This is a genomic window from Paenibacillus albicereus (assembly GCF_012676905.1).
Classification (GTDB): Bacteria; Bacillota; Bacilli; order Paenibacillales; family Paenibacillaceae; genus Paenibacillus_O; species Paenibacillus_O albicereus.
Map to the genome: position 1 here is coordinate 3,606,139 of NZ_CP051428.1, position 227,644 is coordinate 3,833,782.

Consider the following 227,644-nt stretch of genomic DNA (forward strand, 5'->3'; position numbering starts at 1 on the left):
CTTCTGCACCAGCTTCTGCACCGCCAAGTACTCGAGCACGCGCTCCTTGGGCTTGTCGAGGCCGTAGTGATCCTCGTCGAGGACGGCCTCGGCCTTGGCCAGATCGAGATCATCCTCCGTCCGCTTGCTCCATGGAAGCGATAACAGCCAATCGATATAATTGCGGATGACGCCGCCCTCAGCCGAGGACGACGGCATTTTTTCCAGACGGTCGATTTCCTTGACGACCTTTTCCTTGATCTTCTCGGGCAGCTCCGCCGCATCCATCTGGGAGCGCAGCTCCTCGACCTCTCCGGCACGGCCTTCGCGGTCGCCGAGCTCCTTCTGGATCGCCTTCATCTGCTCGCGCAGGTAGTATTCCTTCTGCGTCTTTTCCATCTGCTTCTTGACGCGCTGGCTGATCTTGCGCTCAAGCTCCAGCACCTCGCGCTCGTTGCCGAGCAGGTCGAGCAGCTTCTCCAGCCGCGCCTTCACGTCGACCGTCTCGAGAATGTCCTGTTTGTCCTTGATCTTGAGCGACAGATGGCTGGTGATGACATCGGCGAGCCGGCCCGGCTCGTCGATGTCGGACACGGCGGCATGCGTCTCCGGCGTCACTTTTTTGGACAGGGTGATGTAATGCTCGAACTGGCTCAGCACCGAGCGCATGAGCGCGTCGATCTCCGGATCGGACGATTCCTCCTCCGGCAGCTCCCGAGCCGTCACCTCATAAAACTCCTCCTGAGGCAGGTACTCCTGAATCTCGGCGCGCACGACTCCTTCCACGAGCACCCGAATCGTGCCGTTGGGCAGCTTGAGCATCTGGCGCACCTTGGCGATCGTGCCGATCCGGTAGATATCCTCCTCCGTCGGCTCCTCGATGTTCACTTCAGACTGGGAGCTCAGCAGGATCATATGATCCCCGAGCATCGCCCGGTCCAGCGCCTTGACGGATTTTTCCCTTCCGACGTCGAGATGAAGCACCATGCTGGGATAAACCAGAAGTCCCCGCAGAGGGAGCAGCGGCAGCCTGCGGCCTTTTCCTTTGGCAGGTCCCATGCCAACACCTCCCACCTTAAGATAGTCTTCCTATTGTATCATTCCCGTGAATCCGCCTGCAAATAAGGAACTTGAGGGGTCAGGAACAAATCCGCGATCGGAGAGAGCTCTTCCTGGCTCTCGCGGATGTCGTCCGGGAACAGGTCGCGGAAGACCTCCTCGACCCGGTCGACGGGAATGACCTTGAGGCCGTTAAGATCGGCGAAAATCGCCTGCCAGTTGTCCTTCGGAATATAGACCGTGAGGGCACCGGCTTGGAACGCCGCCTCCACCTTGGCCAGCACGCCTCCGACCGGCTTGACGTTTCCGTGGATGCCGACCTCGCCGGTCATCGCGACCGTATGGTCGACCGGCACGCCGCGGATCGCAGAAGCGATCGCCGTGGCCATCGCCACGCCGGCGGAAGGGCCGTCGATCGGCGTGCCGCCCGGGAAATTGATATGCAGGTCGAAGTCCTGCGGGCGCAGGCCGATTCGGCGCAGCATCGTCAGCACGTTCTCGACCGAGCCTTTGGCCATGCTCTTGCGGCGCAGCGTCCGCTGTCCCCCGCCGAGCTCCTCCTCGTCGACGACGCCGGTGATGGTGAAGCTGCCCTTGCCGGCGGCGGTCGGGATGGCGCTCACCTCGATCTCCAGCAGCGTGCCCATGTTCGGGCCATAGACGGCGAGGCCGTTGACGAAGCCGATCTGCGGAGCGGCCGGCACCTTGCGGTCCGGGCGCGGCGGAATCTGGCTGCTGTTGACGACCCACTCGATGTCGGCCGCCGAGATCGTCTCGCGCTTCTCCGACAGCGCCAGACCCGCTGCCAGTTGGATGATGTTGACCGCCTCGCGGCCATTGGTGGCGTAGCGCTTGACGACGCCTACCGCCTCCGGACAAGGAGCGAAGCCGATCTTTTTGACCGCGTTGTCGGCGATTTCCGAGATCTCGTCCGGCAGCAGCGGCCGGAAGTAGATTTCCATGCAGCGCGAGCGGAGCGCCGGAGGCAGCTCCTGCGGCGAGCGCGTCGTCGCTCCGACGAGACGGAAGTCCGCCGGCAAGCCGTTCTGGAAGATGTCATGGATGTACATCGGGATGTTCGGATCCTCGGAATGATAGTAGGCGCTCTCCAGAAAGACCTTGCGGTCCTCGAGCACTTTTAACAATTTATTCATCTGGATCGGGTGTAATTCCCCGATCTCGTCAATGAACAGCATGCCGCCGTGCGCCTTTGTCACCGCCCCGGGCTTCGGCTGCGGAATGCCCGCCACGCCCATCGCGCCGGCTCCTTGATAGATCGGATCGTGAACGGAGCCGATCAGCGGATCGGCGATGCCGCGTTCGTCGAAGCGGGCCGTCGTCGCGTCGATTTCCGTGAACTTCGCCTCGGCGAGGAACGGCGAAGACGGATTTTTCTTCGCTTCCTCCAGCACGACGCGGGCCGCCGCGGTCTTGCCCACGCCCGGAGGGCCGTAGACGATGACATGCTGCGGATTGGCGCTGCAGAGAGCAGCCTTCATCGCCCGCAGTCCGTCCCGCTGGCCGACGATGTCGTTCATCGTCTGCGGCCTGGTCTTCTCCGCGAGCGGCTTGGTCAGCGAGATGGAGCGAAGCTTGCGCAGCTTATCCATCTCCTTGCGGGATTCCTTGTCGACGGCCGACCTGTTCGTACGCTGGCTGCGCAGCATATTCCAAAAATACACCCCGATCACGACGGCGAAAAACACCTGCACCAGCATCAAAAATAGACTTAACGTCATGCTATCCGCTCCTCTCATGCTTGCCGGAATAAAAGACCCATACCGGATAGTATTGCCTGCCCCGACAGGAGTTAGTCCCCGAAATTGGAGGAGCGTGCAGCACGGCTCGAGACGATCGACAACGGGCCGGCTCAGTCGGTTCGGTAAAGCGCCTTGCCAAGCTCGGCGCCGAGCAGGTCGGCGCTCATCGGCCTGAGCCCGATGAGCGGAGCAAGCTGGCTTGCCGCCGAGGCGCCGCGGTTGGAAAGGACGGCGACGGCTGCCCTATGCTCCGGATTGAACGAGAGGAAGCTGCTGGAGCCGTAGGTGCCGCCGTTGTGCCAGAACGTATGGGTGCCGTCCGGCTCCGGACGTATGACCCATGCGTATCCGATGCCGACGCCGCTGGCCGGGCCCGACAGCCGGGTCTGGGCAAGGCGCATGGCGTCGCGGACCGGATCGCCCTCCCCGCGGCCTGCCGCCGCGTCTAGCTGCGCTTCCGCATAACGCAGCAGATCCGGCGCCGTCGAGCGCACTGCTCCCGCTCCCGCCATCGCGCCCGTGAAGGTCCACGGCTTGGCGGGCGCTCCTGTGCTGCGGTGCACCGGCCGCAGGCCGTCGTCCTTCTCCCCGCCTGGACCGAGCGTCGTGCGCTCCAGGCCGAGCGGATCGAACAGCTGGACGCGAAGGAGCTCGTCAAGCGATCGGCCGGAGCTCCGCGCGAGCAGCCAGCCGAGCAGGCCGAAGCCGTAGTTCGAGTACGAGGAGGGCTTGGAGCCCTCCCGATAAGGCTCCTTCCGCACCGCCTCCACGAGCGCTTCCGTCCCGTAAGCGGCGTACGGATCTTCCTTGTCCCGCACATGCGCGCGCAAATTGGCCGGCAGCCGGGGGAGTCCAGACGTATGGGAGACCAGCTCGCCCAGCGTCGTCTTTGCGGCGAACGGGGATGGCTCCAGCTCCGGCGCCCATGCGGCCGGCGCGTCCTCGCGGCGAAGCCGGCCGGCCGTCTCGGATGCGGCGAGCAGGAAGCCGGTCATCGTCTTCGTAATGGAGCCGATTTCGTATCGGCGTCGCTCCAGCTCCTCCTCGTCCGCGTCATCGGCGCTCCAATAGCCTTTTCGGCCGTCCTTCACCCAAGCGACGACCGGATCATGGCGCGTCCTTTCGAGCCAAGCATTCGTCTTCTTGCGCCGCAGCACTTCCTGAATGGTTTCCATGGCAAGGTCCCTCCGTTCAATGGTTGCCGATGCTATACGTCCGCTCGCGGCGCATCGTTGCGCGAAAAGAAGCGCCGGGCGAAAAAAAGAGCCTTCCCAGTCCAAGGGGACTGGAAAAGCTCTTGGGCTCGCTGCCGCCTGAATCAGGCAGGCAGATGCTCCTTGCGTCCGGGAATCTCGCCCGTCTCCTCGAAGACGCGCACGATCTCGTCGATCTCTTTCTTGAGCTCGGACAGCAGCTCCGCCTCCGGCACCTTGCGGATCATCTCGCCGTAGCGGAATAGCATGCCTTCTCCGCGCGCGCCGGCAATGCCGATGTCCGCCTCGCGGGCTTCGCCGGGACCGTTGACCGCGCATCCGAGCACGGACACCTTGATCGGCACCTTGATCTTGGAGATGTACTCCTCCACCTCGTTGGCGATGGAGAACAGATCGATGTCGAGCCGTCCGCAAGTCGGACAGCTGATGAGCGTGGCCGCGTTCGTAATCAGGCCGAACGTCTTGAGCAGCTCGCGCGCGACCTTGACCTCCTCGACCGGATCGGCGCTGAGGGAGATGCGCACCGTGTTGCCGATGCCCATCGCCAGCAGGGCGCCGATGCCCGCGGAGCTCTTGATCGTGCCGGAGTGCAGCGTGCCGGCCTCGGTGATGCCTAGATGCAGGGGATACTTGATCTTCTCCGCCGCCATGCTGTAGGCCGCGATCGCCATCGGCACGTCGGATGCCTTCAGCGAGACGATGATGTCGTGGAAGTCAAGCTCCTCCAGGATGCCGATATGGAACAGGGCGCTCTCCACCATCGCCTCCGGCGTCGGGTAGCCGTACTTCTCCAGGAGATGGTTCTCCAGCGAGCCGGCGTTCACGCCGATGCGGATCGGGATGCCTTTGGCCTTGCAGGCGGCGACGACCGCCTCCACCTTCTCGCGGCGGCCGATATTGCCCGGATTGATCCGGACCTTGTCCACCCCGTTCTCGATGGCAAGCAGCGCGAGGCGGTAGTCGAAGTGGATATCCGCCACGAGAGGGATATGGATGCGACGCTTGATTTCCTTGATGGCCTCGGCCGCTTCCTTGTTGTTGACCGTGACGCGCACGACTTGGCAGCCCGCTTCCTCAAGCCGAAGAATCTCGGCGACGGTCGCTTCCACATCGGCCGTCTTGGTCGTGCACATGCTCTGGATGATGACCTCATTGCTGCCGCCGATCGTCAAGCCGCCGACGCGGACCGGCACGGTGTCCTTGCGAGAATACATACGTAGCATCTCTCCCTATGAAAGGCCAAAGTCCACCGGACCCCGCAGGATAAGCCGGGATCGGGTGGAACGATGGCGGGTTGAAAACAGCAGCCGCCATCCGCGCGGTCAAGCCGCGTCCAGGTCAGGCGCTTTCTTCTTTTTTCTTGCCCTTCTTGGCCGTCAGCTCCGGAATGACCCGGTCCTGGACGACCTTCTCCGTGATGACGCAGGTGCTGAGCTCCTCGCGGGACGGCGCTTCGTACATGATCTCCAGCATGATGCCTTCGATGATGGCGCGCAGGCCGCGGGCTCCCGTATTGCGCTTGATCGCTTCTTTGGCGATGGCGTCCAGGGCACCGGCTTCAAACTCCAGCTTGACGTTGTCCATCTCCAGCATCTTCTGGTACTGCTTGACGAGAGCGTTTTTCGGCTCCGACAGGATGCGCACCAGCGCCGGCTCATCGAGCGGCTCCAGCGTCGAGATGACCGGCAGGCGGCCGACGAACTCGGGGATCAGGCCGAACTTGAGCAGGTCTTCCGGCAGGACGAGCGACAGGTACTCGCCCGCCTTCATGTCCTTCGTGCCGTCGCCCGTGTTGAAGCCGATGACTTTTTTGCCGATGCGGCGCTTGATGATCTGCTCCAGGCCGTCGAAGGCGCCGCCGCAGATGAACAGGATGTTCGTCGTGTCGATCTGGATGAACTCCTGATGCGGATGCTTGCGGCCACCTTGCGGAGGAACGGAAGCGACCGTGCCCTCGAGAATTTTAAGCAGCGCCTGCTGCACGCCTTCGCCCGAAACGTCGCGGGTGATGGACGGATTCTCGGACTTGCGCGCCACCTTGTCGATCTCGTCGATATAGATGATGCCGCGCTCGGCCTTCTCGACGTCATAGTCGGCAGCCTGGATCAGCTTGAGCAGGATGTTCTCGACGTCCTCGCCGACGTAGCCGGCCTCCGTAAGGGAGGTCGCGTCCGCGATCGCGAACGGAACGTTGAGGATCTTGGCCATCGTCTGCGCGAGCAGCGTCTTGCCGGAGCCCGTCGGGCCGAGCAGCATGATGTTGCTCTTCTGCAGCTCGACATCCTCGATCTTGCTCTGCGAGTTGACGCGCTTATAGTGGTTGTATACGGCCACAGACAGCGACTTCTTGGCGGCTTCCTGGCCGATGACGTACGAGTCGAGAATCGCGCGGATGTCCTTCGGCTTCGGAATGTCCTTCAGATCCAGCTCTTCTTCGTGCCCGAGCTCCTCCTCCACGATTTCCGTGCAGAGCTCGATGCATTCATCGCATATATAGACGCCGGGTCCGGCTACGAGCTTGCGGACCTGGTCCTGGGACTTGCCGCAAAAAGAGCACTTCAGCTGGCCCTTCTCTTCGTTGAATTTAAACACTCGATCACCCCTTCATGGAAGATGTTACAGAATGCCCGCTTCCGGGACGGTAATGACCTTGTCGATGAGCCCATAGGCAAGCGCATCGTCCGCGCTGAGGAAGTTGTCGCGGTCGGTGTCGCGCTCGATCTTCTCGTACGGCTGGCCGGTGCGGTCGACATAGATCTGGTTGAGCTTCTGCTTGGTCTTGATGATCCAGTCCGCATGGATCTTGATGTCGGACGCCTGGCCGCGCACGCCGCCGAGCGGCTGATGGATCATGACCTCGCTGTTCGGGAGCGAGAACCGCTTGCCCTTGGCGCCTGCCGTCAGCAGCAGGGAGCCCATGCTCGCCGCCATGCCCACGCAGATCGTCGACACGTCCGGCTTGATGAATTGCATCGTATCATAAATACCCATGCCCGCGGTCACCGAACCGCCGGGAGAGTTGATATACAGGTGGATATCCTTCTCCGGGTCGTCAGCCGCAAGGAAGAGCAGCTGGGCAATGATGGAATTGGCAACGTCATCGTCGATTGCGCTTCCGAGGAAGATGATGCGATCCTTGAGAAGACGCGAATAAATATCGTAAGAACGCTCTCCGCGATTCGTCTGCTCTACTACAATCGGTACCAAATTCATGCGACCAACCTACTTTCCGCTTTGGAGTTCAGACACACTTTCATTCTAGCATGTTGGAGCGCCCGTGTCATATTTGCCGAACGACGGGTCCAGCCTGCCGTGTTCCATTCTTATGTAGGGGACGGAGTCCCCATTCCTGCGTGCGCAGGAGACGAAGCTTTAGCTTATGTGGGTTCTGCGGGTAAAAAGAAGGCACGTGCGAACGACGTGCCTTGCGGATTGGAGGCAGAAGCCGCCTTAGGCGACTTCGCTCGCGACTTTGCTGTTGTCGAGAAGGAACTTGATCGTCTTGCGGAGCTTCAGATCTTCCTTCATGTTGCCGAGGTTGCCGTTGCGCTCGAAGATGTCGCGCAGCTCGGCAGCAGGGCGGTTGTACGCCTTGGAGAGGTTCTCGAGCTCCTCGTCCACTTCGCCCTCGGAAATCTCGATCGATTCCTGCTTGGCGATGGCATCAAGCACGAGATTGTTCAGCACGCGCTTCTCGGCGTCGGAACGCATTTGTCCGCGCAGAGCGGCTTCGTCCTGGCCGGAGAATTGGTAGTACAGCTCCATGTTCAGGCCTTGCTGCTTGATGCGGTTCTCGAAGTCGCGCAGCAGGTAGTCCACTTCCGTGCTGATCATCGCTTCCGGAATCTCCACTTCGGCCGCTGCCGCGACCTTGTCGACGAGAGCCGTCTCGCGGGCTTGCTCGCTTTCCTTCTCCTTGCGCTCTTGGAGCTTCTTGGAGAGGTCCTGCTTGAACTCGTCCAGCGTATCGAACTCGCTCACGTCCTTGGCGAACTCGTCGTCCAGCGCCGGCAGGTTCTTGCGCTTGATCTCATGCAGCTTCACCTTGAACACGGCAGCCTTGCCGGCCAGGTTCTCGGCGTGGTACTCCTCCGGGAACGTCACTTCCACGTCCTTGAAGTCGCCTGTCGCCAGGCCGACGACTTGCTCCTCGAAGCCCGGGATGAAGGAATTGGAGCCCAGCTCCAGGGAATAGCGCTCGGCTTGGCCGCCCTCGAACGCCTCGCCGTCGACGAAGCCTTCGAAGTCGATGACGACGGTGTCGCCGTTCTCGGCCGAACCCTCGTCCACGACGACCAGCTCCGCATGACGCTGCTGCAGGCGCTCCAGCTCGGCGCTGAGCTCCTCGTCCGTCACATCGCTGCTCGCGGCCGGCACTTCGATGCCTTTGTACTCGCCGAGCTTGACTTCCGGCTTGACGGTGACTTTCGCCTTGAACTTGAACGACTGGCCCTTGCCGAACTGCTCGACGTCGATCTCCGGACGGTCGACCGGCTCGATGCCGGATTCCTTCAGCGCTTCGGAATAAGCGGTCGGCAGCAGGATGTCGATCGCGTCCTGGTAGAGGCTCTCCACGCCGAAGCGGGATTCAAAGATGGAGCGAGGCACTTTGCCTTTGCGGAAGCCCGGTACGTTGACGCGTCCGACGACTTTCTTGAACGCTTGATCCAGCGCTTCCTTCACTTGCTCCGCGCCTACTTCCACGTCGATCGCGACGACGTTCGTTTCTATTTTCTCCCAAGTTGCTGTCATTTATGCTGTCCCCTCCAAAAAATAGGCGCTAGCCCCAATTATCTGCGTTGTAATAAACCATTCCATTATAATCAACTGGCCGTCCGATTACAAGACAAGCTACTCGTCCCCAGAACCTTCCTGAAGGTCGGTGATCTGCCGCATCGAGCGGCAGGCCTGCTCGTAGCGGAATCGAAGCTCGTCGGTGATGCCGTATGTATGGCGGATCTCTTCTTCTTCGGCCGTGCCGTACACGGCCAGGAGCAGCGTCAGATGAAGGGCGGCGGCGTAGCTGTCGACGACCGCTTCCTCCTCGCTCAGCATGCGGGCATAGGCGGAGCTGCCGTATAGGTATTGAAGGCACTCCTTCCACAGCTCGCGGGCGAAATGCGGCAGCGTCGGGTCCATCGTCTCCGTCACGCCCTCGACCCGTTCGAGAATGAGCCTCACCGGCTCGGGATAGTCGTCCAGCTCAAGCGGAGTGCGCTCGATCTCGAGCTCCACCGTCTCGCCGAGCCGCTCCATCCGGACGGCTCCGGAGTCCCCTCTGCGACGAAGGCATTGGAGCGCCTTGAACTGCACCATCGGATGCAGCGGCTCCTGCTCCAGCCACGAGCGGATCGTCTCGTCGACCTCGGGGCTGCGGAGATGCGCCGCCCTCTCCAGCGCGAGCAGCTGCTGGTCGAGCATCGGGTGGTTCTTCATGATATACAGCACCTGCTGCACGTAAGACTCGTCCTGCTCGGCCGGGCTGAGCGCCGTGCGCCGCAGGTCCTCCTCGCTCGGCTCGCCCTCCTGCTCCTCGACTCCGCCCGGGAACGCCATCTCCAGCCAAGCCAGCAGGTTGCCCCATTCCTCGTAATGGCGCGGCTCCTCTCCCCGGCACTGGAGCAGGAACTGCAGCAGCCGCTTCGCCTCCGCATAGTGCTCCGACTCCAGCAGGCGGGTCAGCTGCTCCTGATAGTGGTCGAGCGAGCGGGGGAACAGATAGAGGTTGTCTTTCTCGCCGCGCGTTGAATCGTCTATCGTCGTAATGGGATCACCGCCTCATCTTCTGTGACGACCTTTATTCACCAAAGTTCGGCTACATTATAACATGAGGCGGCAAAGAAGGAAAAATACCGCAATCCTTGCAATATGCATGATCTTCCTGTATGATCAGCAAGTATCGCTTTTTTTGGCCTCTCTTTTTGAGGCGGGAAGCGACCGTCTGTCCCGGTAGCTCAGTCGGATAGAGCATGCGCCTTCTAAGCGCACGGTCGGGGGTTCGAATCCCTTCCGGGACGCCATCATCCCGCATGCACGCCCCTCTTCCGGAGGGGCTTTTTTTGCTGCATCCCGCCGCATGCCTTCCCGGTCCGCGCGGCATTCTATAGCTGGCTGACGCTTGCCGCCGGTCCCGGTTGGAAACGGAGCTGTCCGGGCAAGCCTATCTACGGCCGTCCACGGCCGCCTATCAGGAGGAATCGCCATGCTTTGGCTTCCGTACGCTCTGCTGTCCGCCGTGTTCGCGGCGCTCGTCTCCATTTTCGGCAAGATCGGCCTCAAGGACCTCGACGCCAATTCCGCGACCGCCTTGCGCGCGGTCATCATGGCCTTGTTCCTGCTCGGAGTCGTCGCCGTCCAGGGCAAGTTCGGCCAGGTGGGCGAAATCTTCGCCCAACGCAAGGCGCTCGCGTTCATCGCCATGAGCGGAGCCGCCGGCGCGCTGTCGTGGCTGTTCTACTTTTTGGCGCTCAAGGCCGGCACCGTCTCCCAGGTCGGTCCGGTGGACAAGCTCAGCGTCGTCTTCGCGATCGTGCTCGCGCTGCTGTTCCTCGGAGAGAAGATCACCGTCTGGAACGGCCTCGGCGTCGTGCTGATTACGGCTGGCGTCATCCTGACTTCGCTCAAGTAAAAAAGAACAGCCTCGGCTCCGCTCAACGGCGGCGGGAGAGGCTGTTCTTTTTTTGCGTCTGCTGCCGGCTGGAGGCTCAGGCCGTGACCCGCGCCTGGTCCCGCTCCAGCAGATGGCGGGCGGTGAACGCGTCCGTCACGACCGTAGACGGATACCCGCCCTTGAGGGCGGCATAGACCGCATCGGCCTTGGCGATGCCGCCGGCGACGAGCACGGCATGCTGCTTGCTCCGAAGCTCCTCGAGCCGGATGCCGATCGTCCGGTCGTCCAGCTCGGCCAGGCAGATGTTGCCGTCGATGTCGATGAAGCGCGAGCAGATGTCGCCCTTGCCCGCCTGATGCACGATGTCCAGCTCCGCGGCGCTGAGATAGTTCGCCCGGACGAGCAGGGAGTCGGCCGTCGGCACGCCGACGGTGAAGACGGCGATGTTCGCCTGGCGTCCCATCTCGAGAATCTTGGCGATGTGCCGGTCCGCCTCGATCGCCCGCTTGACGAGCGGCTGGTCGACGATCGCCGGCAGCGGCAGCAGATGCGGAGACGTATTGAACGCTCCCGCGAACAGATGCACGATCTCCGAGGCGAACGTGTTCGTCTCGGAGTAGCTGAGGCCGCCGTTCAGCTGCACGACCTTGACGTCGCGCACGCTTTTGAGCGGCAGCCGCTGGGCCACCTCGAACAGCGTCGAGCCCCAGGTCACCGCGATCGTATCGCCCTCGGCGACCGTCTCGTACAGATGCGAGGCGGCCGCCTCGGCAATGTACTTCTTGACGACGGCATCCTCGTGGGAGGGCGTGCTTACGACGATCGCCCGGTCCAGCCCGAAGCGCTTCTCCAGCTGTCGGCAGACGAGGTCGTTGTTCTCCTGCGGATCGTGGATCGTAATCTGCACGATCCCTTCCGCCTTGGCCTGCTGCAGGAAGCGGGACACCGTCGGCCTCGACACGCCGAGCTTTTTGGCGATGTCCTGCTGGCTGAAGTCCATTTGATAGTAGAGCCTGGCCGCCTCTACGATTTTTTCCAGCTTGTCTGACATGTCTTCCCACCCCGAATCCTTCGCCGACCCATAATTTATCTCTCGATTATAGAATCCTTTAGCGGATAAAAGCAATAGAATAAACCAAGCCCTCTTCCCCGCCTCGTTTTCGGGCCCGCGAGCAGGGGTAATGGAGGAACAAAGATAGCGAATGGAAACGGAGGAAACGCCATGGCTTCCAAAGCCCCTTTCACGACCCGAGCCGTCGAGCTCGGCAAAAACCTGTACGCCCGCTTCCAGGACGACGAGGTGCCGGCGCTGGGCGCCCAGCTGACCTATTACTTGCTGCTCTCCTTCTTTCCTTTCCTGATCTTCCTCGTCAGCCTGCTCGGGTTCCTCAATCTGAACGGCGACGAGCTGATCGCCGACATGATCGCCATCATGCCCGCCGAAGGCGGCGACACGGTGCGCACGATTCTCGGAGAGGTGTCCACCGGCGGCAGCGGCGCGCTCCTGTCGGTCGGTATGATCGGTACGATCTGGGCCGCCTCGAACGGGGTCAACGCCATCATCAAAGGGCTCAACAAGGCATACGACGAAGAGGAGGACCGCCCGTTCTGGAAAGTGCGCGGCCTCTCGCTGCTGGCCACGGTCGTGCTCGCCGTCGTCGTCATCCTGGTCGTCGTCCTGCTCGTCTTCGGGCGCGGGATCGGCGAGTTCCTGTTCGAGTGGCTGAGCTATCCGGCCGGCTTCGAGGCCACATGGGCCATCATCCGCTACGTGCTGCCGCTGGCGGCGATGGTGCTCGTGTTCACGCTGCTGTACTGGATCACGCCGAACCGACGGCTGACGTTCCGGCAGGCGCTTCCGGGAGCCTGCTTCGCCTCGCTCGGCTGGGTCGTCACCTCGGTCGCCTTTTCCTTTTATGTCAGCCAGTTCGGCAACTACACCAAGACGTACGGCAGCCTCGGCGGCGTCATCGTCCTGCTCGTGTGGCTGTACTTGAGCTCGATCATCATCGTGCTCGGCGGAGAGATCAACGCGGCGCTGCACTTCGGCAGCGAGGGCGTCGAAAAGAAGCGGCCCGCCAAATCGTTCGGCCTGCGGCTGTTCCGCAAGAAGGGAAGCTATTCCGGAAGAGCCCCGGGTCCGGACAAGCGGATTCCGTTGTAGACGCATGCTCCTCAGCATAAAAAGCCCGCCGTCATGATGGCATGACCGGCGGGCTTTTTTTCGCGCATATCCAGGCCGGGAGACTCAGCCGATCAGCCGCTTCAAGTCCTCCCGCACTTGCCCGCTCGACAGCACCTGCTGCTTGAACGTCTCGCGCCGTCCCCAATCCGTCTTGAGCGACTCGTTCTCGAACCACTGCATCGTGATGTCCTCGTAGGCCGTGTGCATGCTGTTGTCGAACCAGTCGGTCAGCAGGTCCGCGTCGTCGCGGACGATCGAGACGAGATCGTAGTCCTGGTCCGCCGACAGGCTGAAATAGGCGAGCACCTGCTCGCACTGTGGATCGTCGGTGCGCACCTGCACCTCCGCGCAAGGCGCCCCGTCCTTCTCGAGCGATCGCGCGACATGCGCCTCCAGCACGTTCATCGCTCCAGCCCTCCGATGTCCAGATTCAGCGAGGCGACATGCTGGCGCGTCTCCTCCGTGCCGAGTCGGTAGACGAGCGTGTAGATCTGCTTGAGGATGCCTTCATAGCCCTGGTTCATCTCTTCGAGGCTCGCCGAGCCGAACGGGCTGCTGTGGAAATGCGCCATCGTCGCCTCGTCCATGCTGGACAGCTCGGCGAACAGCGCCTTCAGGCCGTCCTTCTCCTCCTCGGTCGCGACGATCTCCAGCTCGTAGGCCGCCGCCTCCTTGTCCTCCAGCACCTGGCCCGCTCCGACCGCCACGTAGTAGTGCTTGCGCTGCCCTTCCATGCCGTTGTCCGCCATGTCGTCCGACCTCTCCTTTCGGGTTCGAGGATCCGCCCGGATCCGTCATTTCCCCCGTAGTTTCTCCCGGCGGACAGACATGTTATGCCCCGATTCCGCATATTCATGGTCGTATGTCGCTTTGCGCCGCAAGCTTACGAACAAGAGAGGAATGAACCCCATGTGCGGATTCACCGGATGGATCGATTGGACACGCGACCTGACCTTGCATAGCGAGGATTTGGAACGGATGACCGCTACCCTTGCGCTGCGGGGACCCGACGCTTCCGGCACCTGGATCTCGGGCTCCTGCGCCCTCGGACACCGCAGGCTGTCGGTCATGGACCCGGAAAACGGCGCCCAGCCGATGATCCGCAGCCAGGACGGCCAGAAATTCGTCATCGTCTACAACGGCGAGCTGTACAACGCGCCGGAGCTGAAGCGCGAGCTGGAAAGCCGCGGCCGCAGCTTCACGACGACCTGCGATACGGAAGTGCTGCTGACCTCCTATATGGAGTGGGGCCCGGCTGCCGTCGAGAAATTCAACGGCATCTTTGCCTTCGCCATCTGGGACGATCAGGAGCAGAAGCTGTTCCTCGCGCGCGACCGCGTCGGCGTCAAGCCGCTGTTCGTCAGCCATGCGGGCGGACAGTTCGTCTTCGGCTCGGAGCCGAAGGCGCTGCTCGCCCATCCCGCCGTCTCGTCCGACGTGGGCGCCCAAGGCATCGCCGAGCTGTTCATCGTCGGCCCCGCGCGCACGCCGGGCGTCGGCGTGTACAAGGACTTGACCGAGCTGCTGCCCGGCAAGTGCATGACCGTCGATCGCGGCGGCGCGCGCGTGCACACGTACTGGGAGCTGCAAAGCCGGGAGCATGAGCATGGCGTCGAGGAGACAGCCGCCCATGTCCGCGAGCTGCTGCGCGACACCGTCGAGCGCCAGCTCGCCTCCGACGTGCCGATCGGCACGCTGCTCTCGGGCGGCCTCGACTCCAGCGCGCTGACGGCGCTGGCCGTCGACTTCTACCGTCGCGGCGGCGCCGGGGCGTTCGATACGTTCTCCGTCGATTACGTCGACAACGACAAGCACTTCAAGTCGCATGCGTTCCAGCCGAACGCGGACGCGCCGTGGATCGAGAAGATGGTGAGCCATCTGGGCACGACGCACCACGACATCAAATTCGATACGCCCGAGCTTGTCGACGCGCTCGACGACGCGCTGACGGCGCGCGACCTGCCCGGCATGGCCGATGTCGACGCTTCGCTGCTGCTGTTCTGCCGGGAGATCAAGAAAGGCGTCACCGTCGCGATCTCGGGCGAGGCGGCCGACGAGGTGTTCGGCGGCTATCCGTGGTTCCACCGCGAGGAGTCGCTGAACGCGGGCACGTTCCCGTGGGCGCTCGCCTCCCCTATGCGGGCGGAGCTGCTGTCGCCGGAGATGCAGGAGTGGACGCGGCCGCTCGAGTACATCGGCGACCGCTACAGCGAGGCCGTCGCCGCCGTGCCTCATCTGAGCGGGGAGAACGAGCTGCAGCGCAAGATGCGGACGATGAGCTACCTCAACATCACCCGCTTCATGCCGACGCTGCTCGACCGCAAGGACCGGATGAGCATGGCGGCCGGGCTCGAGGTGCGCGTGCCTTTTTGCGACCATCGGCTGATCGAGTACGTGTTCAACATCCCGTGGGCGGTCAAGACCGCGGGCGACCGCGAGAAGGGCATCCTGCGCCAGTCGCTGCGCGGCGCGCTGCCGGACGACGTGCTGTTCCGCAAGAAGAGCCCGTACCCGAAGACGCATAATCCGAACTACCTGAACGCCGTCCGCTCCAAGCTGCTGGAGGTGCTGGACGATCCGTCCTCGCCGATCCTGCCGCTCATCAACGCCGCCAAGGTGCGGGAGATCGCCGAGTCCGACGCCGCCAGCTCCAACATCCCGTGGTTCGGCCAGCTGATGAGCGGCCCGCAGCTGTTCGCCTATCTGTACCAGGTCAACCGCTGGCTGAAGCAATACGGCGTGCGCGTCAACTGACGCCCGTCCGCCCTCATCCCTCCGGGAAGGCGAACGAAGAAGGGGGCTTCGCCCAAGGCCGTCTCGACCTTGGGCGAAGCCCCCTGTGCCTGTTCCGCCAGCGGACGGGCCGGCTGACGCTAGAAGCGCTGGCCGGAGCTTGCCAGCTCGGCAAGCAGGCGCCGCAGCGCCTCTCCGCGATGGCTGACGCGCTGCTTCTCCTCGATGCTCAGCTCGGCGGCGGAGCGGCCAAGCTCCGGCAGCCAGAGCAGCGGATCGTAGCCGAAGCCGCCGCTGCCGCGCGGACCGTCCAGCACGAAGCCCTCCATCGTCCCTTCGCTCTCGATGAAGCTGTCCTGCTCGGGCACGTAGAGCGCCAGCGCGCAGACGAAGCGGCCCGCGCTGAGCAGCCGGCCGCCGTCCGGCGGCGCGGCGGCCCGGCCGGAAGCGTCCGCCCCGGCCGCATCCAGCTCGCGCAGCAGCTTGGCGTTGTTGAGCGCGTCCGTCGCCCCCGGCCCGGAATAGCGGGCGGAATAGACGCCCGGAGCGCCGCCGAGCGCGTCGACGCATAGGCCGGAATCGTCGGCAAGCACCGGAGCGCCGAGCAGGCGGCCGATCGTGCCGGCCTTGATGCGGGCGTTGGCGGCGAACGTGTCGCCGTCCTCGACCGGCTCGGGCAGCTCCGGGTAATCCTTCAGGCTGCGCACCTCGAGGCCGAGCCCGGCGAAGGCATGCGCGAATTCCTTGACCTTGCCGGCGTTGCCCGTCGCGACGACGATATAGCCCCCGCTCATGCCCGCGCCGTCCCGATGCGCGCGCCTGCGGCTCCGAGCGCCATCTGCTGGATGTCGATCAGCTCCAGGATTCCCTGCTCGCCGAGCGACAGCAGGCGGTTCAGCTCCTCGCGCGAGAACGGCTCCTCCTCGCCCGTGCCTTGCAGCTCGACGAACGCGCCGCCCCCCGTCATGACGAGGTTCATGTCCACCTTGGCACGGGAATCCTCTTCATAGTGCAGGTCGAGGCGAGGCTCGCCGTCGATGATGCCGACGCTCGTCGAGGCGAGGAAGTCCGTGATGGGGTACACGGCGAAAGGCGACCGGGCATCGATCTTGGCGACGGCCAGCGCCAGCGCCACGAAGCTGCCGGTAATCGACGTCGTGCGCGTCCCCCCGTCCGCCTGCAGCACGTCGCAGTCGAGCGTAATCGTGCGCTCGCCCAGCGCCTGCAGGTTGACGACCGAGCGCAGCGCGCGCCCGATCAGCCGCTGGATCTCCATCGTGCGGCCGTTCACCTTGCCCCGCTGCGATTCGCGCTGGCTGCGCGTATGGGTCGCGCGCGGCAGCATCGAATATTCCGCCGTCACCCAGCCTTTGCCCTGTCCTTTCATGAAAGGCGGAACCCGCTCCTCCACCGAGGCGGTGCACAGCACCTTCGTGTCTCCGGCCTCGATCAGCACCGAGCCCTCCGCATATTTGTTCACGCCGACCGCTATCGCTACCGGCCGCAGCCGGCCCGGCTCCCGTCCATCCGATCTCATCCTGACTGAACTCCTCCTTCGTTTCCATCCGTGCAATAGCCCCCATTGTAGCAGACGTGCAAGCGAAAATCATCCTGCCCGTCCGCCGCGTCCGCCGCGCCTCGGCTCGAGCCGGACGCGAAAAAGCCCGTTCCGCGCCGGCCTGAGCCGGACGGGAACGAGCTCTGGAAAACCTAGGACTTGAAGGCGTTCAGCTGCTCCGGCCGGCTGACCGGCTCCGTGTACGACGTGTTGAGCTCATCCTTGAAGTCGGAGGCGCCGTTCAGCTTGATCTGGACCTGGTCGATGCCGGCGTTGTCGGTCAGCGACAGCACGACCGCGCGCATCATCTCGGCCGGGGCGACGTCGCCTTTCTTGTACGCCTCGTCCTTCAGGTCGAGCGTGATCGTCTCCTTGTTCTGCGTGATCTTGTCGACGCTCACGTCCTGCAGCCACACCGGCAGCAGTCCGCTCTCCTCCAGCGGGCCTTCGGCGAGCTGATCGAGCGCTGCCGTCAGCTTGTCGGCCGTGCGCGGAACGAGGCGCGTGACCGGCACGAAGTAGGGATCGCCGAGCTCGGTCTTGCTGGAGAAATAAAGCGTCACCGGCGTGGACAAGCTGTAGTCGACGCTGCTGTCGGCCTCCAGGTTGATGCCGATGGCGCGGGTGAGCGCCCGGTCGAGCGGATACTGGCCGATCGGCATTTCCTGCAGGCGCTCGCCCTCTTCCCACAGCTCCACGCCCTGAATGCCGTCCAGCCCCGTCAGCGTATAGGTAATCGCCTCGAGCATCCGGCGCTCGTCCTGCTCGTTGTAGTCGCTGAACTGCTTGGAGAACTCCACCGAGGCAAGCTTCGTCTTCTCGTTGACCTGAACGTTCAGCACTTGGGTCCCTTGAGGGAGCACGCCGCTGAAGCCTTGCGGCAGCAGCTTCGCGTATGCGCCTCCGTCCACGAGCAGCTCGAGCGCCTGCGCCTCGGCCGTCAGCTTGCTGTCGAGCTTGGCCTGGATCGTGACCGGGGCGAGGTAGCCCTCCTCGTCCTTGAGATAGACCGTCAGGCCGGAGGCCTCGCCCTGCGCCGACACCTCGGCCGAACCCGTCGCCGCCGCGGACGTCTGGCCGTCCGCTCCGGTGATGGCCGAGCCGGTCTCGCCTTGCGGCGGATCGACCGCCTTGCTTTCCGACGGCGTGAACCAGCCGCAGCCGGCCGCCATGACCGGCAGCGTCAGGACTCCCGCCAACGCCGCCTTGCGAATCCATCTGTAGCGCTGCTGTTCCATGTTCCTGTATCCTCCCTTGGTTACCGGCCGCGTTTGCGCCGCCTGGTGGTACTAGCCCGTTTGTAGTACTATTTGTATGGGTTGTACCATCTTTTTAGACCAAGCTTGTTCCCAAAACCGTCCAAGGGGGATTCCATCATGTCCAATCCCGGCACTTATGCCCTCAACAGCAAGGCGGTCGCCGAGGCCACCGCCGACTGGCTCGCCAAGCGAGGCGTGACGAAAGCCGAAATCGCCGAGCTGACCTTCTTCCTGCAGAAGGATTATTATCCGGACCTGTCTCTGGCGGAATGCGAGGAGAATATCGAGGCGGTCCTCTCCAAAAGGGAAGTCCAGAACGCGATCCTGACCGGCATCCAGCTCGACCTGCTCGCCGAGGAGGGACGGCTGCTGCCGCCGCTTCAGGACATGATCCGCAACGACGAGGGGCTCTACGGCTGCGACGAAATTCTGGCGCTGTCCATCGTGAACGTGTACGGCAGCATCGGACTGACGAACTTCGGCTATATCGACAAGCTCAAGCCGGGCATCCTCGTCCGCCTCAACGATAAGCACGACGGGCAGATCCACACATTCCTCGACGACATCGTCGGCGCGATCGCCGCCGCCGCCGCAAGCCGCATCGCCCACCGCAAGCAAGCCGAGCGCGAGGAAGCGCGCGGCGAGCGCCAGGAGGACGTGCCGCTGCCTTAGCGCAGGGACGCAGCCTCTGCGGCAAGCCTTTCGACGCGAAAAACAAAACGGGACGAATCGGAGCCGGCCTCCGTTTCGTCCCGTTCGCTTCTTCCGCCAAATCCGCTTCTGATGCCTCTTTAGGCTATCCTTTAGAAAGAGGCGAGCTCCTCCATCTCCACGACAAGCTGCTCGCCCTCGGCGACGATGACGGTCATGCCCGTCCGAGTGCCGGACTCATGCGCCTCGCCGGCCTCCCAATAGGCGGCCTGGCCGGCTTTGACCGCGATGCGCTGCCCGTCCCCGCCGCTTACCCAGCCTTCCCCGTCGATCAATAGGAACAGCTGGCTCGTCCGAGCCTCATGGCGGCCGACGGTGCCGCCCGCCTCGATCCGCATGCTGCTGAGCTGAATCCGGCCCTCATGGCGGGTGATGCCGGAAAACATGACGCCTTCGCTTGAGAACGCGTCGATAGGAACCTCTCGTCCCGGCAGCTGGTATATTTTCATCCGCTCGCCACCTCCCCTTTCCGCCCTATGCCCTGCCTGGAATGAACCTTCGATCGCCGCTTCAATGTCCGCCGCCCGCCCCGATGCTGCCGCGATAGCGGATGGATCCGTCCGCTCCGCAGCGCGCCACGGCGCGGCCATCCCGCTCCAGATAGGCCAGATGAGCCAGCGTCTCGCTGAGCGCGAAGCGCATGTTGTGGATGTTGCGGCGCAAGTGGGCGCCGAACTCCAGCTCGCACAGCTCGAAGGCGCTCGCTTCTCCGAGGCTCTCCAGCAGCCCGAGCAGATGCCCGAGCCGGCGCGCATGATGGTCCGCGATCTCGCGCGCCCTCGCTCCGGCATCCGCGAAAATCTCGCGATGGCCCGGGTATACCCGCTCGGTCGGAAGCTTCTCCAGCTCGGCGAGGCTCCGCAAGTAGGAGCGCAGCGGATCGGCATCGACGCCGTCGCCCGGCAGCAGGCTGATGTTGGGCGTGATGCGCGGCAGCACCTGATCGCCCGCGATCAGCTCGCGCCGGGCGGGCTCGTACAGGCAGACCGCGCCGGGTGCGTGGCCGGGCGCGTCGATCAGCGTCCAGCTGCGTCCCCCGAGCCGGATGCTCTCGCCCGTCCGCAGGTAAGACGGCTCCGGCTGCGGCTCGACCCGGTCCCGGAACGAATCCAGATGCGGACCGATGAGCGCGAGCAGCTCCTCCGGCATGCCGTGGCTGCGGAACCAAGCCTCCAGCTCGCGCGGGAAGACGCTGTCCCGCCCCCACATGCGGACCGCATACCGATGCGCCTCCTCGGTCATCCAGACAGGACAGCCCTGCTCCCGCTGCATCCATCCCGACAGCCCGTAGTGGTCCGGATGCTGATGGGTAAGCAGCACGCGCCGCACGTCGCCCCGTCCGATTCCTTGCTCCTCCAGCAGATCCAGCCATAGGTCCCGCGCTTCCTCCGTGTTGAGGCCGGGGTCGATGACCGTCCAGCCGCCGTCCGGCTCCGGAATCAGGTAGCTGTTGACGAAGCGCAGCGAGTAGGGCAGCGGCACGGGCACCCGCAGCCAGCCGCCTGCGAGGGACTCCGCCTGCAGCGGATTGCGCCCGTCCATCAAGGCCTCCGGCCGAACAGGACGAGGCGCCTGGACCGCTCCGGCTCGTACGGCTCGCCTTCGTAGCCCCCGTTGACCGTCTCCAGCGCGAGGCCCGCTTCCGCCAGCGCCGAACGGAACCACGGCTCGCCGAGCAGGCGCACGCTTTCCGTATAGCGGCGCGCCTCTCCGCCGTCGGCATCCGTCAGCTCGATCTTTTTGACGACGCGCCCGTGCTCGATGAACCGGTTCTCGACGATGACGGTCCCGGTCTCCTCGTCCACCCGGCTCGACTCCGGCAAGAGCGAGCGCCGCACCTGCTCCGCATTGAGGAAGTCGATCACGAAGCGGCCGCCGGGCTTGAGAATCCGCCGAAGCTCCCGCAGCACCTGCAGATGCTCGCGATCCTCCTCGAAATAGCCGAACGAGGTGAACAGATTGACCGCCGCGTCGAACGCCGCGTCCGCGAACGGCATGCGGCGCATGTCCCCCTCGTACCAGCGCACGGCCTCGCTGCCGGGCTGCGAACGGGCTTCCTGCAGCAGCGCCGACGACAGGTCAAGGCCGCTCACCTCGTAGCCGAGCCGGCTGAGCGCCAGCGAATGGCGGCCCATGCCGCAGCCGATGTCGGCGATCCGCGCTCCCGCCGCCAGCCCCAGCCGCGCCGCCAGCCGTCCGACCTCATGCTCCGCCTGCTCCCAGTCGCGATGCCGGTAGACGATCTTGTAATCCTCGCCAAAACTGCGAACGAACCATTCGGACAAGCCAGTCCACTCCTTCTCCAAGGGCTTGCTTTCCGCCCCTTCTCTCTCATCCTGTTATTGTACTCCAACGACGGCCGTCCCGGCAAAGCAGGCATAGACTTCCCCTTCGAGCGGCATACTACGCCTGATCTGGAAAGGAGAGGAAAGAGATGCTGCAGGCGATTCGCGAGCGGTTCGCGAGCGCGACGGACATCAAGACCCATCGGGTTACGAACAGCCGCTTCATCGTCGAGGTCGCCTATATCGCCACGCTCGTCGATGAAAGCAAGGTAAGCGAGATGGTTCTCGTGCCTTTCGCCAAGGAAGAGGTTCCCTTCGACGATCTGCTGCGCCGCAATCCCAATTTCCAGCTGCTCGACGATCCGGCCCGCTGGACCGATTCGCTGCTGCGCGGCTTCGTGCTCGTCAAGCTGAACTCCGTCATCTATAAAATGGACGCGGCACGCATCATCCGCAACTCCACCCCGGAGACGACGGTCGAGAGCACGATCGAAGGGCCGCAGATCGCGCTCAGCGAGGACCTGATGGATTCGATCAACATGATCCGCGGCCGCTATGCCAGTCCCGACCTGCTGGAGGAAGAGTTCACGGTCGGCGCGCTGTCCAAGACGCGAGTCGTCATGATCTACGACCAGATCCGCGTCGATCCCGCCGTGCTGGAGATCGCGCGGCTGAAGCTGCGCAGCATCCAGACCGACGTGCTCAGCGCGTCCGGCCAGTTGGCCAAGTTCATGAACGACAACCGGAAGCGGCTGTTCCCGGTCGAGATGATTACCGAGCGCATCGACCGGCTGTCCGTCGGGCTCAGCAAGGGCAAGATCGTCGTCCTGATGCAGGGAAGCATGTTCGCCCTGCTGCTGCCGATCGTCTTTACCGACCTGATGAGCGCCACCGAGGATCACTACGAATCGTTCTGGACGTCCCTCCTGCTGCTGTCGCTGCGCTTCATCGCGCTGCTCATGACAACGACGCTTCCGGCTCTCTACATCGCGGTCATCTCCTACAATCCGGAGCTGTTCCGGGTGCAGCTGGCCTTCTCGATCGCCGGCAGCCGCGCTTCCGTGCCTTATCCGTCCTTCATCGAGGTGTTCATCATGCTGTTCATGATCGAGATGCTCGTCGAAGCGAGCGTGCGGCTGCCCAAGTACATCGGCTCCACGGCGACGACCGTCGGCGGCCTCATCCTCGGCCAAGCCGCCCAGCAAGCCGGGCTGGTCAGCAGCATCATGATTATCGTCACCTCCGTGATGGCGATCTCGAACTTCGTCATACCGATCTATTCGCTGTCGCTGTCGGTGCGCTTCATCAAGTACCCGCTCATCGCCCTCGCCATCTTCTTCGGCCTTCCGGGCGTGGCGGGCGGCGTCTTTGCCGGACTGATCTACCTGTGCAGCCAGCGCAGCTTCGGCAAGCCCTATTTCCGTCTGCGGCTTCCGGTCGACTGGAGGCATGCGGACATCGGAGAGGTGAAAGCGAAGTGAACCGCTATTTCTACTACAGCTTCATCATGGTGGCGATGCTCAATTTGATGCTGTTCGTCCCGTCGGTGCTGCTTCAAGAGCGCATGACGGGAGCCGTATCCTCGCTGCTCGTCGCGATCCTCCTCGGCACGCTGACCGCCTATGCGGCCACGAGCGCGCTCGCCCGCTTTCCCGGACTCGGCGTGCCGGAGATCCTGCGCCTCTACCTGCCGGAGTGGATCGTGAAGCCGCTGCTCGCGCTGTTCGCCTGCGGCTTCTTCTTCGCGTCCAGCCTCGCTCTCGTCGGCTATACGCTGCTGCTGAACCGCGTGCTGACGCCTGATCTGCCCGCCTGGAACCTGCTGCTCGTGCTCGGCGTCATCTGCATCTACGGCTCGACCCGCTCCTCCATGACGCTGCTGTTCCTGATGGAGATGACGATGGTGCTGGCGCTCCCGGTCATCCTGTTCATCCTGTTCAAAGGCATCCGCAGCCCCGACGTCGCCTGGAACGCCATCTACACGGTCGCGCAGTACGTCACGGTCCGTCCGACGCTGACGAGCGTCGCCGCAGGCACGTTCATCTTCACCGGCTACATCAACCTGGCGATCTTCAACCGCCTCCATCCGCCGAACTTCCGGCTGAAGGGACGCTGGCTCATTCCGATTCTCGGCAGCGGCATCCTGCTGACGACGTTTTTCCTTCCGATCGGCTACCACGGCACGATGGCCGTCGACCGCTACATGTACGTCTGGACGCAGACCGCCGATTCGATGACGATGAGCTTCGGCTTTATCGAGCGCGTGCTGTTCCTGTTCCTGCTCGTCTATCTGGCGCTGACGCTGCTCTATACGAGCATCGGCTGGCATCAGTCGATCGAGCTTCTGAGGAGCATGCGCAAAGACATCAAGATTGAGGTCGACCACACGAAGACGCCGAAGTCATCGTGGTGGATCAGCATCGCTTTTTTCGGCCTCAGCGTCGTCAGCATGTTCTATACGGACGAAAAGCTGACGATCGAAGTGGCCGAACTATGGCTCACGATACGCATGTTCGTCGAGCAGGGGACTGCGCTGCTGCTGCTCGCGCTGAGCTTCAAGCGGCCGCGCGACGCCGTCCGGGAGGCCGCCCATGAATCGGCCTGACGCCAGGCGCCGTGCGCCGCTCGCCGCCTGGCGCCGGCTGGCCGCGCTGCTGCTCGCCTCCGCCCTGCTGCTGCAGGCGGGCGGCTGCGGCTTCATCGACATCGACAAGCGATTCTTCGTCGTCGCGCTCGCCGTCGACAAGTCCGGCAACGACAAAAAGCCGTACCGCATCACGATCCGGCTGTCGATCCCGAACTCCAAGACCGAGCCCGGCATGGAAAAGTCCCAGATCGAGACGATCGACGCCAAGGAAATATCCGAAGGGCTGCGCATCCTCAAATCCCGCGTCGACAAGGAGATCGACCTCGGACACTGCAAAGTGCTGCTCCTCGGCAAGTCGGTGGCGCGAGAGGACATCACCGACGCGGTCGAATGGATGATGCGGCGGCGCGACATCCAGTCCTCGGCGTTCGTCGCCGTCGGCCAGCCGGACGGCCGCAGCATCCTGGAGAAGATGCCGCTTTCCGAGCGTTATTCCGGCAATACGCTGTTCCTCACGTTCGGAGGGGACGCGACCAAGTCCTCGTTCATCCGGCCGATCAAGCTGTTCGATCTGTTCCGCCGCATCAACGAGCGTGGCATGGACCCGTACCTGCCGGTCGTCCAGCTGACCGAAAACGGCTACGAGGTCGACCGGCTCGCCCTGCTGGACAAGTCCCGCATCCGGACCGTGCTCAATTCCGAAGAGACGCAGCTGTTCAACCAGCTCGACCAGCAGTTCATCAATTCCACGATCGAGACGACCTACGAAGGACGCACCGTCATGCTGGCCGTCATGGATCTGACCGTGCGCGAGAAGATCGTGCGGACCGGAGCCGGCCAAGGCCGGCTCGATATGAGCATCCATGCCGGCGGAACGCTCGAGGAAGGGCCGAACGACATCCTGCATCGCCATTCCGCCGTCGTGGAAACGGGCTTCGAGCGGGACCTGGCGAAAAGGACGGAAGCCCTGCTCCGAAAAATCCAGCGCAGCGGCGTCGATCCGCTGCAGTTCGGCCTTCGCTTCCGGGCGACCCACATGAGCAAGAAGGCGTTCGAGGAATGGCAGGAGATGTACCCGACGCTGAGCTTCCGCATCCGGACGGACGTGAACATCCAGGGAGCCGGACGGATTAAATAATACAAGCCTGTCCGCCTACAGGCGGACAGGCTTCAGCTTGTCTCCGTGCGCCAGCTCGCGCAGCGTGCCCGAGCCGGAGGCGAACATCGCCGTCCGCAGCTCGAACTCGACCCGCTCCATGCGGGCGGCGATATTCCGCGCGGCATCGCTCCCGGACGCCGCGTCCGGGAGCAGCAGGCGGCCGAAGCCGGCCAGATCGGCGCCCAGCGCGATCGCCTTGGCCGCATCGACGCCGCTGCGCAGCCCGCCGGAGGCGATCAGCGTCGCCTGCGGCAGCCGCAGGCGGATCGCCGGCACGCATTCGGCCGTCGGGAAGCCCCAGTCGGCGAAGGCATCCGCGGCATCCGCATGCAGGCGGCTCCGGGCGCGATGCTTCTCGACCTGGCTCCACGACGTTCCGCCGGCCCCGGCGCAATCGATGAACGCCGCGCCGGCATCGGCCAGCCTTTCGGCCGTCGCGGCCGAGAGGCCCCAGCCGACTTCCTTGATGCCGACCGGAACGCCGCTCCTCCGGCATACTTGCTCGATCAGCCGGAGCAGCCCCCGGAAGTTCGTGTCCCCCTCCGGCTGGAACACCTCCTGCAGCGCGTTGAGATGCAGCACGAGCGCATCCGCCTCGGCCATCTCCACCAGCCGCCGGCACGCATCGGCGTCAAGCCCGTAGTTGAACTGGACCGCGCCGACGTTGGCGATGATCGGCACGTCCGGAGCCTCGCGGCGGATCTGGAACGAGGCGGCAAGCTCCGGCTTCTCCCACGCCGCCCTCATCGACCCGAGGCCGATCGCCCAGCCCCGCGCCTGGGCCGCTTCCGCCAAGCCGCGGTTGATGCGGCCCGCTTCGTCCGTTCCTCCCGTCATCGAGCTGACGAGCAAGGGCGCTTTGAGCTTCCGGCCGAACCAGCTGGCGGACAGGTCCACCTCCTTCCAGTCCAGCTCCGGCAGCGCCTCGTGCTCGAAGCGGTAGCGGTCGAAGCCCGCCCCGCCGGAAGCCCGGCTCTCTACCTGCTCCTCCAGGCAGATCCGGATATGCTCGGCCTTGCGCGATTCCGTCTCTTCCGCGCCGGGCCGGCGGGACTGTTCCGTCATGGCATTTCCCCATCCTTCCTTCTGCAGCCCGCGGCTTCGTGCCGGACCGGGCTTTCGTGTCCCCATCATACCTGTTCGGGCGGGGCAGGGGCAAATGCCGCAGCGTCCGGCAACAGGATGATTGCATCTATCATATTTATGTACATTTCGATCATTTTCATTGTCATGGAGCTAGAAAGCGCGTAAACTAAAGGTAACGAAAAAGGAAGCCAATCGAGGAGGAAGCGGATATGGACATTCGAATCTTTGAGGACAATCAGGAGCTCGACCAAGCGGCCGCCCGACTGATCGCCGACCTGGCGAAAGCCAAGCCGGATGCCGTGCTGGGGCTCGCTACCGGCTCGACTCCGGTCGGAATCTACCGCAGCCTGATCGAGACGGCCGCGGCGGAGCGCGTCAGCTTCAAGCGGATCACGACGTACAATCTGGATGAATACGTGGGCTTGACGCCCGACAACGAGCAAAGCTACGCTTACTACATGAACCAGCATCTGTTCTCCAAAATCGACATTCCGCTGAACCAGACGTTCCTGCCGGACGGCATGGCGGACGATCTGGACGCGTTCTGCGCGAAGTACGACCGCATGCTCGAAAGCGCGCGCGTCGACCTGCAGCTGCTCGGCCTCGGCCATAACGGCCACATCGGCTTCAACGAGCCGGACCGCGAGCTCACCGCGGGCACCCATGTCGTCACGCTCGACGAAGCGACCCGCGAAGCGAATGCCCGCTTCTTCGCCTCGCTCGACGAGGTGCCGAAGCAAGCGGTCACGATGGGCGTCGGCTCCATCCTCAAGGCGGCGCGCATTCTGCTCGTCGTCCGCGGCGCCGACAAGGCGGAGGTCGTGAAGCGCGCGCTGTCCGGTCCGGTCACGACGGACTGCCCGGCCTCGCTGCTGCAGCTTCACGCTGACGTCACGGTACTGCTCGACAAGGAGGCAGCAAGCCTGCTGGCACCAGGAGGGAACCAAGGATGCAGCCCTTTCGCATCAGCAATGTAACGATCGCCGTCGACGGAGCCGCCGTACATGGCTCCGTCACGGTCCGGGACGGCCGGATCGTCTCGGTCGAGCCCGGCGCGGGCACTGCAGCCGCTTCCGGCGAGGCCGTGATCGACGGCCGCGGCGGCTGGCTGCTGCCCGGCTTCATCGATCTTCACGTGCATGGAGGCTACGGCGCCGATTTCATGGACGCCGGCCACGAGGCCTATGACACGATCACCCGATTCCATTCCCGGCACGGCACGACGACGATGCTGGCGACGACGATGACCGAATCGCGCGAGCGCATCCGCGCGGCGCTGGATGCCGCCGACGAATACGTCAGCGCGCCGATGCCGTACGCCCGTCTGGCCGGCGTGCATCTCGAAGGGCCGTTCGTCAGCCCGGACTGGATGGGCGCGCAGAATCCCGCCTATCGCGTCGATCCGAAGCTGGACTGGCTGCAGGAGTGGCATGACGCCTACCCGTCGCTCATCAAGCAGATGACGCTTGCGCCGGAGCGCGAGGGCGCGCTCGAGATGATCGCCTGGCTGGCCGAGCGCGGCATCGTCGCCTCCGCCGGACATACGGACGCACGCTTCGCCGACATGCAGGCGGCGGCGGACGCCGGGCTGCGCGGCATGACGCATACGTTCAATGCCTGCCGCGGCCTGCATCACCGCGAGCCCGGAGCGGTCGGCGCGGCGCTGACCGACGACCGCATCCATGCCGAGCTCATCGCCGACGGCCATCACGTGCATGACGCGGCGATGCGGCTGCTCGCCCGCGCCAAGCCGCCGGGCAAGCTTACCCTCATCACCGACGCGATGTCGGCGGCCGGCCTCGAGGACGGAACGTATGAGCTCGGCGGCCTGCCCGTCACGATGAAGGACGGCGTCTGCCGGCTCGTCGAAGGCGGCAACCTGGCCGGCAGCACGCTGACGATGGAGGCCGCGCTGAAGCGCTTCGTCGAGGCGACCGGCTGGACCGTGCCGCAGGCCAGCGTGCTCGCGAGCGCCAACCCGGCCTACCTGCTCGGACTTTCCGAGCAGACCGGCAGCATCGCCGCCGGCAAGTGGGCCGATCTCGTGCTGCTGACCGAGCAGCTCGAGGTCGTCGGCACCTGGGTGAGCGGACGGCGCGTCTATGAGGCGCAGCAGGTCTGAACCTCGGGTTCCGCGCAAGACGCGCCAAGCGCCGTTTCCCGAGCTTGCTCGCCGCCGCGCCCGACTAATTCAAAAAAGCGTCCCGCCCGTTGAACAACGGGCGGGACGCTTTTTTTGGGGGCATCGATGCGGAAGCATCGCTCCGATGCGGCGGCTGATGCCATCGGCTTGAACGAGGAGAAGCGGCGGAATCCGCCTAACGGGAGCCGGATTCCATTTACGAGGTTCGCGGTCCGGATATTCGGCTCGAAAGCGGTTTCCGTCGAGCGGCCCTCAGGCCTCCGCCTCCTCCTCTTCCTCGTCGCCGGCCAGATAGACCGTCACGCCGCAGCGGCGGGCATAGTCGGAGAGCGCCCCTTCGAGCGGCCGGTCGGTGATGACCGCGTCCAGATCCTTGAGCTGGGCGATCGAGAACAGCGACGTCCGACCGACCTTGCTCTGGTCGAACACCGCATACGTGATCTGCGAGCGGCTGATGAGCGCCTTGGCGATCTGCGCCTCCTGCTCGGAATAGGTCGTGATGCCGCCGTTCTCGGAGATGCCGTCGACGCCGATGAACATCTTGCCGATGTTCAGATGGGACACCATGCCCTCGCCGAGCGGCCCGCACAGCTCGAAGCTGTTGTGCCGCATCATGCCGCCGGTGACGACGACCTGGATGTCGCTGCCCGCCAGCTCCATGGCGATGTTGACCGCATTGGTCACGACCGTGATGCCTCGGCGCATCTTGATGAGCTTGGCGATCAGATAGTTCGTCGTGCCGCCGGACAGGCCGACGACGTCGCCCTCCACGATATGGCGGGCCGCCTCCGCGGCGATATGCTCCTTCTCCAGCAGCGAGATGCCCTGGCGCTCGGCGAACGAGCTGTCGCGCACGGGATTCATCCCGTCGTACATCGCTCCGCCGATCGTCCGCACGAGCGGACCGGTCCGCTCCAGCAGCTCCAGGTCGCGCCGCGCCGTCGCCTCCGAGCAGCCGAACCGCTCGACGATGTCGGAGATCGTAATCCTTCCCTGCTGCTTGAGCACGGTCAGGATGCCTTCGCGCCTTCGTTCACCTTTGTTCATCTCCGTCATCGCTTCAACGCTCCACCCATACGGTATTGTTCAGCCGCTGCTCGGCAGAGGCCCAGTCCGGCAGCGCTTCCCAGTCGCCGCGCCCCTGCACGGCCAGCGAGCCGCAGATGCTGCCCAGGCGCACCGCTTCCGCCGGCGCCATGCCTTTGAGGACTCCTGCGAGGAAGCCGGCGCAGAAGCCGTCCCCCGCGCCGACGGTGTCGACGACCTTTTCGGCCGGGTAGAACGGTATGAACGCGCTCCGTCCGCCCTCCAGCAGCAAGGTGCCGTCGCCCTTGCTCTTGATGACCGCGACCGAGCCGAGCGCATAGACGCGCTTCAGGATGGCCGCCTCGTCGTCCGTGTCGTACAGCAGCCTCAGCTCGTCCCAGCCCGGCAGGAAATAGTCCGCCAGCTCGGCCGCCGGCAGCAGCGCCCGCCGCGCCTCCTCGATGCTCCACAGCTTGAGGCGCAGATTCGGATCGAAGCTGACCTTGACTCCGGCCTCGCGGGCGATCCGCATCGCCTCCAGCACCGTCTCGCGGGCGCTGTCCGACAGCGCCATCGTGATGCCGGTCACATGCAGCAGCTTGGCACCGCGGATGTAGTCCGCATCCAGCCGCTCCGGCGTCATCCGGCTCGCCGCCGAGCCCCGGCGGTGATAGTGGACCGCCAGACGCCCCGCCACTTCCTCGCGGAACATGAGCCCCGTCGGCGCCTCCGCGCTCAGCTGCGCGCGCGACACGTCGACGCCTTCTCCTCGCAGCGCTTTCAAGATGCGGCGCCCGAGCGGATCGGCTCCGAGCGCTCCGCACCAGCCGGCCGAGCCGCCGAGACGGGCGATGCCGATGGCCAGATTGCTCTCCGCTCCGCCGAAGGCGGATTGCAGCGAGTCCGCATGCTCCAGGGCGCGGTTCTCCTGCGGCATGAACAGAGCCATGCTTTCGCCGAAGGTGATGAGATCCGGTGAAACCGTCATGTGCTGCTTCCCCTCTCCTGATGGATCGCATTAACGTAATAAAGCCCTTGCTTCGTCCTCCAGGCCGGAGGAAGCGTCCGCCGCGAAGCGGCTTGCGGCATCCTCGCGGCCTGGCGGCGAAGAAAGGCGTTGAATCGGCTGCTCCTATTCGTACATCCGATTGACCATGAAGTACATGATCACGACGTAGAGGATGAGCAGGATGAAGCTGAACGTGCGGACCTTGGCGATGCTCGCGGTCGCGCTTTGGCCCGCCTGGATCTGGCTGACGATGCCTTTGAGCGGCTTGGTCTGGATGCCGCCCAGCGCCGCGATGGCGAGGAACAGCACGATCGAGAGGACCATCCAGGCGACGGTATAGTCCGCCTTGGAGATCAGGTAGCCTCCCGTCAGGAACTGCAGGATCAGGAAGTACTGCGCGATCTTGTTGCCCGTCACGAGTCCTTCGGCGAGTCCCTGCTGTCCGGCACCGGCCAGACGGGAAGCGCGGCCGACGAGGAACGGCAGGATCAGGTAGAAGCCGAGTCCGCCCGCGCCGAGCACGTGCAGGAATACCATAACTTGAGTCATCATTCATCCTCCTAGGCTTGTCTACGACCAGTATACTAGATGCAATCGGCTCTGACAAAAGGAAACGCTCGATTTGCTCCCGTTTCCCGCCGCTGCCGTCCCATTTTCGCCTTATATGGGTTTTTTGCTTATCCGCTCGCATGCGTCCGCGTCCGCTTGAGCGTGAGCGGCGTCGCCGTCCCCGGCTTCAGCCGTTCTTCAGGCCGTGCTTGCGCAGCACGCCGTGGATGGCGAAATAATCGACCTCGGGCGGCAGGGCGTCCTTGAGCGGACGCAGCTTGTCCGCGCCGAGGCGGCCGGCCGCCTCCAGGATGAGCGGCTCCTGATCGGCGGGAATGATGCGGCTCCAGTCCAGCTCCAAGCCCTCGTCCGCGCAGCGCATGAGATGGCTTTCGGCCGTGACGCGGCTGATGCCGCGCTCCTGCGCGATCTCCTCGATCGTGCCGCCCGCCTCGAACATCTCGTACGTCGCCAGATGGCTGCCGCTCTCCCCCCGTCCGGAGACGGACGCCTCCGCCCGCGCCGGCGGGCGGTCGCCGCCAGCCGCCTCGAACAAATCCGGCTGGCGCCCCGCCTGCGCCTCCTCGCCCGCCGTGATCGCGAGCAGCGCGTCGCCGTACTTGTCGGCCTTGGCCGCGCCGATGCCCTTGACCCGCAGCAGCTCGTCGCGGCTCGCCGGAGCGGCTGCCGCCAGCTCGCGCAGCGTCGCGTCGAAGAACAGCATGAACGGCGGCACGCCCTCGCGCGCGGCCGTTTCCTTACGCCACTGGCGCAGCGCCTCGAACAGCGGCGAAGCCTCCCCGGCCGCGGCGGCCGAAGCCGCGCGGCGGACCGACGTCGACTTGCGGCGCACGACCGTCTTGCTGCCCTCGAGCACCGGCAGCGCCTCCGCCGTCAGCGAGACGGTCGGATACTGGCCTTCGCTCAGGCGCAGATAGCCCTCCGCGACGAGCCAGTACAGCCAGTCGGAAATTTCCCGTTCCGGCCACTCCCGCAGCAGCCCATAGGTGGACAGGCGGTCGAGGCCGAACTGGATGATCTTCTTGTCGCGCGAGCCCTTCAGCACCTTGGCGGCCATCGCGACGCCGAAGCGCCCCTTCATCCGGCCGACACAGCTGAGCGCCTTCTGCGCCTCGCTCGTCATGTCCAGCCGCTCGCTCTTGTCGAGGCAGTTGCCGCATTTGCCGCAGGGCTCGACGCCCTTCTCGCCGAAGTAATCGACGATGAACTGCTGCAGGCAGCGCTCCGTGCGGCCGAAGTTCATCATCGCGTACAGCTTGGACAGCTGCACCGACTTGCGTCCGTCGTCGCCCTGGCCCTGCTCGATCAGGAAGCGCTGGATCTGCACGTCCTGCGGCTCGAACAGCAGCACGCACTCCGACTCCTCGCCGTCGCGGCCCGCGCGCCCGGCTTCCTGATAGTACGACTCGACGTCGCCCGGCATCTGCCAGTGCAGCACGAAGCGCACGTTCGGCTTGTCGATGCCCATGCCGAACGCATTGGTCGCGACCATGACGCGCGTCTCGTCGAAGCGGAACTTCTCCTGCGCCTCCGCGCGCTCCGCGTCGCCCAGGCCGCCGTGGTACTTGCCCGCCGGGATGCCCTGGCGCAGCAGCTCCTCGTGCACCGCTTCGGTCTCCTTGCGTGTCGCCGCGTAGATGATGCCCGACTGGTCCGGACGCTCCTGCAGGAAGCGCGTCAGGAAGCGCTTCTTGTCCGCGCCGGTGACGACGGAGAGCGACAGGTTCTCCCGCGCGAAGCCGCTGACGAACACGCTCGGCTCGCGCAGGCCGAGCATCGCCGTAATGTCATCGGCCACCTCCGGCGTCGCCGTCGCGGTGAACGCCGAGACGAGCGGCCGGTCCTCCATGCGTCCGATCCAGCCGGCCAGCTGCCGGTAGCTCGGGCGGAAGTCATGGCCCCACTGCGAGACGCAGTGCGCCTCGTCGATCGCGATCATCGGGATGCGCATGCGCTCGGAGAGCTCGCCGAACATCGAGCCGTCGAGCCGCTCGGGCGCGATGTAGAGCAGCTTGTACTCCCCGTTCAGCGCCGCGCGCAGCACGTCCCGGTATTCGCCCGCGCCGAGCGAGCTGTTGAGGTAGGCCGCCGGCACGCCGACCCGCCGCAGCGCGTCGACCTGGTCCTTCATGAGCGAGATGAGCGGCGAGACGACGATCGTCGTTCCCGTCATCAGCATCGCCGGAATCTGATAACAGACGGACTTGCCCCCGCCTGTCGGCAGGATCGCCAGCGTGTCCCTTCCTCCCGTGATCGCTTCGATGATTCCTTCCTGCCCCTGGCGGAACGAATCGTATCCGTAGACGCGCTTCAACAGCTCGCGCGCTTCCTGCAGCATAGGCCTTCGACTCCTTTTCCTGTTTCCGTGGACGGCCGGGCTCCCCGCTCGGGCAGGGACCGATCCGGCGCTCATCCCTCTATTGTGACAGGTCGGGGAAAGGGTGTCTACCCGCTCGCCGCAGGCGCTTGCCTGCCGTACGAGGCCGGTTTGCCCTGCGGCTTTTTTTGACTGCCTGCGGCTTGTCCGCTGCCGCCGCTTGCCTGCCTAAGGCTTGCTCCCGGCGGCCGCCAGCTCGCCGTCGTCCTCACCGCGACCCCGGAGACCGTCCGGCGGCTGCGTCCCGCTCGCCTCCGCCTTGAGCCGGGTCAGCTCGCGGTACAGCTCCAGCAGCTCGGCCTCGCGTCCCCGAATCTCCTCCTCCACTGCGGCGAGCCGCGCCAGCAGACCGGGATCGGCCTGCTCCTGCCGGCCGCCGGAGGCGAGCAGCAGCCCGGCTCCGAACGTCGCCTCCACCCAGCGGTCGGCCGCCTCGCGGCCCTCGCCGCGGTACAGCTCGACGTAGACGTCGAAGATCGCCAGCACGGTGCGGCGGCTGTTCCACCCGAGAATCTCCACGCTGTCGGCGGCCATCGTCACGGCACGGCTCAGCTGGAACTCGTTGAGCTTGCCGCGCATCGCCTCGACGCGCGCCACCTCGGCGGCGAACGCCGGGAACGCCGAGCGGAACAGCTCCGCCGATGCCAGGTATTCTTCATGCGTAATCCAGGATTCCTCTTCCATGTCCGCGTTCCCCCTTGCCTTCTCGATCATCGTGATTGAACCGTCCATCGAGTATACTGGGTGGAGGAAGCTCTTTCAAGGAAGGGGAGATTAGAATGAGCCGAGGACCGGGGTATCTCAAAAGCGTCGAGCTGCTGCGCTCCGGCATCGCCGATCCGCAAGAATATCCATTCAGCCTGCCGGCGGTTCGCTCGTTGGAGCGGCTGCCGCTGCATCCCAAGGTGACCTATCTGATCGGCGAGAACGGCACCGGCAAGTCGACGCTGCTGGAGGCGATCGCCGTCGCCTGGGGCTTCAATCCCGAGGGCGGCACGATCAATTTCAACTTTTCCACCGCCGAGACCCATTCCGAGCTGCATCGCCACCTGCGGCTGGCGCGCGGCGTGCACAAGCCGCGGGACGGCTTTTTCTTCCGGGCGGAAAGCTATTACAATCTCGCCAGCGAGATCGAGCGGCTCGACCGCCCCGGCGGCGAGCGAGCTTCAGGCCCGCCGATCATCGACTCCTATGGCGGCAAGCCGCTGCACGAGCAGTCGCATGGCGAGTCGTTCTTCGCCACGTTCCTGCACCGCTTCGGCGGGCGCGGCCTGTACATCCTCGACGAGCCGGAGGCAGCGCTGTCGCCGCTGCGCCAGCTGTCGGTGCTCTCGCGCATCCACCAGCTCGTGCAGAAGCACTCGCAGTTCATCATCGCCACCCATTCGCCGATCCTGATGGCCTACCCGGATGCGGACATCTACCTGCTCGGTCCGGACGGCGCCGAGCGGGTCGAGCTGGAGGAGACGCCCCATTGGTCGACCATGAAGCAGTTCGTCAATCACAAGCAAACGATGCTGGACGAGCTGCTCGCGGACGATTGATTGAGGAGACGAAATCGCGCTGGGCGGCTCGCTTCCTCTCTCCCCTGAAGACTATTTCCGGCGAGCCGGCCGCCTGTTCGCAGCGCTCGGCGATGATGAGGGGAAGCTTGCCGAAGCGGCAGCCCGGCTGCAGGAGCACATCGAGGAGACGGATGCGCTGACGCGGGGCTGAGCTTGGCCATGCCGGGAAGGTAGCCTTTAAGCACCTGATGAGTGTCCTGCTCAAAATGAATCTGAATGCCGTCTTAATCTAAGGCGCGAGCGGTGCTCCAAGCGGCCCGGCTGCGACCCGGTTGGCCAACGCCAGCGCCTCCTCCCGATTGCTCGCCGGAGCCGCGACCGTCACGACGCCATCGCGGTTTAATTCTGTTGAAGAAACAGTGCGGATAACGACGAGCTCCTTCACATTCCCGGATGCATACACCATGCCTTCCACATGGAGGCCTGGAACGCTCTCGCCGATCGACTCCTGCTTCAACCATGAAAATGCCATGCCGCCGACTCCGTTGCTCAGATAGAAAAAGGGTGTCGCATCCTCCGGCACTTCGGGATAGGACTCGCCCACGATGACGAGCTTGCCGTTCATCGTGCCCGCTCCGTTCCAGAAACCGGCGAGCGTACGCCGGAACGTTCCCTCCAGCCGCAGAGTCAAGGCCCGGCCGGGACGGTCCGGCTGTCCGGACGTGAATTCATAGCCTTGGAACGTACGGTCGATGCGATGCGGAGCGAACCACCAGATCAGGCTGCCGACAAGCAGCAGGACAACGGCCGCGATGCCGCCCCGCACCCAGCGGCTCAAGCTTGAAGCTTCCATAAGCGCGCCCCCTTTTATTTCCATTATACCCGAACAGCCCCGAATCCGTCTTTGGATTCGGGGCTGTTCGCATATCTGAGCAGCTGAGCCTAGCTGCTTGCAAAAGGCGGCGGCCTAGTCCTACGCGAGTCGGTCCGCTGTGCTGCCCGCTTGAGATGCTGCTCCCAAGCTTGCGGCTTTGCCGCGATCCGTCTCCCTCAGCCTTGCGGCGCCGCGACCAGCTTGACGACCGCGCGCACCGACTCGGCCGAGCGGTCCAGCGCCGCCTGCTCCTGCGGCGTCAGCTCCAGCTCGAACACCTTCTCGATGCCGTCGCCGCCGAGAATCGCGGGCACGCCGAGGAACAGATCGTCGTAGCCGTATTCGCCTTGCAGCAGCGCGATGACCGGCAGGACGCGCTTCTTGTCCTTCAGGATCGCCTCGGCCATCTGCACGAGCGACGCCGCCGGCGCGTAGTAGGCGCTGCCGTTGCCGAGCAGGCCGACGATCTCGCCGCCGCCGACGCGCGTACGCTGCACGATCGCCTCGATGCGGTCCGCCGGGATGAGGGTCTCGATCGGGATGCCGCCGACGTTGGAATACCGCACGAGCGGCACCATGTCGTCGCCGTGGCCGCCGAGCACGAAGCCGCGCACGTCCTCGACCGACACGTTCAGCTCCTGCGCGATGAACGTGCAGTAGCGGGCCGTGTCGAGCACGCCGGACTGGCCGATGACGCGGTTCTTCGGGAAGCCGAGCGTCTGGTAGGCGACATAGGTCATGGCGTCGACCGGGTTGGACAGCAGGATGACATAGGCGTCCGGGCTTGTCGTCTTGACGCTCTCGCAGACGGAGCGGACGATGCCGGCATTGACGGCGACGAGATCGTCGCGGCTCATGCCTGGCTTGCGCGCGATGCCCGCCGTGATGATGACGATGTCCGAGCCTTGCGTATCCGCATAATCCGACGTGCCCGTGATGCGGGCGTCGAAGCCCTGCACCGGCGAAGCCTCCAGCATGTCGAGCGCCTTGCCCTTCGTCGGGTTCTCCAACTGCGGGATGTCGACCAGCACGACGTCTCCGAGTTCCTTTTGGGCGAGCATGAGCGCCGTCGTCGCTCCCGTGAAGCCTGCTCCTACGACCGTAATCTTCTTGCGTGCGATTGCCATATGGATTCCTCCCGGTTGATGGAAATGTGCAGCATCGGATTCGAACATCTGGATCAGCAACGGCCCCAAGCTGTCCGGCATCGCGTTGGGCCGGCTCCGCTGCGGAAGACGCGGATGAAGAACAGAAGAGCCCGCCGGAGCGGACTCTTAGGATTTACATGTTGGCGATGACTTGATCCGCGAACTCGGAGCACTTCACTTCTTTGGCGCCTTCCATCAGGCGGGCAAAGTCGTAGGTGACCGTCTTGTTGTTGATCGACGTCTCCATGCCTTTGTAGATCAGGTCGGCCGCTTCCTGCCAGCCCAGATGCTCGAGCATCATGACGCCGGAGAGGATGACGGAGCCCGGGTTCACCACGTCTTTGTCGGCATATTTCGGAGCCGTGCCGTGGGTCGCCTCGAAGATCGCGTGGCCGGTGAGGTAGTTGATGTTGGCGCCCGGCGCGATGCCGATTCCGCCGACTTGAGCCGCCAGGGCGTCGGACAGGTAGTCGCCGTTCAGGTTCAGCGTCGCGATGACGTCGAAGTCCGTCGGACGGGTCAGCACCTGCTGCAGCGCGATGTCGGCGATGGCGTCCTTCACGAGGATCTTGCCAGCCGCCAGCGCTTCGTCTTGAGCCTTGTTGGCCGCATCCGTGCCTTGCTCGTCCTTGATGCGGTCATATTGGCCCCACGTGAACACCTTGTCGCCGAATTCGGCTTCCGCCACTTCGTAGCCCCAGTTCTTGAAGGCGCCCTCGGTGAACTTCATGATGTTGCCTTTGTGGACCAGCGTGACCGACTTGCGGCCGTGCTCGATCGCGTACTCGATCGCGGCGCGCACGAGGCGCTTGGAGCCCTCGGCCGATACCGGCTTGATGCCGATGCCGGACGTTTCCGGGAAGCGGATCTTGTTGACGCCCATCTCGTTCTGCAGGAAGGAGAGGACCTTCTTGACCGCCTCCGAGCCTTCTTGGTACTCGATGCCGGCGTAGATGTCCTCGGTGTTCTCGCGGAAGATGACCATGTTGACCAGCTCCGGACGCTTCACCGGGGAAGGCACGCCGTCGAAGTAGCGCACAGGGCGCAGGCAGACGTACAGGTCGAGCTCTTGGCGAAGCGCTACGTTCAGGGAACGGATGCCGCCGCCGATCGGGGTCGTCAGCGGGCCTTTGATCGCGACGATGTACTCGCGGATCGCCGTCAGCGTGTCGGCCGGCAGCCACTCGCCGTATTGGTTGAACGCTTTTTCGCCGGCGAATACTTCGTACCAGGCGATCTTCTTCTCGCCGCTGTAGGCTTTCTCTACGGCAGCGTCAAGGACGCGCTTGGAGGCGCGCCAGATGTCGCGGCCCGTGCCGTCGCCTTCGATGAAGGGAACGATCGGGTTGTTCGGAACGTTCAGCTTGCCGTTTTCAATCGTGATCTGCTCGCCTTCGGTCGGAAGGGCGAATTTTTCGAGTTGTGCCATTGGGGATGATTCCTCCTCTTGGTATGAAGATGATGCGGGTCCCTGCGCCGCCGAGCGGCTGGGACGGGACAGGCTGCGCGCGCAGCCGAATCCCCCCGGACGGATGCCGGGGGGAGGAGATCGGCGCTTAGCGCTGCTCGATCGGAATGAACTTGGCGCTCGTAGGACCCGTATACTCCGCGCGCGGGCGGATCAGACGGTTATTATCGTACTGCTCCAGGATATGCGCTGTCCAGCCCGACAGGCGGCTGATGGCGAAGATCGGGGTGAACAGGTCGCGCTTGATGCCGAGCGTCGTGTAGACGGAAGCGGAGTAGAAGTCGACGTTCGGCTTCAGTCCTTTTTGTCCCGTCACGATCTCTTCGATCTGCACGCTCATGCGGTACAGGTCGAGGTTGCCCTTCAGCTTGCCGAGCTCCTCGGACATCTTCTGCAGATGCTTGGCGCGCGGATCGCCGTTTTTGTAGACGCGGTGGCCGAAGCCCATGATCTTTTCTTTATTGGCGAGCTTCTCGTTGATGACGGATTCGACACGGTCGGGCGATCCGATCTCTTCGAGCATGACCATGACGGCCTCGTTGGCGCCGCCGTGCAGCGGGCCCTTGAGCGCGCCGATCGCGGAGACGACGCCGGAGTAGATGTCCGACAGCGTCGCGACGGTGACGCGGCCGGCGAACGTGGAGGCGTTGAGCTCATGGTCGGCATGCAGCACGAGCGCCTGGTCGAGGGCTTTGACCGCTACATCGTCCGGAGTCTCGCCGGTAAGCATGTAGAGGAAGTTCGCCGCGACGGACAGGCCGGCCTTGGGAGCGATCGGCTCCTGGCCGCTGCGGATGCGGTCGAAAGCGGCGATGACCGTCGGCAGCTGCGCCTGCAGGCGGATCGCCTTGTCCACGTTGGCTTCGCGGCTCATGTCCTGCGCCGCCGGATCGTACAGCGCCAGGGCGGAGACGGCGGTGCGGAGCGCCGCCATCGAGTTGGCGTCCTGCGGGTACAGGCGGATCGCGTCGATCACCTCGGCCGGGATCGCAGCGGAAGCGCTCAGCTTGGCCTTCAGCTCCTCGAGCTCGGATGCCGTAGGGAGCTTGCCGTACCAGAGCAGGTAGGCGACTTCTTCGAACGTAGCGCCTTCGGCCAGCTCGTCGATGTTGATGCCGCGATAGGTCAGCACTCCGTCGATGATGGAGCTGATGGACGAGGTCGTGGCGACGATGCCTTCGAGACCTTTGGTAGCTGTCATTGAACTCTCTCCTTTGTCTTCGGCGCGCGATAGGAAGCGGCCGGTAATGGACTGTCAACATCAGGCCGCGGAAAAAGGCTTGCACCGCCTTTGACAGCGCATTCACGCCTGCGGGTCCCGCAGGCAGGAACAGCGGATGTCAAGGATGGGCAAATCGGCGACCGCAGCAATCCTTTTTATCATAAAGTATTTTCATAATGAATCCAACCGATTGAAGATAAAAATGCTTTATCGCCTTCATAGATTTTAGTTGTCGGCCGTTTGAAGGTTCGCGGTCCGGGATGGTAAACTGGTGAAATCACGTTTTCGCCAAGCCCTACTCCGAGGAAAGGGGAACGCCCTCCATGAACGATCAACGCATCGGCATCATCGACATCGGCTCCAACTCCATCCGCCTCGTCGTCTACGAGGCGACGGCTGGCGGCGCTCAGCGCGTCATCGACGGCAGCAAGCGGCCGGCGAGGCTCAGCCAGAGGATCACCGCCGACGGCCGCATCGACGAGGAGACGATCGTCGAGCTCGCCGAGACGCTGAGCCACTTCCGCATGCTCTGCGCGCATCACCGCACGAGCGCCGTGCGGGCGGTCGCGACGGCCGCGCTGCGCAATGCCGTCAACGGCGCCGAGGTGCTGGCCCGGCTGAGCGCCGAGTCCGGTCTCGACATCGAGCTGCTGCCCGGCGAGGAGGAGGCCGGCTACGGCTTCCTCGGCATGGTCAATACGATGGACGTGCGCGACGGCTTCCTCATCGACATCGGCGGAGGCAGCACGGAGATTTCCTTGTTCAAGGAGCGCACGCTCGTGCAGAGCGTCAGCTTCCCGTTCGGCTGCGTCAGCCTCGCCCGCAGCTATGCCGACCGCGGCATGCTCGGCGACGACGGCCTGCGCCGGCTGGAGGAGATGGCGCTGCGGGCGGCCGAGGAGCAGCCATGGCTGCGCTGGTCGCCGGGCCTGCCGCTCGTCGGCGTCGGCGGCACGATCCGCGCGCTCGCCAAGGTCCATCAGGCGGTCCGCCATTATCCTTTCCCGCAGACCCACAACTATGCCATTCCGGCCGAGGACGCCGACCGCCTGTTCGACACGCTGCGGGCGATGCCCCTGGACAAGCGACGCAAGGTTCCGGGCCTCTCCAAGGACCGCGTCGACCTGATCGTGCCCGGCCTCGCCGTGCTATGCCTGTTCCAGCGGCTGACCGGCGCATCGGAATACCGCGTCTGCGCCGCCGGGCTGCGCGATGGCCTGTTCTTCTCCGTGCAGTCGCCGGAGCGGCCGCGGCTCGACGACGTGCTGGACTACAGCGTGCGCAACACGTATGCCCTCTATCCCGAGGCGCCGCTTCCGCACGTCAACCAGGTGAACCGGCTCTCGCTGCAGCTGCTCGGGACGCTCCGCGGCTCCGCCTCCGGCCGTCCGCTGGAGCGTCTGGGCGATCGGGCGGACAAGCTGCTCGACGCCGCCTCCCTGCTGTACCGGATCGGAGCGTCGATCGATCACGCCGCCTACCCGAAGCATACGTTCTACCTGCTGACCAACTGCAGCCTGAACGGCATGTCGCATCGCGAGAACGTGCTGACCGCCGCGATCGCGGCGTTCCGCAGCCGCAGCCGCTGCAAGTCGCAGCTCGAGCCGTATGCCGCGCTGCTGGAACCCGGAGACGTCGAGGCGGCCGCGCTGCTGGGCAGCCTGCTGCAGCTCGCCGCCGCGCTCGACCGCAGCGAGACGCAGCCGATCAGCCGGCTCGAGGCGGAAGCGGCGCCAGCGTTTGAGGAAGGCCGCCTGCTGCTGATCGCCGTGCGGCCTTCCGGCTCGCTCGGACTGGAGCGGCAGGAGGTCGAGGAAGCCGGGCGCGAGTTCGCCAAGCTCTGGGGACTCCGCCCCGAGCTGTCCGTGCGCTGATCCGCTGATCCGCTGCCTTTGCCAATACAGCGCCCAAAGGGGCTGTCCTCCGTATCAAGGTCCGATTCGTCGGCCCATACGGGGACAGCCCCTTTTCCGCTACGCTTGCTCGAGGTGCGGCAGCGCTTTTTTCCAGCTGGAGATCCGCTCCGCCTGGAACTGGCTGCGCAGCGGGTCCTCGCCTTCGGCGGGCCGCATGCGCTCGTAGCCGCCGCTCGCCTGCAGCTCCCGCGCCTTGACGTTGTCCGCCAGCTGCAGGCGCAGCAGCGCGATCAGGCTGTCGCGCAGGCTGGGATCGAACACCGGGCACATCAGCTCGATGCGCCGCGTCAGGTTGCGCGTCATCCAGTCCGCGCTCGACAGGTACACTTCCTCCTCGCCGGCGTTGCGCAGGTACAGCAGGCGCGAATGCTCCAGGAAGCGGTCGACGATGCTGACGACGCGGATGTTCTCGCTGAGGCCCGGCACGCCGGGACGCAGGCAGCAGACGCCGCGCACGATGAGCTCGATGCGCACGCCGGAGCGCGACGCCTCGTACAGCTTGTCGATCATCTCCTGGTTGGAGAGCGAGTTCATCTTGGCGGCGATGTAGCCGCCCCGTCCCTCCTCGGCATGCCGCCGCTCGCGGTCGATCAGCCGGAACAGCTGCTCCGTCAGCCCGCTCGGCGCGACGCTGAACGCCTGCCATTCGTACGGCGACGAGTAGCCGGTCACCTCGTTGAACAGCGCGGACGCGTCCGCGCCGATGATCGGATGCGACGTGAACAGGCCGATGTCGGTATACGCCTTGGCCGTGCTGTCGTTGTAGTTGCCGGTGCCGACATGGACGTAGCGCCGCAGCTGGTCGGCCTCCCGCCGCACGACGAGCAGGATCTTGGCATGCGTCTTGAGGCCGACCAGGCCGTAGACGACGTGGCAGCCCGCCTTCTCCAGCTGGCGCGCCCAGGCGATGTTGCGCTCTTCGTCGAAGCGCGCCTTGAGCTCGACGACGACCGTCACCTGCTTGCCCGCCTCCGCCGCCGCGGCGAGCGCCTGCACGAGCTCGCTCTGGCCGCTGACGCGGTAGAGCGTCATCTTTATCGCCAGCACCTGCGGATCGTCCGCCGCCTGCTGGACGAACTCGGCCAGCGGCTCGAACGACTCGTACGGATGATGCAGCAGCACGTCGCGCTCGCGGATCGTATCGAAGATGAGCTCATGCTCCTCGAGCTCCCTCGGGTAGACCGGCTCGAGCTTCGGGTAGCGGAGGCTTTCCTTGCCTCCGATCGAGCCGGCGAAGCGCATCAGGAAGCTGAGGTCGAGCGGTCCGCCGATGCGCACGACATGATCGCCGATCTCCAGCTCCTCCTGCAGCAGGTCGAGGGCGTGCGGATGGAAGCCATCCGCGATCTCGAGCCGCACCGGCATGCCCCACCGCCTGCGCCGAAGCTCCTTCTCGATCTCCTCCAGCAGATCCTCGGCGCCCTCCTCGTTGAGCGTCAGGTCGGCGTTGCGGGTGAGGCGGAACGGGTGCACGGCTTCCAAGATGTAGCCGCTGAACAGCGTATGGATGAACGTACGGATGAGGTCCTCGAGCAGCACGAACTCGAGCTTCTTGCTGTTGCCGCGCACCGGCAGCGCCACGCAGCGCGGCAGGATCGACGGCACCTGCACGATCGCGAAGTACGGCTCGGCCTCCAGCTCCTCGTCCGGATCGCGCAGCAGCACGGCCAGATACAGTTCCTTCGTATGCAGGAGCGGAAAAGGACGGCTCTGGTCGACTGCCATCGGCGTCAGGACAGGAAAGACGATCGTCCGGAAATACTGCTCGACCGCCGCGGCCTGCGAGGCGTTCAAGTCGTCCATTTCGCGGATATGTATGCCTTCTCGGGCCAGCCCTCTCATGACTTCCCGATAGGTCCGGTACTGCTCGGAGACCATCTGTCCGGTCCGCTTGATGAGCCTCTTCCACAGCCCTTGCGGCGTATAGCCGGTAAAATCGATCTTCGTGTAGCCCGCCTTGAGCTGGTCCTGGATGCCCGCCATGCGGACGCTCATGAATTCATCCATGTTGCTGGACACGATGGACAGGAATTTCGCGCGCTCGAGCAGCGGCGTCGTCGGATCCTGCGCCTCTTCCAGCACCCTGCGGTTGAACTCGATCCAGCTCAGGTCGCGGTTCACATAGGGGGACATTGCTTTACTCATCGATGAAGGGCCTCCTTGTCGTTGTCCCTATTATGCAGCGCAACTGTTACTCCTATATTAAGATGCGGTAAAGGCCAGGTAAATGCCGACTCGGGCGAGAGAAGCCGCCCGCTCTCGGCCGGGGCCTCTATCAGCGGCGGCCGATGAAGATGAATCGGCCGCCGCCCGGGCCGCCGAAGCCGCCTCCGCCTCCGCGCCGCAGCAGCTTCTCCAGGAGCCGGTACAGCCGCATGCGGTAAAAGCTGCGGGTGACGGGCAGGACGAGCGTCAGGCCGACCAGGTCGCCGATCGCGCCGGGAAAGATCAGCAGCAGGCTGCCCGCCATCAGGCAAAGGCCGTTCAGCAGCGCATGCCCCGGCGGCTCGCCGAGCTCCATCTTGCGCCGCATCTCCGCCCAGGCCTTGCGTCCGTGCGTGCGCATCAGCACGGCGCCGAGCACCGCCGTTCCGGCCAGCAGCAGGAACACGCCGCCGACGCCGATCCGGCTGCCGAGCCAGGCCATCGCGACGACCTCCAGCAGCACGTAGGCCGCTCCTCCGAGCAGCATCTTCTGCACCGTTCCGAAGCCTCGGTTCATGCGCGCTCCTCCTTTCCGCCCGGCGCCATGCGCCGGATCAGCTCGTACAGCTCCGGCAGCCGCCGGTCGAGGCGCGCCGGACGGAAGCCGCGGTCCACCCACACATGGCGGGTGCCGCCCCCGGCAAGCAGCTCTCCCGGCAGCCCTTCGCCGTCCTCCCGGGCCGCGCGGACCGTCCCCTCGCCGAGCGCGGGCAGCGCCGCTTCCGCCGAGGCCGACGCCAGGCGGCGGATCTGATAGCGGAATCCGACGCGCATCGGCGTGAAGCTCTCGACCCGCGTGCAGACGACGATCGCGTCGTCATAGCGGGCCGGCTGGCGGAACTGGCTGTCCAGATCCGTCAGCGGGAGCATGAGCCCTTCCTGCTCGATCCGGCCATAAGCATATCCCTTGGAGCGGATCAGCTCCGTGCGCCCGATCTCGAACCAAGTCAAATAATTCGCATGATACACGACGCCCATCGCGTCCGTCTCCTGATATCTCACCCGCAGCGGGTAAAGCATCCATTCCGCCTGCTCCATAAGCCTTGATTGCCCCTTCCTGCCTCTATCCTTGTCCCTTTATTATCGGCTCAAATCAGGCAACTTGCAAAAAAGCGCGCCGCTCCCCCTATTGTTCCTCCTTCCGCCCTTTGTTAGCATGAAGCTATATCTCAGCGAAGCGCAGGTGAATGTGCATGGAGGCGCAAGAGCCCAAAGTATTCCGGACAGCCGTGGAGGCTGCTCTCGAAGCGATCGGCGGAAAATGGAAGCCCGTCATCCTGTTCCACCTGACGTTCGGCACGAAGAGAAACGGCCAGCTGCTCCGGCTCATCCCCGACATCACCCAGAAGGTGCTGACGCAGCAGCTGCGGGAGCTGCAGCAATCCGGCATCATCGTCCGGATCGCGTACGACGAGATTCCGCCAAGGGTGGAATACGAGCTGACTCCGTTCGGCCTGACGCTGAAGCCGCTGCTTCACTCGATGTGCCGGTGGGGCGAGTCCTACATCCGGGAAGCCTATGGAGCGAACGCGGTCGTCGTGCATGGCCCGGACAGCGGCGGCCTGGCGGAAGGATGATTCGACGCGAAAAGCCCGTGCCTTGAAGGCGCGGGCTTCGTCCGCTTGCCGGTTACGCGGACTTCGTTCAGGGGATGATGCGGCGGAGCCGGAGCTGCTCGAAAATCTGCTCGAACATCGATTCCGTATCGACGAAGTCATGGAAGCCGAGCCGTCTCGCCTTGGACCCGTCCGACAGGAAGTCATAGTCCCAGGAGAAGACGAAGTCGCCGAACGGCCAGGAAGAGACTTCGCGATAGGCATGGGGCTCCAAGCCATGCTTCTCGACGATCCGGTTCCAGACCGGCTCCTTGTCCGCCATCTCGGCTTCCAGCGACATCGGCTGCGAGGAGGGCGGCGCGGCTTCCATCCCGAAGAAGGAAGCGATGCGCGGCCACATCTCGTTCCAGCGGAACAGATCGCCGTTCGTGATGTTGAACGCCTGATTGGCGGCCCGCTCCTCGGTCGCCGCCCAGACGGTCGCCCGGGCGAGCAGTCCCGCATCGGTCATCTCCAGCAGCGTGCCGTAGGCGCCCGGCTTGCCCGGGAAGCGCAGCGGCAGGCCGAGCTCCTTGCTGATCGAGGCATACACCGCGATGACCATCGCCAGATTCATCGGATTGCCCAGAGCGAAGCCCGTCACGACGGACGGCCGCAGCGCCGACCACGTCCAGGTCTTGCCCCGCTGCTTCTCTTCCAGAAGCTGCTGCTGCGCCATGTTGAACTCATCCGCCAAAGGCCGGGCATCGCTTTCCTTCGCTGGCGTCTTGAACGGTCCCAGGTGGGCTCCATACACCTTGTAGCCCTGCATGAGGCTGACATGCCGCAGTCCCGGAGAGCCGGCCTCCACGGCCTCGACAACATGGCGGAGCATCGCGACGTTGGGCTCCACCAGCTCCGCCCACGTCGGCCGGTCCTGGTAGGCGGCATAGAACACATGCGTCACTTGGGACAGCGAGCCCAGCTTGGCCCGCGTATCGGCGGCATCGAGCAGGTCCGCAGAGACGTAGCGGATCCGCTTCGACGGCGCCATCGCGCGCCGCGCCACCCCGATCACGTCCCATTCCGGCATGGCGGCGAGATGCTCCGCCAGATTCCTTCCGATAACCCCTGCCGCTCCTACGACCAGCGCGACTTTGCGCGTATTCTCCATCTTTCCTCAGCTCCTTTGTTTCGCCTACGTTCATTATGGAGCGCGAGGAGAATCGGCGTAAGTCCGCACTTCCAGGTCACCGAGGCACCTGCAGGTGCCTGCCCTCTTTTTTTCGCGCGCGAAAAAGGCCGATCCTCTCCGGCGGGAGAGGATCGGCCTTGAAGGCTGGCTTGGCGGACCGAGCCGAAGGACCGGCTCAACTTCTTACAGGACTTTGCTTTGACCGGTATAGATGACGCCCATCTCGCCGTAGACGGTCACTTCCATGTCGTCATGCAGCAGCTCGAACGCGTTGTCGATGCCGATGACCGCCGGGATGCCCAGGTTCAGGCCGACGACGGCCGCATGGCTCGTGATGCCGCCCGATACGGTGATGATCGCCGATGCTTTCTGAATGGCCGGCATGTAGTCCTTGTCGGTCGATACCGTGACGAGGATAGAGCCTTCCTTGGTCTTGGCGATCGCTTCCTCCGGCGTGCGGGCGACGACGATCTTGCCCGTAGCGGTCTGGCTGCCGATGCCTTGGCCCTTGGCGACGAGTTCGCCGATGTGATGCACCTTGATGAGGTTCGTCGTGCCCGCGCGGCCTACCGGCACGCCGGCCGTAATGACGATCGTGTCGCCGAGCGCGACGAGGCCCGTGCCGAGCGCGCCTTCGACGGCGAAGTTGAACATCTCATCGGTCGTATCGGCGGCGATGCCCTTCGTTGGGATGACGCCCCACGTCAGGTTCAGACGGCGCATGATGCGATCGTCGGTCGTCACGGCGATGATCGGAGCCTTCGGACGGTACTTGGACACCATGCGGGCGGTATAGCCGCTCTCCGTCGACGTCACGATCGCCTTGGCCTGCAGGTCGAGGGCGGAGTTCGCCACCGCCTGGCTGATCGCCTCGGTGACGGTCGTCTGCTGCGCGATCGCCGTCTTGGTCAGGATCTCGCGATAGTCCAGCGCGGACTCGGCGCGTTCGGCGATGCGGGACATCGTCAGCACGGACTCCGTCGGGTATTTGCCTGCGGCCGTCTCGCCGGACAGCATGATCGCGTCCGTGCCGTCGAGGATGGCGTTGGCCACGTCGCTCGCTTCGGCGCGGGTCGGACGCGGATTGCGCTGCATGGAGTCGAGCATCTGCGTCGCCGTGATGACCGGCTTGCCGGCGAGGTTCGCTTTTTGGATCATCGATTTTTGCACGAGCGGCACTTCCTCGGCCGGAATCTCGACGCCGAGGTCGCCCCGCGCGACCATCAGGCCATCGGACACCTCAAGGATCTCGTCGAGGTTGTCGACGCCCTGCTGGTTCTCGATCTTGGAGATGATCTGGATGTGGCCGGCATTGTGGCGCTCCAGCAGCTCGCGGATTTCCAGCACGTCGGACGCCTTGCGCACGAAGGAGGCGGCGATGAAGTCGACGCCCTGCTCGACGCCGAACACGATGTCGCCGGCGTCTTTTTCCGTGATGCCCGGCAGGGAGATGTGCACGCCCGGAACGTTGACGCCCTTCTTGCTCTTGATCGGGCCGCTGTTGACGATCTTGCAGTTGATCTCCGTGCCCTGGATGTCCACGACGGTCAGGCCGATCAGGCCGTCGTCGATGAGGACGGTCGAGCCGATCTTCAGGTCGGCCGGCAGGTTCTTGTACGTCACCGGAATGCGGTGGCGGTCGCCGAGGATCTCTTCGGTCGTCAGCGTGATGTAGTCGTCCTGCTGCAGCTCGATCGGCTCTTCCTTCAGCTTGCCGAGACGAATCTCAGGCCCTTTGGTGTCGAGCAGGATCGCGACGGTCTTGCCGAGCTCCGCGCATGCCTGGCGGATGTTCTTGATGCGGTTGCCGTGCTCTTCGAAGTCGCCGTGCGAGAAGTTCAGGCGGGCGACGTTCATGCCGGCCAGAATCAATTTCTTTGTATTTTCCAGCGATTCGCTGGACGGTCCGATCGTACATACAATTTTCGTTTTGCGCATGGGTCATGATTCCTCCATCAGTTAGCTTGCTTGAACACTATCATTCATTCTATCACAATTGGCTCCGGCATAGACATGACTTTCCTCTCTTTACAAGACTTTCGCCCGGTAAAAAGCATGACTTTCGATTCAGAACGCATCCTGTTATACCATGAAGCTCACGTGGGAAGCAAGGCAACTTGCTTCGGAACGCGAAAAAGCGGCCGCTTGCGGCCGCTTCTTGCGAACCTGACTTTGGGTTAGTGCACTCGGGCCGACTCCGCCGCGGCAGAGGCTTCCCCAGGAGCAGCCGTCTCCGCCGCGCCGCCGGCTTCGTCCGGCTGCCCGGAGGCCTCCGGCGCTTCCAGCGGACCGTCCGGCTGCTCCGCGCCGGCCTCCGCCGCAAAAGCGAAGCGGCCGACCTTGCGGAACTTCATGTAGCGGTCCTCGATGAGCTCCTCCGGAGACATCGCGAGCAGCTCCTGCAGATGGCGCCACACCGCTTCCCGGATCGACTCCGCCTGCTGCGCGTAATCGCGATGGGCTCCGCCCTGCGGCTCCGGCACGACCTCTTCGACGATGCCGAACGACAGCAGGTCCTTGGCGGTGATCTTCATCGCCTCGGCCGCCTGGTCCGCCTTGGAGGCGTCCTTCCAGAGAATGGACGCCGCGCCGTTCGGCGAGATGACGGAGTAGATGGCGTTCTCCAGCATGAGCACGCGGTTGCCGACGCCGAGCGCCAGGGCGCCGCCGCTGCCGCCTTCGCCGATGACGACGCAGACGACCGGCACGCCGAGCAGCGCCATCTCGCGCAGGTTGCGGGCGATCGCCTCGGACTGCCCGCGCTCCTCGGCGGTATTGCCGGGATAGGCGCCCTTGGTGTCGATGAAGGTGATGATCGGACGGCGGAACTTGTCCGCCTGCTGCATGAGCCTCAGCGCCTTGCGGAAGCCCTCCGGATGGGGGCTGCCGAAGAAGCGGGCGATGTTGTCCTTGGTATCCTTGCCGCGCTGGTGGCCGATGACAGTGACCGGCATGCCGTTCAGCTTGGCGAGGCCGCCGACGATCGCCAGATCGTCCGCGAACAGCCGGTCGCCGTGCAGCTCCAGGAAGTCGGTGAAGATCGCCTGGATGAAGTCGAGCGACGTCGGCCGCTGGTGATGGCGGGCCAGATGCATCTTCTCGGCTGCGCCGAGCTCATTGTAGAGCTCCTCCTCCAGCTGGCGGCAGCGCGCCTCCAGCCGGGCGATCTCGTCGCTGAAGTCGATGCCCTTGCCTTGGCTCAGCCCCTTCAGCTCCTCGATCTTGCGCCTCAGGTCGCCAAGCGGCTTTTCGAAAGGCAGTTCACCCGCCATAACCCGTCTCCTCCTTCACGGCATGCATGTCGAGCAGACGCGTCAGCGTGGACTTCATGTCCTTGCGGTGCACGACGCGGTCGAGCTGGCCATGCTGCAGGTTGAATTCCGCGGTCTGGAAGTTGTCCGGCAGCTTCTGGCGGATCGTCTGCTCGATGACGATGCGGCCGGCGAAGCCGATGAGCGCTCCCGGCTCGGCCAGGTTGTAGTCGCCGAGCGAGGCGAAGCTCGCCGTCACGCCGCCCGTCGTCGGATCGGTCATGACGGAGATGTACAGGCCGCCCTCGCTCTGGAACTTGGCGAGCGCGGCGCTCGTCTTGGCCATCTGCATGAGGCTCAGGATGCTCTCCTGCATGCGCGCGCCGCCCGAGGTCGAGAAGATGAGCAGCGGCAGCTTGCGCAGCCGCGCCTGCTCGATCGCCCTCGTAATCTTTTCGCCGACGACGGAGCCCATGCTGCCGCTGAAGAAGTCGAAGCTCATGACGGCGACGACGACCGGGAATCCGCCGATCGCGCCCTCGCCCGTGACGACGGCGTCGTTCAGGCCCGAGTTCTTCTTCTGGGCTTCGAGCTTCGAGGCGTAGCCGGGGAATTCCAGCGGATCTTCGGAAATCATGCCGTGGTCGAATTCAGACAAACGTCCGTCATCGAGCGTCATTCCGATGCGCTCCCAGGCGCTCAGGCGGAAATGATGCCCGCAGGACGGACATACTTTGTGGTTCTTGTCCAACTCCTTGGAGAATTGGATCGCCGCGCATTTGGGACATTTGTTCATCAAGCCTTCGGGAATGTCCCGCTTCGGCCTCTCCTGCTTGTCCCCGCGTTCCCTTTCGGAAGGCACGGTGGCGTATTTTCGTTTATGGAACAGGTCCTTGAACACAAGTGACACCTCTCAAGACGCTAAGTATAGTCGGGCCGGCGATCAGGAATGGAGAATGGACGTCAGCACTTCCTGGACTTCATCCAGTTCTCCGGACGGCACGAGGATCTCGTACTGCTGCTTGGACATGTTGATGGGTCTTGTCTGGACGAGGAACCCCTCTTCGGTAAGCCTTCGTTTGATGCTCTCCGCGATCTTCGCCGTCGGCGCGATGTAGATGACCGTCCACATGAAAGGTACCTCCTGATATCCCGGAAACAGGTCACATGATCTCACAATCATAGCATAGGAGAACTTTTGCTAGCAAGAAAGGCCTAGGCCATTCCGGGTCGAAAGCCCGCCCGGGAGCGCCGCCCGGCTGACGGCCTCGCGGAGGGAAGCGGAAGCGGCCGGCCTGTCCGCCGACGTGCCGGAAAGCTCGCTGCAGGAACGATTCGCTCCCGCAGCCGCCGAATCCTGCACGCCTCTCAGGCTTTCGTGCCGTCCTCGCTATAGTCTGTCGCCCTCGGGTCCTGATGCGCGATCCGGGCCGATGCCGCCGCAGCCAGTCCGGCTACGAGATCGTCGAGAAACACGTGGATCTCGCCCGTGGACTTGTCGTTGAGCCGGCTGATGATGCCGGGCTTCACCTTGTCCAGGTAGCCGAAGCTGGTCAAGCCGATCATGCCGTACACGTGCGTGATGCCCATCGCCAGCGTCTCGTCGACGCCGTACAGCGATTCGTCCTTCTCCATGATGCGCTGCAGCGGAGCCGGCAGCAGCCGCTTCTCCGCCAGCTCGTCGAGCGCGATGCCCGTGCAGAGCACATATTGGACTTCGCGCTTGCCGAGCACCGTGCGCACGCTGTCCACACATTCTTCTATCGTGAGGTCAGGGTTATAGGGAAGCTGCAAGGAATGGACGATTTCCGCGACATCCGCTACCGTGACTCCGCGCCTCTCCAGCCAGCGCTCCAATTCAACGTTCATCCGCATTCCTCCCGCTTGGCCAAGGTGCCGGAGCTGTCCCTCCGGGGAACGGGACAGGCCCCGGCGCTTGCGCCGCAGCGCCGTCGCGCGGCGCAGGCAGCCTTAGAGGGACGCGGCCGATCCGCCCCCCTCGCGCCTGCCGACTCCGCCGCCCGAGGCGTTCCGGCTCGCAGCCTAGGGCTGCTGTGCTTCCTACTCTATGCTCCTGTCCCGCGAAATGTTCCGGAAAAATAGAGCCTGAAAGAGGCCGAGGCTGACCGGAAGCCGATCCGGACATGCTAAGGTCAAGGAGGATGATTGCCATGCCGCAACTGCCGGAAGATTTGACTTTGAAACGAACGCTGATCGCCAATATCGCGATGATCGGCAAGCCGGGAAGCGGGGAATGGACGCTGGTCGACGCCGGCATCGCCGGCTTCGCGCGGGCGATCGCCGACGCCGCAGAGGAGCGCTTCGGCGCCGCCGCGCCGAAAGCAATCGTGCTTACGCATGCCCATTTCGACCATGTCGGCTCGCTGGAGAAGCTGCTTGAGCTATGGGACGTGCCCGTATACGCTCACGAGCAGGAGCTGCCTTATCTGCAGGGCGAGCGGAACTACCCTCCGCCCGACGCCGATGCGGGCGGAGGCTTGATGACGCTGCTCTCGCCGCTGTACCCGCGGGAAGCGCTGCAGCTCGGCGGCAAGGTGAAGCCGCTGCCGGAAGACGGGAGCGTCCCCGGCCTCCCTGAATGGAAATGGATCGGCACGCCTGGCCATACGCCGGGACATGTCTCGCTGTTCCGCGAGCGTGACCGCGCGCTGATCGCGGGCGACGCCTTCATCACCGTCAAGCAGGAATCCGCCTGGGCCGTGCTCGTGCAGGAGCAGGAAATTCACGGCCCGCCGATGTACTTTACGCCGGACTGGGCGACGGCCAAAGCATCCGTTCGACGCCTGGAGGCGCTTCGTCCCGAATTCGCGCTCGCCGGCCACGGCGCTCCGATGGACGGCGAGAGGCTGCGCGCCGGACTGGCCGAGCTGGCGGAGCGCTTCGACGAGATGGCCGTTCCGCCGGACCGGAGGCCGGCGCAGCGATAGAGGGAGCCGGAGCGAAGCGTAGGCTGCGCAAGGTTTTTCCGCGTGTAGCCCTCTGCTCCCATGGAAGCGCAGGACGCGCACGGAAACAATGAAAAAAACCGTCTTGGCCACGGCCAGGACGGTTGAAAAGGAAGAGGAGCTGGGCCGATGCGCGTCGACGACGGGCGCCAGGCTCCGGCTACTTCACGACGGCGCAGCCTTGGCCGAGCAGCTGCTCGATGCGCTCGATCAGCTCCGGCGATGGCTTGACGCGGTAGCGCTCGCTCAGCGCCATCGTGCGGGACTCCCGCTCATAAAAGAGCACGGTGCCGAGCGGTCCCGCATGCTCCCCGATGAGCGCCTTGAGCCGCTCCAGGACGGCGGGAGTCTCCCGATCCGCCGTGATCTTGAGATACAGCCGCTGCGCGGCGGCGGCAGAGCGCTCCGGCGCGGAAGCAGCCGGACGTCCCGAAGGAGCGCCTGCCGCCTGCGCTCCGACGGAGCGCCTCGCGGGCGGCGAAGCTCCGCCTGCAGCTGGCGGCGGCGTCCCGACGGGGCCGCCGGCTCGCGGGGCGGCCTCGCCGGCGCCTGCCGCCTGCGCTCCGACGGAGCGCCTCGGCGGCGGCGAAGCTCCGCCTGCGGCTGGCGGCGGAGCCGCGCCCGGGGCTCTGCTCCCGGGCCCCGGCGCGCCGCTGCCGCCGCCGGAGCGCGAGCGGCGCCCGCGCGCCTGGCGGCGGAGCCGCTCGACCCCGGAGTGCAGCTCGGGGTCGGCCAGGGGGACGAGGTCATCGACGATCAGCTTGATGTCCTCGTCTCCCCGCTGCACGGAGGCCTGCAGCACGGCGAGGCCTCCGGCGGACACCTTGTCCGCGAGCTTTTCCCACGCGGACGGGAAGAACACCGCTTCGACGCGCGCGATGCGGTCCTCCACCTCGGCGAACGCCATCGGCTGGCCTTTGCGGGTCCGCAGCGTCTTCAGCGACACGATGCGGACGGCAAGCACGCCGGACGCGCCCTCCGCCGCTTCCTCCAGCTCGACAAGCCGGTCGAGGCCGAGCTCGGCCAGCTGCTCCTCCGCCGCATCCAGCGGATGGCCGGACAGATAAAGCCCGAGCAGCTCGCGCTCGAGCTCGAGCAGCTGGGTCTGCGAGTAAGGCTCGACCTGAGGCAGCTCGATGTCCCAGTTCTGCACCTCTTCAAAGCCGAACAGCTCGATCTGCAGCTCCTCGCGCTCCTTGCGCCATTTTTGCGCCGCTTCGACGGATTCGTCCAGCGCGGCCAGCTGCTGCGCCCGATGGCCCGGCAGCGACTCCAGCGCCCCGGCGCCGATCAGGCTCTCCAGCACGCGCTTGTTGACGACGCGCAGGTCGACGCGCCGGCACAGATCGATGAGGCTGGCGAACGGCCGAACCGCCGCCTCGCGCCGGATCGACTCGATCGCCTGCGTGCCGACGTTCTTGATGCTGGCGAGGCCGAAGCGCACCGCCTGTCCCTCGGGGCTGAACGTGACCGAGCTGCGGTTCACGTCCGGCGGCAGCACCTCGATGCCCATCCGGCGGCACTCGTCGATGTACTCGCCGGTCTTGCGCTGGTTGCCGGTGACCGAGGCGAGCATCGACGCCATGAAGGCGACCGGATGATGCCGCTTGAGCCAAGCCGTCTGGAACGCGAGCACGCCGTAGGCGGCCGCGTGGGCCCTCGGGAAGCCGTAGTCGGCGAAGCGCAGGATCATGTCGTAGACCCGGTCCGCCTCTTCCTCCGCGTAGCCTTGGCCGAGCGAGCCCCGCACGAAGGCGGCGCGCTGCTCGTCGAGAATCTCCCGCTTCTTCTTGGACACGGCGCGCCGCAAGAGGTCCGCCTCGCCCAAGGTGAAGCCGGCCATCGAGGAGGCGATCTGCATGATCTGCTCCTGATAGACGATGATGCCGTACGTATCCTTGAGGATCGGCTCCAGCGACGGATGCGGGTATTCGACGCGCTCCGTGCCGTGCTTGCCCGCGATGAAGCGGGGGATGAACTCCATCGGACCCGGCCGGTAGAGCGCGAGCACGGACACGATGTCCTCGAAGCCGCTCGGCCGCAGCTCCCGCAGCACGCGCCTCATGCCCGCGGACTCCAGCTGGAAGATGCCGGTCGTGTCCCCTCGTCCGAGCATCTCGTACGTCGCCGAATCATCGTCCGGCACCTCGCGGAAGTCGACCGTGCCGCCGTCCGGACGGCGGATCCAATCGAGCGTCCGCTCCAGGATCGAGAGCGTGCGCAGGCCGAGGAAGTCCATCTTGAGCAGGCCGACGGCCTCGACGTTCTCCATCGAGTACTGCGTCAGCGCGGCCGCCTCCGAGCCGCCCTGCAGCGGCACGTAGTCCGTGAGCGGACGGCCCGAGATGACGACGCCGGCCGCATGGGTGGAAGCATGCCGGGGCATGCCCTCGACCTTGAGCGCGGTCGCGATCAGCTCGCGCGTCCCCTCCCGCTCGCTGTATTCCCGCAGCTGCGGCACCGAGGCGATCGCCGACTCCAGCGTCGTGCCCGGATGGCCGGGGATGAGCTTGGCGACGCGGTCGATGTCGCCCGGCGGCACGTCGAGCGCGCGCCCGACGTCGCGCACGGCGGCCTTGGCCGCCAGCGTGCCGAACGTGATGATCTGCGCGACATGGTCGGAGCCGTACTTGCGGCTCACATAGGCGATCACCTCGTCGCGGCGCTCGTCGTTGAAGTCGATGTCGATATCCGGCATGCTGATGCGCTCCGGATTGAGGAAGCGCTCGAACAGCAGCCGGTGCTTGAGCGGATCGACGTCGGTGATGCGAAGGCAGTAGGCGACGAGGCTGCCTGCCGACGAGCCGCGGCCCGGTCCCGTGCGGATGCCCTGCTCATGCGCGTAGCGGATGAAGTCCCAGACGATGAGGAAGTAGTCGCTGAAGCCCATCCGCTCGATGACGCCGAGCTCGTAGCGCAGCCGCTCCTCCGCCTCTCGCAGCGTCGCTCCCGCGTCTCGCCAGGCAGCGCCATGCCCGCCATGCCCGCCATGCCCGTCCGCCGCTGCCGGCCGTCCGCTCTCCTCCAGGCTGCCGTACCGCTCCCTCATGCCGGCCTGGCAGAGCCGCTCCAGGTATTGAGCGGCGCTCAGCCCGTCCGGCAGCGGACGGTACTCCGGCAGCGCGTGCACGCCGAGCTCCAGCTCCAGCCGGCAGCTGTCGGCGATGCGGACCGTATTGAGCAGCGCCTCGGGCAGATGCGGGAACAGCCGCTCCATCTCCTCGGCGCTCTTCAAGTACATCCCGTCCCCGTGCATGTGCAGGCGGTCGGGATCGTTCACGCTCTTGCCGGTGCCGATGCAGATGAGCACGTCCTGCACGGCCGCGTCCTCCTGCCGCAGGTAGTGCACGTCGTTCGTCGCCGCCAGCGGGATGCCGGTCTCCTCGGAGAGGGCGATCATGCCCGCGATGACTTTTTTCTGCTCGGCCATGCCGTGGTCCTGGATCTCCAGATAGAAGCGGTCGCCGAACGACTCCCGGTACCGCAGCGCGGCTCGCCTCGCCTCCTCCGGACGGTCGTGCAGCAGATGCTGCGACACTTCGCCGGCCAGACAGGCGCTCAGGCAGACGAGTCCCTCCGCGTGCTCCCGCAAGACGTCGTGGTCGATGCGCGGCTTGTAGTGGAAGCCCTCGAGATGGGCGATGCTGCTCAGCTTCATCAAGTTGCGGTAGCCGGCCATGTTCTGCGCGAGCAGGATCAGATGGTAGATCGGGTTGTCCTTGCGGGTCCCCTTGTCCGTCCGCGAGCCGCCCGCCAGATACATCTCGCAGCCGATGATCGGCTTGATGCCCTGCTTGACGCACTCCTTGTAAAAGGGCACCGCCCCGTACATGACGCCGTGGTCGGTCAGCGCCAGCGAGCCCATCCCGAGCTCCGCGGCCCTAGCCGTCAGATCGCGGATTCGCGCCGCTCCGTCCAGCAAGCTGTATTCGCTGTGCACATGCAAGTGCACGAATCGTCCGCCCGCGCTCATCGCGCCCCCTCCTTCCGACGCCGCCCCGGCGCGCTTCGCCGGCTGGCGCCCATGGCTCCAGCTCCGACGCCGCCCTGGGGCACATCTGTTCGCTCTTTCGTTCTATCTTATCATAAAAGAGCGCCGCAGTCCCATACAATGGGACAAGGGAAGCGATTCCCATCACTCCCCAGCGGAAAGGTGAGGCGAATGCGTCGCATGAACCTGATCCTGAGCAAGGCCCTGATCGACTGCTTCATCGCCTTCGGCGTCGTCGTCGGAGGCGCGTTGCTTGCCGGCATCGGCTCGGTGCTGGCGTTCTCCCCTCCCAGCGCGATGATGCTCGATACGGCGGACCGGCTGAAAATATGGGCGCTCGTCGCGGCCGTCGGTGGCACGATCGACCCGCTTCGTGTCATTGAAAGCAACATGATGGACGGCCAGCTGTCGCCTGTCGCCCAGCAGCTGCTGTTCATCCTGTGTGCCTTCATCGGCGCCCATGCCGGCACGGAGCTCATCCGCCTCATCTGCCGGGGATCGGGGTGAGCCCGGGCGATGCGGATCCCTCCCTTCGAGCGCTTCATGCGCTTCACGCAAGGCGTCGGCCTCGTGCTCGCCGGCATGGTCATCGGAGCGGCCGTCTACCATTCGCTGTTCCAAGCCCAGTTCGACCGGGCGGCCAACCAGATCGGCCGGCTGGAGGATCAGCTCAACGAGCGCGACAGCGACCTGAGCAAGCTGAACCAGTTCAAGGAGCTGCATTCCGTCATCAAGACGGTGCAGATCCGCTTCGAGGACGGAGGCGACGCGGACAGTCTCGACGAGCCGACGAAATCGCGGCTCAAGGCGCTGCTTCACAAGGACCTGCTCGTCCTCGAAGGACGCAGCGTCTATGAGATCGACCGCGAGTCGCGGCTCGCGCGCGAGCTGCTGGCGGGCAAGGTGTACCGGGACAAGGACAAGAGCTTCACGCTGGAGATCAAGACGGCGCTCGTCGTCGACAACAAGCTCCAGGTATGGGCCAGCATCCGCCGCCGCGGGCCGGAGCTCAGCAGCAGCGGCCAGCCGCAGGGCTGACGCCTGGACGGGCCGCCTCGCCGCCGCCTTCCGCCAGCGCTCTTGACCCGCCGCGCCGGCTCCCGCAGCCCCCTCGGCCGACAGGCATGGCGCTAGGCGCGAGACTGCGTTTCGGTTTCGCCGCGCGGAAGCTTTTGTGATACAATGGCGCAAGGCGAAATGGCTATGGCCGTCCTCTGGCGGCGATGCAAGTTTCGTTCCAAACCCCGGGCTGCCGCCCGTCCAAAGGAGAAATCTCGGCTCTATGAACGACTCCGTCGCCTGGCTGCAATGGGTGCTCATTGCAGGCATCGTCCTCAGCTGCACGCTGTCGGTGCTGAACAGCTTCCGCTCGCGCCGCTCCAAGGACGCGAACCTCAAGATCCTGTACGCCGCGCAGATGAACATCAGCATGGGCTGCATGCTCATCCTGATCGCCCTCATCCAGATGTTCCTGTACGAGGGGTCCACGATCCGCGTCATCGTCGGCGCCGTGTTCATGCTGCTCGGCCTGTTCAACATCTTCGCCGGGCTGCGCAACCGCAGCATCATCCGCGGCGTCATCGCCCGCGCCGCTCAAGGCAAGTCCCGCTGACCTTCCAAGCGCCCCCGCTTCCGGCCTTCCCGGCCGAGCGGGGGCGCTTTTTCCAATCGCTTTTCAAGCGCTTTTTCCCCCTCCCGATTTTTGATATTCGCCCTCCAATCGTCCTCCGGATAGCCTGAAAGAGTCATGTCTCTTTTGCTGCTTGGCTCTATACTGATCCAGTCAACGCGGAATTCATGACATTGAGCCAGGGGGAATCGCCACAAATGAGCACGAAGCTTGAAAACGCAGCGCCGGAGACGAAGGCTCGGCAAAGAGGCCTGCTGCCGGCGCTCTATCAAAGCGTATGGAGGTGGCACTTTTACGCAGGTGTTATTTTCGCGCCGTTCCTGATCCTCCTCGCCGTCAGCGGAGGAGCCTATCTGTTCAAGCCGCAGATCGAAGGCCAGCTGTACAAGGACCTGCTGACGGTCCGGGAAGTGGGCCAGGCCTGGATGTCTCCGGAAGCCTTGACGGCGGCCGTCCGCAAGGAGAACCCGAATCTCGCCATCCAGTCGCTGACGCTCCCGGACGACGCCCGGTCGACGGTCAAGATGAGCGTCGTCCAGGACGGGGTGCCGACTACGCTCTACGCGGACCCGTATACCGGCAAGATCGCCGGGACGATGGATTCGGACAAAACCGTTTCGGCCGTCTTCAAAAAGCTTCACAGCCAGCTGCTGCTGCCCGGAACGCTGCCCAACCGCATCGTCGAGCTGGCCGCCTGCTGGGGACTCGTGCTGACCGTCACCGGCCTGTACTTGTGGTGGCCGCGCGGACGCTTCAGCGTCTGGGGCACGCTGCTGCCTCGTCTCGGCAAGCCCGGCAACCGGCTGTTCTGGCGGGACCTTCATGCCGTGCCGGCGTTCTGGCTGTCGCTGCTCATTCTCGCCCTGATCCTGACGGGCCTGCCTTGGTCCGGCGTGCTCGGCGGCCAGATCGACAAGATCGCCAACGCTACGAACACGAACAACCCGCCCTACGCTTATTCGTTCATGGGAGCGCCGGAGCCGGTCACGCGCGCCAAGGACATCGCCGAGGACATCCCGTGGGCGGCGGAAAGCCTGCCCGTGCCGGCCTCCGCGCCCGGCGGCTACGTGCCGATCACGATCGATGAAGCGGCCGGCATCGCCGAGCGCCAGCAGGTGACGAGGCCGTATACGATTACGATGCCCCAAGGAGAAACGGGCGTCTACACGATCTCTACGGCAGACGCCAAGCCGTGGAACTCGGCGACGCTGCACGTCGATCCCTACAGCGGCGCCGTCCTGACCGACGTCCGCTACGAGCAGTACGGCGCCATGGCCAAGCTCATTTCGATCGGCATCGCTTTCCACGAGGGCAAGCTGTTCGGACTGGCCAACCAGCTGCTCGGCCTGCTCGCCTGCCTCGGGCTGGTCCTGATCTCCGCCGGCTCGTACGTCATGTGGCGCAAGCGCGCTCCGGCCGGCAAGCTGGGGGCTCCGAACAAGCCCAAGGAGAAAAAAGCCGCCATCGGCGTCCTCCTCATCATGGCCGTGCTTGGCGTGCTCATGCCGCTTGTCGGATTGTCGCTGCTGGTCGTGCTGGCGCTGGACGGCCTCGTTATCCGCCGCGTGCCGGCGCTGCGCCGCTGGTTCGCGGCCTGAAGGGAGGAACTCGCAGATGAAACGCAATCGGATCGCTCTTGCCGCCGGCACGCTGCTGGCCGGCGCATCGCTGCTGCTCGCCGGCTGTCAGGCGGACACCTCCGGCCTGGACGACAAGGGCTTCAAGCCTCACCTGACCGTCGACCTCCAGCTGCCGAAGCAGCTGGAGCCGGGCCAGGAAGGCCGCTTTTCCATCGTTGTGAAAAAAGGCGGAGAGCCTTACGACGGCTTCTACCAGGCGCGCTTCCAGCTGTGGCCTGAGGACGGCTCGTCGCCTCCGGTAACCGTCCAGGCGGAGAAAGCCGCGCCCGGAACGTACGCCGTGACCCGGCCGCTCGGCGCGGAAGGCGTGTACCGAATCAAGTTCAACGGCATCTCGGCTGAGTACGAGATCATGCCGTCCAAGCGCTTCGCCATCGGCGCCCATGCCGTCGAGACGCTGGCCGAGATGGAAAAGGCCGGGGCCGCTCCGGCCCTGCCTTCCCCGGGGCCCCATCACTGAGCGGCAGATGGGCCGTCCAACGCCTGCCTGATTGCCCTCGGCAGCCGGGCAGGCTTTTTTTATCCGCCTGCATCATCCCTCCGAGCCTACAGAGAGATCAACAAAAAAACGTCCTGTTCCATTGTCCCTGTCCCGCATGTACGGGAAGGGCAATGAATCAGGACGTTTTTCGTCACGGTTATTCTTCTATTGAAAGGCTCTACCGTTTCAGGAGTGCTCCGGCAACAAGGAAAATCAAAGGCACTCTCGGCTCCCACGGCGTCAATGGGACCACCTGCGGCGACTTCACCGAGACTACATCCAGCCCCCTCGTCTCTACGCAGCCGCAGCCAGCGCAGCCAGCACCTCGTCCGCGCTCGCATACTCGCCCTGGACGATGCGCTCGATCCGGCCGTCCGGCCCGATGACGAACGAGGCCGGCAGCGCCCGCACGCGGAACGCGCCCGCCGCCTCGCCCGCGGCGTCGGAGGCGAGCGGCATCGCGATGCCTGCCGCCTCGGCGAACTCCGTCATCGTCGCGCGGCTGTCGCCGACGTTGATGACGAGCAGCGCCCCGCTGCCGTCCGGCAGCTTCGCCAGCCGGGCCGCAGCCTCGTCGAGGCGCGGCAGCTCGCGCTTGCAGGGCTCGCACCAGCTCGCCCAAAAATGCACGAGCACCGGCTCGCCCTGATAATCGGCGAGCCGCAGCCGCGTCCCGGTGCCCGCCAGCGCCGCCTCGACCTGCGGCGCCGGCTCGCCGACCGCGATCCGGCCGTCGGCCGCTTGGGGAGCGCCGCCGAGCAGCAGCCAGCAGGCGGTCGCGACCGCTCCCGCCGCGAGGAGCAAGCTCAGCCAAGTTCCCGGCCGACGGAGCCGACGGCCGATCCCGCCGGACCTTCCGATCGCTTCAGTCTGAGCGGTCCGGTCGTCGCCAGCCCCTTCAGACCTGGGCCCGGCTTCCCGGCGGCTGTCCTCCGGCGATGGGCTCACGTCCTCCCCCGTCCCGCCGGGTCCTGCGCTGCGCCGGAACCGCGGCTGTCGGTGAAGGCCGCGTGCAGCCCGCCGACGCCGTACTGCTCCAGCAGCTCGGCGACCGTGCCTTGACGGACGGCCTCGCCGCCGCGCAGGAAGACGACCTCGTCCGCGCTCGCTTCGGCGACAGGCAGCTGATGCGTGGAGTACAGCACCGAGTGGCCCTCCGAGCGGAGCTTGCGCACGAGCTCGACGAACGAGTCCATCCAGTACGGATCGAGCCCGTTCGTCGGCTCGTCGAGCACGAGCAGCGGCGGCTTCGCCAGCATCGCCTGGGCGAACAGGAGCCGCTGCCGCATGCCTTTGGAGAAGGCCGTCACCTTGCGGTCGCGCACGTCCGCCAGCCCGACCTCCTCCAGCGCCTCTTCGGTGCGGCGCTTGGACAGCCCCCGCAGCGATGCCCAGAATCGCAGCGTCTCCCAAGCGGTCAGGCCGCGGGAAAACGTATAGTCGTCCGGCATGTAGCCGAGCTTGTCCGCATAGGCGCGCCGATCGTGCTGCCAGCGCAGCCCGTCCACCTCCACATGGCCGGACGTCGGCTGCAGCAGCCCCATGACGAGGCGCAGCAGCGTGCTCTTGCCCGCGCCGTTGCCGCCGCACAGCGCCAGCACGCGGCCCGGTCCGAGCTCCAGCGAGATGTTCTGCAGGAGCGTCTGGCCCTTGATCGTCTTGCCGACCTGCTCGATCCGCAGCAGCGGCTTCGCTGCATCATCAGCCATGTCGCCGCCCCCTTTCCCAAGCCCAGACCGCGATGCCGCCCGCTCCGGCGATCCAAGCGACGCAGATGCCGGCGAAGACCAGCGGTCCCCAGCCGCCTGACATCACCTCGACCCAGCTGTAGTAGTCCGGCCCGAGAATCGAGCCGCCGCCGAGCCGGATGACGACGAACAGCCGCACGAGCTCCGCCGGATTGAACAGCGTCAGCGCGGTCAGCGCCGGCTTGATCCATAGGTACGGCATGTAGCCGAGCGTCGCGATGAGCAGCGTCGGCCACCCGATGACGGTGAAGAACCAGAAGGCGACCGCATACGTCAGCGCTTGCCAGCGGTTCGCCGCCACGGTGCCGATCAGCAGCGCGGCGGCCAGGTACAGGAGGACGAGCAGCAGCGAGAAGGTCAGGAACAACAGCAGCGTCCGCAGGTCGAAGCCGCCGCCCGCAAGCGCTCCCGCGACGCCGCTCGCGCCGAAGGCGAACGCGACGATCGAGCCGAGCACGAGCGTCAGCCCGGCATATTTGCCGGCGATGAAGCTGGAGGTGCGCAGCGGATAGACGGCGAGCAGCTGCCAGCTGCCCTCCTCCTTCTCCGCTGTGAGCGAGAAGCTGCCGATGAGCAGCGTCATGAGCGGCAGCAGGTACAGGATGAGGCTGAGCATCGAGCCCGTCGTGCTCGTGTAGCCGCCGCCGGGGCTTTGCGCCCCGATCAGCAGCAGCAGCAGCGAAAAGACGGTGAACAGCACGAGGAACGAGTAGGACCAAGGGTTGCGGAAGCCGAGCTTGATCTCCCTCCGGGCGACATGGGCCGCATTCATGGCTTAGTGGGCGGAGTCCGCATTAGATGCGTTCTCGCTCATGTCCATGCCGTCGCCTTGGCCCGCGTTGTCGCTCATGTCCATGCCGTCGCCATGGCCCGCGTTGTCGCTCATGTCCATGCCGCCGTCTTGGCTCTCGCCCGCGTCGCCTTCGTGGGAATGCGCATCGCCCATCATCATGTCCTTGTTCTGCTCCCAGCTGTGGCTGCCGAGCTCGGCCGCCGTCAGCAGCTGCCCCTTGCCCTGCTCCTGGGCGAACGCCTCGGCCGCGGCCTTGTCCTTGAAGCTGACGACCCCGTAAGCCATCGGCGTCTTGAAGTCCTTGTCGTAGACATAGTAAGCGTCGCCGTAAGCGATCCACTCCTTGTCGTTGTAGTCGCGGACGTACTCGCCGCCGATTTTCGAGCTGGCGTTTTTCGCTTTCCAATCGTTCATGCAGCCGATGTCGTCGAACTTGAACGTCTTGCCCTCGGTCGTCGTCAGCTGCACGGCGAAGGCGTCGTCCTGGACGGTCATGTTGCAGATCGCGCACTTGTCGACGGACTCGTCGATCGGCACCGGCCCGTATTCCTTGGTGCCGCAAGCCGCCAGCACCAGCATCGTCAGGAGCGCGGCCAACGGCAGCAGCCCCCTCAGGTATCGTTTGCTCATTTTTTTCTAACCCCCACTCGTATAATGGTCGTCGCAGCCAGCAGCAGCACGGCTCCGGCCGCCGCAGTCGCCCCTGGCGAGCCCGTCTCGGACGCCGCGGAGCCCGCGATGGCCGGCGGCTCCATGAGCGGAGCCCGGTCGCGGGTCCAGCCCGCGGCGTCGGCGGCCATGAGGCTTTCGAGAAACTTCATGCCCGGCGACTGGAAAAACAGCTGGAACGCCGGCGTTTCCTTCGTCAGCCGCTGGAAGAACGGGTTCATCGGATAGGCCAGATCGCTCTTGCCGTCTCCGCTCGGGTCCAAGCCCTGGAACGCATCCCAATAGTTGCCCTCGATCCGGTTGCCCGCGCTGCGGTCGGCCATCGTCTCGATGACGTTGGAGACGAAGCGGTTGCCGGCCAGCTCGTTGTCCGCCGAATCGAGCAGCTGGATGCCGACGAAGTTGTAGGAAACGTCGTTGCCCGTCCACGAGTTGTTCGCGGAGCGCTCGATGTAGAGGCCGACGCGGTTGCCGACGAGCTCGTTGCCGGTCACCCGCATGTCCTCGACCTCATAGAACAGCATGCCCTGCGAGTTGACGCTGCCCTGCTGGAGCTTGAAGGCGTTGCCCGCGATCGTCCCGCCGCGCGAGACCATCGCCATGATGCCGGTGACGTTGCGGGAGCCGCGGTTGCCCTCCACGTCGGTGTTCTTGGCATACATCAGATGCACGCCGTAGCGGGAAAAGTCCACCACATTGCCCCGGATGGCCGTGTCGTTGCTGCCCTCCAGGTAGATGCCGTCGAACATGCTGCTGACGCGGTTGTTCTCGATCGTGTTGCCGTGCGACCGGTACAGGTCGATGCCGTTGCGCCGCTCCGAGGCGCGCGCGGAGCGGCCGAGCAGCTCCGGCGTCGCCTCGACCGCGTTGCCGCGGATGACCGTGCCGTCGGATTCCTGCAGCTGGATGCCGATCGTCCTCGTCACGATGCGCAGCTCCTCCACCCGGGCGCCGTCGCCTTCGACGAGCACCGCCGCCGCCTCGCCACCGCTGTCCTTGACGATCGACAGCCCGCTGAGCGAGACGGAGTCCGCGGCAACGGCGACCGCGGGCTTGTCCGGCGCGGCGCTGCGGAGCGTGACGCCCTTGCCTTTGACCGCAAGCGGCTTGTCGATGACGAGCTCCTCGTCATACGTGCCGGGCGGCAGCTCCACCTCGCTTCCCGGCGAAGCCTCGTCGAGCAGCTTCTGCAGCGTCCCGGCCTGGGCGGCCTGGGCGGCCGGAACCGGTCCTGACGCCGCCGCTCCGCCGAGCGCGAGGACGGCGGCCAGCGCCAGGCGATACGCCATGTTTCCGATCATCCTCTCCTCCTTTTCCGTCGGAGCGCTTCCGCTCCAAGCTGCGCCTCATTCCAGCATAATCATCCGCGGACGGCGCGGCATGACCCGATGGAGCTATCGCCTGTGAAGAATTCCCGAACGATAGACGCCGCTGCGCCGGCCATCCGGCTCTAGCCGTCCATCAGCTGCATCGACAGGATCGCCTTGGCGGCGACGCCCCCGGCATCCGACAGCTGGATCTCGAGCTTGGCGTTCTTGCGGCTCAGCTCCAGCACGGCCGGCTCCAGCACGAGTTCGGCGTCGATCGCGACCGGACGGAAAAAGTAGGTCGTCACGCTTTCGACCATATGGTCGCCTCGCCCGCTCTCCCGCACCATGCGCCGCGCCGCTTGCAGCATGAGCGTGGAGAGCACGCCTTCGGAAACGGTGCCCGGCATGCCGGACATCTGGGCGGCGGCGACGCCGGCGTAGCGGAAGCCCTTGGCTGCGCCGCTCGGCTTGAAGCCGGCCAGGATGAGCTCGTCGAACGTCTCGCCGGAGTCGCCCTGGCGGCCGGTGATGCGCATCGCCTCCTGCACCTCCTGCCGCGTGATGACGCCGAGCAGCCGCCGATGCCGGTCGACGACCGGCAGCAGGTCGATGCCCTCGGCCGCCATCGTATGCGCGGCCGACGTCACCGTGATGTTGGGCGCGGCGGTGATCGGATGCCGGGTCATGAGCCGCTCCACCAGCGCGTCCGGCTCGGAGCCGGCGGCGTCCTTGGCGGTCATCATGCCGCTGACGCGCCCGCGCTCGTCGAGCACGGGGAAGCGGAAGCTCCCGGTCAGCCCGGCCAGCCGGTGGAAATCGGCCGCCGTATCGCCATGCTTCAGCACGTCGGCAGGACGGGCGAAGCTCATGATGTCTTCGATGAGGACGATCTTCTGCTTGATGAGGCGGTCATACATGGCGCGGTTGATCATCGAGGCGACGGTGAACGTATCATGGCGCGAGACAATGATCGGCAGCCCCCGCTCGTCCGCGAGCCGCTTGACCTCGGCGCTCGTATCGAAGCCGCCGGTGATGAGCACGCCCGCCCCCTGCTCGAGCGCGAGCCGGTGCGCCTCCTCGCGGTTGCCGACGATGAGCAGGCTGTCTTCATTAATATAGCGGAGCATCGCGTCGAGCTCCATCGCGCCGATGACGAACTTGTGCAGCGTCCGCTGCAAGCCGCCGGAGCCGCCGAGCAGCTGGCCCTCGACGATGTCGGCGACGTCGCCGAACGTCAGCCCTTCCAGCGAGCCGCGCCGGGAGCGGTGCACGCGGACGGTGCCGATTCTTTTTTTGGTCGCGACGATGCCGAGCTCCTCGGCCTCCTTGATCGCCTTGTACGCGGTGCCTTCGCTGACGTCCAGCTCGCGGGCGATGCCGCGCACGGAGATGCGCGTGCCCGGCTCCAGCGCCTCGATGTGCCGGATCAGCTGCTCGTGCTTGGTCATCGTCTCGAGCGATGACGGGGGGTGGGTATCGGGTGGCATGAGGAGTCCTTCCGCCTTTCCTTTCGCTGATGCTTCTTCTTGTACCCTTGATTATAGCGAATTGAGCCGGCGCTGTCTTTTTTGCCGCTTCAGACGGGAGAACGAAGCTGCGGCGTTGAACTTAGGTAAGACAGCCACCAGATTGAACCCGAAAGGAGATGCTCCCGATTCCAATCCGTCACCGCTCACTGCGAAAACCGCTGCTGCTGCTCACCGCCGGCATGATTTTCTTATGGACTCTGGCGCTCGCCCGCAGCGAGCTGTACGAGCGCCATGCTCCGATCCTCTCGACCGGGATGGCGCTCGATCTGATGCTTGTCATTCCTCTGCTGCTCCTGCTGGCTGCTGATCCACCCCGGCGATGGCTTCAGCGGAAGCATTTGACGACTGCTTCCCTGTCGGTGCTGGCCGGGTATTTGGCTTGCCGCTTGATCTTCGACCCGGTCCAGCAGCAGCGCATTGAATGGATCGGCTTCATCCTGCTTCCGCTTGAGCTGCTGCTTCTTGCTGCGCAAGCGGGTTGGCTCTTCTCCTGCCTCGTCCAGGCGCGGCGCGCGGCGCGGGAGCTCCGCCGCACCGAATCCGCGCTCGAAGCCATCCAGCAGGAGACGAGCCGCAAGCTCGGCCATGGACCGGTCGGCGCCTTCGCCGCCCACGAGCTGAGCGTCCTTTACCTGGCCTTCCTTTCCGGCAAAGACAAGCCCTCCATGGCAGACCAGCGAGAATCGGGGCTCTTTTCCGTCCACCGGCATTCCGGCCGCCTCGCTCTGACGATCACGCTCGGCTCGCTACTGATCGCGGAAGGCGCCGCGCTCCACGTGCTCCTCCACTCCTTTTCACCGCTCGTCGCCTGGGCCGCCTCCGCAAGCAACCTCTATTTGCTGCTTCTGCTGCTGGCAGACTGGAAAGCGATGCGCCTCTGTCCCATTCAGATTTCGGACGACGAGCTTCACCTGCGCTGCGGTCTCCAGCTCAGCTGCAAGCTGGCTCCAGGGGATATTCGAACGGTCGAGCGAGTCCGCTTCATCGAGGACGATCCGGCGGCAAAAAAGTCGATCTTCTCGCCGCCCGGCGGCAACGTCAACGTGCTTATCCGATTCGCCCGTCCGATGCCAGCTTCAGGCTGGTTCGGCCGACCGTTCAATTACGAGCTCGCTTACTTGCACGTCGATGAGCCTGATTCCTTTATAGAGGCCTGTCGCCCGTTTCTCGCGCCGCCTGACAAAACGCCGACAAGCTTCTGAGGGTAAACGGGCCTTAACGGCGTTTGACTTCAATCGCTCTTGCGCGCAGGAGCAAAAAAGCCTGGCCCCCCGCTTTTGGCGAGGGGCCAGGCTTTTTTTGAACGGCCTGTCCCGTACATCCGGCTTGCTGCCGGCACCGGTTCGGAATCGGACCGTTCCATAACAGCGGACAGCCGGCGCCAGACCCGAGCCTAGACCTTGATGTCCAGGGAGCCCCCGAGCGTCGGATGCGGCGCCTGGCGGATCATCTCCGCCAGCTGCTGCCCCTGCTGCTCGAACATGTCCTTGGAGATGTTCATGACGCCGGTGCCGACCGCGAGCGCCAGCGCGTGCTGGGTCATCGCGGCCGAAGCGGCCAATCCTTGCGACACGCTCATGGACCGTCAGCCTCCTCTCGTCCGCCTCAAAGGCGGACTATGGAACATATCGGCTGAACGATCGCTTTTCGACACCTCGTCCGGCATGCTCCGCGCCGCCAGAAGCGCGCGGAGACTCAGCCCCGCCCGGCCGAGCGCCTTCGAGCCGTAGCCTGCTCGCGGCTGAACGCCTGCTGCCGGCGGATCGCCGCGACCCGTCGGCGCTCCCGCTCGCGGTCGCTCGCCAGCGCGCGCACATTGGCCGCGATGACGAGCAGCGCGAGCGCCGACCAGAAGACGCCGAACACGGTCGCGGCCGTCCAGCCGCCGCTCAGCTCCAAGCGCGGCAGCGCATAGGCCAGCATGCCGATCGCGGCCAGCAGATAGATGCCGTGCTTCCACTTTCTCATCGCCTTGTTCCTCCCCTTGGCTTGTCTCTTCCACTCTATGCGGGCGGAGGGCAGAACATGACGGGACGCTAGGTGCGGACGACGAGCCAGGACGACAAGCGAGAGCGGCGCCGGAGGAGCAGGGAGACGAAAGGGTCGGAGAAGCCGGGTACGGTGAAGCGGAGAAGACAAAAAAGGCGGCCCGCTCCCCCCGGGCAGGGAGATGGGCCGCCGTGCTTCCGGTTCCGGTCATTGGATTACTCGGAAGAGAGAAGCAGGGACTGCAGGGAACTGCCGATGATGCGGTTGACGTCCTCGACGACGACAGAGAGGCGCTTTTCCGCCTCGAAATACTTTTGCACGAGCGGATTGAGGCTCAGCACCTCGTAGAGGCGGCTCATGCCCTCCAGCTCTTCGGCCGACGGCTCCTCGCCGCTCATCATCCGCTGCTGGAGGTCGACCTGCTTCTTTTGAAAATCGAACAGCATCCGGCGGGCGTCGGGATCGGCGTCGGCGGCGGCGCGAGCGGCGCGCATCGTCTTCGCCTCGTGGCTGTCCTCCAGAGCTTTGGCCAATTCGTAAGCTTTGTCGTATACGTTCATGGCTTCATCTCCCTCGATCATCGCTTAGCCCATCATACCACCCGTCCGCCCTGCGAGGCAAAATCAGCTCCCCGCCCGCAAGCCGTCCGGCAGCAGCGCGTGCAGATCGGACATGCCTGCCGCCAGATGGATGCCGGCCATCGTGCGCAGCGAGCCGGAAATGATGCCGGCCAGCCGGCCTTGCTCGTCCAGCACGGGACCGCCCGACATGCCGCTTGCGATGGCGGCGTCGATCAGCACGCGGCTGCGGCCGCTCACGACCGCGTCGGGACTGCTCACGATGCCCTGCGTCACGATCGGGGTCTGCTTGAGCGGATAGCCGATCGCATAGACGGAATCGCCATGCTCCAGCTTCTCCGCGCGTCGGGCGACGAACGGGTAGCCGCCTCCCGCCTTCGGTGCAGGCAGCTCCAGCACGGCGACATCGGTGCGCTCGTCGTAGCGGACGACCTTCACCGGCGAGACGGCTCTGCCGTCAGCCAGCACGGCCTCCAGCTTCGCCGCTCCTTTGACGACATGATAGGCGGTCGCGGCGTCCCCTCTCGCGGAGAGGAGCACGCCGGTTCCCGTCGCGGCGACCGTGCCGTCCGGCCCGAGAGCCCTCAGGTAGAATACGGCGCCCGAGGCGAGCCGGTAGCTGTCGTCGGCCGCCAGCGGCGCCTGCCGCTCCGCCTGCGTCGTGCCTGCCGCGTACGGTCCCGCCGCCAGCACGGCGGCGAGGACCAGAGCGGCGATCCATCCTTTTTTCATTGCATGGCCATCCTTTCCTTGCTTGAACATGGCGTCGCTCTCCCGAGGGGAGAACGTTCTAGTCGCGGGCGGCCGCCATGACGGCGGCGTACGCCCAGTGGCTCGGCGGCAGGTCCGCGTAGCGCGGCTCCGCCGGCGATCCTTGGATCGTGCCGGCCATCCGGTTCAGCAGCGTGACCGCCTGCGCCCGCGTGAGCGGGCTGTTCGGGCGGAAGCTGCCGTCCGGGAAGCCTTGGATGAGGCCGGCGTCCGACAGGGCCGCGATGAAGCCGGCCGCCCAGTGCTTGCGCGCATCCTTCTGCTTCGGCATGCCGTCGCCGTCGACGTCGAGCTTGAGCGCCCGCGCGGCGATGACGGCGAACTCCGCGCGCGTCAGGCCGCGATCGCCGCCGAACGTTCCGTCCGGATACCCGCCGACGATGCCGGCGGAGGCGAAGAAGGCGACGAGCGGCTCGCTGCGGCCCGACTTGTCCGGGAAGGCGTTGTAAAGCTCTCCCTCCTCGCGGTCAAGCAGCGGCGCGAGCGCCTCGATCAGCTCGTAGCGGCTCATCGCGGCGTCCGGCTTGAACGTGCCGTCGTCGTAGCCGGAAGCGTAGCGCACCGTCGGCGCATCCTTCCGCAGGCTGTACAGAGCGGCGCCGACGTCGAACGTGTACGTCACGACGCGCTTGTCGCCTTCGACGAGCACTTTTACCGTCATGGAGCGCTGGAGCACCAGCTCGCCGGTGAAGCGAGGGCTGGACTCCGTCGGGTCGCTGCCGTCGGTCGTATAGCGGATCCACTTGCCCTCCGGAGCGGTCAGGCGCAGGATGCTGCCGCGCGGCGCGCGCACGGCGGAAGGCTGCTCGCCGCCTAGAGCGGGCTTGCCGATGTTCGACGCGACCGCAGGAGGAGGTTCGGGCGTCGGGGACGGGCTCGGCATGGCCGGGAAGAAGAACCCTCCTCCGCCGGATGGGGACGGCGTCGGGGACGGGGACGGCGGCGGCAGAAGCTTCCACTCGCCGCTCATCGCCGGGCTATGCTCCTTGCCGAGCACGACAGCGATCGCCTTCAGCGTCGTCGTCTGCTTGAGCCCGATCGGCGACGAGTAGACGGCCGAGCGCTCGCTCGGCTCGCTGCCGTCGAGCGTGTAGCGGATCGTTGCTCCCGGTTCGGCGGACAGGACGATCTCGACCTGTTCCTTGAATTCCCGATCGCCCGACACGACGCGCGGTGCGGCGGCCGCTTCCGGCCAGCGCAGCTCCGGCGCGTTCAGGACGAGCGAGCGGGAGAAGCCGCCCAGCTCGGCCTTCAGCTCGGCGCTGCCGCCGGCCAGCATGCGGCCGGAGCCGTCCTGGAGCCGGACGAGCGAGGCATCGGCGCTCCACAGGAGGCCGTCCGCCCGGCTGAGGCCGAAGCCTGCCGTCAGGCGATTGATCGTATCGCCGTCCGCCGGCATGACGGCTGCGGCGGCGAGGCGGGCAAGCCCGCTGTCCGAAGGCGCCGGGTAGAACCCGGCCGCCGCGCGCCATACGCTGCCGGACAGGCCGGACGGAAGCGCGCCGGACGTCAGCGTGGCGCCGTCCAGTCCGCCCTCCGTGCGGATCGAGCCTGCGGCATCGTAGTAAGCGACGCCGCGCTTGACCATCGGCTTGGCGAACGAGGCTCCGGCGATGCTGCCGCCGTCCGCGAGCTGGCCGGCGATGCCGCCGAAGTAGCTGCGGGCCGGCACGAGCGCGCCGCCAATCGAGGCGACCGCTTCGCCGCCTGCTACGGCGCGCTCGATCGCGCCCGCGCTATGGCCGGCGATGCCGCCCGCCCATGCGCGCTCCGCGCCGTCCGCCGTCGTCCGGCCGGACGCCAGCGTGTCGGCGATGCGGCCGTCGTTGCGGCCGGCGGCGCCGCCGGCTGCGGCTTCGGAGCCGCTTGCCGCGGCGTTCGCCGAGCTGTACGAGCGCTCGATGGCGCCGCCTTCGGCGTTGGTGCCGACGAGGCCGCCGGCGCTTGCTTCGCTCCGCGCGAGGCCGGCCGAGCCGGACTCGGCGATGAGCCCGCGGTTGACGCCCGCGATGAGGCCTGCGCTCGCGCGGCCGCTGACGGTGCCGTCCGCGGCCGCGCCGCGGATCTCGCCGCCGGCTGCGTTGACAGCGGCGAGGAGGCCGGCATGGCGGCCGGCTTTCACGCTCGCGCCGGCAAGCTTGATGTCGGAGAGGAGGCCGCGGTTGACGAGCACGAGCGCCGCATCGCCGGAGCCGCCGTCGGCGCGAAGGCCGATCAGCCGGTGGCCGTCGCCGGCGAGCTCGCCGTCGAACTGCTGCAGCGGCGTCCACGCGAATGCCGACAAGTCGATGTCGGCCGCGAGGCGCAGCTTGTCGCCCGAGCCCAGCGGCGAAGCCGTCGCCGAGCGGTCGAACAGCTTGAAGTAGGCGGCGCCGGTGTCATTGCTCAGCCGGACGTATCCATCGAGCTGCGCGCGGCTGCCGATGGCGATCTCTTCGCCTGCGACAAGCCGCAGGATCGACGGATCGTACGTGGCCGACCAGCTGCCCGACGTCCGCGGATCGCGAGCCTCGACCGCCGAGGCCGAAGCAGCCGCGCCTGCGTTGCGGCCGACGGCGGCGCCGCTGCCGCTGTACGCGGACGAGGCGATGCGGCCGTCGCGGAAGTTGTAGCCGACCAGCGCGCCTTTGTACGTGTCCGTGCCCTTGGCGCTGACATTCAGCTCCATCGCGGACGCGTACGCCTGCTCAATCCGGCCGTCATTGTAGCCGGCGAAGCCGCCGGTGTACGAGCGGGTCGTGCCGGTCAGGCCGGTCGTGGAGACTCGTTCCTGAAGCGCATGGGAGCGGAGCGCGCTGCCGCTGCGCTCGACGGCGGCCGCGAAGCCGCCCGTGCGCGTATCCTGGCCCGTATTGGCTACCGGACCGGCCGCGTAGCTGTCCTCGACCGCGAAGCGGTTGATGGAGCCGGCGAAGCCGCCCGCGTAGGAGCCGCGCTTGCCGGCAGCCGTCACCGCGCCGTCCGCGTAGGCGTAGCGGATCGAGCCGCTGCCGGCGCCGTTCTCGCCGAGCTGGCCGGCGAAGCCGCCGGCATACAGCGTCGTGTCGATGTTGGCGTCCGTCACGTCGACCGGGGTCGACGCGGAGCTGCGGGTGACGGCCAGGCGATCGCCTTGGCCGATCGCGCCGCCGACGTAAGCCGCCGGCAGACTCTCACCGATCGTCTGCGCCGTGCCGACGGCGATGCGCGCTCCGTCCTCGGCTGCGGCGAAGCTGTAATGGATCTCGCCGTCCAGCGCCCGGCCGACGAGGCCGCCGACGCGGTAGACGCCGCTGCCGGAGGCGTCGATGCCTCCGAACGCCTCGGCATGAACGAGGATGCCGCTGCTGAAGCCGGCGATGCCGCCTGCGTCCAGCTCGCCCGCCGAGCCGGCGGCGATGCCGGCGCGGCTCTTCGATTCATAGATGGAAGCGCCTTGCAGCGCGCCGACGAGGCCGCCCGCTTGCAGCGCGGACTTGCCGCCGGCGGCTGTCAGCGCCAGCTTGCCTTCATAGCTCGCTTGATACAGGCCGCGATAAAGCGGGTAGAAGCCGCCGAAGCGGAGCTCCGCGTCGCGGTCCGACGCGCTCAGCTCGCCGGCGATGCCGCCAGCGGCCAGCTTGCCGGCCGAACCTGCGTCCAGCGCGGCGGAGATCGGTCCGGACGCCTGCGCGTCCTGGATCGTCGTCTCCGCCGCGCGGCCGACGATGCCGCCGGCATAGACGGCTTCCCCGCGCGCGTCGAGCGACGCGAGGGCGGCGCGCACGCCATGCATCGCGACGGCGTCCGCGCGGCCGATCAAGCCGCCCACCGCCGGTTGGAGCGAGCCGGCCGGAGCGGTCACGGCCAGCCCTTGGACCGCCGCGCCTTCCACGTCCCACTCGGCGATGCCTCGGCCCTCTTTCTCGCCGATCAGCCCGCCGACGGAGCCGCCGCCAGTTACGCCGAGAGCGGATGGATCCGCATCGGCATGGAGGCCGCTCAAGCGGTTGCCGGCTTCCGAACGGCCGATCAGGCCGCCGGCCGCCGCATCGCCGGCAGCGGCGCGCACGCCGCTGCCTTCCCCGAAGGCGACCGCCAGCTCCGACGCCGCTCCGTCCGCATAGCGTCCGAACAGGCCGCCCGCGAACGAGCCGGCTCCGGAAGCCTCGACGACGAGCCGCTTCAAATCCGCCTTCAGCTCCGAGGAGCTGCCGCTCTGGCGTCCCGCCAGGCCGCCCGCCGAAGCGCCGTCGCCGCTCGCGGAGATGCGGCTCGCCGCTTCGCCCGAAGCGGCGAAGCTCCAGCTGCCGGCCGCGATCGCGGAGACATTCTCGCCGGCGATGCCGCCAGCCGCTCCGCCCGCCGCCGCGCTCTCGATCCGGCCGCCGGCGAGCTCGGCCCGCAGGCCGTCCGCCTCGCCCTCGTTGCGGCCGACGATGCCGCCGGCGACGGCGCCCGAGACGGCCGCTCCCTCTGGCAGCTTGAGCCGGATGTCCGCGATGCGGCCGTAATTGAGGCCGGCCAGCGCGCCCGCATAGGCCGAGCCCCGGACTTCCTTCGGCTCCAGCGCAAGGCCGGTTGCCGAAGCTTTCGCGCCGATGACGCCGAACAGCCCTCCGTTCGGTACCTCGCCGCTGACGGCGTAGCCGTCGATCAGATGGCCGCCGCCGATCAGGTCGCCCTGGAACGCCAGCGTCTCGCTGACGCCGATCGGGCTCCACTGGGCGGACTGCACGTGGATCGGTCCTTTGATCTCGATCGTCCGGCCCTCGAAGCTGAACGGCTCGACGCCGACCAGCGTGCCGTTGACGATGCCTGCCAGTCCCGCCAGCTCGGCTTCCGTGCCGATCTGGAACAGCGTCGCGTCCTTGTCGCGCAAGTACCAGTTCAGGTTGGCGTTGACGCTGCCGCCCGTGCCGCCGTCCCCGCCGCCGCTGCTTGCCGCGCGGTTCGCTTCCGGATACTGGTATTGGGCTCCCAGAGAGCCGTATTTCCAGGCGCTTGCGAAATCCCAGCCCGACAGCGCCGGAAACTCGCTGCGGTCGGCAAGGGTCGACGACAGGATCGTGCTCAGCCGTCCGAGCACGCTCAGCCAGCGGTACTCGCCGTCCGCGAAGTCGGGCAGGTCCTTGTTCAGGTTGAGCTTCTCGTCCTTGATGTAGTAGCTCTTGTACAGCAGCTCCTTGCTCGTATTGTCGTAGCGGCCGGCGAAGCCGCCGGCCAGCGCCGTCCCGCTCGCCGTCACCTCGGCGGCGGAATAGCTCGTCGAGATGCGGCCGGAAGCGATTCGCCCGGCGAAGCCGCCGGCGTACGAGCCGCTGCCCGTCGCCGTTACGCTCTTGGCGCTGTAGGCATTCTTGACTGAGCCTCCCGCGAGCTCGCCAAGCAGGCCGCCGGCCTGCGCGTAAGCGCCGGAAGCCGTCACCTTGGAGGCGGCGTAGGACTGCTCGACCGTGCCGCTGCTGCGGCCGGACAGGCCGCCGAGGAACACCGGCTGGCTGGCCGTGCCGAAGGCTTTGCTCGTCAGATCAAGGTCCGTATAGGAAGAGAGGATGCTGCCGGCGTTGTCGCCGACGAGGCCTCCGGCCAGCGTTCCCTGGCCCTCGATCGTCAGATTGGCGTTCGTGTACGTGTAGTAGAGCGTGCCCGTCGCCGCGTTGCGGCCGACAAAGCCGCCGACGACGGCGTTCGCGCCTTTGGAGGAGACCGGCAGCTTGTCCGTCACGCTGACGTTGGCGATCAGGCTCGCGTTCTCCCCGACGAGGCCGCCGACCGTCATGCCCGGCGCGAGCGCCTGCACGGAGCCGGACACGCGGCTGTTGGCGATGACGCCGGCCGAGCTGGCCGGTGCGGCCGCCGGATCGCTCGCGCGCGCCTCGATCCGCGCCGCCATGCCGCCGGCAAGGCTGCCGGCTGCGGAGGCGTTGACCTTCAGCTGCATGCCGGTGAATACGGTATCGACGATCGCCGCCGGCTCGCCGCCCTTGAGCGTACCAACGAGGCCGCCCGCCATCGTATCCGGACCGCTCAGCAGCAGGCTCGCGCCGCTGCCGACGAGGCCGCGCAGCGTCGTCTCGACGCTGCTGCCGGCGATGCCGCCGACCTTCGCTTGCGAAGCGTCCGCCGAGGCGGTCAAGAGCAGGTTCTGCACGTTCACCCGCTGCAGGTCGCCCTCGATCCGGCTGCTCTCCGCGCGGCCGGCCACGCCGCCGGCCTCGATGTCCGCGGCGCTCGCGGTTAACGCCACATAGTTCGGTGCTTCCGCGAGCGCCGCCGGACGGATGAGATCGGCATGGACCGCGTAGCCGGCGATGCCGCCGATGCGCGCGCCCGCCGCCGTCGCCGCTGCCGTCGGCTGCTCTCCGCCTTCGAGCTTGGAGTCGGTCAGCGCGGCGCGGCTGTCTGCCGTGCCTTCCAGCCGTCCGACGAGTCCGCCCGCTTCCGCGCCGGTGCCGCCTGCGGCGAGCTCGACGCTCCGCGCCGAGGCCCCGAGGATCGAGCCGCTGCTGAGGCCTGCGGCTCCGCCGAGCCGCGCGTCCGCGCCGGTCGAGCGGATGACGACCGCCTCGGCCGCTCCGCCGCTCAGGCTGCCGGCGTTCTCGCCGGCGATGCCGCCGATGCGGGCCCGGGCTCCGGACGAGTCGACCTCGAAGCCGGACACGAGCAGGCTCGCCTGCGCCGTGCCGCCCTGCAGGCCGATGCCGCCGCCAAGCGCGGCGTCAGCAGCTTGAGCCTCCAGCGAGACCGCGCTCACGCGCACCGGCTGCGCGGACGTGCCGAGCACGGCCTTACCGTCGATCCGGCCCGCCGCGCCGCCGAACGCGACTCCCGTCATGCCGGCAGGCAAAGCGGCGGATACCCGGTCGACCCGGCTGCCGACCACCGTCAGCTCGCCGATGCCGCGTCCGATCAGGCCGCCGGCCGCGAAGTCGTCGCGTCCGCCCGCAGGCGAGGCGATCTCGGTCTCGAAACGGATGCTCGCCGAATCGGACGCAGACGGATCGCCGGCTCGGGAGTCGGAAATCATGCCCGAGGCGGAGCCGGCGATGCCGCCGGCCGCGCTGCCGGAGCGCTGCGCCCGCAGCGTCAGCCAAGCCGCCGATGAATTGGAAATCATGCCGTCGGAATGGCCGGCGATGCCGCCCAGCTCGCCTTCGGCGACGATCGCGAGCGGCTGCGCTGCGGTTCCGCCAGCTGCGGAGGCGCTGATCTCGGCTCCCGCCGCCAGATAGCCGGCGATGCCGCCGGCATAGACCGCGCTCTCGCCGTCGGTGCCGGCCGTCAGGCCGCTCTTGAACGACGCATGGCGGATCAGGCCGCCGCCGCTGTAGCCGACGATGCCGCCGGCGTATACGGCGCCCGTTCCGCGCGCCTCGACGGCTGCCGTCGAGACATACGCAGCCGGCTTCTCGTCGGTCAGGCTGACGCCTTGCGCCGCATAGCCGAACAGGCCTCCAATGTAGACGTCCTTGCCCTCGGCGCGGATCGGAATCGCCTGCTCGAACCCTTTGGCCCAAGTGAGCGCAGGACCGACGAAGCCGGCGATCGTGCCGGAGTAAACACGCTCTCCGCCCGCATGATGGATAGCGGCCGTCTGGCGCAGCGAGACGGATGCGTCCGGCAGGACGCCGCCGATCGAGCCCGCCAGCCCGCCGGCATAGCTCTCTTGCGCATCCGGCGCGGTCACGCGCACTTCCCCGCTGTTGGCCGTATCGGCCGAGAACGTCACGGACGAGCCGTACTGTCCGGCGAGGCCGCCCGCATGCGCGAGCCGGCCTCCCGTGACCGTGACGGCGCCGCCGTTGCGGATCGGCGTGCTCTCGCCCTGCATGTCGAGCGAACCGGCCGTCAGGCCGGTCAGGCCGCCGGCGTACAGCTCGCTCTGGGCGCCGCCGCTCGCGGAGACCGCCCCGTCATTGGCCGCCTTTTTGAGCGTCAAGCCGCCCTCCGACACATGTCCGACCAGTCCGCCGGCGTAGGTGGAGCCCGTCACGGTGACAGGCGCCTCGTTGAGCGCATTGGACACCTGACCCGAGCCCGAGCCGACGATGCCGCCCGCATAGGCGAAGCCGGAGCCGCTCTCGGCCTCGATCGCGATCTCGTTCTCGATGTCATAGACGATGCTGTAGCCGGTCATCTTGCCGACGGCCGAGCCGGCGTAGACGTTGCCCGCCACGGTGACGTCGATCTGACCGTCCGCCTCGAAGCGGAAGCCGCCGACCGTGCCGCCGTCCATGTTGCCGACCAGTCCTTGATAAGGAATCGCGGCCGGCACGCGCATGCCGGAGATGCCCAGCACCGCTCCGTCCTTCGCGATCAGCGTGCCCTTGAACGGATGCGATTCCGTGCCGATCGGCAGCCAGTCGTAAGCCGACAGGTCCAGGCTGCGGTCGACTTCCAGAATCTTGCCCTTCAGGCCGTCCACGCCGTCCTCGCCGTTGACGAGCTTGGCGACGCCCGCCAGCTTGGCCGGCGTGTCGATCTTGAACGTCGTATAGGTCGCGTCGAACCAGCTCGTGTCCGCCGAGCCATCCCAGGTCTGAGCTCCCGCCCCGACCATAAGCGCCGTTCCGCCGGCCGCCCCGGCGAGGAGGACGGCGCCGAGCGCCGCCACCTTCCAGGTCCGATTTCGTCTTGTTGCCTTCATGTCCTGCCCCCCACTTGAATCCGCCCTTAGCAGACAACCCGCATCACGCCTATAGCATGATGCGGGCTCGCCTGCCGGCCGGTTATGAATTCATTCCATCGCTCACCCGAACCGCGATCGCAGCCGCCTGGCTGCGGGTCAGCGGATCGCCCGGACGGATGCTGCCGTCGATGCCTTGAACGAGTCCCGCCTTGACCGCGGCCGCAACCGGGCCGCGCGCCCAGTCCGGGATCGCCTTGACGTCCGCGAAGGCGCCCAGCACGCGCGCGATCTCCGCTTCCTCCAGCTTCGCGCCCGGCTGCGCGATGGCCATCAGCCTGCCGGCCATGGCCATCGCCTCGAGCCGCGTCAGCGCCGCGCCGGGATCGTACCGGTCCGCGCTCTTGCCGCTCGCCAGGCCGAGGCCGGAAGCGATGCCGACCGTGCGGGCGTACCAGCTGTCCGCAGGCACGTCGGCAAAGCGGACTGTCGCGATCGGCTCGTTCATGTAGCCTGCCGCGCGCAGCAGGATCGTCGGGTATTCGGCCCGCGTCACCTTGGCGTTCGGCGCGAACTTGTCCGCCGACTGGCCGAAGACGAGCATCCGGGCCGAAGCCTCGCGGATGCTGTCCGCCGCCCAGAACAGCGGCGCCACGTCGGCGAACGTCCTCGCGTTCGCGACGTAATACACGTTGCCCGAGCCGGTCAGCCGCGCCTCGACGGCCGCGCCGCCCGCCGCCGGCTTCCAAGGCAGCGGCGTCCAGCTGCCGTCCGCCGCGCGGAGCAGCACCGCGGTCACGTCCTTCGTCCGCACGCCCTCCGGCAGCGGCAGCGTCGCGCTTGGCGCCGGCTTCCAGCTTGCAGGGTCGAGACCGAGCTGGAGCTTGGAGCCTGCGCCGCCTGCAAGCAGCCGGAAGCCTTGAGCTGCAGCCGCCGCATCCAGCAGCGTCCTCTCTCCGCTGTCGTTCAAGCCGAACGCCAGCACGAGATCGTCCTTTCCGCCGCGCAGCTGGGACGCTCCGAGCACGAGGCTCGCCAGCGGCAGCTCGATGCGCAGCGTCTTGCCCGCCGCGGCAAGCTTGTCCGCGAGCGCCCGCTGCACCGTGACGCGGTAGCCTTCGGCGCCCGACTCGGCCGAGCGGAGCGTCAGATCGGCCGCCACGCCGCCGTCGAGGACGGAGCTGTCCAGACGGATCAGCGCCGTCTTGCCTTCCCATGCGGCTTCGATCGCCGCGCCGTTCACGCTCGCCTGCGGCTTGTCTCCCGCCGGCGCTCCGCCGCCTCCGCCGAAGCCGAAGCCGCCCGGCATCATCATCCAGATGCTCGCCGGCAGCAGCTTCGCGGCCATCGCCAGCTTGCCGCTGGACAGCCGCTTCGCCACGACGACGGTGTCGCCGGATTTCGCTGCGACGATGCCGTCCGCCGGCAGCAGGCTCCAGGCCGACAGATCCTCCCGGAAGGCCGGCAGCTTCGCTCCGCTGCCATAGACGCGGTACGCGAGCTGCTGCCCCGTCATGTCGCCCGCATCCGTCACGACGATGCGGGTCTTGTCCGTCGAGCCGAGCACCGCTTCCGCCGAAACGCCGAGCGTGCCGAGCGAGGTCGGCTGCGGAAGCTTCGCCTCCGCGACCGCCAGCGCCTGCAGCGTCATGCCGTCCGATACGCGGTACTCCGCCGTAATCAGGCTCGCCCCGGCGCCCAGCGCCGTCAGCGTGCCGTCCTCGGCGAGCAGCGCCGAGTCGCCGTCGACCGTCAAGGTCAGGCGCTCGCGCTCGGCCTCGGTCAGCGCGACTTCCTTATAACGCGTCTTGCCGCTGCCGTCCTTGCCGTCCGCAACCTGCAGCACGGCTTGCAGCTTCACGCTGTCGCCCGGACGGAGCGTCGGGATCGGCTTCAGCACGATCGCGCTCGGGACGCGGTAGCCGTCGTTCGTGACGTTCACGACGGCCGAGTTCTCGTTGCCCGCCGCGTCGCGGGCGAGGAACTTCAGCTCGGCCGACGCGCCGCCGTCCTCCGGCAGCAGCACCTCGCCGCTGAAGCGGCCGTCCTCCTCGACCTGGACCGCCTGTCCGGCGACCGTCAGGACGTCGCCCGGCGTCGTCGATCCGGCCACGCGCACCCGGCCGGACTGCGTCCGCGCTCCCGTCGCCGGCTCGTCGATGTACAGCACCGGCGCGATCGAATCGACCGTCAGGTACAGCATCGTGACCGAGACGTCGCCCGTCGCCGTATTGCGGGACCGCAGCTCGACGGCGAACGTGCCGTCGGTCGCGAAGCGGGTCAGCTTCAGCGAGCCGCGGCTGACGCCGCCTTCGCTGCGCATGTCCGCCTTGCCCAGGAATTCCTCCCCGACGTAGGCCTCCACCTCGACGTTCGGCTGCGACGAATGCAGCGTGATCGTCTGCTCGGTGCTGCTCGTGAGATGCGTCCAGAATTTCTTGCCCGGCTCGCTCGTCTTGGCCGGACCGCCGCCGAGCGTCAGCTGCGGCTTCTGCGCGAGCGGCAGCAGCGTCGCCGCCGTATCGGCCCGCTCCGCGTAATGCGGATTGCGGTTCTTGTCGTCGGCTTCCGTCGGCACCGCCGAGGCGCTGACGCCGATGACGTATGTCTGTCCGGTCTCGAGGCCGGCATGGGACACCTTCGGCGCCTCCTTGCCCTCCTCCCCGACCAGCTTCGTGCCGCCAAGCCCGGACGTATCGATCTGGTCCGAGGACGTGACGGCCGCCCAGCCGCCGATCGGGATGCCTTCGTACTTGCCGCCCGCCGCGTTCCAGTACGGCTGCAGCTCCTCTTCGGTCATGAGCACGTCGCCGAACGGCTCGTAGGCCGTCCCGTTCCGGAACGCTTCGACGACGAAGCTGCGCTCATAAGCCTGCTGGCCGCTCTTGACCGCGCCCGGCTTGAACGACAGATGGAAGTAGCCGTTGCCCGCCGGCTTCACCGCCACGTCGCTGACCTTGTTCGGAGCCATCGGGTCCTTCAGCTCGAAGCGCTGCGCCGACGTCTTCGTGGCGAAGGCGTTGTCGGACTTGAGCTCCGCCCGCACATAATAGCTGCCCTGGCGGAGCAGGCCGCGGATGTCCTCCGTGCCGCCCGCCAGCTCGATGCGCCTGACGTCGATGCTCGCGCGGCCTGCCGCTGCCGGCAGGTCCTTGGCGATCAGCATGCCCGCGTCGCCGGCCTTGCGGACGACCTCGCCGCTCGAGAGCGTCTCGACCGCATCCGTCACGGCGTCCTTCGCCAGATACAGGCTGACCGTATCGCCCGGCTTGGCGTTATCGACCTTCCACGTCGCGGCGAACTTGTTCTCGTCCGCCGGGTCCGCCGTCAGGCCGACCTCGCTCAGCTGCGGCGCCGTCGGCACGTTCAGCAGCTTCGTCTCGACCGGCGCCTGCGCCGTCAGCGTCCACGTCCCGCCTGCAGCCGCCTTTGCCGCCGGCACGATCACGTACGCCTTGCGCGAGTCGACGTCTGTCCCTTTGTTCTTCGCAGGCACGACCTGCGTGAAGGCGTTCGCCGTCTTGTCGGTGTTCGTGTTGTCGAACTTGATCGGGTACGGCTTGCCGCTGCCGTCCTTCATCGTGAAGGCCGGCATCTCCTTGCTGTCGTACTCCACTTCGATGATCGCGTTGCCGCTGACGCCGCCGAGCGGAATCTCATGCACGCGCCCGCCGTTCTTGACCGTAATGCCGCCGAGGCCGAGCGTCATGTCGCCGTTGTCGACGATCTTCATGTCGTCGCCGATCTCGCGGTACTCGATCGCCTGCGTCTCCTGCTCCGCCGGTACGCGGGAGTCGGCCAGCGCCTGCACGCCCGAGCCGATGACGAGCAGGCGCGGTCCGCGCTCCGGATCCTCGATGACCAGATGCGCCAGGCCCTCCGGCAGCTGGTCGGTCGACGTGCCGAACTCGACGCCTCCGCCCCAGTAGTAGGTGATGCCGAGGCTGATGAACAGGATGCCGACGCTGCCCCACAGCTTGTCGTTGTTGACGCCGAGGAACACGCTCGACAGCGGCATGCCGCCCACGACCGGCACCGCCCCCGGAATCTGCACCTTGGAGCCGATGTAGCCCTCGAAGTCGGTGCGGTTCTTCTCCAGGTTCTGGCCGACGAAGATGCCGGCCTTGCCGACGATGATGTCCCAGCCGCCGATGTCGACCTCGGCCTGGACGCGCACGAACCACGGCGTTACCCACTGGGCTTCCAGCAGCGCCATCGTAATCATCTCGATGCGGTCGTCCTCTTCCGCGTTCGCGTCGGGGGAATACTTCATCTGCCCTTCGATCTTGATGCCCGTCCGCTTGAGCGTCAGGTCGATGTCGCCGAAGAAGTACGCCGGCGCCATGCCGAAGCGCACGCCGACGCCCGCCTGGATCGTCAGCGGGAACGGATCCTCCGCCGTGCCGCCGGCGATCGTGTCGGCCAGCTCGCGCACCGCGCCGCGGATCGCGGTCAGGTACGTCGCGCCGGTGATGAGGATGCCGGGGCTCTTGAGCTGCGTGCCGAAGGCGATGACGTCCGGCAGGATGCGCCCGTCGTCGACCTGCTTGAGCGAGAACTCGAGCGCGACCTCGGTCATGTTCTTGAGCTGCGCCTCGAATTCAAGGCCGTACGTGTTGCTGATCCCGTCCACTTTCTGGACGTAGTGGGTGACGCCGATGCTGCCGCTCGGCTTTTTCGGGCCTTCCTCGCCCGATTTCTTGTCCTCCTTCGGCCCGAACAGGCCGAGGCTTTCATTGAGGTCGAAGCCGAGCTTGGCGTCGATGCCGACGAAGCCCTTGTCGTTGAAGATGACGTTGTTGATCTCCGCGTTCACGACCTTCAGCGAGATCGAGCCGCCGAACGAGACGCCCCCCTCGCGCAGGATGAAGTCGTTCAGCGACAGCCCGAAGCCGTCGATCGAGAAGCTCGGCGCGCTGAACAGCGAGTGCTTGTTGAAATAGACGTTCTCCAGCATGATCTGCCGGAGCGGGTTGAGCCGGTCGCCGACGCCGCCGACGGCCCACTTGAGGCTGCCGTTCTGGCTGTCGTCCTCGGGGTTCGTCGCCGACTGCTTGTTGGCGTCCTGGCTCTCCGCATCCTCTTCCTCTTCTTCCTCCTCGCCGCTGCCGGCGCGCGGAATACCGAAGCCTTCCCCGCCGAGCGTCTTGTCGAAGCCGTTGAAGAAGTCGAGCGTCCATTCGCCCTTGTGGAAGATGAAGCCGCTGCTGGCCACGCTCAGCGTGCCGTCGCCTTTGACGAACAGCGTGTCGAGCAGCGGCAGCCCGGCCGGCTGCTTCACGCCGAAGATGTCGAGCTTGCCGCGCACGAGCACCAGGTCCTTGCCGCTGTAAGCGACGGCGCCGTTGATGATCGCCGGCTCGGTCTTCGTGTCGACGATGATCTGCTGGTCGTCGCCGCTGCCGACCTGCTTGACCATGCCGCTGACGACGACGAGCGTCTCGCGCTCGATCTCATCCTCTTCCGCCTGCTCCTCGAAAGCCTCCAGCTCCTCCTCGCTCTCGAAGATGCGGTAGTTGTAGAGAGGCGTCTCCGCGAGCGCGCCTTCGTCGGCGAACTCGCTCAGCTCGAATTCGGGATCGACGGCCTTGCTGGCCGCGCCGATCAGCGCGCGCGTCTTCTTGTACTGCGTCGCGGCCTCGTACAGGAAGCTGCCCTCCTCGAACGGCTCGCCCGGGAACAGGCTGTTCAACTGCTCCAGCCGCTCCTCTCCGACCGTGGCGCCGTTGTCGATGCCGCTCAGATCGACGACTTCCTTGTACAACGCCAGGATGCCGGCCTCGCGGATGCGCGATTCGTCGTTGTCGGTGACGAGGATCGTCTCGCCGGACGCGATGTCGTACATCGACGCGAGCTCCGGATCGTCCCCTGCGGTCCCTTTGTAGTCGAGGACGATCTCGTACTCACCGAGCGGCAGCTCCGGTCCGAGCCCCTTCTCCAGCACCTGGCCCGCCTCGTCGACCTTGTCGCCGCCGCGGTACGTGATGCGCATGTCGCCGGTCAGGCCGTCGTCGGTCGGCTGCAGCAGCACCGAGTCCGCCACCGGCACCCGGTAGCGCTCGCGGGTCGACTTCTCGACCAGGAACAGGTCGAAGTTCGGCTCCGTGCCGTTTCCGCCTGTCGTGTACGCCTCGATGTTGGACAGGTTGACCGTCATGTACTTGACGTCCGTGCGGTACAGCTCCTTGGGCGAGACGCCGTAGATGTACGTCGGCGTCGCCTCGCCGACCGGAGGCAGCAGGACGAAGTTGGACTTGACCGACTCGTACTGCGCCTGGATGCTCTCGTCGGCGATGCCCTCGATCTTGCTGCGCGTCTCCGGGCTGCGCGCCGTCAGCATGTACTGGCGGGTCGTCGGCCACGGCCGGCCTTTGGCCATGACCTTGAACGTCGCCGTCACCGTATCGCCGGGCTTGTACTTCGGCTGGATGCCGAGCTTGGCCTCCTCCGGCGTCGCTTCCTTGCGGTACTCGATTCTTTTGCTGGCCACGCTGTCCGTGAGCGGCTTGCCGGAGGCGTCGCGCCTGATGTTGCCGCGCTCGTCCAGCTGCACGAAGCTGAGCCCGCTCTCCAGCGTCATCTCCAGCTCGAGGCGCGAATGCTCCATGTTGAAGGCCGGGAGATTCTCGACCTCGGCGATGATGTCGAACACGCCTTCATCGCGGTAGCCGCTCGCATCCGGCAGCGTCGCCAGCTGCTGCACCGGATCGACGTAGCGGATGGAGAACGCCTTGTCCGGCGCGACGATCTCGCCGAGGCCGTAGATCGTCTCGAAGCTCTGCATGCGGCCCGGCTCGATCGCGTCCGGATTCCAGTAGAACGCCACGGCGGAGTCCGCGCTGCCGTAGTCGTTCGTGTCGCGGGTGAAGTCGAGGTTCGGATGGACCGTGTAGTCCCATTTCGTATTCGCCAGCCCGTTCCAATGGCCGACGACCATCTCGTCGACGATGTTGATGTTCTGCTCGGCCACGTTGTTGAAGCCGTAGGCGACGACGTTCGTCGCCTGCGGATTCTCCAGGTCCAGCTTGTCGCGCATGACCCAGTAGGCGGGCAGCTTGTGCAGCGGCCGGTCCTCCTCGGAGACGCCGAGCTTCTCCGGCTCATGCGTCAGCCGGCGCTCGACGAGCAGCGGCGACTTGGACGCCGTGCCGATCTGGAACGCCGGGCCGTCGTTGCTGCCGACCATCGTGTCGAGCAGGATGCGGCTGCCGACCTCGACCTTGGCGCCGCTGCCGTTCGCCACCTCGTAGCGGATGTTCACATTGCCCGAGTTGATCTTGTCCTTGCCGTCCGTATAGAGCAGCAGGATCTGCTTGATCGACACGCCCTTCATCGACCAGGTCATCTCCAGCTGCTTGGTGCCGTTCGGCTTCTCGACGAGCGTCGGCGCCGTCGTGCGCGACTGCTCGCTTCCGAACTTGTACTTGTTGCCGAAAATGTAGTCCGTGCCGTCGATGCGGAACGTCGTGAACGACGTCTCGGGGTCGTCCCCGCGGAACAGCAGGCTCACGTTCTGATCCTGCTTGCGCACCGGCTGGCCTTCGATCGTGCGGACGCCGTAGCGTCCCGTGTCGTTGTCGACCGTCACCTTGATATAGTCGTTTTGGATCGTCGTCGTGCGGCTCTTGCCCAGCTCGGCGGCCACCGCGTGGCCGCTCTCGAACAGGGCAGGAAACACCAGCACGAAGGCCAGCATCGACGACAGTCCGCGTTTAAGCAGCTTCACCCTGCATCCCCCAGTTCCTACGTTCATGACTCCTATGACCTAGTTGACCGATCCGACGAAGAAGCTTGCGTACTCGCGGTCGCGCTCCTGCGTGCGGACGATGACCGTATACCAGCCCGCCTTCGGGAAGGCGACGGTGAAGCCGCTGCCGGACAGCTGCCCGTACGTCAGCTTGGTCGCGATCGATTTCATCTGGCCTTCGCGGTACAGTCCCGGCTGGTACAGCAGCTCGAACGTGCCCGCCTCGTTGACCGCCGTCTTGCCGCCCACCTTCATGTCGCCGTAGCCGGTGACGCGGAACGTGATGCGGTTCGTATCGAACAGCGCCTGCTCGCCGGACGAGGCCGACAGCAGCGTGCCGTTGCCGAAGATGAGCAGCCCGCCGTTCTTGACGACGACGACGTCCTGGTACGCGACCGCGCGGTTGCCGACCTCGTCGGTCGCCGTGTAGGCGACGCGCTGGCGGCCGAGCTGGCCGAGGTCGAGGCCGCTGATCTCCACCTTGATCTTGTCCGCCGCCGACACGTTGTCGGAAGCCTCGTAGCCGCCGAGATCGGCCGCGGCGCTGAAGCCCGGCTTGTTCTGCACGATGCCGACAGAGCTTTGCTTCAGCCGCAGCGTCGGAGCGGCGTTGTCGATGCCCGCTACCGTCACCGGAATCTGCGTCGCGTTGCCGAGCGCGTCCGAGATCGAGATCGAGGACACGCCGTTCGACTCGAAGATGCGGGAGTACGAATAGGCGCCGCTCGCATCGCTCACCTGGTTGCTGTAGGCTCCCGGCGTCCCGAGCGGACGCAGGCCGGAGAAGACGGCGTTCGGCGCGTCGATGCTGCCGCTGACCGTGACCTTCACCCTGCCGGCGGCGTATTTCTTGCCGCCGATCGTAGCGATGCGTCCGGCCGGCAGCTCCGCGCCGCTGGCGTCGATGAACGTATAGGACACGCGCTCCGGCTGCGGGCCTTCGCTGGCGATGCCGTCCACCTGCTCCTTGACGACGAGCGTATTGCCGAGCGCGTCCCCGACCGTGAACGAGACGAGGCCGTTTTTCGTCACGGCGACGCCGTTGTTCTGGCTGTGCACGACGAAGTCGCGAGCCCCGGCGTCGGCCTTGACGACCGACAGCGTCACGCCCGACGACAGCACGACGCTGCCGCTGCCGTCGCGGATCGTGCCGAACGTCCGGCTGCCGTCCTTGCCGTAGGCGTAGGAGCGCTCGATCTTGACGCGCGGCGGCGTGCGGTCGATGTTGGCCACGACGGCGGTCGCTCTGCCCTCGTTGCCGGCCGCGTCCTTGAAGACGAACTCAAAGCTGCCGTTGTCGGTGAACGTGTAGGCGCTCTTGCCGCCGTTGTTCGTGACGACGATCGGCTCGGTGCCGGTCAGCATCGCCGTCACGCTGCCGTTCGTCTGCACGTTGTTGCTGACCGAATACTGGATGATGCCGCCAGGAGGCGTGCCGTCGACATGGTTCACGACGACGACCAGCGTCTCCTTGCGCTTCGCATCGTTCAGGTCGCTCAGGTCGAACGTGTAGAAGCCGTTCTCCTTGACGTTGAAGCGGTTGCCGGAGCGGACCGGCTGATGCAGGTTGAGCTTGGAAGGCAAGATCCGGATGCCGGGCGGCGGCGCGATCTCGATCGTCGCCCCCGTCGCGGCGTTCACCGGCGCGAGCGACGGGAACGTCGCGACCGCGTACACCGGCTCGGCATCGGGATCGTAGCCCGCGGCGTCGACCGGATAGACGGCGCCGACCTTGCCGCCCGGCGAGCGGTACTTGACCTGCACCTGCAGCGCGGACGGATCGCCGGAAGGCACCTTCAGGCTGGCGAACGTCGTGTAGGGACGCCATTTCAGCCAGCTCGATCCGCCGTCCGGGGACACCGAGTAGTCGTAGCCCGACGGGTTTTCCGTCTGCAGCCCCAGCTTGACGATCGCCGTGTAGCCGTCCTCCTCGTCGCCGGTCAGGCGGATAAGCTTGGATGTGCCGGGAGCGGCCGGAGCGTCCTTGGCCGGACCGGCCAGCTTGAACGTGCCGGAGGTGGCCGCCAGCGCGGAGTTGCCCGCGCCGTCCACGGCCTTGACGTACAGGCGGAAGTCCGCCGTCTCGCCCGGCGCCAGCCGCTCCTCGCCTTTCAGCAACGCGACGCGGTCGTTCGGCAGCTTCACCCAGCCGCCCGAGCTCTCGGTCGGCTCCGGGTCGCCTTCGCGGACCCATTGGTACGAAGCTGCGAGGCCGCTTTTGCTATACAGCTCCGCGACCGTGACGAGCACGCTCTGCTCGGGCAGCGGATAGCTCAGCCCCTCGAGGCCGAAGCCGAGCTGCGGCGGCTCGTTGTCGAAGTAGTACGCCCGCGAGTAATATTGCGTACGGTCGCCGAGCTGCGCCTTCACATGCACGTAGCGGACGCCGCTTTGCCCTCCATCCGGGATCGTATAGCTCGTCCAGCCGAGCTCGTCGGTGCCGAGCGGACTCAAGGACGAGAACGCCCCGTCGTCCGGCCGCAGCGGACTGTCCGACCAGGCGTAGCCGAGCGAATCCGGCAGCGCCTCGCCGATATGGAACGTCAGCTCCGAGCTGCGGACGAAGCTCACGTTCGGCTCCGGCAGGAATTTCGTCGGCACCGCCTGCTCCGAGCTCACCATAATCGGCGCGCTCTGCGGGGTGTCGACGACGAAGTTGCCGGCCTGGTCCTCGGCTCTCAGGTAAAGCCAGTAGGCACCGTCCTCGAACACGTCGCTGTAGGTCGACTGCGTCACCGTATGGGACGGGGCATCGTCGCCGTACACGGCGCCCGCCACCGTCGTCGCCGGCTTCCACTCCAGCTCCTGCGGATCGAATTTGTCTTTGACCCACTGATAGCTGATGCTGCGGATGCCGCTATGCGGCTCCTCGACGAGCGCCTCGACCGTCACGTTGGCCGTGCCGTCCGCCGAGACGGATGCCGGCTGCAGCACCGGTTGCTGGTTGTCCAGGCGCAGCACGCCGACCTCATGCGTCCAGTTGGAGTCGTCCTGCTTGAAGTCCTCCAGCTCCCAGAGTTTGGAGTCCCCGTACTGGCCGACCGCCTGCAGCGCCTTGCTGTCGGCGTAGACGATGCGGTCCGCCTCGGAGGAGCCTGCCGGCGCCTCCGCTTTCCACGCCTCGTACTGCTCGCTGTTGTTAATGATGTAGTCCTTGCTCTTGTCGTATTGCATCAGCTCGCGCGCGGTATCCCACGTCATGTCCGCCGTCCACGTGTGCAGGTACCATTTGCCGCTGTTTTCCGGCTGCAGCGCCTCCGGCGGCGGCGCGATGAGGTTCGTCTTGTTGTTGGTGACGGACAGCTTCAGTCCGGCCATCTCGGGGTAAAGCTCCTCGGACGGCTGCTTGGCGGACAGCGAGTAGCGCTTGAGCGCCGCGAAATGGTCGCTTTCCTTGCCCGCGAGCGGGTCGGCCGGCGACTGGCTCCAGGTGTAATAGACGAGGCCGATCGACGGCGACGCCTCGGCGCTCATGTTGCTCGGCCGGTAGATGCCCCGGCTCGGACGCTCCAGCCCGCGGTCCTCCACGGACGAGTCGAGCGCAGGCACGATCAGAGCCGGATCGTTGGCGTCGATCGTCATCTTGCCTTCCTTGGCATACGTCGTGCCGGTCGCTCCGCCTTGCTCGTAGCGATAGCCGATGAGCGGCTTCGTGTTGTCGATCATGAGGTTGGCCCAGTCGATCTTGGACTGGACATCCGACGGCTCCAGATCCTTCGGCAGGTTCCCGAACGTGCCTTTGTGATCGGCCGGCTGGATGAGCAGGTTGCCCGCGTAGTCCTGGATGACCTCCAGGTCCGATGTCTGCGGCGTCTTGCGGTCATGGGACAGCGAGACGACCTTGAGCAGCGGCGTCTCCAGATCGACCGATGCGCCGACCGTCGCGCGGAACTTCCAGACCGCCTTGCCGTAGCCGGCGACGTAGTAGGCGCGCATGCCGTTGTTGAACAGCAGGTACGTGCCCGCCTCCTGGCCCTCCCACAGCCGGTTGACGACGCCCGGCTCGGTGAGCTGCACGCTGAAGTCGATGACGTCGCCCTTATTCAGCGTCGTGCCGGTCAGGATTTCCGGCTGGATGCCGTTTCCGGTCTTGCTGTACTTCGGCCGCACGGCATCGACGATGACGCGGTAGCCGCCGGACTTGTAGTCGAACGGATCGATCCGGTCGCCCGTCACTTCCGGCAAGCTCGCCGCGTTGCCGACATTCGGGAAGCGCATGGAAGCGACGTTGCCCGCGGCGTCGGCCAGCACGGCCTGCTCGAGCTTCTCCTTGAGCGAGAGGTCCATCGGCAGCGCGTTCAGCGTGCTGCCGTCCACCTTGGGCTCCAGCGGCAGGTTGCCGCTGTTGTGGTAGGCCGAGGCGACGTAGCGGTACGACAGCCGGTCGTGGTAGGTGCCGAGATTGGCCGCGCTGTACGTCGTGTTCTGCAGGTACTGCTGCTGCCCCTCCGCCGGCAGGCCGGTGTTGGCCTGGTTGACGAACAGCGGATGCCGCAGGAAGTAGTCCGAGTAGCCGCTGCTCACGGCGGTCGGCCGGACCGGCTCGCTGAAGTTGTAGCTGAGGTCGACGAACTCGTTCTTCTTGACATAGAGCTCGGTCTGGTTGATCTCGGTGTTCAGGCGCGTCGCGCCGTTGCCCGTGAACGTGTAGTCGTCCAGCACGGGACGCTCCTTGTCTTCGAACTTAATGTAAAAGCCGCGGACGCCAGCCCCCTCGCCGTCGTCCTCTCCTTCCCCAGTTATGGAGATATCGATGACTGAGTTTGGACCGAACGTTCCGGATTCGCTTCGGTTGTAGACGTTCCCTCCGTTTGTCCTTGCTTCCAGAACTTCGACTCCATCCACTTTGACCGAAATTGTGGAAATGCGATTCCAGCCGATCCCGCTATGATAGCGCAGGACACTGAAGCCCGTCAGCAACCTGGCGTGTCCGCTCGCCCCCATGGCGGACAATAGGGGATTCTGAGCGACATGGATCTTATAGGTCGATGTGGACCACTTGTCATTCGTTCCGGCGTAGACATCGCCGCTGTTCCAGTCGACCGTGGAATTGCCGGGAACGCTGCTCGTAAATCCAATCTCCCGATTGTTATAAAAATTCAGGAATGCATTCTGTGCTGAAAAGGAGTTGTTTCCCACGCGCACGTCCGTAGACGGGAAACTCACTTCCAAATCTGCCGCCTGCGCAGCCGCTGCAGGCATAGCCGGTCCTCCTGCAACAGCTCCCGCCGTCAGACTGAGCGTCAGCAGCAAGGCCATGACTCGGTTCCATTTCATACGTTGAAGCAACATGTTGCCCCCCTTATCCCCCTGCCGAACCAAGACCATCGTCCCGATGATTCGACATATTCTGAGACAATTCTAAGAAAAGGGAATAAACGAAAAATAAACAACCGATAAACAAGCGCAAAAAAACCGGAACTTTGATTCCAAAGTCCCGGTTTTTGTCGATTAGAAATGCGCGGAGCCCATGTAGGAGGAGAAAGGGCGGGCGGGAGCGGTGCCCAGCTCGCGGGCGAGCCGCTCCTCCAGCTCCCGGTACTGCCTGGCCGCGTCATGCGCGCGGCCGAGGTAGAGGTAATGCCGGATCAGCTCTTCGTGGATGTCCTCGCGCAGCGGATCGAGCTCGAGCATCCGCTCGAACAGCGGTAACGCCGCGGCCGGCTTGCCCTCCCGCACGAGCAGCCTCGCCTTGCCCTCGAGCAGCTCCATCCGCTCCCGCTCCAGCCGCCGGGACAGCTCCGCCGCCCATTCGTACAGCTTGCCCTGGAGGAAGCCTCCCGGAGCCGCGGCCTCCGCCTGGTCGAAGTGCCGCACGTCCGGCGCCGGCTCGGCGCGGATGCGCTGCACGAGGCGCTCGTATTCGTGCAGATCGCAGTCGACCATCCGCGCCTCGACGCGGATGTCGTAGCGCCCGGCCTGCAGCAGCGGCTCGAGGCCCGCCTCGGCGAGCGACTTGCGGATGTAGTAGAGCGTCGAGTTGATGTTCTTGGCCGCCTTGTCCGGCTCGAGCCCCCGCCAGAGCGTATCGGCGATCTCCTCGCGGCTGGCCGTGCCCTTGCACAGCAGGTAGACGAACAGCTCCTCGGTCTTCGGGCTGCGCAGCTTGATTGGCGTCTCGCGTCCGGGACCGTCCGAGCGGAAGAAGCGGAGGCCGCCGAACATCCGCACGCCGAGCTTGGGCGGGGATGCAGGAGGCTGGGGAGGACGCACGCGCCGGCTCAGCCGCTCGACCGTCTTGGCGAGCCGCTCCGCGTTGACCGGCTTGAGCACGTAGTCCACCGCGTCCTGCTCGAAGGCTTCGACCGCGTAGCGGTCGTAGCCGCTGACGAAGACGACCTGCAGCGGCTCCCGCAGCTGCCTCAGCCGCAGGCCGAGCTCCATGCCGTCGATCTCCGGCATGTTGATGTCGAGGAACGCCACATCGACCGGGTGGTCCCGGACGTAGGCGCACGCCTCGGACGGGTGGAAGAAAGTCGCGGCGATCTCCACGCCCCCCAGCTCGCCGGCGATTCTCGCCAGCCTGCGCATGGACAGCTCTTCGTCGTCCACGATGATCGCTCTCAGCATCGTTCATCCTCCTCTCGGTTCGCTTGCCCGGCTCGACGCCGGGATGCGGAACGTCAGCCGCGAGCCGAAGCCCGTCCGGCTGTCCATGCCGAGCCGCTCTCCGTACAGCAGCCGCAGCCGCTCGCTCACGTTCCACAAGCCGACGCCCCCGATGCGCTCCGGCTGCTCGAGCCGGAACAGCATCGCCTGCGCGTCGAAGCCGGCTCCGTCATCCTCGACCGCCGCATGCACATACCCGCCGCGCTCGGCGACGGTCACCTTCACCTCGCCGCCCTGCGGCTTCGACAGCAGGCCGTGCCGGATCGCGTTCTCCACGAGCGGCTGCAGCAGCAGCGGCGGAAAGCGCAGTGCCGGGTCCGCTTCGCAGCGCACGCTCACCCGGAGCCGCGAGCCGAAGCGGGCCTTTTCGATCTCGGTATACGCCTCGATCAGCTTCAGCTCCGCGCCGAGCGTGGACATGCCGTCGCGCTGGCCGAAGTCGAAGCTGCCCCGCAGGTAGCCGGACAGATGGAGCGTGAGCCGCTCCGCCTTTTCCGGCTCCTCCACGCACAGCTCGGCGATCGCTCCGAGCGCGTTGTAGAGAAAGTGCGGATTGATCTGGGAGCGCAGGAAGGCGATTTCCCGCTCCCGCGCTTCCTTGACGGACTGCCGCAGCTTGACGAGGCTGCGCACTCTCGCCAGCAGCTCCTCCGCCGCGAACGGCTTGGCGACATAATCGTTGGCGCCGAGATCGAGGGCCAGCCTGCGCTCCTCCTCCCGCCGCCGGCCGGTCAGCATGAGCACGGGCAGCTCGGAAGGGGAGAAGCGCAGCCGCAGCTCCTCGAGCGCCTTGAAGCCGCTGCCGTCCGCCAGGGTGACGCCGAGCAGCACGAGGCTCAGCTCCCCCTCCGTCGCGAGCGCCGCGCGCGCCTGCTCCGCGGACCGGACGCTTACGGCCCGCAGCCCTTCCTGGGCGAGCAGCTGGCCGATCGCATGGCGGCCGGCGGCGTCCGGCTCGGCGACGAGCACGGCCGGCCCCCGGCCGCCGCGGGCCGGAGCGGCATGCGGCTCGGCGGCTGCCGCCGCCTCCCGCAAGGCCGGTCCTCTGGCCGCCTGGCCGCCCGGCTTCTCCTCCAGCAGCAAGGAGAAGCGGAAGGACCTGCTTTCTTTGCCCGGCAGCGGCTGAAGAACGAGTCCTCCCTGCAGCTCGATCAGCCGGCGCGAGATCGACAGCGCCAGCTCGGCGATATCCTCGTCCCCGGCGGCGAAGCCCGGCTCCGGCTCGGCCGTCTCCGGGCCGTCGAATGCGACGGTTACGACGGCGAAGCCGAGCTCCTCCTCGGCCGAGACCTCGATCCGGCCCCGCTCCGCGCGCAGCGCCGCCCGCTCGACCAGCCGGTGCAGAATCTGCACCAGCCGATCCTCGTCCGCGTAAACGGCCGGCATCGTCTCGGGCACTCCGTTCGCCAGCACGATCGGCCTGCCGCTCAGCAGGAACCGATGCAGCTCCAGCACCGACCCGACCGCGGAGCGGAGGTCGAGGTTGCGCGGCTCCGGGACGATGTCCTCGTGCTTGAGGCGGGAGAAGTCGTGCAGATCCTGCACGAGATACCCGAGCCGGCGGGCCGTGCCGGCGATCAGCGCGAGGCTGCGCGCGGAGCCGGGTCCGGGATCGCCGGCATGCGCCAGGCTGTCCGCCAGATGCACGACGTCCTGCAGCGGAGCTTTGATCTGATAGGTCGTCGAGGAGAGGAACTCGTCCTTCTGCCGATCCAGCCGCAGCAGCTTGCGGTGCATCCGCTCCATCTCGCGGAACGCCTCATAGAACCGGTAGACGATGACGAGAAACACGACGAGGCTGAACAGAATCAGATAGATTTGGCTGATGAGCAGCGAGCCCAGCATCGACATGCCGAACAGCAGGCAGCTGCAGGAATACAGGTTGAGCAGCAGCACGGCGAGCAGCAGCAGCAGCGATTCGTACCGCTTGCCGCGCGGCGCGCGGACATGCCGGACGGCCACGCTCCATAGCAGCCAGGCCATCATCAGCTGCTCGATGAAGATCGTGACGCGGTACACCGGAAGGTACTCGCGGATGCTGAGGAACGGAAACAGCAGCAGGCTGCCCAGCAGCATGAGCGCGAACAGCTTCGGCAGCCGCTGTCCGGCCTGCTTTCCTTGGAGCTGCATCATCAGGAAGAGCGAGACGAGGAAGCCGGCTACCGCGCTCATGTCCTTGATCGTGTACATGGCCTGGAAGGAAAGCCCTTCGAGGAGCAGGGAGAGCGGCCTTTCCCCGAGCAGGCCGTTGAAGACCGCCATCGTCAGGCAGGCGAGGCCGAACAGCAGCAGCGGCTCGTCCCGCTGGCCGTACAGCCATACCGCCGCGAACAGCACCAGATGGATGAGGCCGATGACCGTCAGCACGACCGCCATCGCAGACTCGCGGATCAGGCTGCGCTCATGGGCAGTGCGGATCTCCTTCTCCTCGCCGAAATAGAGCGGCATCGGAATGCCTGCATCGATGTAGTCGTAATTGGCTGCGTGCACGACGATCTCCGCTTCCTTGTCCCCCAGCTCGAAAGCGGCGAGGCCGGGCGAGTTGCCCGGCACGTAGCCTGCCCGGTCGAGAGCGGGCTTGCCGTCCGCGATGACGCGCCGGCCGTCCACGTAGACCGCGCTGGCGAAGCGGATGTTCGTCTTTTTGATCGCATAGACGCCGGCCTCGGGCACGTTCACCAGCCGCAGCCGATAGGTGGCGGCGCCGTAGGCGGGCCGCTCCTCTTCCGCCCGGCTGTCGTTCCATACGCCCGGCACCTGCATCCAGGAGGGCTGCTGCTTCGGCGTCTCGCCCGGCTGCAGCAGCTCGTTCCAATAAAATTCCCACTCGCCGTCGAGAGCGATCTGTCCGGAACCGTCCCACCCGGCGAGATCAAGCTCCCCTTGCACGGCCCGCAGCGGCCGCTCCGCGCCCCATCGCTCCAAGCCGATGCCGAGCGGCAGCCAGACGCTCAGCAGTATGATGATCCCCACGACGCCCATCGCCTTACGCCACAACCGTTCCGCCTCCACCCACTACTTACATATCAATATTGTCAGGACTTAGTTATCGGCTCCGGCGCCGCATTCGTGAAGAGGAGAGGCCCGCCTCGCCCGGAACCGGCTTCCGTCCGGCTGGTACAAAGCGTCCCGTCCTTCTTCGGGCCCGCCCAGAACCACGAGATAGATGTCCTCATATGATGAACGAATCCGTTTCATTCACCTAGACCTGCCATGCGTTACCCTTCGTTCCGGAAGGAGATTCACCGATGCTCAAATCCAAATCCAAGATCGCCGTCCAGGTGTCCCCGGGAGGCCACGGATCCGACGACGCGATCGTGCTCGGCGAGTCCGCCCTCAAGCAGCACAAAATACCGTCCGGCGCGCCCATCGCGCTCCGGTTCGGCTCGCATCGCGCGACCGTCCGGGTCGTATCCGGCGGCAAGGGCGATGCCATGCGGCTTCCGTCCGCGCTTGCCCGCAGCATGGGCATCCACGGCCCCGTCTCGCTCCGGCTGCAGTACCGGCCGAGCACCCAGACGCTTTCGCTCGGACCGCTGATCGGCGTGCTCGTCAGCCGCGACTATCCGCAGCAGCCGGACCGCCCGTTCGGCTCGATTACGATGTTTTGCCGCGAGCTCGTCGATGCGTGCGCCTCCCAAGGCGCCCATGTGTACTTCTTCACGCCCGATGCCGCCGGAGCCGGCCCCCGCATCGACGGCTGGGTCTACGGCGAAGGCGGCTGGCGCAAGGCGAGCCTGCCCGTGCCCGACGTCGTGAACAACCGGCTGACGGCGCGCAAGCTCGAGAACCGGGCGTCGGTCCAGCAGCTGTTCAAGGAAGCCAAGTCCCGCTACGGCACGCAAGTATTCAATGAAAAGTTCCTCGACAAGCATGAGGTGTTCGACGCGCTCGGCAAGGACCCCTCGCTCGGCAAGTACTTGCCGGAGTCGCGGCTGCTGAAAAGCTTCGCCGATCTCAAGACCGTCGCCTCCCGGCACCAGGCCGTGTTCCTCAAGCCGGTGCGGGGCAGCCTCGGCAAAGGCATCATCAAGGCGAGCCGGATGGAGGGCGACGGCATCCTCGCCACCTACACCGCGCCGGCCGGCGTCCGGCGGCAGGCTTACCCGAGCCTCGCCAAGTTCTACGGCTCGCTCGGCGGCAAGATGAAGACGGTCCGCTACCAGCTCCAGCAAGGGCTGACGCTGATCGACATCGGCAAGCGGCCGGTCGACTTCCGGGCGCTCGTGCAGCGCAGCGGCACCGGCGCCTGGATCGTCACCTCGGTCGTCGCCCGCACCGCCGGCAGCAACCACTTCGTCTCCAATCTCGCTCGCGGCGGCACGCTCAGCCGCGTCAAGGACGCGGTGGGCCGCAGCAATCTCGCGCCCGGCTACAAGGCCGGAGCGAGCGCCAAGCTGGAGAAGGCCGCGCTCGACATCGCCAAGGGCATCGAGGAGCGCATCCCTGCCCACTTCGGCGAGCTCGGCATCGACCTGGCGATGGATACCGGCGGCCGCGTCTGGCTGCTGGAGGTCAACTCCAAGCCGTCCAAAAACGACAACACGCCGCTCGAAGGGAACAAGATCCGCCCCTCGGTGCGGAACATGATCCAATACGCGCGTTACCTGGCCGGCTTCAGCTAGCGGCCGGATCGGCCCGGTCCGCCGCCGCGGCGGCAGCAGATGGAACCCGTAAGGAGGAGCCCGCGATGGAGAGCGAAGCAGGCGTGATCGGAGTTTGGATCGGAAAGCCGCCGGAGCCCGACGGCTCCGGCAGGCTGGCCGTCCCGGAGGACGGATTTCTCGCCGCGCTCGCCGAGAGGGCCGCGGAGCTGCGGCTGCCGCTGCATCTGTTCGCCGCAGAGGGGTTCCGCCCCGAGACGGGCGCGCTCACCGGCTACGTCCGGGAGAGCGGCTGCTGGCAGGAGCGGCAGGTGGCGCTGCCGGCGGTCGTCTACGACCGCTGCGGGCCGAGCGCCGCCTCCAGCCGACGCTTGCGCGAGGAGCGGCTGGAGCAGATGCGCCGGCTGCGCCCTCACACGCGGCTCAGCAGCTGGCTGCCCGGCAAGCTCGCGCAGCTGGAGGCGATGCGCCGGTCCGGCTCCGAGCTGGCCGCGCTCGCGCCGCCGACCCGGCTGCTGATCGGGGCCGGCTCCATCCAGGAGGCGGCCCGCGAATGGGGAGCCGTCTTCCTCAAGCCGGACGGCGGCATGCAGGGCCGCGGCGTCCTGTCCCTCGGCCCGGACGAGGGCGGCTGGCTGCTGCGCGGCCGGGCGGGGGACGGCCGGACGCTGACGGTCCGTCTGCCGGACCTGCAGGCGGCGGCCGAGCGGACATGGCGGATCGTCCAGGGGCGACGCTACATCCTGCAGCCGCAGCTGCCGCTATGCGACCGTCAAGGCCGGCCGTTCGACGTGCGCGCGCTCGTGCAAAAGGACGGCCGCGGCTTCTGGCGGCTGACCGGCACGGCGCTGCGGCGCGGACGGCCCGGCGGCATCGCCTCCAACCTGCACGGCGGCGGCGAAGCGCTGCCTGCCCGCGATGGCCTCGAGCTGCTGCTCGGCGCCGAAGGAGCGGCCCGCTGCTCGGCCGAGATCGACCGGCTGGCGCTGCTCGCCGCCGAAGCGGCCGAGAGCGCCTTCGGCCGGCTCGCCGAGCTCGGGCTGGATTTCGGCGTCGGGCCGGACGGCCGCCTTTGGCTGCTGGAGCTCAACTCCCGGCCCGGCCGCGACGCCTTCTCGTCCTTCCCGGGCGGCATCGCCCGCACGGCGGTGGAACGCCCCTTGCTTTACGCCCGCTTGCTGGGCGCGCGCCTTGTACCGGAGCGTTCCGGCGAAAAGACGCTGGCCGCTCCTTCGCGATAGATCGACCCACCCTAGCGATAGAACGTTCAGGAGGTTCATCATGAGTCTTACTTTGTGCAACGTGCATTTTTCGGATAAGAAGGACCGCGTCGTCTATGTATCCGGGCCGCTGTACCGATCGCTCAAGCTGTCGGACAAAAAGAAGCTGCAGATCAAGCTGGGCCGGGAGACGGTCACCGCCTCCGTCAAGGCGGTCAAGCGCGAGGGCAACCACGTGTTCCTCGGCTCGGCGCTGCGCCAGCAGATCCGCGTGCCGAAGTCGGGCAACGTGTTCATGCTCCATGCCTCGGAGAACGAGGTGCAGCTCGGACCGCTCGTCGGCATCCTGAGCGACGGCTACGTCAGCTCCTCCCTTCCGTTCGGCTCGCGCACCGGCTTCATCAAGGACCTGATCCGCATCGGCGAGAAAAAGGCGTATTTCTTCGGCTTCACTCCCAAAGACATCAACTGGGCGCAGGAGACGGTGAACGGCTACTTCCTGAACGCCGACGGCTCCTGGCAACGCAAGACCGTGCCGCTCCCCGACGTCGTCTACAACCGGCTGCCGAGCCGCAAGGCCGAGACCGGATCCTATATCAGCTCGCTGCGCGACCGCTTCGTGCGCAAAGGCATTCCGTTCTTCAACTGGAGCTACTTCAACAAGTCCGACGTCTACAAGCTGCTCGACAAGGACGTGGAGGCGCTGCGGCATCTGCCGGAATCCGTCTCCGGCCCGAGCGACGCCAAGATCAAGGAGCTGCTGGAGAAGCATCACTTCGTCTACTTCAAGCCGAGCGGCGGCAGCCTCGGAGCCGGCATCTACCGGCTGACGTACCAGCCGAAGCAAGGCTGGTTCGCCCGCTACCGCAGCGGCGGCAAAAACGTGCTGCTGCGCTTCTCCAGCTTCCAGGCGCTCATGCGCACGATGCACGCGCGGCACGGCGGCTCGTTCGGCGGCTATGTCGTGCAGCAGGGCATCCGGCTCGTCGAGATCGACGGCTGCCCGCTCGATTTCCGCTTCCACATGCACAAGAACGGCCGCAATGAATGGGTGACGGCGGGCGTCGGAGCGAAAAAAGCCGGCAAGGGCAGCGTGACGACGCACATCAAGAACGGCGGCGTGCTCATGACGCCGGGCAACGCGCTCTCCCGCACGTTCGGCAGCCAGGCCGGCGAGGTGCTGGAAAAGGCGAAGCGCGTCGCGGTCAAGATGAGCGAGGCGATCGAGCGCAACTATCCGCACCGGCTCGGCGAGCTCGGCCTCGACCTCGGCATCGACAAGGACGGCGAGGTATGGATGTTCGAGGCCAACGCCAAGCCCGGGCGCTCGATCTTCAAGCATCCCGCGCTCAAGCCGGAGGGCCGCGCGTCGCTGGAGTACATCCTTGAGCACTGCCTCTACCTGAGCCGCTTCCGGGGGAGGGACAGCTGATGGAATACGAGCTTCCGTACGGATTTGCCGCCGAGCTGACCGCGCGCAAGCCTGTGCTGGCGATATTGACGATGTCCGATTCGAAGCTCGGCTTCCGCGGCAACCGGGCCAATTTCGCCGATCTGATCCGCACCGGCAAAGAGATGGGCTTCACCGTCTACGTGCTGCCGATGCGCCACCTGAGCTTCTCCAAGCCGCTGCTGAGCGGCTTCTCGCTCTCCGATTCGGGAGCGGGCAAAAGCGAGTGGGAAAAGGGATTGTTCCCTTTTCCCGACCTCGTCTACAACCGCATCCCGCAGCGCGAGGATGAGCTCATGCCGCGCGTCCAGCGCAAGCTGAAGCTGCTGCTCGCAAGCCCTCGCGTGAAGGGCGCGTTCAACCCGTCCTTTTTCAACAAATGGGAGCTGTTCGAGTGGCTGCGCAAGTCGCAGGCGACGAAGCGCTACATCCCGTCGACGCGCCGGATGGCGACCGTGGCGGGACTGGACCGGATGATGAGCAAGCATCCGTATCTCTACCTCAAGCCCGTCAGCGGCAAGGCCGGCAAGGGCATCATGACGATCCGCGTCCTTCCGGAAAAGCCGCTGCCGTACCGGCTGAGCATCCAGCACAAGAAAAAAAGCAGCACCTACAATTGCTCGACGGTAGGCAAGCTGTGGACGCGTATCCTGAAAGAGAGCGGCGGCGAAGCCTATATCGCCCAGCAAGGGATCGACCTCGCCTCGTACCAGGAACGGCGGTTCGACCTGCGCGCGCTCGTGCAGAAGAACGGCACCGGCCAGTGGTCGGTCACCGGAGTCGGGGCCAGGGTCGCCGGCTCCAAGAGCATCACGACCCATGTGCCGCGCGGAGGCAGCATCGAGGATCCGGAGAAGCTGCTGAGCCATGCGTTCGGGCCGGAGAAGGCGCGGCAGCTGATCGGCAAGGCGCGCAGCGCCTGCGTGCAGCTGGCCCGCCAGATCGAGTCGGCCAGCGGACACAGCCACGGCGAGATGTCGATGGACCTCGGCGTCGACGATGCCGGCGGGCTGTGGTTCTTCGAGGCCAATTCCAAGCCGATGAAGTTCGACGAGCCTCATATCCGCAAGAAATCGCTGGAGCGCATCTTCCATTACGGCAGCTATTTGATGCGCTCGGCGAAGCCGGGAAAGGCTGGAGGCGCTTGACATGAAGGCAATGCTTCTGACACCGAAGCAGTGGACCCGCAGCCGCGAGCCGCTCCTGCGGCTGATGTCCGCCTGGGGCGGCGGACGGCTGTCGGCGGCAGGCCTTGCGGCCCTGAAGGAGCTGCGGGCGGAGGAGCTGGAGCCGGCCGCGGGAGAGGCTCCGGAGGCGGCGGTAGCCGTGCTGGTGGAGCAGGGGCGGACGGCGGGCATCGCCTTCGCCCGCAAGGCAGGCCGGGAGGCCTGCCTTGTCGCCGTCTCGCCCCCGTCCCGAGGGCAAGGAGCGGGCAGCCTCCTGCTGCGCGAGCTGCGGCGGACGTGGGGCGCGCTCGATTGCCGCGTCGCCGCCGACAACGCCGCGAGCATGAAGATGTGCTTCCGCGCCGGCATGGCCGCGGTCGCGCTCGAGGAGGGGCCGACCGGCAAGCCGACGCTCGTGTTCCGCAGCGGCGCGGGCGCGCGGGCGGCGGAGGCGCCGGAAGCCGCGCCGGAAGCGCAGGCCGTGCCGCCGGCGCAAGACGGCCGGGAAGGCGGACCGCGCGCGGAGCCGAACGCCGCCGCGCACCGCGCTCCGGCGCGGCTCGAGGCCGCAGACGCGGGGAGCGGGCACCGCACGCGGCCTGCCGGCGCGGCGATCGGCGCTGGAGCGGCGCGGAAGCGCCGATCGGAGGGAGCCGCGCGCGCGCTCCTGCCGGAAAAGTCCGCCGCCTCAAGGAGGGATAATCATGGCTCAGCCGGTGCTCGGCATCTTAACGTTATACCTCAATGAAAACAAGGCGCTCGAGGAGCGGCCGATCTATCAGCGGATGATCGTCGCCGGCAAGAAAATGGGGCTCGACGTGTTCGTCTTCACTCCCGCCGACGTCGACTACGAGACGAACCGGATCCAGGCGATGGTCTACGATCCGTCGTCGAAGACATGGTCGCGGCGCTGGTCCTCCTTTCCGCACATGATCTTCGACCGCTGCCGCATCCAGAAGAGCTACCGCTTCGAGCAGCTGCAGAAATTCCGCGCCCGCTACGGCCATCTGACCTTCTTGAACCGGATGCTGCGCAACAAATGGACGGTGTACAAGACGCTCGCGTCCCAGAGCCGCTTCCAGAACCGCCAGCCCCTGACCGTCCTGTACACCGGGCACAAGGATCTGGCCGACATGCTGCGCCGCTTCCCGCTCGTCTTCCTCAAGCCGATCAACGGCACGGGCGGACGCGGCATCCTGCGGATCGAGCGGCAGAAGGAAGGCGTCTATCTCATTCAGGGAAGGGATCAGTCCAGACGCATCATCCGGCCTCAGAAGGTAAACGCGGCCGCGCTGCAGGAGCGGCTGTCCTCCTGGAACCTGGGAGGCGGCAAGTACATCGTGCAGCAGGGCATCCTCATCAAGCTGCCGAGCGGCCGCGTCCATGACTATCGCCTGCTCGTGCAGAAGAACGGCCGCGGCGAGTGGGAGCCGACCGGCTGCGCCGGACGGGTCGGAGCGGCGGGGAGCATCACCTCCAACCTGCACGGGGGCGGCAAGGCGATGCGCATGGAGGAGCTGCTCTCCTCCTGGGTCGGCGACGAGGAGCTCGCCGCAGCCGTGCGCCGCGAGGCGGAGCAGTTCGGCGTCGATGTCGCCGCGCATCTGGAGCGGCAGTACGGCCGGCTGTGCGAGCTTGCGCTCGACCTGGCGATCGACCGCAAGGGCGGCATCTGGCTGCTCGAGGTCAACCCGAAGCCGGCGCGCGAGGTGTTCCGCCAGAGCGGCGATCTGGCCACCTACGAGCGCGCCATCGTGAAGCCGCTCGAGTACGCCATGTACATCTACTCGAGGCGCGGACGCAAGTCCGGCGGGCGGACGGCCGGATCGCGCACGAAGGGCTCGAGGACGGCCGGATCGAGAACGGCCGGATCCAAGACGGCCGGATCGAGCTTGGCCGGGTCCGAGGCGGCCGAATCGCGTACGAGCGGCTCGCGGCCGGCGGAGAAACCGTCTGCGCCCGGCTCCGCCTCCAAGCGGCGGAACGCCGAAGCCGCCTCCCCTGCGGGCGGCTCGGCGGCTCCGGCGCGCAAGCCGAAGCCGGCCGCCGGCGCCGGACAGGGGACGAAGCAGCCTCCGGCCGCCGGACAGGGCGACCGGGATTCAGCGGCACGCCCGCGCAAGCCGAGGCCGCTCGCCGGCTCGGGGCCGTTCGCGGCGAGCAAGCCGACGATCCGCTCCGTCCAGCTGCCGACGGGCGCTTCTTCCCCCTCCTCCGAAGCGCTGGACCGGATGCCGGACGCCTCGGAGGAGGCGCCGCCTCGGCCGTTCGACTTCGCCGGAGAAAGGCCGGCCGAGCCGCGGAACGACGCCGAGAAAGCGGCCGCACATCCACGAGCCGCCGCAGGCGAAGCGCCGCAGGGCGGCTCGCACGCGGCGGCTCCCGGGCCCGAATCCGCGGACGTTTGAACGAAAAAGAAGCGCCCCGGCCGCCCGAAGGCGGCGAGGCGCTTCTTTTGACTCATTCGCCGAGCAGCTCCAGCAGCTCCCCGAAGCGGCGGATGCGGACATCCGCTCCGTCGAGCTCGGACGACGAGCCGAAGTCGGCATAGTCGCAGCCGACGACGGCCAGGCCGTTGCGCTTGCCGGCATCGACGTCGGAGGAACGGTCTCCGACCATCCAGGCGCGCGCCACGCCATGCTCCTCCAGCAGCAGCCGGACGAGCTCCGCCTTGGTCGCCGTGCCCCGGCCGCCGGCCGTGTACAGGCCGTCGAACAGCGGCTCCAGCCCCTTGTGCCGGACGATGGCCTCGACATAGGGCTGCAGCCCGTTGCTCGCCACGAACAGCCGGATGCCTCGCGCCCGCAGCTCGGAGAGCGTCTCGGCGACGCCCTCGTACAGCATTCCTTTGCCGGCCGCCAGCTCTTCCAGCTCGAACTGGAGCAGCAGCTCGTCGGCACGCCGGCGGGCCGTCTCGGACGCCGTCGGCATCAGCTTGAGCCAGATGTCCTCCAGCAGCATGCCGAGGCAGCCGAGCAGCGCCTCCACCGGCGGCTCCGGCTCCTCATACAGTCCCTCCTCGCGCAGCGCGGCAAAAATCCGCCCGTGCGCCTCCAGCAGCAGCGTCTCCGTCTGCAGCAGCGTGCCGTCCATATCGAACAGCATCGCTTCCGGCCGCTCGAGCCGGATGGATCCGTCCGCTCTGTCCGTCATGCGGAACCTCCCCTTTCCTCGTTGCCTTCCTTGCTCCCACTATAGCCCAGCCGCTCGGCCCGGGCAACGCCGCGCTCGGCGGCATGCCCCCCCTCCTCCGCCACCCGCCTTCTCAGCAGCGGACTCTCCTGCGGCAGGTACACTTCCACGACGGTTCCCACACCCTTGCGGCTAAAAAACTCGATCGATCCTTCGTGCCCTTCCAGGATGCGCTTCGTGACCATCAGGCCGAGCCCCGTGCCCTTCTCCTTGGTGGAGTAGAACGGCTCTCCCAGCCGGTCGAGGCATTCCTCGGGCATGCCTCCCCCTTGGTCGGCCACCATGGCCAGCCACCCGTCCTCCGCGGACTGCAGCTCGATGCGGATTTCGCCCTTCTCCATGACTTCGATCGCATTTTTGATGAGATTGACAAAAACTTGCTTGATCGCATATTCCTCTCCGAGCACGACCGCCTCCGGAAGCGGCTCCAGCTTCAGCTCGATCCCCTTGAGCAGCGCCTGCGGGCTCATGAGCGTGGCGACCGCCTCCAGCACGGCGTTCAGCCGCAGCGGCTTCACGACGCTCTTTTGCGGCTTGGCGAGCAGGAGCAGCTCGTTCGTGATCGCTTCGATGCGGGTGATCTCCTCCTGCAGAATCTGGAACATGTACGCCTTGTCGGCCCGCTCGTTGTACGTTTCCAGCAGCCGCACGAAACCTTTCAGCGACGTGAGCGGATTGCGGATCTCATGCGCCACCGCAGCCGCCAGCTGACCGGCCGTCTGCAGCTTCTCCGATTTGAGGAGCAGCCTTTCCGTCTCGAGCTTGTGGGTCAGGTCCTTTACAATCAGATAGGCGCCGTCCTTCGCTCCGTTGAGGAGAATCGGCACGAGCTCCACCTCGGCCAAAATCACCTCGCCGCCCCGCAGCGTCAGCGGCAGCGGCAAAGGAAGCGGAAGCGCCTGGGCGGACAGCTGACCCTCGGCATTTTCCCATAGTCGGCTGAGCGCCTCGCTCGTCGCGCGGTCGAGCTTCGCCAGCTTGTCCGCCTTTTGGCCGGCCAGCTCCTCGGACGCAGCTCCGAACAGCTGCTGTCCGGCCGGATTGCACTCCTTCACCCGGCCTTCGGCGTCGAGCCGGAGAATCGCGTCCGAATGATGGGCGATCAGCGAGCGCAGCCGCTGCTCGGCCTCCCGAACCTTCGTCTCGCTCCGTTTCTGGCTCGTGATGTCCTTGCCTATGCCGAAGATGCCGATGACCCGGCCGTCGACGACGATCGGAAAATTCGTCACCTGCGCGCATTTCTCCCGGCCGTCCTTGGCGACGACGCGGTATTCCCGATGCTGCGGCTGCCCGGAAGAAGCCTGGCGGAAATGCTCCCTCGCCCTCATGCGCTCGTCGGGATGAAGCAGCGGCTCAAAGGCGCTCCCGACCAGCTCCTCTTCGGCATAGCCCGTCACTGCGGACATCGCCGGATTGACGAGCATGAACCTCCCCTCCAGGTCCATCTGGAACACCGAATCCTGGTTTTGCCGGAACAGGGACTCATAGCGCTGGTCGAGACGCTGGCTATGCTTGCGCTCCTCCGTCACGTCGCGGAAGACGACCGCCAGTCCGGCGGGAAGCGGCAGCGCCTGGACCGAATACCAGCGGTCCGTGACAGGGGAATAATCCTCGAAGCGGGCCGGACGGCCGGTCGCAGCCTCCTCCTCGTAGATGGATCTCGCCCGTCGGATCCAATTGTCGGGGAGCAGCTCCCAGACGACGATGCCGTACAGCTCTTCCCTCCGCTTGCCCGCAAGCTGCTCCGTCCTCCGGTTCGCATAGATGAACCTCCACTCGGAATCGAGCAGGCAGACGGCTTCCTCGACGTGCTCCCATAGGGATGCCAGATCTATCTTGCTGCGCAGCTCTATGTCCATCGCGCTGTCCTCCCGCTCATGCGAAATGCTGGAAATCATTGCCCTCGACATGAATGTAGCGGCTCCAGCCCTCGATAGCAAGCCGAACGTGCCGATCGCGAGCGGCCGGCTCGAATTCAACTAGGCATGTGTCCGCCATGCCTCAAGCTGCATAAGATGCAGGATCCTATTCTAAACGGAGGCGCATCCCATGGCGTTTGTTCCTGCACCGCCCGTCTATCCTCCCTATCCGTACCCTTATCCTTATCCGTATCCGTATCCTCCCTACCCGGAAGTGCTGCCGCTTCCGGTCCCGCTTCCGATCGGCGGCTTCGGTCCCGGCTTCGGACCGGGATTCGGTCCTGGCTTCGGCCCCGGATTCCATGGTCCAGGCGGACCGGGATTCGGACCCGGAGGTCCCGGATTCGGGCCTGGCTTCGGACCCGGATTCCACGGAGGAGGAGGCTTCCATGGCGGGGGCGGCTTCCACGGCGGCGGCCATCGGCCGTCCATCTTCGACCGCATCATCCGTTGATTGCGCGCAAAGACGCCTGGAGATGGCCTCCAGGCGTCTTTGCCTAACCTATACTCATAACGAGTGGTGTTGTTTTATTTTGATTTTTCAAGACTCTCATAGATAGCGAAGAGAAAGAATCGTTGGCTAACGGGGGAAATATCAACTACTGTTAAAAAAGACGCTCAAGCGAGCGTTTAAAAAATATGTAAAATCAAAATTATTGTTTTAACTCTTCTTCAAGCTTTTTTGCTTTTTTTTGATCTTCAATTAAAGCATATATATTAATTGTTGGGAGTATAATTGGCTGTGTGTTGGCTTTAAGTGATATATCGGAAATTGCACTACGCAAATAAGGGAATAAAATAGCCAATGTGTTATTCTCACACAATTCTTGAATTTCTTCTTCGTCAGCATCATTTCCGCGGGTAATCTTAAATTCACCAACCAAAATAACATTTAATAAAAGGCCGGTTTCATCACCCACTGAACATTTAACTATTACTTTCACTAGATTATTTTCTAAAAACTCTATATCATGCGCTATTTTTAAACTTTTCTCATCTACCTCTACCGATTCGGGAGTGTATTTAAAATTTATTCTAGAAATATAATAATTAGTTAACTGAATTTGGGCTAACAACTTTAAGCCACCTCTCTAAAATCCTCAAGTTCAAATGTAAGCTTAGATGCAAGAATATCTCCTTTTATTGTAAATGTTTTTGCATTAATTGTTGCACCGAGCTTTTGAGAATCAATTTTCTTAATGCTGGAAATAAAGTCTTTATCCTCAGATGTAAATAACTCTTCTTCAAAATAATCACCAAGGAATGGTTCATCAAAAATCATAGTTTGACTTAATGAACTTTCAGAAAATAAGTCTTCGACAGTCGGTTTTCTTTCGATACCAGTGATTGAATCTTTTAAGTATAATCCGGGCGTTGTACTGTTCATCTCAATCTTAATACCAAGTTCTTCAGCAGCTTTTAAAACATCATGTAAATTCATAAAAATCACCTCTTTCACTAATTACCCAGTGACTCTTACTTCTACTGCTTTACTTTTTCTGAACGGGAGGACATTGATGATCCTGACACTTTTCATATCTATTGCCTTTTCGCTTCTAATACATACCTGAACTCCATGACTTCGGAGTCTCATCGCCGCTAATGCAGGTACTTTATCAAAGCGCGAAGCTCCAGGGAATGTTCTTTTAATAACATAAATATGTGTCGGAAGCAATTTCATGACTAAATGTCGAAGCCTATTTTCGTCTAAATTTAAGGGTTTGGCACCGCTTTGTTCCAACAACTCTCCTAAACTATTTAAATGTTGATTTAATTTTTCCAATCCTGAACGACTATCAAGATTAAGAAAATTTTCATCTTGAACGACAATCTCCATTTCTAATACATGGAGTTCAATTGTATCTTGGTCATATTTGTATCTTGTTCTTGCCCAGGTAAGAGCTTGTTCTTCATCTTCTCTAAAGAAATAAACCCCTGGACCCAACCAGTGGTCCTCTCTAGTCTCTGGAAAAATTTTAAATCCCACACTTCTTATATTTTCCGATGAGCGATCATTTGTTCCGTGGTGCAATAACAATACGGAGGATCTCTTCTGCATGGCCTTCCACCTTATCTTATCGCTAGCTTCAGGGGACTACGACTGTAGGTTAGTTTTTCCAAGTGAACAACACTTTCGCTTTCGATACATTACCATAAATATCCTTAAAAGTCGAAGAGAATTCTTTCGAAAAGAATCAATTTTAATTTTTTCGACATAATTCGACTTATTTTTACAAGACGGATTGTAATATGAGGTGCGACACCTAGAAAACAAAAAGGCCCATGCTGGTTTCATGTAAAATGGAAGTCACCACAACACCATTTACAGGAGAGAACCCAGCATGAGCTATCCCCATATTAGCATAAGCGAACGCGGACAACTAGAAGCTCTGGATCGACTACAGTGGTCGCACGAAAAATCGGTCGGCAGATGGGGCGGCATCATTCCTCGATTGCCCGTGAACTGAACCGCGGCCGAGTATCCGGTACGTATCGGGCTGAGTCCGCGCATCAAACCTACGGAGAGCGCAGGGCATTCAGCGTGCCGGTCGTTTGGTACACCTCTGAACTGGCTCAGGAGCTGAACGAGCGTTTAGATGAGACTTGGTCGCCGGAGCAGATCGCGGCGAAGCGCCGCGCCGAGGGAAAGCCGTTCGTGTGCTTCAAGACGATTTACCGCTGGCTCTATGACGGACGGCTCGCAGCAGGAGAGGTTCGAGTGCTGCGCCACAAGGGCAAACGCCGCAAGCCCGTGGAGACGCGCGGCCACTGGAAGCTCGATACCGTCGTGTCGAGTCGGGGCAAGAGCAAGGCCTGCGCGGCGACGTTCATCGAACGCAAGACACGCTTGTACGTTGCGATGACCATACCCGATCGCACGGCCGCCTCGATGGAGGCCGCGTTTCATGCCGTAGCGAGCCGCTATCCCTCCGGCACGTTCCAGACAGCCACAACGGACAGCGGCAAGGAATTCGCCTGCTACGAGCGCCTGAAATCCCGGCACGGCGTATGCGTCTATTTCGTTGACCCCTACTCGTGCTGGCAGCGAGGCTCGAACGAGAACGCCAATGGTCTGCTGAGGGAGTTCTTTCCCAAGGGACATGACTTTTCTACGGTCATGGGGGCGCAGCTAACCGAAGCCCTCCGCAGAAAATCCCTGGGCTGGAAGTCCGCTCACGAAGACTTCATGGACGGGGTGTCGCACTTAGCTAGACAATCCGTCAATATCATTCACCCTTCAACGGACATTCTAAGGAAACTAATACGTCCCCAACCTCAATGCGGCCGGTCCCCAGGGAGCTTATTGTCGGCCAGACGGACGAGTTTAGACATGATTTCAGCAACCTCTGGAAGAACAGGAACGAGGACGGCGTTTGCTCTCACCTACACCGTATTTAACATAGCTACTATTGATCGCAAGCATTGAGCACAATGGCATACCTTCATAAGGCCGTTCATGAGCACCGACTCTCTTGACGGCGCAGACAATGTCCTTCACGCTAGGCCCAATCAAGGACATACCACTCATTCCAGCACACAACGACAGGCCGATGAGTCCGAACGATGTCGTGCTGCTTAATTTCATTTTGCTTCACACAGCTTGGGAGGCGTGATTATTTTTCTCAAATGATCGTTTCTATGATGCACGACAAACGCCCGCTCGTCCGCCTCACTATTAATATCGTCCGACTTCTCTAATCTTAGCAAAGACACGAGGGCCCGGTTGCTTTGCCAAAACTTAAAAATCAAATTCTGACGGCGGCCGGCGATAGAAAACGGGGCTGTTCCACACCATTTAAAAGCGCGGAACAGCCCATTGCTTCAGTACACCTTCTTCTGTCCCATGTCGGCCTTGATGATCTCGACCGCTTCCCGGAACCGCATCGCATGGACGATCTCGCGCTCGCGCAGGAACTTGAGGCTGTCCTGCAGATCCACGTCGTCCGTGTAGTCGATGAGCCATTGGTAGGTGGCGCGGGCCTTCTCCTCGGCGGCGATGTCCTCGTACAGGTTGGCGAGCGGATCGCCCTTGGATATTGAGACTAAACAAAGCTAACCAAACTGAACGGCATACCGTAGAGCATCAGCAGCCGCGCTGCGGTCTCGATAGATAGCTCCGATGGGGCGGCCTCAAATCTCTGTAAATCGGAAAACTCAATATCGAGTATGGTAGATACTTGCTCAAGCGTATAGCCTGAAAGTATCCTTGCTGTGCTGAGAGACATCTTTGCGCGTAGCTGCTGGTCTTGTTGCATGGATACACCTCGCCATTAATTATGATATTATTGGATTCGATAATCCAAAATCCAAGAAAGAAGTGAAGCCATTGCGCGTCTCCCGAGGGAGATGCCGACTCGGTGATCTTATTGCATCTAGGGGCTGGACGCAGACTGAATATGCAATAAGAGTCAATCGCCATAGGAGGGTTATATCTCATTTTTGCAACAGCGAGCTGGTCATGAAGCCCGAAGACATCTACGCAGCTATGCTGGTTTTTAATTGCAAAATTGATGATTTGTACGACCTCAAAGTCACCCCCTGAAGCGTCGAGTCAGCTGCGGATATTCTCCGCACTCCCTCGGGTAGACGTTGGAGTAAATTACTCCAATCCGTCTGAATCAAATATCGACACGACTAGATGCGGATTTAGTCGAATCGTGTCGAACCATATATGTAATTTATTCCAATTGCAATATTCCGGGTCAGGCGCGAGGCCTGACCCTTTTTGCGTCCGCCGACTCCCACGCAAGGATCCGCTCCAGTAGCAGCGTGCGCGGCGCTCTCGCCGCCCGGTCAAAGCCGTGCAGCCGCCCGTCGGCGACGGACTGGATCGTCAGGTCGCGCTTACTGATGTCGCCGGCAGCGTCCTGGTAGATGACCGTCACGCCGCGGCCGATGTATCTGTCGATGCTCACGTTCATCGCCTCCTCTTCCAGATAATAACACGAACACACGTTCCGGTAAACTGTGATTTTCCTATCCTTATTTAAGTTACCTAAATAAGCCTTGATTATTTAAGTAACTTAAATTAGACTGAGGATAGATTATTTAAGTTACCTAAATAAGGGGGTCACATAAATGGAGAAAACGAAGGTTGTGCGCCGGCGCGCGCCAGGAGGTGGGCGGAAACCCCAAGGCGTCACGCGCAAGGTATCGCTCACCCTGACGGAGGCCGAGTGGGCCACTCTCGAGGCATCCGCCGGGACGGTCGCGGCCTACATCAAGCAGCAGCTGGCAGCCGTTCCCGCAGCGCCGGTACCAGAGCCGGCCCATTCGCGCTCCCATAGTGTCCTCCCCGCCGACAACCCGGCAGCCGAGCGTGCGCCGCGCGTGCCAGTCGCGCTGGATCGCCGCCGCGTCTCCGAGGCGATCCAGATGGCTGCCAGCGCGGCCAAACGAGCTGGCGCGCCCGTGCCGGACGAGGACGTCGCTGCCGCCGAACAGCAGTTGCTCGAGCTGCTCTACCCCAAGTCCGCCGAGCATGCGCAGCTGGCCGTGCTTCACCAGTACGTCTGCCCGGCGACAGGCAAGCGCTTCGGCAGCGCCGACAAGCTGCTGCGCGCGCTGGCTCCCCAGGCGCTGCAGTGGCCGGCCAATGAGCGGGCGCGCAAGCGGGTCAACCAGTTGGCCGGCCAGCTGTCGCAGGCGCGCAAAGAGACCATGACGATTGGCCAGATCCGGTAGGAGATTGCGAACGCCGGTCGAATATATCTCGTCGGGAGGGATGCAGATCATGGTGGGTGGATTTCGCGATTTGGCGACACTAAAGGTATCGCTTGATGCAAAACATGCCGGCATCAGCGCGAGGTTAAAAGAGCTCGCGCACAAAGACGATGCAGAGTCCAACCGCGAGCGCACGCGGTTGCTGGCTCAAGCCGATCTAATCATCGACATCGTCAGCCAGATTAGGTAACCTAAACCAAAAAAGCCCGCCGACCAATGAGGTCGACGGGCTTTGGTCATACATATAGCTTTTTTGTACTGTTGTCCCATTGAACCTTGACGCCCAGCGCCTGCAGCACGTCCGCGACGGGCGCGACGAGCTTGCCATCCTCAATCCGTCCGGAGGCGAGCAGCTTGCCATCGCTCAAGCGGACGACCTTGGCAACGACGTCCGTCGCCGCGGCCGCCTTTGGGGTCAGACGCTCCTGCACCGCAGCCTTAAAAGCTGTCCAGCCGGTCCACTTGCCCTCGTCGTACATCAGGCGAGGGCAAATTTTACGTGACCAGTCGTAATGCCGACGCAGCCGATCGACGCCCCAGCCGCGCTCGCACAGCATGTCCGCGACCAGCTCGGCCGCATTGGTGAGCGTCTTGGCGTAGTCCCCGCTCTCGCAGACCTCCACCGCAATGCTCGTCCGGTTGCCACTGCGCGCCCCGGCGCCGTCACCGGCATGCCAGGCGTGCTCCGTGAGTGGGATGCACTCGACGGCCTCGCGCTCGTCGACGACGATGTGATAGGACGCCTGGCGGTCGTTGGCCGGGTTGGTCAGCCAGGCACGCTCATTGGCCGCCGAGCTGCCTGGGTTGCCGGTGTTGTGGATCGTGATCGTTTCCGGCGCGAGCAGCACGCCAGGACGCCGCTTGCACGGCGTCGACGTCGGAATATGGTCTTTGCGGTAATTCATCGGCCATCCTCCTTGCTTGCGACGGCTTCGCGCGTCTGCCGCAACAACTGATTGCCGTAGACGGCCACAGCGCCGCACAGGACGCCCTGGATGACGCTCTCGACCGACCAGCCAAGCAGCAGACAGGTCATGAGCACGGCGACCGCCGTGACGGCGTAGACGATGCTCCAGTTGGGCACGCGAGGTGTCTGCCTCAGCACGTACCCAGCGATCCAACATACCGCCAATACGCCGGCCAGCTCGGGCCGGATGAGTCCGTTGATGATTGTCCAATCCATGGTTATCGATCTCCTTTGTTATAAAGTTCGTCGAGCCGTTTATGTGCTTGCTTCGCCGACTCCTCGACGCGCGTCACGCGCTCGGTCAGCAGGTCAAACCTCTGACCGGCCGCTCTCTGCTCTAGGCGCACCTCGTCGACTCCGCGCTTGATGTACTCCATGTCCGCGCGCAGGACAGCATCCTTGGTCGCATCGGCGACCGTGTCCTGTCGAGCGCTGCGGCTCCGGCCCGACCATCCAAGGACGATACCGCTGATCGCGGCCGCCGCCGACAATGCGGCCATCCAAACCGTCGTATTTATGATTTTCGCCCCCTCATCTAATAGAAAAGAGCGCCTAGGCGGCGCTCTCTGCTCCAATGATTTAGCCTTCCAGCGGTTGACCGTTCTCGTCCAGCTCGAGCGCGGCGAGAATCTCGCGCACCTTGGCCTGCTGCGATGCCGGAACCTGCGCGAACGTGTAATAGCCCTTGATGATCAGCGTTGCGTATACGGTTGCCATGTCAGCCATCCCCCTCCCTGCTTGATATACAAAAACAAGCCAGTCCCAGAGCCGCCTAAGCATCGGCATCCAGGATGGCTTGTACCTCGTCCCGCTTGCTTACGTGGACGTCGTCGATCGTCTTGAGTCCTTTGCGGATTAGATTCGCGTAGACTTGCGCCATATCAGCTTCCACCCCCTTCCAGCGCCGCGACGCGCGCGGCCAGCTCGGCGATGAGCTCGGCCTGCTGCATAATGACGCCGTACGCCTCCGCCAGACCGAGCATCGTCTCGACGGTCTGCTGCTCCTGCGCTGCTGCGGATGCCGCTTGCTCCTCGTACACCTCGGCGACGGCCAGCATCGTGCTGGTGCTCTCGACCTCGAGCTGCTCGATACGCTGGGCCGGCGACGGCTCCGGCGGCCCCGGCTGCAGCGCATCGATCTCCTCCTGCGTCAGCCCCTCGACCCAGTAGGCAGGGGCGTCCGGCAGCTCCGGAAGCTCGCCGCGCTCGTCCACCGGCAGCACCTCCCAAGCGGACACGGCGGCCGCGTACTGGCTCAGCGCCTCCTGGTGTTCGTCGTAGGCCTCGCGGTCAAAGCGGGGCCGGTACAGCCCAGCAGGGACCGGCACGGCCACGCGGTAGCCGATCAGCTCCAGATCGCCGCCCTCGGCCACCGTCTCGTAGATCGGCGAATAACCCGTCTCGCTGTCGTCCACGAGGGCGACATCCGCGAGCAGTCCGTCAAGATCTGTGATTATGGCTTCTTTCATTTGGGCCTCCTATAATTCGGCTTGGAATGCGATGCCGTCCAGGGTCATGAAACCTGCCTGCGCGTTTATCGCGGCTTGCACAGTCCCGTTTGCCTGCACATTTATCGTTGCCGCTAAGGGGTTCGCACCGGCGGCGCTGGACGCTGACGTAGATGCAAAGACCAGGTTCTTGGCTGGACGATATCCCGGAGGCAAGCGGAACATCGCTATATTGGACGGGTTTGCGGCGAAACCCTTAATGTGAACGAACCCCAAAGCATCCTTCATATAAGAAATCGCGTTGAACCCATCGGAGAAATTTTGAGTCCCGTTGAGCAGAGTCGGCGTAATCCATTGAGGCTGCTTGGCCTGTGCCGATCCATTCTCCAGCACCGAGACGCGCCGCGCCAGCTGCACGGCTGCCTTGGAGGCATCATCAGCGACCGTTCGCAGGTTGGCTGCGTACTCTGCGACGATCTGCGTTGGCGGCAGACCGATCTGGTGGACATCGAGCGCGAGGTAGGTGACCTCGTAGACAGCGGACGGATCATAATTGGACGGATCGGTGACTGCGTACTGGAGTCCGTAAGCCGCGTTTCCAGAGTCCCCTGCCGCTCGGGTGGCAATAGTCCAACCCGACGGTCTGCTATTTTTGTAAGTCTGAATAACTCGTTGGTTGCGGTAGGCTTGGTTATTCGCAAAGATATACGCCGCGCCGCTCACGATAGCGGGACGTGCTGATTCCCGCACGATAGCCCCTGCCCCGACCTCAAGGCTATTCGCGCCCGTCGTCAGCAGGATCGCGCCCTCAGACCGCGTCGGCTCATCGACTGCCTCGGCAAGCTGGTACTGAAGGCGGTAGGTAGTAAATGACGGAGCCAATGTCATCGGCAAGGAGACTGTGCCGTCCACCCAAGTCCGCCCCACCCCCCCCGATCGCCGAGCCCAAGCTTTTTGGCCAGAGCCGTTGTATAGGTTGTTTGCAGGGTTATCAGGTGTTGAATTTGACGCTGCCCCTCCGTTAAACATGACCCAGCCGTTAAAATACGCCTTGATCTCGTCCGCTGTCGGCGTGTAACTGTCGCCCCAGCCGGAGTCGTTGTTACTCACAGATATACTAACCGTGTTATATGTCGTCCCGTTGTAAACCCCCGAGATGACCTGCTGATCGGCGGCGCTAAAACCAGCCCCGGATAAGACACGGCCCAGGATTTTACCGTCGTATTTGACGACAAAGGCTGTGTCATTTATAGGTGCTGGAATAGATACTCCGAACGTTTTATATCCCGATGGACTGCCTGCAAATCCCCACGCCATTTCTCCGGTCAGATCCATCGTTCTGAATCTGCGCTTGACCCGAGCCCTGCCGTCCGCATCCGTATACAGCTCGTCGTAGATGCTTCCATCCATGTTCGCCGCGAGCTGGCAATCCGGGTAAAAGACATATTGGTCTTTGTCCGGATCTCCGACGACGGGGATGTTGCGGATGTAGACCCCGTTGACGTTTTTGACATCGTCGACGTAGGGGTATTTCGCCGCAACCTGGTCGGCCAGTTGCCCGGCGATAGCGTCATACTCTGCTTGCGTGATCTCGTACAGCCGCACGCCGTCCACATAGCCGTATTGTCCGTTTGCGCCGTCGACCGTGATGCTCGGCACGCCGCTCGAGGCTGCTTTGAAGCGGATGAACGACGGGGCAAACTCGTCCTTTTTGGTGACCAGCGTGCCTTGATTACCTGAAATGACGGCTTGCATGGAGCTGTTGGTCCCGCATTTTAACATGGCGATGAAGACATAGCATTTGTTGTCCGCCGGCAGGAACCGGTTGGTCGCCGCGCTCGCCGCCGCGGAGGCGAGCGTCACTCGCAACGCTTTGGCGCCAGATGCAACATTGCCCGTCTCGGACGACATGGTGCCGTAGGTCGCCGACCAAGTTGTCGGAACCCCGGCCTCAAACCCTCCATCGCGCCCCAGCAAATTGACCAGCGTCCGCCCCTTGATGCTCTTGACTCTCAGCGGCGCCGGCCGCGTCGGGCTGACTACCTGCTGCCCCGGCACAAGCGCCAGCGACTCAAGCGCAGCGTCGGCCAGGTCGGCGGTCAGCGGCGCTACGGCGGCGTCTACCGTGTCTTTGCGGGCGATGTCGTCGGCTGCGGCCGGCGCAGCGATCTTGGCCCGGCCATTGGCGTCCCGCTGCATGATCGTGCTTGGTGTGGCCGCGCTGGCGGTTCCGTCCAGCTTGCTCTTGTCGACCGGGCTCATGAGGCCGCTGCTGCTGCCGGTCACATTAGGGATAACGTCTGTGCCGCCCGTGATGTGCGAACTGGCGTGCGCGCCCGGCGTGGCCGTGCCGGTAGCCGTGACGAGCACCTTCTTGTTCGCAGCATCCGTCGTAATCGTAATGCCGGTGCCGCCTTCGATGGTGAGCGTATCGGATTTCGCGTTGGCCGGGACATCGTTTACTTTGGCAAAAGCGTTTTGATTAACCTCTGCCCCCGTTTGGATCCCGGTCAGCTTGCTTCGCTCGGCTGCAGAGATGTGCGGCACGGTGTCATTGACGTGCGCGTCGAGCTCTGCTTGTGTCGCCACGTCAGCAGCGACCTTGGCCGCCGTAACCGCCCCGTCCGCCAACTGCGTAGTGCCGACGGCTGCATCCCCCAGCTTTGCTTGCGTCACGGCCTTGGCCGCAATCTGAGTGGTACCAACAGCGGAATCAGCGAGTTGCCCGGAGCCGATAGCTTTATCCGCCACCTGAGCTGCACCGACCGCTTTGCCGGCGATCTTTGCCGTGGTGACGGACCCGTCCGCCAGTTGCCCTGTTCCGACCGCGGCGTCGGCGAGTTGGCCGGAGCCAACAGCCTTGTCTCCGAGCTTGGCTTGCGTCACGGCCTTGCCGGCCAGCTTGGCCGTCGTGACGGAGCCGTCGGGATGATCGAGCGTCGCGGCAGCCTTGTGGCTGTCGATGTCCGACTGGACGGTCGTAAAGCCGTCATTGATTTGCGTATAGGACTCGCTGATCTTAGCGTTTCCGTCGAGATTCGCGTACCGATTCGGCATTTTCGCCATCTCCTTTCAGTTGCTCATTTATCGCGTCACGGACGCCTTCCAGCACAGCCTGCTCGTGGCCCCTGTTGTAGGGTAACAGCGCGGCGATGACGGCGCAGATCTCCGGCACGGCATGCAGCGGATCAAGCTCGACGCGGACGATCGGTTTGATTTGTGCCACAGATAGCAGCTCCTTTCAAAATAAAAAGCCCCGCCGGGGTGGCGGGACTTCGTGAATATACTATTGATCCAAGAGTTTCAATGCTTCTTCAAGCCTTTGAATTTCTGCTTGGAATTTAACTAAACTATCTTTTGTTTTTTCGATTTCTGCTTTTACGGATTCAAGTGTCGCTTTTGATCTTTCATTACCCACAGCTGCCCCAGCCTCCAGAGAAGGAAGGCCTCCTTCTAGATTGGCAAGGCTTGCTTCAAATAAACTCTCCAGATTTTTTTGAATGGTTAGCTTCTTTTCTAAATCGGCTTTCGATTCTTTGTTAGAATCATCTGGAGATGAATTAACAATTGTGGCTTCCGCCATTTTAATTGATCTCCCCTCGACAGTAAGAACGGCTCCACTGGCTTCGGCAACAGCCCGCACAGGTGCATAAGCCGCCCCATCAATAACGGCTGCATCAGCCAGCTTTTTACCGTCTTTCATAATCGCGTACACACCCTGTACTTTCTTGCCGACTAGACCCGTCGAAGCAGCAAAGGCTGAACCTCCGGCCGTCAACAATACTCCGACCAAAACACCGCATACGAACTTTTTCATGCTATGCACTCCTTTGGAAAAGTCTGTTATCGTATACGGTGATTATCGGATAAAAGTCGCGATTGTTAAGCTGATCCAGTGCTGCCGGAATAACTGAAGTTCTGATTCGCAGCATTACCGTGATTATGGCTAGGAACAGTGTAGCTGTGAACGTGGCCCTTATCTGATTTATTGTTCAGCGCATCCCATAGCGCCTGCAGTTGCTGAGACAAACCAACCACTTTATCTGGTGTTAGTCCATATACACTCACCCCTCCGAAATCGACCGATCCACCGAACTGAATACCTCTAAACGATTGAATCAGCATAGGGGCGTTAGCAAGGATTTGGAAAAGTGCATCCTGACCATTAATTGCACCGCTCACACCGCCAGATTCTCCATACCAGTTTATTGCGCTCATCCCGTACGAAGTATCAAGCGTAATACCAATCCGTTTCGTCCCTCCGCCATCAAATGTGCGCCATCCGCCCGCATCCAGCTCGACTCTGGCCCCTGTTGCGCTTGTCCTGACTAGCGCGCCGGTTATGGTACCACCTTGAATCGTCGAAGCAGTTATTTGACCGCTAAACGAGCCACTGGCCGCCTGCAACGCACCGGAGAACGTTCCGCCTGCAGCTGACAGGTTCCCGCGGAACGTACCTCCAGCAGCGGACAAGTCGCCTGAGAATGTGCCGGTCGCCGCCTGGAGCGATCCGCGAAAGGTACCCGTCGCCGCCGATAGGCTGCCGCTGAATACGCCGTCGGCCGCCTCCAACGTGCCACTGAACCGGTACTTGTTGTTGGCGACATCGAACCACAGCGCCTTGTCCGATCCGCGATAGAACGTCAGCTCATCAGCGTTTAGCACCGCCCGTGCCTTGCCATCAGAGCGGTCGATCGTCAGCCCGGTCTCGCGGGATAGCGATGCGCCGTAATAGAGCTTGCCTTGCTTGACCACGGACTTGTTCAGCGCGTTGATCGCCGTCGTCAGCGCGCCGTCGACCTTGAACTCGCTCTGCTGCTCCGACACGCTCGGCGCCTCGATGCTCAGTTTGAGTCCGCCCTTGAAGCTCATGACCTGCCTCAGGATGATTGAGCGATAGCGCATCACGCCATCCCAAGGCGTCTCGGTCGCTGCCCACGGCGTCTGCGTGTCCAGCCAGGTCTTGCCCTCGTAGCGCTCGAACTGTAGCTCATCGCCTTGGTCAAAGTGCGGGAAGCCGCGGCTCTCCATCGAGATCGGCGTGTACGAGAAGCCGGCCAGGTCCACCCGGATCTGATCGGCCATCGCCTGCGTGCCGAACGGGATTGTCACGTAAAGCGTGTGGTTTTCGTCGCCGCTGCCAGACTCGTAAGCATTGCCCTCCTCCGTGTCATAGGTCAGTACGACGCGGGTGTAGCTCTTGACCGGGTTGGTTTGCCGTACGCGCACGTAATCCGCCGACGTCATCTGGATGACCGGGGCCGTGCCGCCGCGGAACCGCTTGAACCGCAGCACACCGTCCTTGCCCGCGAACAGACACGCCGTATTGGCGGCCGCAATAAACCCGAGCACCTGCCGGCAGCTGTAGCCGGTCGGCGCCGCCGTAATCGTGCCGGCTCGGATCTGCACGCTGCTGTCGTATGTGTAACCGAGCCGTGTACAGATCTCGTCCCATACGGCCTTGTGCGTCGCCGGATAAGATAGACCGGAGACATACGGCACGTCGGCATAGACCAGCTTGTCGTAGCAGGTGTAAACCCAAACATCGTTCACTCGCTCGCGGCTGTCAACATAAAACTCGCCGAGCGGCAGCCACTCCGTTCCGCCTCCGGCCCAGGTGATCGCCGCTTGGTTCCACGGATAAGCAGCCTGATTCCAAGCAAGGCCACCTGTATCCATCGCCAAGTACGGGACCATCATCGCGTTAGACGGGATCTCATCCTGCGTCCGCAGCTTGATCTTCAGCTCGGACAAATTCGTCGTCCCGATCGCCAGTCCGTCCGTCAGGCTCAGCGCATTATCGATCGTGAAATCCACGATCGATGTATCGTCATAGGTGACGGCGCCGACCTGGAGCTTCACTTTAAACTCCCGGTCGTGTCGCTTGAGATAATCCGCATAAACTGCACTTATCGGATACATAGCATCACTTCTCCGTCAGCGTGACTTTCAGGCCGTTCCAATAAATCACGCCGTTCTTTTCCATCGCCATCGGCGCCGGCCGGTTCCCAACATACATCGTTTTGGTCGTGTACACGCCGGCCATCGGATCCGGATAGCGAAATTGGAAGAAGACGCCGCTCATTTGCTTGAGCAGCGCCGAAATCTGCGCCATGGTCAACGCATTCCAGGACATCTGGATCTGTCGCTTGACTGCAACCCGATCCCGGTTGAGCGTACCGTCGGCCGTCCGCGTCGTGCTCTCCGCGTCGTCCAAGTCCAGCAGCTCCACCGTCATTTCCGATGGCAGGGCCGCGATCGGCTGATCGTTGATTTTCAGGTCCATGTCATGTCGGCCCTCCTTTAGATCCGCAGCGGCGAGACGCCCGTCTGCCGCTGGATGGTGTTGATGCCCCGCGCCGCGGCGCGGCCAAGCTCCGTCTCACCGATCTGCAGCACGATGTCCTTTCCGCCGCCTTTGACCGCCTGCAGGAGCGATGTGAGCAGGCTGACGACCTCGCGGTTGTTGCCGGCGCCAGCGCCGGCGATGATGCCCTCGAGCTTGGAGAGCGGGGAGATGACCTCCGGATCCGCAGCCGCACCGCGGTTGTCGCCGACCATGGCCAGCGTCGGCCCGTAGGCGAGGCCGCCTTCGGCGAGCTTCGGGATCCGGGGGATGTTAAAGCCAAAGGACGAGTAGCCCGTCACCTTCTGGACCCAGTCCGGGAGGTCAATCTTGAGTCGGTTGATACCTCCGATGACCGCGTTGATGCCATCGATAATCATGTTGAGCGGCACCTTGATGATGGCCCACAAGCCTCCGAAGATCCCGTCGAAGACCTTTACCACGCCTTGCCAAGCCTTTTTCCAGTCGCCGGTGAAGACGCCGGTGATGAAGGTCAGCAGGCCGGTCAAGATCTTGCTCACGCCGTTGATGACGCCCTTCAACCCCTCGAACGTGTTGGTAAAGGTGATTTTCAGCGCGCCGCCCACAAACGTGGCAAGCGGCTCCAGGACGTTTTTCCACAACCATGTAAAGGACTTGATTATGTTCTCGACGGTCACCTTGAATCCCTCGGCCAGATACTTGCCCAGCGGCTTCAGCGCGTTTTCGTAAATCGCTTTGAACACCGCCTCGATCGCCTCGAGTGCCGGGATAAAGTTGTCCAAAAACAGGTTCGCCAATGGGATAATGACGTTCTTGTAGAACGATGCTGCGATCGTGGAGATCGTGTCCCATGCAATCTTGAGCGCACCGCCTATGATGGACGCCAGCGGAACCAGCACCTTGTCGTAGAGCCACTTGAGCGCGTCCGCGCAGGGTTGCAGCACGCGTTCGCTGAAGCTGCCCACGCTCCCCGCCAGCGTGTCCCAGCCTTTCGCGAAGCGATCTTTGAGCGCGGCAATGATTGGCTCGACCTTGGACTGCCATCCCGCAGCCAGGTCGTTTAGGAACGGCTTCAACACGCTGGACCAGAACTCGGAGACGACCGCCTTGAGTCCTTCCCACGCCGCGAGGAACTTGTCCGCGAGCCAGCTGCCAAACGGCTTGAGCGTCTGCTGATAGAACTCCCGGAACTCACCGGCGAGCGGGACCAGCAGCTCGTTGTAAAAGGCGCTCATGCCAGCCTGCAGCGACTTCCAGGCGCTCAGCAGCTTGCCGCCCAGCCATTGGCCGACCGGCTGCAGCACCTCCGTGTACAGCGTGCTGAGCGCGTCACCCGCCTGCTTCCAAGCCGCGACGAACGCCTGCCCATACCAGGCGGCAAACGGCTTGAGCACATCGTTCCAGAGCCACTTCGCTGTAACGCCGATCTGCCGCAAGATACCGTCCACCGCTCCCTTGAATGAGTCATTCGTTCGGTAGAAGTAGACGAAGGCGGCCGTCAGCCCCGCGACCGCCGCAGCAATCAGCGCGACCGGTCCGCCCAGCGCGGCAAAGACGAGCCGGAGCGAGGTGAGCACCTTCCAGACCCGCTGTACCGCCGCGACGATGGCCGCCCAGCGGCTGGCCAGGAAAAATGCCGCGAAGCCTGCAGCCAGCCCGGCGAGCGCCGCGATGATGCTGTCCTTGTGCTGTCGGATGAAGTCCGACATGGCCTTGATTGCGTCCTTCACCTTGGCGGCCATCTCCTGCGCCTTGGCGACGACTCCATCCATGCCATCCGTGATGCCCGAAAAGCTGGCCGCGTCCCACATGCCGCCTGCCGCGGCGCCTACTCCCGCAGGATCGGCCACTCCCGCAGCATCGGCTCCGCCGGACGCGGGCTTTTCGCCGACAAGGTTAAGCTTGTCAAAGCCGGCTACGGCGCCCTTGGCCTTTTTCCCAGCCTTGGCCGCGGCGTCGCCGGCCTTTTTGGCTTGTTCCCCGGCGTCCTTGTAGCCGCCGCCGATGTCTGCGGCGGCCGTCGCTTGGTCCTGCGCCGCCTTAACCTGCTGCGCCGCGCCGGAGCCACCGAACAGCGCCGTCGTGAAGGCCGCTAGCCACATCATCGCGGTCGCGAGCGCCTTAGCCATCGCCGTCAACGCCGGCAGCACGGCGTTGTAGATGGGCAAAAACGCCTGGCCGAGGTAGAGCCGGGCGTTCTTGAGCTGCGCAATAAAAGCAGCCTGCCGGGTCGCCGTGTTGGCCGCCAACTCGTTGCCGTACTTTCGCGCGGCCTGCTCAAGTATGGCAAAGTAGAGGATAGTCTGTTGCGTCTGAAAGCTCAGCTGCGCCCAGCTCTGGTCGCCGGCGAATTGCCGGAAGGCGTTCGTCGACTCCAGCATGGCCACGTTGACGTTGATGCCCAGATCCTCCACCGCGTCCGTCTCGCCAAGCATCCCGGATCGGATCCGCTCCATGACATCCGAGATGCTCCGACCTGTTGCGGAGGCAACGATGGCGGATGCCTGCAGCAGGTCAATGGTCCGCTTGGTCGTCTCCGCCTGGTCCGCGCTAAACCCGCTGATGAGGTTGGCGTAGGTCGCGCCGTACTGCGTCGCTTCTGAGATCCCCATGCCGAACGCGGCCGCCTGACCGGTCACCCACTGCCTGAAGATGGTTGTGCTCTCGCCCATCATGCGGTTGACCTGCTGGACGGCAGCCTCGAATTTCATCGCGTCTTTGGCCGCGCTCAAGAAGCCGGCGCCGGCACCAATCGCGGCGAGCGCCGTGCCGATCGATGCCAGATGGCTCTTGATGGACGCCGTGACCTTACCGGTCGTCTTGTCCGTCTCCGTCAGGACGCGCCGGACGTCCTTCAGCTCCCGCTTGAGGCCCGCTGTCTCGGCCGTGATCAGCACCTTGAGCTCGTCCACCGTGATCGACACGCTGCTCACCTCGCTTTCGATGACGCGCGCCGTAATCGGCGACACGCTCTTTCATGACCCGCCAGTCCTGCCGTTTCGGACGCGTCAGCTCCTCGGGGAAGATGCCCGGGAACGCCTCGTCGAGCGGGGGCACATTCCCTTTGCCGCCTAACACCCGAGCCACAACAGCTCCGAGTAAGTGCGCCTGCCGGAAGCTGATAAGCGCCTGCAGCTGCATCTCGGCCCGCTGCCGTTCGACATGGGCGTCGATCTGGGCCATGATCTCGCCGTACGTCATGTCCCAGTAGCGGACCGGATCCGCCCCGGCTATGCACGCGATCGGATAGAGCCGCTCGAACAGCTCCGTCAGCGTGCTTACTGGGTCGCCCGCAGGCTCTCCTCCGCCGGCGCGGCTTTGAAAAAACCGCTCACCTCGAACACCTTGATGAGGGGCTGCAGCAGGTCCGTGTAGGTATTGCCGTTGTCGACGTAGCCATCGTAGATGTCCAGCACGTCCCGCCAGCTGACGCTGGCCTGGAACCTGACCATGGCCGCGTGCAGGATGCGCAGCGTCGACGTCACGGACGGCAGCTGCCCTTGCTCCGTGGCCATCAGCACGTCGAGCGGATTGCGGCCGCCCAGATGCTTTTCCAGCTCCATGATCTGTGCCGCGCCCAGGCGCAGCTTGTAGTCGGTTCCATTGATTTCAAAGGTCATGTATTTCATCAGGTTTCCTCCCTAAAATGAATGAGCGCCCCGGCTGCGGAGCGCTCTGAGTGCCGGCATTAGACCGGGTCGGTAACGGCGATTTCAGACTGCAGATAAAACGAGGCCGTGAACGTCAGCGCCGCGTTGACGGCCGCCGAATCCATCTTGACGCTCACCTGCGCGTCAAAGTCGTGCGTCGTGCCGTCGGGATACTCGAGCCTGAACGACTTCGTCTCCCCCAGCGTCTCGATCGCCTTCAGCACGCGGAAATTCGCCGCCGGCCCCGAGTTGTCGTACAAAAACGAGAACGTCAGGTCGCCGAGATCCTTGATGCCCGCGATGTACTTGCGCGTGCTGTCCCCGAGCGTCGTCACCTCGACCTGATCGGGCTCGCCGCCGATCTCCGGCACCTCCATCAGGAATGGGATCTCCGTGTACGTGCTGCCCGTCCCCTTGACGCTGAGCGTCGTGTCTTTTGTCAGTACGCCTGCCATTTGCTTCACCCTTTCTATTGCGACACGCGGCCGCTGCGGACATCCACAACGCCGCGGTAGCGCATCGTTTTATGTTTGATGCCGGAGGGGTCCGGGACGTCGGCGGCCATCTCGCGCCGAAGCCCGATCGCGTTCAGCGCCGAATCCACGGCCGATGCGAGCGCGCCGGTCGATCTGGTGTGCCAGATGTCCACCTGGACAGCCACGTCCGACAGCGGTCCGGCTGCGATGCCGAGCGGATCCCGGTTGGACGCCTCATAAAAGCTGATTGCCGGCAGCTTGCCCCAGTCCGTCGGGTAGGCGTCCGTCACGGCCTTGACGCCAGGGACGGCCTGCAGCGCGGTCAGAACATCTGGCTTGATGTCGATCATCCCGGTCCCTCCAAACGTTTGATTTCTTTCTGTAGCTGCTTTGCGACCAGCTTGGGGTAGATCGCTTTGCTCATGGCGGCCGCCGGATATAAAAACGGCTGCGCCTTGTTGCCGTTCCAGTCCTGCCGGTAGGCGAGCGGTCCGTCATACTTCGGCGGCGATGGCGACTCCTGACCGCGCTGGCCGGTCCCGAATTCGACGTACGGCGCATACTCCATCCCGGTGGACACCATGCCGGCCGGCTTCCCGTCGATGTTCTCGACGCGCGCCTGGATGCTGTTCCGCAGCGCCCCAGTGTCGACCGCGCACAGGTCCTTGGCATCGCCTTGGACCTTTTTCGCGGTCTGCAGGATCGCCGTCCGGAGCGCCCGGTCGGTGTCGCCGCCGAGCCCGTTCAGCTTGCCGATCAGGCGGTCGATGCCTTGCATGCTACCCACGGCCCCACACCTCCATGTCGATAACCGTATGCCCGCCCCACGGCCGCACGGCGACGACCTTGTAATCCGGCGCCGCCGTACTCGGCACGTTGAGCCAGACGCCGAAGCCCTCGATCGACACGGCAAGCTGCCCCGGCTCCGCGAAGACGGAGCGCATATATGCCGCCCGCAGCCCGTACATCTCGGCGAGCAACTTGCCCCCGGCCGGCTGCACATGACCGCGCAATGCAACTGGCTCAGCCGACCAGCCTTGGCTCGTCGAGGCATCGGCCTCCTGTACCATCTCTGGCGCCCGTAGCGTGATCGTCTGCTTGTCTCGCTCCCGCAGCCTCATGATCCCGCCACCCTCACGCGCCGCCAGCGCCCGACCGTCTGCTGCAGGTCGGAGGGCAGATCGGCAAAGGCTCGGCTCACGCCGCCCTCGCTGTGCGCCGTCTGCCCCTCGATCCCCATCTTGTTGTAGCGCATCACGACGAGCTGCCGCAGCGTCGATTCCAGAGCCGGCGGCAGCGCCGTCCGCGACGTCCAGGAGAGCAGGTCGAGCTCGGCGTCCTCCGCCATCATGGACAGCAGCGGCGACGAGGCGCCGGGCAGCACAAGCAGCAGTTTGTCGATGGTGTCCTGTGTCATGTCCGGCTCCTCTCTGGCTATTCAGCAGGCTTGTCCGCCGTGCCTGCCTTGCCTTTCGTTTTCTCAGGCAGCTCGACACGCTTGAAACCCTTCGCTTCAAGCGCCTCTGCTTTGCTTTCCGATTCAACGACCTTCACCACGTTCAGCAGCTGGAGTGTAATCATCATGCGCCAACCGAAACTTGTAGCGTTGCAACCTTGTTGTCCGGCACGATCAGATCATGATACTTGCGGTAATCCAGCTTCCATGCGTTCGCCTTCTGGTTTTGCATCGGATCGAAGATACGGATGACATCCGTCTTGCTGATGCCGATCGGCGTGTTGCGCGCCGAGATGATCCAGTTGATCCCCTTGGCTCCCGAAGCAGGCGCGAAGCCGCCAGCCTCTTGTCCCGTCGTCGCCCCGTCGTTGAAGACGTATGCCGACTTCATGCGGTTGGATACAACCGGAATCAGCGGAATGCCGTCCAACGCCTTGACCATCAGGTTGACGCCGCCTTGTGTAAACTGGACAACGTCAAGCTTCTTCTGGATCTGAGTGCTGTCGGTCAATACCTGGTACGTCGTGAATGGCAGCGTAATCACCAGCTGCGCCAGATCAACGCCGCGATCCGCCAACTTGAAAATGTCCGCGTAGATCTTGGAGACGATGTCGCTGGATGCCGGTGTATAGGTGCCCGAGTTACCCTTCGCAGTCGCCAGAGCAGCCAGTTTGCTGTAACGATAGGCGTCGATCTCCGGGATGACCTGCGTCCGCTGGAATTCGCTCATGACGTTCGCCGCAGACGCGCCAAAGTTAGTCTCGTCGACATCCATCGCATCGAGTTGGAAAGTACGGCCGCGGTCTTGTGTCAGCGTGTGCGTCTGGTACTTGTAAGTCACGCTGCCTTGAGCAAAGCCCGTGTCGCGGTCATAGTCCGCCAGGCCTTGGACGACGATGTCCGGAATCTTAATTTCGTTACCACCGCTGTATTTGACCTCGCCGGCGTTGCTCTCCATCCAACCAGATGTCGCCTGCTGCTGGACCTGCAAGTCGAGTTGGTCCTGAAACAGCTTTGCATATTCGAGTGTATTGATTGCCATTTCACTTCATCTCCTTATCGTTTCGCAAAGATTTTTGCAATCTCCTCGGCTCCGGGGACTGCGCTGCCCCCGCTGCCGCCTTTCGGTGTGCCGGTGCCGCTGCTCTTGAGTCGCTCGTTCACGCCGGCTTCGACGGCTTCGCGAAACGCTTTTTCAACGGCCTCGAGGCCCTTGTTCGTCGATTCTGCATCCGTATAGGACAGGATGTCGGCCAGCGACTTCGGCAGCCCCTTCTCAGCGAGCTGCTCGAGCGCGGTCGCGCGGAGCTCACGGCGGGTGATCTCGCCTTCCCGATCGGCCAGCGCCTTCTCGCGCTTCTGGCGCTCATGCTCCGCCTTCTGGTCCGCCGTCATCTTGGCGAGCTTCTCGGCTTCGGTCTTGGCCTCGTCGAGCTTCGTCTGGAGATCCTTCTCCCACTTGGACTGCGCCTTGCCCAGGCGCTCCGTCAGGATGCGGTCCAGATCTTCCTGCGTAAACGACTTCTTCTCGCCCTCGCCGGCTTTGCCGCCAGCGGCTGCTCCGCCGTCGCCGCCCTTGTCGCCTTCCCCGCCGCCCGCTGCTTCGGCACCGCCTTCTCCCTCAGCAAACAGCTGCAGGTTGAGTGGATAGCGGACTTTCTTCGCGAACTCCGGCGCGGCCGGCTTCATGATCAGCTTTTTCATCGTGCATCCTCCCGTTTTGCGCCCGTCGGCTAGGATCCATGCGGCTTTTTATGTCGTCAGCACGTTTCGGACAGAGCAAAGAGGCCCGATCGACCGGACCTCATCCTGCGTATTGCTTGTGCCACTCGGCGTACGTCATGCTCGCCGGTACCAGCACCGTCTTCCCAGTCTCCAGATCCCGCGCACGTCGCTGCATGCCCTCGATCGTCTCCGGCCCGAACCAGGCCCGCGTCGTCGAGCGGCAGTACGGATGCAGCGGCGGCATGTTCACGCCCGGCTTCGCGTCCGCGACGGCGTAGATCTTCCGGTCGGCCTTCTGGCACTGCGGGCTCGTTCGAAGATCGAGCGTCGCGACGAACATGTACTGGTCGATGTCCGCCGCCTCGTAGCTCTCCATCTCCGAGGCGTTGGCCATGTACGTCGTCTCCGTGCGGATCAACCGCTCGGACGCCTGACGGCCAACCTCCATGCGCTCGGACAGCTCCCGAGCCATCTTCTCCACGCCACGACCGCTCGTCATGCCCGCCGTGACTACCTCCGTCACCTGCTGGGCGAGCAAGCCGGTATTGGTCCAGACGCGATCGCTGAAGTGCTGGCCACTCCATGGCCGCCGCAGGATCTCCTCCACCGTCCTGGCCGGCATCCGCGCGAAATCGAACCCGATGCCTACACCCTGCTGCAGGTCGAACATCGTCCGGTAATAGGCGTCGGTGATCGTGTCCATGTAGCCCTTTTGGACGGCCGCCAGCTCCACGTCCGCCAGTGCGGCCATCTGCCAGCGGATCATCTCCTGCAGCGCCTCTAGGCGCGTGACGCGCGCCCGGTAGGCCGGCGCGTTCAGCCGAGTCAGTAGGTAGCGCTTGACGCGGTCGTCCTTGGCTCGGGCGTACAATCGGCGGCCGAGCTCCATCCACGAATCCGGGATCCGCTGGTTGAGCAGATGGCGCGCCTGCGCTGGGTCCAGTTGGCCGCCGCGTCCGAACGTGCCGACGATCTTGTTGATCTCAGCTTGAATGTCAGCCCGCGCCTTGCGGTAGGCTGCCCAAACGGTCCGGACGGTCGCGTCCGCGTCCTTGTGGTAGACGGCCATCCGCTCTCGCGCACGGCGCTCCCAGTAGGCGTCACTCCGCATCGTCCGGGTCCTCGTCCTCGGCATCCTCCGAGCCCATCGGCATGCCGAACGCCTTCTGCTGCTCCTTCAGCGCGGCCGCCCGCTCGGCGGCAGCCTTCTTGGCCTCAGCCGCCGGATCGTCGATGAATGACAGCTGCGCTAGCAGCGTCTCCGCGCTTACTATGTCCTTTAGGTTCGTGATCACCTGCGACGTCTCCAGGTCATTGCTTGGCAGGCTGCGAGTCATCGTGATGGTGACATCGTCGGTGCTGGCCGCTTGGCCTTTCACGCGCAGGATCGACGCAAACAGCTTCAGCCGCTCACGCAAGCCCTGAACAAAGTAGCGCTCCTTTGTCTTGGCGAGCTGCTCAAGCCCGAACAACTTGTATTTCATTGCGACACCGCTGGCGTTTGACGCGAAGTTTTGATCTGTCAGGTTCGGCACCATGCTGAATTCATGGATGTCGTTTTTGATGGCGTTCTTCAAAACCTCGGTGTCGGCCTCGTTCAACGTCTTCGTCAACCAGCTCGCCCCAGCTCCTTCAATCGCTGGAAGCTCCAGAGTCTTGAACTTCTTCAAGAGCTTGAGCGTCTTGCCGGCTTCAGTCTCGTCATCCCCAAGCGACGCTCCCACAAGCAGCAGGATTGCATCGACGAATTGCTGCTTGTCATTGACCCGATCGCTTGCCAGCACGTTGTAGGCGTTGATCAGGCTGAGCTGCTGCTCGTAGTCGCCCTGCTGCTCCTCGTTGTTCCAGATCTCGACGATCGGCACGCCGCCGTAATAGTGCGGCGTCTCCTGAATCAGCTCAAGCTCCGGCGCGCCAAGCCTCGGGGCGCTGTAGCGCAGGATCCGCGTGGCTGTGTAGACGTTGATGGTCCAGCCCGCCGCCTTGTTGTCCAGGTCGCGACGCTCGTAGTAGTGCACGCCGAACAGGCTGCGGTATTCTACCGAGTCATCCACAACAAGGAAGAGCTGCCGTGGATCAATGCAGCTGACGCGCGGGATCGGAACATCGTCGCTGCTCATGTAATGCAGCTCCCGGGCCACCCCGTACATCGACAGGTCCTTGATCATCTCCGAGTCGTGGCTGTCGACATCGGCAGCCTTGTAGGCGGCCATAATCGCGTCGATGCCGTCGCCACTGTACTTGACCGGATCGCCGCCGAAGTAGCCCGCTGCGACGTCCGTGATGTACTTGGCGTGGTTGGCGACGAGCCGATTGTTCGGCAGCCCCTTGTCCTCGCCGAGGTCGCGCTGCAGGATGTCGTGCTTGCCCTTGTAATACCGCTCGAGCAGGTCGATGCGCTTGATGCTCTCCTGGTGCTCGCTGATGCAGGAGTGGATCAGCTTCGCCGGGATGTCCTCCCAGTTGTCCAGCAGCTCCCGGCTCCGTATGATGGCCATCTTACCTCACCCCCACCTTTGCTTTGTTGCCCACCCTGACCTTGGCTTGCCGCATCTCGTCCTCCAGCGCATAGCGCACCGCGTCAATGCTGTGGTTGTCTTTGTCCGGGTATCCGGCCTTCCAGCCGCCGTTGCCGTCAGGCGCCAGCTCGTACCCATCGAACTCCCGCACCGTGTTCGGGCAGCGTATCGGGTCGATGACGATCTCATCCAGGTCTTCCAAGAACTTCATGCCGTGCTCAACACTGTCCGGGCCTTTGCGAGCGGGCAGCACATTCAGACCGAGGTTGCGCAGTTCATTGATCGTCCGCGGCTCCGCGCTGTCAGCCGTCACCGGCCGGCTGCCGGTGTTCTCGGCCTTGATCGCGGCGACCAGCGGGCTGTTGGCCATGCCGGCCTTGTGGATCTCCCCGAAGATGTAGAGCCGCCGGCGCGTGGCGTCGAAGTGCATGACCGCGTAGTGCGTCGGATGCGCCGCAAAGCCAAAGTCGAGCCCGCGCTTGATGCGGTCGAACACGGCAATTTCCTCGTCGCTGATCCGGCGCAGGTTGAGGTTCTTGAACACCTCGCCGCCGGTCCCCGTGTCCTCCCCAAGGTACTCGTGCCGGTAGGCGGCCTCGTTGCGCTTCTCCAAGCTCTCGGCCTCAAGAAAGAACTGCTCCCCCAGCCAGTGCCGCGGGACGCTGCGGTAGTCGCTGTGATGCGTCAACCAGCTGTCCGGCGGGTTCTTGCGGTAGTCGTGCACCCAGCGCTTGCGGCTCTTCGGCGGGTTATAGGAATAGAACACCCGGTAGCCGTCGCCGCCGCGCAACAGCGTCTGGTTAATGGAGCGGATGTCCTCGATGCCGAACTCGTCGGCCTCCTCGAACCAGACAAACTTGAAGAATCCCTTGCGTAGCCGCAGGGACTTGATTTTGACGGCATTATCGGCACCGCGGAAGATGATTTTTTGGCCGGTCGGACGATAGATAATCTGCATCGGCGATACCCGCGCATCGAATAGATGCGAGACGCCCAGCTTGTCGATCGCCCACTCGAACGACTCATAGACCGATTCGCGCAGCGTGTCCTTGACCTTGCGGAGCGCGATCGCGTTGGCGTTCGGGTCCGCGATCAGCCCCAGGATGATCTCCGTCGGCGTGAACGAGGACTTAGTGGAGCCACGGCCGCCGCCAAGCAGGAAGTGTGTCGCCGTGCCAGTCTTGACCGCTTGATGGACGCCATAGAAGCTCGGCGCGATGAGATCCGTCAGCCTGACGCTCATCCGGTATCACGCGGCACGTCGTCGACGATCTTGACCGCGCCTTGGACGTCGACCTCTTGGCGGTCGATCCACATGCCGAAACGCTTGCCCAGCAGCTCCAGCGCTTTGATCTTGTCGGCGAACTTCACTTCGCGCTCCACGCCGTCGCCGTACTCGCCTGGCGTTGTCTTCACCTTCACGCTGGCGATTGCCGCAGTATCCTCCTCTGACGCATCCTCCTTGATCGACGCGTCATCGGCATCGACGATGTCCGTCGGATTTAAAAAAGCAATCCGCGCCAGCTCGCGAATGATGCGCTCCTGGTTGACGCCAGTCCGGCGAGACAGCTCCGCCATCCGCGCGTCAATACGCGCACGAATCTGTGGTTTATTCAGGTTTTCGTATCCGATGGCCTCTGCCGACGCCGGGCTATAGCCGGCCCGGATGGCCGCCTGCGTGGCGTTGAGATCGATTAGATATTCTTGGACGAACTTCTCTTGCTTCGCAGTCAGCGCCATGTCGGCGGCCTCCCCTCAGGTCAAAATGCCATGCTCTCCAAGCTGATTCGGTCGTTGTGCCGGCGTGCCCACTTGAGCGCCCGCGGCAGATGCATGCTCGTCCGGCCGTAGCAGGTCTTCATGATCAGTCCCATGTCGACGCGCGCCACGGCCCACCAGATGCCGCCCAGCTGCATGTAGACGCCGTCATCATATCCACGCTCGTCCGCGTCCAGCAGCGCCTGTGTCTGTCGGATCAGCTCGTCCCACTCGATCGGCCCGATGCGGGCGCAATACTGCTCATGCGCATGCCGGCTTACCGTCACGATGACTCCCTCGTATTTCATGGCCCCTTCCTCCTCGGAATATGAAAAAGGCCAGCCCTCCCTGTTCCCGCAGGAGGCTGACCTTTATCGTTTATATCGGCGCGTGGCCGTTTTTAATTGCGTGCGATGGCTGCGTTGGCCCACATGAGCGCTTGCTCAAGGTTTGTCAGAGCCAAGCTTTGCTCCCGGCTGTCCGGGCAAAGACTCTTGATGATGTATGCCAGCTCCTTCGCGGAACTGCGCAATTCCTCGTACTTTTCGGGTTGTCCTGGTTGCGGTGCGTGATACGAAAAGTTGTTCTCCAGCTGAGGATTCATAGTGCATTCTCCTTTTTCCTCCGGGAAATTGAAGGCCGCCCGACCCGGAGAAAACCGGGCGGCCATCGCCGGCGTTAGGCCCTGCCTCTACACATGGCTAACTGTGGCACAATAGCATCTTAACACGGGTTGACAGGCCTCTGTGCGACAACAATGCGACACGGATGCGACACAAATGCGACATTACGCTAATCGCTGGAATTCTTCGATTGCTTTCAAGCGCCATCGCTCGAATGTGCGCCGTACGATCTTGAGCTCCTCCGTTACCGCATTGACTGGCCGATCCTCCACGTACCGCAGCCGCAGCAGCCGCGCGTAATCCGGCTTGTAGCCGGCCAGCGCCTCCAGCACGGCGTCCACCCTCCGCAGCTCCGCCTGCAGGTCCTGCGCCTCGGCCAGGCGCTCCAGCAGCATGTCCAGGTCGTCCGTGCCGGCGCCGCGCGCCTCAATGACGCGCTTGATCTTGCTGCGCAGCTCCTGCAGCTGGCCGCTGTCCTCGGGATCCGCGCCCTGCGCCGGCACGGCGGCCAGCTGCGCACGAGTGCCGGCCGGGTAGCGCGTCAGGTACGCATGCGCCGTCGCCTCGAGCCGCAGCTCCGGCGCCGTCAGGTACATGTAGCTCGGCAGCCCGCGGAGCCGGCGGTGCAGTTGCTGGAGTTGGTCGTCCTCGCTGAGCCGGCTGATCGTGATGCCTGCGCCCACCGGCACGGCGTCCAGCGCCTTGATGCGGGCCTGCTTGGCGCGGTAGCTCGTCAGCAGGTCAATGGCTTGCTCTTCGGTCACGGCAGTCCCTCCTCTCGTCATTCGCCGACCGCGTACAGGCGGATCAGCTTGCGCACCCGAGTCAGCTCGCCGATCGCCTGGTCCATCAGCTGCGCCTCAGTCGGCGGCTCCGGCCGCGCAGCGCGCTCGATCGTCTGCAGCAGCAAGGCTTTTTCACGGTCGGCTTCGTCCAGCTGCTCCTCTAACTGCTTGATGCGCTCCTGCAATCTCGCCTGCGCCGCATTGTGAGCCTCGTAGGCGTTGCGCCGCAGCTGCGCATGCTGCTCGTGCTCCGCCTTAAGGCGCTCGATCTCGTCCTGCCTTTCATCACAGATTGTCGCATTTCTCAGGGCTTGGGCTTGTGCGCTTTTCATACGCTCGGTAAGGCGCTCAATTTCTGCCCTCAGATCAGGTAAATCGCTTTGTTCTTCGGACGTTATCGTCGTTTTTTGTCCGGGCATCTTGTCTCCTCCGTTCATTCGGCTAGGTTTCTTCCTTGGCCTCGCGTCTGACACGAGCTTCTTGCCCAACGCGCGAAGCCGTATGCCTATTGCGCACTCGCTCCCGCAATGTTTGCTCAGCTTGGCCTCAGCCTTGCCAAAGTCGCGCTTGATCTGGCAGCTCTTGCAATTGGCGTCCTGCAGCGCGTCGATCTCCCGCACGATCCGCGTCCGGCTCATCCGCTCCTCACCCTCTCGATCCGCGCCTTGACGGCCTCCATCAGCGCATCTTGGCCGGCGGCTTTGCTCTCAAGCGCTGCGACCGCCTCCTCGTCCATCGTCCCTTCGGCCACCAGCCGCATAACGACGATGCTGCGCGTCTGCCCCTGGCGGTGGACGCGGGCATTGGCTTGCTGATCCTCCTCGAGGCTCCAGATCTGGTCGAACCACACAACCGTCTGGCAGCTCGACTCCTGCAGGTTCAGGCCGTGACCGGCACTCTTGGGGTGCAGCAGCAGCAGCGGGATCTCGTCGGCGTTCCAGGCGCGGATATCCTCCGTCCCGTCCTTGCCTTTGCGCAGCGTCCGGGCTTGCGGGAAGCGCTGCTGGATTCGCGAAAGGCTGTGCTTGAAGTCATAGAACACCATCACCGGCTTGCCTTGCGCCGCCTCGATGATGTCCTCCAGCGCGTCCAGCTTGGCATCGTGAATCGGCTTGACCCCGCGATCCTCGTCGTAGACGGCGCCGCTGGCCATCTGCCGCAGCTTGTTGCTCAGGACGGCGGCCGTCTGCGCGACGACATCGGCGTCGACGTATTCCAGCAGCAGCTCCTTCTCCAGCCGCTTGTACAGCTCCGCCGCGGCGCCGCTCATCCGGATCGATACGGTCCGGTCGATGCGCTCCGGTAGCTCCAGCCAGTCCGCCGCCTTCATGCTCACCGCGATGTCGCTAATTGCCTCGTAGATCCGCTCTTCGGCCTCGCGCTTCTGGCGCCACTCGTACACGACATGGCCGCTGCGGCTTGCAGCGGTGAAGTAGCGGTCCCGGAAGCCGGTGATGGTCTTGCCGAGGCGCTCGCCCTGATCCAACAAGTAGACTTGAGGCCACAAGTCCATCAGGCTGTTCGGCGCCGGTGTGCCCGTCAGGGCGACCAGCCGGCGGATGAACGGCCGGACCCGGCGCAACGCCTTGAAGCGCTTGGCCTGTGGATTCTTGAAGCTGCTGGACTCGTCGACCACCACCATGTCGAACGGCCACTTGCTGCCGTACTCGCCGACCAACCATTCGACATTCTCACGGTTGATGACCCAGATATCGGCCTCGGCCTTCAGCGCCCGCCGGCGGGCATCCACTCCACCCAGCACCTTGCTGATCCGCAGATGCCGCAGATGATCCCACTTGGCAGTCTCCCGGGCCCACGTGTCGTCGGCGACCCGCAACGGCGCGATAACCAGCACCCGTTCGGCCTCGTAGTAGTCGTTCAGCAGCTGATCGATCGCCGTCAGCGTGCTCACCGTCTTGCCAAGGCCCATCTCAAGCAGCAGCGCGATGTACTGCGTGTCCAGGATGCGGGCCGTTGCGTATTCCTGGTATTGGTGCGGCTTGTATCTCATTCTGGCAACTCCTCCTGGACGAACCGATCGATGGCCTCGCGGCTGTCGATCGTGTAATGCCGGTGCCCCATCTCCTGCAGGATCCGCGCCCAGCGCACCTGCAGCGGCGCCAGTCGGCCGCCCGGCGCTTTCATCTCGACGAATGCGATCCGTCCATCTGGCAGCAGGACGATCCGGTCAGGGACCCCGGCTTCGCCCGGCGCAGTCCACTTCACGGCGCGGCCGCCGGCAGCTCTGACTCTCCGGACCAGGATCCGTTCCAGCTCGGACTCCTTCACCGTCGTTCCGATCGATTCAAAGCGATCTCCTCCTCTGATGAGCCTGATGCACGCGCACGCGTATTGTACGCTGTAGCGCGTTTAACTTACTTTTTCAATGGCCTATTCCTACTTAACTATACTTTTTATACTTTATAAGAGATTTACTGCATCATCTGCATCAACGCGGGCTGAAGCCTTGGTATGACTGGACTTTCCTCGATGCAGATAAACCGTTTTTCTCTGCATCGGTTCTGCTTCAACTGCTTCATTTAGTGATGCAGATGATACAGTGGTGATGCAGATAGCCAGGAGCCTAACTGCATCGGTCGAAAGCGGTCTGCTGCCCGTAGCCCGGAACCCGAACGCGGCCCTTCACCTCGCGCCATCCTGGAATGCGCCGCATGATGTCGCAGATCTCCCGCGCCTCCCAGGGGCGCATATCACCTTTACGCTTGCCGAGGCATTCGACCCAGATCTGGTTGGCGCAGACGCGCTGCCTCGTCTGGCCCGTAGGGCGCTCCAACTCGTCCGCTTCTTCCGTCTCCAGCCACTCCTGGATGAGGCCGACACGCGGGTCGTCCTCCATGTGCAGACCTTGGATCTTCTTCGCCTCCGCGTCCACCTCCGGGGAAAACTCCAAGCTTTCTCCCGCTCGGAACGCCCGCAGTGCCTCCGCCCAGATCTGGCCAATCTCGCCGTCCGTCAGCTGCTCGAAGACGTTCTTCGTGCGCTTTTCCGGATCCACGGTGACGGGCCAGAAACGCCGGTTGCCGGTCGGGTCTTTCAAAAAGTTCCAGTTGTTCGTCGTGCCGAAGAAGACGCATTTCCGTGGAAAGTCCGTAATGACGCGATCGTAAGCGACGCGGTACTTGTCGCTGCGCTTGGTGATAAACTGCTTGATCTCGTCGACCTCGGTCTTCGACATGCCCGCCAATTCGCCGAACTCGAAGATCCAGGCCGACTGGAGATGCTCGCCGGCCTCTTTCGTGTCGAAGGACTTCAGCGAGTCGCTGAACCAGCGCTGCGCCATCATTTGAACGATCGTGCTTTTATTGGCGCCCTGGGGACCCACGAGAACCAGCATATAGTCGAATTTGCAACCCGGATCATAAAGCCGCTTGACGGCCGCGACGAACATCTTCCGCGTCGCCTCCCGAACGTAAGCCGTGTCCATCGCGCCGAGGTAATCGACGAACAGCCTGTCCAGCCGAGGCTGGCCGTCCCACTCCTGCGCCTCCAGGTAGTCGATAATGGGGTGGAACTTGTTCCGCCGCGTGACCTCAGTGAACGCTTTCTTAATCGTCTGAGCTGATCGGATCTTGTGGAGCTTATCGAACCAGTGGTCCCGCCGGTCGTCGTCCTCGCCGAGCCAGGGTTCGTAGCGGTCTTGCGGCCGGAGACGCCCGCGCCATGGCAGCGCCTTGCGGATGACCTCCGTATTCCCGAAAGCGTCATAAGCCAGCACGCCCTTCCAGGGGCCGTTCGACAGCAGCAGCTCCACGTTGCCGGCGGTGGGAAGCGGAGCCCCCGTCTTGTGATGGGTCTCCAGCTGCTCGACCCAGGCATCATCCTCATCTGGCTCCGGGTCACCCGCCGCCGGCTCCGCATCGATATCGCCGAACGCCTCCTGGATCTCGGCCATCTTCGCCCGCTTGATCTCCGGCCGCGCCGCGACAAAGTGCTCCATCGCCAAGTGACTCGGCTTTTTCGCATCCGGCGTGTGCTCCTTGACCCGCTCGTCCAGTTGCCCGAATTTATGGACACGGACCAGGTCAAACAGATTGTAAGTCCGGCCATCGGCAGCCGGGTCGCTGTCCTGATGGCTGAACGCCAGATCCTGCTCCGGATAGATCTCGAGTCCGTTCGCGGAGGATCCGCCGGCGTAAGTGTAGCGATTCGGCATGCTGCCAGGCGAGTAGACGTCGGCGAGGAACGTGTCGATGCCCTCCTCGATCGTGAACGTCCGGCAGAACAGCCCGATCGTGCCCTGCTTTTCGCGCGGATCCTGCGCGCGCTTTGCGGCGAGTGCTGGCGCCTTGTCGCCCGCATGCCGCGGCCACGCCATGACGTCCCGCCAATCCGCGTACATCGCCAGCACGGCGTCGACGTCAAGCAGCCCCCCATCGGCAAGATGCAGCTCCGGCTCCGCGTCCTTGGAGCAGCTGGGCAGGTACATGAGCCGGTGGACGTCGAACGTCGTCTTGTCCATGTACTCCATGCCGATCTGCTCCGCTAGCTTGCGGGCGACGGCCGCATACTCGTCGGGCGACAGCGGCCGGCTGCAAGGCGCGATCAGGCGATACTTCGGCGCCGCCGGCCGGTGGCTATGCGTCGAGTAGATGGCGTAGGCCGTGCCGCCGAGCACCAGCTCGACCGAGAAGAGGAAGCTGTCGTCCGCCCGGTCGATGTCAAGCGTGATCAGGCTGCGCGTGTCGACGTTCTCCTTCTTGCGGCGGCCGCCGCGGACGAGCCCGCCCACGAAAGCCGGGCCGTCCTTTACTTTGCCGCGCTCGGCGTTCGACATCTTGTCGTATTGCGCCATCGTCTCCGCCGTCCGGCGGACGCGCTGCAGCCGCTCGACGAACTCGGCCCAGGTCAGGTATTCAGGTTTCCACGAGACGTCGGCGCGGTGCTTGCCGAAGCTGATATCGAGCTCGATGTCTTGCATAGGTTCACTTCCTTAGGCCGGTTGTGCGATCTTGATCTTGCTGCGCTTCTTCTTCTCGGTGAGCTTAGCTTTCTCGAACGCCGCGACGAAGGCGGCGACGTCCGGCGGCGGCGGGGCGTTCTTCATCCCTCGGCACTGGACGATCCTTGTGCCGGATACCTCCATCGTATGGTAGGGCTCGTCCAGCGCCGCCGCTCTCCGGATGAGGAGGATCGTCGTCTCGCCCTTGGCGTAGCGATCGGCGTACCCGCCGACGCAGTGCGATAGGGCCTTGCCCTCATCGAAGAGCTCGACGCTGCTGACAGCCGGCCGGATGATGAGTCCGTCACGCTCGAAGCCGTAACGCTTCAGCAGCTCCGGTAGCCGTTCGGCGATCTGCTTGTTGACGCGTTCGTCGTTCACGAGCTTCAGCGCACGACCCGCGAGCTGATGCGCTTCGTGGAGGTTGTTCGGAAAGAGGACACCGGGCCTGGTGATGTCGCGGCCGAGCTCGCGGCACTCCCGGAGGTAGTCGCGCCAGTCAATCAGCACGGGCGAGCCGGCCGAGTAGCGGCGCGGATCCCGACGCGCTTGCTTCGCGATATATTTTTTGAGGACAGGCAGCGGCGCGTGTTCGCTCAGCGCCGTCAGTCGCTCTGCATTGAAAGGGTCGACAAGATCGCAGAGCGTCCGCGCCTCCTCCCAGCTGTAATTGGAACCGTCCTTTTTGGAGATCTGGTACGAGCGGAGCGCGCGCGGCCCGATCGCGCCGGCCTTGCGCATCTGCTTGATCTCGGCTTTGGTCAGGCGCAGCACGGCCTCAGGCGTCTTGCCGCGCCAGTTGATGGCGCCGTACGTCGAGCCGCCCGTCAGCTTCGAGACGACAAAGCTGCGGAGCCCGGCCTTGGTGAGGAACTCCATGACGTCGCCGTAGCGCGCCGCCAGGTCGAACGTCTTGACGTAGTCGTTGACCTCGTAGCTCTCCCACATGCAATACCGAAACGGCGTGCCCTCGACCGCTCGCCGGATGTTGGCTCGGCTGTGGAAGCAGGGCTTGTAGTCCATCGACCGCTTCGCCTCCGAAAAGACGCTTGATGTAGCCTGCCAGTTGATGTAGCGGCTCCAGTAGTCGCGGCGCAGCATGCGGCCGCCCTGACCCCACTCGAACAGATACATGGCGACGGGCTTGATGACCGTCTCGGTCTCGCGGTAGTTGCCGGAGTAGTCGCGCAGCATGTAAAAGCCACGCGCGATGATCGCCTGCGGGTCGATGGTCGACTTTTCGTACCAGATCAGGTACGCCCCGTCGATCAGCCTCTTCCGGCCGCGGCCGGACGCCTTGACCCGGCAGGCCGAGCGGCAGAACGGGCACTCCTCGATCTTGCCGTGCCGGAGCCCGTCGCTGTGGTGCTCGAGCTTGCAGTGCGTGCAGTATGCGATCTGCTGCCTGCCCTCCCGGCTGGTGAAGAGGTACCGGCTGCTGGCCAGCACCTCGTCCGTGCAGTAATCTCGGATCTCATCGCTGATGTCGGAGGGGAAATGCCGCATGAACTCGTTCTCATAAAATCGGTTCTGCTTCGACATAATGACCCCCTACCCGAGCAGCGCATCGAAGTCGAAGTCTTCATCCTCTTCGACCTCTGGCGCCGATGGCGTCTCCGGCTTGGCCTCAGCGGGCGGAGCTGCGGGCGCTGGGGTGGCTGGGGCCGGCACAGGCTCGGCGAAGTACTTGACGACGATCGCAAAGCCATCCGCATCCGAGAGGACGGCAACGTTGCCGACCTTCTGCTTTTCGGCGGCCTTGCGCATGCTGTCCAGGCTGCGCGTGATGGACTTGCTCTCGGCCAGGACGTGGACGGCGAAGCTCGGGTCAGCCTCCAGGTGCTGCAGCAGGAACTCGCCGATGACCTTCACGTAGCCTTCGTTTTTCGCGCTGGCCATCTCGGCCTTGATCTTCTCAATTGCCTTGTCGAGACTCATTTCTCATCATCCCTTCTATTTGTATTTAGGAGCAGTTTCCGTTCAGGATACAGACATCGGCCGACAGCTTGATGACTGCAGGCAGGTTCGGATTTACGGGCTCGAAGCCAGTCAGATCAACGCCCAGCTCCTGCAGCTGGCGATATGCCTTGTCGCCGCTGCGGCTGCCTTCTACGATGGCCAGCACTTCATCCGAGACCTTGACCAGCGCCTTGTACTCCTTGATCACCGGGGCAATCGAGCTTTCCACGATGCTGTATGCTTCCTCAAGGCCATCATGCAGGCCATTGGTTCCGAGATCGAGTAGATTCGTACGCGCCCAAATAGCATTTTCCTGAATAATATCTCGACGCATTGCTGTAAGGTGGCGCCCAATATCTCCGACCAGCTGCGAGAAATTCCATGCTTTTGCGTACCTCGGATGTCGCTCTTGTACAGCAAGCAGGGCTGTATGCAAGCTGGACGCGCTCCGTTCGATCGGATCGAGATCCTTATATAGCTGGTGTATGACCGGCGTAAAAGCGACTTTCAGCGCGTCTAGAACCTCTTTTTTCAATTCCGCCTTCCGTTTCAATGCTTTCGCATTAATGAAATCGTATAGATCAGCTTTTCGAATCGCCACAGGAACGGCCTCCCTCAGTCTTTTTGATAGAATTCGCACTCGAACCCCGCTGCCGCAAGCGGCAGCCCAGGCGCCCAGTCGATCGGCTCTCCCATGAGAGCCGTGACCCGCTCCAGCAGCCCGTCGTCGCTATCTGCATCGATGACCACCTCGTCGTGAACGTGCATGACGATCTCCAGCCCTGCACGATCAAGCCGCAGCAGCGTCTCCGCCAGGCAGTCCCGCGCGATCGCCTGCACCAGGTTCTCCACCAATCGGCCGCCATAGGTCCGCTGCTTCTCCCACTTCTTCTTGACCTGATCCATGCCCCAGAAGCTCAGGCATTCTTTTTGAAACGGCTCTTTGTCCTTCGGCCGAATCGTCTCCATCTTCACTTCCGGCTGCACGTAGGCGAGGCTGCGACCGCTCGGCAAGTCAGCAAACAGGATGCCGCCGGCGTAGCGATACTGGATGCCGTGCTTCAGTTTAACCGTGGACTTCGTCCGCACGGCTTCGATCGCCGCCTCCTCCGCCGCATACCACAGCTTCCGGATGTTCGGATTTGCATCGCGCCATTGCCGCACGAGCCGCGGATACTCCTCTGGATCGATTTCCCTCTTGCTGTCCATAGCCTCGAGCGCGCCGGCGCCGCCCTGGAAGCCGCACGCGAGCTCTGCGACCTTGCCGAACGGCCGGTATTTGTAGTTGTCATGCCCTTTCACGATCGTCTCGAGCGGAACGCCGAACATACGGGACGCTGTCGCTTCATAGATGCGGCCGTGCGTCCGGAACACCTCGAGCTTCCACTCCTCGTCCGCGATCCAGGAGATGACGCGGCCCTCAATAGCCGCGAAGTCGTCTACGATGAAGCGCCGCCCTTCCGATGGAACGAAGGCCGTCCGGATCAACTGGGAGAGGACGAACGGCGGCGGGCCGAAGAGCAACTCCAGCAGCTCGAACTCCCCCGCCCGCAGCAGCTCCCGCGCCAGGGCGAGATCGGGAATCTTGTTTTGCGGCAGGTTTTGGACTTGGATGAGCCGGCCGGCCCAGCGCCACGTCCGGTTAGCGCCGCAGAACTGCAGCAGCCCCCGCGCCCGATCGTCGGCGCAGATCGTCCGTGCCATAGCGTTGTACTTGTCGACGCTCGTCTTGCTCATCTCCTGCCGCAGCTCGAGCATCCTACGGGTCTCGTCGTCCGGAGCCGCGTCCAGCAGCGCTGGCATCTGGTCCTTCGCCATCCCGTTGGGCGTCTCGAGGCCCCGCTCCGCCAGCCAGCCCTTGAGCTGCGCCAGGCTGTTCGGGTTGTCCAGCCCGGTCAGCTCCTGCGCCTCGGCGATCAGCCTGGCCCCGTACTGCTCGTCGCAGGCAATGGCCTGATGGATGAGCTCGCGGTCCAGCCGCACGCCTCGATCGTTGATCCGCTGATCGATCGCCCAGAGCTCCCACTCCCGCGCCCGGACCGGGAAGCGCGCCAGCTTACGGCGAACCTCTCGCTCGACGACGACGTCCTGCCGGTTGTAGGCGACGTAGTCAGCCCATTTCTCCGGCGCGTGATGGGGCAAATTGCGCTCCCGCCCGCCGTTTGCTTTCGTCGGCTTGCACGGCACGCTGAAGTACTTGATCAGCGCCTTACCCTTGGCGTCTTTCTTCGCGTCCAGCTTCAGCACGTCGGCCGCACCGTCCAGCGAGCCAGGCAGCCCGAGCGTCAAGGCCCAAACCGATGTGCATTGCCACTGCTCCGCCGGCATCGGCTGGCCGAACCACTTGGTCAAGCACGTCCGCTCGAAGGCGGCGTTGAAGGCCGTCTTGGTGACCGCAGGATCCGCCAACGCGGCGAGAACGTCACCCGGCACGTCCTCCATGTCGGTCAGGTCGACGACCTGCACCGGCTCGTCATCCCAAGCGTAGGCGAACAGCAGGATCTCGAAGTCCGAGGCCTCGACGTACCGATGGACGCCGGACTTGAGCAGGTCGATCGAGCTGTACGTCTCGATGTCGATCTGGAGGATCCGCATGCGCTACCTCAGCAGCAGGATGGCTACCAGACCGTAGAAAGGCAGAGAGAACATTAAGGCGTAGAGGAAGCCCCGGAAGACGCTGCCGCCGCGGTTACGCATCAGCCTGACCTCTGCCACGCGGACGCGACTTGGTCGGCTGCTCCGTCACGGCGCGTTCCGGATCCCAGCCCTCCTTGATGCGGTGCAGCAGCGTATTGGCGAGGATGCCGTTAGCTGCTGCGCGGTCGACTAGGGCCTGGAGCTCCGGGGAGCGCTTGCGACCTGGCTTCATGCGTGTTTGAGTTGTCATGTTTGGTTCCTCCTAGAGTTTGGTTTTATGGGAAGGGGCCGCGAAGGCCCCTACGATGGATCAGCTCATGAAGTCGTCATCGTCTCCACCGAAATCGTCGTCAAACTCCTCGCCGGCGAAGTCCTCGTTCACGCTGCTGCGGCCAGCCAACGATTCTCCGTCCTGGACCTTGACGATGTTGTTCAGGCCGACGCCGATGCCCTTGCTCTTGTTGTCGTAGGTGTAGAAGTTGAGGGAGACGCGAGCATAGCAGCCGGAGTAGACTTCCGTCGTGTCTGTAATCTCGACGAACTTGGTGTTGCCTACCGAATCCTTGCCGGCTGGCTTCGCGATGCCGGGCTTCGTGTTGGCGTAGGCGTTCAGGTAGTAGTGGCCGGCGTAGTTCTCGTCGTCAGGCTTTTCCTCATCGCCATCATGCAGCGGCAGCTTGAAGTTGGTGGGCAGCTTGCCTTTGTACTTCGCCGCGGCTTCGACTTTCAACGCATCGATAATTGCCTTGATCTTGCGGAGCGTCTCCTTGTCAGACTTGGGGATGAGCAGCGCGCAGCTGTATTTGAGCTGGCCTGACTCGTTCTCCTTGGGCTCCCAGATATTCGCGTAGGAAAGACGTACCTTGCCGGTGACCATTTTCGTTTCTGCCATGTTAGATCGAGCTCCTCGTAATTGGATTGGGGTATGTCAGCCGATCGGCATCGGGCCGAGATCGTTCAGCACGAGCTCGCCGCGTCCGCCGTACCGGGTGGTGTAGGTGATGGTGAGGCTACTGCCAGCGCCGCCAGCAACCTTGTAGGTCTCAATGTCGATTTTCTGGCCGACCTGCTTCATGAACCGGTCCAGAATCTTCTCATGGACGTGGATGGTCTCGCCGTACTGAGCCGGGATTTTCGTCCGCGGTCGCGACTTCTGGACGCGCAACCATTCCTTGCGAGCAGCCTCTTCTCGCTTCCGACGGCGCCGCGCCTCGTCCAGGGCTTCACGATCGGCGAGCGCTTTTCGGGTCCGATCGTTCATTCAAAAGTCCTCCCCTTCAAAGTCGCCCTCCACGCTGTTCAGCTCCGGACGCTTGTCCGTCTCCGGAACGAGCGCCGGCTTTCCGGGCGGCTTTACAATTAGGCCGCCGAGTATTTCAACCAATTCTTTTTTACCGATGCTGCTTTCTAGCTTTCCGATACCGAGAATCTCAGGAGGCTTGAGATACTTCTCCGGGACCAAACCTGCTTCGGAAAAAAGTTGAATTGCCTGATTCTTATCCGTAATCTTCCGGTCGCTTCGGCCCTCGACCAGCTTCCAGCCCGGTACCTGCTGGCCGGCCTTGGTCGCCGTGAAGGCGTAGTCGGAGACGTCTTTTGCCCAGGCGGACAACTGCTCCGCGACGTGGAGGATGGAGCCGATCTCCTCCAGCGAGAGCGTCACCGGGTCGCGGAATTCGTAGGCAAGCGCGGCCATGTTGGCGTCAGCGCGGGCCCGGCAGCTGCCCTTGATCTTGCACCAGCGGCAGTGATCGCCCGCGGCGAAGTCGCCTTTGCCGGCATGAGCCAGTGCGGCCGCCGGCTTCACGATCCTCTCCGCCCAGTGCAGCAGCTCGTCGATCGGCAGCGGCTCCGTGCTCACGCTGTCGAGCCGCGGCTGGACGATCGTGCCGTGCACCTCGTGGATGTCGTAGAGGTAGCTGTAGTCGGACCAAGCGCCGAGGCCGTACAGCCGTATCTGTGGGTTGCCGATCGCGCTGACCGGTACGCCCTTGCCGTACTTGAGGTCGATGACCTCCATCACGCCGTCGGCGATGATGACGACGTCGCCAGTGCCATACCCCTCGGGGACCCACTCCGTGAAGTCGAGTCGCGCCTCGAAGAGGATGACGGCGTCGGCGCTCCGAGCCTTGGCGTCCATGAAGCGCTCCTCGACCACCTCGACGTAGGCAGCGACGGCCGCCCCCATCTCAGCGTTGTAATAGGGCTCTACGGTTTCAAAGGTTTCGATCTCACGATCAAGGCGATCGACATCTGCGCCCTCCTGCAATTGCCGGCGAAGGATCAGCTCCGACAGCTCATGCGCCGCCGTCCCCTCATTGGCGAACTCGCTGCGCGTGTCCGGGATGCCCTCCTGGGCGCGGGCGCTCGGCGGGCAGTTAATCCACTGGCTCGCCTTGGACGCCCCGAGGAGCGCATGCCCGCGCTCGGCGTGCGCCGGTGTCGTCAGTCCCATGGGATCCCCCGCCCGTGCATCGCGTCGTGCAGCTGTCGGATCTCCTCCTGCAACTTGTCCACCTGCTCCTCGGCTGCGATGGCGCGCCGGATCGCATGCGGCCAGCCGACGCGGGCCTGGACGATGAAACGAGCGTCATCAGGATCCAGCCGCCCCTCGCTATGGGCGATATCAAGAAAGAGCTTGTCGCAGTGGCCGCACATACACGGTTTTGTCCGGATCGGCGCTGGCGCGGCGTATTCGCAAATGGCCAGATCGGCCTCCAGGTCCCTGACCTGCTCCAACTGGGCCGCCACTAGATCTGCTCCAGCTCGGCCTTGAACGCGAGGCGCTTGTCGTCCGGGACGCCGGTGATGTTGGCGCTGCCGTACTTGTCGAGCAGCGCCTTGATGGCCTTCTTGGCCTCGACGCCTTTCTGCCCGGCCCCGGCTGCGATCGTCCTGAGCTCCACGTCCGTCGGGATCGGCTCGGCGGCGTCGCCGTCGAACTCCGAGTAGTCGCCGCCAGCTTCGGCACCCGTTTCCTCCACAGCTGCCGACTCTTCGGCCGGCTCCTTCACGGCCGCCTTCGGCTCATCCGCTTTCGCTGCGCGGCTGCCCCGCAGAGCACGCTCCGCTTTCGGCGCCTCGGCTACGGGAGCTGCTTTGCCCGAAACGAGGCTGGCAGCGAGGACGGAGAGCTCGGCTACGACTTCTGCGGCGGATTCGCCGTTGATCTGAATTTGAATTGCCATGTGTTGATGGCCTCCTTGTATAAGTAAATGAATGAATGCTACAATGGCGGTGATTATGTCTTGCCTCAGCCCTGGACGGCTCCTACCCCGTCGAGGGCTTTTTTCATTTTGATCCGGGACGCCATACTGCGGTATTGCAACCGGCAGGCCTCGCGCAGCTTGGCCGATCTCGTGGTCTCCATGATCTGCAGCAGATTTCCGCACGAGCGGATGCGCTGTTTTCGATTCATGCTTTCACCTCCCCTCTAGTTGGCTTGCCGCGCAGCCCAGCGCTGCTGCGCCTGCGTCGCCTTGATCTGCAGCATCAGCATGCGCTCATCTAAGCTCATCTGCCGCCAGACCCATCCGGTAATCTGCATCGTCCTCACCCCTTTCGATAGAGTCAGGTACGAGTTCATATCTATCCCCTGTGAGCATCGCGGCCATAGCGAGCTTGCAGCGATCCGGCAGGCCGGTTGCAGCCGGGTCAATCACTACGACTTCGCCATTGATGACCATTCGGTGCTCAACCACTACAAGCACAGGCCTCTGTTTTTTACTTTTGTCCATCACCCATCACCTCACCCCAAGATATGCGGCTCGGTTTGTCCGACTTGCTGATCCGGAATATTTCCTAAGTTAAACTTAGAGTTTGCTTCAAAAAAATTTATGTCTCTCACGCTGCAGCCAAGTATTTCAGCAATGCGGGCAGCGTCCCGCATACGGATCTCCTCGGGATTGGCTTCCCATTTCGCGTAAGTGCTCGCATGGACGCCAATGGCGCCGGCTAAATCCTGCTTGCTCAGCATCCTGTACGCCCGCCATTCACGTAAGGTACGTTTGTCATCCACCACCATTCACCACCTTTCTCCAACTTTCGACACGCCAATCTTAACCTAAGTTAAACTTAGATGTCAACGCAAAATGGGAACATTTTTTCGCCTTCATTAATGTTCGATTAGATTAGACATTGAAAACTTAGATTTACTGTGCTATAGTTTAGAAAAACTCTAAGGAGAACCGCCGTGAACTCAATCGGATTCTCAGAAAATCTAAAAAAACTTAGGATGGCAAAGGGATGGTCTAAATCTGAGTTGGGAAAACGTGTCGGAGTCTCTGACGTAACTATTGGTTACTGGGAGAGCGGTAAAACCGAACCGCGCATGGGAAAAGTGGAAATGGTTGCTGACGTGCTTGGCGTAACAACCGATGAGCTGCTTTTCAGCGAGCCCGTCGATCTACCGACCCAACCTGCGAAAAACATCACGATGCCGGTAGCCGCCTCGAATAGAGCCCCGTTATACGGATCTGTCGCGGCAGGAATACCGCTGGAGATGCATCCCGTGAATGATTTTGTGGAGATTCCGTTGGGGATTGCGACACAATACCCACATGCGTTTTTGTTGCGCATAAATGGCGACAGTATGAATAAGATTGTCCCACACGGAGCCTACGCGTTGATTGATCCATGCGAAAACGTCAGCAACGGCGAAATAGCAGCCGTAATAGTTGACAACGATGAAGCAACGCTAAAAAGATTCTTCCGCTTGCAAAACTCAATTGCTCTTGAGCCGGACAGCTGTAATCCCGATCATAGTGTTAAAATTATTGATGCCAGCAGCGGTTCGTCCGTAAAAATAATCGGGAAACTGGTATGGTTTATGGCGGCGCCGAATGTTAAATTTTGAGGGGGTCAATTAAATGCGAGTTGCTGCCTATGTGCGCGTCAGTACAGATGAGCAAGCCGACAAGGGAAACTCTCTGGGCGAACAGCAAGAAAGGCTTGCCGCTTATTGCAAGGCTATGAACTGGGGCGCTCCTAAGTTTTTTATTGATGATGGTTATTCGGCCAAAGACCTGAAGCGACCAGCCGTAAAAAAGCTTATCCGAGAAGTAGAGGCCCAGAAATTCGACATCGTCTTGACAACAAAACTGGACCGGATGTCGAGAAATCTACTGGACATGCTCCAATTTGTTAAAATGCTTTCCGAAAAGAATTGCAACTATGTTTCTGCTTCGGAGGCTTTTGACACGTCGACAGCTGCAGGCCGGCTGGTCTTACAGCTACTTGGTACATTTGCCGAATTTGAACGGGAAAGAATTAGCGAGCGCGTCAAAGAAAATATGCTATCCATAGCGAGAAATTCCGACAAGGCCATAACAAACCCTTGCTATGGATATGATATAACAGGCGAAAAATATACTATAAATCCAGAAGAATCCATGAATGTATTATTAATGTTCGACTTAGCTGAACAGGGGTTAGGGTACCGTGCAATTGCGAAAGCCTTAAACGATACCGGCAGCAAGACCCGGGGTACGGCTAAACGTCCTGCAGTCCCGTGGAGCCCGGCCACGGTTAAGAAGCTCATGCACAACGAAGCGTTACGCGGCGTCATGATATATAACAAGCGTGAAAACAAAAACGGGAAGCTCGTCCTTCGGCCGAAAGAAGAGTGGATAATTCGAGAGAATAATCATCCTGCAATTATCGGCAAAGAGCGGTACGAGGAGGTTAAAAAAATTCTGGACAGCCGAAAGCTGACTAATCGCCATGCAGACAGCGAAACCTACCTTTTAACTTCCCTAGTAAGATGTGGCCATTGCGAGGCTCTTATGATCGGAAACACGGCTAGGTATGTCAGAGGACCAAAGCGCTACGAATACTTTCGATATACCTGCCAGACGTACACCAAACTTTCAGGCTGCTTTTATCATGCAGTGCATAGGGATGACCTTGAAAACAAGATCATTGAGTCGATAAAACAACTGGCCTCGAACTCTCTGAAGGATATTCAAAAAATAAAGATAGCGAACTCCTCTTCCAGCAGCGAAGAGTTGGAGGATCTGAAGCGTCAATTGCAAAAAGTAAATCGGAGGATGCAGAAACAGATCGAGGCGTTCGAAGAGGATTTGATAACGGCGCAAGACCTCAAAATTGCTACCGCTAGAACCGAAAAAGAGCGATCTGAAATTGCCGCAGCAATAGATCGACTCGAGAGTAAAAAATCGAACGGAGGGGACGTGCAAAACAGAGTGCAGCGAATGCTCGGAGACGTGACCAGCATTGATCGTGTAGTGGCAAAGCAAGCTATTCGGCAATTAATTGACTCCATCCAGATAACAAACGGAACTCAGATTTCGATAACGTGGAAATCATGATTTTGTTTAGTCTCTTCAACGAATAGGATCGCCCTTGGCCGCGATATAGGTGGCCGTCCACGGCATGCCGGCCGCGTTGCTGTAGAACAGGTCTCCGCCGTGATTGACGAAGTCGGCGCCGAGCCCGGCCTCCCGCAGCTGGTCCGGCGTCGCGTCCTTCGTTAGCTTGTAGATCATCATCGCGATCATTTCCAGATGAGCGAACTCCTCCGTACCGATGTCGTTCAGCACGCCGATCACCTTGTCCGGAATCGTATACCGCTGGTTCAGGTAGCGGAGCGCGGCGGCCAGCTCCCCATCGGCTCCGCCGTACTGCTCGGTCAGGAACTTCGCCATCATCGGGTCGCATTTGCTCACCTTCACCGGATATTGGAGCTTCTTCTCATAGAGCCACATCCCTCATCCCCCCTCGCTGACGTCGAATGCCTTCTGCTGCTCCGATCCGTCCACGTCCTGCTCCCGCTCCGCGAGATTCGCCGCGAGCAGCGCGAATCTCGCCGGGCAAGGACGGGAGCAGGCTCGGCCGCAGCCTGCTCCCGCTCCGACAGCCGCTTCTGCCGCCGTCTCTACGCCGAAGCCGGATCCGGCCCCGGCTTCCACCATCCATGGCAGCGGGGCTTCCCGCGCCTCTGCCGACCGTTCCGCTCCGCACATCGTCACACCTGCCAGGGCCAGGGCATCTCGTTCCACTGCCACGGGTAGCGGGAGTAGCTGTGGCCGAAGTGGACGAGCGGCCCGTACTGCAGCTCGAACTGCTGCGCCACCGCCTGCCGCTTCTGGGCGAGCTGGTTGAACTGCTGGATCGCCTGCAGGTCTCCCGGATGCGTGTTCAGGTACAGGTTCAGCTCGACCAGGGCGAAGTCGAGCACCTGCAGCTCCTTCAGCCCCGCGCGGTAGGCCTCCTGGTCGAACGCCTGCTTCTGCTGCTCCTCGCTCATCGCTCCTCAGCTCCTTCCGATTCCACAGCCGGGTTCATAGGGACTGTACAGCGCCGGCCACAACGTGCCGAGGCGCAGCGCTTCCTCCAGCGGATACTGCGGCAGTCCCGTCGGCTGATACAGGATGTACTGGTTGGGCGGAACGACATACCGCCTCGCGACGATCGGCGGGCACGGGTCGCAAGACCCGCGGTATGGAAACCACTCCCGGTAGCCCGCGCCCGGCACGCCCGGAGGAGGCGTCTCGCCCGCCTCTGCTGCCTGCGCGGCATATCCATGCTGCTGCCCGTATCCTGGCTGCTGCGCATACCCCGGCTGCTGCGCATACCCGGGCTGCTGCCCATACCCAGACTGCTGCCCATACCCGGGCTGCTGCGCATAGCCCGCCTGCTGCGCGTAGCCCGGCTGCTGCCCGTACGCGGCCGCCGCCGCCAGCTCCGCCTCGCTGCGGTACGGTGCGGCTGGCGGAGCGGCGCCGTATCCGGGCGCGCCGCCCGCGAATGCCGGAGCGCCCGGCGCTCCGCCGCCGGGCTGGCCGGCATAGCCGCCTTGGCCGCCTCCGAAAATCCCTCTTGCTGCCTGTAGCCTCATGTCCTGCCTCCTTGCCCGGCCGCGCCTCGTTCCGTCGCTGCAGCGGCTGCAGGCCGGATGCTGTGCTGCTCCCTTTACCGTATGAGCAGGGGCTTTTCCAACTTGCCACTTTTGTTCCGACGGCAAAGAGGCCCGCACGGCTGGATCGCCTGCGGGCCTTGCGGATGCTGCATTCGTCAGGAAAGCGGATCGTCTGCGCTCGGCACGCGCAGGCGGCCTCTCGGCTCCGCGAACGCCTCTACCGTCACGACGTCGTAGCTGGCCGCCACGCCGCCTTCTACGGCGAACCGGGATTCGTACACCTCGAACATGTCGGCGAACAGGCTCCGCATGCCGCCGGCAGCGGGCCGAGCCTGCGTCGCGCTCGCTCCCGTCGCCTGCACCGAATGAAGGAAGGCTCTCGCGGAAGGATAGGTCTCCCGGTACATGGAACGCTTCATCCTCACGTCGGCAAAGCCGGCCTGCTCCAGCATCGCCTTCCACCCGTCGGCCTCGCGGAAGGACAGGCCGTGCCGCTGCGGCTCTAGCCCCCGGGCGAGGTAGGCCGTCCGGAACGACTCGTGCAGCTCGAAAAACGTGTCCGGCCCGAACGTCGCGAACGCCAGCCCCCCTCCGGGGCGGAGCAGCCTCCGAAGGTGGCGCAGCGTCGCTTCGGGATCGCGCAGCCACTGGAAGCAGGCGTTGGAGACGATGACATCGCAGCTGGCGGACGGAGCCTCGGCGGCCCATGTTTCGGCATCCGCCTGGATGAAGCAGACCCGCTCCGCCAGCCCGCAGCGCTGCCGGGCGAGCCGGAGCATCGCCGGAGCCGCGTCCAGCGCGGTCAGCCTCGCCTCCGGCCATCCCTCCGCCAGCCGCGCGGTCAACGCTCCGGTGCCGCAGCCGATCTCGACGGCATGCGCCTGCTGCGGAACATTCCGCCAGCCGCGCAGCGCCGCCGCCAGCCGGGCCGCCATCCTCCGCTGGACGTCCGCATGAGCGTCATAACGAGCCGCGTTGCGGTCGAACCGGCGTCCGATCGATTCCATCGAGCTTTCCATGCCGCCATCTCCTCCATTCTTGAGCGACTTGCTCCTCCCGGCCCAGAAACGGCGCATGACCGCAATCCGCAAGCGAGAGCAGCCTTGCATCGGACATCGCTTCGGCCAGCTCCACGGCGGCCGCATAGGGACAGATTCGGTCCTCGGCTCCGTGGACGATCAGCGCCGGCACCTCGATGTCCGGCAGCCGGCATCGAAGGTCTTCCTCCCGCAGGATACGGAGTCCGGCGTCCAATGCGGCCAGCGGCCACGCTCCGGCGGGAGGCAGCAAGCCGGGGAGGCCCGCTTCCCGTTCCTCCGGCGTGAACATCTGGTCCCGGAAGCGGGCCTCGGCCCGATCGCGCAACAGACGCTCCCCCATCCGTCTTACGACAGCATCGGACCAGCCTCGGTCCGCCTCCGCCTGCGAGCGGACGAAGCAGGCGGTGCCCGCCAGCAGCACCAGGCCGTCGCCATGGCCGTCGGCCGCGAGACGCAGCGCCAGCAGCCCGCCGAGCGACCAGCCGGCGAGGACGAGCGGCGCGCGGGAGCGCCCGCCTCCGCCTCCGGCATCGTCGGCCAAGCGGCATCTTTCTCGCGATACGGCCCCCTGCGCGAGCCGCCACATCGAGGCCTGCGACTCCGCCTGGCCCAGCTCGACGAGCACATGGCGGCATTCCGGCAGCTGCTCCGTCAGCCGGAGCATGGCCGACGCCGGCATGCTCCAGCCGCCCAGCCACACGATCGTGCCGCCCGAAGCAGGGGCCGTCATGGCGCCCCCAGGCCGAGGCGACGGCAGACGGACACGATCCGGCTCGCGGCTGCGGCAAGCTCCGCATCCGAATGAGCCGCAGAAAGGGAAAAGCGGATGCGCGCCGTACCGGCAGGCACGGTCGGCGGACGGACCGCCAGCGCCGCGATGCCCTCTTCTTCGAGCGCCGCCTGGACCCGCAGCGCTTGGTCGCTCTCCCCGATCCGCAACGGGACGATAGGGGAATCCCCGTCAGGGACGTCCAGGCCGGCGGCCGTCAGCGAGGCGCGGAACATGCGGCTCGCTGCGAGCAGGCGCATCCGGCGCTCCGGACCGGCCTGAATCAGCTCCAGCGCCGCCATGACGCCTGCGGGCACGGACGGAGGAAGCGCGGTCGAGTACACCAGCGGCCTGGCCGCGCTGGACAGCCACCGGATCAGCTCGCGGCTGCCGCAGAGGTAAGCTCCGTACAAGCCGAACGCTTTGCCGAACGTGCCCAGATGCACGTCAATCTCATCCTGAAGCCCGAGCTGCGCCGCCAGCCCCTCGCCCCGCCTGCCGTAGATGCCTCCGCTATGCGCCTCGTCCGCCATCAGCATCGCACCATGCTCGCGCTTCAGCTCGACCAGCTCGGCGAGGGGCGCTTGATCCCCATCCATGGAGAACACCGCGTCCGTCACGATCAGCTTCCTCCGCTTGCCTCGATGCTTCTGGAGAAGGACGCGCAGATGGTCCATGTCGCCGTGGCGATAGCGGGCATGCTCCGCGCGGCTGAGCGCGATGCCGTCGACGATGCTCGCATGGTTGAGCCGATCGCTGAACACGACGTCCTGCCGGCCAACCAGCGCGGGAATGACCCCGGCATTGGCCATATAGCCGCTCGCGAGCACGAGCGCGCCTCCCTTGCCGTGCCACTGCGCGAGAGCCTGCTCCAGCCGTTCGTAGGGCGGCCGGCTGCCCGTCGCCAGGCGGGAGGCGCCGGAGCCGGCGCCTTCGGCCAGCAGCGCCTCGCGCATCGCTTCGATAATGGCGGGATGCCGGGCCAGACCGAGGTAATCGTTGGACGAGAGATCGAGCAGCGTCCTCCCTCGGCGCTCGACATGCCCCGGCGAAGCCGGGGCGGTCGTCCCGATCACGCGCTCCAGCGAGGCGGCGGCCAGCCGCTCGAGCTCCGGCCCGATCCAGTCAAGGCTCGATGACGCCATGCAGCACCGCCTTTCGGATCGGGTCGAGCACCAGAGAGGTCCGTGCCGCGTCGGTCAGACGCCGCGCGGTCAGCTCGCCGGCCAAGCCGGGGAAGCGGCCGAGCACCGGAATGCCGCCGAACCGCTCGATCAGCGCGGCGTTGTCGTCCACGCTCGGGTCTTCGCGCAGCTGATCCGGCGCGCTTGCGCCGTCGTTGAGCACGACGCCGACGATGGGGATGCGTCGCTGCCGCAGATAGGCGGCCGTCAGCAGCACGTGGTTGATCGTGCCGAGGCCGGAGCGGGCGACGATCAGCGCCGGCATCCGCAGGGCGGCGATCAGGTCCGCGACGACGGCCGACTCGGCCAGCGGCACCGCGACGCCTCCCGCGCCTTCGACGAGCAGCGCCGCGCAGCGGTCCGCCAGCGGCCTGCCGGCATCCAGCAGCGTCTGTACGCCGAGCGCGTCGCCGGCCCGTTCTGCTGCGAGCAGCGGCGCCAGCGGAGGCTCATATGTAAACGAAGCGACCGAATCGGGCCGGCCGTCGATGCCGGCATAGCGCAGCAGCCGCTCCGCGTCGGTGCCGCCGCTGCCGACGAGGCCGCCTGTCTGGACGGGCTTCCATACGCCGACGTCGGCCCCTTCCGCGCGCAGCAGCGCCGCCAGGGCGGCGGTCACGACCGTCTTGCCGATGCCGGTATCCGTGCCGGTGACGAACAAGCCGCGATAGCCTCCTCCATTCATCGTCGTTCCGCCTCCTTCCCCTCCGTGACGTCAAGGATGGAAGCCGCCACAATATCCGTCATCGCGTCCAGCTCCTCCTCGGAGCTGCATAGCGGAGGCATGAAGACGACCACGTTGCCGAGCGGCCGCGTCAGCATGCCGAGCTCGCGGGCCCGCATGGTCGCCCGGACTCCGATCCGGTCCGCCCAGGCGTACGGTTCCCGCGAAGCCTTGTCGCGGACGAGCTCGATCCCGACCATCAGCCCCTGCTGCCGGATGTCGCCGACATGCCGGAGCTCCTTCAGCGGCGCGAGCTTCCTGGCGACGAAAGCGGCCTTCGCCTCGATTCCCTCCACCATGCGGCGCTCCTCCATCAGCCTCAGGCTGGCGAGCGCGACGGCGCAGCCGAGCGGATTGCCGGTGAACGAATGGCCGTGGAAAAACGTCTTCTGCTCCTCGTATTCGGCATCGAATGCGTCATAGACCTCATCCGTAGCCAGAGTCGCCGCTACGGGCAGGTAGCCTCCGGTCAGCCCTTTTCCGAGCACCATCAGATCCGGCGATACTTGCTCCAGATCGCAGGCGAACATCGCCCCCGTCCGTCCGAACCCGGTCGCTACCTCATCCGCGATGAGCAGCACGCCATGCTCGCGGCATAGCTCCGCCATCCGGCGCAAGCAGCCTGCCGGCATGACGAGCATGCCTCCGGCTCCCTGCACGATCGGCTCGACAATGCAGGCCGCGATCTCCTCGCCGCGCTCCTCCAGCAGGCGCCGCAGCGCGCCGAGCGTCGCTTCCATCGCCGCCTCGTCTCCCCCATGGCGGTATGAGTTCGGGTAGGGCACGACATGAGCGGGGAACAGCAAGGGACGATAGACCTCCTGGTACAGCGGAATGGCGCCGACGCTCGCCGCGCCGATCGTATCGCCGTGGTAGGCCTGGTCCATCGTGACGAACGCCGTCCTGCGGCGATCGCCTCTGTTGCGCCAGTATTGAAAGGCCATCTTGATCGCGATCTCCACGCCCGTCGCGCCCGAATCGGAGTAGAACACCTTGTTCAGTCCCTTCGGGCTGATCGCCGCCAGCTTCCCCGCCAGCTCGATTGCCGGCACGTTGGCCATGCCGAGCAGGGTCGTATGGGCGACGCGCTCGAGCTGGTCCCGCAGCGCCTGGTCCAGCTCCGGCGCCTGATGGCCGTGCACGTTGAGCCAGACCGAGGAGAAGCCGTCGTAATAGCGCCTCCCCTGCACGTCTTGCAGCATGACGCCTTCTCCGCGCTCGATGATGAGCGGCGAGCCGCTTCGATACTCCTTCATTTGCGTGAACGGATGCCACAGATGGGCCTTGTCCAAGGCAACGAGCCGTTCATCGTCCGTTTTCACCGGCGCTCCCCCTCCTTTTTTAGTTAACTCAACTATAGGTATAAAAGGTTAACAAATTGCTTCGGCTATTCTATCAAACTCTCCTTTTTCTGTAAAGGAGGCTTCTTTCCGATCCGGCCGCAGCTGAAAGAAGGGACTGCCGACCCGAGCGGCGAAAGGATCGGGAAATGCGTTCATTCCACAAGAAAGGCGGGTTCAGGATGGTTGACGCCGACATCGCCGAACGGTTCGTTCCTTACAGCCCCGCCCACCTGCTCAGCCTAGCGCTCATCCTCGCTGCCGTCCTGCTGCTCCTCGCGTTCCGCCGGCCGCTCTCCAGGCGCCGTCCGGCGGCCGGACGCTATGCGCTCGCCGGCCTGCTTGCCGCTTGCGAGGTGCTGCTGAACGTCTGGTACTTCTCCAGCGGCGTATTCCGCCCGTCGTCCACCTTGCCGTTCGAGCTGTGCAGCATCTCGCTCTACCTGTCCGTGCTCATGCTGCTGCTGCGCAGCCGGCTGCTGTTCCAGATCGTCTATTTCACCGCGATCGGCGGCGCGCTCCAGGCGCTTGCGACGCCGGTGCTCGGCTACGCCTTTCCGCATTTCCGCTTCATCGAGTTTTTCGCCGCCCACGGGCTGCTCCTGTTGGCCGCGCTCTACATGGTCTGGGTCGAAGGCTTCCGCCCGACGCTGCGCTCCGTCTTCGTCGCCTGGGGAGCGCTCAACGCGATCGCCGCCGTCGTGTTCCTCGTCAATCGGCTGACCGGCGCGAACTACATGTTCCTTGCCCGCAAGCCGCCGAGCTCGTCGCTGCTCGACGTTCTCGGTCCGTACCCCTGGTACATCCTGTCGCTCGAAGCGGTCGCGCTGCTGCTGTTCCTGCTGCTGTACCTGCCGTTCGCGCGAAGCGAGCGGCGCGCCAAGGCGGTCGCGGCCGCCCGCAGCGTCCCCTCCTCCTGAGGGCCGACCGGCGGGCGGTATCTTCCCGGCAAGCCAAAAAAGCCCGCTTCTCCCGTGGCTCGGGAAAAGCGGGCTTTCGTCTGGGGCCGCCCGCAGCAAGCGGGCTACAGGCGGATTTTGAGCTGGAACAGGCCGGCCTTGCGCGCCGCCATGTAGATGATGACGACGAGCGGGCCGAGAAAGACGCCGATGACGCCGACGAGCTTGAAGCCGACATACAGGCTGACGAGCGCGGAGATCGCGCCGATGCCGACCGAGTCGCCGAGAATTTTGGGCTCGATGATGCGCCGCACGATCGTGATGGCGAGAAACAGCAGCACGAGGCCGATCGCGGTGCCGGCGTGGCCGGTCAGCAGCATGTAAGCCGCCCAGGGCACGAGCACCGAGCCGGTGCCGAGGATCGGCAGGATGTCGACGACGACGACGAGCAGCGCGATCGCCATCGCGTAGTCGATGCCCATGCTGGCCAGGCCGATCAGCGTCAGCACGTACGTCACGAGGCTGAGCAGCAGCTGCGAGCGGAGAAAGCCGAAGATCGAGTGCTTGAGGTTGTCGAGCACCTGCCCGAGCTGCGGCCGGGAGTCCTCATGGAACAGCGACAGGAACGACGCCCTCATCGTGTCCAGGCTGAAGCTGAACATATACACCGCGACGAGGAACACGATCGTGAAGATGAACATGCCGGGGAGGCCCGAGGCGACGGCGACGACCGAGCCGGAAAGCGCGGTCGCCATGCCGGTCAGCGAGCTGGCGAGCCCGTTCAGCACCTTCTCCAGCTGTACGGCCGTTTCGGGCGGGATCGTCATGTACACATCCTTGGCATGCTCGAATTTCTCTCTGAAAAAGACGTTCGCATCCGCGACCATGGCCGGCGCCCGGTTCCAGAACGCGATCAGCTCCGCCGCCAGCTTGAAGCCGATGCCGGCGGCAAGCCCGAGCAGGAGCGCGGTGAACAGCGTGCTGCTCGTCGCGGCGGCGGCGAGCCGGCTCATGCCGGCCTTGGCCATCAGCAGCCGGTTGAGCGGCTCCAGAAAAATGGCGACGACAAGCGCGAGCAGGAACGGCGCGCCGACGGTGAAGCTGAGGTAGAGCAGCAGGAGCAGGACGGCGACGAAAACAAGCGATTTGAGCGGCAAGGCCATTCTCCCCGGGGCTGCAGTCCCCGCAGGTCTCCCTCCGGCGAGGCTGCCCGTCGACCGGCGCTCCGGCGGAATCCGCCCGCGCCCGCGCTAGCTCTCCTCGTCCGGCTCGTCCCGATCTGCAGCGGCTTCGGGATTGCGGTAGATGCGGACGCGCAGCACGCGCAGAGGCTGGCATTCCGCTACCTCGAATGTATATTCGCCATAGTCGATTTTCTTGCCTTTCTCCGGATTGCCGCCCAATCGGCCGAACATCCAGCCTCCGATGGAGTCGACCTCCTCGTCCTCGAGGTCGAGCTGCAGCATGCGGTTGACGTCGTCGATCAGCATGCGGCCGTCGACGGTCGTCTCCTCCCCTTGGACCGTGATCGCAGGCGGCGCTTCGTCGAACTCGTCATGGATCTTGCCGACGATCTCCTCCAGGATCAGCTCGGCCGTCAGCATGCCGGCCGTGCCGCCGTATTCGTCGACGACGACGGCGAGCTGGCTGTGGCGCGCCTGCATGAGCTGCAGCACCTGGCTGATCTCCATCGACTCCGGCACGTTCAGCACCGGCCGGATCAGCTTGCGCAGATCCGGCTCGCTGCTCCGGTCTGCGGTGAGCAGGTCGGCGATATGCACGAAGCCGATGATCTGGTCCTTCTCCTCGATCGCGACCGGGTAGCGGGTATGACGGGTGCGGTAGACCGTCTCGCGGTTCTCCTCGAGCGGGCGCGCCGTGTACAGGCAGTCCATGTCCGTCCGCGGCAGCATCACTTCGCGCGCCAGCAGGTCGGCGAAGTCGAATACGTTGTCCACGAGCTTCATCTCGTTGTCGTCGATGATGCCGCTCTGCGCGCTCTGGCTGACAAGCAGCCGGATCTCCTCCTCCGTGTGGGCGGACTCGTGCTCGCTCGCCGGCTGGACGCCGATGAGCTTCAGCAGGCGGTTCGCCGCGCCGTTCAGCAGCAGGATCGCCGGCTTGAAGATCGTGTAGAAGAACAGCAGCGGCGCGGCCAGCCAGAGCGACACGCCCTCCGACTTCTGGATCGCCAGCGACTTGGGCGCCAGCTCGCCGATGACGATATGCAGGAACGTGATGACGAGAAAGCCGATGACGACCGAGACGGTCGTGACGACCGTCTCGTCGGCAATGCCGAGCTGATGCAGCAGCGGCTCGACGATCAGATGCGAGATCGCCGGCTCGCCGACCCAGCCGAGGCCGAGCGAGGCGAGCGTAATGCCGAGCTGGGTCGCGGACAGATAGGCGTCGAGGCGATGCGCGATGCGCAGCGCGTACCCGGCTTTTTTGCTGCCTTCCGAGGCGAGCTGCGTCAGGCGGGTCGTCCGCACCTTGACGAGGGCGAACTCCGCCGCGACGAAAAAGCCGTTCAGCAGCACGAGCACGACGACGATCAGCAGGTTGAGCGTAATTTCGCCGGGATGGAACTCGGTTGTCATGACGATCCGCCTCCGATTCAGGCAGGGCCGCTAAAGCACGGCCTTCTGCTTCATGAAATCGATCTCTTCGTAATACATCTGCTTCACGAGCAGGTTCGGCCCGCAGCAGGCGGCGGCCGGGCAATGGCAATTGACGCTGCGGCTGAGCGGATGGTCCAGCCAGCGTGAGAACACGTCGTCGAGACGCTCGTCCAGCACGTTGCCGAAGGCGGGGATGTCGCTGAAGTCGGTCACGAACACCTCGCCCGTGAACAGGTTGACGTTGAGCCGGTTGCGTCCGTCGGGATCGTTGCGCACGGTGACGCGCGGCTCGCGCCCGAGCCGCGCCAGCAGCTCGCGGTCCGCCGGATCGGAGCTGCAGGCGTAGAACGGCAGCGTGCCGAACAGCATCCACAGCTGAGGGTCGCGCGCGTCCAGCAGCTCCGTCACCGCCTCGCGCATCTGCTGCTTGCTCAGCGCGGGCAGATCGCCGGCCCAGGCGCTCGGATACATCGGATGAACCTCATGGCGCTCGCAGCCCATCTCGCGGATGAGCTGATGGATCTCCGGCATCTTGCGATGCGTCCGGAAGTTGATCATCGACTCGGCGGAGACGAGCACGCCCGCCGCGCTCAGCCGACGCGCGTTGTCGATCATCCGCTCGTACATGCGGACCGCGGCTGCGCGCGGCACCGAGTGGCCCGAGCGGGCGAAGCCGACCTCATGGAAGTCGTCGGCCGAGGTGTAATTGAACGAGATGTGCATGACGTCCAGGTAAGGGGCGATAAGCTCGTAGCGCGAATAGTCGAGCGTGACGTTGGAGTTCAGCTGGGAGCGGATGCCGCGGCTGCGGGCGTACTTCAGCAGCGGCACGATATAGTCGCGGACCGTCCGCTCGGAGTAGGACGGCTCGCCGCCGGTGATGCTGATCGTCTGCAAGTGCTCGACCTCGTCGAGCCGGGAGAGCATCCGCTCGAGCGGCAGCTTGTCCGCTTCGCGCATCGTCAGCGTATCGCCGACCGCGCAATGCTCGCAGCGCATGTTGCATAGGTTCGTGACCGTGAACTCCACGCTTGTCAGAGCGTGGCGGCCGAAGCGCTCCAAGCTGCCGAGCGGGTCCCACGGGTCGTTTTGCGGGGACAGCGGCGTCAGCAGCGGTTGAAGCGTCATATCTGGGTTCATGTTCAATCCAGCACCTTATCGTTTATTAATGAAACACTCGGCTTTTATTGTACTTCCCCATCCCGGCTGAATCAAACGGCGAAGCCGGCGAAACGCGAAAAAGGAGCCCGAAGGCTCCTGGTGCCGATGCTGGATGAAAGGTGAACCCGCTCAGGAGGTCGCGCCCGCCAGCTGCGCCTCGGGCAGCTCGTCGTTGACGCCGGCGATCATGCGGGTGAGCTGCAGCGACATGTCGATCTCGTAAGGAGCGCGCAGCCGCACGCCCTCGTCGTCGCGCAGCACCCGCACGACCGGCCGGTGCGGGCAGTTCGGCCGCACGTCGACGACGACGCCGACCTCGCCGGTCTTGAGCCGCACGGTCATGCCGACCGGGTAGATGGCGACCTTGTCGCGGAACAGCTGCACCATCGTCTGCTCGTACTGGGTGCCGGTGCCGGCATACAGCGCCTCGACCGCCTGATGCGGCAGCATCGGCTCCCGGTAGATGCGGTTGGTCGTCATCGCGTCGTAAGAGTCGACCATGCCGATCCATTTGGAGAACTCGTGGATCTCCCCGCCCTTGAGGCCGAACGGATAGCCGCTGCCGTCGAGCCGCTCGTGATGCTGCAGCGCGCACAGCGCCGCCGCCGCGGGCACGCCCGCCTCATGGCGGAGCAGCTCGTAGCCGTACTCGGTATGCCGCTTCATCTCGTCGAATTCCTCGCGTGTCAGCATGCCCGGCTTCTTGAGCAGCTCGACCGGCACCATCGTCTTGCCGACGTCATGCAGCAGCGCCCCCATGCCGAGCACGGTCAGCTCGTCGCGGGAGTAGCCGTGATGGATGCCGAGCATCGTCGTATAGACGCAGACGTTGAACGAATGCTGATACAGATAATTGTCCACGGAAGCCATGTTCATGAGCATGACGACGGACTCCTTGTGCGCGGACAGATCGTCGATGACCCGGTTCATGACGTCGCGCAGCTGCGGCCCGACGAACGGGTAGGCCGCTCCGCGCCTGCGCTGCGGCACCTCCATCATCTGCCTGAAGCTCGCCCGGATCTCCGTCATCGCGACCCGCATCGTATCCTCGCTGATCAGCTCGTTGATCTGGATGTCGTCGGTCGCCTCGTCCTGGATGTAGAGGAAGTTGATCTGGCATTCCTCGAGCCGGTCGATGAGCCGGCTCGTCAGCTCGAAGCCTTCGCCAAGCAGGACGAGTCCCTCTCCGGAGAGAACCTTTTTCGCCAGCCTCATCCCGGGCCGGCACATGCTTAGGGGCATCAGTATCATGGACGGGTCGCTCCCTGGGTACGAATAGATTCCTATCCTGTTCTCTATCGACATGCTCGAGGGAAATCTTTAGTTTCGACAGCGTTTTTCGAGCGCTTGCGCGCAGATTCGACAGCTCAGCGGACGAGCCTGAAGCGCGGCTCTGCGCAGCGCCGCAGCGCCTCGGGCTTGTTCAGCTCGGCAGCGAGCACCTGACGGATGAACTCGGGCAGGAAATAGCGCACGTCCCGCCCCTCCTTGAGCGGCAAATAGCCGGCGCCGAAGGTGAACATGTCCAGCGTGCCGACGTCGTACTCGCGCTCGTCCTCCAGCTCGCCGCCGGCGGAGCGGATCGAGACGATCCGGCCTCCTCCGTCCGGCGCCTGCTCCCACTCGACATCCAGCCCGTCGACGGCCAGCGTGCCGAGCACCGTCCCCCGGAAGCCGAAGCCGCGCAGCTCCTTGCCGTAGAACTGCGGCTGCAGCGACTGCTCCAGCGCTTCGCGGATGCGGCGGCCGGCGAGAAGCATCCGGCAAGGATTGATCGGCGACGGGCACAGCGCATGCAGCAGCCCTTCGCTGATCTCGCCGGCCGGCAGTCCGCCGAGCAGCTGGCCCGCGTTGACGATGCCGATCTGCGCTCCGGTCCACTCCCGCACGCCGGCCGCGAGCAGGTTGGCGAGCGGCGATTCGCGGGAAGGGTCGAGCGCGAGCGGCTGCTCGAGCGTCGCCGCCGGGCGGGACAGCTCCCGCCGGGCCGCCTCGCCGTGCGAGCGCAGCAGCTCGGCCGACGACTCGTCGATCGGCAGCGAGGCAATCGGCAGCAGGCGGCCCTGCGCCTCGAGGCGGCCGCGCCGCGGATCGAACGCGAGCTCGACGAGCCCGAGCCGCTCGCCGAACTTGCCGGCTCCGCACAGCAGCGCCCCGCAGACGCGCTCCGGCTCCTCCAACAGATGATGCGTATGTCCGCCCAGGATGACGTCGATGCCGTCGATCTCCTCCGCGAGGCGACGGTCCATCGGCAAGCCGAGATGGGACAGCACGACGACGGCGTCCGACGCTCCGCGCAGCCGTCTGACCTGCTCGCGGACCGCTAGGAGCGGATCGGTCACGGTCCAGCCGAGCAGGCTGTAAAAGGCGGGATAAGCCGCGGTCGCGCCGATCAGCGCGACGCGCAGCCCGTTTTTGACGAGCACCGTCGACGGCAGCAGCCACTCCGGCCGCTCTCCCGTGCGGGCGTCGAGCAGATTGCAGCAAAGCACCGGAAAGCGGGCGCCGGCATAGATGCGCTCCAGCTCGTCCCGGGTGAACGTCAGCCCCTCGTTGTTGCCGGGCACGGCCGCCTCGCAGCCCGCCTCGCCCAGCAGGGCGATGTTGACGGAGCCGGCGGTGCCTTCGGTCTCCTGCCGCATCCGGTCCAGATGGTCGCCGATATCGACGTAGAGAACCCCCTGCTCGCCATGATCCCGGCGGGCCTCCTTGACGGCGGCGGCGATCCGCCCCGCCTCCTCGAGACGGCTGTGCACGTCGTTGCTGTGCAGCAGGAGCAGGCGGCGCTTGCGGCCGTCGTGCGGTGTGGTTCGTTCCATGCGAGCTCCCTCCGTGCCTGTGCTCTTTCTAGCGTTCATGTTCAGCCGCCGATCTGCGACATCCTCCGCGACGTCGGCGTATGGCTGATCGCCTCGTCGTGCAGCTTCGCCGCCATTTCGTGGTTTTCCGGCTTGATGTCGGCCGCCCGCCGGAACAGCGCCTCGAGCGCCTCCCGGCTGCCCAGCGCGGGCTTGACGTTCAGCTCGTCCACCCAGTACAGGCATGGCTGCAGGCTGCCGTCGGCCGTCAGCCGCAGCCGGTTGCAGCGCGCGCAGAACCGGTCGCTCACCGGATGGATCAGTCCGAACGATCCGGAAGCTCCCTCGAACGCCCAGTTTTCCGATGGGCCGTTGCCCTTCATCTCCGCGAGCGGAGCCATCGGCAGGCCGAGCCCGCGCGCGGCCTCCATGACCGCCGTCAGCGGCAAGTAGTGGCTGCGCCACTGCTCGTCGGCATGGCCGATGGGCATGTATTCGATGAAGCGCACATGCAGCGGCTGCTCCACGGACAGGCGCAGGAAGCTTTGGATCTCGTCCTCGTTGACGCCCTTCAGCAGCACGCAGTTCAGCTTGATCGGACCGAGCCCGGCCTCGCCGGCCGCGCGGATGCCCGCGAGCACCTGCTCCAGCCCGCCGCGCCGCGCGATGAAGCGGAAGCGGGCCGAGTCCAGCGTGTCGAGGCTGATGTTCACCCGGTCGAGGCCCGCCGCCTTCAGCGCGGCCGCCTGCTTGGCCAGCAGCATGCCGTTCGTCGTCAGCGAGATTTCCTCGATGCCGGAGATCGCCTTGAGCCGGCGGATCAAGCCGTCCAGGCCGGGCCGCACGAGCGGCTCGCCGCCGGTGATGCGCAGCCGCCTGAAGCCGAGGCCGGCCGCGGCCTCGACGACCTCGACGATGTCGTCGTAGCTCAGCAGCTCCGACGAGTCGGCGAACTCCATCCCTTCCTCCGGCATGCAGTAGAGGCAGCGCAGGTTGCAGCGGTCCGTCACCGAGATGCGCAGATAGTCGTGTATCCTTCCGAATCGGTCCCTCAGCATCCCGTTTCCTCCTGTGCCTGGCTTCTTGGCGGAAGCCTGCGTTTTCGTGTCTATCAGTTTATCATTTTTGGCGAACTTATGATATGCTGGAAGCAAAACCCCGACCGGGACAGGTGAGGTTATCTACCATGAGCTACAGCTGGAGCATCGCTTTGTTCGCCGGCTTGCCGGAGCGTCTCGGGACGCGGCAGGCCGAGCTCGCGACCGACCGGACCGAGATGACCGTCGGCGAGCTGAAGGCCGCGCTGTGCGAGGCCTATCCCGCGCAGGCCGGCCTGATCTCCGTCTGCTTCGCGGCCCGCAACGAGGCTTACGCCGCAGACGACGAGGTCGTCCGCTGCGACGACACGCTGGCGCTGCTGCCGCCCGTGTCCGGGGGCGACGGCAGCGGCGCTGCCGCAGCCTCCGATGCCGATGCCGCCTGCCGCATCGGCCCAGAGCCGCTGGACGCGGCCGCCGTCGCCGCGCTGGTGGAGCATCCCGACCACGGAGCAGTCATCGTCTTCATCGGCACGACGCGCGAGTGGACGGCCGGACAGCGCACCGTCAAGCTGGAGTATGAAGCCTACGGGCCGATGGCGCTGCGCACGCTGGAGCAGATTCGCCGCGAGCTCGATGAGCGCTGGCCGGGCACGCGCTGCGCCATCCATCACCGCATCGGCGTCGTCGGCATCGGCGAGGCGAGCGTCGTCATCGCCGTCTCCGGACCGCATCGGGCGGCCGCGTACGACGCGAGCCGCTACGCGATCGAGCGCCTCAAGCAGATCGTGCCGATCTGGAAGAAGGAGATCTGGGAGGACGGCTCGGAGTGGAAAGGGCATCAGACGGGACCGTGGAATCCGCTCGCGGAACCGGCCGGAGCGCCTGCCTCGGCCGGCACGCTCCCGCCAGCGGAGCCCCGCCCTCCTGGAGCCGGCGCCTCGCAGGAGACGCCCGAATGAGCGGAGCCGGCCGGCCGCCGGTCCACGACCGCTACGTCCGCCAGACGCGCTTCGCGCCGATCGGCCCGGACGGCCAGCAGCGGCTGGGCGGATCCGTTGCCGCCGTCGTCGGCGTCGGCGCGCTCGGCTGCGTCATCGCCTCGCATCTGGCGCGCAGCGGCGTCGGCGAGCTGCGGCTCATCGACCGCGACGTCGTGGAGCTCAGCAATCTGCAGCGGCAGCTGCTGTACGACGAAGAGGATGCCGCCGCCAGCCTCCCCAAGGCGGAAGCCGCTGCGGCGAAGCTCCGGCGGGCCAACGGCAGCATCTCGATCCGCGCCTATGCGACGGATCTGCATGCCGGCAATGCGGACGAGCTGCTCGGCGGAGCGCAGCTCATCCTCGACGGCACCGACAATTTTCAGACCCGCTACCTGCTCAACGACTATGCGGTCCGCGCGGGCATCCCTTGGATCTACGGCGGAGCGGTCGGAGGCGGAGGCATGACGATGAGCGTGCTGCCCGGCTCCGGCCCCTGCTACCGCTGCCTCTTTCCCGAGCCGCCCGCCTCGGGTCTTGCGGACACCTGCGAGACGGCGGGAGTCGTCTCGCCGCTCGTCGACGTGATCGGATCGCTGCAGGCGATGGAAGCGATCAAGTGGCTCGCCGGCCGTGCCGAGGACATGCGCGGAAGCCTGCTTCAGCTCGATCTTTGGCGCAACTCCTGGATGCCGCTCGGCGTGGCCGAAGCCAGGCGGGCGGACTGCCCTTGCTGCGGCCGACGCGAGTTCCCTTACCTGGAGCCGGAGCAGGAAGCGGCGGCGGCGCTGTGCGGACGCTCCACCGTGCAGGTGCGCCCCGCCATCGCCCGCCCGCTCGATCTGCGCGCTCTCGCGGATCGGCTCTCCTCGGCAGGCGAGGTCCGGCTGACGCCGTACTCGCTCCGATACGAGCGGGACGAGCAGGTTTCCGTCGTCTTCTTTCCCGATTCGAGGGCGCTTATCCAAGGCATGGAAGATCCTATTAAAGCAAAAGCCGTTTATGCCGATATATTAGGATGATTATAGGTCGGAGGTAGGATGCTGCCTGCTTGCCGGTTCCGACGATAGTAGCAGGGCGGCTTTCCGCCGTCCAAGACTAACCTTGCCGAGGTGCACCATGAGGGTCCATATTTCCGATCTAAAGGAAGGCGATCTGCTGTCGAGCGACGCCTTCAACCACTATGGCTTGAACGTCATGGCCAAAGGAACCCGGCTGACCTCCTACGAGATCGCCAAGCTGTCGCAGCACAATATCGACTACGTGGATGTCGAGATGAATCGGCCCGCAGCCGTTCATGCCGGCGCCGGCCATCGGACGATCGAATCCGGGCTGCCGCCGCGCTGGCTGCCGTCCATGAAGCCCCTCTACGAGAACGCCATAACCGGCTGCGAGAATCTATTTCGCAAGGCGCTGGAGGAAGGCAAAGTAAGCGAGGAGGACGTGCACGAGTCGTTCGGCCCGCTCATGTCCAGCTTCCAGATGGAGCGGGACGTCGTCTCGATGCTGCTGCTGCTCGACACGAACGACGATTACACGTACCATCATTCGGTGCAGGTCGGCATGCTGTCCTACTATCTGGCCTCCTGGCTGGGCTTCTCCGAGGAAGAGTCGGGGCGCATCGGCAAAGCCGGCTTCCTGCACGACATCGGCAAATGCAAAATCCCGAAGGAAATCCTGAACAAGCCGGAAAAGCTGACGAGCGAGGAGTATCGGGAGGTCAAGCGCCATACGCTCTACGGCGAAGAAATCATCCTCAGCACCTACGACGATCCGTTCCTCTCCAGCGCCGCTCTCCAGCACCATGAGCGCATGGACGGCACCGGCTATCCCCACGGCATCATGGGAGCGGAGATTTCCCCCATCGCCAAGATCGTCGCCGTCGCCGACGTGTACAGCGCGATGATCTCCACTCGCACCTACCAGCAGAAACGGGACTTGCTCTACGTACTGCGCGAGCTGTACCGCATGAGCTTCCGCGAGCTGGATCCGCATACGACCCACACGTTCATCCGACATATGATTCCGAACTTCATCGGCAAGAGCGTAGAGCTCGACAACGGCCAATCCGGCACGTTCGTCATGACGCATCCGAGCGAGTTCTTCCGCCCGCTTGTCCAGATCGGGGATCAGTTCATCGACTTGTCCGAGCAGCGGGAGCTGGAGATTACGCAGATTTATATGTAAAACTAAAAAGCCCTCCCCTTCCCGCCTGATGAGGCGGAAGAGGAGGGCTTTTGACTGGCAAGGGCCGCGTCTTCCGAGTCGAAGGGAGAGGAGAAATTCGGAGAAACTCGTCATCCGCTCGAATGGAGCGGCAACGGACTTCCTATGGCACCCGTGAAAGACGCTGCACCGAAGGCTCAGTCTCCCCCGCCTCCGCAGCTGCTGGACGAGCAGCTGCTGCCCGAGGAGCAGCTGCTCGACGAACCTCCGTCGGAGGAGCCGCCTCCGCTTCCGCTATCGGAACGGCCGCTTCCGCCCTCATCGTACGAGCCGCCGCTCGCGCAACCCGACGCCGAACAGCTGCTTTGAGAGCGTTGCCGCTCCTCTTCCGGCAGATGCTGCTCCATCTGCTCGTCGAACGAACCGCCCATCGAGCTCAGGAGCATCGCCCCGCCCAGCATCGCGCCATAGCCGGGATCGGCGTAGCTGCTCGCAGCCGCTGGAGAGGACGAGCGTCCGCGATCGGCGCTTCGTTCCTCGCGTACTTCGGCAGCCTGACGGCGGAGCTTATCGAGCAGATAGGAGGCGAGCCGTTCGTCCGCCTCGGGACGGATCAGCGCTGAACGCAGCTCCCGCTCCTCGTCGTCCTGCAGCCGCCGGAGCCGCTCTTCGTCGAGCGGATGACGGAAAAATCCTCCCCAGGCGACAGGAGCGAAGGCGTGAAACCGGAACAGCGCCGCGTAGGCCAGATCGAACCAGGCGCGGCCGCCGGGGTCCGGCACGCTTTCGGCCGCCGGCTCGTGATGCAGCGGTCCGCCGGTCAGTTCCCGGCCGAAGCGCTCGTAGTCGCGGGTATACATCAGCATCTCATGCCAGACTCCGTCCACCTCGTCGCTGAACATCGGCACGCTGCGCAGCAGCGAGCACAGCACGAAGTACCGCTTCAGCTCGAGCAGCAGCAGCTCGAACCGCTCCAGCGAGCACTCAGGATGCTCGGTCAAATAGCGCTGCCGCAGCCGATCGACGTAGTCGGCGGGAAGGGCACGCTCGAGCTTGGCGAGAGTGTCCTGCACCGGAGCGTCCGGCAGCGCCCCGAGACGCTCCCAGCCTTCCGTTTCACGGCCGGCTTCCGCAACGGGATCCCGACGGATGCTCGCTTGGGAACGTGGAGCCGCGCCGCGCCCGGCTTTTGCTTTGGAGCCGTTCGATTTGGAGACGAAGACGAACACGACAAGCAAGAAGGCGATGATGAGCGCCAAAGAAGTACCGGATGACATGGGAGGGCTCCTTTCCGCGAACCGATTTATGCCGATCTTATCACAAATCGGTCCCGGTCAGCGGAATTCCCGCACATTTCCGCAGCTCGTCGGCCATACGGGCAAACCGCTCCGGGTTTTCGCCTTTCGCAGCCGCCTTGAACCAGGCGGGCGACAGCCAGCCGCTGATGATTTCCTCGGCGTTGCTTCTGAGCAGGCCCTCCCCGTCCGCGCTGCGACGCAGCCGATCCGCCAGCCGCGCGTAGTGGGCCGCCCCGCTTTCGTCGCCGGCCGCCTTGCGCGCCTGCCATGCCGGCTGGATGTACGAAACGATGAGATGGGCGCACGTATCGGAAGAGAGCCGGGCAACCGGCAGGGCAAGGCCGGCTTGACTACCTGCCAAGGATGCGGCTCCCCGGCTTGCCGCGGGGCAGGTCGAAGGAGGATCGGACGGCGCAGGCGGACGGATTCCCGTCTCGGTCGAGCTTGCGGCGTCTTTGCGCCATGCGTCCAGCCTCGCCTCGACGTCCCGGATCAGATGGCGCAGCGTTCGCCCTCCCGTCGCCAGCGCCTGCTCGCAATCCCGCTTGCGCGCCGGATCGAGCTGGCTATGGCTGACGATATGGGTGGACGGCGATTTGCTCCACTTGGCGCAGCAATAGGCCAAATAAGCGACGTATCGGTCATAGGCCGCCTCGAAGCGGATGCCTCCGCCGTAGCACAGCTCGATGCCGAGCGCGGCGTCGTTGGCGTCTGCGCCGAAGCGGCGATTGTCCTCCGGCGCCTGACGCTGGACATGGTACGCCTTTTCTGCGGGCTCACTGCCGGTGCCGGTCGGGATGATCTCCAGGATGCGCTGGTCGTCGATGAAGACATGGGCGGAGGCGTACCGCTCCGTCTGCCGGTCGAAGTAGCGGAAATGCGCCTCCGCCGTCGCGCCGGGGTTCCCGGTATCGTGAGCGACGAAAAAAGCCGGGCCTCCGGCGGTCAGCCGAAGGCCCGGCCTCGTCTCGGGGCGGATGCGGATGTAGCGGCGCTCGATCGGATAGCCGGGATCAAGCATCTTCTCCCTCCTTGCGGATCGCCTCGGCGGTCTGCTTGACGAGCTGGTTGCCGTAGACGGCGACGGCGCCGCAAAAGATGCCCTGCATCACGCCTTCCGCCGTCCAGCCTGCGGTGAAGCCGGCGAAGCCAATGCCGTTCGCGGTGACGAGATAGATGATGAGCCAGTCCGGGATGCCGGCCGTCCGTTTGAGGCCGTAGCCGATGATCCAGCAGACGGCGACGACGCCGGCCAGCTCGGGACGGATCATCGTCTGGATGAGGGTCCAGTCCATGGATGCGAGCCTCCTTTGATTACCTTTATTCAAGAATCTTGAAAACAAGGCCCAGCAGCGAGGCCGCCAGGCCGATGAGGGTGAACGAGGTCGTGATGAGCCAGCGCTGGCCCTGCTTGATGCCGTCGATGCTGGCCCGGATCTCGTCGATCCGGTGATGCGCGGCGCGCGCCCGCTGGGCGGCCTCGCGCGCCGTCTCGTCGCTTTTTTCCAGGCGTTCGATGAGCCGCGTGACTCCGGAGGCCAACTCGCCGAGAGCCCGAGTATTGACTTCCTGCAGCGTCTCGAGCTTCACCACTTGGGATACGATCGCCTGGAGCTGATTCTCGGGTCTGCTCATGCCGGGTTTCTCCTTTCGAACGGTGGGGAGGGGAAAGACGCTATAAGACGCTCGCTGGCAGAAGGACCTCATCGGCGTTTTCTTTAGTTTTGATCTTTTGAGAAAGATATCTTAGAAGCACCGAGTAGTACATCAGAACATTGCTTTCTCCAAGTTTCCTTTGTCCATCCTGATATCCGTCCAAAGAGCTCTTCGATAGCGTCAACTCTTCAGAAAAGTCGAGCTTCTCATCAACCGGAACGACCATCATGGCGTTGCTGAGCAAGATTGCACCCGATTGAATAATTTGATAATGGATTCGGAATTGATTGATATTTCCATCCATATCAAAGTTCTGGGTTACTGCCAGCAATTTAATCTGTTTTTTCATGCTTTAACCTCCTGAAAATGAATCTAGAATCCTTGAGCGTGGTTGAAGCGCAAAGAATGATAGCCTCTACGCCATGCCACAATTCGATACATGAACCTGGAATTGGGTTTTCCCTTGACAACAAAACTGCTTGAATCGCGCACAGGGACGTAAAAGGCGCCTTCGTCCATTCCTTGGATAAAGACTTGGTAGTCTTCCCCCCTGATTTCCACCGATTCAAGGAATATGCGATCCATGGAAATGACGGATACTCCATCCTCTCCTACAATGGATTCGCCAAAGTCCTCAAAACGGTTTTCTGGCGATTCCACGGCGTAAAGAAGTTGATCTCCATAACTTGCGGTTGATACAACAGCAGATTTCGTACCGCCTACGCTGAAGGATTTCACAACTCTGACGCCTGTTGCATCCCAATAAGCGCTCTGCTGACTGTTGGCGTACATTGAAATGCTGTTGTCTCCATTCCATAGCAGCCCCGTGTCATGATCGCCGATCGCTAGATCGACGACTGCTTGAGTATTCATATTGCTTCTGCCTGATCCTCCATTAAAGCCTACCGCCAACGTGCCAGATACTCTGGCGTTGCCCACTCCGGTCACTTTGAAGAAGGGCTGCCACGCATTGGCTCCAATCGTTCCCACATCTAAAATGGCGCTCGCATCTGCCATATACCGGCTTGCCACAATGAGCCCTACTGCCGCCGGATGGTCTTGCCAGTTTACAATCGATGCGGCAGGAGTAATGCCTGCTGGAGGAAACGATGATGCAGAATTGACGGCCTTTGCATGCCCGTGACGTTCAATATGGACGGCCGATTGATTTGAAGAAGAGGGACCGTTCAACGATAATATTGGAGCCCAATTAAGAGTGTCAAAAAAAGTACCCAAACGAATCGTATTGTTTCCAACCATTCGAATGCCATCTGTAGAACCTGCTGCGTTTTCGTAGACCGCGTAATGCTTTCCATCTGACGCATTTTGTCCGCGGAAATAGATCGGAGAGTCAGCAAGGTTGAGATTTGAACCGCCGCCCCCGCCTAGATTCAGCTTGTTGGGGATGGTAACGTTTCCGGTGGATCGAGCTATATCCAGCCCTTTTGTTATAAAGGCTCCGCTGTTGTCATAGGTCCAGAAGGATAAATTTCCTCCTCCATTTCCTGCGACGCTCGGTCCATCCAATCCGATTGCGCCATAATTATTGCCGTTGTACTTCATCATCAAATGAACCTGACCACCCGAACTGGTTCCTTGAGTCGTTGTCATCGATTTGAAGCTTGGATTGGCTGCCTTCTGCAGATCTTGATCAAAATGGAACCCATCTGCGGTATCGGCATTCAAACCTGATCCAGGACCGCCATTCCACAGCCTTCTATCCGACTCCGATACATGGGCGTTTGAATTAGAGCTATGGGAAGCAAGCTGAGCCTTGGCGTCGTCCACCTCCGCCTTACGCGCGGCGTCGTCCGCGGCCGCCGGGGCGGCCACCTTGACGCGGCCGGCGGCGTCGCGCTGCATGAGCTTGCCGGGCGAAGCCTGGCTCGTCGCGCCGTGCGCTCCTTCCACGATCGCCGCATGGGCGGACGCCGCATTCACCTCGCCGCCGAGCGCGTTCAGATCCGCCTCGGTGACGACATCGTTGAACTTCCAATCCGTTTTTGCCATCGTCTATCCCTCCTCCACTGTGACCGACTGCAGCATGAGCGTGTCGCTGGTGATCGGAATCTGCACATCATTCACACTCAGCGTCTTGCCGGCCGCATCCTGCAGCTCGATCCGGTGCACCGTCCCGACCGCCTCCGCCGGAATGTAATACCTCAGCTCCACGACGCCCTGCGCCGCCCGCTTGAGCGTGAACTCCGTCAGCAGCACCGCGCCGCCGTTCAGAGAAACGCGCGCGATCCGCCCGTCCACATAAGCGGCTACGTCCTGAATCAGCGAAGCCTCGATCATCGTACGATCCCCTCTTCCTTCTCTGTCGTGAATCCGGTCGCGCCGAGCTTCCAGCTGCCGAGCGTCGTCTCGCGGGCCAGCCGGCGATAGCGGATGCCCTCCCTCAGCCGGAGCGTGTCCGCGACCGCCGTCTGCTGCACATAGACGAGATTCGCCGGCTTCAGCGCGGTCACCGTCTGCTCCACCTCGCGGAACAGCGACGCGTTCTGAATCGCTGCCGAGATCGTCAGCACATGCGCCTCCAGGTCGACCTGCGCCAGCGCGCGTCCCGGTCCGGCCAGATCGTCCAGCCTCTCTTGCAGGTAGCGCAGCGTAAAAGGCGGCTTCGTCGAATACCGGTTGACGACCCGCATTCGCCGAAACGCCGGCGATTCCTGCGATTCATCCGCCCGGATGCCGAGCAGCCGCTCATGGCGGCGTACCGCCTCCACGGATGCGGTCAGTACGAAGCGGTCGTCCAGCAGGCGGGCCAGCGCCTGCTCCGCCGACGCGACCTCCGCATCCTCCGACCGGAACAGCTCCGTCATCTCGCGGCTCTCCTGATAAAATTCCGGCAGCTTCCCGATCAGCGGCTCAGCCATTCAGCGTCACCGTCCCGAGCACCGGCACCTCGTCGGCTTCCAGCTCCAGATTGGAGGGCGCGCCGTTCAGCGTCGTGCCGCCGATATCCTCGACGCCCGGCAGCGCGAGCACTCTCGTCTCCAGCTGAGAGATGCGTACGATCAGGCGGCTCTCGCCCGCCCAGACGCGCCGCAGCTCCAGCAAATACGCTCCGGCCGCCGCCTCGATGTCCCGCTCCAGCTGGACGGCGCTGACGCCGGCGCGCAGCGTGAGCTGCGTGGCGATGTCTACGGGAACCGCGTCCGCCGCTACGATCGTCACCCGATGGCCGATCGGGGCGAGCCCGATGCCTTGTCCCGCCGACTCGGGATCGATCGCCGCCTGCACGTCCTGCACCAGCGCGGCAGCCGCCGGAGCGAAGTCGCTGCCGATGACCGTCGCCTTGACGGTCCCGCCGCCGCTCCACGCGGGATGGATCTTGACCCCGCCGACTCCGGCGAGGCCGCCGATCTTGGCCCGATAATCCGCGATGTTGCCGCCGAACGGCTGCTCGCTGACCGCCTGCCAGAACCGGGCCCGCAGCTCGGCGTCGCCCTCCTCGTCCTCGCCCGGCACGAGCACGTCCGCCAGCTCGGCGCGAGCCAGGCCGTCGATATAGTCCAGCGGCAGCAGCGCTCCCGCCACCTCGTTGCCGGCCCGCCCGGCCTGCTCGGCTGCGAGGCGGTACGTTCCCGGCGCGAGCCGTTCCGCCACCTCGTAGGCGATTCCTTCCGCCGCCAGGCGCGAGCGCAGCGGCACCTCCGCCGGGCCGCCGGCCGCGCCGTAGAACCGTCCGAGCCGCATGGCCCGGCTCGAAGCCTTGCGCCGCACCCCGTGCTCGGCCGCGCGGCGCGTCAAGTACTCCCCGTCCGCCGTATCGGCGAACGAGAGCGCCAGCTGCACGTCGAGCTCGGCGTACAGCTCGGCCAGCTCGGCCGCCGCGGGCGCGAGCGCGTCGAAGATGACGCTTCCTTCCCTTTTGTCCAGCTCTTCCGGAATCCGGGCCAGCATGCGGCCCATGATCTCGCGGTACGTCTGATGCTCATACACCGGACTTCGCCTCCTCCTTGAACGAGCCGAAGACGGTGCGCACCGTGAACGTCAAGGCCACGCCGTCTCCTTCCCGCTTCGTCTGCATGTCCTCGACCGCCAGCACGCGGCTGTCCGCCAGCAGCGCTTCCTCGACGGCCGCTTCGATGTCGTAGCTCGACCGCTCCAGCCCGATCTCTCCCGTGTACACCTCATGCTCCCAGCGCACGGTCGACAGCTGCTTGAAGACGAACTGGCGCATCGCGGCCAGCCCGTCGATGCGTCCTCCCGTCCGCCCGTCGAGATGAATCGGATAGGTCAAGCTCGGCCGCTCGATCTCTTCGGCCGCCGTCCAATCCAGTCCCGTCTGCTCCGGCACGCTCATGCGTCCACCCTCCCCAGCGCGACGTAGGGGCTGCCGCCCTCCGAGCGCAGCAGGACGAGCCGGTCGCCGGGCTCAAGGCCGCGCCTCAGCACGACGCGCTCCCCGCCCAGCTCCACCGCCAGCTCCTGCAGATGCTCGGGCACGACGAGCAGCTCCGCCGGCAGCGTGAAGCGCTGCTCGACGGCCACCTCCAGCGGCGCCAGGCTCGTCACCTTGCCGAACACCGCCTTCGTCAGCTGCTGCGCGTCGAGCGAGCGAGCCAGAATCTGCTTGATGGAATCGTTGATGCTCATTCGCTCATCCTTCCTTCACCATGCCGTCGATGACGTACAGCTCCAGCTGCATCGTATGGGACCGGCCGGCGTAATTATGGGTGCATTCCTCCACCAGGAAGTTCCGATTCAGCTCGAGTCGCGGGATCGACACCTGCACGACCGAACCGGCTCGGATCGTCGGATGGCCGAGCGCCTCCAGGCTGAACTTCCGCTGCTCGCGGTTTTTCAGCTGGAGGAGCTGCTTCAGCATCTCCTTGATCCGCTCCTCGTTGAGGCCCTCGTCTACTTTCTGATAATATTGCAGCTGCCCCCAGCGGGCGATCGCGGCGCTGTCCTGCTCGATGTAGACGTCCCGCCCGCCGGACTTCTTGTTGTCGCGCACGAGCTTGATGCGGTTGTACGTCTCGCTGTCGATGCTGCGGCTGGACGAATAGCCCGTCAGCAGGCTGTTCTCGCCGATGACGACCTTCGCCTTCATGTCGGCCACGTCGCGCAGCGTCAGCAGGCCCGCATCGTCATAGAAGACGAACAGCCTCCCCTTCGCCAGCAGCGTGTCGTCCAACGCCTTGAAAATCATGTCCAGCCGTTTCTGCCCGTCCTGGCTGAACTTCGGAATCGGATGGCCCGTGTCGGCGATAGGGCCGAGCCGGGCTTGGATCGCCAGCGCCTGGTCGCGGACGACCTGGGTCGCCGTCACGTTCGTGCGGACGTACGTGTCCGTTTCCAGCAGGTAGCGGAGCTGGTCCTGCGCCTTCACGCGCACGACCCGGTCCTCGTCTTCCTCCAGGGTGAACACATAGCCGTAAAACAGCCGCACGCCGTCGTCGCTCACCCGCACGACGTTGCCCGGAGCGATCGGCAGCTGGCTTTGCGCCGCCAGGCTCGGTCCCCGGATCATCGAAAATTCCAGCGTGCCCGCCTTGCCGATGCGCGACGTCTTCCAGGTCAGCTCGGTTGCCATGCCGGTGATGTCCCACAGCCGTCCGTCGCGCAGGTCGAGCTCGATCTTCAGCATGCCCTCACCCCTTCGGCGGCGGCACCTGAAGCACGCGGCCGATCTGCAGCCGCTTCAGCTCCGAGTTGCCGATTCCGTTGAGCTTCTGGATCTCCGGCCAGCGGCTGCTGTCGCCGTCGTACAGCTTCATGCTGATGCGGCTGAGCGTATCGCCCTTGACCATCGTGTAGGCTTTCGGCGGGACCTTGAGGTCCGGCCGCTTGTCCGGCTCCTTCGCCACGGCGGTCGTTCCGGCCGCCGTCTTCACGGCCTGCAGCTTCACCGGCGCGTAGAACACGTACTCCTTCAGCTTGAGGGAGTAGAACACGTCGCCCGGCGAGCCGGCCTCCTCCCAACGGTCGAATCCAGTGATCGTCATCGGAATCTGCAGCGTGTACGGATTCTCGAACCGGTCGAAGTGGCGCGCATAGATGAACCGCAGCGGATAGCCGGAGCGCATCCAGCGGCCGATGTCGTCGGCGAACTGCTCCGGCCGCTTCAGGATGCGCCTTGTCGCGACGTAGGGGCCAGGCTGGCTGGGGAAAAAGCTCTCGAACTCGATTTCCGCTAGTCCCGGCTTCTCGATCGTCGCGATCGGTCCGGCTCCGAGCAGATTGTAGTCCTTGCCGGAGCCGCTCCTGCGGATCGACAGCTTGGCCGGCAGCACGGGCAGCTCCCAGCCTTCCGTGCCGTGGTTGAAGTCGAGCCGGATGCCGGAGAACGCCTTGGCCGGCTGAGGGTTGACCCGAATCGGTATGGCCATGGCCGACCTCCTTTCCGCGCAATGCTGCGCTTGGTGGTGAACTTAAATGCGAGCGTACACGCCACCGGCGGACGACTCGATCTCCTGCTCCATGCTGGCGGCGATCTTGCGCACCACGTCGTCGACGTCGACCTGCTTGTGGATCGGCCCTGTCGTCACCTGCACGGTCGGCGTCAGCGTGACGAAGTTCTGGATCGCCTTCATCTCGGCCAGATCGCGCATCACCTTCAGCTCCTCGCTGCCGATGTCGACCTCGCTGCCGATGCTGCCGACCTCGTTGACCTTGCCGATGTTGGGGATGGTTCCGCCCGGGGCCGCACCAGCTCCTGCCCCTCCCATCATGCTGTTCTGCTTGTCGGCCATGCCGCCGCCGCCCTTCCACTTGTCTTTACCTTGGTAAGGGTCTTCGTCAGGATCTTTTTCTTTTTTTGTTTTTTGAGAGAGGCTATTAAACCAAGCAACGGTCTTGTCCTGCCCGTTTTGAGCGATTTTTGATGAATCCAAAACGTCCATGCGCTTAGCCTCGTAAATGTCCTTGTCCGAGGTAGGTTCTTCAATTCCATCCAACATCTGCTTCAATGAATCGCTCAAAGCATGGGGATTATTCACGTTCAGCGTCGCGATTCCCGTATATTTTTTACCAAACAATTTGGCCATGCCTGCTCCCAATCCGTTTACCAATCCAATGACTCCATTGATGCCCTCAAGAATGATCTGCATGAATCCGCCCGCGAAGGACTCCGTCATGAGCAGCATTTCATACAAGGCATTGCCGAACATCATCGCCAGATCGTAGAACAGCTTCTGCACGGCGTAGATGGGGTCGATGAAAAGATTGACGAGGAAATCGGCAAAACTGGCGAACAAATTCCAGACGGTCGCGACAACATTGTAGATTTCGGCTCCTAGCCCCAAAAACAGTCCAACGATAAAACCAATGATTTCGCCTGCCGATACTCCCATCTGCAACAGAGCGAACAAGAGCAAGCCAACGATAGCAATGATCAGGAGCAGCGGCCAATTCGCCATGAAAAAGGCAGCAGCCATCGCTAAAATCGGCGCGACCAAGCTCCACAGCCAGACGGCCAAAAGCGGCAGCAGCACCATCGCCAGAACCGAAAGGATATCTGCCACGGTCTGACCATGGGCTAGAAATAGATTGAGCAAGAATAATGCAGCATCGGCGGCTCCTGCCAACAGTTCAGCCATGATGTACAATCCTGTTGAGAGCGCGTTGAAGAACGGATCCAACTTGCCGGATTCAAAGGCGGCCATGATTTTGTCCATGACCGGCACGAGCGCTTCTAAAGCCGGCATGCCCGCTTCACCAAGCTTGACCTGAGCCTGCTGCTGGATGCCAGCCATTTTTGATGCTGGCGTTGAAGTAAGTTTGTCGAAGCCCGCATCACTCATGCCTTGCTTGGCAAGCAGACCGTCCATCGCGCGCATGAAACCCTCCATGTTGCCCGAGGCGACCGCCTTGTCCGCGCCGCTTTCCTTCAGCTGCTTTTGGGAGATGCCAAGTCCTTTCAGCAACGCAGTTGAATCGCCATTCATCATCAAGCTCATTGCCCCCGTTGTGTCTTTAAGGCTGCTCGACGGATTGAGCTTCTGCATCCTCATCGCCATTCGATTGAGCGCCGTCACTTGAGCGGGGTCGGTTGTCACCTTGAGGAAGGACAGCGCAGACTGCTGTGCTTCGGCCGGATTGACGTTTGCTGCGAGTGCCTGCTTGCTTACCGCGTCATAAAGAACTTTTCCACCAGCATCGCTGCCAGCTGCTACCGAGTAGCGTGTCATCATTTCCTGCTGGTTAATTGCCTGCCCTAGCGATTGCTTGAACATAGGCACGGCAGCTCCAAAAGAAATTGCCAGAGCGGAAGAGACAAGAGCTGCAATTCCAGGCGCCTGAACAGATGCTTTTGCTCCGACTCCGCCGCTTCCAGGCGATGCGGAGCCTGATTTTACGGAACTGCTGGGTTGCATGTCCCCTATCGCCTTAACTTTCACTTTGAACGGCTCTTCCAGTCTCTTCTGAATTTGCTTGCGCAGCCGGTTGATGTCTTCCTCCGGAACATTCAAGCGGACCTGCAGGGCGAATCGAGACTGCCGGAGCCGTCCCATTCTTTGCATCACGCCATTGATCTCCTGATGCGCGCCGCTCGTCTGCACCGACACCTTGAGCGGCTTCGCCAGCTGGCGCTGCAGCTTGTCGCTGAGCTGGATCGTCCGCTCCAGCGTCTGATTGACCTGCCGCAGCTCGGCGCTGAAGCGGTCATACAGCCGGATCGTCGCCTGCAATGTCGCCATCGCTTCCCTCCCCCCTTTCCGTCATCGGCGCTTGCCGCTCCGCGAGGATTGGAGCCGAGCCTGCTTCTCCGCTTCCAGCCGCACGCGGATCATGCCGATCAGCGCGGCCTTGCGCCGCGTTCCCAGCTCTGCGAATTCCCATGGCAGCACCCCATATTCATTGAGGGCGAAGTACGCATAATTCCACTCGCCTTCCCCCTCTTCTAGTCGTTTTTTACTTCTTCCGCCAGCTCGCCGACCTCGCGGTCGAAGCCGTTGATCTCCTGCACCTTGGCCGCCAGATTGGCGAACTCGCCCGCCAGCAGCATCTTGCGAACGACGGCCGCCGCGCCGCGCACGCCGTACGACTGCTGCAGCTCGGCGTCATTGAGGTCCGGGTGCACGACGCAGGCCGCGACCATGCGGCCAAGGTAGGCGTTGTAGTCCATCTCCGGCATCGCCTGCCCGCCCTTCCCCTTCGTCCGCTTCATCGAGGCGGAGCGCAGCTCCTCGTTCAGCTCCTCCGAGATGGCGCGCAGCTTCCAGGCGGCGGGCCGGCCCGACTCGTCGCGGAATCGGTCCGAGACGACGACCTCCTGCGTTTCGGCGGCGACGGCATTCTGGGCAAAAAACAGCTTCATGGACATGAATAGTTCCTCCTTGGAATGGAAAATCGGATGATGAAACAGGAGCGCCCGCATCGGACGCTCCCGGCAATAAGTGCTTGCTAGCCTCGCGGATCGGCTCGACGATTGCTGCCCGAACCCGCTCCCGGCGGTCCGGTCCGGATCAGCCCAGTCCCTGGATGTCCTTGAACGGCTCGCCAATGTTGACGTCGTGGAACGTGAACGGAATTTCCTCGTCGAGCGCATCCGACTCCACGTCGAGCGCGGCCATGACGACCTCGTCGAGGTTGACGCCGATCAGCGTGACGATCTGCTTGCCGACGGCAGAAGCCGGATCGTCATTGGTCACCTGGATGTCGAAGTAGGTGTCCACGCCGGTCTTGATGTAATCGCGCATCATCTCGCGGAAGCGGGACGTCACGTAATACAGCGTCATCGTGCCGGTGCCTTCCCAGCCCGCCGCCTTTTTCTGCACGTTGCGGCTGCCGAGCGTCTTGATGTCAGCCTTGTTTTTTTTGGCGGTCGCCCGCAGGTTCTTCACATAGAACATCTCCACCGTCTGTCCGTCGATCGTGGCATAGGCCGTTCCGGAGTGCCCGGCAATCGTGTCTCCCGCTTTCATTACGCTCATTTAGCTCACCTGTACTTTCATGTAGATTTTTTCGATCGCATCGACCGGCTGCACCGCCACGGATACGACGACCGCATCCGCCTCCGCGCCTTGCTCCACCGTCAAGTCCTTGGAGGTGTCGAAGTTCTGCAGCGCCCCCAGCTCCTGGTACTGCTCCAGCAGCTTCACGCAGTCCTTGCGGAACAGCGCGCGGCCGTTCGGATTGTTGCCCACCTTGCCGATGTACAGGCTCTCGAAGGTCGCCTTGAAGTCCGTCGCGATGCCGTCGAGCACGCGCAGAGCGGCATTCTTGGCGAAAATGCGGCCCTTCTGCGGGGTCGGGCTGTGGTACGAGTTGACGTCCTGCTCCACGACGACCGAGCCGGAGCGGGCCGTGAAAACGAACTCGCCGCCGAGCAGCGCCGCCGCCGTCGCCGAGTTCGTCAGCCGCGGGGACGCGTCGCTCGCGCCTTCGTAAACGGCGTAAGTCAGCGATTCGGCCGGACCGGCCGCTGCTGTCGCCGCCGCGACCCAGACCGCCGCCTGCCCCGGCGTCAGCACCTTGCCGTCCTCCAGCGTGACGCCGTTGCGCACGCTGATGACGCCCTCATGATTGGCCGTGACGTAGTTTTCCAGCACGACCTGGATCTTGCGCCCCTCCTCCTCGCGCAGTCGGGCGGCGAACGCCGCGAACAGGCTTTTCATCGTGACATCCGTCCCCGGATACACGGCCACATGGAAGTCCTGCAGCTCGATCGCCTGCAAGAAGCCGGCATAATCCTCGTTCGTCACCGCTCCGTCCGTGCCGCCAGCAAGCGGAACGCCAGCCGTGGCCTCCAGGGCGCCGGAGCCCGTCCAGACCATCCACGCGTTCGCCTTCAGGCCTTGTCCGTTCAGCACGATCTGGCGATCGACCTCCGAGCCTCCGGCAAACGTCGCGACCTCCATCTGACCCGGCTTGTCCACGCTCGCCTCGATCGAGACGCGCAGATCATTGCCGCGCACGCCGGGATAGCGGGCTTCGGCGGTGACGCCGCCAAGCGTCGCCTTGGCCGCCGTGCCTCCGTTGAGGCGGTAGACGAGGAGCTTGCCCGCGCGCTTCGACGCCTCGCGGACGAGCGTCAGCTCCGGCGCGCTGAGCGCGTAGCCGAGCTTCTCCAGCGGATTCTCGCCGGCCTCCAGCACCGTGATCCGGCGCGGCTCTCCCCACGACAGCGGCAGCGGCAGCGCCAGCGTGCCCCTGTCGCCCGTCGTCACCGCCGTGCCTTCCGTCGCAAAATTGATATACACTCCCGGTCGCACCTTGTTCATCGTCGCAAACATGCCTCCAGCCATCTAGTTGGCCTCCTTTTGTTTGAATGCTTCCATGCGTCGCTCGACTTCCTCCAGCCCGCAGCGCTCTTCGTCGCCGACCAGCACGGCGATCAGATCCTTGCAGGCGCTGTACCTGCGGCTGCCCAGCAGAGCCGCTTTCGTAAAGCGCGGCTCCGGGCTCGCGGCATCGCTTCGGTCTGGCTCCGACGGCTTCGACCGCTCGGGCTCCAAGCTCGCCTGCTGCGGCGGCCTGACGTCCGGATGGGACGCCTCGACCGCTTTCCCTGCTTTTTTCCTAAACGGCATTCGGCTCGACCTCCTCGCGCAAGCTCCCCATGAGCGGCGGACGCTCCGTCTCATCCGCTCCGTTCAGGCTGACGCTCCATGTAAATACGACCTTGCCCTCGGCCAGCTCGCGGCTTACGGCGGATCCCTTGGCGAACCGACCGTCCGCCAGCGGCACCGCCGCCAGCAGCGGCAGCAAGCGCTCCGCGACAAGGTCGGCCCGCTCCGCGGACCGGCAAATCACCGCCAGCCGATGCGCTTCGCGCCAGCGGCCGCCGAGCAGCCGCTGCCGTTCGGTCGCCAGCTCCGCCAGCTCCAGGCTCGGCGGCGCCGGCGGGGGCTCCGACGGGCCAGCGGACACCGCGTAGTCCGGGAACGCTTCTCTCAGCCGGGCCAGCAGCACGTCGATCCAGCTTCCGCTCATCGGCCTGCTCCTTTCCCGGAGAACAGCGTCTCCAGCACGCTCTCCAGCCGCCGGGGCCAGTCACGCTCCAGCTCCGCCAGCGCGAGCGCCAGCATGAAGCGCCCCCGCTGACCGCCCTCGCCCTCCGTCCCGTACTCGAGACGGGCGGCTTCCGGCGCCGGGTGGCTGATCTCCACCGACAGCACCCGGCTCGCGCGCTTCACAGGTCCCACGCGCCAGCCCTTCGCCAGCTCGCTGCTTCCCGGCGGCATCCGCGCCGCAGCGGATCGAGCCGCCGCTTCCGCCTGCTCCAGCAGATGCCGCTCCAGCTCGACCGGCGCCCGTTTTTCCAGCTCCCTCAGCTTGCGCAGCAGCTGGTCCGGATCGTCCAGCCTCCAGGCTGCGATTCCTCCCATGCCAGCCCCTCCTTTCTTTTCTTGCTTCCCGCCGTTTTCAGATCGGCCCGAACGTCGATGCTCTCGGCCTCTGTTCGTGCAGGCGGGCACAGGAACGACAAAAGCCGCCCGGTTAGGGGCGGCTCGTCTCTTGTCATCGTTCCTGATACTAGCATCTTACCACGGCCAAAACGGCCTCAGCGGCTCAACTGCGTCTCATGCGCGTCTCGACTCCGTCTCATTGGAGTCTCACCGGGGCGAAGGCTGTCTCCACGCGGCGTTTCGGCGCATCGTTTCCGCACATGAAAAAGACGGAGCGCTTTTGGCGCTCCGTCCTTTTTACAAATCCTATGCTGCCGCCGCTCAGCGGTAGTCTTTTCAATCCCGCTGCCATTCCCGAATCCGCAGGAACAGCCGGGCCGCCTGCGGCTTCCAGCGGAAGAACGTCGGGCGGGAGATGCAAAGCTCCATCGCGCAAGCCTCGGCCGTCCGCTTCTCGACGTAATACAGCCGGATCAGGCTGCCGTACCCTTCCTGCTGCTCCTCCGCGAGCCGCATCGTCTCATCCAGCTGCTCCAGCTCGGCCTGCAGCCGCTGCAGCTTCGCCATCCGCTCCAGCACCGCGTCATAATCGCCGATCCGCCCTGCGCGAGCCTCGATCACCTTCTCCAGCTTGCCCCTCAGCTCCCTCAGCAGCCGGTCGTCCTCCAAGTCATGCCCTCTTGTCGGGATCGCCGCCAGCTGCGCTTTCGTGCCGAGCGGATGCTTGTCCGGTTCGAGGTACGCATGAGCGACCGTCTCCAGCTTCTGCTCGCGAGCGCTCAGGTACATATAGGAAGGCATCCCTTTCAGACGGCGGTGCAGGTCCTGCAGCTGGTCCTCCTGATTGAGGCGGCTGACGGTCATCCCGGCTCCGATCGAATAACTGCCGAGCACCTTGATCTGCATCTTCAGTTCGCGCCAGCGGCGGCATTCGTCGCGGACCAGGCTTTCTACCTGCCGATTGTCCAGCTCATCCAGCAGCTCGTCCAGCGGCTTCCGCTCCAGCACCGCCGCTGCGCGATTGTCGAGTCGTTCCATCCTGCTCAAGCTCCTTTCCAGCGACTCAAATTTAATTTGAGTTGAAGACAGTCTATTTCCATATTTCAACTGCTTGTTGTCGAGAATGCTATTTCAAGGTATAATGCTTCCATAAAGACCAATATGCTTTGAGTGTCTTGGCGGAATACAAGCATAACACTCAAATCATATTTGAGCAAGAGGCAGATGGAAAAGGGAGGAAAGACCGTCATGTCGCTCGGCAAACGAATACGGGAATACCGGGTCAAACGAGGCTTGACTCAAATGCAGCTCGCGTCGAAGCTCCAGATGTCGGAAGCGAACATATCCAGCTACGAACGGGACAAGAGCGCCCCGCCGAGCGACAAGCTCAGCCAGCTGGCGGAGCTGCTCGGCGTCTCCTCGGACTATCTGCTCGCCGGCTCCGTGGCCGCCTCCCCCAGCCTTCAGGAGCTGGAGCTGGAGCTGTCGGAGGAGCAGATCCTGACGCTTGCCGCGCACCGGATCGGTCATGAAGGGCCGCTGACCGGCCAGGAGCTGGAGCAGATCAAGCTCGCGCTGCGCATCGCCTTGGCCAAGCCGTAACGAACGACACGAGGACCCGTTTAGGAGAGAGGTTATGTCCAAATATGAACGCCTGCTGAAGCAGACGCCCATCCTACTTCGCGAGGACGCCGACTTGCCTGAACCGATCAAGGGGCTGTACATGGAAACGCGCGCCGTGCAGGCGATCCTGCTCAGCCGCAGCCTGCGCACGTCGGCCGACAAGGCGTGCATCCTGGCGGAGGAGCTCGGGCACTACCATACGACCGCGGGCGACATCACCGACCAGTCCGTCATCGCCAACCGCAAGCAGGAGAAGCTCGCTCGCAACTGGGGCTACGAGAAGCTCGTTCCGCTGTCGGAGCTGATCGGCGCCTATCTCGCCGGCTGCCGCAACGCCTTCGAGATCGCCGACTACCTGGAGGTGACCGAGGCGTTCCTGCAGGAGTCGATCGTCCACTACCAGGAGAAGTACGGCCAGATGGTCGTGCTCGACCGGTTCACGCTTTATTTCGATCCGCTCGGCGTCGTGGAGATGTTCGAGCGCTGATGTCAGCTTGAGAGTGAAATTCCCGAGAATCTTCAGACAGATTCTCGGGAATTTTTTTACATACTTATCTAGTTGCAGTCAAATAGAGAATCGTTCCGTTCAACTTACGCAGGACCAAGTCGGCAAAACGTCGTCGTCCACCTCTTCGTCAAAAAGACCCGAGATCGTCCGGAAGCATATCTAAGGCTAAACCCTATTCCTTTACAAAAACACCGTTCGCCAAGTTTAACACTTTTGTATGGGCATGAATGCTTTCTTCGCTTTCAGCTATTTCGGTTGAGGAAAAGGCGGAAAGGTCCTTTTCCTTATCCACTCGTTTGAACGTGCCAAAAGGATCGACAATCATTCCAACCGTATCTTCGAGTACTTTTAGTTGTTCCGGGGAAGCTTTCTGTTGCACGGTGACATTAAAATTGGCTCCGATGTCTGCCCTGGGATTCTTGTTTTTATCGTCTTCTCCATTTGCAAAAATAGAGGCCCCGCCAACCAACAAGCATATGCCAAGAGCTGTTGCAGGGACGATCTTGAAAATCCTTTTTATTGTTTTCACCTCCTTCCTAAAGGAAATAGCAGATTAACCACAAACTCATTTACATCCCTTGGAATTTATCCAAGCATCGGTGCTTAATAGACGTTTTAGGCAAAGATTTTGCTTTACAGCAAGTAAATGGATGAAGAACCGGCCGATGTGGAAGCCGACGCAAATAAAAAAACGTATCCGAGCGCCTTAGCCACGCAAGCGTGGAAGGTCACTCTGGATACGTATGGAACGTTCCGCATTAGATGAGGAACAAAGCTCCAACATCATTGCGGAACGGTCTTTCATTCGTGGGCAAATTGCGGGCAACGGATTGCTTGCTGCCGAAAAAACCGGCAAACCAAGCTTACCCGATCGAACCTTCCATCTCGACATGAACTAGGCGTAACGAAGTAAGAAAGACGCAAGAATCGCGATTTTTGCCGTAATACGCACTAGAAATTGCAGTTCTTGCGCTGTTCTTCGCATAAAACGGTATCATTCGTGGTATCAGTGAATTCTCAAATTAAATACTGGGGGTGAAGATGTTGGGAAGAGAGAAACTGGAGGATTATGAGCGGGAATTTCTAAAGCTTGTGGCTAAAGGCATGAAGATATTACACAAAAAAAAGAGCGGAAAGCCTATACAGCCCCCGCCCCAATTAAACAATACATTAAAAAATTCCTCCGATTAATAAAACCGGCAGGCTTTAATCTTGTAATAAACCCATGTCAGGCCCCGCGCCTGGCTCTTTTTACGTCCGCCAGCTCCCTCGCCAGTACCCGCTCCAGCAGCAACGTGCGCGGAGCACGCGCCCCGGTCGTAACCCCTGCAGCCGTCCCTCGGCGATCGCCCAAATCTTCATGTCGCGCTTGCTGATCGCACCTGGCGCGTCCTAGTAGATGACAGCGACACCGAGCAACATTCGTTCCCCTCATTTTTTGACCGCTTAAGACTTATCATCTAATTAAACTGAGTTCAATTAGGTATTATATTTGATATTATGGATATTTTAAGGCGCACGTCATAATTAGCTTTAAGCACTTTGTAATAGTGCTTGCTGCGCTTAATGCTTGCACTCAGATTAGAAGGTTTAATAGATGTTTTTCTCAATCTCCTATGACGACAACCTTCAGGCCTATTATCCTAGGGCTTAGAGATTTCCTCATTAATATAGGATAAAATAGCATTAGCTAAGGTTAAATTTTTCTTTAAGAATAACATTTGAATAATTGTCGCAACTTGTATTGCTATATTGCAATACAACTACTCTTGATTTTTTGGAGGCTTAAATGGTAAAAAATAAACTGAACTAAAATGTATTGTAATTTCTACCATCGCATTTGTTTCCTTAACTGTAATTTATTACATACAAAAAGAAGAAAAACGAATTTAGAATCACATTTTAAAGGAACTATTGGACATACCTTGTTCAAGCTTACGGAGATTGCGCGTCATGCGGTCCTGCAGCGCAAACATCGTTGTCAGCTTCGACATGTGGGTTCCTCCTTTCAGGCTATACAAAATGACCCCTCACGGAGTCATGGATAGAAATGCGTCTTGATATAGCTCTTCTTTTTCCGAATCGTGGATCCACACAACCAAGTACCCCTTTTGAAGGATTAAATCTGCGTATTCACCTGACCCTAATTCTTTTTCTAGCCGCTCCTTGCACTCTCTTGCTTGTTCTTCATTTTCAAATTCGGCAAGCTCAGCACCATCGATATTTGCAAAGAACTGCAACCCATTACCATAGAGACTTTGATGCTCAGCGGCGCTCTTTTCTCTTACGCCCCCGAATTCTACTTGTATCTCATCAAGTTTCTCGGCGAATTCCCTGATTGTTATCCCTTCTCTATCCGGAGAAACATTAGGAATGAAGAAACTATCGACCACAAGGCTTACGCTCGGGTAGGATGTAGCTTGCTCGGCGTCAAGAAAGGAAGCTGCACCTGTAGACCCCACAAAGTATCCATATTTGCTATTCCTTTTTTTATCAATAACATGAACTCTAATGCCGTCATGGTTTTTATAATTGTCCTGAAGATAACGCGCAATCGCCGCGTCCATTTTAATTAAATCGGTTACAAGCAATTTGGCATATCTTATTTTTATCGTTCCAAAATTCTTGTCGTTTTCACTTATTACCTCATCATAAATAACATCTTCATGGGGAATTTTTAGCTGTTCAAATACCCAATTTTCCTTGTTTGTTTGAACTGTCGAAGCCGGCGAGGCCGGCGAGGCCGGCGAGGCGCTGGCAGCCACCTCCTTCGCCGGAGCGTCTTCCCCAGCGGAACAAGCGCTAATGATCAGCGTGAGCAGCACGGGCAGCCATGCCCATTTCAAAAATCGCGTCAATATGTATCCCTCCCAAACAAAGGATACGATGTCAGCCCGTCTACGGCAACAAGTTTTCGACATTATTTTCCTTTGGGGGCGGGTTATCCTTCACCCACTGCTCGATGGAGCCGTAGATAAACGCCCGGTGATGCGGATCCATCCCCCACAGGTCCTGCGGCAGAATGCGCAGCTTATGCAGGGCAAAGTGAGCCATGACGGCATCCCGCTCACCGGACTTAATTAGTTTTTTTGCGTCTTCGACCAGGTCCTCATCTTGCTCGCCGTAGCCGTTGATGCGGCTGGCCGTCGAAATCCACTCCAGGTACTCGCCGCCTACGGACAACACCGCTCGCGCCGCGTCCGCCGGATCCACGACGCCGTAGGATTACAGCAGTTCCGGCGATCGGAAGTCCGGGTAGACGGTCGACTCGAGTGCGATGCGCAAGCCCAGGCGCTTCGCGTCGAAGACCTCGTCGACGACCTTGCCCTTTCTGCTCACCTTGCGCGTGCAGTCCTCCTGCAGCTCCTCGATTCGCTTTGGCGGCAGGCTGGTGAAAACGAACGGGATCGGCTCGCCCTTGTCATCGAGAAAGCGCTTCGTGATGGCGACTTCCTCCTGAATTGCCTCGTGCGTCACCTTGCCCTTCATGAAAAACGCCATGTTCTTCGTCATGCTTTTCCTCCTGGAAGCCCCACATCGTGGGGCTAGTTATTTGGGTTTGTCGTTACGGAGTCGTCTACGCGGGCGGAGTCGGCGGAGTCGTGGCCGTGCCGCCGAGCACCGGCTTGGTAAACTGCTCCGTCAGGTCGACGTCATCAAACGTAAAGGAGACCTCTCTTCTAGCGCCTCGGACTCAGTATCGAGGGACGCCATGACGACGCTGTCGAGGTTGACGCCGCGCAGGATGACCATCTGCTTTCCTATTGACGAGGACGGATCCTGGTTGGTCACCTGAATCCAGAAATAGGTATCCTTGCCGTTCTTGATGTAGTCGTACATCAACTGACGAAAGCGGGACGTGACGTAGTAGATCGTCATCGTGCCGGTGCCCGTCCAGCCCGTCGCCTTGTGCTGCATGCCGCGGCGGCCGAGCGTCCGGATCTCCGCCTTCTGCTTCTCGGCGGTCGCCTCGAGGGAGCGGATGTAATTTTATTAAGCGAGATGATTTTGATCGACGTGCCCAGCAACTTGAGCACTTACACTACAAAGAGCTAGCGCAGTTGCTTTTTTACACCGGCTTACGCATCGGTGAAGCTCTCGGACTTAACTGGAATGATATCGATCTTGAAGTCAATCAACTTCGTGTGAACAAAACGCTAGACATCACAACACGGGAAACGACTACGACAAAAACGGCCGGAAGTGTGGGCTATAATCCATTCCCGACTTTCATAAGCAAGGCGCTTGCGGCAATAAAAAAGAATCCGCAGAAAAGTTCTACGGATTCAACGAAAGTTACTATGTTTTCGGAGGTGCCAATCCCTACCATTATTCGCATTTTAGCAAAAAGTACAAACTGGTATTTCCCGAGCTCCGAATACACGATTTAAGACATATTTACGCGTCTCATCTCATTAACAAAGGAAAGGATATCTACCTGGTTAAAGAGCTGATGCGCCACGATGATATCAAGCAAACGGCCAACACCTACGGTCATTTATACACCGAACGCAAGCACCAGGCAATGGACGCTTTTGACTGAACGGTATCACCACGGTATCAGAGCCCCGAAAAACTCCCTGAAATCCCTTTAATTACGCCCCTTACTGCTTACCCGATCGAACCTTCCATTTCGAACTTGATGAGACGGTTCATCTCGACCGCGTACTCCATCGGCAGCTCCTTCGTGAACGGCTCGATGAAGCCCATGACGATCATCTGCGTCGCTTCCGCTTCGCTCAGGCCGCGGCTCATCAGGTAGAAGAGCTGGTCCTCGGATACCTTGGAGACCGTCGCCTCATGCTCGAGCGTGACATTGTCGTTCTTGATCTCGTTGTACGGGATCGTATCCGACGTCGACTGGTTGTCGAGGATGAGCGTGTCGCACTTGATGTTCGCCTTGGCGCCCTCGGCATCGCGGCCGAACGAGCAGAGGCCGCGGTACGTGACCTTGCCGCCGTGCTTGGAGATCGACTTGGAGACGATCGTCGACGTCGTGTCCGGCGCCAGGTGGACCATCTTCGCGCCCGCGTCCTGGTGCTGGCCTTTGCCGGCGACGGCGATGGAGAGCACCATGCCCTTGGCGCCGCGTCCGCGCAGGATGACCGCAGGGTACTTCATCGTCAGCTTGGAGCCGATGTTGCCGTCGACCCACTCCATCGTCGCGTTCTCGTCGGCGACGGCGCGCTTGGTGACGAGGTTGTAGATGTTCGGCGCCCAGTTCTGGATCGTCGTGTAGCGCACGCGCGCGTTTTTCTTGACGATGATCTCGACGACGGCGCTATGCAGCGAGTTGGTGCTGTATACCGGAGCGGTGCAGCCCTCGACGTAGTGCACGAAGCTGTCCTCGTCCGCGATGATGAGCGTGCGCTCGAACTGGCCCATGTTCTCGGAGTTGATCCGGAAGTAAGCCTGCAGCGGAATCTCGCACTTCACGCCCTTCGGCACGTAGATGAAGCTGCCGCCGGACCAGACCGCGCTGTTGAGCGCCGAGAACTTGTTGTCGGCCGGCGGGATGACCGTGCCGAAGTGCTCGCGGAAAATTTCCGGATGCTCGCGCAGCGCCGTATCGGTGTCCGTGAAGATGACGCCTTGCTTCTCCAGGTCTTCCTGCATGCTGTGGTAGACGACCTCGGACTCGTACTGCGCCGAGACGCCGGCGAGGAACTTCTGCTCCGCCTCCGGGATGCCCAGCTTGTCGAACGTCTCCTTGATCTCCTGCGGCACTTCCTCCCACGTCTTGCCTTGCTTCTCGGAAGGCTTGACGTAGTACTGGATGTCGTCGAAGTCCAGATCGTCCAGATCGCCGCCCCATTTCGGCATCGGCATCTTGTTGAACTGGTCGAGCGACTTGAGGCGGAAGTTCAGCATCCACTCCGGCTCGCCCTTCATTTCCGAGATCGTGCGGACGATTTCCGGCGTCAGGCCTTTGCCCGACTGGAAGATCGCCTTGTGCTCGTCGCGGAAGCCATATTTATATTCTTCCATTTCCGGCATCGATTTTGCCATCTTGGTCACGCTCCTTGTGGTGGGGCTTGATTGGAAAGGTCAATGCCCTTCCGTCTTGCCTTGGCCTTGCGACTCGACGCCCTTGCGCAGCGCGTTCCAGGCGAGCGTCGCGCATTTGATGCGCGCGGGGAACTTGTTGACGCCGGACAGCGCCTCGATGTCCTCCAGCTCGTCGAACTCGACCGGCTCGCCCTTCATGAGGGCCGAGAACTTCTCGGCCATCGCGTAGGCTTCGTCCAGCGTGCGGCCTTTGACCGCCTCCGTCATCATCGAGGCCGAGCTCATGCTGATGGAGCAGCCCTCGCCGGTGAAGCGGGCGTCGGACACCTTGCCTCCATCGAGCTGCAGCTGCAGCTGGATGCGGTCGCCGCAGGTCGGGTTGTTCAGGTTGACCGTCACGGATCCTTCGTCGATCGTGCCGCGGTTGCGGGGATTCTTGTAGTGATCCATGATGACCCGGCGGTACAGATCATCCAATTGCATGATCGAAGAACTCCTTTGTCCGGAGCAGCGAGGCCGCCAGCCGGTCTACGTCCTGCTCGGTATTGTACAGATAGAAGCTTGCCCGGGCGGTCGCCGTCACATCCAGCCAGCGCATGAGCGGCTGGCAGCAGTGGTGCCCGGCGCGTACCGCGATGCCCTCGGAATCGAGCACCGTGGCGACGTCATGCGGATGCACGTCGTCCAGGTTGAACGTAATCAGGCCGACGCGGCCTTCGCGCGGGCCGTAGATCGTGATGCCGTCGATGTCCGACAGCTTGCCGTAGGCGTAGGCGGCCAGCTCCTTCTCGTGCCGGTCGATGTTGTCCAGCCCGATCTCCTCCAGGAAGTCGATCGCCGCGGCCAGTCCGACGGCGCCGGCGATGATCGGCGTGCCGGCCTCGAAGCGCCACGGAATGTCCTTCCAGGTCGATTCGTACAGGTCGACGAAGTCGATCATCTCGCCGCCGTACTCGATCGGCTCCATGTTCTCCAGCAGCGAGCGGCGGCCGTAGAGGGCGCCGATGCCGGTCGGACCGCACATCTTGTGGGCGGAGAAAGCGTAGAAGTCGCAATCCAGCGCCTGCACGTCGATCCGCATGTGCGGCGTGCTCTGCGCGCCGTCCACGACCATGACCGCGCCATGGCGATGAGCGATCTCGGTGATCTCGCGGATCGGGTTGATGACGCCGAGCACGTTGGAGACGTACATGACCGAGACGATCTTGGTCCGGCCGGTGATCGTCTTCTCCACGTCCGCGAGCGAGATCGTGCCGTCCGGCTGCAGCGGGATGTACTTCAGCACCGCGCCGGAGCGCTTGGCCGCCTGCTGCCACGGAATCAGGTTGCTGTGATGCTCCATCGGCGTGATGACGATCTCGTCGCCTTCCTGGAGCACGGACGGCGCGAAGCCCGAGGCGACCAGGTTGAGAGCGGTCGTCGTGCCGCGGGTAAAGATGATCTGCTCCGCCGACGGCGCGTTCAGGAAGCGGGCGACTCGCTCGCGCGCCCCTTCGTACGCCTCGGTCGCACGGGAGCCGAGCGTATGCACGCCGCGGTGCACGTTGGAGTTGTCAAGGTCGTAGTAGCGCTTGACCGCCTCAATGACGGAGCGCGGCTTCTGGGAAGTCGCCGCGCTGTCGAGGTAAACGAGCGGATGCCCGTTCACCTCCTGGTGGAGAATCGGGAACTGCTTCCTGATTTCCGCTATGTTCATGCCTCCAGCTTCCTTTCGAGCAGCTGCTGCAGCTGCTCGCGGACGGCGTCGATCGGAACCTCCGTTACGACCGGAGCCAGGAATCCGTAGATGATGAGCCGCTCCGCTTCGGCCTTGGTCACGCCGCGGCTCATCAGGTAGTACACCTGCTCCGGGTTGACCTGGCCGACGCTCGCCGCATGGCCGGCCGTCACGTCGTCCTCGTCGATCAGCAGGATCGGGTTGGCGTCACCGCGGGATTTCGGGCTGAGCATGAGGACCTTTTCGGTCTGCACGCCGTTCGCCTTGGTCGCGCCTTTCTCGATCTTGGTGATGCCGTTGATGATCGCCGTCGCCTCTTCCTTCATGACGGCGCGCGTCACCATGTTGCTGTCGGAGTTCAGGCCGAAGTGCTTGGCCTGCGTCGTCAGGCTCATGCGCTGCTTGCCGGCTCCGATGCTCACGACGGCCGCGTCGGACGAGGAGCCGTTGCCCTTCAGCACCGACAGCGTGTCGGACAGGACGTTGCCGTCGTTGAGGTCGCCGATGACCCATTGGATGCGGGCGTCGCTGCCCAGCACCGCGCGGCGGATCGTCATGTCGATGACGTTGGCGCCGAGCTGGTGGATGGAGGCGACGTCGACCTTGGCGCCGTCGCCGGCGATGACCTCGATCATCGAGTGGTGCACGGCGTCCGCGCCGCCGCCGACCGTCAGCGCGTTGTCGACGTAGGTGACGCGGCTGTGGCGCTCGGCCACGATGAGGATATGCGGCGCGAACGATACGCCCGCGTCGTCATTGTAGAACAGCGCCTGCAGCGGCACGTCGATCTCGACTTCCTTCGGCACGTACAGGAACACGCCTCCGTTCCAGAGGGCGGCGTGCAGCGCCGTCAGCTTGTTCTCGTCCTGAGGAATCGCCTGGAAAAGATGCTTCTGCACCAGCTCCGGATGCTCGGCCGCGGCCGTCTCCAGATCGGTGAAGATGACGCCCTTGGCGCTCAGCTCCTCCGGCAGGCGCCGCAGCACCGTGCCCGAGCCGCGCTGCACGAGCAGCGCGCCGTCGCCGGAGACGAGCGAGGCGGCCGCTTCCGGCAGCTCGCTCTCCGAGGCAAGGCCTTGCGGCTTGGCATACTCGCCGAATGCCGTCAGGTTCCAGCGGTCGATGCGGATCTTCTCCGGCTTGGGCCACTCCAGCTGCCCGGCCAGCTCGGCCGCTTCTCCGCGCAGGGAGGTGAGCCATGCCGGCTCCCCCTTGCTGCGGGACAGCGATTCCGCGAATTCCCGTCCGACGGGATTGTCCAGTTGTGTGCTCATCGTATTCCCTCCCGTCTCTTTTTAAGCCTGGCCGACGGTTTCGTCTACGATGCCGAGCTCCGCCTTGACCCAGTCATAGCCTTCCGCCTCGAGGCGCTCCGCCAGCTCCGGTCCGCCGGACTTGACGATGCGGCCCTGCATCATGACGTGCACGAAGTCGGGCTTGACGTAGTTCAGCAGGCGTTGGTAGTGGGTGATGATGAGGAAAGCGCGGTCGTCGGCGCGCATCGCGTTCACGCCTTGAGCGACGATCTTGAGGGCGTCGATGTCGAGGCCGGAGTCGATCTCGTCGAGGATGACGACCTTCGGATCGAGCAGCATCATCTGCAGGATCTCGTTGCGCTTCTTCTCGCCGCCGGAGAAGCCTTCGTTGAGGTAGCGGTGGGCGAACTCAGGGTTCATCTCCAGCTCCTTCATCTTGCCTTCCATCTGGCGGATGAACTTGATGAGGCTGATCTCGTTGCCTTCCTCGCGGCGGGCGTTGATCGCGCTGCGCAGGAAGTCGGAGTTCGTCACGCCGGTGATCTCGCTCGGATACTGCATCGCCAGGAACAGGCCGGCGCGGGCGCGCTCGTCGACGCCCATCTCCAGCAGGTCCTCGCCGTTCAGCTCGGCGGAGCCTTCGGTCACCTCATATTTCGGGTGGCCCATCAGCGCGGAGGCCAGGGTGCTTTTGCCCGTGCCGTTCGGCCCCATGATCGCGTGGATCTCGCCGCCCTTCATGCTCAGGCTCAGCCCCTTGAGAATTTCCTTGCCCTCGATCTCGGCCTTGAGTCCTTCAATCGTGAATTGCGTTGCCATAATGAACCTTGCTCCCTTCGACCTATGAGTACTTGCCGCCGCTGGCGGTCAAGCGGGTATTCGCATGCATCGTCCCCGCGTCCGCGGCGGGGAGGTCATTCTCATTTGATTCTCAATAATAATTTTAGTATAAAACTCGTTATAAATCAATGTTCGCCAGCTGTTCCCAACCGGCGGCGGATCTCGTCGCTCCTCCGGGCGAACTCGGCGTCGCTCATCGCCGGCACGGCAAGGTCTCCGGCCATCGGCGGACCGGCGGCGATCCACGACTTGCACCCGGTGAAGGCGGGGTCCATCGGCAGCCGGATCGGCTCCGTCAGCCGATACACCCGCAGCAGCAGGACATGCAGCGGTTCGCGCTTCTTCCACCTGAGCCGCTCCTCGGCGAACGAATCGGTCCAGATGTGCAGATCGCGGATGCGCAGCAGCGCGTCGGGGTCGGTCACAAGGATGTCCTCGGCCGCATGGGCGCGGCTGGAGATGGTGATCGACCCCGCTTCCGGCCCGTCCCATTCCCCTAGAACCTCGTCCAGCAGCCCTTGGGCCTCCGGCTTGAGCAGCTCCCGGCGCTGATGCTCGTAGGCGGGCATTAAATAGAAGTCCGGCGTCTCGAGCCGAAAGCGGCGCGTCTCCTCGGCGATGCCTCCCTTGCGCAGCACGACGATCTGCCGGCCCTGCTCCAGCGCCCGCACGGTGGCGGCCCATTCCTTGAGGGCGGCCGGTCCTTCCGCAAGCGTTGCTCCGGCAGTCTGCTCCTCCGCCGCTTCCCGGTTCGTCAAGGTCCTCACGCTCCTTATCCTTCCATGTCTCGTGCCATTATAACAAATCCCCCTATTTCAAGTCGAAAAAAGATGGGCTATAATTGGACAATCCTTATTAAATGGAGCAGGAAAGGCGGTTCAACCATCATGCCAGGTTATCATCCCTACAGCGAAGCCGAAGCGATCGAGCTGGCACGCTCGTTCCCGGACGTCTTCTCTCCCGAAGCGGAGCTGAGCTGCCGCGAGATCGGCGACGGCAACCTCAACCTCGTCTTTCATATCACCGAGCCGGCGACGGGCAAAGGCCTCATCATCAAGCAAGCCCTTCCTTATGTCAAGGTATTCGGAGAATCATGGCCGCTGTCGATCGACCGCGCCCGCATCGAGGGCGAGGCGCTCCGGATCCAGCATGCGCTCGCGCCCGAGCTCGTGCCGCAGGTATTCCTGACGGACCACGAGCAGGCGATCACCGTCATGGAGGACTTGAGCGACCACGTCATCCTGCGCAAGGGACTGATGGACCGGACCGTCTACCCGCGCTTCGCGGGCGACATCTCGACGTTCCTGGCGCAGACGCTGTTCTTCACCTCCGACCTCGGCATGAGCCAGCAGGAGAAGAAGCTCCGCCAGCAGGCGTTCGTCAACGTCGAGCTGTGCCAGATCACGGAAGACCTCATCTTCGACGAGCCGTACCGCGAGCATGAGCGCAACAACTACGAGGACGCCATCGCCGACGAGGCGGCCGCCCTCCGCGCAGACGGCGCCCTGCTGACGGAGATCGCGCTGCTGCGCGAGAAGTTCCTGACGCGCGGCGAGGCGCTGCTGCACGGCGACCTGCATACGGGCAGCATCTTCGCCCTGCCGGAGTCGACCAAGGTGATCGATCCGGAGTTCGCCTTCTACGGCCCGATGGGCTTCGACATCGGCGCGGTCATCGCCAACCTGCTGCTGAACTATGCCGGCCAGGAGCATTGGAGCGCGGACGACGCATCCCGCAAGGACTACCGCGAATTCCTGCTCGAGACGGTCCGCGGCACGTGGACGCAGTTCAGCGCCAAGTTCCGCACGCTGTGGGACGAGCATGGCCAGGATCCGGTATTCTCGAACGCTCCGGGCTATCAGGACCTGTACCTGGACCGCCTGCTGCAGGATACGATCGGCTTCGCCGGCGCCAAGATGGTGCGCCGCGTCGTCGGCTTCGCCCATGTCGCGGATCTCGACGCCATCCCGGACGACGCCGTCCGCGAACGCGCCAAGCGCCTCGCCCTCTCCATCGGCAAGGAGCTCATCCGCCAGAACCGCTCGTTCCGCTCGATCGAGCAGGCGATCGACATCGCCCTTACCGCAGCCGCGCGCTGACGTCCGCAGCCTCATGCCCACCTGACCGCGCGGCGATCCGAAATGGAGGAGATTCAACATGACTACTGCCAGCACGTACCCCGGCCTCATCTCGCTGATCTGGGCCGGCAGCCAGCTTCAGCTGCTCGACCAGCGGCTGCTGCCGGAGGAGACCGTCTATCTGCCGCTGACCGACGCCGAAGGCGTCTGGGAAGCGATCCGCCACATGAAGGTGCGCGGAGCGCCCGCGATCGGCATCGCCGCCGCATACGGCGTCGCGCTCGGCAGCGGCCTGCCCGGCCAGGAAGCGCCGGACGACAGCCTCGGCGCCTGGCTCGGCCGCGTCCAGGAAAAAGCCGCCTACCTGGCGACGAGCCGCCCGACGGCCGTCAACCTGTTCTGGGCGCTCGACCGCATGAAAGCCCGCGCCGCCGCCCTCGCCGAAGCGCTCGTCCCGCTGGACGAGGCCAAGCAGGCGCTGCTGGACGAGGCGATCCTCATCCAGAGCGAGGACGAGGCGACGAACCGCCGCATCGGCGAGCATGCGCTCGAGCTGATGAAGGACGGCATGGGCGTGCTGACGCACTGCAACGCCGGCGGGCTCGCCACGGCCAAGTACGGCACGGCGCTCGCGCCGTTCTATCTGGCCAAGGAGAAGGGCATGAGCCTGCGCGTGTTCGCCGACGAGACACGCCCCGTGCTCCAGGGCGCGCGCCTGACGGCGTTCGAGCTGCAGCAGGCCGGCGTCGACGTGACGCTCATCTGCGACAACATGGCCGGCATGGTCATGGGCAAAGGCTGGATCGACGCCGTCATCGTCGGCACCGACCGCGTCGCGGCGAACGGCGACGTCGCCAACAAGATCGGCACGTACAGCGTGGCGGTGCTCGCCAAGGCGCACGGCATCCCGTTCTACGTCGCCTGTCCGCTGTCGACGATCGACATGGGCACGCCGACCGGAGCCGAGATTCCGATCGAGGAGCGCCATGCCGAGGAAGTGACCGAAGGCTTCGGCAAGCGCACCGCGCCGCAGGGCGTCAAGGTGTTCAATCCGGCGTTCGACGTGACGCCGGCCGAGTACGTCACGGCGATTATCACCGAGAAGGGCGTCATCCGCCCGCCGTACGGCGACAGCCTCAAGAAGCTGTTCGAAGAGCTGAAGCAAGGCTGAGGCTTGACGGTCAAGGTTCAATAGTAGCGCGACTGATCTGTGAAAGCAGCGAAGACCCGAATGGAGCCGGCCAAACCTGGCTCCGTTCGGGTCTTATTCGTTCATAGCTGACTCCATTTTATAATTGCGGGTTAGCGGAAAGGGAAAAGCCGTGCTGCCGACGGCCGGCAATCGCTACGGCTAGCGATGGCGATCCATGTGCCAGGCCATGCATTTGACCGATGTGCTTTTAATCCAGGGCACCGTTCTGCCTTGGTTGCTCCGCTCCGGGCCGTGGAATTCAAATCCAGGGCACAGTTCTGCCTTGGTTGCGCCGCTCCGGGCCATGGAATTCAAATCCAGGGCACATTTCTGCCTTGGTTGCGTCGCTCCGGGCCATGGAATTCAAATCCAGGGCACATTTCTGACTTGGTTGCTCCGCTCCGGTATGCAAAATAAAAGGGGTCTATCCTAGGTCATCGTTGACGACCTTTTGGACAGACCCCTTTTCCTCATTAATGAACGTCGCCTGAACAGGTACGGCACCTGCGCTGGAAGAACAGCGGTCGGGGACTCCATCCTCCCTCGTTCCGCCGAATCGGCCGATCCGCTTCAGCCAGCGAACTTCATACGACTTCGTTCCACCGAATAAGCTGATCCGCTTCAGCCAGCGAACTTCATGCGCCTTCGTTCGGCCAAATGGTCAAGTAGTGTGCTGCTCCGCCTAGCTGCCGTACACCTCGAAGCTCCACAGCGAGTAGCCGTAGGCGGTCGCCCTCTCCGTGCCGAGCATGCGGACGTATCGGGCCGAGCCGCTCACCGTCAGCTCGTCCGTGCCGCCGTCGCCGGTCGTCGTGCTGTACAGATCGGTCCACGTCTGCCCGTCGGACGAAGCCTGGAGCTTATACGACTTGGCATAGGCCGTCTCCCAGACGAGCTTGATGCGGCTGAGCGAGCGTGCCGCTCCGAGGTCGACCCGGATCCACTGCGGGTCCGAGCCGGAAGCCGACGCCCAGCGCGTGCCGCCGTCGCCGTCCACGGCCGATTCCGCGACGAATGGCGCTTCAACCGAGGACGCCAGCACCGGCTTGCCTCCGGACAGCAGGCCGGAGGTCGGCGCGGTCGGCGCGTACACGCCGAGCTCATGCACGGAGTAGCCGAACGCCGTGCCGCGCACTGTCGCGTACAGCCTGACGTAGCGGCCGCTGCCGCTGACCGTCAGCGAGTCGACGCCGCCGTCGCCCGCCGCCGTGCTGTACAGGTCGGTCCACGCTTGGCCGTCCGCAGACACTTGAATTTTGTACGACTTGGCGTAAGCCGCCTCCCAATCGACGCTTACGCGCCCGATGGATTGGGTGCTGCCGAGATCGACGGTCAGCCACTGCGGCTGATCGCTGTAAGCGGACGCCCAGCGCGTATCGGTCCGTCCGTCCACCGCCAGCTTCGCTTCGAACGGCCCCTCGACGGAGGAGGCGGTCGCGGCGCGGTTCAAGGCGAGGTTCGCCGAAGGCGAAGCGCTCGGCGTCGGCGTCGGCGTTGCACTTGGCGTCGGCGTCGCGCTCGGCGTCGGTGTCGCGCTCGGCGTCGGTGTCGGTGTCGCGCTCGGCGTCGGCGTCGCGCTTGGCGTCGGTGTCGGCGTCGGCTGGCCGATGCCCGGCCACTGGTCGGCCGCGCTTGAGTTGCCGACCGGGTTGACGACGACGAGCGACTTCGGCCCGATCGTCGCGGTGCCGGTCGTGCCGGCCGCGTTCTTGAAGACGACCGTCACCGCCTGGCTCGTCGGATTCCACACCTGCGCCCGGTACTGGCCGTTCTTTTTGTACACGGATGCCGACGTCCAGCCGGTCGCCCAGATGTCCCGCGTCCGCTCGCCGAGCGTCGCCATGCTGTTCGCGAACCAGTACGTGTTGAAGATCTCGTTCTTCTGCATCGTCGAGGCGTTCCACTTCGCCAGCACCGCTTGCGGGTTGCTGAGCGCCTGGATCGGCCAGACGATATGCTGCCACGTCGTCTCCGGACCGCCGTTGTCGGCGACGAAGCCGGCGTACAGCCCGGCGGCCTTCGTCTTGTCCAGCCCGTAGCTGGTCAGGTACTCGGCGGTCGGCAGCCAGTGGATGCCGTAGATATGGACCGGCTCGCCGCTGAAGAACGTGCCGTAGAAGTACGAGCTGCCGTACACCTGTCCGACGGACTTATGCGTCCAGCCCGGCAGCCAGTTGTCACCGTCGTAGTTGAACCAGTACTGCTCGATCGCCTTCAGCTCCGTCGTGAAGCCGTAGATCGCCGCGTCGCGGTTGGCCGCGTCGCCGGTCAGCAGGCTCCACATGTACTGGCCGACCCAGCCGAACAGCGACTCGCCCGCCGCCTCCTGGTTGTTGCCGTCGTTGTTGTCGGCATAGCCGCCGGCCCACGAATGGCCCTGGTACGGATCGAAGCTGCGGAACCTCGGATACAGCGGATCGCTGTCCGACGGGTTGGCGTAATCGCGGATCAGATGCTCCACCATCGGGCCGTAGTCGGTGCGGAACTGGCCGTCGAACGTCGCCAGCACCGCCGAGGCGAACACGTAGTAGCCGTAGGTGAAGTGATGGTCGGTGATGCCGTAGTTGGCGCCGAACTCGCTCGTCTTGTAGTACGTCGTGCCCCAGTCCTCGTTATAGTAGAGGAAATAGTCCGGCTCTCCATTCGTGTACGTGTACCAGTCCGTCAGCACCGAACGGATGCGGGAAAGGAACTTGTCGCGCAGCGCCGTCTCGCCCATCTCGTTGGCCGCGAGCACGCCCATCGCCAGCGGATGCAGCGTCTTGCCCTGCCAGTAGGCGTCGGCGGCCTTGATGTTGCCCGACGTCTCCTGGTCGAGCGTCGTCAGATACTCGAGCATGCGGGCGCGCGAGTACTCCGGATTGGTCGGCTCCGTGAACTGCGGCACCATGCCGTAGAAGCGGTCGACCGTCGTGAAGCTGCTGCCCTCGCGCACCTTCAGCGTGCCGCGGATCGACGGATAGGTCTTGTCCGTCAGCGCGGTCGGGGAGACCTTCCACTGATGGGGGTAGAGCGCCAGCATCGTATCGGACGAAAAGCCGCTGCGCACCGCCTGCGTGCGCGCGTCGAAGCGGGTCGTCACCTGGGACGTCGCCGGATCATAGCTGTACGAGACGTCCGTATCGTTCACGAACGCATAGGCGTGGCGGTAGTAGAGGTCCAGGTCGGCGATGGCCGGCAGCGTGGCGACCGACAGGTAGTCCGCGCCTCCGCCGAGCGTCAGCTTCAGCTTGGCCCCGGCTTTCTTGAAGACGGTGCCCGGAGGAGCGAAGACGCCGTAATAGCGCTTGGAGGCGGCGCCTCCGTCCGGGTTGTCGACGAGCAGGCCGATGCGGTCGCCCGTGTACGTCGCACCGTCGGTCGTCAGGATCGGCTGGCCGGAGCCGTCGACGATGCCCGTGACGAGCGCGGAGTAGAGCTCCGGCGACGCCGGGTTGGCGAAGCGGCCATAGACGTAGGGCGAGCCCTTGACCAGCGTGATCTTCATCTTGTCCATCGCGTTGTCGCTGAGCGCGGTCGTGACGTGGAAGTCGCCGTAGCCGCTGACGCGGTTCGCCATCTTGGCCGCGCCGATGTCCGACGAGGTCAGGTACAGGTCGGGAGCCCCGCCCGCGTTGACCGAGCCGCCGCCCGCGCCGAGCTTGCCCGCACCGGGATTCTGGATGCCGAGCCCTTGCTTGGTGAAGGCGGACTTGAGCGGCAGCGTAATCAGCGCGTCGCCGAGCGGCTTGATGAGCAGCGACTGCCACCAGTCGTTGGAGGCGATCGGCGCCTGCACGGAGGCGCTCTTGTACTGCGGAAAGCGCGGCTGCGGCATGCCGATGTCGCGGGTCAGATAGCTGCCCATGCCTGCCTGCACGGTCGCGGGCGTCGGCAGCGCCGGAATCGGATAGGTCGGCTTCGGCTGGCCCTCGACGTAATCGTACGCCTCGAACTCGTACAGCGAGTAGCCGAAGCTCGTCGCCCGTCCGATGCCTTTCATCCGGACGTAGCGGCCGCTGGCGTACACGGCGATGTCCTGGCGGCCGCCGGCGCCGTGCAGCTCGCGGTAGATCGGCGTCCAGCTCGTCGCGTTGTCGGATACCTCCAGGTCGAACGCCCGGCCGGCCGATTCCCAGTTCAGCACGATCCGGCCGAGCGTGCGCTTGCTGCCGAGATCGACGTAGAACCACTCGTTGTTCGTATGGTTGGAGCCCCAGCGGGTGGACGGATTGCCGTCGACCGCGTTGGCGGGCAGCGTCGCTCCCGGCGGCAGGTAGCCGGACTGCTCGTAGGAGGAAGCCTGCACCGGCCGGTTCAAGGCGACGTTGGGACCGTAGCTCGGCGGCGGCTCGTAGGCGCCGCCCGTGCCGTATACCTTGAGCTCGAAAATCGAGATGCCGTAGGCATCGAGCGCGCGCTTCGTGCCCTGCACCCGGACGAACCGTCCCGATGCCTGCACCGCCAGGTCGTCCACGCCGCCGTCGCCGGCCGCCGTCGAGTAGACGTCCGTCCAGTTGATCTCATCGTTCGATACCTGCACCTTGTAGCCCTTGGCGTAGGCGCCTTCCCACAGGATGCTCACGCGGTCGATCGCCGCCGCCGCGCCGAGATCGACGTACAGCCACTCGTTGTCCGAGCCCCAGCGGCTGCCCCAGCGGCTGCCGTCGTTGCCGTCCACCGCCAGCTCGGCCGCGTTGCCTCCCTCGGAGGAGCTCGCGTAGGCCGCCGCCCCCTGCGAGATCAGCCGCGATTCGGCGGCATGCGCCACGCCTCCGCCGCCAGCTCCGCCGGCAGGCGCTACGGCCGCGGCCGCGAGCCCCGCCGCCAGCAGCGCCTTCCAGCTCTTTCCCCGCCTGCGGGCCGCGCCCGCCGGCCGTCCTTTTCGATCGTCCATCATCGTCCTCCTCGCTTGGTCTCGTCCAGCCGGCCGCGCGCGAAGCGCCCGCGGCCGGACCTGATTCCATCATAAGGGGGTGCGGGGAGCCGACCAAGGACACCGATCCACGAAAAACGTAACTTATTGCGGAACCTGCCCCGCTCCCGGCGCCGCGCGCAGCGGGAGCTCCAGCCGCACCGTCGTCCCCTCGCCCGGCGCGCTGCGGATGGACGCGCCGAAGCCGTCGCCGTAATGCAGCTTGATGCGCGCGTCGACGTTGCGGATGCCGTAGCCGGGCCCGTCCGGTCCGCCGCCGAGCACGGCGGCGGCGCGCTCGGCGGTCATGCCGATGCCGTCGTCCGTCACCTCCAGCACGAGCCGCTCCTCCTGGCGGCGGGCGGAGACGGCGATCCCGATCTCCTCTTCCGCCCAGGCATGCTCCAGCACGTTCTCCACGAACGGCTGCAGGACGAACTTGACCGTCTCGCAGTCGCGCAGCTCCTCCGGACAATCGATCCGGTAGCGGATGCGCCCGCCGTGCTTGATGTTCTGGATGCTCAAGTACGATTCGGCGATCTGCAGCTCCTTGGCGAGCCGCACCGTCAGCTCCCCTTTGTTCAAGCTCATGCGGTAGAACGAGGCAAGCTCGCGGATCATCTCATGCAGCTTGTCGATCGCGCCGAGCTTGGCCATGCGGCTGATCGAGGAGAACGTATTGGAGAGGAAATGCGGGTTGATCTGGCTGTGGAGCAGCTGGAGCTCCGCCTCCTTCTTGGCCAGATCGCTGACGTAGACCTCGTCGATGAGCCGCTGCGTCGTCGACGCCATCTCGTTGAACGAGGCGGCGATGTCGGCGAACTCGTCCCGCCCCCGGTAGCGGAGCCGGCGGCCGTAGTCGCCGTCGCGGAACGCGCGCAGGCTGTGCGTGAGCTTCGTGACGCGCCGCGAGAACGCCCGCGCCGGCACGATGCTGATCGCGCTCATGAGCAGCACGCTGCCGAGGCAGACGGCGATCGTCAGATTCCGCACCTCGGCCGAATGGCGCTGGAACGTCTCGAGCGGCACGAGCGCGACGAGCGTCGCGGGCATCGGGCCGAGCTTCTTTTCGAGCCGCAGCTGCCCCGGCGCGGCGGCCGCCCCCTCCGTCGGAAGCCTCCCGCCCGCCGCCTCTGCCGCCTGCTCCGCCTGCGTCGCCTCCGGATAGAGCGGCTCGCCCGAGAGGGAACGGACGTACACGCGGCTGTCCCCGCCCATCCGGCCCGGCTCGGCGTCCTCGAAGATGTCCTGCAGCTTGACGGCGACCCGGACGGCCCCGATCGGGCGGAACGTCTCGTAGTTGACGATCGGCCGCAGCAGCGAGATATAGCCGTAGCGCTCGTCCTGTCCGACCTGCCTCCATACCGGCAAGCCGGGCTGAAGCGCGAGCTCGCGGTACCAGCCGGCTTCCGGCGCATGGCGGATCTCGAAGCTGCGGACGCCTTGGCTCAGCGCCTGTCCGGTCTCGGCCTCGTACCTCTCGCCGATGGCGGCCGGCCGCTCGAGGTAGAGCGTGAGCCGGATCGCCGCGCGCGGCAGCGACGCCGCCGCCTCCAGACGCGGCAGCACCTGCTCCGTCATCGCCTGATGACGCTCCCAGTCGAGGTAGTAGCCGGACAGGTAGCGCGAGAGCGGCTGATCGCCCTCCAGCTGACGGGCGGCGCGGTCGATCTCCTCCAGGCGGTATTCGATGTTGCTGCGCATCTGGTCCATCGCGACGTCCAGATTGGCGCGCGCGCTGGACTCGGCGGCGCGGGAGGACGTCACGTACGCATAGCCGCCGACGGCGGCGGCGCTCGCCAGGACGAGCAGCACGTAGGTCAGCAGCAGCTTGGCATGAAACGGCAGGCGCGGCTTTGCCATCTCAAGCCTGCCTCCGGTAGTCGCCCGGCGTGACCCCGTACAGCTCGCGGAACGTCCGGATGAAATACGGCAAGCTGTTGTAGCCGACCTGCTCGGCGATCTCATAGACCTTGAAGCCCGGCCGGACGAGCAGCTCGCGCGCCCGCTCCATGCGCTCGCGCGCCAGGAACTCGTTGAAGGCGACGCCGGTGCGCTCCTTGAACAGCACGCCGAAATGGCTCGGCGAATAGGCGAAGCGCAGCGCGACCTCGCGCAGCGTCAGCGGCGTCGCCAGCCGCTCCCGCACGTAGGCCTCGATGTCCGGCAGCAGCCTCCAGGCGCGGCGGGAGCGGATCCGCTCGGACAGCTCGAACGCCCGCAGGCGCACCCACGACTCTACCTCGGCCGGCCGCGTCAGCCGCCCGAGCTCGCCGAAGCGGGCGACGCCGAGCGGGGCTCCCGCCGCGACGCCGGCTCCCGCCCCCGCTCCGTCGACGTAGCCTTCCAGCCGCGAGACGGCATGCAGCGCGAACGGCTGCAGCTGCCCCGGCTCGCGCGCCTCCGGCAGCCGCAGCAGCTCCGCCGCCAGATCGCAGATGTCGACGAGCCGGTACTGCCGCACCGCGTCGGCCAGCCGCTCCAGCAGCTCGCCCCCGTCCGAAGCGCCCGCAGCCGGCTCGTCCGCTCGGGCGGCCCGGAGCGGCGGCAGCCCGACGAGCCGGCCGGTACGCGCCGCGTCCAGCTGCGAGACGATGCCGGCAAGCGCCGCCATGATCTCGTCGTCGTCGACCGGCTTGAGGATATAGCCGTCGGCCTTGAGCGCGAGCGCCTCGCGGGCATAGCCGAAGTCCTCGTATCCGCTTAGGAACAGCGTCCTCAGCTCCGGCAGCGGCTCCTTCAGCCGCCTCGCCAGCTCCAGCCCCGTCAGGACGGGCATGCGGATGTCGGTGATGAGGATATCGAGCGGATGCTCGGAGGCGTATTGCAGCGCGGCGATCGGACGGCTCGTGCTGTAAACGATTTCAATTCGCAGCGAGGCCCACGGAATCAGCGCCTCCAATCCGAGCAGGTCAAAGCTTTCGTCATCGACGAGCATCGCCTTGTACATCCGTCTCCGCTCCTTTCGCGCGCGGCTGCCCCGCATCGTTCATGACCGACTCCCGCCCGAGTATCCGCAGGTTGTCGCGCCAGCGGGCCGTCTTCCACTCCAGCACGGCCCCGTACCCGAGCCGATCGGCTTCCTCCGCCGCTTCCTCGAGCTCGCGCTCCGCCTCCCGCTCGCTGCGCGCGAGCAGCAGTCTCGGCACGGTCTCCTTGTAGTGCTGCCTCAGCCTTTCCATGACGATGCCCTCCGGCGACGAAGGCAGCGGATCGAGATTGGAGAACTCGGTCATGTCGAGCGAGGTGCGGAACGTGATCCTCGCCTGCGCGGAGGCCGTCCAGTCGCTTCCCCGGCCGGCGAGCCGGCTCTCCCGCTCGGCCTTGGCGGCGTTGATGAAGCTCGTATTGCCGTACCAGTTGAACTCGCCGAGCTTGAGCTGGTCGTACGCCCCGGGATCGCGCCGCTCGTAAGCCTCGTTCGGGATCGGCACGCCGTCCTCGACGCGGTCGTAGAACAGCCCGGGCGGGCCGAAGAAGAAGATCGTCTGCCCCTCCTCGCTGACGGCCCAGTTCATGAAGGAGAAGATCGCCTCCGGATCGCTGGCCGCCCGCGTGATGACGTTCACGTTCCAGCCGAGCCGGTTGTAGCCGCCGGGATAGACGCGCTCCGGATCGACGCCGGACCGGCGCAGCGGCCAGACGGCGTCGTAGCCCTCGCCGGGACGCGCCTCCGCGAGCGCGTGGTTCACCTCCCGGCCGACCCCTTCGACGACGGCGTCGTAGGAGGCGAACACCGCCGCACCGCCGCGCTTGAGCCGTTCGACGATCTGGTCGCGCGTCTGCGTCAGGCCGTCCGGGCGGGCCAGCCCTTCGCGGTACAGGCGATTCGCGAACCGCACCGTCTCGCGGAAGGCCGGGTCGCGGTACACCGACGTCAGCCGGCCCTCGCGCGGCACGCCGAACACGCCGCCCGCCCCCGGCGCGGCGAAGGCGGGATTGCGCCCTTCGTCCGCTCCGCTGTACAGCATGCCGAGCAGCTGCGGCTCGGCGCCGTCCCGCGTCTCGCCCGCCTCCAGCGGGACGACCTCGGGGAACGCGGCCTTGACGCGCCGCAGATACGCCTCGAGCTGCTCCCACGTGTCGAGCGGCGGCGAGCCGAGCGCGCGATGCAGCGTCCGGTTGACGAGATAGGCGGCGTTGCCGCTGCCTTCCTCGCCTCGGATGAACCAGTTGGGAATCTGGTACAGCCGCCCGTCCGAGCTGCGCAGCATGTCCAGCGTGTCCCGCCCGATCGTCCGCTCGAACTCCGGGTACGCGGCTAGATAGCCGTCGAGCGGCACGAGAAGCCCTGCGGCGGCCAGCCTCTCCACGTCCTTGCCCCGGTCGAGCACGAGCGCATCGGGCAGGCTGCCGCCGACGACCATCGCGTTCAGCTGCGTCGGCGGCGAGCCGGCGGCGCGCACCGGACGCACCTCGACCCCGAGCTCGCGCGTGATCCAGCCGGCATGCGGCCGCTCCGCCCATGTCGGCGGCGTATACCAGTCATAGAGCACGAACTGGCTGAACGAGACCGGCTTCACCTTGGCGGCGAGCGGCGTAGGGACGGCCCCGTCCGGCTGGACCATCCGGTTCGGCCGGGTCGTCCGGTCCGGCTCGCCCGGAGCATCGGCAGCCGTGCCGCTTTTTGCATCCGATAGCGCTTTCAATTGAATCCGCACGGGAGCGTCCGCTGAACGAGGCGCCTCCAATCCGCTGTACGCCGCCCCTGCCGCGAGCGCCAGCGCCGCTGCGCCGAGAGCCGTGGCCGCCAGTGCGGCGGCGCGGCGCGTCCCGCTTCTTCGGCCCGTCCCGGCGCTTCGTCCGGCCGGCGGCTTGTCCATGCGCCCGTCCATCGCTCGTCCTCCCTCATCCGGCCGAGCGGCCGGTTTCCTACTGCCGATTATAGCAACGCGGATCGGCGGCGGGAATGGGACTCGCGGCACGAATGGAAGGCGGCCGCTCTCCAACCTGCCGATCGCTCTCAGCTCCGCTTCCCGACGGGAGGAGACGGGGCGCCCCGCCTCTTCCCGCGCGGCCTGCCGCCGCCTGCCCGCGAAGGATGAAGGATGGCCTCCACGGCGACCGGCGCTCTCAGAGGGAAGCCAGCTTGCGCACCGCGTCGATGCCTTTCATGCCGACCGCCAGCCCCTCCGCTCGCGCCGCTTCGGTGACCGATTCCAGCGGCGCGTCCAGCAGCTCCTGCAAGGTGCGCACGCCGACGGCCCGCGCCGCCAGCACGCCCCGCTCCTTGAGCTTCGGATTGCTGTCGAACAGCGCTACGTCGAGCGCGCCGCACATGATGTAGCCTTTGTCCGTCGTCACGGCGAGCAGCGTCGTCTTGGGCAGCTTCACCTCGACGCCGAGCGCCGTCTGTCCGTCCCCGAGCGGGATCGGAACCAGTTGCATCATCGTTGACCTACCTCCTCCCCGACTCGCTTGACTATCCTATGCGCAGCGGGGGAGGGAAGGTGCCGCGCTCGGGCAGGACCGCCCTGCTTTTCCGCGCCGGGAGCAAGCCTTCGTCGCGGTTCCGGACGCCTTTTCTGAACGGAAGGTTAACACGTGTGCGGAAACCGCTCTCCGTCTTGACGGGCTTGCCGGCCGGCCCTACAATGGAGGCGTCGCCGAACGGATCGTGGCGCGGGCACGGCGCCCGGTCCCTGCAGCGGCAGGAAAGGAGGGACGACAGCATGGTCACCATCAAGGACATCGCCCGCGCGGCCGGCGTCTCCCACACGACCGTCTCGCGCGCGCTAGGCGGCAGCCCGCAGATCAAGCGCGAGACGCGCGAGCGCATCGCCCGCATCGCCGCCGACATGAACTACTCGCCCAGCTTCAGCGCCAAGAGCCTCGTCCAGCGCAGGACGTACACGATCGGCCTGTTCTTCTCCAGCATCGCGCAGGGCACGTCGGCCAGCTTCCTCGCCGAGGCGATCAAGGGCATCCGCCGGCAGATCGGCGAGGAGTACCTGCTGTCCGTCGCCGGCCTCGACACGATGGAGCGGCACGACTCCGTCACGCCGCGACGCTACGACGGCATCCTGCTCATGAGCCAGAGCGACGCGGACAACGGCTTCATCTACCATGTCCGGCAGGCCTCGCTGCCGCTCGTCGTGCTCAACCGCCAGCTGGACGACCCGGCCATCTCGACGGTATCGGCCCGCGACCGGGACGGCGTCGCCGAAGCGGTCGCCTACGCCGCCTCCCGGGGGCATCGCCGCTTCGCGCTCATCGAGGGGCGCAGCGGATTCCGCTCGACCGCCCAGCGCCGGGCCGGCTTCATCGACGGCCTCATCCGGCACGGCCTGCCGCTGCGGGAGGAGTGCTTCATGCCGGGCGACTACGGTCCCGAAAGCGGCCACGCCGCCATGCAGCGCCTGCTGGATCTGGAGGAGCGTCCGAGCGTCGTCATCTGCTCCAACGACGACATGGCGATCGGCGCGATGAACGCCTGCCATGCGCGCGGCGTCGCGATCCCCTCCGGAATGTCGCTGATCGGCTTCGACGACATCCCCTATGCGCGCTACGCCAGTCCGGCGCTGACGACCGTCGCCCGTCCGGTGGCGGAGATCGCCCGGCTCGGAGCGGAGCTGCTGATGGCGCGCATGCACGATCCCTCTCTCGCGCCGAGCCAGCTGCTGGTGAAGACCGGACTGATGGCGAGGGACAGCGTGGCGGATATAAGCTAGAGTCCATTTTTTCGAAGCAAAATGTGAACGTGTGCGAAACCAGGCGAACCGAAGAGGAGCGATCATGCGATGAGCTTTCTGAACGACGACTTCCTGCTGACGACCGACACCGCGCGCCGCTTGTACCACGGCCATGCCGCGGGGCAGCCGATCCTCGACTACCACTGCCATCTCGATCCGAAAGAAATCTACGAAGACAAGCCGTTCCGCAATCTGACCGAAGCCTGGCTCGCGGGTGACCACTACAAGTGGCGGCTGATGCGCGCGAACGGCGTGCCCGAGGAGCTCATCACCGGCGACGCGCCCGATTACGACAAGTTCCTCGCCTGGGCGCGCACGCTTCCGCACGCGATCGGCAATCCGCTCTACGCCTGGACCCATCTGGAGCTGCGGCGCTTCTTCGGCATCGACGAGCGGCTCAGCGAGCAGACCGCGCCGGACATCTGGGAGCGGGCGAACGCGCTGCTGGCGACCGATGCGTTCCGCCGGCGCAGCCTCATCAAGCGCTCCCAGGTGCGCGTCGTCTGCACGACCGACGATCCGGCCGACAGCCTGGAGCATCATCGCCTGCTGCGGGAAGAGGAGAGCGGGTTCGCCGTCTACCCGACGTTCCGTCCCGACCAGGCGATGAACCTCCATGCGGAGGGCTTCGCTTCCTGGATCGGACGGCTGGAGCAGGCGGCCGGAACCGCTGTCGGCAGCTATGCCGACCTGGTTCGGGCGCTGCGGGCAAGGGCGGTCTTTTTTCACGGACAGGGCTGCCGGCTGTCGGATCATGCGCTCGATACGCTCGTCTACGGCGAGGCGGAGCCGGAGGAGCTGGAGCGGATCTTTGCCAAAGCAATGCGCGGAGAACGGATCGACGAGGCGGAGAAGACCGCCTACCGGACGGCGCTGCTGCTGGAGCTGATCGGCATGTACGCGGAGCAGGGCTGGACGATGCAGCTGCATCTCCATGCCAGCCGCAACAACAACACGCCTATGCATCGCCGCCTCGGTCCGGACGCCGGCTACGACGCGATCCAGGACCAGCCGCTGGCCGGCGCGCTGTCGAAGCTGATGGACCGGGCCGAGCAGGCGAGCGGCCTGCCGCGCACGATCCTCTACTCGCTCAATCCGAACGACTACCCGGCGCTGCTCGCGCTCATGGGCTGCTTCCAAAAGGACGTGCCCGGCAAGATGCAGCTCGGCTCCGGCTGGTGGTACAACGATACGCGCGAGGGGATGCGCCGCCAGCTGACGATGCTGGCCGACCACGGCCTGCTCGGCCGCTTCGTCGGCATGCTGACCGATTCGCGCAGCTTCCTCTCCTACACGCGGCACGAATACTTCCGGCGCGTGCTGTGCGAGCTGCTGGGCGAGTACGCCGCCCGCGGCGAGGCGCCGGACGACGACGAGACGCTCGGCGCGCTCGTCGAGGACGTCTCGTACGGCAACGCCGCCCGCTACTTCGGCTTCGGACCCGGCTGAAGCGGGTCGCGAAAAGGCCTGCGTCCTCCCCGCAAAAGCGGGGAGGACGCAGGCCTTTGTTCGCCGGATCGGGACGGCGCTCTGCGATCGACGGAGAGTGCTTGTCTATGGGGACACCAACTGCCGCTCGATCTGCTTCATCTCATAAAAGATGCCTTGCCGCTGCATCAGCTCCGCATAGGTGCCTCTCTCCACGATCCTGCCTTGATCCATGACGACGATCTGATCCATATCCTCCAGTCCGGTCAGCCGGTGGGAGATTAGAAGCAACGTATCCTCTGCCGCCTGTTCATGCAGATGCTTCAATACGCGCTGCTCGGTCACATAGTCCATCGAGGATGTCGGCTCGTCCAGCAGCCAGAGCCTTCCCTTCCGGAGGCATGCGCGAGCGACAGCCAGGCGCTGCTTCTCTCCGTCCGACAAGTTCTCTCCTTTTTCGTACACGGCATCGGTCAGCTTCATCGAGTGCAGCTGGACTTGAGCCAGCACAGCCGACAGCTCCTCGTCGGTATGCGAGTCTCCGTCCAGCAGCAGGTTGTCCCGGACCGTTCCTCGAAAGAAATGACCTTGCTGCAGCACGACTCGGGCCGAACGCCAGACGCTGGATTCATCCAGCTCCCGGACCGGCGTATCGTTCAGCCGGAGCTCGCCGTCCGTCGGCAAGCGCAGCTTGAGCAGAAGCTCGACGATCGTCGATTTTCCCGATCCGCTCGGCCCGACAACAGCCGTTTTGGAGCCCGGCGGAAGCGTGAGGGTAACGTCGTTCAGCGCCGGCCTCCATTCCCCTTCGTAGCGGAACGAGACGCCGGACAGCTCGGCGGATACCGCCTCGTCGTCCGAGAGCAGGCCGCTTGGATGAAGAACCTGCTCCTCGGCGCTCGGAACCGATTCCGCCAGTCTATTGGCCGCATGCTCGCTTGCTTCTTTGTAAGCGGGCAAGGTGGCCATAGCGGCCGTCTCCTCGAACAGCGTCAGCGAAGCCATAACCAGCATGGCCAGGAAAACGCCTGCCAGCTCCCCTTCGGCAACCAAATACGCGCCTAGAGCAAGCACGCCCCAGGAAATGAACAAGGTGGCGAACGCGTGCATCGATTGCCCGCGCAGCAGATGGACGGCCGCACGCTGCTGCTCGGCCGTCAATACGTCCGAAGCCTGCTTGAGCTGCCGCTCGCGCTCCTGGAGTTGTCCATACACTTTCAAATCCCGGAAGCCATACAGCACCTCGGTCACTTCCATCGAGACCGCCGCTCGTTGCTGGCGCACGCGACCGAATATCCTTCGCTGCCCGATCAAGACGATCCCAGGGACGACAAATGCCGCAACCAGCATCCCCAGCACGAACAAGCCCGCCATCCAAACTGAAAATAGGGATGTCATCAGCACGGTGGTCAAAAAGACCATGATGACCATGATCGGCGGGTACGCGACGCGGAGGAAATAATGCTGCAAGCTCTCCACATCTCCGACGATGCGCGAGAGCAGGTCGCCGCTCCGCTTTTTGTTCAACAGGCCCGGCATGACAGGAATGAGACGGGAAAAGTACGACGAACGCAAACGGCTGAGGATGGAAAACGTCGCCCGGTGGGAGTAGAGGCGCTCTCCATAACGGCTCGCCGCCCGAAGCAGGCCCAGCAGCTTCACCAGCGCCGTCAGCACGATCAAGGTGTAGAGCGGCGGCGCGAATACGGTCTGGGAAATCAGATACCCGCTTGCGGAGAAGAGTACGACGCCTGCGATGCCCGCAATGAATCCGCCTACGATCGAAAGAGCGATATCCTTCCGCTCCATCATCATCGCTTTGGATAGAACAGCCAGCTCATTCATGCCAGTCCCCCCATTCGTTGAAGACGGACCATCTCGGCGTAGGAAGGCACCCGCTCCAGAAGCTCGTCATGGCTCCCCGAGTCGATCAGGACACCGTCGTCCATGAACAAGATCCGGTCGGCATGCTGGATCGTATACAGCCGATGCGCAACCGTGACCATCGTCGCCGTCTTGGCCAGCGAAGCGATCGATTTCTGCAGGATCCGTTCCGTATGCAGATCAAGTCCCACCGTCGGCTCATCGAACAGAATGACGGCCGGCCTTTTCAAGAAGGCGCGGGCCAGCGCAAGCCTCTGCTTTTCTCCGCCGGACAAGCCTCTGCCTCCATCCCCGACAAAGGTGTCATAGCCCTCCTCCAGCTGGGCGGCAAACGGAGCAAGCCCGGCCTCCGCAGCCGCTTGTTCCATCTCCTCCCTGGATACATCCCGTCTGGCGCCGATGGCGATGTTCTCCGCCAGCGTGCCCGCGAAGATGTAGGGATGCTGGGTAATGTAGCTGATGCTGTCGAACCATGCTTCCTCGTCGTAGTCGGACAGCGGAATTCCATTGACCCTGATCTCTCCGGATGCCGGCTTCAGCAAGCCGGCCATGAGATGGAGCAACGTGGTCTTGCCGGAGCCGCTTTTGCCTACAAGGGCAATGTTCTGCCCTTGTCCGATGGCGATGGAGCCCGTTGCGAGCTCGAATGAATCCGGCCTATGCCGGAATCGGACCTGATCCAGCTGCAGGGATGGCGGCAGCGAAATAGGGGCCGTCCCGCTCCGAGCGGGCTTGCCCGGCTCGGGCTCCTGGGCGCCATGCGGTGAATCTGCTCCCTCGTCCTCATCCCGCATGCCGATTGCCTGCTCCGTTTCCGCAAGCAGCTCCTCGATCTTGCGGATAGCCCCCATGCTTGTGCGGCCGCCGTGAAAAGCGGTTCCCGCGTTTTTCAGCAAATTGTAGAATTCGGGAGCAAGCAGCAGAACGAAAAAGGCGGTGTGGAAGCTTAGGGAATGGAAAACGAGCAATTGGATGGCGAGCTCCAGTGCGATGATCCCCATGCTCAGCATGACGATGGATTCCAGCATGAACGTGTTCGTAAACGCGATCCGAAGAATGTCCATCGTCGACTCCATGTAGCTCAAGCTGCTGCGTTCAATCTCCTTCTGCTGCCGACGAGCCCGGCCAAACAGCTTCAACGTGACCATCCCTTGCAGGGAGTCCAGGAACGTACCCGAGAACTCGGCCAGCTGGGCAAATTTCTCTTCGGATTTCACTTTCGTCTTCAACCCGACTAGAATCATGAAGATCGGGATGAATGGAGCCGTGAACAGCAGGATGAAGCCTGAATTGGCATGCAGAGCAAACGTTGCCGTCAAAATCAGGATCGGAATGATCGCGGACTCGATCATGCGCGGCAAGTAATGGCTGAAATAGGAGTCCGCTTCATCCACGGCATCGAGCGCGATGCTCACCTTTCCTCCGGTTTGTCCGCGCATCGATGCATGCATGGAGGCATGGACCAGGTTTCGCAGCACGTTTGCCCGCATGTCCGTCTTGGCGCTTGCGGCGATCTGCAGGCCGATCCTCCCGTTTCCATACGACAACAGCGTGCGCGCAGCCATGATGGCCAGCAGCAGCAGCAGCAGCTTCACGACCGACGATAGGGAAGCCTCCTGCACGAAGATGCTCTGGACGGCTTCCGCGAGCAATGCCGCCTGGGTCACGATGGCTGCGCCAAGCGCGAGCGAAAGGACCGCAAGAAGAAGGAGCCGCTTCCTTTGCGCAGCCATCTGGCGAGAGATCAGATTGATGTTCCTCTTCACGCAAGCTCTCCTCCTTTGGATCGGGGCAGCTCGATGATCGTCTGCCGCGTTCAAGCCTGAACCGGGTCCGTTATTTTTTGCCTTTTACATAATCCGCATCGAACAGGAACAGCTTGAAGACCAGAATGAGGGAAGGGATCAGCAGGCACAGCCCTCCGATGAAGGCAATGACCAGCGCCATGCCCATCGAAGGCGAAGTGGCGCTGCTTTGAATCGTAATGTAGGGATCGAGAATGTAAGGATATTGCCCGATGCCATAAGCGAAGAAGGCACAGAAAAATTGCAGCATGACGCAGATGAAGGCCAGTCCATAGCGGCGTCCATGGTAGAGCAGCCACATCGCGACCATGAAGAAGGCGACGGAAAGCGCCAGAAGCCACCACAGGTCCATCATATTTTGAAAATGCCGATCGTTGTGTTGGCCGATGTAGATGAAAGCCGTGAGAGCGACGATGATCGTGGGCGTGCTCCAAAACAGGGCATAGGTCCTCATCAATGCCAGTGCAGGCTTGTCCTCGGCGCGGGAAGCGTAGAAGGCCAGGAAGGTGCCGCTGATGAACAAGACCGATACGATCGCCAGTCCGACAATGCTCCAGGACAGCGGGCTTGAAAGCAAGGCCCAGTAATCCAGGGAAACGGTCTCGCCCTGCTTGAGGATGAAGCCGCCCTCGGAGAGCGTCAGCGCGACCGACAAGGAAGCCGGTATGAACAAGCCCGTCGCGCCATATAAAAACAGGAACACAAGGTTCTTTTTCGAGCCGTAATTCTCGAACGCATAGAACGAGCCGCGTATGGCGAGCAGAATGACCGCGATGCTCCCTGGAACGAGGAGCGCGGACCCGTAATAATAGGCCGTATCCGGAAAAAATCCTACGATCCCGATGTAGAAGAAGACGAAGAAGACATTGGTAATTTCCCATACCGGGGAGAGATACCGGGAAATCAATCGATTGATGAGATGATCCTGCTTCGTCAAGCGTGCGTAGAAGGCGAAGAAGCCGGCTCCGAAATCAATCGAGGCCACGATGAGATAGCCGTACAGGAACAGCCAGAGCACCGAGATGCCGATCAGTTCGTAACTCATCATGCGGGCTCACCCTTTTCCGTTTTCTTGTCCTTTCCGATCCCCTTCTCCAGCTCGGTTTCGACCGGATTCAGGCGGAACAAGCGCCTCAACACGAGCACGCAAGTCGTTCCCAGCAAGAGGTACAGAAGGAGGAACAGGAAGAATAGGAGCCGCACTTGGGGGGATGAGGTAGCGGCTTCCTCCACGGTCATGTAGCCTCGGATGATCCATGGCTGCCGTCCGAGCTCGGCATAGAACCAGCCCAACTCGACCCCGACGAATGCAAGCGGCGCTCCCAATGCGATGGCGCGAAGCATCCATTTGTTGAGCTCGTTGCGCTTTTTCCAGAAGACAAAAAGGAAGTACAAGAACGAAAGGGCCAACAGCGTGAACCCGATACCGACCATCAGATCAAACAAATAATGGACCAGCAGCGGCGGCCATTCCTCCTGCGGGAACTCCTCCAGCCCCTTCACCTCCGCATTGAAGTCTCCAAACGCCAGGAAGCTGAGAAAATTGGGCAGATGGAGGGCTCCTATGATCTCGTTCTCTGCGTTCAGCCAGCCCATGAGAACGAGATCCGCGCCTTTTTCGGTCTCAAAATGCCACTCTGCAGCGGCCAGCTTCTCCGGCTGATGCTCGGCCAGAAACTTGGCGGATACGTCTCCGGCCAATGCGTTCAGCAGGCCGAACAGCAGCAGGACACCCATCATCAGGTTCAAGGCTTTTCGGTGATAGGCGGTGACGCCTTTTTTCAGCATCGTAAAGGCCGCGATCCCGGCCAACAGGGCCGCCCCCGTCAAATAGGCCGAGCTCAAGACATGGAATACCTTGGAGAAGCTCGCCTCGTTCATCATCGCTTGCACCGGGTCTACCGCCGTGAAGACGCCCCCGTCCATCAAAAAGCCTTCCGGCTGATTCATGAAGCCGTTGACGGTCGTGATGAACACCGCGGACATGCCGGCCCCGATTACGATCGGAATCGTCAGCAGCCAATGGGTATACGGATTTTTGAACCGATCCCAGGTATAGAGATAGATGCCGAGGAAAATGGCTTCGAAAAAGAAAGCGAAAACTTCCAGAAATAGCGGCAGCGCGATGACATTTCCCGCCAGCTTCATGAAATTCGGCCACACCAGGGCCAACTGGAGGGAAATCGCCGTGCCTGTCACGACCCCGACCGCCACGGAGATGACGAACCCTCGCGACCATCTCTTCGCCATCAAGATATAATGGGGGTCCTTCTTGCGTATGCCGACGAATTCCGCAATGGCAATCATCAGCGGAACCCCGACACCAATCGTGGCAAAAATAGCGTGAAACGCAAGCGTCATTCCTGTCACCAGCTTGCTCCACAGTACCGTATCGATCGCCATCCTTCACGGCCTCCTTTCAACCTCTGTCCAAACGATTGCCATCCATATGAGCTTTTTTTCACAAAGTCACGGTCCATGTCCTGCATGATGAACGGGGGAGTTAAGCCAAGTATAGCTCCATCCATTCGCATTGCAATCACGGTCACCTGTTCGTCTTTAAACGTTCAACAAAGAATCAACTCTTTTGGACAACTAAGTGAACATGACCGAAACCACCCGAACGGGCTATTGCTTCTTGAAATGGAACGCAAAAAAACCGCTTTGGACAAAGCGGTTTGGATAATCGATATCGGAGAGGCGCGCAATGCGGGCAGAGAGGCAAGCCAGACGGCCTAGTCCGCGGAAGCGCCCTCGCCACGGCTCTCGCCCGCCGCCTTGGCCTGACGCAGCGCATCCTGGGCCGCCCCCAGCAGCCATGCCGGCGCCTCGCCGTCCGCCGGACGCGCCGTGGCCGTGCCGGTGCCGACGGTGATGAAGCCGGAGCTCGCGCCGTCGCGCGGAATCTGCAGCGACAGCACGCTGCTGCGGATCTCCTCGGCGAGCCGTGCCGCCGCATCCGCATCGCTGCGCAGCTTCAGGACGAACGTATCCGCCGTCATCCGCGCCAAGTAGGCGCCATGCTGACGGGCGATGACGCCGAGAGCGTCGGCCACCCATTGCAGGCACAGGTCGCCTCCGCGCAGTCCGTGCAGCGCGTTGTACGCCCTGAAGTCGTCGATGTCGACGAGCAGCAGCGACAGCGGCTCGCCGGCAAGCTCCGCATCGCTCCAGTCGGCTTCCAGATCCCGCTCGAACGTCAGCCGGCTCGGCAGGTCGGTGAGCGAATCGCTCGTCACGTAGCTTGCCAGCTGGCTCGCGCTATGCGAGAAGTTCTCCTTCTGCTCCGGCTCCGCCTTCACTTCCTTGGCGACGACCATCACGGACGGCTCGCCGCCGTGGATGACGGAGGCCAGCGACAGGTCCAGCTCGACCGGGCTGCCGACCTTGGGCACGAACATGCCTCGGTACGCATCCAGCAGGGCGGCATTTTGGCTCAGGCTGTCCAGCCGCTTGCCGAGCGCGCTTCGCGCGCGCTCCTCGTGGAACTCGAGGATGCGGCAGCCGACCAGCTCCAGGGCGGATTCGCAGCCGAGCAGCTCTCCCGCCTGATGGTTCGCATAGACGATGCGTCCGTCCGTTACGGTCAGGAACGGGACGGGGGAATACTCCATCAGCTGCAGGTAACGGTTCTCGTTGTCGCGCAGAACGCGCGCGTTCTGCAGCGCCTGCTCCTCGGCCTGCGCCAGCTGATGCTCCGTCTCCCGCTGCACGATCGACTTCAGCTCCTGCAGCGCGCTCAGCTCCGATTCCTTCCAGGCGACCGACTTGCCCTTCACGACCTCTCGCCACTTCTCGAACGACTTGCGCGGCGACAGCCGCACGCCGTCGTCGCTCTGGATGACCGCCTTGGCGGGGTCGCCCGCCCACTCGACGATCTGGAGCTGCTCCGGACGGAACCACAGGATATAATGCTGCATCCCCGGCGAGAGCGCCAGGAACACCGCTCCCGAAGCCTTGTCCGCATATGCGGCGGCAGGCGCGTAGTCCTGGCCGAGCTTGGACGTATGGAACGCGTAATCGACCGACTGAGCTCCCATCCAGCCCGCCAGCTTGCGAATCTGCGAGGCCGCCGGCGTCGTGCCGAACAGCTGCAGCTTGTCGCGGAAGCAGACGGCCATGCCGCTTGCTCCGAGCAGGTCCATCAGCTGCTGCTGGCTTTGCTCGACCTTCTGCATCGTCCGCAGCGCATTGCCCGAGAACAGCCCCGCCAGCTTGCCCGCCGCCGAACGGATGCCGAGCGTCTGCTCGTACTCGTCAAGCTGCTGGCGCTGATACAGCTCGTTGGAGAAGAACGTGCCGAGGAAGTTGCACAGATTGCGCACCCGATGAGGGACGTACTTGGGCGCGTAATGGTGGCAGGTGATGAGGCCCCACAGCTCCCCTTCGCGGATGAGCGAGATCGTGGTCGTCGCCGCCACGCCCATGTTCTGCAAGTACTCGATGTGCAGAGGCGAGACGCTGCGCAGCGACGACAGGCTCAGGTTGAGCGGCCTGCCGGTCAGCGGCTGCACCGTCGGCACGATGGCCGAAGGCTCGTAGCCGACGTCGACGATCGTCCTCAGCCAGTTGCGCAAGTACAGCGCCCTCGCCTGCTTCGGAATGTCTGAAGCCGGATAGTGATGCCCGAGAAACGGCTCCAGCCCTTCCTCCTTGGCCTCGGCGATGACCTTGCCGTTCCATTCGTCGTCGAATTCGTAGATCATGACCCGGTCGTAGCCGAGCATCTCCTTGACCTGGTCCGCCGCCGCCTGGCTGGCCTCGATCCGGCTGGACGCCCGCTTGATGCGGGAGAAGAACGTGTTGATCCACTGAAAATCGTGGAGGGACGGTCCGATATCCTCCTCGAACGGCTCCAGCTCCAGCAGGAGCAGTCCCTCGCTCTCGTGCACGATGCCGATGAACGGAATCTCGCCTCCGTCCTCCTGACGGATCGGGCACTGGATATACTGCAAGTCGGAGGTCACGGCCGCGTTCGGATCGAGGCGCGCGACCTCCGCCGCCTTGTCCGGTCCGAGCAGCCGTGCGAGCGGCTGGCCGACGAGCGCTTCCGCCCGCAGTCCGAAGAGCCGTTCCGTGCTGAGACTCGCCTGCACGATGACCGGACGCTCGTCCCGCGTCACGGCCAGCAGGGCTCCGTGAGGCTGGATGCTGCCGGGAATATGGATCGGCTCCTTGTCGCAGTTGGTCAGATCGATCCGCGACCCTTGCCGCTCGTACTCCGAATCGTTCAGGAGCGTGCGGTCGAGCGCCGCTTCCTCTTTATAAGGCTTGTTTTCCTTCATTCGTCGAACGTAACCTCCTGGCTTTGGGTTGGCGGGCTTGTCCTTCAGGCGGAGGCTTCCACCCAACGCTCCAGCAGCGCGAACGTCTCCCTCGCGGCGGCGACCGTCTCGTCCTCCTGCCCCTGCGAGCCTTGCTGGATGAGGCTTCTCATCTCCAGCCAGCGGCTGCGGGTGTCGTCTCCGTAGGCGTGAAAATAACGAAGTCCGCTGTCCGGCTCCAGGCCGAGGCTGGCCGCCAGCTTGCGGGAGATGATCTGCCCGCCGAGCGTCGAGCCTTCGAGCACGTACAGGTAACCGAGCTTGCGCGCAGGCGTGCTCAGGTCGGGCAGCTCCCCGCAGCGCGGCAGGCGGCCGATCTCGTCCGCGCCGAGGCCGAGCGCCTGCAGATCGCGTTCCAGCAGCGGCGCCTTGCGGCGAGCTCCTTCGTCCAGCCCCTGGGCTTGCAGCTGAGCATCCGGATAGATCCGCTCCTCGGCAGGCCGGATGAAGCCGTAGAACAGCTCCAAATATCGCCGATACCCGGCCCGGTCCAGCGAGCCGGCCATGATGCCGCGAGCATAGCGGTTTTCTTCCATCCGTTCGTGCTGCTCCGCCGTCTCTTGGCGAAGCCTTTCCATTATCGTGCTGCCCATGCCGCACCTCTTCTTCGAACCGCCTTGGCGGAGGATAGGATCATGCGTGAATGTCGTCATGCCATCGTGGAGCAACATCGCTCATGGCTTCCATCGTACCATATTCAAAGTACGCGTTGAAATGCCGACAAAAATAGGACTATATCATCACCTATTCCAATGATATAGTTAATGAACTATCTCAATCGAGTGCGGAGGAACTATGGCTATCATGAACGGTAAAGGACTACATACCTATTCTTTCCAGACCGATCTCGTCATCGAGGCGAGCACCCGCGAGGCGGCCGAGGCGCTGCTGAGGGAGCGTCTCGATGCAGCCGGCGTCAGCCGCTACCGAATCGGCAAAGGATCGCTCATCGGCTTCACCGTCCTGCCCGACACCGACGCTCCCGCTCCTTCCGAATCATCCGCATCCGGACCGGCCGCGCCTGCCGAGGTACCGGCCTCAGCGTCGGCCGCGGCCGACGGGCTGCGCGACCTCGCTCTCGACCTGATCCGCCGCTGCGTCCAGGACAGCCGGCTCGTCCGGCTCAGCATCAACCGCGGCAAGGGCGTCCGGCTGAGCGTGCCTTGCCGGATCCTGCGCTTGGACGAGCAGGACTCCCTGCTGACCGTCTATCATGTCGACGAGAAGCAGGTGTACACGTTCGGCATCGGCGAGATCGACGACTTCCTGCTGTAGCCGCCTGCCCGGCGATCTCGTTCCCTCCATGCCAAAAGACCTTGCCTCGAAGCTTGTCCGAGGCAAGGTCTTTTTGTCGCGAATGCGGGCGCGTCCGGCCGGTCAGCCTTCTCCTCTCGCCCGCCAGGCGCTCCAGGCGGCGATCCCCCAAGCGGCGATGAAGCAGACGCCTCCGATCGGCGTAATCGCGCCGAGCCAGGTGACGCCGCTCAGGACGAGCACGTACAGGCTGCCGGAGAAGATCCAGATACCGGCCTGCATGAGGCGGCCGGCGAGGCGGAGCGGCTTCCGGTCGCCCAGCATGCTCGCGGCGAAGGCGAGCAGGATGAGGCCGATCGCGTGGTACATCTGATAGCGCACGCCCGTTTCGAAGATCTCGAGCCGATCGGGCTCCACATGATCCTCCAGGCCGTGGGCGCCGAACGCGCCGAGGGCGACGCCTACGAGAGCGTAGAGGGCGCCGAAGGCGAGGTAGCGGGGAAACATCGGTTGGACTCACCTCTTCTGTCGTTCCTTTTCATCGCGGAACGGATTCCTCCGTAGTATAGCACAACCTCTCGTCCCCGGTCCTGTACGCCGCCCGCTCCGTCATGATCGTCCTCCATCTGAATATACTTGGAGAACAGGTCCGGGCGGACGCTGAATATCGAACGAAGCGGGGGGAGCGGCATGTCGGAACCGTTGTTCATCGTCTCGCGCGAGGACTGGTCCCTGCACCGGAAAGGCTATCAGGACCAGACCCGGCACCAGCAAAAGGTCCGGGAGGCGATCAAGCACAACCTCAAGGACATCGTCAGCGACGAGAGCATCATCCTGTCGAACGGCCGGGAAACCGTGAAGGTGCCGGTGAAGAGCATCGACGAGTACCGGTTCGTGTACAACTACAACAAGAAGCAGCATGTCGGACAAGGGGACGGCGACTCGCAGGTCGGGGACGTGCTCGGCGTCGATCCGAGCTCGGCCAAGGGCTCCGGCAAGGGACAAGGCGCGGGCGACCAGGCGGGCGAGGACTACCTCGAGACCGAGGTCACGATGGATGAGCTGGAGGATCTGCTGTTCGAGGAGCTCGAGCTGCCTCGGCTGGAGCAGAAGCAGAAGGAGCAGGTCCAGGCGGCCGACGTCGTCTTTCAGGATATCCGCAAGAAGGGCATCATGAGCAACATCGACAAGAAGCGCACGCTGCTCGAGAACCTGCGCCGCAACGCGAATACCGGCCGCAAGGGCATCGGCGGCATCACGCCCGAGGACCTCCGCTACAAGACGTGGCAGGAGGTCATGAAGCCCCACTCCAACGCGGTCGTGCTGGCGCTCATGGACACGAGCGGATCGATGGGCTCGTTCGAGAAATATTGCGCGCGCAGCTTCTTCTTCTGGATGACGAAGTTCCTGCGGCGCAAGTACGAGCATGTGGAGATCGTGTTCATCGCCCACCATACCGAGGCGAAGGAAGTGAGCGAGGACGAGTTCTTCACGCGCGGCGAGAGCGGCGGCACGATCTGCTCGTCCGCCTACCAGAAGGCGCTCGACATCATCGACAGCCGCTATCCGTCCGCGAACTGGAACATCTACCCGTTCCACTTCTCCGACGGCGACAACCTGACCTCCGACAACGAGAAATGCGTCAAGCTGATCGACGAGTTGATGAAGCGCTCCAACCTGTTCGGCTACGGCGAGGTGAACCAGTACAACCGCAGCAGCACCCTCATGTCCGCCTACAAGCATATCCAGGACAAGAAATTCCTGTTCTCCGTCATCCGCGACAAGAGCGAGGTGTACGACGCGCTCAAGCGGTTCTTCGCCAAGCCTGCGGGCTGAATGCGGCCGGCTGCGGACTCGTTCCGGGAAAGGAACGGCCGGACATGCGCTTGGCTTTCCCTTTCTTGTCTTTCGAAAAAAAGGGCTGCGCCCTTCCGCGATCTGCAAGCAGGTCGCGGAAGCTGCGCAGCCCTTTGACGGGTCCGATGCGGCGCGCGGGACACCCGGCCCCGCCTGCCGCTACACGAGGAAGATGCGGCTGATGATGACGAGAAGAATGAAAAGGACGAGGATGACGCTCGTGCTGGTCCAGCCTGCCCCGGCTCCTGCAGCATACGACATGGATGGTTCACTCCTTTTGCCTTGAATAGTCCAGCATATGCCCGGTTCGGGCGTTTGCTCTGGACGCATGCCCATGCCCCCTGGCGGGGCTGAACGATCCGATCTTGAAAGGAGGCCTGGACGCCATGTCCGATCTGTCACTGCTCGCCTCGTCCGCCGTCTCGAAGCTGCAGCAGGAGCTTCTTCGCAGCCAGAGCGGCGACGGCTCCTGGAGAATGGTGTGCGAAAGCGGCGTCATGAGCGACGCCTATCTGCTCGTGCTGCTGCAAGCGCTCGGACGCCCGCCGCAGGACGAGGAGCTGATCCGCCGCGTCGCCGCCCGCATCGCCTCGCTGCAGCAGCAGGACGGCGGCTGGCGGCTGCATGCCGACCAGCGCGAAGGCCATCTGGAGTCGAGCGTGGAGGCGTACTATGCGCTGCTGGCGAGCGGCGCGATGGACTACGGCGACCCTGCGCTCGTCCACGCCCGCCGCTTCATTCTCCAGCGCGGCGGCCTAACCCGCGTGCGCGCGATGATGACGCAGGTGCTGCTGGCGATGACGGGCCAGCTGCCGTGGCCCAAGGAGCTGCGGCTGCCGGTCGAGGCGATGCTCGCCCCGTCCTGGCTGCCGCTGTCGCTGTTCGACCTGTCCGGCCATGCGCGCGCCCATCTCGTGCCGGTGCTGATGCTCAGCTCCGGCACGTTCGTGCTCGGCGAGGGGCGGCTGCCTCGGCTGACGGAGCTGATCGCCGGGGAGGAGCGCGGCTTCTCGCTGCCGACGCTGCTGCCCGAGCCGCTCGCCGGCATGCTGCAGGCGATGGCGGACGGCCATTCGCCGCTGCAGCCGGCTTCGCTGAAGCGCGCCGAGCGCTACCTGCTGGAGCGGATCGAGCCGAACGGCACGCTGCTCACCTACTCGACCGCGACGATGCTCCTGGTCGCGGCGCTGCTGTCGGTCGGGTACGATGCCGGCGACGATACGGTCCGGCGCGCGCTGGACGGCGTCCGCTCGCTCGTCTGGCATGAGTCCGGAGCGGCGGGCGGCTTGGCCCATGCGGACCTGGGCGAGGCAGGCGCAGCGAGCGCCGGGACGACGGCCCGCTCCCATCTGCAGATCGCCGACTCGACGATGTGGGACACGGCCATGCTCGGCAATGTGCTCTTGGAAAGCGGCGTGCCCCCCGAAGCGGACGCCATCCAGCAGGCCGCGCGCTGGGTCGCCGCCCGGCAGCAGAGCGAAGGCGGCGACTGGCAGCGGCGCGCCCCCGGCGTGGAGCCCGGGGGCTGGGGCTTCAGCGCCGTCAATGCGCGCTATCCCGATGTCGACGATACGACCGCGGCGCTGCTGCTGCTCCAGCGGGCGGCGGGCAAGACCGGCGTGCCTTACTGGAGCGAGGCCGCGCAGGAGCGCGGCCGCCGCTGGGCATGGGCGCTGCAGAACCGCAGCGGCGGCTGGCCGGCGTTCGAGCGCGAGTCGGGCAGCCCGCTCATCGGGCTGATCCAGTTCGAGCAGAGCGCGCAGATCGTGACCGACCCGCCGACCGTCGACCTGACCGCGCGCACGCTTCAGTGGGCGTCCCAGGCCTCCGCCCCGCTGCCGGGCTGGCTCGCCGCCGCGCTGCAGGCGGAGGACGGCCATGAAGAGGATCCGGCGGCGGCGGCTGTGCGCCGGGCATGCGCATGGATCGTCTCACAGCAGGACCGGGACGGCAGCTGGGCCGGACGCTGGGGCATCTGCCGCGTGCACGGCACCGGCGCCGCGCTGGCCGGCCTGCTCGCCGTCAAGGCGCCGCGCTCCGCGTCCGCGCTGTACCGGGGCATGCAGTGGCTGCTCTCCGTGCAGAACGGCGACGGCGGCTGGGGCGAGTCCTGCGCCAGCGACGTGGAGGGCAAGTACGTGCCGCTCGGCGCCAGCACGCCTTGCCAGACGGCTTGGGCGCTGGAAGGGCTGCTCGCTCATCCGCATGCGCCGCGGGAAGCGGTCGAGCGCGGCATCGCCTGCCTGTGCGCGCTGCTCGAGGCGGACGACTGGCGCGGGCGCTATCCGGCCGGCGGCGCATTGCCGGGACATGTGTATCTGCACTATGGCAGCAGCCGCTACATCTGGCCGCTGCGCGTGCTGTCGCAGTACGTCCGGCGCTACGGAAGCGGGCTGACGGAGGGCTGACGGAGAGCTGACGGAGAGCTGCTCCGACGGGGGCAGATGCAAGTCCCGCCCGACGGGAGGCCGATCCGGGACATTGCCTAGCCGGCTGGTCCCAGACGAGGCCCGCAACCTGCGACCAAACTCCTCTTTTATCGCCGGCCCTGAACGTTGGCGATGCTTCGAGCGTACGAAAGGAGGATCGTTTTGACAAAAGGAGGAAATTCCATGATGAAAAGATTGGCCTGGATGCTGGCCGCCGCGCTCGTCGCGGCGCCGCTCCTGCCTGCCGCCCCGACGGCGTCCGCTGCTCCGGCAGCCGCTCCCCCCCAAGGACTGGAGCAGCTCGCCGCGGAAAAGGCGAAGCTGCTCACCGAGCAGTACGGAACGGTCAGCGTCCAGTATGCGCTCATCGACCAGGGCCGGATCGTCGTGTCCGGCCAGAGCGGCAGGAACGACGAGAAAGGAAAGATCCCGCTGTCCGCAGACACGATGTACGGCACCGGCTCGGTGAGCAAGATGTTCACCGCCGCCGCCGTCATGAAGCTGGTCGACGAGGGAAAGATCGACCTGGACGCCCCGCTTGTCCAGTACCTGCCGGACTTCAAGATGAAGGACGAGCGGTACAAGCAGATCACCCCGCGCATGCTGCTGAACCATTCCTCCGGGCTTCCAGGCTCCAGCCTGAACAATGCGTTCCTGTTCGAGGACGCGGATGCCTACGCCCATGATACGCTGCTGCAGCAGCTCTCCACGCAAAGCCTGAAGGCCGATCCCGGCGCCTTCTCCGTATACTGCAACGACGGCTTCACGCTCGCGGAGCTGCTGGTGGAGCGCGTGAGCGGGGTGGATTACACCGCCTTCATCCATCAGCATTTTACCGGACCGCTCGGCATGGACCATACGAAGACGCCGCAGGACGGGGTCGATCCGAAGGGCATGGCGGGGCTGTACTTCCCTTCCCTGGCGCGCCAGCTGCCGAATGAAACGGTGAACGTCTTCGGCACGGGAGGCATCTATTCCACGGCGGAGGACCTGGCGCGGTTCTCGCAGCTGTTCACGGACGAGGAGCAGGGCCTCCTCTCGGCCGAGGCGGTGGAAGCGATGGAGCAGCCCGAGTATGAACGGGGGCTGTGGCCCGAGGAAGCGGACAACAGCATCGGCTATGGACTCGGCTGGGACAGCGTCCGCTTGTATCCGTTCGACGACTACGGCATCCAGGCGCTGACCAAGGGCGGCGACACGATCTTCTACCATGGCTCGCTCGTCGTCCTGCCGGAGCAGGACATGGCGGCGGCCGTCCTGTCCTCGGGCGGAAGCAGCTCGACCAACCAGCTGCTGGCGAATCAGATCCTGTTGAAGGCGCTGAAGGACAAAGGAACGATCGACGAGATCAGGCCGGACAAATCGTTCGGCAAGCCGGTGGCGGCTCCCCTGCCCGCAGAGCTGAAAAAGCAGGCCGGCTATTATGGGACGTCCGGGCAGCTGGCTAAGATCGAGCTGAAGGGCAGCGGCCTGTCCGTAACGCTGCCCGGCCTGCCGGAATATCCCGCAGAAAAATACATCTATACGGCAGACGGAACGTTCATGGACGAAGCCGGCACGGCCAAGGTCGAGTTCGTGAAGGAAACGAACGGCCAGACGTACCTCTGGGTGCGCCAATACCTCTCGGTACCGGGGCTTGGGCAGACCGCGCTGTCCCACTATACCGTCCAGAAGCTCGCCAGCAATCCGCTTCCCAAGGAAACGGCCTCGGCTTGGGCGAAACGGGAAGGCAAAGCGTACTACCCGCTCAATGAGAAATAC

At 63.9% G+C, this 227,644-nt stretch carries 207 protein-coding genes, 1 tRNA gene and 4 pseudogenes (2 of these 212 running past the window's edge); 48 read left to right on the top strand and 164 right to left on the bottom strand.

Annotated features, from left to right (window positions below; translation table 11 throughout):
- The 8 genes from lon to HGI30_RS16255 form a co-directional block, all read right to left on the bottom strand.
- On the bottom strand, positions 1–1,038 hold the start of the coding sequence (gene lon, locus HGI30_RS16220) for an endopeptidase La (RefSeq protein ID WP_168908510.1). Its footprint begins 1,353 nt before the window's first position; the window shows 1,038 of its 2,391 coding nt (coding positions 1–1,038); its start codon is at positions 1,036–1,038; its stop codon lies off the left edge, out of view.
- Positions 1,039–1,076: 38 nt separating this feature from the next.
- Positions 1,077–2,777, bottom strand: coding sequence for an ATP-dependent protease LonB (lonB, locus tag HGI30_RS16225; RefSeq protein ID WP_168908511.1), 1,701 nt, complete (start codon positions 2,775–2,777; stop codon positions 1,077–1,079).
- Between the two features lie 131 nt (positions 2,778–2,908).
- Entirely contained in the window at positions 2,909–3,973 is a 1,065-nt protein-coding gene (locus tag HGI30_RS16230) for a serine hydrolase domain-containing protein (protein ID WP_168908512.1), read from the bottom strand.
- A 143-nt stretch (positions 3,974–4,116) separates the two neighbouring features.
- Positions 4,117–5,226 carry a flavodoxin-dependent (E)-4-hydroxy-3-methylbut-2-enyl-diphosphate synthase gene (gene ispG, locus HGI30_RS16235; protein ID WP_168908513.1) on the bottom strand — a complete coding sequence of 370 codons (1,110 nt, stop codon included), beginning with the start codon at positions 5,224–5,226 and terminating at the stop codon, positions 4,117–4,119.
- Positions 5,227–5,350: 124 nt separating this feature from the next.
- Complete coding sequence (gene clpX / locus HGI30_RS16240) at positions 5,351–6,604, bottom strand: ATP-dependent protease ATP-binding subunit ClpX (protein ID WP_168908514.1); 1,254 nt, start codon at positions 6,602–6,604, stop codon at positions 5,351–5,353.
- Between the two features lie 24 nt (positions 6,605–6,628).
- Positions 6,629–7,225 (bottom strand): ATP-dependent Clp endopeptidase proteolytic subunit ClpP, encoded by a 597-nt coding sequence (gene clpP / locus HGI30_RS16245; RefSeq protein ID WP_168908515.1) that lies wholly within the window; start codon positions 7,223–7,225, stop codon positions 6,629–6,631.
- A 237-nt stretch (positions 7,226–7,462) separates the two neighbouring features.
- On the bottom strand, positions 7,463–8,764 hold the full coding sequence (gene tig / locus HGI30_RS16250; RefSeq protein WP_168908516.1) for a trigger factor: 1,302 nt from the start codon (positions 8,762–8,764) through the stop codon (positions 7,463–7,465).
- A gap of 99 nt (positions 8,765–8,863) precedes the next feature.
- The gene (locus HGI30_RS16255) at positions 8,864–9,568 is read right to left on the bottom strand and encodes a hypothetical protein (protein ID WP_235680159.1); all 705 of its coding nucleotides are present in this window, start codon (positions 9,566–9,568) and stop codon (positions 8,864–8,866) included.
- Between the two features lie 387 nt (positions 9,569–9,955).
- Here HGI30_RS16255 and HGI30_RS16260 point away from each other — a divergent pair.
- Positions 9,956–10,032 (top strand) — tRNA-Arg (locus tag HGI30_RS16260).
- Positions 10,033–10,214: 182 nt separating this feature from the next.
- Positions 10,215–10,640 (top strand): EamA family transporter, encoded by a 426-nt coding sequence (locus tag HGI30_RS16265; RefSeq protein ID WP_168908517.1) that lies wholly within the window; start codon positions 10,215–10,217, stop codon positions 10,638–10,640.
- A gap of 76 nt (positions 10,641–10,716) precedes the next feature.
- Here the strand turns inward: HGI30_RS16265 and HGI30_RS16270 are convergent, their stop codons facing one another.
- The gene (locus tag HGI30_RS16270) at positions 10,717–11,673 is read right to left on the bottom strand and encodes a DNA-binding transcriptional repressor DeoR (protein WP_168908518.1); all 957 of its coding nucleotides are present in this window, start codon (positions 11,671–11,673) and stop codon (positions 10,717–10,719) included.
- A gap of 171 nt (positions 11,674–11,844) precedes the next feature.
- Between HGI30_RS16270 and HGI30_RS16275 the strand changes: the two genes are divergently transcribed.
- Positions 11,845–12,786, top strand: a complete 942-nt coding sequence (locus tag HGI30_RS16275) for a YihY/virulence factor BrkB family protein (protein WP_168908519.1) — start codon at positions 11,845–11,847, stop codon at positions 12,784–12,786.
- A gap of 84 nt (positions 12,787–12,870) precedes the next feature.
- On the opposite strand, the gene HGI30_RS16280 is transcribed toward HGI30_RS16275, so the two are convergent.
- Positions 12,871–13,212, bottom strand: coding sequence for a hypothetical protein (locus HGI30_RS16280; protein WP_168908520.1), 342 nt, complete (start codon positions 13,210–13,212; stop codon positions 12,871–12,873).
- Positions 13,209–13,556, bottom strand: a complete 348-nt coding sequence (locus tag HGI30_RS16285; RefSeq protein WP_168908521.1) for a hypothetical protein — start codon at positions 13,554–13,556, stop codon at positions 13,209–13,211. Before HGI30_RS16285 ends, HGI30_RS16280 begins: the two co-directional genes overlap by 4 nt.
- A gap of 160 nt (positions 13,557–13,716) precedes the next feature.
- Here HGI30_RS16285 and asnB point away from each other — a divergent pair, with 160 nt between their 5' ends.
- Positions 13,717–15,561 (top strand): asparagine synthase (glutamine-hydrolyzing), encoded by a 1,845-nt coding sequence (gene asnB / locus HGI30_RS16290; protein WP_168908522.1) that lies wholly within the window; start codon positions 13,717–13,719, stop codon positions 15,559–15,561.
- Between the two features lie 119 nt (positions 15,562–15,680).
- Here the strand turns inward: asnB and HGI30_RS16295 are convergent, their stop codons facing one another.
- From HGI30_RS16295 to HGI30_RS16305, 3 genes are all read right to left on the bottom strand, one after another.
- A complete protein-coding gene (locus HGI30_RS16295; RefSeq protein WP_168908523.1) occupies positions 15,681–16,334 on the bottom strand; it encodes a non-canonical purine NTP pyrophosphatase in 654 nt (217 codons plus the stop codon).
- Entirely contained in the window at positions 16,331–17,077 is a 747-nt protein-coding gene (gene rph, locus HGI30_RS16300; protein WP_168908524.1) for a ribonuclease PH, read from the bottom strand. Before rph ends, HGI30_RS16295 begins: the two co-directional genes overlap by 4 nt.
- Positions 17,078–17,250: 173 nt before the next feature.
- Positions 17,251–18,336 carry a GerMN domain-containing protein gene (locus HGI30_RS16305; protein ID WP_168908525.1) on the bottom strand — a complete coding sequence of 362 codons (1,086 nt, stop codon included), beginning with the start codon at positions 18,334–18,336 and terminating at the stop codon, positions 17,251–17,253.
- 138 nt (positions 18,337–18,474) lie between these two features.
- On the opposite strand from HGI30_RS16305, the gene HGI30_RS16310 reads away from it, so the two are divergent.
- On the top strand, positions 18,475–19,029 hold the full coding sequence (locus HGI30_RS16310) for a phosphatidylglycerophosphatase A family protein (protein WP_168908526.1): 555 nt from the start codon (positions 18,475–18,477) through the stop codon (positions 19,027–19,029).
- A 131-nt stretch (positions 19,030–19,160) separates the two neighbouring features.
- On the opposite strand, the gene HGI30_RS16315 is transcribed toward HGI30_RS16310, so the two are convergent.
- The 3 genes from HGI30_RS16315 to HGI30_RS16325 form a co-directional block, all read right to left on the bottom strand.
- Complete coding sequence (locus tag HGI30_RS16315; RefSeq protein WP_168908527.1) at positions 19,161–19,517, bottom strand: cupin domain-containing protein; 357 nt, start codon at positions 19,515–19,517, stop codon at positions 19,161–19,163.
- Between the two features lie 61 nt (positions 19,518–19,578).
- Positions 19,579–20,610 carry an MBL fold metallo-hydrolase gene (locus tag HGI30_RS16320; protein WP_168908528.1) on the bottom strand — a complete coding sequence of 344 codons (1,032 nt, stop codon included), beginning with the start codon at positions 20,608–20,610 and terminating at the stop codon, positions 19,579–19,581.
- A complete protein-coding gene (locus HGI30_RS16325; protein ID WP_168908529.1) occupies positions 20,610–21,353 on the bottom strand; it encodes a class I SAM-dependent methyltransferase in 744 nt (247 codons plus the stop codon). Before HGI30_RS16325 ends, HGI30_RS16320 begins: the two co-directional genes overlap by 1 nt.
- Positions 21,354–21,502: 149 nt before the next feature.
- Here HGI30_RS16325 and HGI30_RS16330 point away from each other — a divergent pair, with 149 nt between their 5' ends.
- From HGI30_RS16330 to HGI30_RS16340, 3 genes are read left to right on the top strand one after another with little or no spacing between them, the layout of a single operon-like run.
- Positions 21,503–22,834, top strand: coding sequence for a spore germination protein (locus HGI30_RS16330; protein ID WP_168908530.1), 1,332 nt, complete (start codon positions 21,503–21,505; stop codon positions 22,832–22,834).
- A complete protein-coding gene (locus HGI30_RS16335; protein WP_168908531.1) occupies positions 22,831–23,958 on the top strand; it encodes a GerAB/ArcD/ProY family transporter in 1,128 nt (375 codons plus the stop codon). Before HGI30_RS16330 ends, HGI30_RS16335 begins: the two co-directional genes overlap by 4 nt.
- Positions 23,945–25,078 (top strand): Ger(x)C family spore germination protein, encoded by a 1,134-nt coding sequence (locus tag HGI30_RS16340; protein WP_168908532.1) that lies wholly within the window; start codon positions 23,945–23,947, stop codon positions 25,076–25,078. The genes HGI30_RS16335 and HGI30_RS16340 overlap by 14 nt, the downstream gene beginning before the upstream one ends.
- Positions 25,079–25,093: 15 nt before the next feature.
- Here HGI30_RS16340 and fni read toward each other — a convergent pair whose 3' ends face one another.
- Positions 25,094–26,164, bottom strand: a complete 1,071-nt coding sequence (gene fni / locus HGI30_RS16345; RefSeq protein WP_168908533.1) for a type 2 isopentenyl-diphosphate Delta-isomerase — start codon at positions 26,162–26,164, stop codon at positions 25,094–25,096.
- A 230-nt stretch (positions 26,165–26,394) separates the two neighbouring features.
- Here fni and nagB point away from each other — a divergent pair, with 230 nt between their 5' ends.
- The gene (nagB, locus tag HGI30_RS16350) at positions 26,395–27,162 is read left to right on the top strand and encodes a glucosamine-6-phosphate deaminase (protein WP_168908534.1); all 768 of its coding nucleotides are present in this window, start codon (positions 26,395–26,397) and stop codon (positions 27,160–27,162) included.
- Positions 27,135–28,307, top strand: a complete 1,173-nt coding sequence (nagA, locus tag HGI30_RS16355; RefSeq protein ID WP_168908535.1) for an N-acetylglucosamine-6-phosphate deacetylase — start codon at positions 27,135–27,137, stop codon at positions 28,305–28,307. Before nagB ends, nagA begins: the two co-directional genes overlap by 28 nt.
- A 273-nt stretch (positions 28,308–28,580) precedes the next feature.
- On the opposite strand, the gene HGI30_RS16360 is transcribed toward nagA, so the two are convergent.
- The 5 genes from HGI30_RS16360 to HGI30_RS16380 all read right to left on the bottom strand — a co-directional run bounded on the left by HGI30_RS16360 (position 28,581) and on the right by HGI30_RS16380 (position 33,994).
- On the bottom strand, positions 28,581–29,384 hold the full coding sequence (locus tag HGI30_RS16360; protein WP_168908536.1) for a DeoR/GlpR family DNA-binding transcription regulator: 804 nt from the start codon (positions 29,382–29,384) through the stop codon (positions 28,581–28,583).
- A gap of 4 nt (positions 29,385–29,388) precedes the next feature.
- On the bottom strand, positions 29,389–30,342 hold the full coding sequence (locus HGI30_RS16365) for a sugar kinase (RefSeq protein WP_168908537.1): 954 nt from the start codon (positions 30,340–30,342) through the stop codon (positions 29,389–29,391).
- A gap of 144 nt (positions 30,343–30,486) precedes the next feature.
- Positions 30,487–30,915 (bottom strand): hypothetical protein, encoded by a 429-nt coding sequence (locus HGI30_RS16370; protein ID WP_235680160.1) that lies wholly within the window; start codon positions 30,913–30,915, stop codon positions 30,487–30,489.
- Positions 30,916–31,099: 184 nt separating this feature from the next.
- On the bottom strand, positions 31,100–33,271 hold the full coding sequence (gene recQ / locus HGI30_RS16375) for a DNA helicase RecQ (protein WP_168908538.1): 2,172 nt from the start codon (positions 33,269–33,271) through the stop codon (positions 31,100–31,102).
- Positions 33,272–33,478: 207 nt separating this feature from the next.
- Positions 33,479–33,994, bottom strand: a complete 516-nt coding sequence (locus tag HGI30_RS16380) for a hypothetical protein (RefSeq protein WP_168908539.1) — start codon at positions 33,992–33,994, stop codon at positions 33,479–33,481.
- 95 nt (positions 33,995–34,089) lie between these two features.
- On the opposite strand from HGI30_RS16380, the gene HGI30_RS16385 reads away from it, so the two are divergent.
- Positions 34,090–34,854 (top strand): AAA family ATPase, encoded by a 765-nt coding sequence (locus tag HGI30_RS16385; protein WP_168908540.1) that lies wholly within the window; start codon positions 34,090–34,092, stop codon positions 34,852–34,854.
- 250 nt (positions 34,855–35,104) lie between these two features.
- Here HGI30_RS16385 and HGI30_RS16390 read toward each other — a convergent pair whose 3' ends face one another.
- The 4 genes from HGI30_RS16390 to citZ all read right to left on the bottom strand — a co-directional run bounded on the left by HGI30_RS16390 (position 35,105) and on the right by citZ (position 39,506).
- A complete protein-coding gene (locus HGI30_RS16390; protein ID WP_168908541.1) occupies positions 35,105–35,668 on the bottom strand; it encodes a hypothetical protein in 564 nt (187 codons plus the stop codon).
- Between the two features lie 197 nt (positions 35,669–35,865).
- On the bottom strand, positions 35,866–36,816 hold the full coding sequence (mdh, locus tag HGI30_RS16395) for a malate dehydrogenase (protein WP_168908542.1): 951 nt from the start codon (positions 36,814–36,816) through the stop codon (positions 35,866–35,868).
- A 154-nt stretch (positions 36,817–36,970) separates the two neighbouring features.
- Complete coding sequence (gene icd / locus HGI30_RS16400; protein WP_168908543.1) at positions 36,971–38,266, bottom strand: NADP-dependent isocitrate dehydrogenase; 1,296 nt, start codon at positions 38,264–38,266, stop codon at positions 36,971–36,973.
- Positions 38,267–38,393: 127 nt separating this feature from the next.
- Positions 38,394–39,506, bottom strand: a complete 1,113-nt coding sequence (gene citZ, locus HGI30_RS16405; RefSeq protein WP_168908544.1) for a citrate synthase — start codon at positions 39,504–39,506, stop codon at positions 38,394–38,396.
- Between the two features lie 344 nt (positions 39,507–39,850).
- Between citZ and HGI30_RS16410 the strand changes: the two genes are divergently transcribed.
- Positions 39,851–41,401: a Ppx/GppA phosphatase family protein gene (locus tag HGI30_RS16410; RefSeq protein WP_168908545.1), complete on the top strand. Its 1,551-nt coding sequence runs from the start codon at positions 39,851–39,853 to the stop codon at positions 41,399–41,401.
- A gap of 99 nt (positions 41,402–41,500) precedes the next feature.
- On the opposite strand, the gene ppk1 is transcribed toward HGI30_RS16410, so the two are convergent.
- The 3 genes from ppk1 to HGI30_RS16425 all read right to left on the bottom strand — a co-directional run bounded on the left by ppk1 (position 41,501) and on the right by HGI30_RS16425 (position 44,686).
- Positions 41,501–43,588 carry a polyphosphate kinase 1 gene (gene ppk1, locus HGI30_RS16415; protein ID WP_168908546.1) on the bottom strand — a complete coding sequence of 696 codons (2,088 nt, stop codon included), beginning with the start codon at positions 43,586–43,588 and terminating at the stop codon, positions 41,501–41,503.
- Between the two features lie 130 nt (positions 43,589–43,718).
- Complete coding sequence (locus HGI30_RS16420) at positions 43,719–44,165, bottom strand: FxsA family protein (protein WP_235680161.1); 447 nt, start codon at positions 44,163–44,165, stop codon at positions 43,719–43,721.
- Positions 44,162–44,686, bottom strand: a complete 525-nt coding sequence (locus HGI30_RS16425) for an acyl-CoA thioesterase (RefSeq protein ID WP_168908547.1) — start codon at positions 44,684–44,686, stop codon at positions 44,162–44,164. The genes HGI30_RS16420 and HGI30_RS16425 overlap by 4 nt, the downstream gene beginning before the upstream one ends.
- Before the next feature lie 155 nt (positions 44,687–44,841).
- On the opposite strand from HGI30_RS16425, the gene HGI30_RS16430 reads away from it, so the two are divergent.
- The gene (locus tag HGI30_RS16430) at positions 44,842–45,225 is read left to right on the top strand and encodes a winged helix-turn-helix transcriptional regulator (protein WP_168908548.1); all 384 of its coding nucleotides are present in this window, start codon (positions 44,842–44,844) and stop codon (positions 45,223–45,225) included.
- A 67-nt stretch (positions 45,226–45,292) separates the two neighbouring features.
- Here HGI30_RS16430 and HGI30_RS16435 read toward each other — a convergent pair whose 3' ends face one another.
- From HGI30_RS16435 to HGI30_RS16460, 6 genes are all read right to left on the bottom strand, one after another.
- The gene (locus HGI30_RS16435) at positions 45,293–46,357 is read right to left on the bottom strand and encodes an SDR family oxidoreductase (RefSeq protein ID WP_168908549.1); all 1,065 of its coding nucleotides are present in this window, start codon (positions 46,355–46,357) and stop codon (positions 45,293–45,295) included.
- Positions 46,358–46,561: 204 nt separating this feature from the next.
- On the bottom strand, positions 46,562–48,316 hold the full coding sequence (gene pyk, locus HGI30_RS16440; RefSeq protein ID WP_168908550.1) for a pyruvate kinase: 1,755 nt from the start codon (positions 48,314–48,316) through the stop codon (positions 46,562–46,564).
- Positions 48,317–48,555: 239 nt separating this feature from the next.
- The gene (locus HGI30_RS16445; RefSeq protein ID WP_168908551.1) at positions 48,556–49,650 is read right to left on the bottom strand and encodes an acetyl-CoA carboxylase carboxyltransferase subunit alpha; all 1,095 of its coding nucleotides are present in this window, start codon (positions 49,648–49,650) and stop codon (positions 48,556–48,558) included.
- Positions 49,640–50,530: an acetyl-CoA carboxylase, carboxyltransferase subunit beta gene (gene accD / locus HGI30_RS16450; RefSeq protein WP_168908552.1), complete on the bottom strand. Its 891-nt coding sequence runs from the start codon at positions 50,528–50,530 to the stop codon at positions 49,640–49,642. The genes HGI30_RS16445 and accD overlap by 11 nt, the downstream gene beginning before the upstream one ends.
- Before the next feature lie 42 nt (positions 50,531–50,572).
- Positions 50,573–50,761, bottom strand: coding sequence for a glutamate decarboxylase (locus HGI30_RS16455; RefSeq protein WP_168908553.1), 189 nt, complete (start codon positions 50,759–50,761; stop codon positions 50,573–50,575).
- A 236-nt stretch (positions 50,762–50,997) separates the two neighbouring features.
- Positions 50,998–51,498, bottom strand: coding sequence for a phosphatidylglycerophosphatase A family protein (locus HGI30_RS16460; RefSeq protein ID WP_168908554.1), 501 nt, complete (start codon positions 51,496–51,498; stop codon positions 50,998–51,000).
- 302 nt (positions 51,499–51,800) lie between these two features.
- Between HGI30_RS16460 and HGI30_RS16465 the strand changes: the two genes are divergently transcribed.
- Positions 51,801–52,577, top strand: coding sequence for an MBL fold metallo-hydrolase (locus HGI30_RS16465; RefSeq protein WP_235680162.1), 777 nt, complete (start codon positions 51,801–51,803; stop codon positions 52,575–52,577).
- Positions 52,578–52,755: 178 nt separating this feature from the next.
- Here the strand turns inward: HGI30_RS16465 and HGI30_RS16470 are convergent, their stop codons facing one another.
- Complete coding sequence (locus HGI30_RS16470; protein ID WP_168908556.1) at positions 52,756–56,568, bottom strand: DNA polymerase III subunit alpha; 3,813 nt, start codon at positions 56,566–56,568, stop codon at positions 52,756–52,758.
- A 198-nt stretch (positions 56,569–56,766) separates the two neighbouring features.
- Here HGI30_RS16470 and HGI30_RS16475 point away from each other — a divergent pair, with 198 nt between their 5' ends.
- From HGI30_RS16475 to HGI30_RS16495, 5 genes are all read left to right on the top strand, one after another.
- Positions 56,767–57,093, top strand: a complete 327-nt coding sequence (locus HGI30_RS16475; protein ID WP_168908557.1) for a YtrH family sporulation protein — start codon at positions 56,767–56,769, stop codon at positions 57,091–57,093.
- Between the two features lie 9 nt (positions 57,094–57,102).
- Complete coding sequence (locus HGI30_RS16480) at positions 57,103–57,624, top strand: sporulation membrane protein YtrI (protein WP_168908558.1); 522 nt, start codon at positions 57,103–57,105, stop codon at positions 57,622–57,624.
- Between the two features lie 244 nt (positions 57,625–57,868).
- Complete coding sequence (locus tag HGI30_RS16485; protein WP_168908559.1) at positions 57,869–58,198, top strand: YtpI family protein; 330 nt, start codon at positions 57,869–57,871, stop codon at positions 58,196–58,198.
- A 215-nt stretch (positions 58,199–58,413) separates the two neighbouring features.
- A complete protein-coding gene (locus HGI30_RS16490; protein WP_168908560.1) occupies positions 58,414–59,814 on the top strand; it encodes a PepSY-associated TM helix domain-containing protein in 1,401 nt (466 codons plus the stop codon).
- Between the two features lie 16 nt (positions 59,815–59,830).
- A complete protein-coding gene (locus HGI30_RS16495) occupies positions 59,831–60,316 on the top strand; it encodes a FixH family protein (RefSeq protein ID WP_168908561.1) in 486 nt (161 codons plus the stop codon).
- Between the two features lie 315 nt (positions 60,317–60,631).
- On the opposite strand, the gene HGI30_RS16500 is transcribed toward HGI30_RS16495, so the two are convergent.
- The 6 genes from HGI30_RS16500 to HGI30_RS16525 form a co-directional block, all read right to left on the bottom strand.
- On the bottom strand, positions 60,632–61,141 hold the full coding sequence (locus HGI30_RS16500; RefSeq protein ID WP_168908562.1) for a TlpA family protein disulfide reductase: 510 nt from the start codon (positions 61,139–61,141) through the stop codon (positions 60,632–60,634).
- A 140-nt stretch (positions 61,142–61,281) separates the two neighbouring features.
- Entirely contained in the window at positions 61,282–62,046 is a 765-nt protein-coding gene (ccmA, locus tag HGI30_RS16505) for a heme ABC exporter ATP-binding protein CcmA (protein ID WP_168908563.1), read from the bottom strand.
- Positions 62,039–62,857 carry an ABC transporter permease gene (locus tag HGI30_RS16510; protein WP_168908564.1) on the bottom strand — a complete coding sequence of 273 codons (819 nt, stop codon included), beginning with the start codon at positions 62,855–62,857 and terminating at the stop codon, positions 62,039–62,041. Before HGI30_RS16510 ends, ccmA begins: the two co-directional genes overlap by 8 nt.
- A gap of 3 nt (positions 62,858–62,860) precedes the next feature.
- Positions 62,861–63,508, bottom strand: coding sequence for a nitrous oxide reductase accessory protein NosL (locus HGI30_RS16515; protein WP_168908565.1), 648 nt, complete (start codon positions 63,506–63,508; stop codon positions 62,861–62,863).
- Positions 63,505–64,848 (bottom strand): right-handed parallel beta-helix repeat-containing protein, encoded by a 1,344-nt coding sequence (locus HGI30_RS16520; protein ID WP_168908566.1) that lies wholly within the window; start codon positions 64,846–64,848, stop codon positions 63,505–63,507. The genes HGI30_RS16515 and HGI30_RS16520 overlap by 4 nt, the downstream gene beginning before the upstream one ends.
- A 149-nt stretch (positions 64,849–64,997) precedes the next feature.
- Positions 64,998–66,344, bottom strand: a complete 1,347-nt coding sequence (locus HGI30_RS16525) for a DRTGG domain-containing protein (RefSeq protein ID WP_168908567.1) — start codon at positions 66,342–66,344, stop codon at positions 64,998–65,000.
- Positions 66,345–66,565: 221 nt separating this feature from the next.
- Here HGI30_RS16525 and HGI30_RS16530 point away from each other — a divergent pair, with 221 nt between their 5' ends.
- Entirely contained in the window at positions 66,566–67,588 is a 1,023-nt protein-coding gene (locus tag HGI30_RS16530; protein WP_168908568.1) for a hypothetical protein, read from the top strand.
- 191 nt (positions 67,589–67,779) lie between these two features.
- On the opposite strand, the gene HGI30_RS16535 is transcribed toward HGI30_RS16530, so the two are convergent.
- The 9 genes from HGI30_RS16535 to HGI30_RS16575 form a co-directional block, all read right to left on the bottom strand.
- A complete protein-coding gene (locus HGI30_RS16535) occupies positions 67,780–67,965 on the bottom strand; it encodes a YjfB family protein (RefSeq protein WP_168908569.1) in 186 nt (61 codons plus the stop codon).
- 116 nt (positions 67,966–68,081) lie between these two features.
- Positions 68,082–68,354 (bottom strand): hypothetical protein, encoded by a 273-nt coding sequence (locus HGI30_RS16540; protein ID WP_168908570.1) that lies wholly within the window; start codon positions 68,352–68,354, stop codon positions 68,082–68,084.
- A 236-nt stretch (positions 68,355–68,590) separates the two neighbouring features.
- Entirely contained in the window at positions 68,591–68,935 is a 345-nt protein-coding gene (locus HGI30_RS16545; RefSeq protein WP_168908571.1) for a YlbF family regulator, read from the bottom strand.
- A gap of 63 nt (positions 68,936–68,998) precedes the next feature.
- The gene (locus tag HGI30_RS16550) at positions 68,999–69,685 is read right to left on the bottom strand and encodes a S1C family serine protease (protein WP_168908572.1); all 687 of its coding nucleotides are present in this window, start codon (positions 69,683–69,685) and stop codon (positions 68,999–69,001) included.
- Positions 69,686–69,743: 58 nt separating this feature from the next.
- Positions 69,744–78,332 carry an S-layer homology domain-containing protein gene (locus HGI30_RS16555; protein ID WP_168908573.1) on the bottom strand — a complete coding sequence of 2,863 codons (8,589 nt, stop codon included), beginning with the start codon at positions 78,330–78,332 and terminating at the stop codon, positions 69,744–69,746.
- An 82-nt stretch (positions 78,333–78,414) separates the two neighbouring features.
- Positions 78,415–86,037 carry an S-layer homology domain-containing protein gene (locus tag HGI30_RS16560; protein WP_168908574.1) on the bottom strand — a complete coding sequence of 2,541 codons (7,623 nt, stop codon included), beginning with the start codon at positions 86,035–86,037 and terminating at the stop codon, positions 78,415–78,417.
- A 39-nt stretch (positions 86,038–86,076) separates the two neighbouring features.
- Positions 86,077–90,720, bottom strand: a complete 4,644-nt coding sequence (locus HGI30_RS16565) for a hypothetical protein (protein WP_168908575.1) — start codon at positions 90,718–90,720, stop codon at positions 86,077–86,079.
- 789 nt (positions 90,721–91,509) lie between these two features.
- Complete coding sequence (locus tag HGI30_RS16570) at positions 91,510–92,628, bottom strand: response regulator (RefSeq protein ID WP_168908576.1); 1,119 nt, start codon at positions 92,626–92,628, stop codon at positions 91,510–91,512.
- Positions 92,629–92,631: 3 nt separating this feature from the next.
- Positions 92,632–95,640: a hybrid sensor histidine kinase/response regulator gene (locus tag HGI30_RS16575; protein ID WP_168908577.1), complete on the bottom strand. Its 3,009-nt coding sequence runs from the start codon at positions 95,638–95,640 to the stop codon at positions 92,632–92,634.
- Positions 95,641–95,915: 275 nt separating this feature from the next.
- Here HGI30_RS16575 and HGI30_RS16580 point away from each other — a divergent pair, with 275 nt between their 5' ends.
- From HGI30_RS16580 to HGI30_RS23590, 6 genes are all read left to right on the top strand, one after another.
- Positions 95,916–97,292, top strand: coding sequence for a YheC/YheD family endospore coat-associated protein (locus HGI30_RS16580; protein WP_168908578.1), 1,377 nt, complete (start codon positions 95,916–95,918; stop codon positions 97,290–97,292).
- Between the two features lie 65 nt (positions 97,293–97,357).
- Positions 97,358–98,512, top strand: a complete 1,155-nt coding sequence (locus tag HGI30_RS16585) for a YheC/YheD family protein (RefSeq protein WP_168908579.1) — start codon at positions 97,358–97,360, stop codon at positions 98,510–98,512.
- Positions 98,513–98,552: 40 nt separating this feature from the next.
- Positions 98,553–99,923 (top strand): YheC/YheD family endospore coat-associated protein, encoded by a 1,371-nt coding sequence (locus HGI30_RS16590; protein ID WP_168908580.1) that lies wholly within the window; start codon positions 98,553–98,555, stop codon positions 99,921–99,923.
- Positions 99,923–101,089: a YheC/YheD family endospore coat-associated protein gene (locus HGI30_RS16595; protein ID WP_168908581.1), complete on the top strand. Its 1,167-nt coding sequence runs from the start codon at positions 99,923–99,925 to the stop codon at positions 101,087–101,089. The genes HGI30_RS16590 and HGI30_RS16595 overlap by 1 nt, the downstream gene beginning before the upstream one ends.
- 1 nt (position 101,090) lies before the next feature.
- A complete protein-coding gene (locus HGI30_RS16600; protein ID WP_168908582.1) occupies positions 101,091–101,855 on the top strand; it encodes a GNAT family N-acetyltransferase in 765 nt (254 codons plus the stop codon).
- The gene (locus tag HGI30_RS23590) at positions 101,812–103,515 is read left to right on the top strand and encodes a YheC/YheD family protein (protein ID WP_168908583.1); all 1,704 of its coding nucleotides are present in this window, start codon (positions 101,812–101,814) and stop codon (positions 103,513–103,515) included. Before HGI30_RS16600 ends, HGI30_RS23590 begins: the two co-directional genes overlap by 44 nt.
- Before the next feature lie 52 nt (positions 103,516–103,567).
- On the opposite strand, the gene HGI30_RS16610 is transcribed toward HGI30_RS23590, so the two are convergent.
- Positions 103,568–104,260 carry an HAD family hydrolase gene (locus HGI30_RS16610; RefSeq protein WP_168908584.1) on the bottom strand — a complete coding sequence of 231 codons (693 nt, stop codon included), beginning with the start codon at positions 104,258–104,260 and terminating at the stop codon, positions 103,568–103,570.
- Positions 104,257–106,158, bottom strand: a complete 1,902-nt coding sequence (locus HGI30_RS16615; RefSeq protein ID WP_168908585.1) for a PAS domain S-box protein — start codon at positions 106,156–106,158, stop codon at positions 104,257–104,259. Before HGI30_RS16615 ends, HGI30_RS16610 begins: the two co-directional genes overlap by 4 nt.
- Before the next feature lie 190 nt (positions 106,159–106,348).
- On the opposite strand from HGI30_RS16615, the gene HGI30_RS16620 reads away from it, so the two are divergent.
- Positions 106,349–106,672: a hypothetical protein gene (locus tag HGI30_RS16620; protein ID WP_168908586.1), complete on the top strand. Its 324-nt coding sequence runs from the start codon at positions 106,349–106,351 to the stop codon at positions 106,670–106,672.
- A 199-nt stretch (positions 106,673–106,871) separates the two neighbouring features.
- Here the strand turns inward: HGI30_RS16620 and HGI30_RS16625 are convergent, their stop codons facing one another.
- The 3 genes from HGI30_RS16625 to HGI30_RS16635 are packed head-to-tail and all read right to left on the bottom strand — an operon-like array spanning position 106,872 to position 108,277.
- Complete coding sequence (locus HGI30_RS16625) at positions 106,872–107,294, bottom strand: protein-export chaperone SecB (protein ID WP_168908587.1); 423 nt, start codon at positions 107,292–107,294, stop codon at positions 106,872–106,874.
- Between the two features lie 2 nt (positions 107,295–107,296).
- Entirely contained in the window at positions 107,297–107,659 is a 363-nt protein-coding gene (locus tag HGI30_RS16630; protein WP_168908588.1) for a hypothetical protein, read from the bottom strand.
- A 21-nt stretch (positions 107,660–107,680) separates the two neighbouring features.
- Positions 107,681–108,277, bottom strand: coding sequence for a hypothetical protein (locus tag HGI30_RS16635; protein ID WP_168908589.1), 597 nt, complete (start codon positions 108,275–108,277; stop codon positions 107,681–107,683).
- Positions 108,278–108,560: 283 nt separating this feature from the next.
- On the opposite strand from HGI30_RS16635, the pseudogene HGI30_RS16640 reads away from it, so the two are divergent.
- Positions 108,561–109,429, top strand: a pseudogene (locus tag HGI30_RS16640) (IS30 family transposase); the annotation flags it as partial.
- Between the two features lie 611 nt (positions 109,430–110,040).
- Here HGI30_RS16640 and HGI30_RS16645 read toward each other — a convergent pair.
- The 3 genes and pseudogenes from HGI30_RS16645 to HGI30_RS16655 form a co-directional block, all read right to left on the bottom strand.
- Positions 110,041–110,253 (bottom strand): annotated as a pseudogene (locus HGI30_RS16645) (manganese catalase family protein); the annotation flags it as partial.
- 8 nt (positions 110,254–110,261) lie between these two features.
- Complete coding sequence (locus HGI30_RS16650) at positions 110,262–110,474, bottom strand: hypothetical protein (protein ID WP_168908590.1); 213 nt, start codon at positions 110,472–110,474, stop codon at positions 110,262–110,264.
- Positions 110,475–110,921: 447 nt separating this feature from the next.
- Positions 110,922–111,134, bottom strand: coding sequence for a hypothetical protein (locus HGI30_RS16655; protein WP_168908591.1), 213 nt, complete (start codon positions 111,132–111,134; stop codon positions 110,922–110,924).
- Between the two features lie 163 nt (positions 111,135–111,297).
- Between HGI30_RS16655 and HGI30_RS16660 the strand changes: the two genes are divergently transcribed.
- Together HGI30_RS16660 and HGI30_RS16665 are read left to right on the top strand one after the other, a co-directional pair.
- Positions 111,298–111,903 (top strand): hypothetical protein, encoded by a 606-nt coding sequence (locus HGI30_RS16660; RefSeq protein ID WP_168908592.1) that lies wholly within the window; start codon positions 111,298–111,300, stop codon positions 111,901–111,903.
- Between the two features lie 40 nt (positions 111,904–111,943).
- Positions 111,944–112,132 (top strand): hypothetical protein, encoded by a 189-nt coding sequence (locus HGI30_RS16665; protein ID WP_168908593.1) that lies wholly within the window; start codon positions 111,944–111,946, stop codon positions 112,130–112,132.
- 46 nt (positions 112,133–112,178) lie between these two features.
- Here the strand turns inward: HGI30_RS16665 and HGI30_RS16670 are convergent, their stop codons facing one another.
- The 44 genes from HGI30_RS16670 to HGI30_RS16880 form a co-directional block, all read right to left on the bottom strand.
- Entirely contained in the window at positions 112,179–112,847 is a 669-nt protein-coding gene (locus HGI30_RS16670; protein ID WP_168908594.1) for an N-acetylmuramoyl-L-alanine amidase, read from the bottom strand.
- A complete protein-coding gene (locus HGI30_RS16675; protein ID WP_168908595.1) occupies positions 112,844–113,125 on the bottom strand; it encodes a phage holin family protein in 282 nt (93 codons plus the stop codon). Before HGI30_RS16675 ends, HGI30_RS16670 begins: the two co-directional genes overlap by 4 nt.
- Positions 113,126–113,127: 2 nt before the next feature.
- The gene (locus HGI30_RS16680; protein WP_168908596.1) at positions 113,128–113,409 is read right to left on the bottom strand and encodes a hypothetical protein; all 282 of its coding nucleotides are present in this window, start codon (positions 113,407–113,409) and stop codon (positions 113,128–113,130) included.
- Positions 113,410–113,488: 79 nt separating this feature from the next.
- The gene (locus HGI30_RS16685; protein WP_168905840.1) at positions 113,489–113,626 is read right to left on the bottom strand and encodes a CD1375 family protein; all 138 of its coding nucleotides are present in this window, start codon (positions 113,624–113,626) and stop codon (positions 113,489–113,491) included.
- Between the two features lie 55 nt (positions 113,627–113,681).
- Positions 113,682–113,789 (bottom strand): CD1375 family protein, encoded by a 108-nt coding sequence (locus tag HGI30_RS23055; protein WP_206109935.1) that lies wholly within the window; start codon positions 113,787–113,789, stop codon positions 113,682–113,684.
- A 1-nt stretch (position 113,790) separates the two neighbouring features.
- Positions 113,791–114,378 (bottom strand): hypothetical protein, encoded by a 588-nt coding sequence (locus HGI30_RS16690; RefSeq protein WP_168908597.1) that lies wholly within the window; start codon positions 114,376–114,378, stop codon positions 113,791–113,793.
- A 9-nt stretch (positions 114,379–114,387) separates the two neighbouring features.
- Entirely contained in the window at positions 114,388–117,414 is a 3,027-nt protein-coding gene (locus tag HGI30_RS16695) for a hypothetical protein (protein WP_168908598.1), read from the bottom strand.
- A complete protein-coding gene (locus HGI30_RS16700; RefSeq protein WP_168908599.1) occupies positions 117,377–117,583 on the bottom strand; it encodes a hypothetical protein in 207 nt (68 codons plus the stop codon). The genes HGI30_RS16695 and HGI30_RS16700 overlap by 38 nt, the downstream gene beginning before the upstream one ends.
- 60 nt (positions 117,584–117,643) lie before the next feature.
- Positions 117,644–118,174 (bottom strand): hypothetical protein, encoded by a 531-nt coding sequence (locus tag HGI30_RS16705; RefSeq protein WP_168908600.1) that lies wholly within the window; start codon positions 118,172–118,174, stop codon positions 117,644–117,646.
- 65 nt (positions 118,175–118,239) lie between these two features.
- On the bottom strand, positions 118,240–120,279 hold the full coding sequence (locus HGI30_RS16710) for a hypothetical protein (RefSeq protein ID WP_168908601.1): 2,040 nt from the start codon (positions 120,277–120,279) through the stop codon (positions 118,240–118,242).
- 4 nt (positions 120,280–120,283) lie between these two features.
- On the bottom strand, positions 120,284–120,643 hold the full coding sequence (locus HGI30_RS16715) for a DUF6711 family protein (protein ID WP_168908602.1): 360 nt from the start codon (positions 120,641–120,643) through the stop codon (positions 120,284–120,286).
- Positions 120,644–120,660: 17 nt separating this feature from the next.
- Positions 120,661–123,654, bottom strand: coding sequence for a phage tail protein (locus HGI30_RS16720; protein ID WP_168908603.1), 2,994 nt, complete (start codon positions 123,652–123,654; stop codon positions 120,661–120,663).
- 309 nt (positions 123,655–123,963) lie between these two features.
- Positions 123,964–124,314: a DUF6096 family protein gene (locus HGI30_RS16725; protein ID WP_168908604.1), complete on the bottom strand. Its 351-nt coding sequence runs from the start codon at positions 124,312–124,314 to the stop codon at positions 123,964–123,966.
- A 59-nt stretch (positions 124,315–124,373) separates the two neighbouring features.
- The gene (locus HGI30_RS16730) at positions 124,374–124,790 is read right to left on the bottom strand and encodes a phage tail tube protein (protein ID WP_168908605.1); all 417 of its coding nucleotides are present in this window, start codon (positions 124,788–124,790) and stop codon (positions 124,374–124,376) included.
- A gap of 14 nt (positions 124,791–124,804) precedes the next feature.
- Entirely contained in the window at positions 124,805–125,161 is a 357-nt protein-coding gene (locus HGI30_RS16735; RefSeq protein ID WP_168908606.1) for a hypothetical protein, read from the bottom strand.
- Positions 125,158–125,589 (bottom strand): HK97-gp10 family putative phage morphogenesis protein, encoded by a 432-nt coding sequence (locus tag HGI30_RS16740; RefSeq protein ID WP_235680446.1) that lies wholly within the window; start codon positions 125,587–125,589, stop codon positions 125,158–125,160. The genes HGI30_RS16735 and HGI30_RS16740 overlap by 4 nt, the downstream gene beginning before the upstream one ends.
- Before the next feature lies 1 nt (position 125,590).
- Positions 125,591–125,932, bottom strand: coding sequence for a hypothetical protein (locus HGI30_RS16745; protein WP_206109936.1), 342 nt, complete (start codon positions 125,930–125,932; stop codon positions 125,591–125,593).
- A complete protein-coding gene (locus HGI30_RS16750; protein ID WP_168908608.1) occupies positions 125,929–126,228 on the bottom strand; it encodes a phage head-tail connector protein in 300 nt (99 codons plus the stop codon). Before HGI30_RS16750 ends, HGI30_RS16745 begins: the two co-directional genes overlap by 4 nt.
- A gap of 17 nt (positions 126,229–126,245) precedes the next feature.
- Positions 126,246–126,395 (bottom strand): hypothetical protein, encoded by a 150-nt coding sequence (locus tag HGI30_RS16755; protein ID WP_168908609.1) that lies wholly within the window; start codon positions 126,393–126,395, stop codon positions 126,246–126,248.
- Complete coding sequence (locus HGI30_RS16760; RefSeq protein WP_168908610.1) at positions 126,392–127,309, bottom strand: hypothetical protein; 918 nt, start codon at positions 127,307–127,309, stop codon at positions 126,392–126,394. Before HGI30_RS16760 ends, HGI30_RS16755 begins: the two co-directional genes overlap by 4 nt.
- 14 nt (positions 127,310–127,323) lie before the next feature.
- Positions 127,324–127,971 (bottom strand): DUF4355 domain-containing protein, encoded by a 648-nt coding sequence (locus tag HGI30_RS16765; RefSeq protein ID WP_206109937.1) that lies wholly within the window; start codon positions 127,969–127,971, stop codon positions 127,324–127,326.
- A 100-nt stretch (positions 127,972–128,071) separates the two neighbouring features.
- Positions 128,072–129,103, bottom strand: coding sequence for a minor capsid protein (locus tag HGI30_RS16770; RefSeq protein WP_168908611.1), 1,032 nt, complete (start codon positions 129,101–129,103; stop codon positions 128,072–128,074).
- On the bottom strand, positions 129,093–130,490 hold the full coding sequence (locus HGI30_RS16775; protein WP_168908612.1) for a phage portal protein: 1,398 nt from the start codon (positions 130,488–130,490) through the stop codon (positions 129,093–129,095). Before HGI30_RS16775 ends, HGI30_RS16770 begins: the two co-directional genes overlap by 11 nt.
- A 1-nt stretch (position 130,491) precedes the next feature.
- Complete coding sequence (locus HGI30_RS16780; RefSeq protein ID WP_168908613.1) at positions 130,492–131,754, bottom strand: PBSX family phage terminase large subunit; 1,263 nt, start codon at positions 131,752–131,754, stop codon at positions 130,492–130,494.
- Positions 131,751–132,251 (bottom strand): terminase small subunit, encoded by a 501-nt coding sequence (locus HGI30_RS16785; protein WP_168908614.1) that lies wholly within the window; start codon positions 132,249–132,251, stop codon positions 131,751–131,753. Before HGI30_RS16785 ends, HGI30_RS16780 begins: the two co-directional genes overlap by 4 nt.
- 20 nt (positions 132,252–132,271) lie before the next feature.
- Positions 132,272–132,577: a hypothetical protein gene (locus HGI30_RS16790; protein WP_168908615.1), complete on the bottom strand. Its 306-nt coding sequence runs from the start codon at positions 132,575–132,577 to the stop codon at positions 132,272–132,274.
- Between the two features lie 92 nt (positions 132,578–132,669).
- Positions 132,670–132,873, bottom strand: coding sequence for an Acb2/Tad1 domain-containing protein (locus HGI30_RS16795; RefSeq protein ID WP_168908616.1), 204 nt, complete (start codon positions 132,871–132,873; stop codon positions 132,670–132,672).
- A gap of 183 nt (positions 132,874–133,056) precedes the next feature.
- Positions 133,057–133,656, bottom strand: a complete 600-nt coding sequence (locus tag HGI30_RS16800; RefSeq protein ID WP_168908617.1) for a DUF1492 domain-containing protein — start codon at positions 133,654–133,656, stop codon at positions 133,057–133,059.
- Positions 133,657–133,673: 17 nt separating this feature from the next.
- Positions 133,674–134,315, bottom strand: a complete 642-nt coding sequence (locus HGI30_RS16805; RefSeq protein ID WP_168908618.1) for a zinc-finger domain-containing protein — start codon at positions 134,313–134,315, stop codon at positions 133,674–133,676.
- Entirely contained in the window at positions 134,312–135,688 is a 1,377-nt protein-coding gene (locus HGI30_RS16810) for a DEAD/DEAH box helicase (RefSeq protein WP_168908619.1), read from the bottom strand. Before HGI30_RS16810 ends, HGI30_RS16805 begins: the two co-directional genes overlap by 4 nt.
- Complete coding sequence (locus tag HGI30_RS16815) at positions 135,685–135,903, bottom strand: VRR-NUC domain-containing protein (RefSeq protein ID WP_328805148.1); 219 nt, start codon at positions 135,901–135,903, stop codon at positions 135,685–135,687. The genes HGI30_RS16810 and HGI30_RS16815 overlap by 4 nt, the downstream gene beginning before the upstream one ends.
- Positions 135,904–136,261: 358 nt before the next feature.
- Positions 136,262–138,616 carry a virulence-associated E family protein gene (locus tag HGI30_RS16820; RefSeq protein ID WP_168908621.1) on the bottom strand — a complete coding sequence of 785 codons (2,355 nt, stop codon included), beginning with the start codon at positions 138,614–138,616 and terminating at the stop codon, positions 136,262–136,264.
- 12 nt (positions 138,617–138,628) lie between these two features.
- Positions 138,629–140,179 (bottom strand): PcfJ domain-containing protein, encoded by a 1,551-nt coding sequence (locus HGI30_RS16825; RefSeq protein ID WP_168908622.1) that lies wholly within the window; start codon positions 140,177–140,179, stop codon positions 138,629–138,631.
- 9 nt (positions 140,180–140,188) lie between these two features.
- On the bottom strand, positions 140,189–140,575 hold the full coding sequence (locus HGI30_RS16830) for a Cas9 inhibitor AcrIIA9 family protein (protein WP_028598425.1): 387 nt from the start codon (positions 140,573–140,575) through the stop codon (positions 140,189–140,191).
- Positions 140,576–140,600: 25 nt separating this feature from the next.
- A complete protein-coding gene (locus HGI30_RS16835) occupies positions 140,601–141,197 on the bottom strand; it encodes a hypothetical protein (RefSeq protein WP_127464361.1) in 597 nt (198 codons plus the stop codon).
- Between the two features lie 14 nt (positions 141,198–141,211).
- Positions 141,212–143,191 carry a DNA polymerase gene (locus HGI30_RS16840; protein WP_168908623.1) on the bottom strand — a complete coding sequence of 660 codons (1,980 nt, stop codon included), beginning with the start codon at positions 143,189–143,191 and terminating at the stop codon, positions 141,212–141,214.
- Between the two features lie 94 nt (positions 143,192–143,285).
- Entirely contained in the window at positions 143,286–143,483 is a 198-nt protein-coding gene (locus HGI30_RS16845; RefSeq protein ID WP_028598341.1) for a hypothetical protein, read from the bottom strand.
- Between the two features lie 60 nt (positions 143,484–143,543).
- Entirely contained in the window at positions 143,544–144,125 is a 582-nt protein-coding gene (locus tag HGI30_RS16850) for a DUF2815 family protein (protein ID WP_028598342.1), read from the bottom strand.
- 36 nt (positions 144,126–144,161) lie between these two features.
- Positions 144,162–144,494 carry a hypothetical protein gene (locus HGI30_RS16855; protein WP_028598343.1) on the bottom strand — a complete coding sequence of 111 codons (333 nt, stop codon included), beginning with the start codon at positions 144,492–144,494 and terminating at the stop codon, positions 144,162–144,164.
- On the bottom strand, positions 144,495–145,688 hold the full coding sequence (locus HGI30_RS16860) for a DUF2800 domain-containing protein (RefSeq protein WP_168908624.1): 1,194 nt from the start codon (positions 145,686–145,688) through the stop codon (positions 144,495–144,497).
- Positions 145,679–145,984: a hypothetical protein gene (locus HGI30_RS16865; protein WP_168908625.1), complete on the bottom strand. Its 306-nt coding sequence runs from the start codon at positions 145,982–145,984 to the stop codon at positions 145,679–145,681. Before HGI30_RS16865 ends, HGI30_RS16860 begins: the two co-directional genes overlap by 10 nt.
- Positions 145,984–146,421, bottom strand: coding sequence for a hypothetical protein (locus tag HGI30_RS16870; RefSeq protein WP_028598346.1), 438 nt, complete (start codon positions 146,419–146,421; stop codon positions 145,984–145,986). Before HGI30_RS16870 ends, HGI30_RS16865 begins: the two co-directional genes overlap by 1 nt.
- Before the next feature lie 65 nt (positions 146,422–146,486).
- Positions 146,487–146,651, bottom strand: coding sequence for a hypothetical protein (locus HGI30_RS16875; protein ID WP_168908626.1), 165 nt, complete (start codon positions 146,649–146,651; stop codon positions 146,487–146,489).
- A 330-nt stretch (positions 146,652–146,981) separates the two neighbouring features.
- Positions 146,982–147,257, bottom strand: coding sequence for a helix-turn-helix transcriptional regulator (locus HGI30_RS16880; RefSeq protein ID WP_168908627.1), 276 nt, complete (start codon positions 147,255–147,257; stop codon positions 146,982–146,984).
- A 168-nt stretch (positions 147,258–147,425) separates the two neighbouring features.
- On the opposite strand from HGI30_RS16880, the gene HGI30_RS16885 reads away from it, so the two are divergent.
- Both HGI30_RS16885 and HGI30_RS16890 read left to right on the top strand, forming a co-directional pair.
- Positions 147,426–148,088: a helix-turn-helix domain-containing protein gene (locus HGI30_RS16885; protein WP_168908628.1), complete on the top strand. Its 663-nt coding sequence runs from the start codon at positions 147,426–147,428 to the stop codon at positions 148,086–148,088.
- A gap of 13 nt (positions 148,089–148,101) precedes the next feature.
- A complete protein-coding gene (locus HGI30_RS16890) occupies positions 148,102–149,562 on the top strand; it encodes a recombinase family protein (protein ID WP_168908629.1) in 1,461 nt (486 codons plus the stop codon).
- A 21-nt stretch (positions 149,563–149,583) separates the two neighbouring features.
- Here HGI30_RS16890 and HGI30_RS16895 read toward each other — a convergent pair.
- The 9 genes and pseudogenes from HGI30_RS16895 to bioA all read right to left on the bottom strand — a co-directional run.
- Positions 149,584–149,958 (bottom strand): annotated as a pseudogene (locus tag HGI30_RS16895) (manganese catalase family protein); the annotation flags it as partial.
- 3 nt (positions 149,959–149,961) lie between these two features.
- Positions 149,962–150,216: a hypothetical protein gene (locus HGI30_RS16900; RefSeq protein ID WP_168908630.1), complete on the bottom strand. Its 255-nt coding sequence runs from the start codon at positions 150,214–150,216 to the stop codon at positions 149,962–149,964.
- Positions 150,217–150,218: 2 nt separating this feature from the next.
- On the bottom strand, positions 150,219–150,500 hold the full coding sequence (locus tag HGI30_RS16905) for a spore coat protein CotJB (protein ID WP_168908631.1): 282 nt from the start codon (positions 150,498–150,500) through the stop codon (positions 150,219–150,221).
- A gap of 6 nt (positions 150,501–150,506) precedes the next feature.
- The gene (locus tag HGI30_RS23655) at positions 150,507–150,728 is read right to left on the bottom strand and encodes a spore coat associated protein CotJA (RefSeq protein ID WP_168909932.1); all 222 of its coding nucleotides are present in this window, start codon (positions 150,726–150,728) and stop codon (positions 150,507–150,509) included.
- Between the two features lie 539 nt (positions 150,729–151,267).
- Positions 151,268–152,131, bottom strand: a complete 864-nt coding sequence (bioC, locus tag HGI30_RS16920) for a malonyl-ACP O-methyltransferase BioC (RefSeq protein WP_168908632.1) — start codon at positions 152,129–152,131, stop codon at positions 151,268–151,270.
- Positions 152,073–152,882 carry an alpha/beta fold hydrolase gene (locus HGI30_RS16925; RefSeq protein ID WP_168908633.1) on the bottom strand — a complete coding sequence of 270 codons (810 nt, stop codon included), beginning with the start codon at positions 152,880–152,882 and terminating at the stop codon, positions 152,073–152,075. Before HGI30_RS16925 ends, bioC begins: the two co-directional genes overlap by 59 nt.
- Positions 152,879–154,066 (bottom strand): 8-amino-7-oxononanoate synthase, encoded by a 1,188-nt coding sequence (bioF, locus tag HGI30_RS16930; protein WP_168908634.1) that lies wholly within the window; start codon positions 154,064–154,066, stop codon positions 152,879–152,881. Before bioF ends, HGI30_RS16925 begins: the two co-directional genes overlap by 4 nt.
- Complete coding sequence (gene bioD / locus HGI30_RS16935) at positions 154,047–154,790, bottom strand: dethiobiotin synthase (RefSeq protein ID WP_168908635.1); 744 nt, start codon at positions 154,788–154,790, stop codon at positions 154,047–154,049. The genes bioF and bioD overlap by 20 nt, the downstream gene beginning before the upstream one ends.
- Positions 154,787–156,151 carry an adenosylmethionine--8-amino-7-oxononanoate transaminase gene (gene bioA, locus HGI30_RS16940; protein WP_168908636.1) on the bottom strand — a complete coding sequence of 455 codons (1,365 nt, stop codon included), beginning with the start codon at positions 156,149–156,151 and terminating at the stop codon, positions 154,787–154,789. The genes bioD and bioA overlap by 4 nt, the downstream gene beginning before the upstream one ends.
- Before the next feature lie 200 nt (positions 156,152–156,351).
- Here bioA and HGI30_RS16945 point away from each other — a divergent pair, with 200 nt between their 5' ends.
- Entirely contained in the window at positions 156,352–157,089 is a 738-nt protein-coding gene (locus tag HGI30_RS16945; RefSeq protein WP_168908637.1) for a YwaF family protein, read from the top strand.
- Positions 157,090–157,193: 104 nt separating this feature from the next.
- Here the strand turns inward: HGI30_RS16945 and ytvI are convergent, their stop codons facing one another.
- The 6 genes from ytvI to moaA all read right to left on the bottom strand — a co-directional run bounded on the left by ytvI (position 157,194) and on the right by moaA (position 164,706).
- Complete coding sequence (gene ytvI / locus HGI30_RS16950) at positions 157,194–158,225, bottom strand: sporulation integral membrane protein YtvI (protein WP_168908638.1); 1,032 nt, start codon at positions 158,223–158,225, stop codon at positions 157,194–157,196.
- A 93-nt stretch (positions 158,226–158,318) separates the two neighbouring features.
- Positions 158,319–159,668, bottom strand: coding sequence for a hemolysin family protein (locus HGI30_RS16955; protein WP_407944993.1), 1,350 nt, complete (start codon positions 159,666–159,668; stop codon positions 158,319–158,321).
- 30 nt (positions 159,669–159,698) lie between these two features.
- Positions 159,699–160,829: a radical SAM/CxCxxxxC motif protein YfkAB gene (yfkAB, locus tag HGI30_RS16960; RefSeq protein ID WP_235680163.1), complete on the bottom strand. Its 1,131-nt coding sequence runs from the start codon at positions 160,827–160,829 to the stop codon at positions 159,699–159,701.
- 150 nt (positions 160,830–160,979) lie between these two features.
- The gene (locus HGI30_RS16965; RefSeq protein WP_168908639.1) at positions 160,980–162,101 is read right to left on the bottom strand and encodes an HD-GYP domain-containing protein; all 1,122 of its coding nucleotides are present in this window, start codon (positions 162,099–162,101) and stop codon (positions 160,980–160,982) included.
- Between the two features lie 116 nt (positions 162,102–162,217).
- Entirely contained in the window at positions 162,218–163,669 is a 1,452-nt protein-coding gene (locus HGI30_RS16970; RefSeq protein ID WP_168908640.1) for a bifunctional metallophosphatase/5'-nucleotidase, read from the bottom strand.
- 41 nt (positions 163,670–163,710) lie between these two features.
- Complete coding sequence (gene moaA, locus HGI30_RS16975; RefSeq protein WP_168908641.1) at positions 163,711–164,706, bottom strand: GTP 3',8-cyclase MoaA; 996 nt, start codon at positions 164,704–164,706, stop codon at positions 163,711–163,713.
- Positions 164,707–164,834: 128 nt separating this feature from the next.
- Between moaA and HGI30_RS16980 the strand changes: the two genes are divergently transcribed.
- The 3 genes from HGI30_RS16980 to HGI30_RS16990 all read left to right on the top strand — a co-directional run bounded on the left by HGI30_RS16980 (position 164,835) and on the right by HGI30_RS16990 (position 167,852).
- On the top strand, positions 164,835–165,647 hold the full coding sequence (locus HGI30_RS16980) for a molybdenum cofactor biosynthesis protein (protein ID WP_168908642.1): 813 nt from the start codon (positions 164,835–164,837) through the stop codon (positions 165,645–165,647).
- Positions 165,644–166,687, top strand: coding sequence for a ThiF family adenylyltransferase (locus tag HGI30_RS16985; protein WP_168908643.1), 1,044 nt, complete (start codon positions 165,644–165,646; stop codon positions 166,685–166,687). The genes HGI30_RS16980 and HGI30_RS16985 overlap by 4 nt, the downstream gene beginning before the upstream one ends.
- A gap of 97 nt (positions 166,688–166,784) precedes the next feature.
- Positions 166,785–167,852 carry an HD-GYP domain-containing protein gene (locus HGI30_RS16990; RefSeq protein WP_168908644.1) on the top strand — a complete coding sequence of 356 codons (1,068 nt, stop codon included), beginning with the start codon at positions 166,785–166,787 and terminating at the stop codon, positions 167,850–167,852.
- Between the two features lie 176 nt (positions 167,853–168,028).
- Here HGI30_RS16990 and HGI30_RS16995 read toward each other — a convergent pair whose 3' ends face one another.
- From HGI30_RS16995 to HGI30_RS17095, 21 genes are all read right to left on the bottom strand, one after another.
- Positions 168,029–169,108, bottom strand: coding sequence for a glycine-rich domain-containing protein (locus HGI30_RS16995; RefSeq protein WP_168908645.1), 1,080 nt, complete (start codon positions 169,106–169,108; stop codon positions 168,029–168,031).
- A 40-nt stretch (positions 169,109–169,148) separates the two neighbouring features.
- A complete protein-coding gene (locus HGI30_RS17000; RefSeq protein WP_168908646.1) occupies positions 169,149–170,150 on the bottom strand; it encodes a peptidoglycan recognition protein family protein in 1,002 nt (333 codons plus the stop codon).
- Positions 170,143–170,424, bottom strand: a complete 282-nt coding sequence (locus HGI30_RS17005) for a phage holin family protein (RefSeq protein WP_168908647.1) — start codon at positions 170,422–170,424, stop codon at positions 170,143–170,145. Before HGI30_RS17005 ends, HGI30_RS17000 begins: the two co-directional genes overlap by 8 nt.
- A gap of 25 nt (positions 170,425–170,449) precedes the next feature.
- The gene (locus HGI30_RS17010) at positions 170,450–170,764 is read right to left on the bottom strand and encodes a hypothetical protein (RefSeq protein WP_168908648.1); all 315 of its coding nucleotides are present in this window, start codon (positions 170,762–170,764) and stop codon (positions 170,450–170,452) included.
- 40 nt (positions 170,765–170,804) lie between these two features.
- Positions 170,805–171,134, bottom strand: coding sequence for a hypothetical protein (locus HGI30_RS17015; RefSeq protein WP_168908649.1), 330 nt, complete (start codon positions 171,132–171,134; stop codon positions 170,805–170,807).
- Between the two features lie 23 nt (positions 171,135–171,157).
- Entirely contained in the window at positions 171,158–172,795 is a 1,638-nt protein-coding gene (locus HGI30_RS17020; RefSeq protein WP_168908650.1) for a hypothetical protein, read from the bottom strand.
- Positions 172,796–172,798: 3 nt separating this feature from the next.
- Positions 172,799–173,083, bottom strand: coding sequence for a ketopantoate hydroxymethyltransferase (locus tag HGI30_RS17025; RefSeq protein WP_168908651.1), 285 nt, complete (start codon positions 173,081–173,083; stop codon positions 172,799–172,801).
- Positions 173,080–173,664: a putative phage tail protein gene (locus HGI30_RS17030; RefSeq protein ID WP_168908652.1), complete on the bottom strand. Its 585-nt coding sequence runs from the start codon at positions 173,662–173,664 to the stop codon at positions 173,080–173,082. The genes HGI30_RS17025 and HGI30_RS17030 overlap by 4 nt, the downstream gene beginning before the upstream one ends.
- A complete protein-coding gene (locus HGI30_RS17035; protein ID WP_168908653.1) occupies positions 173,657–174,733 on the bottom strand; it encodes a baseplate J/gp47 family protein in 1,077 nt (358 codons plus the stop codon). The genes HGI30_RS17030 and HGI30_RS17035 overlap by 8 nt, the downstream gene beginning before the upstream one ends.
- Positions 174,726–175,097, bottom strand: a complete 372-nt coding sequence (locus tag HGI30_RS17040; RefSeq protein ID WP_168908654.1) for a DUF2634 domain-containing protein — start codon at positions 175,095–175,097, stop codon at positions 174,726–174,728. The genes HGI30_RS17035 and HGI30_RS17040 overlap by 8 nt, the downstream gene beginning before the upstream one ends.
- Complete coding sequence (locus tag HGI30_RS17045; RefSeq protein ID WP_168908655.1) at positions 175,094–175,390, bottom strand: DUF2577 domain-containing protein; 297 nt, start codon at positions 175,388–175,390, stop codon at positions 175,094–175,096. The genes HGI30_RS17040 and HGI30_RS17045 overlap by 4 nt, the downstream gene beginning before the upstream one ends.
- 4 nt (positions 175,391–175,394) lie before the next feature.
- On the bottom strand, positions 175,395–176,387 hold the full coding sequence (locus HGI30_RS17050; protein WP_168908656.1) for an XkdQ/YqbQ family protein: 993 nt from the start codon (positions 176,385–176,387) through the stop codon (positions 175,395–175,397).
- A 4-nt stretch (positions 176,388–176,391) separates the two neighbouring features.
- The gene (locus HGI30_RS17055; protein ID WP_168908657.1) at positions 176,392–177,129 is read right to left on the bottom strand and encodes a LysM peptidoglycan-binding domain-containing protein; all 738 of its coding nucleotides are present in this window, start codon (positions 177,127–177,129) and stop codon (positions 176,392–176,394) included.
- A gap of 42 nt (positions 177,130–177,171) precedes the next feature.
- On the bottom strand, positions 177,172–179,439 hold the full coding sequence (locus HGI30_RS17060) for a hypothetical protein (protein ID WP_168908658.1): 2,268 nt from the start codon (positions 179,437–179,439) through the stop codon (positions 177,172–177,174).
- 203 nt (positions 179,440–179,642) lie between these two features.
- Positions 179,643–180,065 (bottom strand): phage tail assembly chaperone, encoded by a 423-nt coding sequence (locus HGI30_RS17065; protein ID WP_168908659.1) that lies wholly within the window; start codon positions 180,063–180,065, stop codon positions 179,643–179,645.
- Between the two features lie 142 nt (positions 180,066–180,207).
- A complete protein-coding gene (locus HGI30_RS17070) occupies positions 180,208–180,675 on the bottom strand; it encodes a phage tail tube protein (protein WP_168908660.1) in 468 nt (155 codons plus the stop codon).
- Positions 180,676–181,989 carry a phage tail sheath family protein gene (locus tag HGI30_RS17075; RefSeq protein WP_168908661.1) on the bottom strand — a complete coding sequence of 438 codons (1,314 nt, stop codon included), beginning with the start codon at positions 181,987–181,989 and terminating at the stop codon, positions 180,676–180,678.
- Positions 181,990–182,274 (bottom strand): hypothetical protein, encoded by a 285-nt coding sequence (locus HGI30_RS17080; RefSeq protein ID WP_168908662.1) that lies wholly within the window; start codon positions 182,272–182,274, stop codon positions 181,990–181,992.
- Positions 182,264–182,677 (bottom strand): hypothetical protein, encoded by a 414-nt coding sequence (locus HGI30_RS17085; RefSeq protein WP_168908663.1) that lies wholly within the window; start codon positions 182,675–182,677, stop codon positions 182,264–182,266. The genes HGI30_RS17080 and HGI30_RS17085 overlap by 11 nt, the downstream gene beginning before the upstream one ends.
- Positions 182,674–183,072, bottom strand: a complete 399-nt coding sequence (locus HGI30_RS17090) for an HK97 gp10 family phage protein (RefSeq protein ID WP_168908664.1) — start codon at positions 183,070–183,072, stop codon at positions 182,674–182,676. The genes HGI30_RS17085 and HGI30_RS17090 overlap by 4 nt, the downstream gene beginning before the upstream one ends.
- A gap of 357 nt (positions 183,073–183,429) precedes the next feature.
- Positions 183,430–184,131: an RNA polymerase subunit sigma-24 gene (locus HGI30_RS17095; protein ID WP_235680164.1), complete on the bottom strand. Its 702-nt coding sequence runs from the start codon at positions 184,129–184,131 to the stop codon at positions 183,430–183,432.
- A 186-nt stretch (positions 184,132–184,317) separates the two neighbouring features.
- On the opposite strand from HGI30_RS17095, the gene HGI30_RS17100 reads away from it, so the two are divergent.
- Both HGI30_RS17100 and HGI30_RS17105 read left to right on the top strand, forming a co-directional pair.
- Complete coding sequence (locus HGI30_RS17100; RefSeq protein WP_235680165.1) at positions 184,318–184,695, top strand: helix-turn-helix domain-containing protein; 378 nt, start codon at positions 184,318–184,320, stop codon at positions 184,693–184,695.
- 34 nt (positions 184,696–184,729) lie between these two features.
- The gene (locus HGI30_RS17105; RefSeq protein WP_028599156.1) at positions 184,730–185,203 is read left to right on the top strand and encodes an ImmA/IrrE family metallo-endopeptidase; all 474 of its coding nucleotides are present in this window, start codon (positions 184,730–184,732) and stop codon (positions 185,201–185,203) included.
- Positions 185,204–185,396: 193 nt separating this feature from the next.
- Here HGI30_RS17105 and HGI30_RS17110 read toward each other — a convergent pair whose 3' ends face one another.
- The 5 genes and pseudogenes from HGI30_RS17110 to HGI30_RS17130 all read right to left on the bottom strand — a co-directional run.
- Positions 185,397–185,753 (bottom strand): hypothetical protein, encoded by a 357-nt coding sequence (locus HGI30_RS17110; protein ID WP_168908665.1) that lies wholly within the window; start codon positions 185,751–185,753, stop codon positions 185,397–185,399.
- 1,501 nt (positions 185,754–187,254) lie between these two features.
- Positions 187,255–188,082 carry a hypothetical protein gene (locus HGI30_RS17115; RefSeq protein WP_168908666.1) on the bottom strand — a complete coding sequence of 276 codons (828 nt, stop codon included), beginning with the start codon at positions 188,080–188,082 and terminating at the stop codon, positions 187,255–187,257.
- Between the two features lie 40 nt (positions 188,083–188,122).
- The gene (locus HGI30_RS23660) at positions 188,123–188,410 is read right to left on the bottom strand and encodes a hypothetical protein (RefSeq protein WP_168908667.1); all 288 of its coding nucleotides are present in this window, start codon (positions 188,408–188,410) and stop codon (positions 188,123–188,125) included.
- Positions 188,411–188,449: 39 nt separating this feature from the next.
- Positions 188,450–188,737: a phage tail assembly chaperone gene (locus HGI30_RS23665; protein WP_168908668.1), complete on the bottom strand. Its 288-nt coding sequence runs from the start codon at positions 188,735–188,737 to the stop codon at positions 188,450–188,452.
- 64 nt (positions 188,738–188,801) lie between these two features.
- Positions 188,802–189,211, bottom strand: a pseudogene (locus HGI30_RS17130) (phage tail tube protein); the annotation flags it as partial.
- A 74-nt stretch (positions 189,212–189,285) separates the two neighbouring features.
- Here HGI30_RS17130 and HGI30_RS23285 point away from each other — a divergent pair.
- Positions 189,286–189,615, top strand: coding sequence for a tyrosine-type recombinase/integrase (locus HGI30_RS23285; protein ID WP_235680166.1), 330 nt, complete (start codon positions 189,286–189,288; stop codon positions 189,613–189,615).
- Between the two features lie 5 nt (positions 189,616–189,620).
- Entirely contained in the window at positions 189,621–189,767 is a 147-nt protein-coding gene (locus HGI30_RS23470; RefSeq protein ID WP_268957840.1) for a hypothetical protein, read from the top strand.
- A 68-nt stretch (positions 189,768–189,835) separates the two neighbouring features.
- Here the strand turns inward: HGI30_RS23470 and sufB are convergent, their stop codons facing one another.
- The 6 genes from sufB to HGI30_RS17165 all read right to left on the bottom strand — a co-directional run bounded on the left by sufB (position 189,836) and on the right by HGI30_RS17165 (position 195,804).
- The gene (gene sufB / locus HGI30_RS17140) at positions 189,836–191,233 is read right to left on the bottom strand and encodes a Fe-S cluster assembly protein SufB (protein WP_168908669.1); all 1,398 of its coding nucleotides are present in this window, start codon (positions 191,231–191,233) and stop codon (positions 189,836–189,838) included.
- A gap of 39 nt (positions 191,234–191,272) precedes the next feature.
- The gene (sufU, locus tag HGI30_RS17145; RefSeq protein WP_168908670.1) at positions 191,273–191,716 is read right to left on the bottom strand and encodes a Fe-S cluster assembly sulfur transfer protein SufU; all 444 of its coding nucleotides are present in this window, start codon (positions 191,714–191,716) and stop codon (positions 191,273–191,275) included.
- Positions 191,703–192,929, bottom strand: coding sequence for a cysteine desulfurase (locus HGI30_RS17150; RefSeq protein WP_168908671.1), 1,227 nt, complete (start codon positions 192,927–192,929; stop codon positions 191,703–191,705). The genes sufU and HGI30_RS17150 overlap by 14 nt, the downstream gene beginning before the upstream one ends.
- On the bottom strand, positions 192,926–194,224 hold the full coding sequence (gene sufD / locus HGI30_RS17155; protein WP_168908672.1) for a Fe-S cluster assembly protein SufD: 1,299 nt from the start codon (positions 194,222–194,224) through the stop codon (positions 192,926–192,928). The genes HGI30_RS17150 and sufD overlap by 4 nt, the downstream gene beginning before the upstream one ends.
- A gap of 21 nt (positions 194,225–194,245) precedes the next feature.
- A complete protein-coding gene (sufC, locus tag HGI30_RS17160) occupies positions 194,246–195,025 on the bottom strand; it encodes a Fe-S cluster assembly ATPase SufC (RefSeq protein ID WP_168908673.1) in 780 nt (259 codons plus the stop codon).
- Between the two features lie 146 nt (positions 195,026–195,171).
- On the bottom strand, positions 195,172–195,804 hold the full coding sequence (locus tag HGI30_RS17165; protein WP_168908674.1) for a DUF1802 family protein: 633 nt from the start codon (positions 195,802–195,804) through the stop codon (positions 195,172–195,174).
- A gap of 129 nt (positions 195,805–195,933) precedes the next feature.
- Here HGI30_RS17165 and mtnK point away from each other — a divergent pair, with 129 nt between their 5' ends.
- Both mtnK and mtnA read left to right on the top strand, forming a co-directional pair.
- The gene (gene mtnK, locus HGI30_RS17170) at positions 195,934–197,145 is read left to right on the top strand and encodes an S-methyl-5-thioribose kinase (protein ID WP_168908675.1); all 1,212 of its coding nucleotides are present in this window, start codon (positions 195,934–195,936) and stop codon (positions 197,143–197,145) included.
- Between the two features lie 58 nt (positions 197,146–197,203).
- Positions 197,204–198,295, top strand: a complete 1,092-nt coding sequence (gene mtnA / locus HGI30_RS17175; RefSeq protein ID WP_168908676.1) for an S-methyl-5-thioribose-1-phosphate isomerase — start codon at positions 197,204–197,206, stop codon at positions 198,293–198,295.
- Between the two features lie 703 nt (positions 198,296–198,998).
- Here the strand turns inward: mtnA and HGI30_RS17180 are convergent.
- From HGI30_RS17180 to HGI30_RS17200, 5 genes are all read right to left on the bottom strand, one after another.
- Positions 198,999–203,195 carry a discoidin domain-containing protein gene (locus tag HGI30_RS17180; protein ID WP_268957800.1) on the bottom strand — a complete coding sequence of 1,399 codons (4,197 nt, stop codon included), beginning with the start codon at positions 203,193–203,195 and terminating at the stop codon, positions 198,999–199,001.
- Between the two features lie 120 nt (positions 203,196–203,315).
- Positions 203,316–205,073 carry a cache domain-containing sensor histidine kinase gene (locus HGI30_RS17185; protein WP_168908677.1) on the bottom strand — a complete coding sequence of 586 codons (1,758 nt, stop codon included), beginning with the start codon at positions 205,071–205,073 and terminating at the stop codon, positions 203,316–203,318.
- 1 nt (position 205,074) lies between these two features.
- Positions 205,075–206,160: a helix-turn-helix domain-containing protein gene (locus tag HGI30_RS17190; RefSeq protein WP_168908678.1), complete on the bottom strand. Its 1,086-nt coding sequence runs from the start codon at positions 206,158–206,160 to the stop codon at positions 205,075–205,077.
- The gene (locus tag HGI30_RS17195; protein WP_235680167.1) at positions 206,135–208,045 is read right to left on the bottom strand and encodes a type 2 periplasmic-binding domain-containing protein; all 1,911 of its coding nucleotides are present in this window, start codon (positions 208,043–208,045) and stop codon (positions 206,135–206,137) included. The genes HGI30_RS17190 and HGI30_RS17195 overlap by 26 nt, the downstream gene beginning before the upstream one ends.
- Positions 208,046–208,283: 238 nt before the next feature.
- The gene (locus tag HGI30_RS17200; RefSeq protein ID WP_168908679.1) at positions 208,284–208,601 is read right to left on the bottom strand and encodes a YunC family protein; all 318 of its coding nucleotides are present in this window, start codon (positions 208,599–208,601) and stop codon (positions 208,284–208,286) included.
- Between the two features lie 281 nt (positions 208,602–208,882).
- On the opposite strand from HGI30_RS17200, the gene HGI30_RS17205 reads away from it, so the two are divergent.
- Complete coding sequence (locus HGI30_RS17205; RefSeq protein WP_168908680.1) at positions 208,883–209,881, top strand: LacI family DNA-binding transcriptional regulator; 999 nt, start codon at positions 208,883–208,885, stop codon at positions 209,879–209,881.
- A gap of 69 nt (positions 209,882–209,950) precedes the next feature.
- On the top strand, positions 209,951–211,351 hold the full coding sequence (gene uxaC, locus HGI30_RS17210; RefSeq protein WP_168908681.1) for a glucuronate isomerase: 1,401 nt from the start codon (positions 209,951–209,953) through the stop codon (positions 211,349–211,351).
- 105 nt (positions 211,352–211,456) lie between these two features.
- Here the strand turns inward: uxaC and cydC are convergent, their stop codons facing one another.
- From cydC to HGI30_RS17240, 6 genes are all read right to left on the bottom strand, one after another.
- Positions 211,457–213,175: a thiol reductant ABC exporter subunit CydC gene (gene cydC / locus HGI30_RS17215; protein WP_168908682.1), complete on the bottom strand. Its 1,719-nt coding sequence runs from the start codon at positions 213,173–213,175 to the stop codon at positions 211,457–211,459.
- The gene (cydD, locus tag HGI30_RS17220) at positions 213,172–214,980 is read right to left on the bottom strand and encodes a thiol reductant ABC exporter subunit CydD (RefSeq protein WP_168908683.1); all 1,809 of its coding nucleotides are present in this window, start codon (positions 214,978–214,980) and stop codon (positions 213,172–213,174) included. The genes cydC and cydD overlap by 4 nt, the downstream gene beginning before the upstream one ends.
- Before the next feature lie 70 nt (positions 214,981–215,050).
- Entirely contained in the window at positions 215,051–216,067 is a 1,017-nt protein-coding gene (locus HGI30_RS17225; protein ID WP_168908684.1) for a cytochrome d ubiquinol oxidase subunit II, read from the bottom strand.
- Complete coding sequence (locus HGI30_RS17230) at positions 216,064–217,422, bottom strand: cytochrome ubiquinol oxidase subunit I (RefSeq protein WP_168908685.1); 1,359 nt, start codon at positions 217,420–217,422, stop codon at positions 216,064–216,066. The genes HGI30_RS17225 and HGI30_RS17230 overlap by 4 nt, the downstream gene beginning before the upstream one ends.
- 332 nt (positions 217,423–217,754) lie before the next feature.
- The gene (locus tag HGI30_RS17235) at positions 217,755–220,304 is read right to left on the bottom strand and encodes a diguanylate cyclase domain-containing protein (RefSeq protein ID WP_168908686.1); all 2,550 of its coding nucleotides are present in this window, start codon (positions 220,302–220,304) and stop codon (positions 217,755–217,757) included.
- A 44-nt stretch (positions 220,305–220,348) separates the two neighbouring features.
- The gene (locus HGI30_RS17240) at positions 220,349–220,936 is read right to left on the bottom strand and encodes a biliverdin-producing heme oxygenase (RefSeq protein ID WP_168908687.1); all 588 of its coding nucleotides are present in this window, start codon (positions 220,934–220,936) and stop codon (positions 220,349–220,351) included.
- 211 nt (positions 220,937–221,147) lie between these two features.
- Between HGI30_RS17240 and HGI30_RS17245 the strand changes: the two genes are divergently transcribed.
- A complete protein-coding gene (locus HGI30_RS17245) occupies positions 221,148–221,618 on the top strand; it encodes a hypothetical protein (RefSeq protein WP_168908688.1) in 471 nt (156 codons plus the stop codon).
- Between the two features lie 102 nt (positions 221,619–221,720).
- On the opposite strand, the gene HGI30_RS17250 is transcribed toward HGI30_RS17245, so the two are convergent.
- A complete protein-coding gene (locus HGI30_RS17250; protein ID WP_168908689.1) occupies positions 221,721–222,104 on the bottom strand; it encodes a DUF423 domain-containing protein in 384 nt (127 codons plus the stop codon).
- A 183-nt stretch (positions 222,105–222,287) separates the two neighbouring features.
- Between HGI30_RS17250 and yhbH the strand changes: the two genes are divergently transcribed.
- Entirely contained in the window at positions 222,288–223,433 is a 1,146-nt protein-coding gene (gene yhbH / locus HGI30_RS17255; protein ID WP_168908690.1) for a sporulation protein YhbH, read from the top strand.
- 180 nt (positions 223,434–223,613) lie between these two features.
- Here the strand turns inward: yhbH and HGI30_RS17260 are convergent, their stop codons facing one another.
- Positions 223,614–223,715: a hypothetical protein gene (locus tag HGI30_RS17260; RefSeq protein WP_028599177.1), complete on the bottom strand. Its 102-nt coding sequence runs from the start codon at positions 223,713–223,715 to the stop codon at positions 223,614–223,616.
- A 125-nt stretch (positions 223,716–223,840) separates the two neighbouring features.
- Between HGI30_RS17260 and HGI30_RS17265 the strand changes: the two genes are divergently transcribed.
- Together HGI30_RS17265 and HGI30_RS17270 are read left to right on the top strand one after the other, a co-directional pair.
- Positions 223,841–225,862 carry a prenyltransferase/squalene oxidase repeat-containing protein gene (locus HGI30_RS17265; protein WP_168908691.1) on the top strand — a complete coding sequence of 674 codons (2,022 nt, stop codon included), beginning with the start codon at positions 223,841–223,843 and terminating at the stop codon, positions 225,860–225,862.
- Positions 225,863–226,066: 204 nt separating this feature from the next.
- Positions 226,067–227,644, top strand: the 5' portion of a protein-coding gene (locus HGI30_RS17270; RefSeq protein WP_168908692.1) for a serine hydrolase domain-containing protein. Its footprint extends 495 nt past the window's final position; the window shows 1,578 of its 2,073 coding nt (coding positions 1–1,578); the start codon lies at positions 226,067–226,069; its stop codon lies beyond the right edge, outside the window.

Excerpts from the sequence above, each read along its gene's own strand:
- HGI30_RS17080 (WP_168908662.1), bottom strand. The coding sequence starts at position 182,274 with ATGCCGTTTAGGAAAAAAGCAGGGAAAGCGGTCGAGGCGTCCCATCCG.
- HGI30_RS17075 (WP_168908661.1), bottom strand. The coding sequence starts at position 181,989 with ATGGCTGGAGGCATGTTTGCGACGATGAACAAGGTGCGACCGGGAGTG.
- HGI30_RS16860 (WP_168908624.1), bottom strand. The coding sequence starts at position 145,688 with ATGGGACTGACGACACCGGCGCACGCCGAGCGCGGGCATGCGCTCCTC.
- HGI30_RS17005 (WP_168908647.1), bottom strand. The coding sequence starts at position 170,424 with ATGGACTGGACCCTCATCCAGACGATGATCCGTCCCGAGCTGGCCGGC.
- HGI30_RS16730 (WP_168908605.1), bottom strand. The coding sequence starts at position 124,790 with ATGGCAGGCGTACTGACAAAAGACACGACGCTCAGCGTCAAGGGGACG.
- moaA (WP_168908641.1), bottom strand. The coding sequence starts at position 164,706 with ATGCTGAGGGACCGATTCGGAAGGATACACGACTATCTGCGCATCTCG.
- HGI30_RS23665 (WP_168908668.1), bottom strand. The coding sequence starts at position 188,737 with ATGACGAAGAACATGGCGTTTTTCATGAAGGGCAAGGTGACGCACGAG.
- HGI30_RS16665 (WP_168908593.1), top strand. The coding sequence starts at position 111,944 with ATGCAGATCATGGTGGGTGGATTTCGCGATTTGGCGACACTAAAGGTA.
- HGI30_RS16495 (WP_168908561.1), top strand. The coding sequence starts at position 59,831 with ATGAAACGCAATCGGATCGCTCTTGCCGCCGGCACGCTGCTGGCCGGC.
- sufU (WP_168908670.1), bottom strand. The coding sequence starts at position 191,716 with ATGCAATTGGATGATCTGTACCGCCGGGTCATCATGGATCACTACAAG.
- HGI30_RS16785 (WP_168908614.1), bottom strand. The coding sequence starts at position 132,251 with ATGGCGCTGACTGCGAAGCAAGAGAAGTTCGTCCAAGAATATCTAATC.
- HGI30_RS16790 (WP_168908615.1), bottom strand. The coding sequence starts at position 132,577 with ATGAAATACGAGGGAGTCATCGTGACGGTAAGCCGGCATGCGCATGAG.
- HGI30_RS17090 (WP_168908664.1), bottom strand. The coding sequence starts at position 183,072 with ATGGGAGGAATCGCAGCCTGGAGGCTGGACGATCCGGACCAGCTGCTG.
- HGI30_RS16320 (WP_168908528.1), bottom strand. The coding sequence starts at position 20,610 with ATGGACGGGCGCAATCCGCTGCAGGCGGAGTCCCTCGCAGGCGGCTGG.
- HGI30_RS16230 (WP_168908512.1), bottom strand. The coding sequence starts at position 3,973 with ATGGAAACCATTCAGGAAGTGCTGCGGCGCAAGAAGACGAATGCTTGG.
- HGI30_RS16850 (WP_028598342.1), bottom strand. The coding sequence starts at position 144,125 with ATGGCAGAAACGAAAATGGTCACCGGCAAGGTACGTCTTTCCTACGCG.
- HGI30_RS17085 (WP_168908663.1), bottom strand. The coding sequence starts at position 182,677 with ATGAGCGGAAGCTGGATCGACGTGCTGCTGGCCCGGCTGAGAGAAGCG.
- sufC (WP_168908673.1), bottom strand. The coding sequence starts at position 195,025 with ATGGCAACGCAATTCACGATTGAAGGACTCAAGGCCGAGATCGAGGGC.
- HGI30_RS16460 (WP_168908554.1), bottom strand. The coding sequence starts at position 51,498 with ATGAACGTTGAATTGGAGCGCTGGCTGGAGAGGCGCGGAGTCACGGTA.
- HGI30_RS16285 (WP_168908521.1), bottom strand. The coding sequence starts at position 13,556 with ATGGCGGACAACGGCATGGAAGGGCAGCGCAAGCACTACTACGTGGCG.
- sufD (WP_168908672.1), bottom strand. The coding sequence starts at position 194,224 with ATGAGCACACAACTGGACAATCCCGTCGGACGGGAATTCGCGGAATCG.
- HGI30_RS16855 (WP_028598343.1), bottom strand. The coding sequence starts at position 144,494 with ATGAACGATCGGACCCGAAAAGCGCTCGCCGATCGTGAAGCCCTGGAC.
- mtnK (WP_168908675.1), top strand. The coding sequence starts at position 195,934 with ATGCCAGGTTATCATCCCTACAGCGAAGCCGAAGCGATCGAGCTGGCA.
- fni (WP_168908533.1), bottom strand. The coding sequence starts at position 26,164 with ATGACGGAACAGTCCCGCCGGCCCGGCGCGGAAGAGACGGAATCGCGC.
- HGI30_RS16990 (WP_168908644.1), top strand. The coding sequence starts at position 166,785 with ATGAGGGTCCATATTTCCGATCTAAAGGAAGGCGATCTGCTGTCGAGC.
- HGI30_RS16330 (WP_168908530.1), top strand. The coding sequence starts at position 21,503 with ATGCTGCAGGCGATTCGCGAGCGGTTCGCGAGCGCGACGGACATCAAG.
- HGI30_RS17205 (WP_168908680.1), top strand. The coding sequence starts at position 208,883 with ATGGTCACCATCAAGGACATCGCCCGCGCGGCCGGCGTCTCCCACACG.
- yhbH (WP_168908690.1), top strand. The coding sequence starts at position 222,288 with ATGTCGGAACCGTTGTTCATCGTCTCGCGCGAGGACTGGTCCCTGCAC.
- HGI30_RS16780 (WP_168908613.1), bottom strand. The coding sequence starts at position 131,754 with ATGAGCGTCAGGCTGACGGATCTCATCGCGCCGAGCTTCTATGGCGTC.
- HGI30_RS16775 (WP_168908612.1), bottom strand. The coding sequence starts at position 130,490 with ATGGCCATCATACGGAGCCGGGAGCTGCTGGACAACTGGGAGGACATC.
- HGI30_RS16310 (WP_168908526.1), top strand. The coding sequence starts at position 18,475 with ATGTCCAATCCCGGCACTTATGCCCTCAACAGCAAGGCGGTCGCCGAG.
- HGI30_RS16595 (WP_168908581.1), top strand. The coding sequence starts at position 99,923 with ATGGAATACGAGCTTCCGTACGGATTTGCCGCCGAGCTGACCGCGCGC.
- HGI30_RS16490 (WP_168908560.1), top strand. The coding sequence starts at position 58,414 with ATGAGCACGAAGCTTGAAAACGCAGCGCCGGAGACGAAGGCTCGGCAA.
- HGI30_RS16715 (WP_168908602.1), bottom strand. The coding sequence starts at position 120,643 with ATGGACCTGAAAATCAACGATCAGCCGATCGCGGCCCTGCCATCGGAA.
- HGI30_RS16340 (WP_168908532.1), top strand. The coding sequence starts at position 23,945 with ATGAATCGGCCTGACGCCAGGCGCCGTGCGCCGCTCGCCGCCTGGCGC.
- HGI30_RS16435 (WP_168908549.1), bottom strand. The coding sequence starts at position 46,357 with ATGGAGAATACGCGCAAAGTCGCGCTGGTCGTAGGAGCGGCAGGGGTT.
- HGI30_RS16515 (WP_168908565.1), bottom strand. The coding sequence starts at position 63,508 with ATGAGCAAACGATACCTGAGGGGGCTGCTGCCGTTGGCCGCGCTCCTG.
- HGI30_RS16805 (WP_168908618.1), bottom strand. The coding sequence starts at position 134,315 with ATGAGCCGGACGCGGATCGTGCGGGAGATCGACGCGCTGCAGGACGCC.
- HGI30_RS17240 (WP_168908687.1), bottom strand. The coding sequence starts at position 220,936 with ATGGGCAGCACGATAATGGAAAGGCTTCGCCAAGAGACGGCGGAGCAG.
- HGI30_RS16265 (WP_168908517.1), top strand. The coding sequence starts at position 10,215 with ATGCTTTGGCTTCCGTACGCTCTGCTGTCCGCCGTGTTCGCGGCGCTC.
- HGI30_RS17195 (WP_235680167.1), bottom strand. The coding sequence starts at position 208,045 with ATGGACGGGCGCATGGACAAGCCGCCGGCCGGACGAAGCGCCGGGACG.
- HGI30_RS17265 (WP_168908691.1), top strand. The coding sequence starts at position 223,841 with ATGTCCGATCTGTCACTGCTCGCCTCGTCCGCCGTCTCGAAGCTGCAG.
- HGI30_RS17025 (WP_168908651.1), bottom strand. The coding sequence starts at position 173,083 with ATGATCGAGGCTTCGCTGATTCAGGACGTAGCCGCTTATGTGGACGGG.
- HGI30_RS23590 (WP_168908583.1), top strand. The coding sequence starts at position 101,812 with ATGGCTCAGCCGGTGCTCGGCATCTTAACGTTATACCTCAATGAAAAC.
- HGI30_RS16650 (WP_168908590.1), bottom strand. The coding sequence starts at position 110,474 with ATGCAACAAGACCAGCAGCTACGCGCAAAGATGTCTCTCAGCACAGCA.
- HGI30_RS16380 (WP_168908539.1), bottom strand. The coding sequence starts at position 33,994 with ATGGAAGAGGAATCCTGGATTACGCATGAAGAATACCTGGCATCGGCG.
- HGI30_RS16315 (WP_168908527.1), bottom strand. The coding sequence starts at position 19,517 with ATGAAAATATACCAGCTGCCGGGACGAGAGGTTCCTATCGACGCGTTC.
- HGI30_RS16275 (WP_168908519.1), top strand. The coding sequence starts at position 11,845 with ATGGCTTCCAAAGCCCCTTTCACGACCCGAGCCGTCGAGCTCGGCAAA.
- ispG (WP_168908513.1), bottom strand. The coding sequence starts at position 5,226 with ATGTATTCTCGCAAGGACACCGTGCCGGTCCGCGTCGGCGGCTTGACG.
- HGI30_RS16845 (WP_028598341.1), bottom strand. The coding sequence starts at position 143,483 with ATGACAACTCAAACACGCATGAAGCCAGGTCGCAAGCGCTCCCCGGAG.
- nagB (WP_168908534.1), top strand. The coding sequence starts at position 26,395 with ATGGACATTCGAATCTTTGAGGACAATCAGGAGCTCGACCAAGCGGCC.
- HGI30_RS16590 (WP_168908580.1), top strand. The coding sequence starts at position 98,553 with ATGAGTCTTACTTTGTGCAACGTGCATTTTTCGGATAAGAAGGACCGC.
- HGI30_RS16545 (WP_168908571.1), bottom strand. The coding sequence starts at position 68,935 with ATGAACGTATACGACAAAGCTTACGAATTGGCCAAAGCTCTGGAGGAC.
- ppk1 (WP_168908546.1), bottom strand. The coding sequence starts at position 43,588 with ATGAGTAAAGCAATGTCCCCCTATGTGAACCGCGACCTGAGCTGGATC.
- HGI30_RS16955 (WP_407944993.1), bottom strand. The coding sequence starts at position 159,668 with ATGACAACCGAGTTCCATCCCGGCGAAATTACGCTCAACCTGCTGATC.
- HGI30_RS16840 (WP_168908623.1), bottom strand. The coding sequence starts at position 143,191 with ATGCGGATCCTCCAGATCGACATCGAGACGTACAGCTCGATCGACCTG.
- HGI30_RS16740 (WP_235680446.1), bottom strand. The coding sequence starts at position 125,589 with ATGCAAGGCATCGACCGCCTGATCGGCAAGCTGAACGGGCTCGGCGGC.
- HGI30_RS16610 (WP_168908584.1), bottom strand. The coding sequence starts at position 104,260 with ATGACGGACAGAGCGGACGGATCCATCCGGCTCGAGCGGCCGGAAGCG.
- HGI30_RS16485 (WP_168908559.1), top strand. The coding sequence starts at position 57,869 with ATGAACGACTCCGTCGCCTGGCTGCAATGGGTGCTCATTGCAGGCATC.
- HGI30_RS16570 (WP_168908576.1), bottom strand. The coding sequence starts at position 92,628 with ATGCTGAGAGCGATCATCGTGGACGACGAAGAGCTGTCCATGCGCAGG.
- HGI30_RS16425 (WP_168908547.1), bottom strand. The coding sequence starts at position 44,686 with ATGGAGCAGGCGGAATGGATGCTTTACCCGCTGCGGGTGAGATATCAG.
- HGI30_RS16530 (WP_168908568.1), top strand. The coding sequence starts at position 66,566 with ATGATTTTCTTATGGACTCTGGCGCTCGCCCGCAGCGAGCTGTACGAG.
- HGI30_RS17100 (WP_235680165.1), top strand. The coding sequence starts at position 184,318 with ATGGAAAAGGGAGGAAAGACCGTCATGTCGCTCGGCAAACGAATACGG.
- HGI30_RS17020 (WP_168908650.1), bottom strand. The coding sequence starts at position 172,795 with ATGGCAAAAACGGATTGGAAGTTCAACGATGTCGTCACCGAGGCGGAT.
- HGI30_RS16525 (WP_168908567.1), bottom strand. The coding sequence starts at position 66,344 with ATGCCACCCGATACCCACCCCCCGTCATCGCTCGAGACGATGACCAAG.
- HGI30_RS17190 (WP_168908678.1), bottom strand. The coding sequence starts at position 206,160 with ATGTACAAGGCGATGCTCGTCGATGACGAAAGCTTTGACCTGCTCGGA.
- HGI30_RS16905 (WP_168908631.1), bottom strand. The coding sequence starts at position 150,500 with ATGAGCGAGGAGCAGCAGAAGCAGGCGTTCGACCAGGAGGCCTACCGC.
- clpP (WP_168908515.1), bottom strand. The coding sequence starts at position 7,225 with ATGAATTTGGTACCGATTGTAGTAGAGCAGACGAATCGCGGAGAGCGT.
- HGI30_RS16360 (WP_168908536.1), bottom strand. The coding sequence starts at position 29,384 with ATGACGGAGATGAACAAAGGTGAACGAAGGCGCGAAGGCATCCTGACC.
- HGI30_RS17070 (WP_168908660.1), bottom strand. The coding sequence starts at position 180,675 with ATGAGCGTAATGAAAGCGGGAGACACGATTGCCGGGCACTCCGGAACG.
- HGI30_RS16970 (WP_168908640.1), bottom strand. The coding sequence starts at position 163,669 with ATGGAACGAACCACACCGCACGACGGCCGCAAGCGCCGCCTGCTCCTG.
- HGI30_RS16980 (WP_168908642.1), top strand. The coding sequence starts at position 164,835 with ATGAGCTACAGCTGGAGCATCGCTTTGTTCGCCGGCTTGCCGGAGCGT.
- HGI30_RS16760 (WP_168908610.1), bottom strand. The coding sequence starts at position 127,309 with ATGGCAATCAATACACTCGAATATGCAAAGCTGTTTCAGGACCAACTC.
- HGI30_RS17185 (WP_168908677.1), bottom strand. The coding sequence starts at position 205,073 with ATGGCAAAGCCGCGCCTGCCGTTTCATGCCAAGCTGCTGCTGACCTAC.
- mtnA (WP_168908676.1), top strand. The coding sequence starts at position 197,204 with ATGACTACTGCCAGCACGTACCCCGGCCTCATCTCGCTGATCTGGGCC.
- HGI30_RS16445 (WP_168908551.1), bottom strand. The coding sequence starts at position 49,650 with ATGGCGGGTGAACTGCCTTTCGAAAAGCCGCTTGGCGACCTGAGGCGC.
- HGI30_RS16995 (WP_168908645.1), bottom strand. The coding sequence starts at position 169,108 with ATGTCATCCGGTACTTCTTTGGCGCTCATCATCGCCTTCTTGCTTGTC.
- HGI30_RS16585 (WP_168908579.1), top strand. The coding sequence starts at position 97,358 with ATGGAGAGCGAAGCAGGCGTGATCGGAGTTTGGATCGGAAAGCCGCCG.
- HGI30_RS16765 (WP_206109937.1), bottom strand. The coding sequence starts at position 127,971 with ATGAAAAAGCTGATCATGAAGCCGGCCGCGCCGGAGTTCGCGAAGAAA.
- HGI30_RS16695 (WP_168908598.1), bottom strand. The coding sequence starts at position 117,414 with ATGCCGAATCGGTACGCGAATCTCGACGGAAACGCTAAGATCAGCGAG.
- HGI30_RS16945 (WP_168908637.1), top strand. The coding sequence starts at position 156,352 with ATGGTTGACGCCGACATCGCCGAACGGTTCGTTCCTTACAGCCCCGCC.
- HGI30_RS23055 (WP_206109935.1), bottom strand. The coding sequence starts at position 113,789 with ATGGCGCAAGTCTACGCGAATCTAATCCGCAAAGGACTCAAGACGATC.
- HGI30_RS17180 (WP_268957800.1), bottom strand. The coding sequence starts at position 203,195 with ATGATGGACGATCGAAAAGGACGGCCGGCGGGCGCGGCCCGCAGGCGG.
- HGI30_RS16470 (WP_168908556.1), bottom strand. The coding sequence starts at position 56,568 with ATGAGCGCGGGCGGACGATTCGTGCACTTGCATGTGCACAGCGAATAC.
- HGI30_RS16795 (WP_168908616.1), bottom strand. The coding sequence starts at position 132,873 with ATGAATCCTCAGCTGGAGAACAACTTTTCGTATCACGCACCGCAACCA.
- yfkAB (WP_235680163.1), bottom strand. The coding sequence starts at position 160,829 with ATGAACCCAGATATGACGCTTCAACCGCTGCTGACGCCGCTGTCCCCG.
- HGI30_RS16660 (WP_168908592.1), top strand. The coding sequence starts at position 111,298 with ATGGAGAAAACGAAGGTTGTGCGCCGGCGCGCGCCAGGAGGTGGGCGG.
- bioD (WP_168908635.1), bottom strand. The coding sequence starts at position 154,790 with ATGAATGGAGGAGGCTATCGCGGCTTGTTCGTCACCGGCACGGATACC.
- HGI30_RS17260 (WP_028599177.1), bottom strand. The coding sequence starts at position 223,715 with ATGTCGTATGCTGCAGGAGCCGGGGCAGGCTGGACCAGCACGAGCGTC.
- HGI30_RS17060 (WP_168908658.1), bottom strand. The coding sequence starts at position 179,439 with ATGGCGACATTGCAGGCGACGATCCGGCTGTATGACCGCTTCAGCGCC.
- HGI30_RS16900 (WP_168908630.1), bottom strand. The coding sequence starts at position 150,216 with ATGTGCGGAGCGGAACGGTCGGCAGAGGCGCGGGAAGCCCCGCTGCCA.
- HGI30_RS16870 (WP_028598346.1), bottom strand. The coding sequence starts at position 146,421 with ATGGCAATTCAAATTCAGATCAACGGCGAATCCGCCGCAGAAGTCGTA.
- HGI30_RS16670 (WP_168908594.1), bottom strand. The coding sequence starts at position 112,847 with ATGAATTACCGCAAAGACCATATTCCGACGTCGACGCCGTGCAAGCGG.
- citZ (WP_168908544.1), bottom strand. The coding sequence starts at position 39,506 with ATGACAGCTACCAAAGGTCTCGAAGGCATCGTCGCCACGACCTCGTCC.
- HGI30_RS16390 (WP_168908541.1), bottom strand. The coding sequence starts at position 35,668 with ATGGAAGCTTCAAGCTTGAGCCGCTGGGTGCGGGGCGGCATCGCGGCC.
- HGI30_RS16550 (WP_168908572.1), bottom strand. The coding sequence starts at position 69,685 with ATGAAAAAAGGATGGATCGCCGCTCTGGTCCTCGCCGCCGTGCTGGCG.
- HGI30_RS17015 (WP_168908649.1), bottom strand. The coding sequence starts at position 171,134 with ATGAAAAAACAGATTAAATTGCTGGCAGTAACCCAGAACTTTGATATG.
- HGI30_RS16635 (WP_168908589.1), bottom strand. The coding sequence starts at position 108,277 with ATGCAGAAGAGATCCTCCGTATTGTTATTGCACCACGGAACAAATGAT.
- HGI30_RS16430 (WP_168908548.1), top strand. The coding sequence starts at position 44,842 with ATGGAGGCGCAAGAGCCCAAAGTATTCCGGACAGCCGTGGAGGCTGCT.
- HGI30_RS16690 (WP_168908597.1), bottom strand. The coding sequence starts at position 114,378 with ATGAAAGAAGCCATAATCACAGATCTTGACGGACTGCTCGCGGATGTC.
- HGI30_RS16675 (WP_168908595.1), bottom strand. The coding sequence starts at position 113,125 with ATGGATTGGACAATCATCAACGGACTCATCCGGCCCGAGCTGGCCGGC.
- HGI30_RS17000 (WP_168908646.1), bottom strand. The coding sequence starts at position 170,150 with ATGCTTGATCCCGGCTATCCGATCGAGCGCCGCTACATCCGCATCCGC.
- uxaC (WP_168908681.1), top strand. The coding sequence starts at position 209,951 with ATGAGCTTTCTGAACGACGACTTCCTGCTGACGACCGACACCGCGCGC.
- HGI30_RS16810 (WP_168908619.1), bottom strand. The coding sequence starts at position 135,688 with ATGAGATACAAGCCGCACCAATACCAGGAATACGCAACGGCCCGCATC.
- pyk (WP_168908550.1), bottom strand. The coding sequence starts at position 48,316 with ATGCGCAAAACGAAAATTGTATGTACGATCGGACCGTCCAGCGAATCG.
- HGI30_RS16890 (WP_168908629.1), top strand. The coding sequence starts at position 148,102 with ATGCGAGTTGCTGCCTATGTGCGCGTCAGTACAGATGAGCAAGCCGAC.
- tig (WP_168908516.1), bottom strand. The coding sequence starts at position 8,764 with ATGACAGCAACTTGGGAGAAAATAGAAACGAACGTCGTCGCGATCGAC.
- HGI30_RS17200 (WP_168908679.1), bottom strand. The coding sequence starts at position 208,601 with ATGATGCAACTGGTTCCGATCCCGCTCGGGGACGGACAGACGGCGCTC.
- HGI30_RS16745 (WP_206109936.1), bottom strand. The coding sequence starts at position 125,932 with ATGAGGCTGCGGGAGCGAGACAAGCAGACGATCACGCTACGGGCGCCA.
- HGI30_RS16630 (WP_168908588.1), bottom strand. The coding sequence starts at position 107,659 with ATGAATTTACATGATGTTTTAAAAGCTGCTGAAGAACTTGGTATTAAG.
- bioF (WP_168908634.1), bottom strand. The coding sequence starts at position 154,066 with ATGGCGTCATCGAGCCTTGACTGGATCGGGCCGGAGCTCGAGCGGCTG.
- HGI30_RS16750 (WP_168908608.1), bottom strand. The coding sequence starts at position 126,228 with ATGACACAGGACACCATCGACAAACTGCTGCTTGTGCTGCCCGGCGCC.
- HGI30_RS17030 (WP_168908652.1), bottom strand. The coding sequence starts at position 173,664 with ATGGCTGAGCCGCTGATCGGGAAGCTGCCGGAATTTTATCAGGAGAGC.
- HGI30_RS17225 (WP_168908684.1), bottom strand. The coding sequence starts at position 216,067 with ATGATGAGTTACGAACTGATCGGCATCTCGGTGCTCTGGCTGTTCCTG.
- HGI30_RS16680 (WP_168908596.1), bottom strand. The coding sequence starts at position 113,409 with ATGGCCGCATTGTCGGCGGCGGCCGCGATCAGCGGTATCGTCCTTGGA.
- rph (WP_168908524.1), bottom strand. The coding sequence starts at position 17,077 with ATGAGATCGGATGGACGGGAGCCGGGCCGGCTGCGGCCGGTAGCGATA.
- HGI30_RS16410 (WP_168908545.1), top strand. The coding sequence starts at position 39,851 with ATGAACGATCAACGCATCGGCATCATCGACATCGGCTCCAACTCCATC.
- nagA (WP_168908535.1), top strand. The coding sequence starts at position 27,135 with ATGCAGCCCTTTCGCATCAGCAATGTAACGATCGCCGTCGACGGAGCC.
- HGI30_RS16985 (WP_168908643.1), top strand. The coding sequence starts at position 165,644 with ATGAGCGGAGCCGGCCGGCCGCCGGTCCACGACCGCTACGTCCGCCAG.
- bioC (WP_168908632.1), bottom strand. The coding sequence starts at position 152,131 with ATGGAAAGCTCGATGGAATCGATCGGACGCCGGTTCGACCGCAACGCG.
- HGI30_RS16600 (WP_168908582.1), top strand. The coding sequence starts at position 101,091 with ATGAAGGCAATGCTTCTGACACCGAAGCAGTGGACCCGCAGCCGCGAG.
- ccmA (WP_168908563.1), bottom strand. The coding sequence starts at position 62,046 with ATGGCTGATGATGCAGCGAAGCCGCTGCTGCGGATCGAGCAGGTCGGC.
- HGI30_RS17055 (WP_168908657.1), bottom strand. The coding sequence starts at position 177,129 with ATGGCCATACCGATTCGGGTCAACCCTCAGCCGGCCAAGGCGTTCTCC.
- HGI30_RS16535 (WP_168908569.1), bottom strand. The coding sequence starts at position 67,965 with ATGAGCGTGTCGCAAGGATTGGCCGCTTCGGCCGCGATGACCCAGCAC.
- HGI30_RS17040 (WP_168908654.1), bottom strand. The coding sequence starts at position 175,097 with ATGAGCGTGCCGGAGCAGACGGGACTGGATTGGACGGCGGCCGAAGAG.
- HGI30_RS16685 (WP_168905840.1), bottom strand. The coding sequence starts at position 113,626 with ATGGCAACCGTATACGCAACGCTGATCATCAAGGGCTATTACACGTTC.
- HGI30_RS16270 (WP_168908518.1), bottom strand. The coding sequence starts at position 11,673 with ATGTCAGACAAGCTGGAAAAAATCGTAGAGGCGGCCAGGCTCTACTAT.
- HGI30_RS17230 (WP_168908685.1), bottom strand. The coding sequence starts at position 217,422 with ATGGCGATCGATACGGTACTGTGGAGCAAGCTGGTGACAGGAATGACG.
- HGI30_RS16420 (WP_235680161.1), bottom strand. The coding sequence starts at position 44,165 with ATGAACCGAGGCTTCGGAACGGTGCAGAAGATGCTGCTCGGAGGAGCG.
- HGI30_RS16555 (WP_168908573.1), bottom strand. The coding sequence starts at position 78,332 with ATGAAGGCAACAAGACGAAATCGGACCTGGAAGGTGGCGGCGCTCGGC.
- HGI30_RS17050 (WP_168908656.1), bottom strand. The coding sequence starts at position 176,387 with ATGCTGAAGATCGAGCTCGACCTGCGCGACGGACGGCTGTGGGACATC.
- sufB (WP_168908669.1), bottom strand. The coding sequence starts at position 191,233 with ATGGCAAAATCGATGCCGGAAATGGAAGAATATAAATATGGCTTCCGC.
- HGI30_RS16480 (WP_168908558.1), top strand. The coding sequence starts at position 57,103 with ATGCGGATCCCTCCCTTCGAGCGCTTCATGCGCTTCACGCAAGGCGTC.
- HGI30_RS16755 (WP_168908609.1), bottom strand. The coding sequence starts at position 126,395 with ATGATGATTACACTCCAGCTGCTGAACGTGGTGAAGGTCGTTGAATCG.
- icd (WP_168908543.1), bottom strand. The coding sequence starts at position 38,266 with ATGGCACAACTCGAAAAATTCGCCCTTCCGACCGAAGGCGAGCAGATC.
- HGI30_RS16820 (WP_168908621.1), bottom strand. The coding sequence starts at position 138,616 with ATGCAAGACATCGAGCTCGATATCAGCTTCGGCAAGCACCGCGCCGAC.
- HGI30_RS16875 (WP_168908626.1), bottom strand. The coding sequence starts at position 146,651 with ATGAATCGAAAACAGCGCATCCGCTCGTGCGGAAATCTGCTGCAGATC.
- lonB (WP_168908511.1), bottom strand. The coding sequence starts at position 2,777 with ATGACGTTAAGTCTATTTTTGATGCTGGTGCAGGTGTTTTTCGCCGTC.
- HGI30_RS17250 (WP_168908689.1), bottom strand. The coding sequence starts at position 222,104 with ATGTTTCCCCGCTACCTCGCCTTCGGCGCCCTCTACGCTCTCGTAGGC.
- HGI30_RS16825 (WP_168908622.1), bottom strand. The coding sequence starts at position 140,179 with ATGTCGAAGCAGAACCGATTTTATGAGAACGAGTTCATGCGGCATTTC.
- HGI30_RS16965 (WP_168908639.1), bottom strand. The coding sequence starts at position 162,101 with ATGATACTGATGCCCCTAAGCATGTGCCGGCCCGGGATGAGGCTGGCG.
- HGI30_RS17095 (WP_235680164.1), bottom strand. The coding sequence starts at position 184,131 with ATGGAACGACTCGACAATCGCGCAGCGGCGGTGCTGGAGCGGAAGCCG.
- HGI30_RS16475 (WP_168908557.1), top strand. The coding sequence starts at position 56,767 with ATGAACCTGATCCTGAGCAAGGCCCTGATCGACTGCTTCATCGCCTTC.
- recQ (WP_168908538.1), bottom strand. The coding sequence starts at position 33,271 with ATGCTGCAGGAAGCGCGCGAGCTGTTGAAGCGCGTCTACGGATACGAT.
- HGI30_RS16880 (WP_168908627.1), bottom strand. The coding sequence starts at position 147,257 with ATGGTGGTGGATGACAAACGTACCTTACGTGAATGGCGGGCGTACAGG.
- HGI30_RS16465 (WP_235680162.1), top strand. The coding sequence starts at position 51,801 with ATGCCGCAACTGCCGGAAGATTTGACTTTGAAACGAACGCTGATCGCC.
- HGI30_RS16735 (WP_168908606.1), bottom strand. The coding sequence starts at position 125,161 with ATGATCGACATCAAGCCAGATGTTCTGACCGCGCTGCAGGCCGTCCCT.
- HGI30_RS16620 (WP_168908586.1), top strand. The coding sequence starts at position 106,349 with ATGGCGTTTGTTCCTGCACCGCCCGTCTATCCTCCCTATCCGTACCCT.
- HGI30_RS16370 (WP_235680160.1), bottom strand. The coding sequence starts at position 30,915 with ATGATGACTCAAGTTATGGTATTCCTGCACGTGCTCGGCGCGGGCGGA.
- HGI30_RS16770 (WP_168908611.1), bottom strand. The coding sequence starts at position 129,103 with ATGCGGAGTGACGCCTACTGGGAGCGCCGTGCGCGAGAGCGGATGGCC.
- HGI30_RS16925 (WP_168908633.1), bottom strand. The coding sequence starts at position 152,882 with ATGACGGCCCCTGCTTCGGGCGGCACGATCGTGTGGCTGGGCGGCTGG.
- HGI30_RS16255 (WP_235680159.1), bottom strand. The coding sequence starts at position 9,568 with ATGGCGTTCCCGGGCGGAGTCGAGGAGCAGGAGGGCGAGCCGAGCGAG.
- HGI30_RS17150 (WP_168908671.1), bottom strand. The coding sequence starts at position 192,929 with ATGAACATAGCGGAAATCAGGAAGCAGTTCCCGATTCTCCACCAGGAG.
- HGI30_RS16725 (WP_168908604.1), bottom strand. The coding sequence starts at position 124,314 with ATGAAATACATGACCTTTGAAATCAATGGAACCGACTACAAGCTGCGC.
- HGI30_RS16365 (WP_168908537.1), bottom strand. The coding sequence starts at position 30,342 with ATGACGGTTTCACCGGATCTCATCACCTTCGGCGAAAGCATGGCTCTG.
- HGI30_RS16710 (WP_168908601.1), bottom strand. The coding sequence starts at position 120,279 with ATGTATCCGATAAGTGCAGTTTATGCGGATTATCTCAAGCGACACGAC.
- HGI30_RS16385 (WP_168908540.1), top strand. The coding sequence starts at position 34,090 with ATGAGCCGAGGACCGGGGTATCTCAAAAGCGTCGAGCTGCTGCGCTCC.
- HGI30_RS17045 (WP_168908655.1), bottom strand. The coding sequence starts at position 175,390 with ATGAGCATCAACGATTCCATCAAGCAGATTCTGGCTCGCTCGCTCGAC.
- HGI30_RS16305 (WP_168908525.1), bottom strand. The coding sequence starts at position 18,336 with ATGGAACAGCAGCGCTACAGATGGATTCGCAAGGCGGCGTTGGCGGGA.
- HGI30_RS16455 (WP_168908553.1), bottom strand. The coding sequence starts at position 50,761 with ATGTGGACGGTCATCTACATCGCGCCGACGGCGAAGATCGCGGAGAGC.
- HGI30_RS16705 (WP_168908600.1), bottom strand. The coding sequence starts at position 118,174 with ATGAAAAAGTTCGTATGCGGTGTTTTGGTCGGAGTATTGTTGACGGCC.
- HGI30_RS16830 (WP_028598425.1), bottom strand. The coding sequence starts at position 140,575 with ATGAGTCTCGACAAGGCAATTGAGAAGATCAAGGCCGAGATGGCCAGC.
- HGI30_RS17105 (WP_028599156.1), top strand. The coding sequence starts at position 184,730 with ATGTCCAAATATGAACGCCTGCTGAAGCAGACGCCCATCCTACTTCGC.
- cydC (WP_168908682.1), bottom strand. The coding sequence starts at position 213,175 with ATGAATGAGCTGGCTGTTCTATCCAAAGCGATGATGATGGAGCGGAAG.
- HGI30_RS16510 (WP_168908564.1), bottom strand. The coding sequence starts at position 62,857 with ATGAATGCGGCCCATGTCGCCCGGAGGGAGATCAAGCTCGGCTTCCGC.
- HGI30_RS16295 (WP_168908523.1), bottom strand. The coding sequence starts at position 16,334 with ATGAGCGGGGGCTATATCGTCGTCGCGACGGGCAACGCCGGCAAGGTC.
- HGI30_RS17235 (WP_168908686.1), bottom strand. The coding sequence starts at position 220,304 with ATGAAGGAAAACAAGCCTTATAAAGAGGAAGCGGCGCTCGACCGCACG.
- HGI30_RS16615 (WP_168908585.1), bottom strand. The coding sequence starts at position 106,158 with ATGGACATAGAGCTGCGCAGCAAGATAGATCTGGCATCCCTATGGGAG.
- asnB (WP_168908522.1), top strand. The coding sequence starts at position 13,717 with ATGTGCGGATTCACCGGATGGATCGATTGGACACGCGACCTGACCTTG.
- HGI30_RS17245 (WP_168908688.1), top strand. The coding sequence starts at position 221,148 with ATGAACGGTAAAGGACTACATACCTATTCTTTCCAGACCGATCTCGTC.
- mdh (WP_168908542.1), bottom strand. The coding sequence starts at position 36,816 with ATGGCAATCGCACGCAAGAAGATTACGGTCGTAGGAGCAGGCTTCACG.
- HGI30_RS16280 (WP_168908520.1), bottom strand. The coding sequence starts at position 13,212 with ATGAACGTGCTGGAGGCGCATGTCGCGCGATCGCTCGAGAAGGACGGG.
- HGI30_RS17065 (WP_168908659.1), bottom strand. The coding sequence starts at position 180,065 with ATGTCCATGAAGCTGTTTTTTGCCCAGAATGCCGTCGCCGCCGAAACG.
- HGI30_RS16520 (WP_168908566.1), bottom strand. The coding sequence starts at position 64,848 with ATGATCGGAAACATGGCGTATCGCCTGGCGCTGGCCGCCGTCCTCGCG.
- HGI30_RS16580 (WP_168908578.1), top strand. The coding sequence starts at position 95,916 with ATGCTCAAATCCAAATCCAAGATCGCCGTCCAGGTGTCCCCGGGAGGC.
- HGI30_RS17010 (WP_168908648.1), bottom strand. The coding sequence starts at position 170,764 with ATGAGCAGACCCGAGAATCAGCTCCAGGCGATCGTATCCCAAGTGGTG.
- HGI30_RS16540 (WP_168908570.1), bottom strand. The coding sequence starts at position 68,354 with ATGAGAAAGTGGAAGCACGGCATCTATCTGCTGGCCGCGATCGGCATG.